The 195956-nt window shown below is 70.8% G+C and carries 163 protein-coding genes, 7 tRNA genes, 4 pseudogenes and 1 riboswitch (1 of these 175 cut by a window edge); of the genes and pseudogenes, 114 read left to right on the forward strand and 60 right to left on the reverse strand.

What is annotated here, in order from left to right; translation table 11 throughout:
- From R9X44_RS23780 to R9X44_RS23805, 6 genes are all read right to left on the reverse strand, one after another.
- Positions 1-125, reverse strand: the beginning of a protein-coding gene (locus tag R9X44_RS23780) for a type II toxin-antitoxin system RelE/ParE family toxin (protein WP_319816472.1). Its footprint begins 241 nt before the window's first position; 125 of the gene's 366 nt are visible here — the first part of the coding sequence; the start codon lies at positions 123-125; its stop codon lies off the left edge, out of view.
- 722 nt (positions 126-847) lie between these two features.
- A complete protein-coding gene (locus tag R9X44_RS23785; RefSeq protein ID WP_319816473.1) occupies positions 848-997 on the reverse strand; it encodes a hypothetical protein in 150 nt (49 codons plus the stop codon).
- A 105-nt stretch (positions 998-1102) separates the two neighbouring features.
- Positions 1103-1176 (reverse strand) — tRNA-Lys (locus tag R9X44_RS23790).
- Between the two features lie 15 nt (positions 1177-1191).
- Positions 1192-2487, reverse strand: coding sequence for an MFS transporter (locus R9X44_RS23795; RefSeq protein WP_319816474.1), 1296 nt, complete (start codon positions 2485-2487; stop codon positions 1192-1194).
- A 162-nt stretch (positions 2488-2649) separates the two neighbouring features.
- Positions 2650-3159: a response regulator transcription factor gene (locus R9X44_RS23800; RefSeq protein WP_319816475.1), complete on the reverse strand. Its 510-nt coding sequence runs from the start codon at positions 3157-3159 to the stop codon at positions 2650-2652.
- Between the two features lie 105 nt (positions 3160-3264).
- Positions 3265-4179 carry an LLM class F420-dependent oxidoreductase gene (locus tag R9X44_RS23805; protein WP_319816476.1) on the reverse strand — a complete coding sequence of 305 codons (915 nt, stop codon included), beginning with the start codon at positions 4177-4179 and terminating at the stop codon, positions 3265-3267.
- A 166-nt stretch (positions 4180-4345) separates the two neighbouring features.
- On the opposite strand from R9X44_RS23805, the gene R9X44_RS23810 reads away from it, so the two are divergent.
- From R9X44_RS23810 to R9X44_RS23835, 6 genes are all read left to right on the forward strand, one after another.
- Positions 4346-6538, forward strand: a complete 2193-nt coding sequence (locus R9X44_RS23810) for an ATP-binding protein (RefSeq protein WP_319816477.1) — start codon at positions 4346-4348, stop codon at positions 6536-6538.
- A complete protein-coding gene (locus tag R9X44_RS23815; RefSeq protein WP_319816478.1) occupies positions 6528-6935 on the forward strand; it encodes a roadblock/LC7 domain-containing protein in 408 nt (135 codons plus the stop codon). Before R9X44_RS23810 ends, R9X44_RS23815 begins: the two co-directional genes overlap by 11 nt.
- Before the next feature lie 2 nt (positions 6936-6937).
- A complete protein-coding gene (locus R9X44_RS23820) occupies positions 6938-7309 on the forward strand; it encodes a DUF742 domain-containing protein (RefSeq protein ID WP_319816479.1) in 372 nt (123 codons plus the stop codon).
- Positions 7290-7865, forward strand: coding sequence for a GTP-binding protein (locus tag R9X44_RS23825; RefSeq protein ID WP_319816480.1), 576 nt, complete (start codon positions 7290-7292; stop codon positions 7863-7865). The genes R9X44_RS23820 and R9X44_RS23825 overlap by 20 nt, the downstream gene beginning before the upstream one ends.
- Positions 7862-9130: an ABC transporter substrate-binding protein gene (locus R9X44_RS23830; protein WP_319816481.1), complete on the forward strand. Its 1269-nt coding sequence runs from the start codon at positions 7862-7864 to the stop codon at positions 9128-9130. Before R9X44_RS23825 ends, R9X44_RS23830 begins: the two co-directional genes overlap by 4 nt.
- 162 nt (positions 9131-9292) lie before the next feature.
- Complete coding sequence (locus tag R9X44_RS23835; protein ID WP_319816482.1) at positions 9293-10123, forward strand: mechanosensitive ion channel family protein; 831 nt, start codon at positions 9293-9295, stop codon at positions 10121-10123.
- Between the two features lie 40 nt (positions 10124-10163).
- On the opposite strand, the gene R9X44_RS23840 is transcribed toward R9X44_RS23835, so the two are convergent.
- Entirely contained in the window at positions 10164-10484 is a 321-nt protein-coding gene (locus R9X44_RS23840) for a DUF6401 family natural product biosynthesis protein (RefSeq protein ID WP_319816483.1), read from the reverse strand.
- Positions 10485-10591: 107 nt separating this feature from the next.
- Here R9X44_RS23840 and R9X44_RS23845 point away from each other — a divergent pair, with 107 nt between their 5' ends.
- The 4 genes from R9X44_RS23845 (at position 10592) to R9X44_RS23860 (ending at position 14381) form a co-directional block, all read left to right on the forward strand.
- Positions 10592-12340 (forward strand): GMC family oxidoreductase, encoded by a 1749-nt coding sequence (locus R9X44_RS23845; RefSeq protein WP_319816484.1) that lies wholly within the window; start codon positions 10592-10594, stop codon positions 12338-12340.
- Positions 12341-12437: 97 nt separating this feature from the next.
- Complete coding sequence (locus tag R9X44_RS23850) at positions 12438-13661, forward strand: helix-turn-helix transcriptional regulator (protein WP_319816485.1); 1224 nt, start codon at positions 12438-12440, stop codon at positions 13659-13661.
- Between the two features lie 112 nt (positions 13662-13773).
- On the forward strand, positions 13774-13992 hold the full coding sequence (locus R9X44_RS23855; protein ID WP_319816486.1) for a hypothetical protein: 219 nt from the start codon (positions 13774-13776) through the stop codon (positions 13990-13992).
- Positions 13989-14381 carry a hypothetical protein gene (locus R9X44_RS23860; protein WP_319816487.1) on the forward strand — a complete coding sequence of 131 codons (393 nt, stop codon included), beginning with the start codon at positions 13989-13991 and terminating at the stop codon, positions 14379-14381. The genes R9X44_RS23855 and R9X44_RS23860 overlap by 4 nt, the downstream gene beginning before the upstream one ends.
- A gap of 75 nt (positions 14382-14456) precedes the next feature.
- Here the strand turns inward: R9X44_RS23860 and R9X44_RS23865 are convergent, their stop codons facing one another.
- Positions 14457-14606, reverse strand: a complete 150-nt coding sequence (locus tag R9X44_RS23865; RefSeq protein ID WP_319816488.1) for a hypothetical protein — start codon at positions 14604-14606, stop codon at positions 14457-14459.
- Between the two features lie 296 nt (positions 14607-14902).
- On the opposite strand from R9X44_RS23865, the gene R9X44_RS23870 reads away from it, so the two are divergent.
- Together R9X44_RS23870 and R9X44_RS35800 are read left to right on the forward strand one after the other, a co-directional pair.
- A complete protein-coding gene (locus R9X44_RS23870) occupies positions 14903-15964 on the forward strand; it encodes a TlpA disulfide reductase family protein (protein ID WP_319816489.1) in 1062 nt (353 codons plus the stop codon).
- Positions 15961-16440, forward strand: a pseudogene (locus R9X44_RS35800) (TetR/AcrR family transcriptional regulator); the annotation flags it as partial. The gene R9X44_RS23870 and the pseudogene R9X44_RS35800, both read left to right, overlap by 4 nt.
- A gap of 237 nt (positions 16441-16677) precedes the next feature.
- Here the strand turns inward: R9X44_RS35800 and R9X44_RS23880 are convergent.
- Together R9X44_RS23880 and R9X44_RS23885 are read right to left on the reverse strand one after the other, a co-directional pair.
- Positions 16678-17454: an MBL fold metallo-hydrolase gene (locus tag R9X44_RS23880; protein ID WP_319816491.1), complete on the reverse strand. Its 777-nt coding sequence runs from the start codon at positions 17452-17454 to the stop codon at positions 16678-16680.
- Positions 17455-17545: 91 nt separating this feature from the next.
- Complete coding sequence (locus tag R9X44_RS23885) at positions 17546-19345, reverse strand: glycoside hydrolase family 15 protein (RefSeq protein WP_319816492.1); 1800 nt, start codon at positions 19343-19345, stop codon at positions 17546-17548.
- Between the two features lie 244 nt (positions 19346-19589).
- On the opposite strand from R9X44_RS23885, the gene R9X44_RS23890 reads away from it, so the two are divergent.
- Complete coding sequence (locus R9X44_RS23890) at positions 19590-19994, forward strand: hypothetical protein (RefSeq protein ID WP_319816493.1); 405 nt, start codon at positions 19590-19592, stop codon at positions 19992-19994.
- Positions 19995-20102: 108 nt separating this feature from the next.
- Here the strand turns inward: R9X44_RS23890 and add are convergent, their stop codons facing one another.
- From add to R9X44_RS23915, 5 genes are all read right to left on the reverse strand, one after another.
- A complete protein-coding gene (add, locus tag R9X44_RS23895; protein ID WP_319816494.1) occupies positions 20103-21125 on the reverse strand; it encodes an adenosine deaminase in 1023 nt (340 codons plus the stop codon).
- An 85-nt stretch (positions 21126-21210) separates the two neighbouring features.
- A tRNA-His gene (locus R9X44_RS23900) sits at positions 21211-21286 on the reverse strand.
- A gap of 58 nt (positions 21287-21344) precedes the next feature.
- Entirely contained in the window at positions 21345-21962 is a 618-nt protein-coding gene (orn, locus tag R9X44_RS23905; protein ID WP_319816495.1) for an oligoribonuclease, read from the reverse strand.
- 209 nt (positions 21963-22171) lie between these two features.
- Positions 22172-23110 (reverse strand): DUF2510 domain-containing protein, encoded by a 939-nt coding sequence (locus R9X44_RS23910; RefSeq protein WP_319816496.1) that lies wholly within the window; start codon positions 23108-23110, stop codon positions 22172-22174.
- A 35-nt stretch (positions 23111-23145) separates the two neighbouring features.
- The gene (locus R9X44_RS23915) at positions 23146-23730 is read right to left on the reverse strand and encodes a hypothetical protein (RefSeq protein WP_319816497.1); all 585 of its coding nucleotides are present in this window, start codon (positions 23728-23730) and stop codon (positions 23146-23148) included.
- A gap of 247 nt (positions 23731-23977) precedes the next feature.
- Between R9X44_RS23915 and R9X44_RS23920 the strand changes: the two genes are divergently transcribed.
- On the forward strand, positions 23978-25033 hold the full coding sequence (locus tag R9X44_RS23920; protein WP_319816498.1) for a phosphotransferase family protein: 1056 nt from the start codon (positions 23978-23980) through the stop codon (positions 25031-25033).
- 27 nt (positions 25034-25060) lie between these two features.
- On the opposite strand, the gene R9X44_RS23925 is transcribed toward R9X44_RS23920, so the two are convergent.
- Both R9X44_RS23925 and R9X44_RS23930 read right to left on the reverse strand, forming a co-directional pair.
- The gene (locus R9X44_RS23925; RefSeq protein WP_319816499.1) at positions 25061-26497 is read right to left on the reverse strand and encodes a sigma-70 family RNA polymerase sigma factor; all 1437 of its coding nucleotides are present in this window, start codon (positions 26495-26497) and stop codon (positions 25061-25063) included.
- A gap of 210 nt (positions 26498-26707) precedes the next feature.
- Entirely contained in the window at positions 26708-28903 is a 2196-nt protein-coding gene (locus R9X44_RS23930; protein WP_319816500.1) for a substrate-binding and VWA domain-containing protein, read from the reverse strand.
- 293 nt (positions 28904-29196) lie between these two features.
- Between R9X44_RS23930 and R9X44_RS23935 the strand changes: the two genes are divergently transcribed.
- The gene (locus R9X44_RS23935; protein ID WP_319816501.1) at positions 29197-30162 is read left to right on the forward strand and encodes an endonuclease/exonuclease/phosphatase family protein; all 966 of its coding nucleotides are present in this window, start codon (positions 29197-29199) and stop codon (positions 30160-30162) included.
- 171 nt (positions 30163-30333) lie between these two features.
- Entirely contained in the window at positions 30334-31158 is an 825-nt protein-coding gene (locus R9X44_RS23940) for an RNA methyltransferase (protein ID WP_319816502.1), read from the forward strand.
- Between the two features lie 376 nt (positions 31159-31534).
- Here the strand turns inward: R9X44_RS23940 and R9X44_RS23945 are convergent, their stop codons facing one another.
- The 4 genes from R9X44_RS23945 to R9X44_RS23960 form a co-directional block, all read right to left on the reverse strand.
- Entirely contained in the window at positions 31535-32515 is a 981-nt protein-coding gene (locus tag R9X44_RS23945; protein ID WP_319816503.1) for a phosphatase PAP2 family protein, read from the reverse strand.
- Positions 32516-32595: 80 nt separating this feature from the next.
- Positions 32596-33567: a hypothetical protein gene (locus R9X44_RS23950; RefSeq protein WP_319816504.1), complete on the reverse strand. Its 972-nt coding sequence runs from the start codon at positions 33565-33567 to the stop codon at positions 32596-32598.
- A 114-nt stretch (positions 33568-33681) separates the two neighbouring features.
- On the reverse strand, positions 33682-34050 hold the full coding sequence (locus tag R9X44_RS23955; protein WP_319816505.1) for a hypothetical protein: 369 nt from the start codon (positions 34048-34050) through the stop codon (positions 33682-33684).
- A complete protein-coding gene (locus R9X44_RS23960; protein WP_319816506.1) occupies positions 34047-40616 on the reverse strand; it encodes an SseB family protein in 6570 nt (2189 codons plus the stop codon). The genes R9X44_RS23955 and R9X44_RS23960 overlap by 4 nt, the downstream gene beginning before the upstream one ends.
- A gap of 178 nt (positions 40617-40794) precedes the next feature.
- Between R9X44_RS23960 and R9X44_RS23965 the strand changes: the two genes are divergently transcribed.
- On the forward strand, positions 40795-41169 hold the full coding sequence (locus R9X44_RS23965) for a hypothetical protein (RefSeq protein ID WP_319816507.1): 375 nt from the start codon (positions 40795-40797) through the stop codon (positions 41167-41169).
- A gap of 43 nt (positions 41170-41212) precedes the next feature.
- Here R9X44_RS23965 and R9X44_RS23970 read toward each other — a convergent pair whose 3' ends face one another.
- Together R9X44_RS23970 and R9X44_RS23975 are read right to left on the reverse strand one after the other, a co-directional pair.
- On the reverse strand, positions 41213-44275 hold the full coding sequence (locus R9X44_RS23970) for a transglycosylase domain-containing protein (protein WP_319816508.1): 3063 nt from the start codon (positions 44273-44275) through the stop codon (positions 41213-41215).
- A 175-nt stretch (positions 44276-44450) separates the two neighbouring features.
- Complete coding sequence (locus tag R9X44_RS23975; protein WP_319816509.1) at positions 44451-45524, reverse strand: FKBP-type peptidyl-prolyl cis-trans isomerase; 1074 nt, start codon at positions 45522-45524, stop codon at positions 44451-44453.
- A gap of 262 nt (positions 45525-45786) precedes the next feature.
- On the opposite strand from R9X44_RS23975, the gene R9X44_RS23980 reads away from it, so the two are divergent.
- The 4 genes from R9X44_RS23980 to R9X44_RS23995 all read left to right on the forward strand — a co-directional run bounded on the left by R9X44_RS23980 (position 45787) and on the right by R9X44_RS23995 (position 48915).
- Positions 45787-45860, forward strand: a tRNA-Arg gene (locus R9X44_RS23980).
- Between the two features lie 111 nt (positions 45861-45971).
- A complete protein-coding gene (locus tag R9X44_RS23985; protein WP_319816510.1) occupies positions 45972-47432 on the forward strand; it encodes an AlkA N-terminal domain-containing protein in 1461 nt (486 codons plus the stop codon).
- Positions 47429-47914: a methylated-DNA--[protein]-cysteine S-methyltransferase gene (locus R9X44_RS23990; protein WP_319816511.1), complete on the forward strand. Its 486-nt coding sequence runs from the start codon at positions 47429-47431 to the stop codon at positions 47912-47914. The genes R9X44_RS23985 and R9X44_RS23990 overlap by 4 nt, the downstream gene beginning before the upstream one ends.
- A gap of 65 nt (positions 47915-47979) precedes the next feature.
- Positions 47980-48915 (forward strand): NAD(P)-dependent oxidoreductase, encoded by a 936-nt coding sequence (locus tag R9X44_RS23995; RefSeq protein ID WP_319816512.1) that lies wholly within the window; start codon positions 47980-47982, stop codon positions 48913-48915.
- Here R9X44_RS23995 and R9X44_RS24000 read toward each other — a convergent pair.
- Together R9X44_RS24000 and R9X44_RS24005 are read right to left on the reverse strand one after the other, a co-directional pair.
- Entirely contained in the window at positions 48906-49484 is a 579-nt protein-coding gene (locus R9X44_RS24000; RefSeq protein WP_319816513.1) for a GNAT family protein, read from the reverse strand. The genes R9X44_RS23995 and R9X44_RS24000 overlap by 10 nt on opposite strands.
- A gap of 60 nt (positions 49485-49544) precedes the next feature.
- Positions 49545-50867, reverse strand: a complete 1323-nt coding sequence (locus R9X44_RS24005) for an FAD-binding oxidoreductase (RefSeq protein ID WP_319816514.1) — start codon at positions 50865-50867, stop codon at positions 49545-49547.
- 33 nt (positions 50868-50900) lie between these two features.
- Between R9X44_RS24005 and R9X44_RS24010 the strand changes: the two genes are divergently transcribed.
- From R9X44_RS24010 to R9X44_RS24020, 3 genes are read left to right on the forward strand one after another with little or no spacing between them, the layout of a single operon-like run.
- Positions 50901-51890 (forward strand): cobalamin biosynthesis protein, encoded by a 990-nt coding sequence (locus R9X44_RS24010; protein WP_319816515.1) that lies wholly within the window; start codon positions 50901-50903, stop codon positions 51888-51890.
- Complete coding sequence (locus R9X44_RS24015; RefSeq protein WP_319816516.1) at positions 51887-53398, forward strand: cobyric acid synthase; 1512 nt, start codon at positions 51887-51889, stop codon at positions 53396-53398. The genes R9X44_RS24010 and R9X44_RS24015 overlap by 4 nt, the downstream gene beginning before the upstream one ends.
- 31 nt (positions 53399-53429) lie before the next feature.
- Entirely contained in the window at positions 53430-53999 is a 570-nt protein-coding gene (locus R9X44_RS24020) for a DUF1444 domain-containing protein (RefSeq protein WP_319816517.1), read from the forward strand.
- On the opposite strand, the gene R9X44_RS24025 is transcribed toward R9X44_RS24020, so the two are convergent.
- The gene (locus tag R9X44_RS24025; RefSeq protein ID WP_319816518.1) at positions 53962-54489 is read right to left on the reverse strand and encodes a hypothetical protein; all 528 of its coding nucleotides are present in this window, start codon (positions 54487-54489) and stop codon (positions 53962-53964) included. The genes R9X44_RS24020 and R9X44_RS24025 overlap by 38 nt on opposite strands.
- Before the next feature lie 90 nt (positions 54490-54579).
- On the opposite strand from R9X44_RS24025, the gene R9X44_RS24030 reads away from it, so the two are divergent.
- The gene (locus R9X44_RS24030; protein WP_319816519.1) at positions 54580-55272 is read left to right on the forward strand and encodes a DUF4328 domain-containing protein; all 693 of its coding nucleotides are present in this window, start codon (positions 54580-54582) and stop codon (positions 55270-55272) included.
- Here R9X44_RS24030 and R9X44_RS24035 read toward each other — a convergent pair.
- Positions 55269-55544 (reverse strand): DUF6504 family protein, encoded by a 276-nt coding sequence (locus R9X44_RS24035; RefSeq protein WP_319816520.1) that lies wholly within the window; start codon positions 55542-55544, stop codon positions 55269-55271. The genes R9X44_RS24030 and R9X44_RS24035 overlap by 4 nt on opposite strands.
- A 172-nt stretch (positions 55545-55716) precedes the next feature.
- On the opposite strand from R9X44_RS24035, the gene R9X44_RS24040 reads away from it, so the two are divergent.
- Genes R9X44_RS24040 through R9X44_RS24050 form a run of 3 tightly spaced genes read left to right on the forward strand, consistent with a single transcriptional unit; the run spans position 55717 to position 59129 of the window.
- A complete protein-coding gene (locus R9X44_RS24040; RefSeq protein WP_319816521.1) occupies positions 55717-56370 on the forward strand; it encodes a TetR/AcrR family transcriptional regulator in 654 nt (217 codons plus the stop codon).
- Positions 56371-56403: 33 nt separating this feature from the next.
- Positions 56404-57366 carry a quinone oxidoreductase gene (locus R9X44_RS24045; RefSeq protein WP_319816631.1) on the forward strand — a complete coding sequence of 321 codons (963 nt, stop codon included), beginning with the start codon at positions 56404-56406 and terminating at the stop codon, positions 57364-57366.
- 38 nt (positions 57367-57404) lie between these two features.
- Positions 57405-59129 (forward strand): serine/threonine-protein kinase, encoded by a 1725-nt coding sequence (locus R9X44_RS24050; RefSeq protein WP_319816522.1) that lies wholly within the window; start codon positions 57405-57407, stop codon positions 59127-59129.
- A 22-nt stretch (positions 59130-59151) separates the two neighbouring features.
- Here the strand turns inward: R9X44_RS24050 and R9X44_RS24055 are convergent, their stop codons facing one another.
- From R9X44_RS24055 to R9X44_RS24065, 3 genes are all read right to left on the reverse strand, one after another.
- The gene (locus tag R9X44_RS24055; RefSeq protein WP_319816523.1) at positions 59152-60156 is read right to left on the reverse strand and encodes an LLM class F420-dependent oxidoreductase; all 1005 of its coding nucleotides are present in this window, start codon (positions 60154-60156) and stop codon (positions 59152-59154) included.
- A gap of 63 nt (positions 60157-60219) precedes the next feature.
- A complete protein-coding gene (locus R9X44_RS24060) occupies positions 60220-60396 on the reverse strand; it encodes a DUF397 domain-containing protein (RefSeq protein ID WP_319816524.1) in 177 nt (58 codons plus the stop codon).
- A 4-nt stretch (positions 60397-60400) separates the two neighbouring features.
- Complete coding sequence (locus R9X44_RS24065; protein ID WP_319816525.1) at positions 60401-61231, reverse strand: helix-turn-helix transcriptional regulator; 831 nt, start codon at positions 61229-61231, stop codon at positions 60401-60403.
- A gap of 163 nt (positions 61232-61394) precedes the next feature.
- Between R9X44_RS24065 and R9X44_RS24070 the strand changes: the two genes are divergently transcribed.
- The 16 genes from R9X44_RS24070 to R9X44_RS24145 all read left to right on the forward strand — a co-directional run bounded on the left by R9X44_RS24070 (position 61395) and on the right by R9X44_RS24145 (position 80292).
- Positions 61395-61817, forward strand: a complete 423-nt coding sequence (locus tag R9X44_RS24070; protein WP_319816526.1) for an ATP-binding protein — start codon at positions 61395-61397, stop codon at positions 61815-61817.
- Positions 61818-61932: 115 nt separating this feature from the next.
- Positions 61933-62000, forward strand: a riboswitch (cobalamin riboswitch).
- A 57-nt stretch (positions 62001-62057) separates the two neighbouring features.
- Positions 62058-64067 carry a putative cobaltochelatase gene (locus R9X44_RS24075; protein WP_319816527.1) on the forward strand — a complete coding sequence of 670 codons (2010 nt, stop codon included), beginning with the start codon at positions 62058-62060 and terminating at the stop codon, positions 64065-64067.
- Between the two features lie 37 nt (positions 64068-64104).
- Positions 64105-64707: a cob(I)yrinic acid a,c-diamide adenosyltransferase gene (gene cobO / locus R9X44_RS24080; RefSeq protein WP_319816528.1), complete on the forward strand. Its 603-nt coding sequence runs from the start codon at positions 64105-64107 to the stop codon at positions 64705-64707.
- The gene (locus R9X44_RS24085) at positions 64704-66059 is read left to right on the forward strand and encodes a cobyrinate a,c-diamide synthase (RefSeq protein WP_319816632.1); all 1356 of its coding nucleotides are present in this window, start codon (positions 64704-64706) and stop codon (positions 66057-66059) included. Before cobO ends, R9X44_RS24085 begins: the two co-directional genes overlap by 4 nt.
- Positions 66050-67237 carry a precorrin-6y C5,15-methyltransferase (decarboxylating) subunit CbiE gene (gene cbiE, locus R9X44_RS24090; protein WP_319816529.1) on the forward strand — a complete coding sequence of 396 codons (1188 nt, stop codon included), beginning with the start codon at positions 66050-66052 and terminating at the stop codon, positions 67235-67237. The genes R9X44_RS24085 and cbiE overlap by 10 nt, the downstream gene beginning before the upstream one ends.
- Positions 67238-67239: 2 nt before the next feature.
- Entirely contained in the window at positions 67240-67659 is a 420-nt protein-coding gene (locus R9X44_RS24095) for a cobalamin biosynthesis protein (protein WP_319816530.1), read from the forward strand.
- The gene (locus tag R9X44_RS24100) at positions 67656-68243 is read left to right on the forward strand and encodes a precorrin-8X methylmutase (protein WP_319816531.1); all 588 of its coding nucleotides are present in this window, start codon (positions 67656-67658) and stop codon (positions 68241-68243) included. Before R9X44_RS24095 ends, R9X44_RS24100 begins: the two co-directional genes overlap by 4 nt.
- A 2-nt stretch (positions 68244-68245) precedes the next feature.
- A complete protein-coding gene (gene cobC / locus R9X44_RS24105; RefSeq protein ID WP_319816532.1) occupies positions 68246-69358 on the forward strand; it encodes an Rv2231c family pyridoxal phosphate-dependent protein CobC in 1113 nt (370 codons plus the stop codon).
- Positions 69359-69474: 116 nt separating this feature from the next.
- Positions 69475-70707, forward strand: coding sequence for a uroporphyrinogen-III C-methyltransferase (cobA, locus tag R9X44_RS24110; protein ID WP_319816533.1), 1233 nt, complete (start codon positions 69475-69477; stop codon positions 70705-70707).
- Positions 70704-72458 (forward strand): AAA family ATPase, encoded by a 1755-nt coding sequence (locus R9X44_RS24115; protein ID WP_319816534.1) that lies wholly within the window; start codon positions 70704-70706, stop codon positions 72456-72458. Before cobA ends, R9X44_RS24115 begins: the two co-directional genes overlap by 4 nt.
- Positions 72459-73225: 767 nt before the next feature.
- On the forward strand, positions 73226-75016 hold the full coding sequence (locus R9X44_RS24120) for an ABC transporter (protein WP_319816633.1): 1791 nt from the start codon (positions 73226-73228) through the stop codon (positions 75014-75016).
- 132 nt (positions 75017-75148) lie between these two features.
- The gene (locus tag R9X44_RS24125) at positions 75149-75592 is read left to right on the forward strand and encodes a single-stranded DNA-binding protein (protein WP_319816535.1); all 444 of its coding nucleotides are present in this window, start codon (positions 75149-75151) and stop codon (positions 75590-75592) included.
- Between the two features lie 410 nt (positions 75593-76002).
- On the forward strand, positions 76003-77292 hold the full coding sequence (locus tag R9X44_RS24130) for a GGDEF domain-containing protein (RefSeq protein ID WP_319816536.1): 1290 nt from the start codon (positions 76003-76005) through the stop codon (positions 77290-77292).
- Positions 77293-77562: 270 nt separating this feature from the next.
- Complete coding sequence (ettA, locus tag R9X44_RS24135) at positions 77563-79224, forward strand: energy-dependent translational throttle protein EttA (RefSeq protein ID WP_319816537.1); 1662 nt, start codon at positions 77563-77565, stop codon at positions 79222-79224.
- A gap of 108 nt (positions 79225-79332) precedes the next feature.
- Positions 79333-79788: a thioesterase family protein gene (locus tag R9X44_RS24140; RefSeq protein WP_319816538.1), complete on the forward strand. Its 456-nt coding sequence runs from the start codon at positions 79333-79335 to the stop codon at positions 79786-79788.
- A 147-nt stretch (positions 79789-79935) separates the two neighbouring features.
- On the forward strand, positions 79936-80292 hold the full coding sequence (locus tag R9X44_RS24145) for a hypothetical protein (protein WP_319816539.1): 357 nt from the start codon (positions 79936-79938) through the stop codon (positions 80290-80292).
- A gap of 44 nt (positions 80293-80336) precedes the next feature.
- Here the strand turns inward: R9X44_RS24145 and R9X44_RS24150 are convergent, their stop codons facing one another.
- The 4 genes and pseudogenes from R9X44_RS24150 to R9X44_RS24165 all read right to left on the reverse strand — a co-directional run bounded on the left by R9X44_RS24150 (position 80337) and on the right by R9X44_RS24165 (position 83851).
- Positions 80337-81845: a glycoside hydrolase family 13 protein gene (locus R9X44_RS24150; protein WP_319816540.1), complete on the reverse strand. Its 1509-nt coding sequence runs from the start codon at positions 81843-81845 to the stop codon at positions 80337-80339.
- A 30-nt stretch (positions 81846-81875) separates the two neighbouring features.
- Positions 81876-82247 (reverse strand): annotated as a pseudogene (locus tag R9X44_RS24155) (globin); the annotation flags it as partial.
- Positions 82248-82257: 10 nt separating this feature from the next.
- Positions 82258-83190 carry a mechanosensitive ion channel family protein gene (locus R9X44_RS24160; RefSeq protein WP_319816542.1) on the reverse strand — a complete coding sequence of 311 codons (933 nt, stop codon included), beginning with the start codon at positions 83188-83190 and terminating at the stop codon, positions 82258-82260.
- A gap of 379 nt (positions 83191-83569) precedes the next feature.
- Entirely contained in the window at positions 83570-83851 is a 282-nt protein-coding gene (locus R9X44_RS24165; RefSeq protein ID WP_319816543.1) for a hypothetical protein, read from the reverse strand.
- 406 nt (positions 83852-84257) lie between these two features.
- Between R9X44_RS24165 and R9X44_RS24170 the strand changes: the two genes are divergently transcribed.
- Both R9X44_RS24170 and R9X44_RS24175 read left to right on the forward strand, forming a co-directional pair.
- On the forward strand, positions 84258-85877 hold the full coding sequence (locus R9X44_RS24170) for an XRE family transcriptional regulator (RefSeq protein WP_319816544.1): 1620 nt from the start codon (positions 84258-84260) through the stop codon (positions 85875-85877).
- A 58-nt stretch (positions 85878-85935) separates the two neighbouring features.
- On the forward strand, positions 85936-86430 hold the full coding sequence (locus tag R9X44_RS24175) for a GNAT family N-acetyltransferase (protein WP_319816545.1): 495 nt from the start codon (positions 85936-85938) through the stop codon (positions 86428-86430).
- Positions 86431-86475: 45 nt separating this feature from the next.
- Here R9X44_RS24175 and R9X44_RS24180 read toward each other — a convergent pair whose 3' ends face one another.
- Positions 86476-88548, reverse strand: coding sequence for a prolyl oligopeptidase family serine peptidase (locus tag R9X44_RS24180; RefSeq protein ID WP_319816546.1), 2073 nt, complete (start codon positions 88546-88548; stop codon positions 86476-86478).
- Positions 88549-88807: 259 nt separating this feature from the next.
- Between R9X44_RS24180 and R9X44_RS24185 the strand changes: the two genes are divergently transcribed.
- Both R9X44_RS24185 and R9X44_RS24190 read left to right on the forward strand, forming a co-directional pair.
- A complete protein-coding gene (locus R9X44_RS24185; protein WP_319816547.1) occupies positions 88808-89320 on the forward strand; it encodes an HNH endonuclease in 513 nt (170 codons plus the stop codon).
- 48 nt (positions 89321-89368) lie between these two features.
- Positions 89369-89581, forward strand: coding sequence for a zinc ribbon domain-containing protein (locus tag R9X44_RS24190; protein ID WP_319816548.1), 213 nt, complete (start codon positions 89369-89371; stop codon positions 89579-89581).
- A 49-nt stretch (positions 89582-89630) separates the two neighbouring features.
- Here the strand turns inward: R9X44_RS24190 and ilvD are convergent, their stop codons facing one another.
- Both ilvD and R9X44_RS24200 read right to left on the reverse strand, forming a co-directional pair.
- Positions 89631-91493 carry a dihydroxy-acid dehydratase gene (gene ilvD / locus R9X44_RS24195; RefSeq protein WP_319816549.1) on the reverse strand — a complete coding sequence of 621 codons (1863 nt, stop codon included), beginning with the start codon at positions 91491-91493 and terminating at the stop codon, positions 89631-89633.
- A 144-nt stretch (positions 91494-91637) separates the two neighbouring features.
- Positions 91638-92402 carry a nuclease-related domain-containing protein gene (locus R9X44_RS24200; RefSeq protein WP_319816550.1) on the reverse strand — a complete coding sequence of 255 codons (765 nt, stop codon included), beginning with the start codon at positions 92400-92402 and terminating at the stop codon, positions 91638-91640.
- Positions 92403-92557: 155 nt separating this feature from the next.
- Between R9X44_RS24200 and R9X44_RS24205 the strand changes: the two genes are divergently transcribed.
- On the forward strand, positions 92558-93949 hold the full coding sequence (locus R9X44_RS24205; protein ID WP_319816551.1) for an amidase: 1392 nt from the start codon (positions 92558-92560) through the stop codon (positions 93947-93949).
- 66 nt (positions 93950-94015) lie between these two features.
- Here R9X44_RS24205 and R9X44_RS24210 read toward each other — a convergent pair whose 3' ends face one another.
- Together R9X44_RS24210 and R9X44_RS24215 are read right to left on the reverse strand one after the other, a co-directional pair.
- The gene (locus R9X44_RS24210) at positions 94016-94966 is read right to left on the reverse strand and encodes a hypothetical protein (RefSeq protein ID WP_319816552.1); all 951 of its coding nucleotides are present in this window, start codon (positions 94964-94966) and stop codon (positions 94016-94018) included.
- A gap of 40 nt (positions 94967-95006) precedes the next feature.
- Positions 95007-96137, reverse strand: coding sequence for a PP2C family protein-serine/threonine phosphatase (locus R9X44_RS24215; RefSeq protein WP_319816553.1), 1131 nt, complete (start codon positions 96135-96137; stop codon positions 95007-95009).
- Between the two features lie 158 nt (positions 96138-96295).
- Here R9X44_RS24215 and R9X44_RS24220 point away from each other — a divergent pair, with 158 nt between their 5' ends.
- The 6 genes from R9X44_RS24220 to R9X44_RS24245 all read left to right on the forward strand — a co-directional run bounded on the left by R9X44_RS24220 (position 96296) and on the right by R9X44_RS24245 (position 100408).
- Positions 96296-96994, forward strand: a complete 699-nt coding sequence (locus R9X44_RS24220; protein ID WP_319816554.1) for an energy-coupling factor ABC transporter permease — start codon at positions 96296-96298, stop codon at positions 96992-96994.
- Entirely contained in the window at positions 96991-97335 is a 345-nt protein-coding gene (locus R9X44_RS24225) for a PDGLE domain-containing protein (RefSeq protein WP_319816555.1), read from the forward strand. The genes R9X44_RS24220 and R9X44_RS24225 overlap by 4 nt, the downstream gene beginning before the upstream one ends.
- A gap of 1 nt (position 97336) precedes the next feature.
- Entirely contained in the window at positions 97337-98113 is a 777-nt protein-coding gene (cbiQ, locus tag R9X44_RS24230) for a cobalt ECF transporter T component CbiQ (RefSeq protein ID WP_319816556.1), read from the forward strand.
- Positions 98114-98869, forward strand: coding sequence for an ABC transporter ATP-binding protein (locus R9X44_RS24235; RefSeq protein WP_319816557.1), 756 nt, complete (start codon positions 98114-98116; stop codon positions 98867-98869).
- Between the two features lie 118 nt (positions 98870-98987).
- Positions 98988-99923 carry an ATP-binding protein gene (locus R9X44_RS24240; protein ID WP_319816558.1) on the forward strand — a complete coding sequence of 312 codons (936 nt, stop codon included), beginning with the start codon at positions 98988-98990 and terminating at the stop codon, positions 99921-99923.
- A 17-nt stretch (positions 99924-99940) separates the two neighbouring features.
- Positions 99941-100408, forward strand: a complete 468-nt coding sequence (locus R9X44_RS24245; protein WP_319816559.1) for a ribose-5-phosphate isomerase — start codon at positions 99941-99943, stop codon at positions 100406-100408.
- A 63-nt stretch (positions 100409-100471) separates the two neighbouring features.
- Here the strand turns inward: R9X44_RS24245 and R9X44_RS24250 are convergent, their stop codons facing one another.
- Positions 100472-101086, reverse strand: a complete 615-nt coding sequence (locus R9X44_RS24250) for a disulfide bond formation protein DsbA (protein WP_319816560.1) — start codon at positions 101084-101086, stop codon at positions 100472-100474.
- A 128-nt stretch (positions 101087-101214) separates the two neighbouring features.
- Between R9X44_RS24250 and pepN the strand changes: the two genes are divergently transcribed.
- Both pepN and R9X44_RS24260 read left to right on the forward strand, forming a co-directional pair.
- On the forward strand, positions 101215-103779 hold the full coding sequence (gene pepN / locus R9X44_RS24255) for an aminopeptidase N (RefSeq protein ID WP_319816561.1): 2565 nt from the start codon (positions 101215-101217) through the stop codon (positions 103777-103779).
- Between the two features lie 154 nt (positions 103780-103933).
- Positions 103934-104572, forward strand: coding sequence for a TetR/AcrR family transcriptional regulator (locus R9X44_RS24260; protein WP_319816562.1), 639 nt, complete (start codon positions 103934-103936; stop codon positions 104570-104572).
- On the opposite strand, the gene R9X44_RS24265 is transcribed toward R9X44_RS24260, so the two are convergent.
- Positions 104569-105279, reverse strand: coding sequence for a hypothetical protein (locus R9X44_RS24265; RefSeq protein ID WP_319816563.1), 711 nt, complete (start codon positions 105277-105279; stop codon positions 104569-104571). The two genes, R9X44_RS24260 and R9X44_RS24265, sit on opposite strands and share 4 nt — an antisense overlap.
- Positions 105280-105493: 214 nt before the next feature.
- Between R9X44_RS24265 and R9X44_RS24270 the strand changes: the two genes are divergently transcribed.
- From R9X44_RS24270 to R9X44_RS24280, 3 genes are all read left to right on the forward strand, one after another.
- Complete coding sequence (locus R9X44_RS24270) at positions 105494-106174, forward strand: L,D-transpeptidase family protein (RefSeq protein ID WP_319816564.1); 681 nt, start codon at positions 105494-105496, stop codon at positions 106172-106174.
- A gap of 670 nt (positions 106175-106844) precedes the next feature.
- The gene (locus tag R9X44_RS24275) at positions 106845-107906 is read left to right on the forward strand and encodes a serine/threonine-protein kinase (RefSeq protein ID WP_319816565.1); all 1062 of its coding nucleotides are present in this window, start codon (positions 106845-106847) and stop codon (positions 107904-107906) included.
- Positions 107907-107955: 49 nt separating this feature from the next.
- Entirely contained in the window at positions 107956-109407 is a 1452-nt protein-coding gene (locus R9X44_RS24280) for a beta-N-acetylhexosaminidase (RefSeq protein ID WP_319816566.1), read from the forward strand.
- A 16-nt stretch (positions 109408-109423) separates the two neighbouring features.
- Here the strand turns inward: R9X44_RS24280 and R9X44_RS24285 are convergent, their stop codons facing one another.
- From R9X44_RS24285 to R9X44_RS24295, 3 genes are all read right to left on the reverse strand, one after another.
- The gene (locus R9X44_RS24285; RefSeq protein WP_319816567.1) at positions 109424-110161 is read right to left on the reverse strand and encodes a ZIP family metal transporter; all 738 of its coding nucleotides are present in this window, start codon (positions 110159-110161) and stop codon (positions 109424-109426) included.
- Between the two features lie 301 nt (positions 110162-110462).
- Positions 110463-112622 (reverse strand): bifunctional serine/threonine-protein kinase/ABC transporter substrate-binding protein, encoded by a 2160-nt coding sequence (locus tag R9X44_RS24290; RefSeq protein WP_319816634.1) that lies wholly within the window; start codon positions 112620-112622, stop codon positions 110463-110465.
- A gap of 92 nt (positions 112623-112714) precedes the next feature.
- Positions 112715-113161, reverse strand: coding sequence for a TetR-like C-terminal domain-containing protein (locus R9X44_RS24295; protein ID WP_319816568.1), 447 nt, complete (start codon positions 113159-113161; stop codon positions 112715-112717).
- A gap of 31 nt (positions 113162-113192) precedes the next feature.
- On the opposite strand from R9X44_RS24295, the gene R9X44_RS24300 reads away from it, so the two are divergent.
- A complete protein-coding gene (locus R9X44_RS24300) occupies positions 113193-114173 on the forward strand; it encodes an amidohydrolase family protein (RefSeq protein ID WP_319816569.1) in 981 nt (326 codons plus the stop codon).
- A gap of 16 nt (positions 114174-114189) precedes the next feature.
- Positions 114190-114771, forward strand: coding sequence for a nuclear transport factor 2 family protein (locus tag R9X44_RS24305; protein WP_319816570.1), 582 nt, complete (start codon positions 114190-114192; stop codon positions 114769-114771).
- Positions 114772-115196: 425 nt separating this feature from the next.
- Here the strand turns inward: R9X44_RS24305 and R9X44_RS24310 are convergent, their stop codons facing one another.
- Positions 115197-115901 (reverse strand): DUF6461 domain-containing protein, encoded by a 705-nt coding sequence (locus R9X44_RS24310; protein ID WP_319816571.1) that lies wholly within the window; start codon positions 115899-115901, stop codon positions 115197-115199.
- A 368-nt stretch (positions 115902-116269) separates the two neighbouring features.
- Here R9X44_RS24310 and R9X44_RS24315 point away from each other — a divergent pair, with 368 nt between their 5' ends.
- Both R9X44_RS24315 and R9X44_RS24320 read left to right on the forward strand, forming a co-directional pair.
- Positions 116270-116620, forward strand: a complete 351-nt coding sequence (locus R9X44_RS24315; RefSeq protein WP_319816572.1) for a hypothetical protein — start codon at positions 116270-116272, stop codon at positions 116618-116620.
- 1077 nt (positions 116621-117697) lie between these two features.
- Positions 117698-119161, forward strand: a complete 1464-nt coding sequence (locus tag R9X44_RS24320) for a site-specific integrase (RefSeq protein ID WP_319816573.1) — start codon at positions 117698-117700, stop codon at positions 119159-119161.
- 507 nt (positions 119162-119668) lie between these two features.
- Here R9X44_RS24320 and R9X44_RS24325 read toward each other — a convergent pair.
- Positions 119669-120121 (reverse strand): ATP-binding protein, encoded by a 453-nt coding sequence (locus R9X44_RS24325; RefSeq protein WP_319816574.1) that lies wholly within the window; start codon positions 120119-120121, stop codon positions 119669-119671.
- 198 nt (positions 120122-120319) lie between these two features.
- Here R9X44_RS24325 and R9X44_RS24330 point away from each other — a divergent pair, with 198 nt between their 5' ends.
- The gene (locus R9X44_RS24330; RefSeq protein ID WP_319816575.1) at positions 120320-121654 is read left to right on the forward strand and encodes an XRE family transcriptional regulator; all 1335 of its coding nucleotides are present in this window, start codon (positions 120320-120322) and stop codon (positions 121652-121654) included.
- Here R9X44_RS24330 and cutA read toward each other — a convergent pair.
- Positions 121617-121952, reverse strand: coding sequence for a divalent-cation tolerance protein CutA (cutA, locus tag R9X44_RS24335; RefSeq protein ID WP_319816576.1), 336 nt, complete (start codon positions 121950-121952; stop codon positions 121617-121619). The two genes, R9X44_RS24330 and cutA, sit on opposite strands and share 38 nt — an antisense overlap.
- 87 nt (positions 121953-122039) lie before the next feature.
- Positions 122040-122543 (reverse strand): DUF6188 family protein, encoded by a 504-nt coding sequence (locus R9X44_RS24340; RefSeq protein WP_319816577.1) that lies wholly within the window; start codon positions 122541-122543, stop codon positions 122040-122042.
- A 459-nt stretch (positions 122544-123002) separates the two neighbouring features.
- On the opposite strand from R9X44_RS24340, the gene fxlM reads away from it, so the two are divergent.
- The 8 genes and pseudogenes from fxlM to R9X44_RS24370 all read left to right on the forward strand — a co-directional run bounded on the left by fxlM (position 123003) and on the right by R9X44_RS24370 (position 132110).
- Positions 123003-124223: a methyltransferase, FxLD system gene (gene fxlM / locus R9X44_RS24345; protein WP_319816578.1), complete on the forward strand. Its 1221-nt coding sequence runs from the start codon at positions 123003-123005 to the stop codon at positions 124221-124223.
- A gap of 33 nt (positions 124224-124256) precedes the next feature.
- Complete coding sequence (locus R9X44_RS24350) at positions 124257-124448, forward strand: FxLD family lanthipeptide (protein WP_319816579.1); 192 nt, start codon at positions 124257-124259, stop codon at positions 124446-124448.
- 99 nt (positions 124449-124547) lie between these two features.
- Positions 124548-127595, forward strand: coding sequence for a lantibiotic dehydratase (locus tag R9X44_RS24355; RefSeq protein ID WP_319816580.1), 3048 nt, complete (start codon positions 124548-124550; stop codon positions 127593-127595).
- Positions 127592-128824, forward strand: coding sequence for a lanthionine synthetase C family protein (locus R9X44_RS24360; protein WP_319816581.1), 1233 nt, complete (start codon positions 127592-127594; stop codon positions 128822-128824). The genes R9X44_RS24355 and R9X44_RS24360 overlap by 4 nt, the downstream gene beginning before the upstream one ends.
- Before the next feature lie 18 nt (positions 128825-128842).
- Positions 128843-129517 (forward strand): annotated as a pseudogene (locus R9X44_RS35805) (thiopeptide-type bacteriocin biosynthesis protein); the annotation flags it as partial.
- Between the two features lie 133 nt (positions 129518-129650).
- A complete protein-coding gene (locus tag R9X44_RS24365; RefSeq protein ID WP_319816582.1) occupies positions 129651-130748 on the forward strand; it encodes a hypothetical protein in 1098 nt (365 codons plus the stop codon).
- Between the two features lie 549 nt (positions 130749-131297).
- Positions 131298-131477 (forward strand): annotated as a pseudogene (locus R9X44_RS35810) (HNH endonuclease signature motif containing protein); the annotation flags it as partial.
- Positions 131478-131645: 168 nt separating this feature from the next.
- The gene (locus tag R9X44_RS24370; protein ID WP_319816583.1) at positions 131646-132110 is read left to right on the forward strand and encodes a hypothetical protein; all 465 of its coding nucleotides are present in this window, start codon (positions 131646-131648) and stop codon (positions 132108-132110) included.
- Between the two features lie 786 nt (positions 132111-132896).
- Here the strand turns inward: R9X44_RS24370 and R9X44_RS24375 are convergent.
- Positions 132897-132970 (reverse strand) — tRNA-Gly (locus R9X44_RS24375).
- A 361-nt stretch (positions 132971-133331) separates the two neighbouring features.
- On the opposite strand from R9X44_RS24375, the gene R9X44_RS24380 reads away from it, so the two are divergent.
- Positions 133332-134141, forward strand: coding sequence for a hypothetical protein (locus R9X44_RS24380; RefSeq protein WP_319816584.1), 810 nt, complete (start codon positions 133332-133334; stop codon positions 134139-134141).
- On the opposite strand, the gene R9X44_RS24385 is transcribed toward R9X44_RS24380, so the two are convergent.
- Together R9X44_RS24385 and R9X44_RS24390 are read right to left on the reverse strand one after the other, a co-directional pair.
- Positions 134098-135309 (reverse strand): cation:proton antiporter, encoded by a 1212-nt coding sequence (locus tag R9X44_RS24385; RefSeq protein WP_319816585.1) that lies wholly within the window; start codon positions 135307-135309, stop codon positions 134098-134100. The two genes, R9X44_RS24380 and R9X44_RS24385, sit on opposite strands and share 44 nt — an antisense overlap.
- Positions 135310-135316: 7 nt before the next feature.
- Positions 135317-135793 carry a cation:proton antiporter regulatory subunit gene (locus R9X44_RS24390; protein WP_319816586.1) on the reverse strand — a complete coding sequence of 159 codons (477 nt, stop codon included), beginning with the start codon at positions 135791-135793 and terminating at the stop codon, positions 135317-135319.
- 394 nt (positions 135794-136187) lie between these two features.
- On the opposite strand from R9X44_RS24390, the gene R9X44_RS24395 reads away from it, so the two are divergent.
- Positions 136188-137567, forward strand: coding sequence for an MFS transporter (locus tag R9X44_RS24395; protein WP_319816587.1), 1380 nt, complete (start codon positions 136188-136190; stop codon positions 137565-137567).
- Between the two features lie 52 nt (positions 137568-137619).
- Here the strand turns inward: R9X44_RS24395 and R9X44_RS24400 are convergent.
- Positions 137620-137694: transfer RNA gene (locus tag R9X44_RS24400), tRNA-Pro, on the reverse strand.
- A 315-nt stretch (positions 137695-138009) separates the two neighbouring features.
- On the opposite strand from R9X44_RS24400, the gene tig reads away from it, so the two are divergent.
- The 6 genes from tig (at position 138010) to R9X44_RS24430 (ending at position 147294) form a co-directional block, all read left to right on the forward strand.
- Complete coding sequence (gene tig, locus R9X44_RS24405) at positions 138010-139446, forward strand: trigger factor (RefSeq protein WP_319816588.1); 1437 nt, start codon at positions 138010-138012, stop codon at positions 139444-139446.
- Positions 139447-139722: 276 nt separating this feature from the next.
- Complete coding sequence (locus R9X44_RS24410) at positions 139723-140304, forward strand: ATP-dependent Clp protease proteolytic subunit (protein ID WP_319816635.1); 582 nt, start codon at positions 139723-139725, stop codon at positions 140302-140304.
- A 2-nt stretch (positions 140305-140306) separates the two neighbouring features.
- Positions 140307-140975: an ATP-dependent Clp protease proteolytic subunit gene (locus tag R9X44_RS24415; protein ID WP_413774979.1), complete on the forward strand. Its 669-nt coding sequence runs from the start codon at positions 140307-140309 to the stop codon at positions 140973-140975.
- Between the two features lie 168 nt (positions 140976-141143).
- Positions 141144-142415, forward strand: coding sequence for an ATP-dependent Clp protease ATP-binding subunit ClpX (gene clpX, locus R9X44_RS24420; RefSeq protein WP_319816590.1), 1272 nt, complete (start codon positions 141144-141146; stop codon positions 142413-142415).
- Positions 142416-142538: 123 nt separating this feature from the next.
- Positions 142539-144341, forward strand: a complete 1803-nt coding sequence (locus R9X44_RS24425; RefSeq protein ID WP_319816591.1) for an HSP90 family protein — start codon at positions 142539-142541, stop codon at positions 144339-144341.
- A gap of 58 nt (positions 144342-144399) precedes the next feature.
- Entirely contained in the window at positions 144400-147294 is a 2895-nt protein-coding gene (locus tag R9X44_RS24430) for a hypothetical protein (RefSeq protein WP_319816592.1), read from the forward strand.
- Here the strand turns inward: R9X44_RS24430 and R9X44_RS24435 are convergent.
- Genes R9X44_RS24435 through R9X44_RS24450 form a run of 4 tightly spaced genes read right to left on the reverse strand, consistent with a single transcriptional unit; the run spans position 147266 to position 151476 of the window.
- Positions 147266-149209, reverse strand: coding sequence for a sensor histidine kinase (locus tag R9X44_RS24435; protein ID WP_319816593.1), 1944 nt, complete (start codon positions 149207-149209; stop codon positions 147266-147268). The two genes, R9X44_RS24430 and R9X44_RS24435, sit on opposite strands and share 29 nt — an antisense overlap.
- The gene (locus tag R9X44_RS24440) at positions 149199-149843 is read right to left on the reverse strand and encodes a response regulator transcription factor (RefSeq protein WP_319816594.1); all 645 of its coding nucleotides are present in this window, start codon (positions 149841-149843) and stop codon (positions 149199-149201) included. The genes R9X44_RS24435 and R9X44_RS24440 overlap by 11 nt, the downstream gene beginning before the upstream one ends.
- Positions 149833-150588 carry a sensor histidine kinase gene (locus R9X44_RS24445; protein ID WP_319816595.1) on the reverse strand — a complete coding sequence of 252 codons (756 nt, stop codon included), beginning with the start codon at positions 150586-150588 and terminating at the stop codon, positions 149833-149835. Before R9X44_RS24445 ends, R9X44_RS24440 begins: the two co-directional genes overlap by 11 nt.
- Positions 150589-150642: 54 nt before the next feature.
- On the reverse strand, positions 150643-151476 hold the full coding sequence (locus R9X44_RS24450; protein ID WP_319816596.1) for a hypothetical protein: 834 nt from the start codon (positions 151474-151476) through the stop codon (positions 150643-150645).
- A gap of 126 nt (positions 151477-151602) precedes the next feature.
- On the opposite strand from R9X44_RS24450, the gene R9X44_RS24455 reads away from it, so the two are divergent.
- From R9X44_RS24455 to R9X44_RS24560, 22 genes are all read left to right on the forward strand, one after another.
- Entirely contained in the window at positions 151603-154194 is a 2592-nt protein-coding gene (locus tag R9X44_RS24455) for a valine--tRNA ligase (RefSeq protein WP_319816597.1), read from the forward strand.
- 365 nt (positions 154195-154559) lie between these two features.
- Complete coding sequence (locus R9X44_RS24460) at positions 154560-155069, forward strand: hypothetical protein (RefSeq protein WP_319816598.1); 510 nt, start codon at positions 154560-154562, stop codon at positions 155067-155069.
- 98 nt (positions 155070-155167) lie between these two features.
- Positions 155168-156553 carry a folylpolyglutamate synthase/dihydrofolate synthase family protein gene (locus tag R9X44_RS24465; RefSeq protein ID WP_319816636.1) on the forward strand — a complete coding sequence of 462 codons (1386 nt, stop codon included), beginning with the start codon at positions 155168-155170 and terminating at the stop codon, positions 156551-156553.
- Entirely contained in the window at positions 156554-156871 is a 318-nt protein-coding gene (locus R9X44_RS24470; protein ID WP_319816599.1) for a DUF4233 domain-containing protein, read from the forward strand.
- Between the two features lie 131 nt (positions 156872-157002).
- Positions 157003-158433, forward strand: coding sequence for a hypothetical protein (locus R9X44_RS24475; RefSeq protein WP_319816600.1), 1431 nt, complete (start codon positions 157003-157005; stop codon positions 158431-158433).
- Positions 158434-158502: 69 nt separating this feature from the next.
- Positions 158503-158913 carry a nucleoside-diphosphate kinase gene (gene ndk / locus R9X44_RS24480; RefSeq protein WP_319816601.1) on the forward strand — a complete coding sequence of 137 codons (411 nt, stop codon included), beginning with the start codon at positions 158503-158505 and terminating at the stop codon, positions 158911-158913.
- A gap of 289 nt (positions 158914-159202) precedes the next feature.
- The gene (locus R9X44_RS24485; protein WP_413774980.1) at positions 159203-160240 is read left to right on the forward strand and encodes a rod shape-determining protein; all 1038 of its coding nucleotides are present in this window, start codon (positions 159203-159205) and stop codon (positions 160238-160240) included.
- Entirely contained in the window at positions 160240-161151 is a 912-nt protein-coding gene (gene mreC, locus R9X44_RS24490) for a rod shape-determining protein MreC (RefSeq protein WP_319816602.1), read from the forward strand. The genes R9X44_RS24485 and mreC overlap by 1 nt, the downstream gene beginning before the upstream one ends.
- Positions 161152-161158: 7 nt before the next feature.
- Entirely contained in the window at positions 161159-161737 is a 579-nt protein-coding gene (gene mreD, locus R9X44_RS24495) for a rod shape-determining protein MreD (RefSeq protein WP_319816603.1), read from the forward strand.
- Positions 161734-163782 carry a penicillin-binding protein 2 gene (gene mrdA / locus R9X44_RS24500; protein WP_319816604.1) on the forward strand — a complete coding sequence of 683 codons (2049 nt, stop codon included), beginning with the start codon at positions 161734-161736 and terminating at the stop codon, positions 163780-163782. Before mreD ends, mrdA begins: the two co-directional genes overlap by 4 nt.
- On the forward strand, positions 163779-164942 hold the full coding sequence (gene rodA, locus R9X44_RS24505; protein ID WP_319816605.1) for a rod shape-determining protein RodA: 1164 nt from the start codon (positions 163779-163781) through the stop codon (positions 164940-164942). The genes mrdA and rodA overlap by 4 nt, the downstream gene beginning before the upstream one ends.
- A gap of 110 nt (positions 164943-165052) precedes the next feature.
- Positions 165053-166984: a TIGR03960 family B12-binding radical SAM protein gene (locus tag R9X44_RS24510; protein ID WP_319816606.1), complete on the forward strand. Its 1932-nt coding sequence runs from the start codon at positions 165053-165055 to the stop codon at positions 166982-166984.
- Between the two features lie 241 nt (positions 166985-167225).
- Positions 167226-168005, forward strand: coding sequence for a TIGR03936 family radical SAM-associated protein (locus tag R9X44_RS24515; protein ID WP_319816607.1), 780 nt, complete (start codon positions 167226-167228; stop codon positions 168003-168005).
- A gap of 213 nt (positions 168006-168218) precedes the next feature.
- Positions 168219-172385 (forward strand): Rne/Rng family ribonuclease, encoded by a 4167-nt coding sequence (locus tag R9X44_RS24520; RefSeq protein ID WP_319816608.1) that lies wholly within the window; start codon positions 168219-168221, stop codon positions 172383-172385.
- A 262-nt stretch (positions 172386-172647) separates the two neighbouring features.
- A complete protein-coding gene (gene rplU / locus R9X44_RS24525; protein WP_319816609.1) occupies positions 172648-172959 on the forward strand; it encodes a 50S ribosomal protein L21 in 312 nt (103 codons plus the stop codon).
- Between the two features lie 13 nt (positions 172960-172972).
- A complete protein-coding gene (gene rpmA, locus R9X44_RS24530) occupies positions 172973-173230 on the forward strand; it encodes a 50S ribosomal protein L27 (RefSeq protein WP_319816610.1) in 258 nt (85 codons plus the stop codon).
- Between the two features lie 99 nt (positions 173231-173329).
- The gene (obgE, locus tag R9X44_RS24535; protein ID WP_319816611.1) at positions 173330-174715 is read left to right on the forward strand and encodes a GTPase ObgE; all 1386 of its coding nucleotides are present in this window, start codon (positions 173330-173332) and stop codon (positions 174713-174715) included.
- Positions 174716-174767: 52 nt separating this feature from the next.
- Positions 174768-175946: a glutamate 5-kinase gene (proB, locus tag R9X44_RS24540; RefSeq protein ID WP_319816612.1), complete on the forward strand. Its 1179-nt coding sequence runs from the start codon at positions 174768-174770 to the stop codon at positions 175944-175946.
- A complete protein-coding gene (locus R9X44_RS24545) occupies positions 175943-177205 on the forward strand; it encodes a glutamate-5-semialdehyde dehydrogenase (RefSeq protein ID WP_319816613.1) in 1263 nt (420 codons plus the stop codon). The genes proB and R9X44_RS24545 overlap by 4 nt, the downstream gene beginning before the upstream one ends.
- A gap of 69 nt (positions 177206-177274) precedes the next feature.
- Positions 177275-179011 carry a TIGR03767 family metallophosphoesterase gene (locus tag R9X44_RS24550; RefSeq protein WP_319816614.1) on the forward strand — a complete coding sequence of 579 codons (1737 nt, stop codon included), beginning with the start codon at positions 177275-177277 and terminating at the stop codon, positions 179009-179011.
- A 735-nt stretch (positions 179012-179746) separates the two neighbouring features.
- Entirely contained in the window at positions 179747-180472 is a 726-nt protein-coding gene (locus R9X44_RS24555; protein WP_319816615.1) for an XRE family transcriptional regulator, read from the forward strand.
- A 54-nt stretch (positions 180473-180526) separates the two neighbouring features.
- Positions 180527-180967, forward strand: coding sequence for an NUDIX domain-containing protein (locus R9X44_RS24560; protein WP_319816616.1), 441 nt, complete (start codon positions 180527-180529; stop codon positions 180965-180967).
- A gap of 7 nt (positions 180968-180974) precedes the next feature.
- Here the strand turns inward: R9X44_RS24560 and R9X44_RS24565 are convergent, their stop codons facing one another.
- Entirely contained in the window at positions 180975-181991 is a 1017-nt protein-coding gene (locus R9X44_RS24565; protein WP_319816617.1) for a M48 family metallopeptidase, read from the reverse strand.
- A 58-nt stretch (positions 181992-182049) separates the two neighbouring features.
- Here R9X44_RS24565 and nadD point away from each other — a divergent pair, with 58 nt between their 5' ends.
- Positions 182050-182640, forward strand: coding sequence for a nicotinate-nucleotide adenylyltransferase (nadD, locus tag R9X44_RS24570; RefSeq protein ID WP_319816618.1), 591 nt, complete (start codon positions 182050-182052; stop codon positions 182638-182640).
- Here the strand turns inward: nadD and R9X44_RS24575 are convergent.
- Positions 182628-185030: a glycoside hydrolase family 65 protein gene (locus tag R9X44_RS24575; RefSeq protein ID WP_319816619.1), complete on the reverse strand. Its 2403-nt coding sequence runs from the start codon at positions 185028-185030 to the stop codon at positions 182628-182630. The genes nadD and R9X44_RS24575 overlap by 13 nt on opposite strands.
- A complete protein-coding gene (locus R9X44_RS24580) occupies positions 185027-185761 on the reverse strand; it encodes a beta-phosphoglucomutase family hydrolase (RefSeq protein ID WP_319816620.1) in 735 nt (244 codons plus the stop codon). The genes R9X44_RS24575 and R9X44_RS24580 overlap by 4 nt, the downstream gene beginning before the upstream one ends.
- Before the next feature lie 107 nt (positions 185762-185868).
- Here R9X44_RS24580 and rsfS point away from each other — a divergent pair, with 107 nt between their 5' ends.
- The 10 genes from rsfS (at position 185869) to R9X44_RS24630 (ending at position 194511) form a co-directional block, all read left to right on the forward strand.
- A complete protein-coding gene (gene rsfS, locus R9X44_RS24585) occupies positions 185869-186270 on the forward strand; it encodes a ribosome silencing factor (RefSeq protein WP_319816621.1) in 402 nt (133 codons plus the stop codon).
- Positions 186267-186902: a histidine phosphatase family protein gene (locus tag R9X44_RS24590; protein WP_319816622.1), complete on the forward strand. Its 636-nt coding sequence runs from the start codon at positions 186267-186269 to the stop codon at positions 186900-186902. The genes rsfS and R9X44_RS24590 overlap by 4 nt, the downstream gene beginning before the upstream one ends.
- A 94-nt stretch (positions 186903-186996) precedes the next feature.
- Positions 186997-187069, forward strand: a tRNA-Ala gene (locus R9X44_RS24595).
- A gap of 473 nt (positions 187070-187542) precedes the next feature.
- Positions 187543-188052: a DUF4365 domain-containing protein gene (locus R9X44_RS24600; RefSeq protein ID WP_319816623.1), complete on the forward strand. Its 510-nt coding sequence runs from the start codon at positions 187543-187545 to the stop codon at positions 188050-188052.
- Positions 188045-189142 (forward strand): hypothetical protein, encoded by a 1098-nt coding sequence (locus R9X44_RS24605; protein WP_319816624.1) that lies wholly within the window; start codon positions 188045-188047, stop codon positions 189140-189142. The genes R9X44_RS24600 and R9X44_RS24605 overlap by 8 nt, the downstream gene beginning before the upstream one ends.
- 10 nt (positions 189143-189152) lie before the next feature.
- Positions 189153-189839 carry a hypothetical protein gene (locus R9X44_RS24610; RefSeq protein ID WP_319816625.1) on the forward strand — a complete coding sequence of 229 codons (687 nt, stop codon included), beginning with the start codon at positions 189153-189155 and terminating at the stop codon, positions 189837-189839.
- Entirely contained in the window at positions 189836-193363 is a 3528-nt protein-coding gene (locus R9X44_RS24615; protein ID WP_319816626.1) for an ATP-binding protein, read from the forward strand. Before R9X44_RS24610 ends, R9X44_RS24615 begins: the two co-directional genes overlap by 4 nt.
- 120 nt (positions 193364-193483) lie before the next feature.
- Entirely contained in the window at positions 193484-193840 is a 357-nt protein-coding gene (locus R9X44_RS24620; RefSeq protein ID WP_319816627.1) for a metalloregulator ArsR/SmtB family transcription factor, read from the forward strand.
- Positions 193837-194349, forward strand: coding sequence for an SRPBCC family protein (locus R9X44_RS24625; RefSeq protein ID WP_319816628.1), 513 nt, complete (start codon positions 193837-193839; stop codon positions 194347-194349). The genes R9X44_RS24620 and R9X44_RS24625 overlap by 4 nt, the downstream gene beginning before the upstream one ends.
- 89 nt (positions 194350-194438) lie before the next feature.
- Positions 194439-194511: transfer RNA gene (locus tag R9X44_RS24630), tRNA-Ala, on the forward strand.
- Positions 194512-194859: 348 nt separating this feature from the next.
- Here R9X44_RS24630 and R9X44_RS24635 read toward each other — a convergent pair.
- The gene (locus tag R9X44_RS24635) at positions 194860-195600 is read right to left on the reverse strand and encodes a VOC family protein (protein ID WP_319816629.1); all 741 of its coding nucleotides are present in this window, start codon (positions 195598-195600) and stop codon (positions 194860-194862) included.
- Positions 195601-195956: the final 356 nt, after the last annotated feature.

Genomic DNA, 195956 nt, shown 5'->3' on the forward strand with positions numbered 1-195956 from the left:
CCGGGGCCGCCTTCAGCCAGAGCATCGATCGCCTGAACGACTCGCGCGTGTGCGGCATCGTCCAGGCCCTCGATCCACTCACGCACCTCGTCTACGACGTAGATCTCCCACTCGCTCTCCACCATACGTGAAGTTTAGTAATAGGTATACCTGGGCCGCTGGCGGTTCCGTCAATCGGGGCGTCGCCGAGAGCCTGCTCGATCGCGTGCCGCTGGTAGGCGTTCAGCGTGAGCGAGTGGTAGTCCTTCACGAGCGCCGACGGGTCAGGCACCCGTCCTACGGATGGCCGTCCCTCGCCGAGCATCCACCCCGCTTTCGCGGAATCGATCAGCTTGTCGCCGCCGCCGATCCGCTTCAGCTTGTCCGCGAGGAGGAACTAGCCCCGCCGTCTCGTCCTCCCGTACGCGGACCTCCGCGACGCGTTCGCCGAGCGCTGCCTCGGTCGTCAGCCGGACCTTACGGTGTGCGCCCCACACCGCCTCCCCGGCCGTCCACTCCCGTGCTCCTGGCCCTCTGACCAGCACTTCGTCCCGCTGGAAGGGGCTCTGCTCGAAAGGGGTGTCGAACTCGTACTCGAACCGCCCGCCGTCCCCGCCGACGCGTCTGCCGTTCCGAAGGGCGATCCCGTCCCGCTTCCGGTCCGCCCGCAGCGCCGCCCTGACCTCCGCCCGAACCGCCTTCTCCAGCTCGCCGACCACCCCCGCACGCCCCACCCGACCTCCCGCCGCCAGTCTCCCTTTGAGATTCCCTAGATCGTCACCGATCCCCCACAACACGGTCAACCCAGCCAACAAAAGCAGAACGCCCCGCTCCGGAGGGAGTGGGGCGTTCTTGGGCTTTGGAGGGGTCAGGTGGTTGTGGTGGTGTCTTTGTTGTTGGAGTCGTGGGTGAGGGCTTCGGCGAGGAGTTGCCTCTTGCCTTCGGCTATGGCGGCTTCTCCGCCCGCCCGTTCGACGTGTTCGGCCCGGATGTCCTTCCACCGCGCGTAAGCGCTCATCGCCTGGCCCCTTCCTCTGCGCGGGATCGCGGGTAGATCCCGTACCGCTGTGCCAACGTGGGGAAAGCAGAACGCCCCGCTCCGGAGGAGTGGGGCGTTCGGGGGTGCGCCGCCAGGGACTCGAACCCCGGACCCGCTGATTAAGAGTCAGCTGCTCTAACCAACTGAGCTAGCGGCGCGCAACGGAGAGAAGACTACCGGGGTGGGGGGAGTTGTGCGAATCGGGCGGTGCGGAGGATTTGGGTCAGGCCGAGGGCCCAGAGGGGGTAGAGGGCGAGCCAGGCGAGGCGGAAGGAGTCGGGGGTGAAGGCGCCGGTGGGGCTCGCGAAGTCGAGGATGAGGCCCATGGCGAGGATGGCGGCCATCGCGCCGAAGAAGCCGCCCCCGTTGACGATCCCCGCGGCGACGCCGTGGTTGGCGGGCGGGTTGTGGTCGCGGGCGTGGTCCATGCCGATCATGCTGGCCGGCCCGCCCACCGACGTCGTCACGGTGACGAGCACGAGCAGCCAGACCGGCGCGTGCCCCGGCCACAGCAAAACCGCCGTCCAGCATGACGCGAGCAGCACGACGATCCCGACCGCCGCCTTCGTCCGCAGGTGCGGCCGCGGCCCGAGCACCCGCCCGAGGACGGGCCCGGCCACCATGTTCGCGACGACGAAGACGGTGAGGAACGCCCCGGCCGTCTCGGGGGAGAGCCCCTGCGCCGTGACGAGGTACGGGTAGCCCCACATCAGCGCGAACGCGTTCCCGGCGGCCTGCGTGGTGAAGTGCGTCCACATCCCGAGCCGCGTCCCCGGACGCCGCCACGCGGCCGCGAGCGACGTCAGGAGCCGCTCGGAGCCCGCGTCCGAGGTCCTGGCCTCCCTGAGGACGGGCGGGTCCCTGAGGACGAGCACGGCGAGCACCCCGACGAGCACGCCGACCGCCGCGACAGACCCGAACGCGGTCGACCAGCCCGGCCCGTGCAGCAGCGCGACGAGGGGGATCGCGGACAGGATCTGCCCGGTCTGCCCGAGCGTCGCGGTGAGCTGGGTGGCGAGCGGCGCGTGCCGGGGCGGGAACCACCCGGTGACCAGCCCGAGCACGCTGATGAACGTGGCCGCGTCACCCGCCCCGACCAGCACCCGCGCGGTGACGGCGGTCGCGACGTTCGGCGCGAAGGCGAGCGCGATCTGTCCGGCGGCCATGAGCAGCGCGCCCGCGGCGATCATGATCCGGGGCCCGTACCTGTCGAGCAGAATGCCCACGGGGATCTGCAGCGCCGCGTAGACGAGCACCTGAAGGACGGCGAACGACGACAGCACGCCCGCGGAGATCGCGAACCTGTCGGACGCCTCGAGCCCCGCGACGCCGAAGGACGTCCGGTGCAGGATCGCCGCGGCGTACGCGAGCACCGCGATCGACGCAAGGAGCCAGGCGGCCTTCGGGACCCGCTGAACCGAGGACACCGAGGACACGGCGGTGGGGGCGGGAACCGGGACACTTGGCACGATCCATAACTTTATGGTCCGTTGACCGTGCCCCCGCCTGGCGGGGTCGTCCCGTCTAGGTCCAGTACATCGGCAGCACCCTCCCGTCGTAGTACGGGAAGGAGGATGCGCGACCACGGCAAAGGGTTGTCCCGCGCAGGGTAACCGTTGGATCACACTGGGCTAGTCGAGGACGCGCTCCGCGAGCACGCCGCGCCACAGCGCGATCGCCACCGCCCGGTTGGGGACGCCGAGCTTGGCGTAGATCCGGTTCACATGGTTCTTGATCGTCTTCTCGCTGAGATACAGCTCACGCGCGATCTCGCCGTTGGACCGGCCGGACGCGATGAGGTCCATGACCTCCGCCTCGCGCGCCGAAAGGCCGAGCCCCGCCTTGGCCGCCGCCCTGACCGCGCGGATGAGGTCCATGGGCTCCCCGGCCTCCGGCAGGTCGGCCCCCAGCACGAGGACCCGGCACCGCTTGTCGAGCGCGGGCGCGAACGCGGGGTCGTCGAGGACGACGACGTCGGGGCGCAGCCGCAGCACGTGGGGGAGGGGGTCGGCGGGGGTGTCGCCGACCACCACGGTCTCGCCGGGGATCGCGAAGCGGCCCACGAGGTCCGCCCGCGTGCGGGCGTCCGCGTGCACCACCAGGACCCTGACGGGTTCACGCCCGTCACCCATCGTGCCCATCGCCGGCTCCACTCGTCGCGATCGCCCGTCCGGAGGGGGGATCGTAACCCCCAGGACATGACCGGCGGTATACCCGGCGGTCACCGATCCCGGCGAGATCGTCGCTCAGGAGAGCTGCGGCATGACCTCGGAGGCGATGAGCTCCAGGTGATCGAGGTCCGACAGATCGAGTATCTGGAGGTAAAGACGGGTCGCCCCGAGTTCGGCGAAACGCCCGATCCGGTCGACGACCTCGGCGGGGCTCCCGGCGAATCCGTTCTGCCGGAGTTCGTCCACCTCGCGGTGGATCGCCTTGGCGCGCCGGGCGATCTCCGCCTCATCCCTGCCGCAGCACACGACCTGCGCTGCCGAGTAGACGAGCTCGCGCCCTGCGGCCGCCGCCCTTACCCGGTCGAAGGCCGCGCCGGTGTCCTCGATCGAGCTGAACGGCACGTTGTACTCGGCGGCGAACTTCGCGGCGAGGCGCGGGGTGCGCTTCGGCCCAGTGCCGCCGATGAGGATCGGGGGACCGCCCGCCTGGACGGGCTTGGGCAGCGCGGGCGAGTCCTTGATCGTGTAGTGCTTGCCCGCGTAGTCGAAGCTGCCCTCGGCGCGCCACAGGCCGGTGATGACGTCGAGCTGCTCCTCGAGCTTCTCGAACCGCTCGCCGGTCGGCGGGAACGGGATGCCGTACGACTCGTGCTCGGCCTGGTACCAGCCGGCGCCGAGGCCGAGCTCGACCCGTCCGCCGCTCATCTGGTCGACCTGCGCGACGCTGATCGCGAGCGGCCCCGGCAGCCGGAACGTCGCGCTGGTGACGAGGGTGCCGAGCCGGATGGTCGACGTCTCGCGGGCGAGTGCGGCGAGCGTCAGCCAGGCGTCGGTGGACCCGGGCAGGCCGGTGCCGCCGCCGGCGATCTGCTGGTAGTGGTCGGAGCGGAAGAACGCCCCGAAGCCGAGGCGTTCCGCCTGCTGGGCGACGGCGAGGAGGTCGCCGTACGTCGCGCCCTCCTGCGGTTCGGTGAAGATGCGGAGTTCCATGGAGGAAACCTTCCCGTCGGGCGTCGACACGGTTGCCAATTTGTTTCCCGATACGTCTTAAAATCAGTTATTTGTCACGCTAAGATCATCCCTCCTGTGAACTGTGTCACACTACGAGGGATGCGTGATGGGTGGGAGACGGCACCGCACGCGGTCCATCCGGCGAATGATCTTCTCACTGCTCGCGGTGCCGGTGGCGGCGCTTGTGGTGCTCTGGGCGGTCATGCTGTCCACGTCCCTCCAGGACAGCCTCCGGCTGCTCCAGGCGCGCGATTACCTCGCCAAGGTGGTCGAGCCGATGAGCGCGCTCACCGCCTCGCTCCAAGCGGAGCGCCGCATGTCGATGGCCTACCTCGGCGCGGACCCCGCCGTCGGCATCACCGGCCTGCACGCCCAGCGGCTCATCACCGACCGGGCCGCGGACGCCGTCAGAGGGCACACCCTGTCGTCGGGCTACGAACGCGCCACCAACGAACTCACCAGGACGCGGACGAAACGGACTCTCGACCGACTGGCGTCCCTCAGCGCGCTACGCGAGGCCGTAGGGAACGGCGGCGTCTCCCCGCCCGACGTGCTGCGCCAGTACACCGACCTCATCGTGTCGGCCAACCTCGTCTACGACGCCGCCGACACCGCCGACGCCGGGATCACCCGCGACATCCGCACACAGATCGGCCTCGCCGACGCGTTCGAACTCCTCAACTACGAGGACGCGCTCCTCGTCGGCGTACTCGACGCCGGAGCACCCCGTCAGACCGTCCATGTCGAGTTCGTCAAAGCCGTCGGCGCTCAGCGCGCGCGCTACGCCGAGCTGATGCGGCAGATGAACACCACCGACGCGCTCGCACTGGAACGGCTGCACAAGTCCGCACACCACGCCGCGTTCGTCGTCCTCGAAGACGCGCTCGTCGCCGACCGCGGCACCGCGGCCGACCCCACGATCGACGCCGGGGCCTGGCACACCGCCTCGGAACGCTGGCGCAACGACCTCACCGCCTTCACCGAGACGTCACGGCACGACCTCGCCACCCGCGTCGTGGAGTGGGCCCAGGGCGTCGTGTTCCGGCTCGCGTTCACCGCCGGGCTCGGCCTCGTCGCGATCATCGTCGCGGTCACCGTCGGCCTGCGCCTCGCGCGGCGGCTCATCGCGGAGAACCGGCGCATGGTCCAGGAGCTTGAGACCTTCACCAACGAGAAGCTGCCGCGCATCCCAGCGCTCGTCCAGGAGGGCGCGGAGATCGACCTCGACACCGGCGTCCGCGCCGACGACTACACGATCACCGAGATCGCCAGGGTCTTCGACGCCTTCGACAGCTCGCGGCGCGCGGTCGTCGCCGCGACGGTCAGCGAGGCGGCGGCGCGGCGCGGGCTCGGCGCGGTGTTCGTCAACCTCGCAAGGCGCAACCAGGTGCTGCTGCGCCGCCTGCTGAAGATGCTCGACGGGATGGAGCGCAAGGCCGGCTCGCCCGAGGACCTGAACGACCTGTTCGCCATCGACCATCTCGTGACGCGCATGCGACGGCACGCCGAGGGCCTGATCATCCTCGCCGGACAGTCGGCAGGACGCACCTGGCGGCGTCCCGTCCCGCTCGTGGACGTCGTGCGCGGCGCGGTCGCCGAGGTCGAGGACTACACCCGCGTCAAGGTCTCCGCCTCGCTCCCGGACACCGCGCTCAGCGGCACCGTCGCCGCCGACGTCATCCACCTGCTCGCCGAGCTCGTCGAGAACGCCGTCATGTACTCGCCGCCGGAGATGCAGGTCGAGGTCACCGGCCAGCTCGTCGCGCACGGGCTCGCCGTCGAGGTCGAGGACCGCGGACTCGGGCTGGAGGAGGCCAAGCTCGCGTCGTTCAACCAGACCCTCGCCGAAGCGCCCGACTTCGACCTGTTCGACAGCGCGCGGCTCGGCATGTTCGTCATCGCCAGGCTCGCCCGCAAGCACGACATACGGGTGCAGCTCAGGCCGTCGCCTTACGGCGGCGTAACAGCCATCGCCCTTATCCCCGCCGTCTTGCTCGCAGAGGCGGACGAGGAGGGGGAGCCCCAGCCGTCCGAGCCAGAGCCGCGTCCGGAGGAGTCGCGGCCGAAGGTGCGGATGGAGCCCGCGGTAGTCCGGGCGCCCGCACTGGAGGGCGAGCTGCCCAAACGGGTCCGCCAACGCAGTCTCGCACCGCAGCTCCAACGCGGTCGCGACGGCGACGAGCGGGCCGACACAGCCACCGCGTCAGGGCCCGGGCAGCCCGTCGTGCGGGGGCCGGAAGAGGCGCGCAGCGTCATGTCGGCGATGCAGCAGGGCTGGCAGCGCGGGCGCGCCGAGGTTCAGTCGCGTGAGGAAGGACGGGAAGACCGTGAGCGCTGACCAAACATCCCAGGGGGACATCAACTGGCTCCTCAACGCGATGCTCGACCGTGTCGTGGAGGCACGGCACATCGTCGTGCTGAGCGGAGACGGCCTGCGCATCGCGTCGTCGCGGGGGCTGCTCCGCGACGACGCCGAGCATCTGTCGGCCGTCGCGTCGGGCTTCCAGAGCCTCGCGCGCGGCACCGCCGAGCACTTCGCGGCGGGCAACGTGCGGCAGACCATCGTGGAGATGGACGGAGGGTTCCTGTTCGTCACCGCGGCCGGGCACGGCGCGTGCCTCGCCCTGCTCGCCGAGGAGGGCGCGGACGTGGGCGTCATCGCCTACGAGATGGCGCTCCTGGTCAGCCGGGTCGGCGAGCACCTGTCCGCCGAGGCGCGCGTGCCGGGCCGCTGACCATGGACGAGCCCGCGTGGGCCGAGGAGGACGCCGGCCCGATCGTGCGCCCCTACGCGTTGACGGGGGGACGCACCCGCCACGACTCGGGGGCGGTGCTCGACCTCGTCGACCTCATCGTCGCGGGCGAGGCCGAGCCCACCGCGGCGATGGAGCTCGGACCCGAGCACCTGGTGATCCGGCGGCTCGCCGCCGACCACCCCTCGGTCGCTGAGGTGGCCGCCGACCTCGACCTTCCGGTCGACGTCGTCCGGGTGCTGCTCGGCGACCTTCTGCGGTACGGGCTGATCCGCGTACGCAAGCCCGCCTCGGTGTCGCGCCTTCCCGACGCGCGCCTGCTCAAGGAAGTGATGGATGGACTCTCAGCGCTTTAGCCCGGACCCCGTGGCGATCAAGATCATGGTCGCGGGCGGCTTCGGCGTCGGAAAGACGACACTCGTGGGCGCGGTCAGCGAGATCAGGCCGCTGCGCACCGAGGCGATGATCACCGAGCGGAGCGAGGGCGTCGACGACATCGGGCACGTCAAGGACAAGTCCACCACGACCGTCGCGATGGACTTCGGGCGGATCACCCTGCGCGAAGGGCTCAGCGTCTACCTTTTCGGCACGCCGGGCCAGGACCGTTTCTGGTTCATGTGGGACGAACTGGCCACGGGCGCGCTCGGGGCCGTCGTCATGGCCGACACGCGAAGGCTCGCGGACTGCTTCTCGTCGGTGGACTACTTCGAGGAGCGCGGGCTTCCGTTCGTCGTCGCCGTCAACTGCTTCGACGGGGCCAAGCGCTATGACGTCGACTCCGTCAGGGTCGCGCTCGACCTCGACGCGCGGGTCCCGGTCGTGCTGTGCGACGCGCGCCGCCGTGAGTCGGCCAAGAACGCCCTGGTGACCCTCGTGCGCCACGTGCTCGAGCGGACGGAGCCCGCGGCGTGAGGACGTTCACCGCGGCGGCCGTCGGCCTCGTGTCGGCGCTCGCGCTGCTCACCGGCTGTGCGGCCGAGACGAGGGTCGCCGCGCCGGGCACCCCGGGCGTCACCGCGGCCCCGTGCCCGAAGCCGGTCAACAAGGGCAACGGCTGCATCTACCTGGGCACCCTGACCGACCTCTCCGGCCCGTTCAGCCCCCTGACGACCCTCGGCACGCGGGCGCAGGAGGCGTTCTGGGCGCGGGTCAACGCCGAGGGCGGCATCGGCGGCTACGACATCGACGTGGCCACCTACGTCCGCGACACCGGCTACGACGTCGCGGCGCACGAGCGGATGTTCACCGAGACCAAAGACCACGTCCTGGCTTACGCGCAGATGCTCGGGTCGCAGCACACCCTGCGGGTCCTGCCGACGATGGAGAACGAGCAGATCGTCACGACGCCGATGAGCTGGACGTCGCAGTGGGCGTTCTCCACGAACGTGGTCGAGTCGGGCAGCAACTACTGCTTCGAGGCGATGAACCTCGTGGACTACGCGGCCGAGTACTTCCCGCTCGAGGACCAGCCGTTCAAGATCAAGAGCGTGGTGTCGGTGCACTACCCGGGCGAGTACGGGGCCGACGCGGCGGCCGGGGCCAAGCTCGCCGCACGACGGCACGGCTTCGCGTTCTCCGACGTCGAGGTCAAGACGGGCTCGGGGGCGACGACCGTCCAGCGGGTGCTGAAGGAGAAGCCGAGCCTTATCCAGCTTTCGATGTCCCCGTCTGACGCGTCCGCGTTCGTCATCGGGGCCGTCGCCGCCGGGTACAAGGGAAGGTTCCTCGGCAGTACGACCGGCTGGCACCACGCCATGGCAGGGCTGCCGGGGGTGCGTCAGCAGTACTGGCAGGCGGGGGCCTGGTGGCCGTTCGCCGCCGACTCGCCGGGACACGCCGCCATGCGCAGGGCCGTGGGCGACGTCACCCCCGACGACTCCTACGTGAGCGGCTGGACGTTCTCCTACCCGCTGCTCCAGGCCCTGCGGGACACCGCGGCATCGGGCTCGATCACCCGGGGGCGGCTGCTCCAGGCCGTCCGCGACCTCAGGGCCGTGGACTACGAGGGCATCCTCCCGGTCGAAGCCGGCGACACGACGAACCCGTACCGGGGGACCGTCATCAGCCGTCCAGACGACGGGCAGTACACCGGGGTCCGGGTCGTCACCGACTTCTACGTCGGGGACACCGCGCGGGCGCACATCCTCACGTCGGCCTGCTACCACGCGACGGGCTGAGCCCCGCGGGGGCCGTCGCGCGCGGTCCCCGCGGGGAAAGGCGATTCCCAAATTTTGGGGAAAACTCCCGGGGAAGATCTGTTCTTTCCGATTCGCGTACTTTTCTCGGCCGACCCTCGGGTAGGGATCTGGGCGACAAGTACTTTTTCGGGGGAGTCGCCGATGAACATCGGACAGAGTTTTCAGAGCATGTTCGACACGGTCGTGCGCACACTGCCGCAGATACTCGTGTTCGTCGTGGTCCTGGTGGTCGGCTGGATCATCGCCAAGATCCTGCGCAACGTCGTCACGAGGCTGCTCCACAAGGTCAACTTCGACCGGCTGACCGAGCGCGGGGTCGTCGGCGACGCGCTGTCCCGCAGCGACTACACCGCATCGGGCCTGGTGGGGGCCCTGGTCTACTACGCGATCCTGCTGGTCGCGCTCCAGATGGCCTTCGGCGTCTTCGGGACGAACCCGATCAGCACGTTCCTGACCGCGGTCGTCGCGTGGATCCCGAGACTGATCGTCGCGATCGTCCTCGTGGTGCTCGCCGCCGCCATCGGCCACGCGCTCAAGAACATCACCAACGCGGCCCTGGGCGACCTGTCTTACGGGCGCGTCCTGGCCAACCTCGTCGAGATCTTCGTGGTCGCGCTCGGTGTGATCGCCGCGCTGAACCAGATCGGGGTCGCCAACGCGATCACCGGCCCGGTGCTCATCGCGGTGCTGGCCACCGTGGGCGCGATCCTGGCGATCGGCGTCGGCGGCGGCATGATCCGGCCCATGCAGCAGCGCTGGGAGCGCTGGCTGGACAGCATGGAGAACGAGACGAAGTCGCGGCGCGGTGGGGCCCGCGCGCGCGGCCGTGAGGACGCCATGCGCGGCGAGGGGGCGGGCGCGCGCAGCCCGCACGCGACCCCGCAGGACACCGGGGCGACCAGCCCCTCAGGCTCGAACCTGGGCGGCGCCCAAGGCGGGTCGGAGTGGCCGGGTCAGACTCCGCCGCGGTAGGCGCGGCAGGTGACGCGGCGCACAGGCCGTCTTCCCGCCTTCAGGCCGGGGGGACGGCCTCGGTCATGCGCTCGGCCTCGAGCGAGCGCTGCTCCTCGAGCTGCTGAAGTTCGATCATCCGCTGCACGGTGAGTATCCGCTGGGCGTGCCAGTCGAGGCGCGGGCCGAGCGTCCAGCCGGTCTCGGCGCAGCCGCTGACGAAGCCGTCGAGGTACTCAAGCAGGGTCGACGGGTTCGGCTCGAGGCCGCTCGCGGTGAGGATGTCGCGCACCGCGGCGGAGTGCTGGTCGGCCGAGGCGTGCAGGCCGGGGGCCCAGCCGACGCGGCTGAGGGGGGTGAGGTGGGAGGTCTCCGAAGGCATGGCATAACTGTAGTCAAGATCTCGTCAAGAGGAAACTCGGCGTCAAACTCCCGCAAATTCGGCCGATATCAAGATCTGTCGGACAACGCCTGGGTACCTCCCCCGGCATGGAACCCGGCATCGAAACTGCGGCGACGGACTTCGACGTGCTCGTGATCGGCTCGGGCTTCGGCGGCGCGGTCGCGGCGCTCAGGCTGAGCGAGAAGGGCTATCGCGTCGGCGTCCTTGAGGCGGGTCGGCGACGGGCCCGCACGGCCCTCCCGGCCACCTCGTGGCGGCTGCGGGACTATCTGTGGATGCCGGGGGTCGGCCTGCACGGCATCCAGCGGGCCGGGATTCTGCGCGGCGACAGGTCGGGGCGCATGCTCGTCCTGGGCGGGGCCGGGCACGGAGGCGGCTCGCTCGTCTCGGCGAACGTCTTCCAGCGGCCGTCCGACGGGTTCTTCACCGCGCCCCAGTGGGCGCACATCACCGACTGGAAGAGCGAGCTCGAACCTTACTTCGACCAGGCGTCCCGGATGTTCGGCGTCATGGAGAACCCCACGACCACCGCCGCGGACCTGCTGCTGCGCCAGACGGCCGCCGAGACCGGGGCGTCCGAGACGTTCCGGCGCGCGCCCGTCGGGGTGTTCTTCAACGATCCGGCCGGGGTGCAGGTGCCCGACCCGTACTTCGGCGGGACGGGACCGGCCCGCAGCGGCTGCATCGAGTGCGGCGAGTGCATGACCGGCTGCCGTCACGGGGCCAAGAACACGCTGCCGGAGAACTACCTCCACCTCGCCGAGCGGGCCGGGGCCGTCATGCACACCTCGTGCGAGGCGGTGGCGGTGCGGCCCGAGGCGTCGGGCGGGTTCCTTGTGGACTGCGTGCGGCCGGGCGTCACGCGCTCGGGCCGTCGGACGTTCCGGGCCGCCCACGTCGTGCTCGCGGCCGGGACCGAGGGCACCCAGCGGCTCCTGCACCGGATGAAGGCCGCCAAGATCCTGCCGAAGCTGTCGGACACCCTCGGCACGTTCAGCCGCGCGTCAGCGACGGACTTCCTCAGCCTCACGGGCGAGGAGGGGAAGCAGGTCAACCGAGGGGTCGCGATCACCTCGTCCATCCACCCGGACCCGGGGACCCGGCTTGAGCCTGTGCGGTACGGCAGCGGCTCCAACCTCGCGGGCCTGCTACGCGCCCCGCTGGCCGACGCCCCGTACACGGACGGCATGGGCGCCCGCTGGAGGCAGGCCCTCAAGCACGCGGTCAAGAACCCCGCCGAGACCCTGCGCCTGATGGACGAACGCCGCTGGTCCGACCGCTCGATCATCCTGATGGCGACGCGCACCCGGGCCGCCGTCTTCACGGTCTTTCAGGACCGCGGCCTCACCGGCCACCGCCTCCGCTTCAAGGAACCCCGCTCAGGCACCGCCGACCGTCCCCGGACGCGTAGGACCGCCCGCGCCATGGCCCGCCGTATGCACGCCAAGGCGGCCGGCTCCCTTGGCGACCTCCTCGGCCTGTGGACCACCGCGTACTTCCAGGGCGGCTGCCCCATCGGCGTCTCCCGCATCACCGGCGTCATCGACCCCTACCACCGCGTCCACGGCTACCCCAACCTCCACGTAGTAGACGCCTCCTCCCTGACCGCCGACCCCGGCGTCCCTCCGTCCCTCACGATCACCGCCCAGGCAGAACGCGCCATGGCCCTCTGGCCCAACAAGGGCGACCAAGACCCCCGCCCCCTCCAAGCCGACCCCTACACCCGCCTCCCCGCCATCCCCCCTCTCACCCCCACAGTCCCCCAATCCGCCCGAGGCGCCCTCCTCCTCCCCCTCCCCACCCACCACCAACCCCCGCAGGACCCCTGGCCCTGACCCAGGGCGGTTCCGGGCGGCGATGTCCCTGACGGCTCCAGGCCGCGCGCCGTAACCTGAGAGATGTCGAGGGCTCGAAGGAAGGACGCGAGAGCGTATGAACGAGCGCAACTCCCCGCCCGCGAACGCCCCGTTCGGTGACCGCCTGCGCCACTACCGCGACCGCCTCGGCATGACCAGGCCCGTGCTCGGCGGGCTCGTCGGCCGCTCGCCCGACTGGGTGAAGGACGTCGAAGGCGGACGGCTCCAGCAGCCGAGGCTGCCCATGCTGCAACGTCTCGCGCACGTCCTGAACGTCGGGCTCGACGATCTCGTCGGCGGCCCGGTGCCGATCGCGTCCTACACGAAGGGCGCGCACGGGTCGCTGTCCTCGGTCACGGACGCCCTGACGGACTACCCGATCGACACCGGCGACATCACCCCGCTCACCTCCGCCGAACTCGCCGGACGCGCGTCGGCGGCGTGGCAGCTCTGGCATGGCTCGGCGCGCCAGCGGACGGCGGTCGCGGTCGTCCTGCCCGACCTGATCCGGCAGGGCCGCCTGGCGGCACGTCTGCACGACGGCCGGGAACGCCGCGCGGCGCACCGGGAGCTGGCCAGGATCTACCACCTCGTCCAGCTCTACCTGGCCTTCCAGCCCGTCCCCGAGATGGTGCTGCTCGCCGGAGACCGGGCGATGACCGCCGCGCAGGACTCCGACGACCCGCACGCCATCGCCGTGGCCGCCTGGTACATGAACCACATCTTTCGCAATTCGGGCGAACGTGACGCGGCCCGCATCGACCTCTCCCAGCGCGCTATGAAGCTCCTCGACCCCGAGCGCGGCGGCGAGGACCTGGCGAGGTGGGGGCTCCTCCAGCTCGCCTGCGCGCTGTCGCACGCCAAGAGCGGCCGGGAGGGCGACGCGCTCCGCCACTGGGACGAGGCGCACCGGGCCGCGCGCGGCCTGGGCCGGGCCTACGCGCACCCCTGGCTCGTGTTCGGGACGAGCATGGTCGACGCCTACGCGGTCACGATCCAGGCCGACCTCACCCACGGCGGCACCGCCTCCCGCCTCGCCGACCGCCTCGACCTTGACGCGCTGCCCTCCGCGACCCGCCGCTCCTTCCACCTCACCGAGTCCGCGCGCGCCTACCTGATGCGCCGCGAGCCCGTCGCGGCCGTGGCCCTCCTTCGCCAGGCCGAGACCGCTTCCCCCGAAACCCTCAAATTCTCCCCCTGGGCCCGCTCCGCCATCCTCGAACTCTCCGAAACAGGCACCCCCGCCACTCGCCGCGACGCGGCCGCCCTCCGCTCCTCGCTGGGCCTCGAAGCAGCCTGACCCAGGGGGGCAGACTGTCCCCCTCGACGCCAGGGGAGACCTTCCCCCTCGCAGCACATTCCGTAAGCGATTACCTGCTGTCAGCGATAACAGCGACAGCAGGAGGCGAGGCATGGGGCGGGAGATCACGCTTGGGGAGTTGCGGGTGGAGTATGGGGTGGGGTGGGAGGTTTGTGAGGTTCGCGACTTTGTTGTCGCGCGGCGGCGGCGGAAGCTCACGTGGGCGGAGATGGGGGCGGGGCTGCTGTCCACGCTCGTCGCGCCCGACGTCGCCGAACTCGCCGCCCTGCTCACGACGCAGAGCCGCGTTCGGGTGGGGGCGGGGGCGTGACGGCGGGGGCGGTGGCCGCCGGGGTGGTGGCGGTGCTCGGCCTCTTCGTGGTCGCGGTGGGGGCCGCGACGGCCTGGGCGTGTTCGCCTTACCGAGTCGCGCTGGGGCGGGCTCAGGACGCGCTCGCGGCGCTGGGGCGGGCGCTTTCCGCCTTCGGGTGGGCGTACGCGGACCTTGAGGCGTGGGACCGCGCCGAGTGGCCGCCCGGTGTCGACGCGCTCTACCAGGAGCATGTGCGGTCGGTCGCGGCGCTGGTGCGGGTGATCGCGGTGGGCCGCGGGCTTGACGCGGACTCCCTTCCGCAGGCGCAACAGGCCGCGCTCGCCGTCGAGGCGTTCCAGCTCATCTCGGGACGGCCGGTCTCATCGGGGTCGTCGCTCGTGATGTGAGGGGCCTATTCCGGCGGGTCGCCGCGTGCGGCTTGGGGCGGGCGGCCTCGGCGGGGTGGGGGTCTCCCGGGTGGGTCAGTAGCGGCGGCGGGGGCGGCGGGAGAGGAGGGTGCGGACCTTGGCCTGGGTGCGGGGGTCGCGGGCCAGGCGTTCGACGCGCGAGCGGGCCTGCCTGCCCTTGGGGCTGTGCAGGAGCCTTTGGATGCGACTGACCAATGAGGCCACGGGGATTCTCCTTTGAAGTTCGTGGACGTCGTTCTGAGGGCGGTGCTTCATCTCGGCCAACGTGTCGGGGTGGTCGCCCGTTCCCCGCGGGAGTGCGCTCTGTTGTGGGCTGTCACCGTTCTGTGACGGGTGATGTTTCAGGGCCTGTTGAGGTAGGTGGGGATTGCCTAAACGCCACAGGGGGCTCTCGGTCAGGAGACCCAGGGGTGGCTTCTTCGAACTCGGCGTTCTTGGGGGTTGTGGTTCTGAATAACAGCGTTACTGTAGAAGAACAGCGTTACTACGAGGGAGCTGGCATGCGGATCACGGTTGTCGCGGATGGGCGAGAGGTCGTCGTCGAGGCGCGTGGGGAGGAAGCCGCGGCGTCGGGGCGGGTGTGGGTCGCCAGGGACGGGGTTGAGGCGGCGTTGGGCTGGGAGCGGAAGGATTACGGGTGGTGTCGGGAAGAGGCTTGTGTGCCGGTGGGGGCCGTGGCGGGGGTCGAAAAGGGCGAGTGGGTGGATCTTGTGGGGTTCGCGGGGGTTCTCGGGCGGCCGGTGGCGGTCGCCGAGGGAGTCGTCGCGGTGGGGGTGTCGGCGGGGGAGCGCGCCGACGGGCTCGTCGGGGAGGTCGCGCCTGACTTCGAGCTCGCCGATGTGCAGGGCAAGTCGCACAGGTTGAGTGACCTGCGCGGGCGGAAGGTCGCGCTGGTGTTCTGGGCGTCGTGGTGCGGGTGCCGTTACGACCTCGCGGCCTGGCAGGCGCAGCACGCCGCGCTCGCGCCGCACGGCTTCGCGGTCGTGAGCGTCGCCCTCGACCGGCGGCCCGCCGACGCGGCCCCCTGGATCACCGAGGCCCTCGCCGAAGGCGACCCGCACACCGCCCTGATCGACGCCGACGGCCACGTCACCGACCTCTACGACGTGCTCAACGTGCCGACCGTCGTGTGGATCGACGCGGACGGAAAGGTCGCGCGCCCCCAGGACACCCAGTTCGCCACCGACCTGTTCCGGGAGATGTCCGGCATCGACTCCTCGGCCGCCCTCAGCGCGCTCAAGCGCTGGGTGACGCAGGACGAAAGCGGCCTCACCCCCGACGAAACCCGCCGCGCCACCCGTCGGACGACCCCGGAACGCCAGCGGGCCCGCACCGAGGCCGCCCTCGCCCTCTGGCTGCACCGCCAGGGCCGCGACGACGAGGCCGCCGCCCACTTCGCCGAGGCCGAAGAGCTCGCCCCCGAGGACGTGACGATCTGGCGCGGTTCCATGCCCTTGCTCGGCGTCGACCCCATGGGCGACGCGTACTTCTCCCGCAGGGATGCCATGGTGAAGGCCGGCATCCCCGTCTATCGCCCGCTTGAGGACTGGCACAACGCATGAGCTTCTATCTCGACACCCGCGAGCGCGGAGAAGCGGCCCTGCGTACGGGCCTCATAGACCTCGCCGCACAACTCCTCGCCGACGAGGGCCCCTCCGCGCTCACCATGCGCCGCCTCGCGACAGCCGCAGGGTGCTCCACCACGGTCCTCTACAGGGTCTTCGGCGCGAAGGACGGCATAGCCGACGCCCTGTACAAGGAGGGCTTCGCGCGGCTAAGGAGACGCCTGGAGGCGGCCCCGCACGGAGACGGCCCAGCCGAGCACCTGGCCGGCCTGGGCCGCGCCTACCGGGAGAACGCCCTCGCCGAACGGAACCTGTACCGGGTGATGTTCTTCGACGTCATCCCCGGCTTCACCCCCGACGACGCCGCCCGCGCGCTCGCCCGGGCCAGCCTCGACGTCCTGCGCGACGCCGTGAAGTCCTGCGCGCACGCCGGAATCCTCGCCAAGGGCACCGACCCCGACGAGGTCACCGACCTGCTCTGGGCCGCCTCCCACGGCGCGCTCAGCCTCGAACTCGCCGGCCACTACACCGACGGCCCCACCGGCACGGCCAAGGCCGAGGACACAGGGGCCCTGCGCTACCGCGCGCTGACGACGGCCGCCGTCCGCGTCTTCCTCGCCGACCCGACAGTCCCCTGGCCCCCCGACGCCCCAGCGCGCTTACCGCGTCGTTCGGCAACTGCCCTGCCGCGGCCCCGGCGTTCCAGCGTGCTAGCGCGTCGGGTGCGGGTGCCTCGAGGAGGCGAGGTCGAGCAGCGCGACGCCCCCGTAGTCGGGGAAGCGTTCGACCATCTTCGCCTTGTAGGTTTCGGGGTCGGCGTCGGCGAAGCCCTCGGCCTTGTCGAGGTAGTCGCGCAGCTCGTTCCAGACCGACCGGTCGGTGGGCTCGCCGTGGCCCGGCAGGATCGTGTCGTACCTGCGGTTGACGAGCTTGTCGATGTTCGCCCGCCAGCCCGCGAAGTCGCGGTCGGCGAGCCACAGGTGGACCCGGTTGCTGACCAGGCCCTGCGCGATGAGGACGCGGTGCTCAGGCAGCGCGACGATCAGCGTGTCGGCGGTCTCGCCGCCGCGCAGGTGCTCGAACGAGAACGGGATGCCGTCGATCAGGTCGGTCCCCACGACGACCTTCTGGGTCGGCATGACCGCCTCGACGGGCACCCGTCGCCCGGACGGGTCGGTCATGTCGTCCATCGACGCGATCGCCGCGATCGTCTCGGGAAGCGCGAACACCGGCGCGCCGAACCGTTCCGCGCCGAGGAAGTGGTCGGGGTGGGCGTGCGTGACGATCAGCCGGTCGATCGGCTTGCCGAGCTCCCTGGCGTACGCGACGACCTCGTCGGCGTACTCGAGCGCGTATTGCCCGTCGATCGCGATGATCCGCTTGGGCGTCTCGATCAGCTGGGTCGTCACCTCGAGGCCGTCGGGCGGCGCGACGTAGCTGTGGACCGTTATCGGGCCCTTCCTGATGACGGTGACCTTGCCCTTCATCGCGCCCCCCGAGATAGTCGCTCTAAGACCGTCATACCGATCGATGTCTCGACACAGCCCCTCAAAAGGGTCGGTTCACGGTCAAAGAGGGCTAAGACCGGCCGTCGAGGCACTCGTCGAGCGCGAGCGCGGCCCCGATCAGCGCGATGTGGGTGAACGCCTGGGGGAAGTTGCCCAGCTGCTCCCCGGACTGCCCCAACTCCTCGGCGAACAGCCCTACGTGGTTGGCGTAGGTGAGCATCTTGTCGAACGTGTAATGGGCCCGTTCGACGCGTCCGGTACGGGCCAGCGCCTCCACGTACAGGAAGCTGCACAGGTTGAATGTCCCCTCCTCGCCGCGTAGGCCGTCAGGAGAAGCCGACGGGTCGTAGCGGTACACAAGGCCGTCGCTCACAAGTTCGCGTTCCATCGCGTCAAGGGTGGACAGCCAGACGGGGTCATGGGGCGCGACGAACCCCACGCGCGGCATGAGCAGCAGGGAGGCGTCGAGGACGTCAGTCGCGAAGTGCTGCACAAACGCCTTCCGCCCGGAATGCCAGCCCCTGTCCACTATCTGCTGGTAGACCTCGTCGCGTACCCGCGTCCAGCGCGCTACGTCGGCCGGCCTTGCGTGCGTCAGGGAGTGCCGTATACCCCGGTCGAAGGCGACCCAGGTCATCAGCCTGCTGAAGGTGAAGTCCTGCCTGCCGCCGCGCGTCTCCCAGACGCCCTCGTCGGGCCGGTCCCAGTGCTCGGCGAGCCAGTCGAGGACGTCCACGAGCGCCCGCCAGCCGTGGATCTGGGCGATTCCGTCGCGTTCCGCGAGCGCGTAAGCGGCCTCCCCGTAGATGTCGAGCTGGATCTGGTCGGCGGCCGCGTTCCCGGCCCGGACGGGCGCGGAGCCCCGGTACCCCTCGAGGTGGTGGAGGACCTCCTCATCGAGGCGCGGATCGCCGTCCACCCGGTACATGATCTGGAGCGGTTCGCCGGAGGCCGTGCCGCCCGCGTCGAGCCTGTCGCGCATCCAGCGGCGGAACGCGGCGGCCTCGGCGGTGAAGCCGAGCTCGGTGAGCGCGCCCACCGACAGGGACGCGTCGCGCACCCACGTGTACCGGTAGTCCCAGTTGCGCTCGCCGCCGATCTGCTCGGGCAGCCCCATCGTCGCCGCCGCGACGGGCGCGCCGGTCGGATGGTAGGTGAGCAGCTTCAGCGTGATCGCCGAACGGTTCACCGTGTCGCGGAACCTGCCCCGGTAGGAGCAGCCGCGCAGCCACCGGTGCCAGTACCGGCGGCACGCGTCGAACGCCGCCCTCACCTCGACCTCCGACGGCGCGGCCACCGGCCCGGACGACGCAGTCGTCAGCACGAACGCGGCACGCTGCCCGGCCGTCAGGGTGAACCCGGCGACGGCGTCGCCCGCATCCTCCCGCAGCTCCAAGGGCCCGAGGGCCTGCAGGTGCAGGTCGAGCCCTGGCCCGTGGAAGACCGCGGTCCCCGCGGCGGGCAGTTCCAGCCTGTGCTCCGCGCGTCCGTAGTCGAAGCGCGGACGGCACGCGAACGAGAAGTCCACCGAGCCCCGGACAGTTCGGACGATCCGGATGATCCGGTGCGCGTCGGTGGCCGGTCCCTCGTCGGGCGGCATGAAGTCGACGACCTCGCCGACACCGCCCGGGCCCATGAAACGGGTCAGCAGGATCGCGGTGTCGGGAAGGTAGAGCTGCCGGACGGTACCGGCCGCCGTAAGCGCGCAGTGCCCGCCGCGTCTGTGGTCGAGGAGCGACGCGAACAGGCTGGGGGAGTCGAACCTCGGTGCGCACCACCAGTCGACGACCCCGTCGCGGGAGACCAGGGCCGCGGTCTGGAGGTCCCCGATCATGCCGTGATCGCCTATGCCCGGATATACCGACATCATCGGCCCCCGTCCGTATTTCTCCTGGTAAGACCGGTTATCCAGCCTTTCGGGGGGTGTCTGATGCCCGGTGATTCCGGTGGTGCGTGCGGTTACCGGTGATCTTGGGGCTTTCAAGATCCTTTTTTGTGTTCCGGTGGGCTGTGCCCCGCTGCGTCCCGGGGAAGATCACCGACGGTGAGGTCCGGTCGCGCGCCGGATCGGGAGCCGCCGCACACCGTCGGCGGCCGGACATCGGGAGGTTCACATGAAACGCACCCTCAGCCGCATCCTGCTCGCCCCGCTCGCCCTCGGCGTCCTCGGCGCGGGCCTGGGCGCGGCCGCCGCCTCGGCCGCCGAACCCGCGGCGGACTGCGCCCGCGTCGAGACCGCGGCGCTGAACCCGCTGTGCAACACCGGCGGCGGCCTGCGGGTCCGCGTCGTCATCGGCGACGCCGTCGCGATCGGGACGACTGACGCGATTGCGGCGACCGCCACGTGCCCGTCGCGGTACCGGCTCGTCGGCGGCGGGTTCCGGATCGAGGGCGTCGGCGCGGAGGAGCCCGTCGTGCGCGCCAGTTACCCCGACGACGTCGACTGGCGCGTCGTCGTCGCCCCGGTGGACGTCGCGGGCCCGACCGTCACCGCGTACGCGCTCTGCGCGCGCCGCTGATCGCCCGGGGGCCCGGCCTGTGCGAGAGGCCGGGCCCCCGGTCACCGTGTGATCTGTCATTACATGGGGTGATTACCCGCTGTGGTCGGCATGCATGCGTATGTCGGTTCAGTCCTGTTCGTCCGGCTGGTCGAGCGCGGCGGCGGACTCCTCGACGCGACGGCGCAGCGCCGCCTTGTCGGAGTCGTCAAGCCAGCTCGCCTCGACGCCGTCGAGCGCGATCGCGACCATGTCGGCGAAGGAGTAGCCGAACGCCTCGGCGACCGACCGGTACTCGTAGCCGAGGTCGAGATCGGTCATCGCGGGGTCGTCGGTGTTGAGCGTCGCGAGCAGCCCCGCCTTGCGCATCGCCGGGTAGGGGTGCAGCTCGAGCGACGGGAACGCGTTCGCGATCCTGATGTTGGAGTTCGGGCAGACCGTCAGCGGGATCCGCTCGCCCGCGAACCGCCGGACCAGCTCGGGGTCGTCCATCAGCGACAGCCCGTGGTCCACCCGCTCCGCGCCGAGCACGTCGACCACCGTCGCGATCGCCGACGCCGGGCTGTTCTCGCCCTGGTGCCCGGTGCGCCGCAGGCCGAGCCGCGCGGCGAGCGCGTACGCCTCGTGGAACGACGCGGGGTCCACGCCGAGCTCGGTGGAGTCCATCCCGATCCCCAGCACCCGCTCGGGCCGCAGCTCGCCGAGCTCCTCGACCATCTGCAGCCCCGCCGCGGGCCCATAGGCCCGGTCGATGTCCGCGATGAGCATCGCCCGCGACCCCGTCTCGGCCTCGGCGGCCTCAAGCCCCTCGACGAGCCCGCCGACGATGTCGCCGAGCCGCTGGCCCGCCGCCAGATGCCGCGCCGGCGTGAAGAACAGCTCCGCGTACACCCGCCCGTGCGCGGCGGCGTCCACGACGCTCTCATACGCCAGCCGCGCCCAGTCCCCCCGCGTCACAAGAACCGACTGCACCAGCCAGAACACGGACAGGAACTCATCAAGCGACCCATACCTATACAGCTCAGTCACATCCGCGACCGGCAGCCCCACCCCGTTGGCCCGCGCCAACTCCCCGACGGTCTCCGGCCGCATCGCCCCCTCCACATGACAATGCAGCTCGACCTTGGGCAGCGCTTCCAACACATGGATCATGAAACCAGCATAAATACCCCCACACCACCCCGCCCCCCAAACGCAAAAAGGCCCGACCGTTCAACAACGGCCGAGCCTTCCGCACTGGGGTGGATGACCGGGCTTGAACCGGCGACACCCAGGATCACAACCTGGTGCTCTGCCTACTGAGCTACACCCACCATGTCGCTTCGAGGTGAAGCGGCGAGAAACAGTGTAGCGGGTTCGTGGAGGTGGTCGTCACCCGATATCGGGGGCCTCGGCGACGATCTTGGCCGAGAGGGCGCGGGAGGTCTCGGTGTCGGGGCCCGGCTGGGGGACGAAAACCGCCGCGCGGTAGTAGCGCAGCTCGCGGATGGACTCGGCGATGTCGGCCAGCGCGCGGTGGCCGCCCTTCTTCTCCGGGCTCGCGAAGTAGACGCGCGGGTACCAGCGGCGCGACAGCTCCTTGATCGAGCTCACGTCGACCATCCGGTAGTGCAGATGCGCGTCGAGCGCCGGCATGTCGCGGGCCAGGAAGGCGCGGTCGGTGGCGATCGAGTTCCCGCACAGCGGGGCCTTCTTGGGGTCGGGGACGTGCTTCTTCACGTAGTCGAGGACGACGGTCTCGGCCTCGGCGAGGGTGACGCCGCCCGGCAGCTCCTTGAGCAGCCCGGAGGTGGTGTGCATGTCGCGCACCACCTTGTTCATCTGCGCGAGCGACTCCTCCGGCGGCTTGATCACCAGGTCGACGCCCTCGTCGACGATGTTCAGCTCGGGGTCGGTCACGAGGACGGCTATCTCGATGAGCGCGTCGCGGGTGAGATCCAGACCGGTCATCTCGCAGTCGATCCAGACCAGCTTGTCGGTGGTGCCCATATGCCCTTCTCACCCGCGGGGACCGCGCCGTCGCAGGTCCGCCGCCTTACGCCAACAAAGACGGCCCCGGGCCGAGGGCCGGAGACCACCGCGGGAGAGACGGGGCTCACCGGCGGCGACTCAACATTACGCCTTGGCCGGACTCCCCAGCGAACGACGGGAGGGGCTTGCCCCTCCCGTCGGCGTGCTCCTGGCCCGGCGGGGGAGGGTCAGGTGGCCTTGAGGCCGCTGATGATGGTCTCGGCGTCGCTCTGGTTCTTGAAGCTGTCGGGGACCGACAGGTACAGGCCGGCGGGCCGTGAGCCGGGCCGGTCGACCAGGACGACGACGACGCGTTCCTGGGTGAAGTTCCACTTCTTGCTCTGCGCCTGCGGGAACTTCAGGACGAGCTCGTAGTACCAGGCTTTCTTCCCGCTGACGCTGTGCGCGCGCGAGACGACCTCGGTGGTCTCGTGCTCGGGGTAGAAGTTCGGCTCGATCTTCTTGAACCACGCCTTGGTGACGGTCTCCAGATCGGCCCCGGCTCCGCCCGTGTACGGGATGGAGGTGGGCAGGACTGCCCCGTAGACGGACGCGACGTAGTCGCCGACCCCGTCGTAAGCCTTCTGGGCGACCGCGGTCTGGCCGGCGCTGAGGCCGTGCTCGTCGTCGCCAGGGGCGTCGATGGGCGCGGCCCAGTCGCCGCCGAGCTGCGGCCACGACAGGCCCGAGTCGCGGTCGGTGATCGTCCCGACGACGGGCGAGATCGAGCCCTGGGCGGGGGCGGTGGGGGTGACGCGGGTCTGGGGCGTCGTGGGGTCGTCGTCGGACAGGACCGAGACGAGGACGGCGACCAGCGCGATGATGACGACGACGACGCCGACACCGCCGAGCACCATGACGAGGCCGCGGTTGTCGCGTCTGGGGGGTCCGGCGAGGCCGGGTTGGGGTCCCGGCTGTGCGGGGGACCACGGCGCGGGGGTGCCGGGGCCGGTGGCGGGCGGCTGCCAGGGCTGCGGGGTACCTCCGACAGGCGGCTGCCATGGTGAGGGAGTGGAGGGTCCGGTCGGCTGGGTGGCCTGGGTCCACTGGGCGCCGTCGAACCAGCGTTGCAGGCCGGGGTTCCCGTACGGGTCGGGGTACCAGCCTGGCGGAGTCTGGCCGTTCATGGCCGAGACCCTATGCCATAAGAGTCACAAAGGTGTCAAACCCCTCCAGCCGCCTCAAGATGCCGCGGTCCACGGCGTGCGGTGAGCATGCCGAGCTGCTCCGCGCTCAGCCGCGGCCTGGGCAGTTCGGCCGGGAACGTGTCGGGTCCGGTGAGTTTGCGGACGTCGATGCCGCCGGGGCTCGGCCGTGCCGCGCCGGGCACCTGGGAGTGCCCGAAATGGCCGCCGCGCGCCCAGCTCCGACGGCTGTGCGCCGCCTCGTACGCGGCGGGGACGGCCAGGGGCGGCCCCGCGGGCCAGCGGCGCGGCACGCCCCACGAGTCGAGCCAGGCGAGCAGCCTGTCGAGGCCGAGCAGCGGGCCCTGGGTGAAGGGCGACCGTGCCCTGCCGACCACGGAGATCTGCAGGCAGACGCGGCCCTCACGGCTCGTTCCCGGGCCGATGAGCAGGCCCGCGCGGGTGGCGGGGACGAGCTGGACGAGCTCGCCGCGCAGCGGGTTCCACACGATGTGCGCGTGCGCGTCCGCCGCGGCGAGGCCCTGGGCGACCGACCGCGCCGAGACGCCGGCCGGGTCGTTCTCGCTGGTGCTCCACACGGCGCGGGGGGCGCCGCCCTTCATAGCTCCTCCGTCGGCGCCCAGGTGCAGTCGTCCTGCGCCGTTCATCCAGGCTTCGACCACGTGTCCCCCTATCGGCGATGCCTGCCCGTGCATCGCGTATGCAGTTGAAACGAGCTACATGCCCATGACTACGGCAATAGTCCAGTCAGGCAGTACCCGAGAAGAAAGTCCCCCACACGGGGAGAAAGTGCTCACTGTCCGGGGCCGGTGCCGCGCGGTGAACCGAGTAGCGTTCTAATAGGGGTCCATGAGCGTCGAACCGTCTGAGAGCCCAGAACCCGTACCCGGACTCGACTTCCCCCGCCTCACGCGCTGGCTTGCCGACACCCTGCCCGACGCGGGCGCGCTCACCGGCGCGACGCTGATCGCGGGCGGCAGGTCGAACCTCACCTACCGGCTCGATTTCGCGGGCGAATCCGGCGGTACGTCGGTCGCCCTGCGCCGTCAGCCGCTCGGCCACGTGCTGCCCACCGCGCACGACATGGTCCGCGAGCACAGGGTGCTGTCCGCGCTCGCCGACTCAGGCGGCGTGCCCGTACCGCGCCCCCTGGGACTGTGCACCGACAAGGACGTCCTAGGCGCGGACTTCTACGTCATGGAGTGGGTGGACGGCCGTATCCTGCGCGTCCCCGAGGACGCCGCCGACGTCACCCCCGGGCAGCGCGCGGCGGTGTCCGACCGCCTCGCCGAGGCCCTGGCGGCCATCCACACCCTCGACGTGGACAAGGCGGGACTCGGGGACTTCGGCCGTCCCGAGGGCTACATGGCACGCCAGCTCAAGCGCTGGGGCCAGCAGTGGGAGCGGTCGAAGACAAGGGAACTGCCCGCCTACGACCGGCTTGTGGAGCGGCTAGCCGCCGCGTTGCCTGACAACCCGCGCAGCGGCCTCGTACACGGCGACTTCAGGCTCGACAACGCGCTCGTCCGCCTTGAGCCCGAGCCCGCGATCGCCGCCGTCGTGGACTGGGAGATGTCCACCCTCGGCGACCCGCTGGCCGACCTCGGCCTCACCCTCGTCTACTGGGCGGAGGCGGGCGAGCCGCAGCTCCCCGTCGGCTCGACCATCACCGCCGAGCCCGGCTTCCCCACCCGCGCGCAGTTCACCGAGCGGTACGCCGCGCTGACGGGCTTCGACGTGAGCGGCCTCGACTACTACGTCGCGTTCGGCTGCTTCAAGCTCGCCATCATCCTCGAGGGCATCCACGCGCGGTTCGTCAAGGGACAGACCGTCGGCGAGGGCTTCGACCAGATCGGCCTCGGCGTCCCGCTGCTGCTCGACCGGGCCCACGAAGTGCTGGGATAACGCGTGTTGGGCTGAGGCTCGTGCGCGTCAGGGGGCGGCGGGGTCCGGCTCGTCGTCCCCGTCGTCGCCCGGGTCGGGCTCGACAGGCGGGCACATCCACGCGACGGTCGTGCTGCCCGCCGGCGTGAAGTTGATGACGATCTGCCCCTCGACGCACTCGTCGGCACGCGCCACGGTGAACGTGACGAGCCGGGTCGCGCCCGCCTTGAGCAGCCCTGAGCCGCCGCCGCTGATCGGCCCGTACCCCTGCGCCGACCACCTGACGGGCCCGCCCTTGGCCGCGATGGGCACCGAGCACTGGGTGGCCTGCGCGCCGATGGTGCAGCCCGCCCCGACGACGAGCTGGCCGGGTTCGACCTGCGTAGGCGTCGGCTTGGGCGTGGGCGTAGGGCTTGACGTGGAGGGCTGGGGAGTGGGAGTCGACGTAGGCGTCTCGGGGTCTTCGGTGGGCTTCTGCGTCGGCTTCTTGGTCTTCGTAGGACGCTCCGAAGGCTCCTCGTCGAGGACTTCCTCGTCGTCCTCACTCGTAGACGGGCTCGCCGCCACGACGGTGCTGTCGCGGCTCGGCCCGTCATCGGAGCTGAGGTCGAACAGGAACAGCCCCGCGACGAGCGCGGCAACGGCCGCCGCCCCGACGGTCGGCCACACGAACGCGGGGATGCCGTCGCGTTCGTCGTCGTCCGACGGACGGTCCACGAGGGTGCGGTCGGGGTCGGCCGGGGCGCGGTGCCCCTGACGCTGGTCGGACTCGACGGGCCAGCCGCGCGAGTCGAACGGCATCGCGCGCCGCGCGATCGCGGCGCGTTCGGCGTTCATCTCCGGGTCCAGCGCGCTTGCGAGAATCCGCGACTCGAGGTTCGGCGGGGCCATCGCGATCGGCATCACCGCGAGCAGCCTGCTCAGCTGGACGCGCTGGTGCCCGACCAGCCCGGAGACCGCCTCGGCGAGGTCGTCGCGCGAGCCCTCGGCAAGCGCCGCGGCCTCTTCGAGCGGGATAGCGAGCACGCCCGCCAGCTCGGTGTCGGTGAGCCCGTGCCGGACCGTCAGGTCGACGGCCTCGCGCTGGCGTCCCGTCAGCGCGCTGAGCGCGTTGTGGGCGAGCATCCGCGCGTCGTGATGGCGCTGGCGGTCCTGCGGCGTGCCGAACTCGTCGGGGGCCTCGGGCGCGGGCCTGCGCTTGGTCGGCCGGTCGGGGCCGCGCAGGATGCGCTGGCACTCGCGCCGCGCGAGCGCGTACAGCCAGCCGCGCAGCTTGTCGGGCGCGGGCAGCTGGGTGATGTGCGCCTCGGCCGCCAGCAGCGTGTCGTGCACGACGCGCGCCGCGTAGGGCTCGTCCCGCAGGATCGCGTGACAGTAGTCGAAGAGCTGAGGCCCGTACCGGTCGTAGACGAGCGTGAGCGCGTCGGTTGACCGGTTGCGCATCGCCCGGACCAGCGGCTGGTCCTCGTGAGGGGTGTCGGGCACGGGCTCGTGCTGACCCTGCCATGCGGCCAACTCAGGACCTCCAGCGAGGAGTCGGGTAGGGATCCGACAGGAAGGACGGCTCGCACTGTGTCACGGTTGACACTGGTACGTCCATTTATCTGACGGCGAAACTCTGATCTTGCGCAAAAAGGGGGCCTGGCCCTTGCGGCCAAGCCCCCCTTTCTATGACGAATCAGGCGATTCTCTAGGTCAGCAGGTCTTCTGCTCTCCCGCGCACATCCGCTTCGACAGCGCCTTGAGGAAGATCTTCTGGATCTCCTTGGCGTTCTTCGGGATGTAGGCGTCACCGCCGGTGATGCGCGTGATGTCGTTCATGATCTTGAGCTGCTCCTTGCCGGAACCGATGCTGATCATGATGATCTGCACCGGCTTGCGCTCGTCGACCTCCTGCTTCAGCGTCTTCAGCAGCTGCGGGAGGGTGATGCCGCCGTGCGGGTCGTCGTTGCCGAGCCCGTCGGTGAACAGGACGATCGAGTTGATCCGGCCCGGCTGGTGCGTCTTCTTCATGTACCGGTAGGAGCCGAGGACCGTGTCGTAAAGGCCCGTGTTGTTCGCCGGCATCGCCTTGACGCCCAGCAGGCCCTGCTTCAACCGGTCGAGCTGCGTCACCGAACCGAACCGCTTGTTCAGCGGCGCGACCGGGACGACCTCCTTCCAGTCCTGCTTGCCCTGGAGCAGGTCGGCGAAGATCCACGTGCCGATCTGGCTGTCCTGCGGGAACTGCGTGAGGCCCTGCGACGCGATCTGCAGGATCGCCTGCATGCGCGTCGCGCCGTTCCCGCCGGGGATCGGGTCGTTCATCGTGCCGGAGACGTCGATGACCGAAAGCATCCGGATCGCCAGCGACAGCTTCGACCAGTCCTGGGTGATCTTGTAGATCTGCTCGGGCGTCGCCAGCGGCAGCTTCTGGATGCGGCCCGGCGACAGGCCGATCTCCTCGCTGAACGCCGCGGGCGCCTTGCGGTCGGGCGTGCGGAAGCCGAGCGCCTCGTAGTTCTTCAGCGCGGCCGGCGTCACCAGCGTCTTGGCGAGCTCCTGGCCCGCCTCGGCCTTCTTGGAGTCCGTCGTGGTGATCGCGACCGGGTAGTCGAGGCTCACCATCCCCTCATAGGGGTAGATGGTGACGGCAGGCTCCTTAGGCGACGAGGAGTTGTACTTGTAGACCGAGTACTCCGGCGCGATGAGCAGCGGGAAGCGGCCGCGCGCGTCCTGCTTGAAGTTCTTGAACAGCGCCTCGTTGCTCGCCACGGTGTGGTTGCGGATCGTCTGCGCGACACCGGTGAAGATCGTGTCGGCGGACTCGTCGCTCTCCAGCAGGGTGCGCAGCATCGAGATCGCCGACATGCCCGTGCCGGTGCTCACCGGGTCGGGCACCCGCATGTCGAGCAGCTCCGGCGGGATCAGCTGGTTCTTGGTGACCGCGCCGCCCTTCACGCCGCCCGCCGCGGACAACAGGTTGTCCCACGACGGGTTCTCCATGATGTTCTCCTTGGCCAGCTGCGCCGCGAGCGTCTTGGGCACCGCGACGACGACCGGGGAGGTGGCGATGGAGGTGGTGGTCGGCGTGACCAGCTTGCTGTCGGCGGCCTGCACCAGGCCGGTCCACAGCGACGTGTCGGGAATCCAGACGTCGGGACGCTCGACCGAACCGGAGGAGACGCCCTCGCCGGTGAGCGCGGTGCGCACCGAGTTCGGGTCCGTCGCGACGATCTCGGCCGCGTAGCAGACGCCGCCGAAGTCCTTGCCGGAGTCGGTGAACGCCTTGGCCGACTTCTCGACGGCGGGAGCGATCTCCTTGGCTACCGCGACCGTCAACGTCTTCTTGGTCCCCGTGCAGCCCCCGGCCTTCTGCTCGAACGCCCACACCGCCACGCCGAGCAGCATCGCGAGCCCGACCGCGCCCGCGAGCGGGCCGATGAGCGCGCCCTTCTTACGCTTGCGCTTACCGCCGCCGCCGTACTCGCCCGAAGCCGAGTACCCGTAGTCGCTGCTGCCTCCTCCGTTGGAGGACGACGAGCTTGACGGGGTCGAAGACGAGTCGCCGGGGCCGGTCGGGAAGGGACGGTCGTAGGCGCCGGACGCAACGGGCGCGCCGTAGTAGGAGTTGTCCGACGCGGAACGCTGCCCGTAAGCCTGACCGCCGGGGTCGGACGCGCCGGAGAACCCGTTCGCGCCGTAGCCCTGCCCGGACTGGCCCGCGCCGTACCTGTCCTGCGACCACGCGGAGTCGGCGGGCTGCGCGGGCCCGGGGCTCGCCGAGAGCCCGTGCGCGGAGGACGAGCCACCCGTCCGAGGGCTGAACCAGTCGGTGCTCTCAGGGGACGGGTACTCCGAGGAGGAGCCGTATCCACCCTCGCCCGGGAGGTCTCCGGGGGGACGAGTCATGGTGCTCTCCGGGTTCTGTCATCGGGGGCCCTGCCTGGTCAGCAACGCGCCAGGCGTCAGTCGGAGGCACTGTAGCGTTATCACCCATCCGTTACAAAGGGCTGCAAACAGGTGATCTATCGGTACAAGACGTCATGTCCTGATTTATTTGGATTACTCGTCAGTAGCTTGTGCGGCCGGGAACCACACGTCGCCACCGATTCCGTACGCTGTGCCGAGTAAGTGATCTCTGCCTCGGCGGTGATGCTTTTGTTTCGCCGCCGTTCGTTGGGGTTGTCGTGGACACTGAATCCGTGACCGAAACGTTGCCCCGGCGCAGGACCGGACACCGGATCGCTTGGGCCGCCGCCGCCCTGTGGACGACCTGGGCCGTCGCCCGCACGGTGGGCGCGGACCGCATTCCGCACGTCGGGGGTTTCGGTCTTCCGTTGCTCGCGCTCACCCCTTTCGCGGCGGCCACGTCAATCGTGCCGGTCGGGCTCGCGCTCGCGCTGCGCAACCGTCGCGCCGCCCTGCTCGCCGCCGGCGCGGCCGCCGTCCTCGCCGCCTCCGTGCTCCCGCGTGCCTTCGCCGCGTCGGCGCCCTCGGTGACGGGACCGAACGTGAGGATACTCACCGTGAACCTCATGTTCGGGCGGGCCGACGCCGCCCAGATCGTCAATCTTGTGGCCGCGCACAAGGTCGATGTGCTCAGCGTGCAGGAGTTCACGCCCGACGCGCTCGCCGCGTTCCAGGAGAACGGGCTCGACGAGCTCCTACCGCACTCCGTACTCGCGCCGCAGTGGGGAGCCGAAGGCTCCGGGTTGTACTCCCGGCACCCTTTGACCGCGCTCCCGCCGATCCACGGAACCGTCCTCCACCAGCCGCGCGCGTCGCTCACCCTTGACGGGCGGGCCGTCCACGTCACGGCGGTGCACCCGCTGCCGCCCATCAGTCCCTCCGCCGTCGCGGACTGGCGGCACACGTACGCGAGCTTCCCCTCGGCGTCGGCCGACGGGGCCGTCCAGATCCTCGCGGGCGACTTCAACAGCACCCTCGACCACGCCGCCTTCCGCGGCCTCCTCGCCCGCGGCTACACCGACGCCGCCGACGCCCGCGGCTCAGCCCTCACCCCCACCTGGGGCGTCACCATGATGGGCCCGCCCCTCACCCTCGACCACATTGTCACCTCATCCACGGTCGCCGTCCGCGCCTACTCCGTCCACCCCATCACCGGCACCGACCACCGCGCCGTCCTAGCCACCCTCCACCTCCCCTAACCCACCCCACCCGCGCCCACGCGGATCGGGCCCACCCGCGCCCGCCCCACCCGGACCCGCTCCACGCCCACTCGGATCGGGCCCACCCGCGCCTGCCCCACGCCCACCCGGATCGGGCCCGCACCCGGATCGGGGCCCACACACCCCCCACGGCCTGGGAGAATGCCCGTCATGGCGGAACTGGTACCCATCTCCGACGCGGCGGACCCCCGACTGGCCGACTACGTGAACCTCACCGACGGCCAACTCCGCAAAAGCCTCGAATCCTCCCAAGGTCTCTTCATCGCCGAGGGCGCCAAGGTCATCCGCCGAGCCATCGAGACCGGCCACCCCGCCCGCTCCCTCATGATGACCGAAAAGTGGCTCCCCACCCTCGCCGACCTCCTCCCCACCCTCCCCTGCCCCGTCTACCTCGTCTCCGACGCCACCGCCGAATCCCTCACCGGCTTCGCCGTCCACCGAGGCGCCCTGGCCTCCATGTCCCGCCTCCCCCTCCCCACCCTCCCCTCCTCCCTATCCCGACCCCCCACCCCCACCCGCATCCTCGTCCTCGAAGACCTGACCAACCACACCAACGTCGGCGCCATCTTCCGCTGCGCCGCCGCCCTCGGCATAGACCTCATCGTCCTAAGCCCCCGCTGCGCCGACCCCCTATACAGAAGGTCCGTCAAGGTCTCCATGGGCGCCGTCTTCGCCGTCCCACACACCCGCATGACGGACTGGCACAACGACCTCACCGTCATCCGCGACGCCGGCTTCCGCCTCCTGGCCCTAACCCCGGACCAGACCGCCGTCCCCTTCGACAAGGCCGAGATGGGCGACAAGGTAGCCCTCATGCTCGGCTCCGAAGGCGACGGCCTCTCCTCCCACTGGATCAACGAAGCCGACGAAGCCGTCACGATCCCGATGAGCGCGTCGGCGATGGCGCTGGGGGTGGACTCGCTGAACGTGGTGGCTGCCACGGCGATCGCGTGTCACAGCCTCGTTACCCGTTAGGGGCGGGAGGGGGTGGAGGGAGAAAAGTTACGGAGGGTGACATATGTGTTGCGGTGGGTGGGTATGGGTGGGGCATGGCGAAAAACACTCCGATGGACAGGGACCCTTCTGCTGAGCGGGGTCGTGGGGCCGAGAACAAGATGCGGGGGCAGAACCAGCGTCCGCAGGCGCCCGGGAGCCAGCAGCCGCAGCGCGGCCGTGACCAGCAGCAGAGGGGTCGGGACCAGCAGCAGCAGTCGCAGGGGAAGCGCGACCAGCGCTCTCCTGAGGCGCAGGACCCGCACGGTGAGCCGGACGAGCACCGTGACCTGATGTAACACCATCACACAGAGAATCAGGGGCCCCGCCGCGGCCGTCGCGGCGGGGCCCTTCCGCGTCAGTCTTGGGGGGCTTCGGCGGGGGAGGTGCGGGTCAGGGTGGGGACCTCGGCGACCTTGGGAGGGGCTGCGGACGGGGCCTTGGGGGTGGTGCCGTCGGGGGAGGGGAGGCGGGGGGTGAAGCGCCTGGCGAGGGCGGTGCCTATGGTGGCGGCCGCGGCGGTGTAGGCGATGGCGCACAGGACGTCGAAGACATAGTGCTCGCCCAGGTAGACGACGCCGACCCACATGGAGACGGGGTAGAGGGCGGCCCACCAGACGCGACGTAGGCCGAAGCTGCGTACGAGGAACAGGAAGATGAGGAGGGGGAACGCCGAGTGAAGGGACGGGACGGCGGCGACGAGGTTGGGCGACAGCTTGCTGTAAAGGGTGTCCGGGCTGTCTATGCCGACGGCCGTCCAGATGTCGTAGGAGACCCGGTGTATGGGCTCGATGTAGCCGTAGGAGGACGACATCCAGGGGGGAGCAGCCGGGAAGAGCACGTAGGTGAGGAACGCCGACAGCGACAGTAGGCCGAGGCTCGCCAGGTAGCTCCAGTACAGCTGTCCCCGGCGCTTCCAAAGGAACAGAGCCAGTACGACCGGCGCTACGAAGTGCGCGGTGTACAGGACGTAGAAGTAGTAGTCGTACCAGCGCACGTGGCCGTTCCAGAGAAGGTCCTGGAGGTGGCTGGTAGGCAGCCGTCCGCCTCCGAGCCACTCGTCGAAGTGGGCCATCGGGAGGTAGTGGACGTTCGGGTTGATGTCGTCGGCGACACTGCTGGCGACCGAGTACAGCGCGAACAGCACGATGAACGGCACGAGGTGACGGGTGAACGCGCGGAACTGGCCGAGGCCCGCGCACACCAGCAGCGTCAGCATGAGCATGGTGTCGGGCGGCCAGACCGTGTAGTGCGACACCGCGAGCGCCAGAACGGCGAGAATCAGGACGTACCGGATCACCGGCTTGCTCACTCCGGCTATCCGGCTACGTGTCCGCATTGGGAAATGCTATGGCCGTAGGCGTTATGTTCGCGTTCGGGGCGAGAAGATCGCGGCTTTTTCCGACGGCGTACCGAGGCTCAGCGGGCGAACCTGCCGCGTCCGGGACGCCGGTGCGTACCGCGCGCGGTGGCCGGCGTACGGCGGACGCGTGCGAACAGCAGTCCTACGAGCACGAACAGGACGCCGAGCCAGGCCGCCTGCGCGCGCACGAGCGAGGTGAGCAGCGGGTCGGCTGACGGGTCCGGCTTGATGGCAGAGACCGTCATCGTGTACGGCTGCGCCTGGGACGCGACCTCCGGCAGCACGCCGGGAGCGGCCCCTCCGGACGGGTCGGGGGTGCTCTCCGGCACGTAAGGCGGGACCGCGCTAGTGGTCGACGTAGCGGGCGCAGGGGCGACGGGCGGTACGGACACGCTCGGCGTCGCACTGGGACTCGGCGCTGACGTGCTCGGCGTGGGCGTCGGAGTCGTCGTCTGGCTGGGCGACGGGCTCGCGACCGGCTCGTCGGCGACGCGCAGCAGGTGCACGACGGTCCGCTCGGCCGCGCCGGTGGCGCTCGCGGTGGTGGTGAGGCTGACCTGGCCCGTCGCGGCGTTCGCGGGCACCGACAGGCGCACCGGGATGAACTCGCCGGCCGCGTCGACCTGGCCGAGGTTGCACACGCCGGCGGCGAGGGTGCACGTCGGGGTCAGGTTGATGCCGCCGGTGACGCTCAGCGCGAGCTTGGCGGCCGGGGCGACGGCCTGGGTGGCGTAGACGTGCACGGTCGCGGTGACGTCGTCACCGGGCTCCAGCGTGGCCTGGGGGAGCGTCAGCGCGATGTACAGGACCGGGGCGGGGGCGTCCTGGGTCGGGGCCTGCGTGGGCTCTTCGTCGTCGCCAGGGGCCTTCGTCGTCGACGGGGTCGTCGGCGTCGGCGTGGCGCTCGCCGTCTCGGTGGGCGACGGCCCCGGTGACGGGTCGGCCGTCTCGTCGGCGAGCGCCGGTGCGGCGGTCAGGACGAAAGCTGCGGCCGCCAGGGCCGTTCCGATGCGCGCTTGCGGGTGCACGACCCCGGACCTCCCATGTCACGAGTTCTCCGCCCGTTGCCGTCACATCACAACATGAGCGGGTCCTCTGAATCTATCGGATGCCCGAGTCGTCGTCCTATGTCTGACTCAGCATTAGATGAACTCTTCGTGGAGTTCTTCCACCTCCGCGCGCGGCGCCCACGTCTGCCAGACGCCGTGGTCGATCCGGTCGAGGCCGAGCCGTTCTGCGACCGTCGAGCGGCCGCCCGTGTACTCGACCCGAAGCCAGGTCTCGTGCTCGCCGACGACGATGAAACGCTCCCCCCGCCACTTGCACGCGGTGCGTACATAGCGGAGTTGCTCGAGCTCGCCTACCGGGACGCTCCTACGGTGACGTCCTTGGCGGGTCTCCACGAAGCCGTCGGCGGGCTGCGTGGTGTAGAGGCGTACCTCGCCGTTCAACGCGGGACTCGCCTCGTACTCGGAGCCCTTCCACACCGCTACGTAGCCGTCCCGGATCACTTGCCTGTCTCCTCGTTCTGCGGACGCGTCCAGGCGAGCACGTCGGCGTCGTATACGGCGACGAGCTTCGCGGACTTGTCTGCGCCCAGTAGGTACAGCTCGGTACCTGACGGGAGCCTTGCGCTGTCCGTCTTGTACTCGCGTATGGTCCCGGCCGAGCCCGCGGCGAAGCCGTCACCGGTGAAGGGGGAGTGCTCGACCACCCAGCCGGAGTCTCCCCACGCCTGAAGGTCGTCCTCCGTACGTCCGCCGAAGGGGACGCGGTACAGGTCCTCGCAGTAGACGGGCCAACGCAGCACGTGTACGGACTCGTCGGACGGCTGGAAAGGCGAGTCGGCGTACAGGAGCCCCAGGGCTTCATACAGCTGCGTGGGCGTAAGGAGCTCCACGCAGTCGGCGAGCGGATGCACGAACCCGCCGACGCGGTCGTAACCCTGTTCCAGATACCAACCGACCTGCGCGTGCGGAAGCACCTTCTGCATGACGGTCACCTTCGGCCCGCCCTGACGCTCGAGCCTTCGCGGCGGCGTCACCGGCTCGGAGGGCTCGGGCTCAGGAGCGGGCTCCGGGACCACGGCGGCGGGCGCGGCGGGATCAGCGGGACGCAGCCCGACCGACACCGCCCAGTCGTGCAGCTCGCGCACCTGCGGACCGGTGAGCGACGCGCCGATGCGGCTGCCCGGGTTGAGGTGCAGCGTCCAGTCGGGCCGCCGCCAGTGCGCGATGAGGTCGGTGAACGCGACGGCGACGCACCTGACGTCGCCGACCGTCTCCTGCATCCGCAGCAGCGACGTGAAGACCCGCACCGACGTGCCGGGCACGGGCGGCGTGGACGACAGCGCTGCCGACCAGTCGAAATCGGGGTGTTCGGGAAGGATGTCCCCGGCGGATTCCGGGATCGGGACGAGGACTTCAGCGGCGAGCGTTACGCGCAGGAAGTCGTCGGTGTCTCCTGCGAGGACCGCTTCGTCGAGGTCCTTGTCGATGCGGTTACCCGGCTCGAAGGAGGCGGGTACAGGGCGAGGCGTCTGTACGGGCGCTACCGACGCGCGCAAGGCGTCGCCGGGTACGGTCAGCGCTATCGGGGTGCCCGGGTCGAGGACAAGGGACCAGCCCTGCTCCGGCCAGTTCGCTGCGAGGTCGCGGAAGTCCGGCATGACGAACCGGGACTGGCCGACGGACTCGTGCATCCAGCGCGGCGACGTGAACGCGAGAACCGCCGGTTCGCCCTTGACCGGTATGGGACGCCACGGAAAGTCCGGATCGCCGGGACGCGCCCCCCACGGGGTGTCCGGATCTGCCGGAATCATCACCTGTGCGGACGCCAGTAGCGCGAGCAGCGCCTCGGTGTCGCCGTGCGCCGCCGCGTCGCGCATGCGCTCCTCGAGCTCGTTCTGCGGCGCGAAACCCTCGGCGCGCCGGCCGTTGGCCTCGTCGACGACCGCGGAGACCAGCGGGAGCTGCGCGCCGGCCATCGTCGCGGCGACCGGAGTGTCCGGATTGATGGCGAGTGTCCACGCGGGGTCGGGCCAGTGCCGTGCGACGAGCGCGAACGGCACCCTGACGAACTCGACCCGGCCGATCACGTCGTGCAGCCGCTCGGGCGAGGTGAACGCCGGCACGGCCGGTGTACCCGCGATGTCCCCCGGTGTCCACGGGAAACCGGGACGACTCGGACGCGAGGTCGGGTCGGTTCCGGGCGGGACCGGAAGGAGCAGGTCGGCGTTGGCGAGCGCGAGGACGAGGGACTCCTCGTCGGCCGCCCTTACGAGTTCCGTCTCCACCGGGTTGGCGGGGAGGAAGCGCGCGCGCGGGGGTGGCCCGGAGGGGTCGATCGGGGCCATGTCGACCATGGTCTCGTCGGCTCTCGCGGGCCGGTTCTGCGGGCCGTCGAGGAGCGTGTTGTTCGGATCGTTCGGAATGTCGGAGGCGAGTTCGGCCTGTGCGGCGCGCAGGTCGTCGAGGCTCGGCATGCCGGTGACGACGACGTCCTCGGGCCGCTCCACGCCCGCCACGGGCACGTCCGCGCCCTTCCCGGTCCCATCGGAAACGGGCTGCGCGTACCGCGCCACATCACGCCGCCCCATCGGCGCCCACTCGTCAACATCCGAGCCCGCCTCGCCCGGACCCTCGCTCCCGGCGTCACCGGCCCCCTGCGAGGGCTGAGCCGTCGCCTGACCCCCCTGCCCGACGCCGTCGCCCCCCTGCGCCCCCCGACCCGAATGCCCACGCTGGGGGAGTTTGTCGTGTTCCTGCCCGACCTGTGCCGCGTCACCTAGTCCGACGCCGTCACGCCCCTGCCCTCCCCGCGCCGCCTCGGCGGCGTCAGCGGCCTGCCCGACGGCGTCGTGCCCTTGCGCTGACCGGACGGAGCTCGGGTCAACGTGCTGGCCGACGGTGTCGGGCGTCTGGACCGGCTGGGCGGGGGCGGTGCCCGAGTGTTGTCCGACGGCGCCGAGGCCCTGAGTCGGCTGGGCGGAGGCCGGATCGGTGTGCTGGCCGATGGTGCCGGGTGTCTGAGCTGGCTGGGCGGCCGTGCTGCCAGGGTGCTGTTCGACGGTGCCGGGTCCCTGCGTCGGCCGGGAGGGGGTCGGGTCGGTGTGCTGGTCGGCGGTGCCGGGTGTCTGGGCTGGCTGGGCGGCCGTGGTGCCAGGGTGCTGGCTGATGGTGTTGTGGCTCTGCGTTGGCTGGGCGGGGGCCGCTTGGTCGATGGTCTCGTGGCCCTGCCGGGGCTGGGAGGCGGTCGCGTCGGGGCTCTGGCCGGTTGCGCCGGGGTGCGGGGATGCCGCGCCGAGGGCGTCGTGTGCCGGTGTGCCCGGAAGAGGCCCGTGAAGCCCGGTTTCAATCGGGTTCATGGCGGTCTGTGACGCGCTCGTGCCGTGTGTGTCCGGAAGGGGTCTGTGAAGGCCGCTTTCGGTCGGGTTCGGGGTGGTCTGTGAGGTGTTTGTGCCGTGTGCGCCTGGAACGGGTCCGTGAAGGCTGCTCTCGGCTGGGTTTGTGGGGGTCTGTGGCGTGCTTGTGCCGGGAGTGGGTCCGAGGAGGCCGCGTTCGGCAGGGCTCGCGGTGGTCTGCTGTGTTTCTGTGCTGTTCGTGCCCGGGGCGTCGAGGGGCTGGACGTGGCGGAAAACGCCGGGTGTGCCCTGGCCTTGGGGGCTTTGTGGCGAAATGCCTGCGGGGGGAGTGTGCGGGGTCTCGGGGCTCGGGTCCTGAGGGGACGCGTTCAGGCCGACGATCTCCTGGGCGCTTGACGCGAGCCCGTGCGGCTGCGTTCCCGCGCCGGGAATGCCAGGAATATCGGGAACCTCGCCCTTTGTGGTGTCTTGCGTACCCGGCCCGACGGGACCCGGGAGGTGCGGGACCGCGCCCGGGGCACCCGGCTCCTGGGGCAGTGGTATTCCCGCACCCGGAGCACCCGGAGCACCCGGAGCACCCGGAGCACCCGGAGCACCTGGCTCCACGGGCAGCGGCATGCCTGCACTCGGAGCACTTGGCTCCGGGGGTAGCGGTAGCGGCGTACCTGCGCCCGGAGTGCCCGGCTCCAGGGGGAGCGGCGTACGCGTGCTGATGTTGCCCTCGGCGATTGGGCTGGGAACGGGAGTTCCGACGCTGGGCTCCAGGCCCTGTGCTGCGCGGGGATCGGGAGTTTTTTGGGGAGCGGGGTCCTGACCGGGCGGGAGAGTGGCCGCGCCGAAACCCTGCGGGACGCTTACGTCGGGGGCGACCTGCTCGCCGGTGGTCTGGCTGAAGGGGAAAGCGCCCGCACCGGGCTCCAGGCCCTGTGGGCCGCCCGCGCCGAGTGCGCCGTGCGCGTGGGCGGTCGGGTTGAGCGGCGGAGTGGCCGCGCCGAGTTCCTGGCCCTGCGGCGTCCCTGTGCCGGGATCGCCGTGGGCGATCGGGGTGAAGGGCGGTGCACTCGCGCTGGGCTCTTGGCCCTGCGGGTTGCCGGTGCCGTGCGCGTGGGCGGCCGGGTTGAGCGGCGGGGCGTCTGCGGCGGACTCCTGGCCCTGCGGGCCGGCCGCGCCGGGATCGGCGTGGGCGTGGGCGGTTGGGTTGAGGGGCGGAGTGGCCGCGCCGAGTTCCTGGCCCTGTGGCGTGCCTGTGCTGGGATCGCCGTGGGTGGTTGGGGTGAAGGGAGGGGTGTCCGTGCTGGGCTCTTGGGCCTGGGGGGTGGGGGTGGAGGAGGTGGGCTGGGTGTGGGGTTGGGTGAAGAGGGGGATGCCGGGGACCGGCTCTTGTGGGACGGCCGTGGTGGGGGCGTCGTGGGCGGGGGTGGTGGGGCTGAGTGGGGGGTTGGCTGCGCCGGATTCCTGCGGGACGTGCGTGCCAGGAAGTGGGGGCAACGGGGGGACGGCTGTGCCGGGGAGGTGCGGGATGCCTGTGGTGGGGGTGCCGTGGGGGTGGGCGGTTGTTGGGGTGGGTGGGGTGCCTGTGCTGGGCTCTTGGGGGGTGGGTGAGCCGGGGGTGCCTGTGGGTGGCTGGCTGAAGGGGAGGACGCCTGGGGTGGGGGTGGCGTGGGCGGTGGGGGGTGGGGTGTTTGTGGTGGGTTCCTGGCTCTGTGGGAAGGGCGCGCCGGGGTTGAGTTGGGGGGTGGGGGAGCTGCCGGGGAGGGGGGTGTCCGCGGTGGAGTGTTGGGGGTGGGGGGTGGTGGTGTTGGGGAGCGCCTGGTCGGAGGGGGGTGGGGGAGTGTCTTCGCTTGGGGTGCTGTGGGCAGGGGAGGGCGGGGTGAGGGGGGGAATGCTCGCGCCGGGTGCCTGGGGGATGCCTGTGCCTGGAAGTGCCGGGGTGGGGGAGGTCAGGCTGGGCAGGGGTGCGGACGCGTTGGGTTCGTGGGGCGTGGTGGGGATCGCCTGGGTGGGGGGCGTTGTCGCGGGCGTCTGAGTGCTTGCGCCGGGTTCCTGCGGCTGCGGGATGTCCGGGCCGGGAAGCGTCGGGGCGGAGGCATGGGTGAACGGAGGGGTGGCCGCGTTGGGTTCGTGCGGCTGCGGGGTGTCCGTGCCTGCGACTGCCGAGGTGGGAGACGGTGGGGTGAGGGGGAGGGCGGGGGTGCCCTGAGGGGCCGGGGTGTCCGGGGTGCCCTGGGGGGCTGAGGCGGGGGTGCCCTGGCCGGGTGGGGGTGTGGTGCTGGTTTGTGGGGCTGCTGAGGGGGGTTGGGTGGGGGTGAAGAGGCTTGGGGGGTGGGGAGCGGAGAGGGTGCCGTGGAGGGACGGCTCTGTGGGGGAGATGTCCTGAGCGGGGGTGCCCTGTGCGGGCAGGCCCTGGGCGGGGGCGCCTTGGGCCTGGGTGGGCGTCGCCTGGGCGGATGGGTCCTGCGCGAGTGGGCCTTGGGCGGCCGGGCCTGGGGAGGGGGTGCCGTGAGTGGGCGCGGCCTGGGTGGGCGTCTCGTGGGTGGACGGGGCCTGGGTGGACGGGGCCTGGGTGGGCGTCGCCTGGGCGGACAAGTTCTGCGCGGATGGGCCTTGGACGGCCGGGTCCGGGGAGGGGATGCCGTGAGTTGGCGCGGCTTGGGTGGGCGGGGCCTGGGCGGGAGTCGTCTGGGTGGGCAGACCCTGCGGGGACAAGCCCTGGGAGGGCAGAGGCTGCTGCGCGGACTTGCCCTGGGCGGGCGTGGCCTGGGCGGGCGTGGCCTGGGTGGGCGTGGCCTGGGTGGGCGGGACTTGGGCGCTGGGGTCCTGCGAGGACGGGACCTGGGCGCTGGGGTCCTGGGCGGACGGGGCCTGCGCTGACGGGTCCGGGGTGTTGGGGGGTTGGGTGGGGTGGCCGAAGGAGGTGGGGGTTTGGGGGGGGATGGGGGGGAGGTCGGTGGTGGTTTCGTCGGAGGGGGTGAAGAGGTGGGGGCGGGTGGGGGTGGGGGCTACGGGGGAGTCGGGGGGGTTGGTGCCGTGGCGGGGGGCAGGGGCGAAGAGGCCGTCGGCGGCGGGAGGGCGGGTGCCGTTGACGGGGGGTGTGGCCGGGCCTAGGCCGTAGCGGATTTCGGTGCCGGGGGTGGAGGGGGAGGCGTGGCGGCCGGTGGAGCCGTCGTGGAAGGTCTCCATCGGGGAGGCGTCGGTGCCGTCGGGGAAGACGCCGCGCGGGGGGCGGCCCGGCGGGAGGGTGCGGGTCGGGTCCGGGGCGGCGATGCCGCGCGGCTCACGCGCCGACGGGAGCGCGGGCGTGCCGGAGCCGAGCACGAACGGACGCGGGTCGCCCTCGGTCAGCTGACGCAGCAGCCACGACGGCAGCAGCGCCTGGATCGTCAGCCCGGCGTCGACCGCGAGCCACCAGCGCGGCTCGGGCCACGCGGCGGCGACGTCGGTGAGCTTCAGCCGCAGGTGGTGGCGGAACGCCGCGCCGAGCTTGGCGCGCATCGCCTCGGGCGAGGTGTAGACGAGCACGTGGGTGCGGTCGTCGAGCTCCTGCGTCGGCCAGGTCGGCTGGACGGCTTCGGCGAGCACGTGCCCCGCCGTCTCCGGCGCGAGCGGGACGACCACCTCGGCGTCGGCGAGCAACCGGAAGTAGCGCTCCGGGTCGCCGAGCGCACCGGCAAGGCGCATCTCCAGCTCGGTCGCGGGCTGCCATTCGTCGGCCACGTTATGCAACTCCTCAGACGTCCTGCGGACCCCCTTACGCTACCGGAGTGCGCGCCGCTCCTCCCCTCTGTCCGGGGGCCTGCGGCCTCGCCGCGACGACCTCGTCGGGAGCCTCGCGGCGGACCTGCGTTTCCGGGATCATGTGGGCGTTCGGGAAACATTTCGCAGAGGGGGTCGCATGCTACGCGGGGTCTTGGCTGTCGTGCTCGTCGCGGTGGCGGCGGTGCCTGGGTGCTCGGTCGTCGACGGGCTGCTCGGCAACCGGGCTGAGGTGTGCGAGGAGACGCAGACGGCCATCGACGGGCTCGAGGCGCAGCTGAAGACGCTGCCGCCGAACGACAACGCCGCGTGGTCGAAGGCCGTCACGGATTTCGCCGGGACGCTCGACGGCCTCGCGAACAAGTCCGACGACGCGGAACTCACCACCGCGCTCAAGGGCCTTGCCGCCTCGTGGCGTGAGGCGGGTCCGGCGCTCGCCGACAAGGGCGACGTCGCGCAGCTCAGCGCGCTCGTGCGCGACCAGCCGGCGAAGCTCGGCGCGGCCTGCGCGTGACGGGACGGGCGGCCGCGACGTCACCGTCGCGGCCGCCCCGAAGTCATGGCGGCCCGGCGAAGTCCTCGGGCTGCTGGCCGGGTTCCGGCTCCGGCTCGCCGCCGTTCCCGCCGCCGCCGTCACCGCCGTCTCCGCCGTCACCGGGGTCCTCGCCCTGGCCGGGCTCGCCGCCCGGGTCAGGCTCCTGCGGGGTCTCGCCGGTCGGCTCGCCGCCGTCTCCGCCGTCGTCGGTGGGGGTGCCGGTGCTCGGCCCGCCGGTGCCGGTGGGGGTGTCGTCGTCCGGGTTGTACTGGTACTGCGGCGTGTAGTCGTAGGTGACGGGGTCGGGGAACGACTTCACTTCCATCCCCGACGTCGCCTCGGCCATGAACTGCCGCCAGACCATCGCGGGCAGCACGCCGCCGTAAGCGGAGTACGGGGACAGGTCGAGCGGCTTCGACAGGTTCTTGCTCTGGAAGATGCCGACCGACGTGGACAGCTGCGGGATGTACCCGTTGAACCAGACTGCCGCGCCGCCGTCGGTGGTGCCGGTCTTGCCCGCCGCGTCGCGGTCGTAGAGGCTCGCCGCGGTGGCGGTGCCGCTGTTGACGACCTGTTCCATCGCGTAGGTGGCGTCGGCGGCGGTGTCCTTGCTCATCACCCGGACGCCCTCGACCTTCACCTTGCGCTCGACGCCCTTGCGGTTGGTGATGGACTTGATGACGTGCGGTTTGTACCAGATGCCGTCGTTCGCGAACGCCGCGTACGCGCCGGCCTGCTGGGCCGGGCTGACGTCGGAGGTGCCGAGGACGAAGCTCGGGTACTTGTTCGCGTCGTTGGCGGTCAGCTGTGACTCGGGGATGCCGAGGCTCTCGGCCATCTTCGTCACCTTGTCCAGGCCGACCTCCTCGGCGAGCCTGACGTACGCGGTGTTCGTGGAGTCGCGCGTCATCTGGACGAGGTTCAGATAGCCGTAGCTGCGCCCCGAGGAGTTCTTGATGGGGGTGCCGTTGGAGATGAGCGGGGCCGCGCCGCTGTAGGTGTCTGACAGCCGGACGCCGGATTCGAGCGCGGCGGCGAGCGCGAAGGGCTTGAAGCCGGAGCCGGCCTGCGCCTTGAGCCCGAACGAGCTGCTCATCGCCTCCTTGAGGTAGTCGCGTCCGCCGTACATCGCGACGACCTCGCCGTTCGACGGGTCGACCGACGTCAGGCCGACGCGCTGCTCCTTGGGCATGTCCGCCGGGACGTTGTCCTTGACGGCCTTGACCGCGGCGTCCATGAGCGGCTTGCGGAACGTGGTGACGATGCGCAGGCCGCCGAGCGCGAGGTCCTCGTCGTCGATGCCGCGCTGCTCGGCCAGCTCCTTCTTGGCGATGTTGACCATGTAGCCGATCTGGCCCTTGTAGATGTTCTTCTGCTGCTCCTTGACGGGAACGGGGAACTCCATGGCGCTCGCCTCGGCCTGGGTGACGTCGCCGCCCTCGACCATGCCGTTGAGCACGTAACGCCAGCGCTGTTCGACGGCCGCGCGGTTGTCCTTGGTGACCTTGCTGAACGGCGTCGGCTGCTGGATCGCCGCGGCGAGGAACGCGCTCTGCTCGACGGTGAGGTCCTTGGCGTCGACCTTGAAGTAGGACTGCGCGGCGGCCTGGATGCCGTAGCTCTGCCTGCCGAAGTAGATGGTGTTGAGGTACTGCTGCATGATCCAGTCCTTGTCCTTGGACTGGCTCACCTTCAGCGACACCATCACCTCCTTCAGCTTGCGGACGATCGACCGCTCCTGGCTGAGGCCGCTGTAGTAGTTGCGGACCATCTGCTGGGTGATGGTCGATCCGCCCTGTACCTGCTTGCCTGTGACGGTCGACCAGATCGCCCGGAACGTCCCGCTGAAGGAGACGCCTGGGTCAGTCCGGAAACTCCGGTTCTCGGCCGAGATGACGGCCTGCTGGACGGGCTGGGAGATCTCCGACAGATCGACGGGGCGCCGGTTCGTGCCCTCCTCGACGATGACCGTCTTGCCGTCGGAGTAGTAGAAGACGTTGAGCTGCTCGCGCGCGCTGAGCTGCTGGGTCTCGGGGACCGGGGTGAGCTTGTAGGCGACGGCGAACGCGATCACGCCGAGCCCGAGCAGGACCAGGACGCTCCAGCTCAGCCTGCGCAGCCATCTGCCGCGTTTGCGCGGAATGCCGGGCTGCGGGGAGGCTGACGACGACGAGGGCGGGCCCGGGTCGGCGGGGCCGTCGCCGTCGTCGGCGATGACGGGCAGGGGCGTGTCGATCCGGGTGACCTGGGCGTTGTCGACGCGGGTGGCGTCGTCGGGCTCGGCGTCGGCGGCGGCCCCGGCGGAGTCTTCGAGGAAGGGCGCGTAGAGATCGTCCGGCTTGTCGGAGACGGCCTCGGCGGCGAGGGTCGCGTCGGAGATGCCTTCCGAGACCAGGGTGGCGTCGGAGACGCCTTCTGCGGCAAGGGTGGCGTCGGGGACGCTCTCCGCCGCGAGGGTGGCGTCGGCGAGGGCTTCGTCGGACGGGGTCGCGTCGAGGCCGGGCTCGTCGGAGACGATCGGGTAGGCGCGCGTCGGATCGCCGGACGCGGGCTCCTCGGCGTCGGAAACTTCGGAAACTTCGGTCTCGTCCTTCGGCGCCTCTTCCGCGGCCTCGCCCGCTTCCTCGTCGTCAAGGAAGGGCGTGTAGGCGCTGGTGGGCTCGTCGAGTGACGTGGCGGGGGACTGCTCGTCGCCCTCGGCGACGGGAGGGCCTTCAGGCGGATCGACGGACGTGGTCTCGGGCTCTGCGACGGCGTCGGGTTCCGGCGCGTCTTCCGCAGTCGCGACGTCGACCTCTGTCGCGTCCTCCACAGCTGCGACATCGATCTGCGTCGCGTCCGGTTCATCCGGTTCGTCCGGCTCCGCGGGTTCCGACGCGCTCGGCGGCTCCTCCCCGGACTCGGACGAGGACGCGGACTCGCCCGCCACCTCGCCGTCCCCCGGCTCCTCGGACGTCCCCGGCGCGGCGTCCTCGCGGGCGCGCCCGTCCGGCCCGCCCGCCGCGCCCTCGGCGGCTTCGGCCGGTTCCCGGGGCTCGTCGTCCCCCCGCGCCTCGTCGCGCGCGCCGTCGCCATTCTCGCTCAAGATGCCCCCGTTACCCTTTCGTTACGCATGACGATACCGGAACGACGGCTCGGTCGACGCGCTCGATCCGGTCCTGTGGATAACTCCCGCGAAGGGCTTCCGCGCGGCGCGAAACCGGCCACGGGAACGCCGAGGGCGGCCGGCCCCTGCCCGGGAAGCCGACCGCCCTCTTCGCTCAGGCCGCGCCCAGCACGTCCACGACGAACACCAGCGTGTCGCCCTTCTTGATGCCCGCGCTCTCGTTGCCGTCGGGGTAACCCGACTCCGACGGGATCACCAGCAGCAGGCGGCTGCCGACCTTCGCGCCGACCAGCGCCTGGTCCCAGCCGGAGATGACCTGGCCGACGCCGATCGGGAAGTTCGCGGGCGCGCCGTTGGCCCAGCTGGAGTCGAACTCCTTGCCGTCGCGCCAGATCTTGCCCGCGTAGTTCGTCACGAGGGTCTGACCGCTCTTGGTGACCGGCCCGGTGCCCTCGATCAGCGTCTTGACGACGAGTTCCTTCGGCGGGTCGACCTTGGGGATCTCGACGGTCGGCGCGTCGCCGATCTTGTCCTTGTTCGGGGTGACCTTCGGCAGCGCGGCGTCGGTCTGCTCGGCCTGCGTGCCGGTGATCTCGTACTGCTTGCTGACGACGTCGAGGACGAACACGACGTTGTCGGTCTTCTTCAGGTCGGTCTGCTCGGCGGTGTCGCCGAGTTCGGAGACCGGGATCGTCAGCAGGTAGCGGTCGCCGACCTTGGCGGTCTTGACGGCGTCGTCGAGCCGCTTGAAGCCGCTGCCCTCGCCGCCGACGGGGAGGGTGGTGGCCGCGCCTTCTGCGTAGCTGCTCGACTTCTCCTCGTGCTCCTTGGCGCCGGTCCACTGGTAGGTCTCGAAGTGGATGAAGGCGGTGTCGCCCTCCTTCAGCGCGTCGCCGGAGCCGGTGATCAGCTTCTCGGTCTTGCCCTTGGTGTAGGGCGCGACCTCGGGCCAGGAGATCTTCGGGTCCTTGCCGAACGCGCCGGTGACCGTGAAGTTCTGCTCGGGCCGGGTGAGCGCCCAGGCCCCGCCCGCGACGCCCGCGATGATCGCGACGACGAGCAGGCCGACGCCGGTCTGCTTGATCCGCTGCTTGCGCAGCTCGGCCTTGTTCGCCGGACGCTTCAGCGACCCCTTGCCGCGGTTGATGCCGTGCGGCGTGAAGCTCGTCCGGCTGATGTCCCGGGCGTCCGGCAGCTTCACGCTGGGGGTCTTGTCACTGTCCGACATGGTCCTCAGATCTTCCGGTCGACGACGTCAGGCACGAGGGGGCGGCCCACACTCTGTCAGGTCCGTCCTAAGGACGGAGTGAAATCACCTCAAAATACCGGCAGGAGCGCCTTGCCCCCACCGGTCCGGTCCCAGCCTGCCACGCGAGGCCCCGGCCGTCGCCCCCCGCCGCCCGCGCGCTACCGCCGTGTCAGGGACGAATCGGACGGAAACCTGCTGTTGGTTGCGGCCCGCGTGCCCTAAACTCGCTTCCCAAAAACAAGCGCCCATAGCTCAGCTGGATAGAGCAACGGACTTCTAATCCGTCGGCCGGGGGTTCGAATCCCTCTGGGCGCGCTGTTCTCGGGCCCGTCGTAGCTGTCGATCTGTCACGGCGGGCCTTTGCACGGGCAGCGTCATGTCCGAAAACCGCCGGTCAAGGGTCCGCCGATCGCGCAGACTGGAGGGGTGACGCAGACGGATGAGGCCCGCTACCAGGCGGTTTGCGGGCGAGACGGCAGATTCGACGGCGAGTTCTTCCTCGGCGTCCGGACCACCGGTGTCTACTGCCGTCCGAGCTGTCCGGCGACCACCCCGAAGCGCGAGAACGTCGTGTTCTACCCGACGGCCGCCGCCGCGCAGGCCGCGGGCTTCCGCGCCTGCAAGAGGTGCCGTCCGGACGCGGTCCCCGGTTCTGCGGCGTGGCAGGCGCGCGCGGACGTCGTGGCGCGGGCGATGCGGCTGATCGGCGACGGCACGGTCGACAGGGAGGGCGTCGCGGGGCTCGCGGCGCGCCTCGGGTACAGCCCGCGCCAGCTGCAACGCCAGCTCGTGGCCGAGGTCGGGGCAGGTCCGCTCGCCCTGGCCCGCGCCCAGCGCGCCCACACCGCGCGCGTCCTCCTCCAGACGACGACGCTGCGTGTGACGGATGTCGGTTTCGCGGCGGGGTTCGCCAGTGTGCGGCAGTTCAACGACACGATCCGTGCCGTCTACGCCCTTACCCCGACCGCCTTGCGCGGCTCCGGAAGATGCACCCTTACCGCGGCGTCCTCCGGCATCCCCCTGAGACTCGCCTATCGGGGAAGGTACGCGGCCGAGCCGATCTTCTCCTTCCTGGCGGCGCGTGCGATCCCCGGCGTGGAGGAGGTGACGGGCGAGCCCGGCGGCCGTTCCTACCGACGTACCCTGACGCTCCCCGGCGGCCCCGCCCTTGTGACCGTCCTGGAGCCGCACAAGGAGACGGGTTGGCTCGACTGCACCGTCTCCCTGACGGATCTGCGGGACCTGGCGTCGGCCACCCAGCGCGTCCGCAGGCTGTTCGACCTCGACGCCGACCCCTACGCGGTCGCCGAGAGCCTCGCCGACGACCCGCTCCTCGGCCCGGCCCTCGCCGCCGTACCGGGCCTGCGCTCTCCGGGCGCGGCCGACGCCGAGGAACTCGCGTTCCGTGCCGTGCTCGGCCAGCAGGTCAGCGTGGCGGCGGCGCGGACGCTCGGCGGAAGGCTCGTCGCCGCCTACGGGACGCCGTTGCACGCCCCGTCCGGGGGCCTCACGCATCTGTTCCCCTCACCCGCCGCCCTGGCCGGGGCGTCCCTTGCCGACCTGGGCATGCCGTCCTCGCGCCGGGAGACGCTGCGCGCCCTCGCGGCCGCCCTGGCGGCCGGGGAGGTCGCGCTCGACCCCGGCGTCGACCGCGCCGACGCAGAGAAGTCCTTGCTCGCGCTGCGCGGCGTGGGCGCGTGGACGGCCGCCTACGTGCGCATGCGCGCGCTGGGCGACCCGGACGTGCTGCCGCCCGGCGACGTCGTCCTGCGGCGGGCGCTGGCGGCGGCCCCGTCGGCCGACCCGGTCGGCTGGGCCCCCTGGCGCAGCTATGCGACGCATCTGCTGTGGCGCTCCGCCGCCTCCACCCGAAGGAAGGGATCATGAACGTGCACACCACGGTCTCCGGGCCGCTCGGCGAACTCCTGCTGGTCGGCAGGCCCACCCAGGAGGGCCTTGAGCTCGTCTCGCTGACGCTGCCGACCCACCGCTGGACCCCGCTCGACCCCGGCCCGCGCGACGACGGCCCCTTCCGCGCGCTCAGGGAGCAGCTCGACGCCTACTTCGCGGGCGACCTCAAGGAGTTCTCTTACACGCCGGCGTTGTCCGGCACGGCCTTCCAGCGCCAGGTATGGGCTGCCTTGGACGCCCTGCCTTACGGGGCCACCACCACCTACGGCCGTCTGAACGCCGCCCTCGGCGGCTCGCCTGCCAGGGCGAGGGCGGTGGGCGTGGCGATCGGGGCGAACCCCGTGTCGATCCTGCGGCCCTGCCACCGGGTCGTGGGGTCGAACGGATCGCTGACGGGCTACGCGGGAGGTCTCGACGCCAAGCGCGCGCTTCTGACCCTGGAAGGGGTTCTTCTGTGAATTCCGCCCGCGCCCGCCCATGACTGGGTATCACTCTCCGTAACCGAACGGAGAGGGGCAGGCCGATGCGCGTGCTCGTCGCGGGGGCGACAGGGGTCATAGGAAGGCGGCTCGTGCCGCTGCTCACGGGGATGGGGCACGAGGTGTTCGCGCTGTCGCGGACGCCCGAGCCCGCCAGGAATCCGGCGGTCTGGCCGCTCGCGGTGGACGCCCTGGAAGCGGACGAGCTACGCAAAGCGGTCCGCGAGGCAAGGCCCGACGCGGTCGTGAACCTCCTCACCGCGATCCCCGAGGTGCTCGACCCGCGCCGGATGGAACGGGCGTTCGCCCAGACGAACCGGCTGCGCACCGAGGCGACGAGGACCCTCCTGGACGCCGCGCGCGACGCGGGGGCGGGCCGGATCGTCGGCGAGGGCGTCGCGTTCGCCTACGACCCCGAGGGCGACGGCCCGGCCGACGAGGACGCGCCCTTCTGGCACGACCCGCCCAAGCAGTTCGCCACGACCCAGCGCGCGCTTGTGGAGATGGAAGCGCTGACCAAGGCCGCCGACGGCCTTGTCCTGCGTTTCGGCCATCTGTACGGGCCGGGCACGGGGTTCGGCCCGCAGGGCTGGGTCACCGAACAGGTCAGGGAGCGGCGGCTGCCGATCGTCGGGGAGGGGGGCGCGTACTTCTCGTTCGTGCACGCCGACGACGCGGCCCGCGCCGTCGTCGCGGCCCTCACCACGTCGGCTGTCGGCGCGTTGAACATCGTTGACGACGACCCGTCACAGGTCTCCGAGTGGCTGCCCGCCCTCGCCGGACTCCTGGGGGCCGAGCCTCCGCACCGCATTCCGACGCCCGTTGCCCGGATCGTCACGGGGGCGTGGGGCGTCGCGTACTTCACCAGGCTGAGGGCCGCCGACAACACGCGGGCCAAGGGCGAGCTGCCCTGGCAGCCGCATTACGCCTCGTGGAGGCAGGGCTTCCAGGACGACCTGGAGGCGGCGGCTCAGCCTTGAGCCCGCCACTCCTCGGCGAGCATGGCGTAGGAGTAGGAGTCGAGCCACTCGCCGGAGGAGTGCAGGGAGTCCTTGCGCGAGTGCGACTCGCGGCGCATGCCGAGCTTCTCCATGAGCTTCCAGGACGGGGTGTTGTCGGTGAAGCAGACCGCGGTGACGCGGTGCAGGCCGAGGCCGTCGAAGGAGATCCGTACCAGCTCGCGTGCGGCCTCGTAAGCGAAGCCGCGTCCTTGGACCTCGGGCGACAGACACCATCCGAGCTCGGCCTGGCGCGGCCTGTCCTGCAGCGACTCCGGAGCCTGCGCCCACACGTCGCCGAGGCGCAGCATGAGGTCGCCGACGATCTCGCCGTCATGCTCGATGATCAGGGTCGAGGACATGCGGACGGGATCGTCGTACTTCGCGGTGTAGGCGGCGAAGTCGTGGTCGCCTCCCGACAGCCACTTCCTGATGGACTCCCTATGCCGGTAACGCTCCCAGGTGGGCGCGATGTCGTCGGCTCCGGAGCGGCGGATGAGCAGCCGCGAGGTGCGGGCGGGCCAGGTCAGATCGTCGAGGGTGGACGCCATGGACCTATGTTCGCCGATATCGGGTGATACGTCGTACGGATTTCGGGCGGCGCGGGCCCGTCAGGGGAAGATCACACCCGGGTTGAGCAGGCCGGACGGGTCGAGCGCGGCCTTGACGGCCCGCAGCGCCGCGATCTCGGCGGGGGTGCGGGTGAGGTGCAGGTGGGCGGCCTTGGCGCGGCCCACGCCGTGCTCGGCGCTGATCGTGCCGCCCAGCTCCGCGACCCTGGCAAGGACCGCCTCCGACGGGTCCGCCGCGCCGCCCAGCAGGTTGACGTGCACGTTCGCTTCGGCGAGATGCCCGAAAAGGTACGGGACGGCGTCTCCGGCGAGGCGGGGGACGTCGGCGAGGAAGCCGGGCAGGGCCGCGAGCGGCACGCCGACGTCGAGTTTGTGGGAGACGCCCCCTGCCGCGCCCGTCGCGGCCCTGATCGCCTCGGCGTGCGCCTCTCGATAGGTCCACAGCCGGTGCCGGTCGGCGGCGTCGCCCGCCACGACGGTCTCGGGGGCGTCGACGTCGGCTAGGGCCTCGTACAGCGCGTCGGAGGGGTCGCGCGGGGCGGCGCACTCGACCAGGACGTAGAAGGCGTGTTCCTCGCGGGTCGGCGAAGGCAGCCCGGTGTGACGGCGCACCAAGGCGAGTCCTTCAGGGAGGAAGAACTCGGCGGCCTCCAAGGAGTCGAGCGCCCTGAGGCGTTCCAGGGCCGTCAGGGCGGCTTCGGCGCTGGGCAGGCCGAGAAGGGCGGTCGCCCGGTGGGCAAGCAAAGGCACAAGGCGCAGGCGGGCCGCGGTGATGACGCCGAGGGTGCCCTCGCTCGCCGCGAACGGGAGGTCGAACCCGGTGTTGTCCTTGGGCAGGCCGTCGAGGCGGGAGACGATCGAGCCGTCGGCGAGGACCGCCTCGACGCCGACCACGTTGGCCTTGGTGCTGCCGTAACGCAGCACGCGTTCCCCGCCCGCGTTCGTGGCGATCATGCCGCCGATGGTCGCGGAGTCCCTTGCGGCGAGGTCGACGCCGAAGTCGAGGCCCGCCGCGCGCGCGTGCCGCTGGAGGTCGGCCAGGACGACCCCGGCCCCGGCCGTCACCTGCTGGGCGGCGCGGTCCACGGGCCCGAGCGCGGTGAGGCGGCGCAGCGACAGCACGACCTCGCCGCCCTGCGGCACGCCGCCGCCGACGAGCCCGGTGTTGCCGCCCTGCGGGACCACCGCGACGCCCTCGGCGGCGCAGATCCGCAGCACCTCGGCGACCTCGCGGGCCGACCCCGGCCTGACGACGGCACTGGCCCGCCCCCGCCACCGGCCGGTGAAGTCCTCCTCGTACCCGGCCATGACGGCGGGGTCGGTCACTGCCTGGGTCACTTCGGAGAGCCGGTCCGCGAGCATGCCCCCGATTGTCGTGCATTACGGTCGTGGCTTGTGTTGAGGACAGGGACGACGGCCAGGGCCGCTGGACTGCTGCTCGGCGCGGGGCTCGACGCGCTGCTCGGCGACCCCCGGCGCGGGCACCCGGTCGCCGGGTTCGGCAGGGCTGCGGCGGCGCTGGAGAAGGCGCTCTACGGCGACGACAGGGCGCGCGGGGCGGTGTTCGCCGGGGTCTGCGCGGGCTCGGTGCTGGGCCTCGCGGTGCTCGCCGAGCGCGCCGGACGCGACCGCCCCCTGCTGCGCTGCGCGACGACCGCCGTGACGACCTGGGCGGTCCTCGGCGGCACGTCCCTGGCCCGCGAGGGCGAGGTCATGGCACGGCACCTTGAGGCCGGGAGCCTCGGCGCGGCACGGCTGCGGCTGTCGCACCTGTGCGCCCGCGACCCCTCCGGCCTCGACGCCCCCGCCCTCGCCCGCGCGACTGTCGAATCCCTCGCCGAGAACACCGGCGACGCCGTGGTGTCCCCGCTCTTCTGGGGCGCGGTCGCCGGAGTCCCCGGCCTCGCCGTCTACCGCGCGCTGAACACGCTCGACGCCATGGTCGGCTACCGCAGCCCCCGCTACGCCAACTTCGGCTGGGCCGCCGCCAAACTCGACGACGCCGCCAACTATCCCCCCGCCCGCCTCACCGCCCTCCTCACCGTCCTCACCGCCCCCACCCTCCCGGGGGCCGGTGCGGGGTGGGGGCGGGGGAAGGCGGCGGGGGAGGCTTGGCGGGTGCTTTGGCGGGATGGGGGGAGGCATCCGAGTCCGAACGCCGGGCGGTGTGAGGCGGCCGCGGCGGGGGCGCTCGGGGTGCGGCTCGGGGGGACCAACCGGTATGCGGGCGGGGTGGAGACCAGGCCGACGCTCGGGGACGGCAGGGACCCGGAGGTGTCCGACATTCGGCGTGCCGTGCGGCTGACGCGCGCGGTGTCGGTGTCGGCGGTCGTCGCGGCGGTGGGGCTCACGTTCGCGCTGGGCAGGGTCGGGGGCCGCAGGTGAGCGGCGGGCCGCGCGGCGGGCTGCTCGTCGCCGGGACGACGTCCGACGCGGGCAAGAGCGTCGTCGTCGCCGGGATCTGCCGCTGGCTGGCCAGGCGCGGGGTGCGGGTCGCGCCGTTCAAGGCGCAGAACATGTCGCTGAACTCGATGGTCACCGCCGACGGCGCGGAGATTGGCAGGGCCCAGGTGATGCAGGCGCAGGCCGCGGGCATCGAGCCGACCGCCGACCTCAACCCGATCCTTCTGAAGCCGGGGAGCGACCGCCGTAGCCAGGTCGTCGTACGGGGCCGTCCTATAGCCGACGTAGACGCGCTGGAGTACTACGCCTTCAAGGACCGCCTCCGGGAAGTCGCGCTGGACAGCTACCGGTCCTTGCGCGACTCCTACGACGTCGTCATCTGCGAGGGTGCGGGCAGCCCCACGGAGATCAACCTGCGCCGGGGCGACATCGCCAACATGGGCCTGGCCAGAGCGGCCGACCTGCCTGTGCTCGTCGTAGGCGACATCGACAGGGGAGGCGTCTTCCCCGCCCTGTACGGGACCGTCGCGCTGCTGGAGCCCGCCGACCAGGCGCTCATCTCAGGGTTCGTCATCAACAAGTTCCGTGGCGCGCTCGAGCTCCTGCGCCCCGGCCTCGACCAGCTCACCGCGCTCACCGGCCGCCCCACCCTCGGCGTCCTGCCTTGGCTCGACGGCCTGTGGATGGACGTGGAGGACTCCCTTGGCCTCGACGCGGCGCGACCGGCTACCGGAGCCCCGTACGGCGAGGAGTCCTTGCGCGTCGCCGTGCTGCGCTTCCCGCGCATCTCCAACTTCACCGACCTCGACGCCCTGTCCTGCGAGCCCGGCGTCTCCGTCCGCTTCGTCACCGGCCCCGGCGAGCTCGCCGACGCCGACCTCGTCGTCCTGCCCGGCAGCCGCGCGACGGTCTCCGACCTCGCCTGGCTGCGCGAGCGCGGTTTCGCCGACGCCCTGGCCGCGACGGACAAGCCGGTCCTCGGCGTCTGCGGCGGCTACCAGATGCTGGCCCGCGAGATCGACGACGCCGTCGAGTCCCGCAGGGGAAGGGTCCAAGGGCTCGGCCTGCTCCCGACGACCGTCACGTTCGGCAAGGACAAGGTCCTCGCCCGCCCCGAGGGCGAGCACTACGGCCACCGTGTGCGCGCTTACGAGATCCACCACGGACGCGTCACCGTGCACGGAGGCGAACCCTTCCTCGACGGGTGCAGGCAGGGACGTGTCTTCGGCACCACCTGGCACGGCGCCCTTGAGAACGACGCCTTCCGCCGCGCCTTCCTCACCGAGGCCGCAGCGTTGGCGGGACGCCGCTTCGTTCCGGCCCCCGACACCTCCTTCGCCGCGCTGCGCGAGGCCCAGTTGGACGCGCTCGCCGACCTCGTGGCCGACCACCTCGACGGCCCGGCCCTCGACCGGTTGATCACGTCGGGAGCCCCCGCCGGGCTGCCCTCGCTTCCGCCGGGCGGCGTCCCCCACCAGCCGCTATCGTGAGCGCGAACTCAAGCCGTAAAGGAACAGGCCGATGACCGACCCGTATGACCTGATCGTCCCGATCCCCGGGGCACGGGTTCCGGTGGACGTCCGGCTGGACTTCCCTCCGCTTCCGGAGGACACCCCTGTGCGGGAGCCCTTCGCGGCGGGCCTGTACCTGTCGTACGGGCTCGACCTCCCGCCCGGCGACGACGGCAGGCCGAGGTTCGAGGCGCTCACCCCGCGCCGGGTCGCCGAGCGCGGCCTGCGCGTCGAGCTGCTGCGCGAGCGCGCGGCGGGCAACCTGCGCGCCCGCCGTCCCGACCTTGCCCTCAACTGGTTCCCCGACGTGCGGGCGGTGACCGTCACCGTCGGCGGCGACCTCGAGGCGGGGCTCCTGCTCGACGAGGCGTTCCTCGACAAGCTCGCGGGCGAGGTGGACGGCGACCTCGTCGTCGGCGTCCCGGCCCGCGACGTGTTCACCGCCACCGGCTCGCGCGATGGTCAGGGCCTGGCCAAGCTCCGCTGGGTCGCCGACCGGGTCTGGGCGAGGGGCGACCACCTGCTGTCGCGTGCCCTGCTGCTCAGGACGGCCGGGGGCTGGGTTCCGCTCCCGGGGTGAGGGCGAGCGCCCGCAGGCCCGCGTGGAACAGGCGGGTGTCGGCGTCGCCGAGCAGCGCGCGCTGGAGCATGAACCCGTGGATGAGCGCGACGAGCATCCGCACGACCGCCGTGGCGTCGACCTCGCGGGTGATCATGCCCGCGCGCTGGTAGAGCTCGACGTACCACAGCAGCGCGCGGGCGAACCCGGCGTAGGCCCCGTCGAACCGCTCGTCGCGCACCGAGGACCGCACGACCGCACCCCACACGCGCAGCGCGAGCAGCGGGAACCCGTCCTCGACGTGCGGGAACACCGCGACGGGACGGGGCAGCGGCCCGAACGCCGCGGCGAAGACCTCGGCGACCTCGCGCGCGGTCTCGGCGGCGAACCGCTCGATCGCCGCGTCCCGCGTGAAGGCGCCCGGCGGGGCCGGAGAGGGCCCCTGGGGCGGCGCGGGCGCGGGATCGGGCGTCGGATCTGCGGGGGCGTCGCGGCGGCTCTCGCGGGACATGCACGTAGGTTTCCAGACCGGTGGGAAGCCCGCACTAAAGTGCAGGTCGACAACACGTAGACTGCCGGGAAAGCGGAGCGGAGGGATCCCGTGCCGTGTGGGCTGTGCGGGGACATCATCCCGCTCGAGGTGGTCCGCTGCCCGGCTTGCGGCGCGTGGTCGCGCCGGCGTGACTTCCGCGCCCTGGGCATCGGCCTGTTCATGCTGCTCGGCTTCAACGCGTTCCTCGCGATGGGCTCGTCGGTGAGCCTGCTGAAACTCAGCACCGAACTGAGCCGCACCACCTCGCTGTCCTACGACCCTGGCTCGGCCTCGGTCACCCTCGCCGGCTACCGCGACGTCTTCGTCGTCTCGCTCTGTCTCGCCGGGGTCACCGGTGTGCTGTTCCTCGCCTGGCTGTGGCAGGCGCACGGGCAGACGCTGAGCGGGATGCGCGGGCACAGGTTCTGGACGGTCGGCGCGTGGTTCGTCCCGCTGGCGAACCTCTGGCTGCCGCCCCGGCTCGTGCTCGAGGTGTGGCTGGCCAGCGGCAGGTATCCGCTGCCGCGCAGGCACGGCGTCAGCGTGCTGGTGATGGCCTGGTGGTCGAGCCTGCTCGCGGCGGTGGGGCTCGCGCAGCTGTTCCCGTCGATGCGCGCCGACACCCTCGCCGACGCCGAGTTCGCCGTGCAGATCGGCACCGCGGGCGCGGCGACGCTGGGCCTCGCCGCGACGCTGGCGATGGCGGTCGTGTTCCATGTGACGCTGCTGCAGCTGCGGGTGCCGCCCGCCGAGGCGCGCTAACTCCACACGCGCGACAGCGTCCACTCGTCGGTCTCCGGCGTGTGCCGCAGCTCATACACGCCGCTCTCCCGGTCGGGTGACGCCTCGACCCGCCAGAACCGCCGCTCGGACGGCTCGGCCGACTCCGGGTGCAGGTCGCGCCACAGGTCGCGGCTGACGATCCAGTGCTCAAGGACGCGGCGGACGACGAAGAGCCTGTCGCGCCACACGAAGCGGCGGGGCAGGCCGTCCGGCCCGGTCCACACGGTGACCGGCTCGCTCAACTGGCTCATCGTTCGAAAACACTATCGAACGCCGCCCTGGATCGCCAAGCCGGTCCCCGGGGTCGCCGTGCCGGTCAGGGCGGTCGCCCGCGATAACCGGCGCGGCGGCATGGCGTCGCGCACTGCCGCGCGCCCCTTACCATGTCGGCGGCTGCGAAGTGCGCGCAAGGGGAGGTCGGCGGTGAAGGCGGCGGGAGGACTGCGGGAGCTGAAGAAGCGGCGTACCAGGGCCGCGCTCATCGACGCGGCCCTCGACCTGTTCCTGAGCCGAGGCTACGAGAAGACGACGATCGACGAGATCGTGGCGGCCGTCGAGGTGTCCCAGCGGACGTTCTTCCGTTACTTCGCCGCCAAGGAGGACATCATCCTCGGCGTCGTCGCCGACCTCGACGCGCGCATCGTGGAGGAGCTGCGGGCGCGTCCCGCCGACGAGCCCCCGGTGACGGCCCTGCTCGCCGCGCTGCGCTCGGTGCTGCGCCTCGTCGAGCCGGGCGACACCGTCGAACTGGAACGGATGCGGCGGCTGCGCCAGGTGCTGGAGACCAACCCGTCGCTCATCGCCGCCCAGCACGCCCGCCACCAGGTGACCGCGCGGATTCTCGCGGCCGAACTCGCGCTGCGCATGGGCCCGGGCGGCGGCGTGTGCGGCCCCGCCGACCTGCGTCCGAGGCTGCTCGCGTCGATGTTCTACGTGGCGGTGCGCGTCGGGTTCGAGGACTGCGCCTACCGCGAGGTGTTCGACTCGGCGGAGGTCGTCACGCGGGTCGAGGAGGCGGTGGCCGAGGCGCTCGGCGCGTTGCGGGAAGATTGGGCCCGCGGGCCTGGTTGCCCCTGACGCACCGGCACCTCAGACACCACTGGAGACATGATGCGCGCGATCGTCGTCGCCGAGAACGGCGGGCCCGAGGTCCTTTCCGAGCGTGACGTCCCCCGGCCGACGCCGGGACCGGGCGAGCTGCTGGTGAAGGTCGCGGCGGCGGGCGTCAACTACATCGACACCTACTACCGCACCGGCCACTACCGCCGCGAGCTGCCGTTCACGCTCGGCGAGGAGGCCGCGGGGACGGTCGCGGAGGCGGGCCCCGGCGTCGTGGACTTCGCGGTCGGCGACGTGGTCGTCAGCCCCTCGGTGCTGGGCGGGTACGCCGAGTACGTCCTGGTCGAGGCCGACCGCGCGGTGCCGGTGCCCGCCGGGGTGACGCCCGAGCAGGCGGCCGCCGTACTGCTCCAGGGCATGACCGCGCACTACCTCACGCACGACACGTTCCCGATCGGCGACGGCGACACCGCGCTGCTGCACGCCGCGTCCGGCGGGGTCGGGCTGCTCGCCGCGCAGATGGTGAAGCTGCGCGGCGGACGCGTCATCGGCACTGTCTCGACGCCGGAGAAGGCCGAGCTGGCCCGTAACGCGGGCGTCGATGAGGTCATCGGCTACGACGACTTCCCAGCGCGCGTGCGCGAGCTCACTGACGGCCGTGGCGTCGACGTCGTCTATGACGGCGTCGGCAAGGCCACCTTCGACGGCAGCCTCGCGTCGCTGCGCCCGCGCGGCACGCTCGCGCTGTTCGGCGCGGCGAGCGGCCCGGTGACGGGCCTGGACACCGGACGCCTGGCGAGCGCGGGCTCGGTCTTCCTGACCAGGCCGACGCTCGTGCACTACACGCTCACCGTCGCCGAGCTGCGCGAGCGCGCGGCCGCGGTGTTCGAACTCGTCGCGTCCGGCGCGCTCGACGTCCACGTCGGCCGGACATACCCGCTGTCCGACGCCCGAATCGCCCATGAAGATCTCGAAGGTCGGCGTACTACCGGTAAGTTGCTCCTCGTCCCCTGAGCCGCCCGGCGGCCCGCTCGCCCCCCGAGGAGCAGCCCATGACGCAGGAAGATCCGCAGCGGATCGGCCCCTACCGCCTGCTCGACCGGATCGGCCGCGGCGGCATGGGCACGGTCTACCTCGCCGAGGACCCCCAGGGCGTCCGCGTCGCGGTGAAGGTGATCAACGCCGAGCTCGCCGACGAGGCGTCGTTCCGCGACAGGTTCCGCCGCGAGGTGACCGCCGCGCGCAGCGTCCGCAGGTTCTGCACCGCGAGCGTCCTGGACGCCAACCTCGAGGCCGACCCGCTGTACGTCGTCACCGAGTACGTGGACGGCCCCAACCTCGACGACCACATCCGCCTGTCCGGGCCGATGACGGGCTCGACCCTCGAACACCTGGCGGTCGGGGTCGCCACCGCCCTGTCGGCGATCCACGGCGCGGGCATCGTGCACCGCGACCTGAAGCCGGGCAACGTGCTGCTGTCGCAGCTCGGCCCGCGCGTCATCGACTTCGGCATCGCCCGCGCGCTGGACACCACGTCGGCGGCGACCCGTACCGGGACGTTCGTCGGCACGCCCGCCTACATGGCCCCGGAGGTCATCAGGGGCGAGGAGGCGACCCCGGCCGCCGACGTGTGGGCGTGGGGCTGCGTCGTGGCGTTCGCCGGAACCGGCGTCGCGCCCTTCGCCGCCGCGAACATCCCCGCGATCCTCTACCAGGTCACGCAGGGCGAGCCGAACCTCGACGGGCTCGACCCGTCGGTCCTGGAGATCGTCAGGCTCGCGCTGAGCCGCGACCCCGTCCAGCGGCCCAGCGCGCTGAGGCTGCTCGAACTGCTGACCGGCCAGTCCGAGGTCGACCCGGCGAAGGTCGCGCCGACGATCGCGGCCGCGGCGTGGCCGTCGGGGCAGACGACCCGCGACAGCGTCCCGCCGCCGCTCGCCGCGCCCGGCGCTCTCGCGGCGGCTCCGCCCGCCCCGGGTCCCGCGCAGGCGTGGTCGCCGATGCTGCCGCCGCCGTCACCGCCGCCCACCGCCGCGCCGCCCGCCGGGTCGAGCGCGGCCAAGCGGCCCAACCGCAGCGGACGCCAGTACCTGCTGGTCGGCGCGGGCACGGCGGTCGCCGCGGTCGCCGTCGGCGCGTTCCTGGTCGGCAGCGGCAAGGGTGTGCCGGACTCGGCCGAGCACTGGAGCGACGACTTCTCCGGCACCTCGACGGGCTGGGCCGACGACTACAACAAGCTGCGCGCCTACCTCGGCGGCGGCTACCAGATGAAGACCGCGCAGCGCGACCTGGTCGTGCAGTCGCTCGCGCCGATGAAGACCGAGCTGCCCGCCAGGACCCTGCTGTCGGTCGACCTCAAGGCGCAGGGCTCGCCCGGCGGGAAGGTCGGCCTCGTCTGCCTCGGCCCGAACACCAGCCAGGTCGACGGCTACCAGTTCCTCATCCGCGTCGACGGCAAGGGCGCGGTGCTGCGCCGCGTCGTCGTGGGCCAGGACGCGACCGCGAGCACGAAGGAGCTCGCCGTCCTCGCCGAGGACGTTCCCGGCTTCGACACCGGCGAGAAGAACCGGGTGCAGGCCGCGTGCGAGGTCGACGCGAAAGCCAAGTCCGTCAGGCTGCGGCTGTGGGTGGACGGCGAGTTCGTCCTCGAGCACCGCGACGAGCAGAGCCCGCTGCTGACCGGCCAGGGCGGCCTCATCATCATCCAGGACGACTGGGACAACAAGGGCGTCGTCGCGGACTTCGACAACTTCGAGGTCGGCGAAGTCCGCGACTAGCCCCTGCCGGCTGCCGCGTCGCTCAGGCGTCCACGAGCGCGCGGATCGCCTTGAGGGTGGGCTCGTCCTTGACGCCCGCGACGAGCAGGGTCGTCACCGGGCTGGCCTTCCACAGTTCGAGCCGCTCGGCGATCCGCTCGAGCGGGCCGAGCAGGGAGATGGAGTCGGCGAGGCCGTCGGGGACCGCCTTGATCGCCTCGTCGCGGCGTCCGGCGAGGAACAGCTCCTGGACGCGCTCGGCCTCCTCGGCGTAGCCGAGCCTGCCGATGAGGTCGAGGTGGAAGTTCTTGTCCTTGGCGCCCATGCCGCCGATGTAGAACGCCAGCGGGACCTTGGCCCAGGTGAGGGCCTCCTCCAGCGGGGCCACGACCGTCGTGACCGTCGCGGTGATCTCGAAGCCCGGCCTGCGTCCGGCCAGGGACGCGCCGAAGACCTCGTCGATCTTCTCCGGGTCGCAGAACAGCGGGAGCCAGCCGTCGGCCTGCTCGGCCGCCAGCGCGACGTTCTTGGGCCCCTCGGCCCCCAGGTAGATGGGGATCTCGGGGCGCAGTGGACGGGTGATCGACTTCAGCGGCTTGCCGAGGCCCGCACCGCCCGGGTAAGGCAGCGGGTAGTGCGGGCCGTCGTTGACCACGGGCGCCTCGCGCGCCCAGATGTCGCGCACGATGCGCAGGTACTCGCGGGTCCGGGCCAGCGGCCGGGGGAACGGCACGCCGTACCATCCCTCCACGACCTGTGGTCCGGACGCCCCGAGGCCCAGGATCAGCCGCCCGCCGGACAGCGCGTCGAGGGTGAGCGCGTGCATCGCCGTCGCCGCCGGGGTACGGGCGGACAGCTGCACCACCGCGGTGCCCAGTTTGATGCGCGACGTGCGCGCCCCGTACCAGGCGAGGGTGGTGAAGGCGTCCGATCCGTACGCCTCGGCGGTGAACACCGAGTCGTATCCCTGCCGCTCGGCGGCCAGTACCGTCTCGGTGGCGTCCTCCGGGTCGCGCTGCCAGTAGCCGACGTTGATCCCGAGCTTCACGTGTCCTGCACCTCCAGATGGCCGTGCTCATGGCCGTGCACTGGAGACTAGAACATGTTCTAGTTATTCTGAAAGCCCCCGCAGGAGGTCGGTGAATCCGGCGGGGGACAGCGTCACGGTCGGCAGGTGGGGGTTCTTGGAGTCGCGGATCGCGCACGCGCCGCCGGAGAGCGCGGCGACCTCGACGCACTGGTCTCCACTGCCGCTGTAAGAGGACTTGCGCCAGATGAGCTGAGCCACGGATTTACTCCTTAGCCGCCTCGGCCAGCAGCCGGACGGATTCTGCGGGGGACAGCGCCTCGTCTTCGATGCGCTCGAACCGGGTTCTGTGTTGGGTTATTGCCTCGGCGCTCTCCACGTACACGTCACCCATGGTGCCTTCTACGTAGGCGATATCGGGGTCGGCCGGGTCCTGGAACGACAGAATGGTGAACCTGCCGTCAAGCCCCGCGTGGGCGCCGCTTGAGTACGGCATCACCTGGATCGTGACGTTCGGGCGGTCCGCCGCCGTCACCAGGGCGAGCAACTGCTCCCGGATGACGGAGTCTCCGCCGATCGGCCGGCGCACGGCCGACTCGTCCAGGATCACGTGCAGGTGCGGGGCGTCCTCACGGTCGAGAAGCGCCTGACGCTGCTTGCGCGCGTGGATTCTGCGGTCGATGTCGGCCTTCGACGGCAGGAAGCGCCCGGCGGTGATGACCGCGCGGGCGTAGTCCTCGGTCTGCAGCAACCCGTGGACGAGCTGGGAGTCCCAGTTGCGGATCTCCGAGGACTCGTCCTCCAAACCGACATAGGAGCCGCTGAAGACGTCCACGTAGGCGGTCCACCAACCCATCTGGCGGGCCTCGCGGGAAAGGGTGAGCAAAGCGTCCCTGTCGGGGCTGGCGACCCCGTACAGGTCAAGGAGTTCGGCGACGTCGCGGGGTCGCGTCTGGCCGGTCTCCAGACGGGACACCGTCGCGCGCGACCAGCCGAGCCGGTCCGCGACGTCTTGAAGGGTGAGGCCTTGGTTCTCACGAAGGCGTCGAAGCTCGCGCGCGAGTCGGCGCCCTCGTACGGTCGGACGGTAAGTCATAGGGACGAGTCTGCTGCGGACTTGCGTTTACGTACATAAGAAACCAAGAATCTTCGCGAACTCTGTTGCAAGGGTGAGATTCCCACGACAGCCTGAGCATCGTGACTGTTCGGGAGCAGCGCGTATTCGTTGCTCCGTCAGGGGCCCCGGCGAAAGGGCGGTTGTGGAGCTGGCAAGGGACCTGGGACGCACCTGGGCATGGACGCTGCCGACCGACGCGACCTGCGCCAGGACCGCGCGCCGGCTGGTCAGGCAGACCCTCGCCGAGCTGGGCGTGGACGACGAGGCGGTGGACGACGCCGGGCTCATGGTGAGCGAGCTGGCGACCAACGCGCACCAGCACGCGGCCGAGCACACCCCGCACGAGCTGTGGATCTCGTGCCTGGACGAGTTCGAGTTCTCGTGCGCGGTCTTCGACGCGCTGCCGACCCGCGACCTGCCGCTTGAGTTCGGCCGCGCGGACTACGGCAGGGGGCTCAGCATCGTCGCTGAGCTGAGCAAAGGCCGCTGGGGCACCGAGGCGGCGCACGCGCGGCTCGACCCCCGGGTGCGGGGCAAGGCGATCTGGTTCAGCGGCCCCCGCTAATGCGAACTTTCTACAACTAAGGGAGAGTTTCACACTCGGTGGGTGGGCCGTCCGGTTCGGGGTGGTCTCGTCGGCGGGCACCGCCTGTGGGATGCTCTTTTCCGGCGTGTTCATGGAGGAACCCGGTGGAATTCCGGGGCTGTCCCGCAACTGTGACCGGCGTTCGCCGGAAGTCAGGAACTCAGGGCCGCCGTGTTCAGTTCACCCCGACCGGGCGAGGAAACCCGAGGGAAGGACGTCGTGCCGTCACACGCCGCGTACCCGTTCAGCGCCGTCGTCGGCATGGCCGACCTCAAGCTCGCGCTGCTGCTCAACGCGGTGTCGCCCGCGGTGGGCGGCGTCCTGGTCAGGGGTGAGAAGGGCACAGCCAAGTCGACTGTCGTGCGCGCGCTTGCGGCCCTGCTGCCCGAGCTTTCTGCGGTGCCGGGCTGCCGCTTCGCCTGCGATCCCGACGCGCCCGATCCCGAGTGCCTCGATGGGCCGCATGACGGCCCCGCCGCCTCCGAGCGGCGTCCTGCCCGGCTCGTTGAGCTGCCGGTGGGGGCGTCGGAGGACCGCCTGACCGGCTCGCTCGACCTGGAGAGGGCGCTCACCGAGGGCGTGCGCGCGTATGAGCCCGGCCTGTTGGCCGCCGCCCATCGGGGCGTGCTCTACGTGGACGAGGTCAACCTCCTGCACGACCATCTCGTGGACCTCCTCCTCGACGCCGCCGCGATGGGCCGCGCGTTCGTCGAACGGGAGGGCGTCTCGGTGCGGCATGCCGCGAGATTCCTGTTGGTCGGGACCATGAATCCGGAGGAGGGGGAGTTGCGGCCCCAACTTCTCGACAGATTCGGTCTGACCGTAGAGGCGGCCGCGACGCGTGATCCGGCGGAGCGCGCCGACGTCGTCAGGCGGAGGCTCGCGTACGAGGCCGATCCCGAAGGCTTCGCGCTGTCTTACCGGGAGGAAGAGCGCGCGCTGGGCGGGCGGATAGCGGCCGCGCGGGCGCTGCTGCCCGAGGTCGCGCTCGGCGACGCGGCGCTCGGCGCGATCACCGCGATCTGCGCGGGCTTCGACGTCGACGGGCTGCGCGCCGACCTCGTCACCGCGCGGACCGCGATCGCGCTCGCCGCCTGGCACGGGCGGCGCGAGGTCACCGAGGACGACGTCCGCCAGGCGGTCCGGCTCGCGCTGCCGCACCGGCGCAGGCGCGACCCGTTCGACGCGCCCGGCCTCGACGAGCAGCGTCTGGCAGAGCTGATGGAGGAGAACTCCTTCGAGCCGGAGGACGACCCGGACCCTTCGGGCGGGGGCGAGCCGCCGTCCGAAGGGCCGGACGGGTCGGCTCAGGGCGGCGACGCCCAGGGCGGTGACGCCCAGGGCGGTGACGCGGACGCGGGCCAGGGGGATGCGGGTCAAGGGGGCGAGGGTCAAGGAGGCGCGGGGCAAGGTGAGGGCGCTCCGGTGCCCGTCCCTCAGCAGTCGTCGGCGGGCGCGCCCTTCAAGCCGCGGCTGTTCACCGTGGAGGGCGTCGGAGAGGGCGCGCCAGGACGCAGGTCCAAGGCGCGCGGCACCACCGGACGCGTCACGGGTGCGGCGAGACGGGACTCGGGGGCGGTCCATCTGACGGCCACGCTACGGGCCGCCGCCCCGCACCAGAAGGCACGCGGGCGTAGCGGACCCGGCCTTGTGCTGTCGGGACATGACGTCAAGAGGGCGGTCCGGGAAGGGCGTGAAGGCAACCTCGTGCTCTTCGTCGTGGACGCGAGCGGCTCCATGGCGGCCCGTAAGCGGATGGCCGAGGTGAAGACCACGGTACTGTCCCTCCTCCTTGACGCCTACCAACGGCGCGACAAGGTGGGGCTCGTGACGTTCCGGGGTACGGGGGCCGACCTCGCGCTGCCGCCGACGTCGTCGGTGGAGGCGGGCGCGCGGAGGCTGGAGAGGATGCCGACCGGGGGACGCACCCCTCTGGCGGCGGGCCTTGAGCGTGCCGCGCGGGTGCTGCGGACCGAGGCCCTGCGGGACCCGTCACGGCGTCCCCTTGTCGTCGTCGTCACCGACGGACGGGCGACGCACGGCCCCGACCCGCTGACCGTCGCGTCGGCTTTCGCGGGCGTGCGGACGATCGTGGTCGACTGCGAGAGCGGCCCGGTAAGGCTCGGACTCGCCTCCGACCTCGCCCGCGCGATGGAAGCCGAACTCGTGCCCCTCGACGGCCTGGGCTCCCTCGCGAGGGTCGTCCGGGAGACGAGGCGGGCGGCATGACGCCGAAGACAGGACACAGGGAAGGCGGGCAGGGCTGATGCCGCAGGGCAAGCCGGAGAACGTCCCGGATGACGGCCTCACCACCAGGCAGCGGCGTACGCAGCCGCTGCTGATCGTGCACACCGGCCCCGGCAAGGGCAAGTCGACGGCTGCGTTCGGGCTCGCGCTGCGCGCCTGGAACCAGGGCTGGCCGATCGGGGTGTTCCAGTTCGTGAAGTCGGCAAAGTGGCGGATCGGCGAGGAACGCGCGCTGCTGGCGCTGGGCGCGTCCGGCGAGGGCGCGCCCGTCGACTGGTTCAAGATGGGCGAGGGCTGGTCGTGGATCCAGCGGCCCGGCACCGAGACCGACCACGCGGCCGACGCCCGCGACGGCTGGGCGCGCATCAAGGCCGACCTCGCGGCCGAGAAGTACGGAATGTACGTCCTCGATGAGTTCACCTACCCGATGAAGTGGGGGTGGATCGACGTCGACGACGTCGTGGCGACGCTCGCCGCGCGGCCCGGGCGTCAGCACGTCGTCATCACCGGACGCGACGCCGACCCGCGGCTGCTCGAGGCCGCCGACCTCGTCACCGAGATGACCAAGGTCAGGCACCCGATGGACCGCGGGCAGAAGGGCCAGAAGGGCATCGAGTGGTGACGCCGAGGCTCGTCGTGGCGGCCGCGTCGTCGGGCGCGGGCAAGACGACGATCGCGACGGGCCTCATGGCGGCCTTCAGCGCGCGCGGCCTCGCGGTGTCCCCGCACAAGGTGGGCCCCGACTACATCGACCCCGGCTACCACGCCCTGGCCACCGGCAGGCCGGGCCGCAACCTCGACCCGTTCCTGACGTCCGAGGAGGCGGTCGCGCCGCTGTTCCGGCACGCCGCCAACGGCTGTGCCGCCGGAGGTTGTGACATCGCGGTGGTCGAGGGCGTCATGGGCCTGTTCGACGGGCAGACCGGCGGCGGCGACTTCGCCTCGACCGCGCACGTGGCGCGGCTGCTCGGCGCGCCCGTCGTGCTCGTGGTGGACTGCGCGTCGGCGGGCCGCTCGATCGCGGCGGCCGTACACGGCTTCATGACGTTCGACTCCGGCGGGCACGGCAGGGTCAGGATCGGCGGGGTGATCCTCAACCGGGTCGGCTCCGACCGGCACGAGGAGATCTGCCGGGCGGCGATGGCCGAGCTCGGCGTGCCCGTCCTGGGCGTCCTGCGGCGTCAGGGGGACCTGGCGACCCCGTCGCGGCACCTGGGGCTCATCCCGGTCGCCGAGCGGCGTCCCGACGCGCTGGAGGCCGTCCAGCGGCTCGCCGCGACCGTCGCCGCGTCATGTGACCTCGACGCGCTGCTGGCGCTCGCCAGGACCGCACCGCCGCTGGACGCCCCGGCCTGGGACCCGCACGCGGAGGTCGTCCGCGTCTCGGAGGACTCCCCGGTGGTGGCCGTCGCGGGCGGCTCGGCCTTCACCTTCGGGTACGCCGAACAGAGCGAACTGCTGGAGGCGGCCGGAGCGCGGGTGGTCTCCTTCGACCCGCTGCGCGACGAGGACCTTCCCGAGGGGGCGCGCGGACTCGTCATAGGCGGCGGCTTCCCCGAGATGTACGCCGCCGAACTCGGCGGCAACAAACGCCTCATGGACACCATCGCCGCCTTCACCGGCCCGGTCTACGCCGAGTGCGCCGGGATGCTCTACCTCGCGCGCGAACTCGACGGCGTCCCCATGTGCGGCGTCCTTGACGCGACGGCCGCGATGACCCCAAGGCTGACGCTCGGCTACCGCAGCGCGGTGGCGATCCGTGACTCGGTCGTCGCACGGGTGGGGGAGCGGGTGCGCGGGCATGAGTTCCATCGGACCGCGATGACGCCCCCGCACGGCACGACCCCCGCATGGCAGTGGACCACCGACGGGCCCGAGGGGTTCGTCCGGGACCGCGTGATCGCCTCCTACCTTCACCTGCACTGGGCGGGCAGCCCCCGGATCGCGGAAAGGTTCGTGGCAGCATGCGCGTGACGGTGATCGGCCTCGACGGCGGACCCCTCGACCCCGAGGCACGCCGCCGCCTCGACGCGGCCACCCTCGTCGTGGGAGGGGCGCGTAACATCGCGGCCGCCTCCCTCCCCGAGGAGGCCGAGACCCTTGTGCTCGGCCCTCTGGAGCCCGCCTTGGACGCGCTCGCCGCGCACGAAGGCGACCCTGTGGTCCTGGCCAGCGGAGACCCCGGCTTCTTCGGGATCGTCCGGGCGCTGCGCGAGCGCGGACACGCCCTTGAGGTCTTCGCCGCGCGCTCGTCTGTGGCGCTCGCCTTCGCGCGCTCAGGCATGTCGTGGGACGACGCCCTCGTGGTGTCCGCGCACGGCAGGGACCTACGCCGTGCCGTCAACGCGTGCCGCGCGCACCCGAAGGTCGCGGTGCTGACCGCCCCCGGGGCCGGGCCCGCCGAACTCGGCAGAGAGCTGCACCCGCAGACGCCGCGCGCCTTCGTCGTCTGCGAGAACCTCGGAGGCCCCGAGGAAAGGGTGATGCGCGTACGTCCCGCCGAAGCCACCACGCGGCCCTGGAAGGACCCGAACGTCGTCATCGTCTACGACCCGCGCAGGCCCGTCGGGCCGTCAGGGTGGATCGCGGGGGCGCGGCCGGGGCCCGACGGCTGGGCGCTGCCGGAGAGCGAGTTCGAGTACCGCGCGGGCCAGATCACCAAGGCCGAGGTCCGCGCGCACATCCTGGCCAGGCTCGGGCCGCGCGTCGGCGACCTCGTCTGGGACATCGGCGCGGGCAGCGGCTCGGTCGGCATCGAGTGCGCGCGGCTCGGCGCGGCCGTCGTGGCCGTCGAGCGGGACGAGGAGTCGTGCGCGCGCATCCGCCGCAACGTGCAGCGGCACGGCGTGAAGGTCGCGGTGTCGCGCGGCGCGGCCCCCGACGTGCTCGACCACCTTCCTATCCCCGACGCGATCTTCGTCGGAGGCGGCGGCCTGAAGACGATCGAGGCGTGCGCGCCGAGGGCGTTGCGCGCGATGGTCGTCTCCCTGGCCGCCGTAGAACGCGTCGGTCCCACCCTCGACCTCCTGAAGGCCGAGGGGTATGCCGCGGAGGCCGTCCAGCTCTCCGCATCCCGCTTCGCCGCGCTGCCCGACGGCACCCACCGGCTCCAGCCCAACAATCCTGTCTTCGTGGTCTCCGGGGTGCGCTGAAGGTGACGGCGCTCACGCACCCGCAAGGCCGGGCGACGTACGTGCTCGGCGTGGGAGCGCGTAAGGGAGTCTCCTTCGAGGAAGTGGACGCGCTCGTCCTCCGGGTCCTCGCCGAGGCGCGCGTACGGCCGGACGAGGTCACCGCGCTGGCGACCGTCGAGGCGAAGGCCGAGGAGGCGGGTGTGATCGCCGTCGCGGAGGCCCACGGGTGGAATCTGATGATCTTTCGGGCCGATACGCTTGCCGCAGTGCCGGGTGCGCGAGCCGGACATGCGGCGCGTAAGGCCGTCGGCACGGGCAGCGTGGCCGAGGCCGCGGCGCTCGCCGGGGCCGGGTCGGGGACCGCCCAGCTCGCGGTGGCCAAGACGCGCTCGGCACGGGCTACGGTGGCCCTGGCGCGGGTTAGGGAGGAATCAGGATGAACGTGCGGCAGCCGCACCCGATCGAGGTCGCCTCGTACGAGATCCTCCGGTCCCGGGTTGACCTGTCGCCCATGCCGCCGCTGTGGCGCGCGGTCGCCGAACGGGTCATCCACGCCAGCGCCGACCTCGAGTACGCCGTCGACCTCGTGACCGACGAACGCCACCTGCGCCGCGGCCTCGACGCGCTGCGCTCGGGCGCGCCCATCGTCACCGACGTGCCCGCCGTCGCCGCCGGGATCACCGAGCGGCAGTCGGTCTGCCCGATCGACGACCCGGCCGCCGTCCGCATGGCCAAGGCCGCGGGGATCACCCGGTCGGCCGCCGCCGTCCGCCTCGCCTACTCCGAGGTCGGTCCCGGCGCGGTGTGGGTCGTCGGCAGCGCCGCAAGCGCGCTTGAGGAACTGATCCTTCGCGGGGTGCGGCCCAGCCTCGTCATCGCGCTGCCCGTCGGGTTCGTCGGCGCGGCCGAGGCCAAGGCCAAGCTGCGCGGCAGCGGCCTCCCGCAGGTCAGCAACGTGAGCGAGAAGGGCGGCGCGAGCGTCGCCGCGGCCGCCGCCAACGCCCTCCTGTACTTCCAGGGCTAGCCATGTCCGCGTCCCCCGGTCTCTCCCACGACCCGTCCCAAGGTCGCCCGCGCGACCCGGCCCACGACCCGTCCCAAGGGTTTCCGGTCGAGGATCTCGCGCATCATGGGGACGCCGAGGTCGGGGCGGGGCTTGCGGACTTCGCCGTCAATGTGCGGGCGGGCACGCCGCCGTCGTGGCTCGCCGAGATCGTCCGCGACTCGCTCACCGGCCTGGCCGCCTATCCGGACGGCGCCCGTGCGCGCGCGGCGGTCGCGCGCAGGCACGGCCGTCCGAGCGGCGAGGTGCTGCTGACGTCCGGCGCGGCCGAGGCGTTCGTACTGCTCGCCAGGGTGCTGCGGCCGCGCCGCGCGGTCGTGGTGCACCCGCAGTTCACCGAGCCCGAGGCGGCGTTGCGCGCGGCAGGGCACAACGTGGACAGGGTCGTCCTTGACGGCGCGTTCACCTTCGACCCCGCCTCGGTGCCCGCCGACGCCGACCTCGTGGTGATCGGCAACCCCACCAACCCGACCTCGGTCCTGCACCCGTCCCGGGCGATCAGGGCGCTGCTGCGGCCCGGCCGTACCGTCGTGGTGGACGAGGCGTTCATGGACTGCGTGCCCGGCGAGCCGGAAAGCCTCGCCGCCGACCCCGGCGTCGTCGTCCTGCGCAGCCTCACCAAGACCTGGGGGCTCGCGGGACTGCGCGCGGGTTACGTCCTCGCCCCCGCCGAGCTGATCACCGCGCTGGAGTCCGCGCAGCCTCTGTGGGCCGTCTCCACCCCGGCCTTGGCCGCCATAGAAGCCTGTATGAGCGACCGCGCGTACGCCGAGGCGGAGGCGTGGGCCGCAGAGTTGACCGCCCAGCGCGAACACCTCACGCGGGAGCTGGGGGCACTCGGCCTCCACGTGGTCCCTGAAGCCCGTGCCTCCTTCCTCTGCGTACGCGCGCGCGTAGGAGTCCGAGACGCCTTGCGCGAGCGCGGATACGCCGTACGCAGGGGGGACACCTTCCCGGGCCTCGGCCCCGAGTGGATCCGGATCGCGGTGCGCGACCCCGCCGCGACCCGCGGACTCGTCGCCGCGCTCGCCGAGGTGTTGTCGGATTCTTCCGAGAACGTCACGATCATGGGCTGAAGGGCCCTTGTGGCGAGCAGCCCTCGCCCGGCCGAGTACCTTTGTCCCAGCGGTACGACCAGCCACTGGTCACCGCGTCGCCGACACAGTTTTTCTGTAGATGGGATCACTCGCCGGTGCCGCCTTATCTTCTGGGCCTACGCCTCACCGGCCGCCGCGTCGTCGTCGTGGGCGGCGGCAGGGTGGCCCAGCGCCGCGTGCCCACCCTTCTCGCCGCCGGAGCCGACGTCACCCTCGTCGCCCCCGAGATCACGCCGTCGCTCGAAGGCATGCTCGAGGAGCTGACCTGGCACGCCAGGCCCTACCAGACCGGTGACATCGACGGCGCGTGGCTCGTCCAGACCTGCACCGACGACCACGCCGTCAACGGGCGCGTCGCCGCCGACGCCGAGGCGGCCCACGTCTGGTGCGTGCGCGCCGACGACGCCGAGTCCTCCGCCGCCTGGACCCCCGCCACCGGCTACGTCGGGGAGACCACCGTCGGCGTCACCAGCGACGGCGACCCCACCCGCTCGGCCGGCATCCGCGACGCCATCGTCGACGGCCTGCGCGACGCCACCCTCAAGGCACGGCACTCAAGGCACAAACCGGTCGGCGTCGCCCTCGTCGGCGGCGGACCCGGCGACCCGGGACTGATCACCGTGCGCGGGAGGCAGCTCCTCGCCCAGGCCGACGTGGTGATCACCGACCGCCTCGGCCCCCGCACCCTCCTCGACGAACTCGCCCCCGGCGTCGAGGTCATCGACGCCGCCAAGATCCCCTACGGCAGGGCGATCCTCCAGGAGAAGATCAACGAACTGCTCGTGGAGCACGCCAAGCAGGGCAAGTTCGTCGTACGGCTCAAGGGCGGCGACAACTTCGTCTTCGGGCGCGGAGGCGAGGAGGCCGTCTACTGCGCGCAGCACGGCGTCCCCGTCACGGTCGTGCCCGGCATCAGCAGCTCGATCGCCGCGCCGGCCGCCGCGGGCATCCCCGTGACGCACCGCGGCGTCTCCCAGGAGTTCCACGTCGTCTCCGCGCACGTGCCCCCCGGACACCCCGACTCGACCGTCGACTGGGAGGCGCTCGCCCGGAACGGGGGAACTCTTGTCCTGATGATGGCGGTCGAGCGGATGCGCCTGATAGCGGACGCTCTCATGCGCTATGGTCGACCGACTGACACACCCGTGGCCGTCGTCCAGGACGGCACACTCCCCGGCCAGCGAGCGGTTTTCGCCTCGCTGGGCACCGTGGCGGACGAGATGACGGCGAGCGGGGTGCGGCCACCGGCGATCGTGGTCGTCGGCGACGTCGTACGCGTGGCAGCACAGATCGGCAACCTAACGGTGGACATAGGGCGGGATCCGTGAGCTCCCCGGCGGACCAGAGCGCGCGGCGCGACGAGTTGATCTCCGCGCCGTCCGAAGGACCGGTCCCCTTGGGCCGGGTACTGGTCGACCTGCGCGACCAGATCGACGCACTGCGCTTCACCCTCGACGTCCCAGGGGCCGCCGAGGCGGCCCTCGCCGCGCGCGAGATGCGCGACCAGCTCGAGGACTACGTCCTGCCCCGCGTGCGCGCCGCGGCGACGCCCCTGCTCGCGGTCCTGGGCGGCTCGACCGGCGCGGGCAAGTCGACCCTGGTGAACTCCCTGGTGGGCGCGCGGGTGTCCGGCACCGGGGTGCTGCGGCCCACGACGTCGAGCCCGATCCTTGTCTGCCACCCCGACAACTTCGACTGGTTCATGGGCACCGACGAGCGTCCCCCTGGCGTCCTGCCGACCATGGGACGGGTCGAGGGGCCGGCCCCCGACGCCGTCGTCGGCGACCAGCTCGTGGTGATCCGCACCGAGGCCGTCCCGCGCGGCCTGGCGGTGCTGGACAGCCCCGACTTCGACTCGCTCTTCGAGGACCACTTCGAGTTCGCGACCAAGCTGATGGCTTCGGCCGACCTGTGGATCTGCGTCACGACCGCCGCACGCTACGCCGACGCGCAGGTGTGGAAGATGCTCGAGCGCGCGCGCGAGCAGGGCGCGACCTTGGGCGTCGTGCTGTCGCGGGTGGCCGACGGCGGAGGGCAGGAGATCGCCGAGCACTTCGGCGAGATGCTCGACGAGCGCGGCTTCGGCGCGGCCCCCCGCTTCACCATCCCCGAGACCACGATCACCGACTCGCGGCTGCCCGAGGAGGACGTCGCGCAGATTCGGGCCTGGCTGATGGAGCTGGTGGACGACGTCGAGGCGCGCGACGAGGTCATCGCCGAGACCCTCGGCGGCGTCCTCGACAGCTTCCGCACCCGCATCCCGCAGCTCGCCAAGCAGATCGAGGAGCAGGTCGACCGGCGCGACGTGCTCGCCCGCGAGGTCGAGTCCGCCTACTCCACGGCGCTCGCCGAACTCGACGAGGCCACCCGCAACGGCGCACTCCTGCAAGGTGAGGTTCTGGCGCGCTGGCAGGACTTCGCCGGGACCGGCGACCTCCTGCGCACCCTGCACCTGCGCGGCCGCGCCAAGGAGGCCAAGGGCTCCCGACGGCGTTACTCCGCGCCCCGTGTACGCGCGCTGAAGAGCGCGTTGCGGTCCGGCCTGGAATCCCTGATCCTCGCCGGGGCCGAACAGGGGGCCGAGCAGGCCGTCATCCGGTGGCAGGCCGACCCGGCCGGCGTGCACGTGCTCGGCGACCTCGCCGGGCAGCTCGGCACAGTCTCGCCCGAGCTGTCGCGGCGGATCACCAGGGCCGTCAGCGGCTGGCAGGACCACGTGCTCGAACTCGTGCGCACCGAGGGCGTCATCAAGCGGTCGATCGCCAAGCTCGTCTCCTTCGACGAGGAGGCGCTGTCGGTCGTGCTGATGGTCGGGATCTTCGGATATGGCACCAGCGACGTCGTCGTGGAGGGCGGCACGAGCGCCGTGCCGCAACGGCTGCTCAAGTCGCTGTTCGGGCCCGAGTCGCTGCGCGGCATGAGCGCCAAGGCCAAGGCCGACCTGCGCGGCCGCATCACCATGCTCTTCGACGAGGAGAGCCTGCGCTTCAACCAGGCGCTCGACCAGGCCGACATCCCCGACGAGAGCCTGGCCGTCGCCCTCTACCAGGCCACCTACAACCTGGAGGTCGCCCGGTGACCGACCCGGACGAGGTCCGCGAGCCTGCTTCCCCGCCCCCGCCCAAGGAAGACCCCCTGACGAGCGCCGACTTCGGACCCCGTGGCCTCAAACTCGCCCAGGGGGAGGACGCCGAGGACGACGCGCCGCGCGTGCCGTCGCCCGCGTCTGCGCCCGACGACGACCCGCTCGGCACCGGAGACTTCAGCGGACTCCGCTCGGCCTGGCCGGCCCCGCCCGGCGCACAGCCGGGGGACACGGCGGACGACACCGCCGTGCAGGACGTCCCGCAGGACGGCGAGGACAAGGAGACCCCGGCGGACGACGCCGAGGAGACGTCGTCCGGGGAGGACTTCGCTTCCAGGGCGCTGCGCGCTCCCGTCTCCGAGACTTCTGATCCGGTGGACTCCGATCCGCTCAACTCCGCCGACTTCGGGCTGCGCGGGTTCGCGCCGTCCGGCCGTCCGGTGTCCGCGCGCGGCCGCCGTCAGGCCGAGGACGACGATCCGCTGACCAGCGCCGAGTACCGGGTGCCGCGCGCCTCGGAGCTCGCGGCGCTGCTCGAGGTCAAGGCCGAGGACGCCTCAGGGCCGCGGTTCGAGGCCCCGGAACCGGTTGCGTCGGGGCGGGGTTCCGCCTCCACGACACGTGATGACGAACCCGTCGTGTCGAGCACCCGTGATGACGAGCCCGTCGTCACCGCGCCCGCCGACGCCGACGCCGACGAGGCCGAGACCGAGGCCGACGAGGTCGCGGAGGCCGACGCCGAAGAGGCTCCCGCCAAGCCGGTGATCGCCGGGGAGCTCGGTGAGCGCGTCGCCGCGCTCGAGCGCCTGATCGACCTTGGCGACGGCCGTCTTGACGGAGCCCTCCTCGCCGAGGCCCTTGAGCTGCTGGAGCGCGCGGGCGAGCGGATGCGGCTGTCGGAGGAGCACACCGTCGTCACCCTCGCGGGCGGCACCGGCAGCGGCAAGTCCTCCCTGTTCAACGCGGTCTGCGGCCTTGAGCTGTCCCCGACGGGCATGCGGCGGCCGATGACGTCGCTCGCCCACGCCTGCGTCTGGGGCATGGACGGCGCGGGCCCCCTGCTCGACTGGCTGAACATCGACAAGCGCTTCCGCTACGCCCGCGCCAGCGCCCTCGACCGCCCAGGCCCCCGCACACCGCGCCGAGGCAAGACCCCCACAGACCAGCAGGAAACCCGCACAACCGCCCTCACGACGGACTCCGGGTCCAAGGGAACGCGCGCGTCCGGGGACTCCGGGTCCACGGGTGCGCGGGCGGCCGGGGGAGGCCAGGGGTCCGCGCGATCGGGATCGCGGGTCGAAGGGTCGCTGCGCGGGCTCGTGCTGATCGACCTGCCCGACCACGACTCGATCCAGGCCGCGCACCGCGCCGAGGTCGACCGCTTCACCGGCGTCGCCGACCTGCTGATCTGGGTGGTCGACCCGCAGAAGTACGCCGACGCGTCCCTGCACCACGACTACATCATCCCGTTCGCCAGGCACGCCGCGGTCACCCTGATCGTGCTGAACCAGGTCGACCGGCTGGGGCCCGCCGAGGTCAAGGACTGCGTCACCGACCTGCGGCGGCTCCTTGAGGCCGAGGGGCTCAGCGACCCCCGGATCATCACCACCTCCGCCGTCGCGCGCGGCGGCGTCGACGAGCTGCGCGCGATCCTCGCCGAGACCGTCGCCGACCAGAACGCCCGGGCCGAGCGGCTCGGCGCGGACATCGACCGGCTGATCGAGCGGTTCGAGCGGTTCGCGGGGCCGTCCGACGCGGGCGACATCCCGTCGGAGGTCGACGGGCCGCACGCCGAGGCGCTGGTCGACGCGCTCACCGTCGCCGCGGGGGTGCCCGCCGTCGCCGAGGCCATGCAGAGCGCCTTCGAGCTGCGGGCCGCCGACTACGTCGGCTGGCCGTTCGCGCGCTGGGCGAGCCGGTTCCGTCGCGACCCGCTGCGCATGATGCGGCTGTCGGAGCTGCGCGAGGAACTGCGCGACTCCTTCACCGGACCCCTCGGGGCACAGCAGGGCGGCGTGGACAGCGCGCTGCACGCGGTGACCGACGGCGTCACCGAGGACCTGCCCGGACCGTGGCGGCTTTCGGTGCGCGCGGCGGCGCGCAGCAACGCCGGAACCCTTCCCGACGCGCTCGGCTCGGCCCTTCGCGCGATCGTCCCGACCTTCAACCAGGTGCCGCGCTGGTGGCTCCCGGTGAAGATCTGGCAGCGCGTGCTCGTCGCGGGGACCGCGCTCGGGCTCGTCTGGTCGGTCCTGCTCGCCGTTTACGGCGGCTTCGAGGTCGCCGAGGCGCCCAGCGCGCTGATCGGCGACCTGACGATCCTGCCGTGGGTGCTCGTCCTCACCGCGTGCATGCTCGGGATGGGCGCGCTCACCGCCGCGGCGTGCCGCAACGTGGTCGCCCTGTCGGCCGCGCGGCACGGCGAGCGGATCGAGTCGGGGATGCGCGAGACGCTCGCGTCGGTCGCCGACGAGCTCGTCCTCGCCCCGGTGGCCGCCGAGCTGAAGGCGTACGCCGACTACCGCGCGACGGTCGACGGCGTCCTGCGCTGACACCTCGGGCTCCGCTCCGAAAAGAGTTATCCACAGAATGTGATTCTGGTGCTTCGGAGCGGGGTCGGACGGGGCAGGCTTGGTCGTGAACGGGGCCGCCGGGCCCCGCCGAGCCGCATCGGAGGCCCTGAGATGGACGAGGCTTTGACGACCATGGTCGGCTGGGTGGCCAAGCGCCCCCTGCTCACCATCACCCGCAACGGAACACCCTTCCTGTCTTTACGCGTCGGCGTCACCCCACGCTGGTTCGACCGCGCCTCAGGCCAGTGGGAGAACGGCCAGCCCACCTTCGTCAGCGTCACCTGCTGGCGCTCCCTCGCCGAGAACGTGAACGCCTCGAACCTGGTCCCCGGCACCCCGGTGATCGTCCAAGGCCGCCTCCGCGTCCGCGAGTACGAACGCGGCGGCGAACGCCGCACGGCCGTCGAGATCGAGGCCCTCGCCATCGGCCACGACCTCACCCGCGGCACCGCCACCTTCCACCGCACCCAACGCCCCCACCCCACCCAAGACCCCCAAGCCGCCACGCCCCCACCCCCAACCAGAGAGGAACCCACAGACCAACAAGCCGCCTGACCCACTCGACCCGGGTCGGCCCGGGCTGACCCGGCTGGTCCGCCTGACCCGCCTGACCCGCCTGACCCGCCTGATCCGGGCTGGCCCGGGCTGGCCCGGTGACCCGGGCTGGCCGGGGTGGCCCGCCTGCCCGAGGAAGGCGGAGTGCGGCGCCGCGCGGGCGGCGACCAGGAGAAGGTGGAGGGGTGGCGGCGGAGGGGCGGGGAGGGGGAGGGGTGGGCGGGGTGGTGGCTGGATGTGGTCAGGGGGTGGGGTTGTGGAACGGTCGAAAGGGGGTGGGCGGGGGCCAGAGGGGGTGCCGGGGAAGGCGGGGCGGGATGTGTCGAAGAACGTCACGCTTTCCGCCCCGCACAGCACGCCTTGCAACTATCGTGTTACCTAACGTGATAGGTGGCCGGGGTGGGGGAAGCATGACGGCAGTGCACCAGTCAGCCGCCGACGAGCATCGCCGGGACAGCGGGGAACCCGGCAGGGGCCACGGCAGATCCGCGCTGCTGGCGCAGCCGCCGGGGCTGATCGTCTATGTCCTGGTGATCGTCGCGGTCTACCTCACCGTGCTCCTCTGGCAGTTCGCGGTCACCGTGTTCCGGCCGTGGGACGCGCTGACGTACCTCGCGCTGAGCCTGTGCTGCGCGGTGTGCATCGAGGCGTCACGGCGGCTCGGGATGCCCGCGGGGGTGGCGCGCGACCTGCTGTCGGCGTGGTGGCTCCCGGCGGCGCTGCTGCTGCCGCCGATCTACGCGCTGCTGATGCCGGTGCCGTTGCAGGCACTGCTGCAGTACCGGGTGCGCCGGGCGCTGCCGCACCGCAGGGTCCTGGTGACGGCCGCGCTCGGCCTGTCGGGGGCGGCCGCGTCGTGGGCGTTCCACCACTGGGTGCCCGAGCCGCTGGAGGCCGCGCCGCGCTGGATCGTCGACCATCAGGGCGCGATCCTCGCCGCGGTCGGCTGTGCCGTGCTGTTCGCGGTGCTGAACCTGCTGCTCGTGGCGGTCGCGGCGCGCGCGAGCACGCCGCAGGGCCGCTGGCGCGACGTGCTGTGGAACCGCGAGAACGTCGAGCTCGACGTGGTCGAGCTCTGCCTCGGCGTCCTGGTGACGATCACGTGTGTGATCTCCCCGGCGCTGCTGCTGCTCGCGCTGCCGCCCGTGGTGCTGCTCCAGCGCAGCCTCATGCACCAGCAGCTCCAGGCGGCGGCCCGCACCGACGCCAAGACCGGTCTGTTGAACGCCAACGCCTGGCAGCGCGAGGCAGAGACCGAGTTGTCCCGCGCAGAGCGTTCCGACGAGCCGCTCGCCGTCCTGCTGATCGACATCGACTACTTCAAGCGCGTCAACGACACCTACGGTCACCTGACGGGCGACCAGGTCCTCGTCGCGGTCGCCGCGACCCTGTGCCACCAGCTGCGCGACTACGACGTGATCGGCCGCTTCGGCGGCGAGGAGTTCGCCGTCCTGCTCCCCGGCGCGGACACCGTCGAGGCATGCCGCGTCGCCGAACGCCTGCGCGCCCGCGTCCGCCGCCTCGCCGTCCCCGCCGACGACACCACGGTCTCCGTCACCATCTCCGTAGGCGTCTCCCTCTACCGCACCCACGGCCAGGACCTCATCGAACTCCTCGCCTCCGCCGACCTCGCCCTCTACCGCGCCAAAGAATCCGGCCGCGACCGCGTCTGCCTCCCCGCCATCCGCAAATCCCCCTGACCCCACCCCTGACCACCTCGGGTAGTCGGCTCCCCGGCACGCTCCACGCCAGGGTGCCGGCGCTCGCGCAGGCCGAGAACACGTCCCTGACGACCTCGTCCCGCGGACCTGCCCTGCGACCTTTCGTTGCGGGTCGCGGCGGGGTGTTCTGAGGTTGGGATCGAGGGGTCGGCGGGGGAACTCGGGGTGGGGTTCGGATCGGGGGGTCGTTAGGGACGGGGGTTGGGTTGGGCGGCGTGGGGATGGGGTGGGAAGCCATAAGGTAGGGGTATGGCCGAGTACATCTACACGATGCAGCGTGTGCGCAAGGCGCACGGCGACAAGGTGATCCTTGATGATGTCACCTTGCACTTCCTGCCCGGGGCCAAGATCGGCGTGGTGGGTCCGAACGGCACCGGCAAGTCGACGCTCATGAAGATGATGGCCGGGATCGAGCAGCCGTCCAACGGTGAGGCGCGGCTGATGCCGGGCTACTCCGTCGGCATGCTCCAGCAGGAACCCCCGCTGAACGAGTCCAAGACCGTCCTGGAGAACGTCCAGGAAGGCGTCGCGGACACCATGGGCATGCTCGCGCGGTTCAACGAGATCGCCGAGCAGATGGCCACCGACTACAGCGACGAGCTGCTCGCCGAGATGGGCAAGCTGCAGGAGCAGCTCGACCACCGCAACGCGTGGGACCTCGACTCGCAGCTCGAGCAGGCGATGGACGCCCTGCGCTGCCCGCCGGGGGACTCCCCGGTCACCAGCCTGTCCGGTGGTGAGCGCCGCCGCGTCGCGCTGTGCAAGCTGCTGCTCGAGGCGCCCGACCTGCTGCTCCTCGACGAGCCCACCAACCACCTTGACGCCGAGTCCGTCAACTGGCTCGAGTCCTACCTGGAGAAGTACCCGGGCACCGTGCTCGCGGTCACCCACGACAGGTACTTCCTCGACAACGTGGCGACCTGGATCCTCGAGCTGGACCGCGGCCGCTGCTTCCCCTACGAAGGCAACTACTCGACCTACCTGGCCAAGAAGGCCGAGCGTCTTAAGGTCGAGGGCAACAAGGACGCCAAGCGCAAGAAGCGCCTGGAGGACGAGCTGGAGTGGGTCCGCTCCAACGCCAAGGCACGCCAGACCAAGAGCAAGGCGCGTCTGGCGCGCTACGAGGAGATGGCCTCCGAGGCGGCCAAGACCCGCAAGCTCGACTTCGAGGAGATCCAGATCCCGCCGGGCCCGCGTCTGGGCAGCACGGTGATCGTCGCCGAGAACCTCGACAAGGCGTTCGGCGACCGGATCCTGATGGAGAACCTGACGTTCAACCTGCCGCCGAACGGCATCGTCGGCGTGATCGGCCCGAACGGCGTCGGCAAGACGACGCTGTTCCGGATGATCACCGGCGAGCAGCAGCCCGACAGCGGGGTGCTGCGCATCGGCGAGACCGTCCAGATCTCCTACGTCGACCAGGGCCGCGGCGGCATCGACCCCCAGGCGACGGTCTGGCAGGTCGTCTCCGACGGCCTCGACCACATCAAGGTCGGCCAGGTCGAGATGCCGTCCCGCGCGTATGTCGCGGCGTTCGGCTTCAAGGGCCCGGACCAGCAGAAGAAGGCCGGCGTGCTGTCCGGCGGCGAGCGCAACCGGCTGAACCTGGCGCTCACCCTCAAGCAGGGCGGCAACGTCCTGCTGCTCGACGAGCCCACCAACGACCTCGACGTGGAGACGCTGTCGTCGCTGGAGAACGCGCTCCTCGAGTTCCCCGGCTGCGCCGTGATCACCTCGCACGACAGGTGGTTCCTCGACCGCATCGCCACCCACATCCTGGCGTGGGAGGGCGAGTCCGAGTGGTTCTGGTTCGAGGGCAACTTCGCCGACTACGAGAAGAACAAGATCCAGCGGATGGGCGCTGAGGCGGCCCGCCCGCACCGGGTCACCTACCGCAAGCTGACCCGCTAGCGATAACGATGGGGTCGTCCCGGAATGTCCGGGACGACCCTCTTCCGTTACGATCGGCCGGCTATCCGGCAGTCCCCGGCACCGCGACGACGACCCCCGAGGCAGGACATGGACGACACCGCGACGCTTCCGGCACGCGACAACGGCACCTCGTACCGCCACGTCTACGAGTTCCGGGTCCGTTTCGGGGACATCGACTCCCAGATGCACGTGAACAACGTGAAGTTCCTCGGCTATCTCGAGGACGCGCGGCTTGAGATGTTCCACACCGACCCGGTCAGGGCGGGGCTCGAGCCGGTGCGCGGCATGGTGGTGTCCCGGCACGAGATCGACTACAAGGTCCCGCTCACCGGCGTGATCCACCCGATCCGGGTGGAGACCTGGGTGACCGACCTGCGGGCCGCGTCCTTCAAGCTGTCCTACGAGGTCCGCGACGACGCCAACGTCTACGCGACGGCCACGTCGACGCTCGTCGCGTTCGACGTCGAGAACGCGCGGCTGCGCCGGTACACCCCGGCCGAGCGCGCCTACATCGGCAGGTTCGTCAAGCCCGCCGACGCCTGAGCGCGCGGCCCGCCGAGCAGGGCCGACGCCGACGCTTCCCTTCTTCTGGGCCGGGTAAAACGCCGGTATCGGCCGCGTCATCCCGCCCGGCAGCGCAGGAGCGCGGGCATACCCTGGGGACTTCGCGATCTTCTCCCGGGAGGTTCCTTGCGGCGGATCACGCTCACGGTCGTGCTGGGGTGCGGGCTCGTCCTCGGCGTTCAGGAGCAGGCCGCCGCGGCGGTGTGCGTCACCCCCGACCCGCGGCCTTGCGCCGGGGTGCGCGGGTGCTCCTTCGGCGGCGACCCTGACGCCCTGTACGTCACGGTCAAGGCACAGAACAAGAAGCAGGCGCTGCTCCGCGCGGACAAGGCGGTGGCGAACCTGCGCAAGGCCAAGGTCAAACCGCGGGTGGTCGACGTGATCGCCCGCGCGGGCAAGAAACGCGTCAGGTCGAAGACCTACAAGCTGCCCGGCAAGCACTGGCGGTACTCCTACGCCAAGAGCTGCTGGGTCGTGCGTTGAGCGGCCGGGCCCCGTTCGCGCGGTAGCGGGGCCCGGTCGGCGGGTCAGGCCAGCAGCCAGACCGCTCCTCCGCTCTGGATCTTGCCGTCCGCGACGTCACCCGCGGCAAGGGCGACCGCGCCGCTCGACGGGACGGGCCGGAACGCGACGGGCTCGTCGCCGAAGTTGACCACGCACGTCAGCGGCCCCCTGCGGAACGCCAGGACGTCGGGCGAGGCGGTCTCCAGCCACTCGACCTCGTGCGGCAGGACGCCCCTCAGCTCGCGCCTGAGCGCCAGCGCGCGGCGGTAGAAGGCGAGCATGGACCCGGGGTCGCGGTCCTGCGCCTCGGCCGTCAGGGACGCCCAGGAGTCCGGCTGCGGCAGCCAGGGGACGCCGTCGCCGAACCCGTACGGGGCGGCGTCGCCCGACCAGGGCAGCGGGACGCGGCAGCCGTCGCGGCCCTTGCCCTTGCCCTGGAAGAAGATCGGGTCCTGCCGCGCCGCGTCGGGCAGGTCGAACACCTCGGGAAGGCCGAGTTCCTCGCCCTGGTACAGGTAGGCCGAGCCGGGCAGCGCGAGGATGAACATCAGCGCGGCCCGCGAGCGCTCCTCGGGCCCATAGCGGCTGCGGTGCCGGATGACGTCGTGGTTGGACAGCACCCACGTGGGGGCCTTGCCGCTGGGGGAGGCGAGGCACGTCTCGACGGTCTCCCGGAACGCCTGCGCCGACCAGGGCGCGAGCAGCAGGTGGAACTGGAACGCCTGGTGCAGCTCGTCCGGCCTGACGTACAGGGCGAGATCGTCGGCGGACTCGGTCCACACCTCGCCGACGGCCATCCGCTCGCCCGGGTAGGAGTCGAGGATGGCGCGCCAGTCGCGGTAGATCTCGTGCACCTCGGGCCGCCCGTACATGGGGCTGCCGACGGCGTGGGTGCCCCGGTCGCCGAGGTCGGCCAGGCCCGGGTGCTTGAACAGCCCGGCGGCGACGTCGATGCGGAACCCGTCGACGCCCCGGTCGAGCCAGAAGCGGAGGATGCCCTCGAACTCCTTGCGCACCTCGGGGTGCCGCCAGTTCAGGTCGGGCTGCTCGGGCGTGTACAGGTGGAGGTACCACTCGCCGTCGTCGGTCCTGGTCCAGGCGCGGCCGCCGAAGTTGGACTGCCAGTCGTTGGGCGGCTCGTCGCCCTCGCGGAACATGTACCGGTCGCGGCCCCTGCCCTCCAGGGCCTCCACGAACCACGGGTGGGCCGAGGACGTGTGGTTGGGCACGATGTCCACGATCAGCCGGAGGCCGAGGCGGTGGGCGTCGGCGACGAGCGCGTCGAAGTCGGCGAGGGTGCCGAAGCGCGGGTCGACGTCGCGGTAGTCGGCGACGTCGTAGCCGCCGTCGGCGAGCGGCGAGGTGTAGAACGGCGTCAGCCACAGCGCGTCGACGCCGAGTTCGGACAGGTAGGGCAGGCGGGCGCGGAGTCCTTGGAGGTCGCCTTCGCCGTCGCCGTTGGAGTCGGCGAAGCTGCGCGGGTAGACCTGGTAGACCACGGCGTCATGCCACCAGGGGGTTGGTGTCGTCATGGAAGGCGACCTACCCGCTCACCCGTCGGAGTTCACCAGGCTGTGCGCGGCGCGGGACAGGTAGTCCCACAGCATCTCCTCGAGCTCGGGGTGCAGCCCGAGCGAGTCGACCGCCGCGCGCATGTGGGTGAGCCAGGCGTCGCGTTCGCGTTCGCCGATGGTGAACGGGAAGTGCCGCATCCGCAGCCGGGGGTGGCCGCGCTGCTCGCTGTAGGTGGACGGACCGCCCCAGTACTGGATGAGGAAGAGCCGCAGCCTGTCCTCGGCGGGGCCGAGGTCCTCCTCGGGGTACATCGGCCGCAGCACGGGGTCGGCCGCCACGCCCTCGTAGAACTTGTGGACGAGGCGGCGGAAGGTCTCCTCGCCGCCTACTGCCTCGTAGAACGTCACCTGCTGGCTCATCGGCTCCAGCCTATGCCAGGGTGCCGAGGGCGATGCCCGCTTCGTCGAACGACTTCTTCACCCTGACCCGCAGCTCCCTGGCGACCTCGGCCTGCCGGTTGGGGGCGGTCTTGATGGTGACGCGGATCACCATCGCGTCGTTGGTGAGCGCCTGGACGCCCCAGACCGACGGGTCCTCGAGGATGAACGTCTTCCAGTCCTTGTCGGCGACGAGCTCGTCGGCGGCCTTCTGGATCAGGTCGCGGACCTCGTCGATGTCCTGGTCGGGTGCGACGGGCAGGTCGAGCAGGGCGCGGCCCCAGTTCTGGGACTCGTTGCCGAGCCTGGTGATCTCGCCGTTGCGGACATACCAGACGACGCCGTTGACGTCGCGGAGCCTGGTGATCCGCAGCGAGACGGACTCGACGGTGCCCTTGGCGGTCCCGGTGTCGACCACGTCGCCGACCCCGTACTGGTCCTCGAGAAGCATGAACAGCCCCGCGAGGAGGTCCTTGATCGTGTTCTGCGCGCCGAAGCCGACCGCCGCGCCGACGACCGTGGCGCTGGCCAGGACGGGGGTGAGGTTCAGCCCCATCTCGCCGAGCACGGTGAACAGCGCGGTTCCGAAGATCACGACTGACGCGATGCTGCGCAGGACCGACCCGAGGGTCTCCATGCGCTGCCTGCGCCGCTCGTGGGCGAGGAGCTGAGAGCCTTCGAGCCGTTCGCGGAATCGCCCGGGGACTGCCCCGTTGGCCATCCGCCCGGTGATGCGGGTGATCACCTTGTGCGCGAAGTGCCGGACGGCGAGCGCGACGCCGAAGGCGAGCACCGCCCAGATCAGCGCGGTGACGATCCCGTCGAGCCAGGTGTGGAAGAAGCGGGTGACCTCGTCGTTGTGCGAGACGTTCCACACGGTTCTGCAGGCGACGCTGGGCTTGGCGTCGCAGACGTCGTCTGGCATCGGCTGGTCTTTGAAGAACAGAGGAGGCCCTCCCCCCGGGGTCGGCCGGCGGCACCGCCGTGGACGTGCGACTTGGACTTTCCGATCGTAGGGGACGGATCTGATCGGACAGTACCGAGCCGCTCGGGTGCGCCGGCCGGCCTCGCGGGGGGAGGGCCATTGTGGCGGTTCCTCGGCGCTCCCCCCTCCGGAAGGCCGTTGACCGCCTGGGACGATTCACAACAATCGGGGCGAAACAACTGCTGTGAATCGGCGCTGCGTTGTCTGTGCAGATTGTGGGGTTATGCGCAGATTGTGGGGTTTGTATGTGCGGACGGATTCCACGGGGCCGCCGGTCCACCGCGCCTGGCTTCCGGCGCCCCGCGGAACCCGTCCGGGCTTATGGGGTGTGCGGTTCGAGGACGCGCGCGAGCTTGCGCGCGGCGGTCCCCGGGTCGTCCACCCGGTGCAGGCGCTCGCCCCAGCTCCACCAGAAGTAGGGCTCGCGTGAGCCGGGCGCGGGCGCGCACGTGACGTTCTCGGTGAGGCTCGCGGCGTCGGGATTGACGACCCTCAGGAAGGCCGGCCCCGAGCGGGTCCGGACGACCCGCGCCAGCAGCCCCCTGTCGGCGAGCTCCTGGACGAGACCTTCCAGATGGTCGATCCGCTCGTCTCCCGTCACCCTCGCGCACCCTCTCGAATCTCGATTGTCCCGATCTTGCGTATCTTGCTTACCTCGGTTGCCCTGCTTGCCTTGCTTACCCTGCTTACCCTGCTTGCCTTGAAGCGAGAATTGCAACATGGCGTCGAAGGGTCAAGGCGGTCTACTCACGGGTTCGACGAGGTTTGCCCCTCCCTCGTAGAAGAATCCTTCTACCCCGTGTGAGGATCCGCTCTTTCTGGAATCGGTGTTACTCCCGATGCGCGGAGCAATCTCCCGAGGTGGGTTGGCTGTTCACAAGGTCCGTCTTACGCTGCGTAGGGATATCAATTACGAAACTGACCGAGAAAGCCGGTCGCCAGCGCTCGGGGGCGTGCACAGTAGTGACGAAGCACACAACCGGCGAGAGGTGAGGAGGCCGGCACGGATGGCGGAACCCCCCCGCAAGGAAGCCGACCGGGCACGCTGGATTCGCGCACAGGGCCTCGCCCGCGGCCTCTCCATCGCACAGATAGCGGCGGAGATAGCCGAGCAGTGCGGCCCGCTCTTCAGCACGAGCCGGATCAAGTCCCATCGGCTCGCCGGCGGGGTGGCCCTGTCAGACGTGGTGGCCCAGATGCGGGCGCTCTACGAACTGGACGGCAAGCCACCGCCGAAGATCGGCGAGACCCTGCTCTCCGCGTACGAGAGCGGATACAAACGGCCAGGACCGGAGTACCTGCACTACATCTGCCTGGTCTACCGCGTCGAACCCGGCGATCTCGGTTACCCGGGCCCCTGCGTCTGCGGGCGGACCCACGACCAACGACCCGGCGCCGCGCAGGCCGCGGCGGTCCGGGACGACGCGGAGACGCTGATCGGCTCGGTCATCGACCGTGCCTGGATGGCCCGCCGGCAGTTCGGTCAGGGCCCGCCCGGGATCGAGGGACCGGGGTCGATGGACCTAGGAGAGGAGGACGTCGTGCTTCGCCGGACGCTACTTCAGTTGCTGGCCGGAGCGGGCGTGGCCCTGGACGGCCAGTTCCTCGGGGCGGTGGATCAGCTCCGCAGGAAGATGGACGACACCCTCGTGAACGCGACGGTGTCGCCGACCATGCTCGACCAATGGGAAGAGACGATCCTCGGGTACGGACAGTCGTACCAGTCGACGCCCTCACTGCGCATGCTCTGCGATGTGCTTCTTGACTTCAGCGAGGTCCGCAGGCTGTGCGACCAGCGCCAGCCGATCGAGCTCCAGGAGCGGCTGTGCCGGATCGCGGCCCAGCTCTCGGGGATCTCCGGGCTCATCATGATCAACCTCGGCGACCACAGGCTCGCCCGCTCGTTCTTCAGGACCGCCCGCACCGCCGCCGACGAGACCGGCGACCGTGGCCTGCGCGCCTGGGTGACCGTACGGGAGTCCCTGTTGCCGCTGTACTACGGCGATCCAAGGGAGGCGCTGCACCTGGCCCGCAAGGCACAGGACCTCGCGGGGCGGGCCCCGAACGTCGCGGCCGCGATGGCCCCGGCCGTCGAGGCGCGGGCGCTCGGCCAGCTCGCGCTGCGCGGCCGCTCCGACGCCGCCCCGACGGCAAGGCGCGCGCTCGTGCGCGGCAGGGCGGTCTTCGACCAGCTCAGCAAGGCCCAGACCAACGACCTCGTGTTCGGGTTCACCGACCGCCAGATGTCGTTCTACGAGGGCGACACCTACACCAACCTCGGCGACCACGCCAAGGGCGAGGAAGTGCTCCGCAACGCCCTGACGCTGTATTCGCCGACCGAGATCATCGACCGCACCCTCGTCAAGCTGGACCGCGCGCACTGCGCGATCCACTCCGGCGACGCCGACGCCGCGGCGGTACGGGCCAAGGAAGCGATTCTGGAGTTGGACCCCGAGCACAGGTCCGACATCCTCATGCACCGGGCCCGTCAGCTCGCCTCGGCGGCCCAGCAGCAGTTCGGGGACTACCCGCTGCTCCGCGAGCTGCGCGACACGCTCGCGACAGTGCCGTCGGTGCAGAGTCCGATGAACCCGGGGGAGCAGCAGCCTCCCCCGGAGCAGGTCTGATCCGGCCGTGGTGGCCATCGGGAGCGGCGCCAGGGGTCTCCTCCGGCGCCCAGTCACCATGCCGGAGTGGACGTTCGGCGACCTGTTGATCCGCCGCTACACCGCGGCGGACAACCCGGCGGTGCTGTCGCTGCACCGTGAGGGGCTGGCCCGTATAGGGCTGCGTCCGGGCGACGGCGTCTACTACGAAAGCGACCTGCACAAGCTGGAGGCGGTCTACCTGACCGAAGGAGGAGGCGGCGACTTCTTCGTCGGCGTAGGCCCCGACCTGGAACCGGTCGCCATGGGCGGCCTGCGCAAGGTGGACGACGTGACCGGCGAGATGGTCCGGTTGCGCGTCCGGCACGACCTGCACCGGCTCGGCTACGGCGCGGCGCTTCTGCAGGCGCTTGAGGAACGCGCTGTGGAGCTCGGCTACGAGCGCCTCATCGGCGACACCACCGAGCTCCAGGGACCGGCCCTCGAGCTGTACCGCGCCTTCGGGTGGGTGGAGCTGCGCCGCGAGACGATCAACGGCATCGTCAACATCTACGGCGAGAAGAAACTGTTGTAGGAGCGTTCCGGGCGGGGCGGCGAGTCCCCGCCCGGAACGTGACGGCTACAGTGCCAGACCCGTGTGGTGGGCCATGAAGGACATCGTGTCCACCGAGAGGTCGACGGTCCTGGAGACCGAACGTGCCCCGTGCCCGACCTCCGCCTCGTTGCGCAGCAGGATCGGCCCGCCCGTGCCGGCGGCCGCGGCGGCGTGCTGGAGCGCGGCGGCCATCTTGCGCGCGTGCAGCGGATCGACGCGGGTGTCGCTCTCGAACACGGTGAACAGCGTCGCCGGGTAGGTCTCGCCGTCCTTGACGTGGTGGTAGGGCGAGTAGGCGAGCAGCCAGCCGAACTGCTCGGGGTCCTCGGCGGTGCCGTACTCGACGTTCCACGTCTGGCCGAGGCCGAACTTCTCATACCGGATCATGTCGAGTAGCGGGGCCGAGCACACGACCGCCTTGTACAGGTCGGGCCGCTGGGTGAGGGCCGCGCCGACGAGCAGGCCGCCGTTGGAGCCGCCGGAGATCGCGAGCTGGTCGGCGGTGGTCCAGCCGTCGGCGATCAGCTTCTCGGCGGCGGCGTGGAAGTCGTCGAACACGTTCTGCTTGTTGGCGAGCATGCCGGCGCGATGCCACTCCTCGCCCTCCTCCGAGCCGCCGCGCAGGTTCGCGATCGCGTAGACGCCGCCGGCCTCGACCCACGCGAGGATGCCCGCCGAGTACGCGGGGGTGAGGGAGATGTTGAAGCCGCCGTACCCGTACAGGATGGTCGGCTTGGGACCGCCCTCGAGACTGCCGAGGACGAGCATGCGGACCGTTGTCCCGTCGGCCGAGGTGTAGGAGATCTGCCGGGCCTCGATCTGCGGGACGTCCACCGATCCGGGAGGGGCCGCCCAGAGCGTCGTCTCGCCGGTGCGCGCGTCGTAGTGCTGGACGCCGCCGGGCGTGACGTTGTCGGTGTAGCCGAACCACGCCTCGTGCCCGCCCTCCGGCCGCTCGACGATCCCGCCGATCGAGCCGAGGCCGGGAAGCGGCACCTCGCCGATCCGCTCGCCGGTCTCCAGGTCGTGCACGGTGATCTCGCTGATCGCGTGCCTCGTCCAGCCCGCGAGCAGGACGGGACTGTCGAGCTCGTCAAGGATCGCGAAGTCGCTCAGCACCGCCTCGGGGTCCTCGGGCAGCAGGTCGCGCCAGCGCTCGGCGGCCAGGTCCGACGGGTCCGCGACGGCCAGGCGGCCGCGCGGCGCGTCGAGGTCGGTGAAGACGTACGCGCGGCCGTCCCTGCCGAACCTGACGCCGGTCTGCGCGTCCACGTCGGCCTGGACGACCTTCAGCTCGGGGTGCGCGAGGTCGCCGGAAGACAGGTCGGCGTACCAGAGGTCGTTGCGCGGCGCGGTGCCGCGTGACGCGCTGACTGTCAGGTAGTGGCCGTCGCGGCTGACGCCGACGCCGTAGTACTCGGTCTTCTCCCTGCCGTCGCCGAAGATCATGACGTCCTCGGAGTCCGGGTCGGTGCCGAGGCGGTGCAGGTAGACGCGGCGGTGGTACTGGTCCTCGCCCTCGGGCACCTGGTCCTTGGGCAGTCTGCGCACGTAGTAGAACGCCTCGCCGCCGGGCAGCCACGCGATGGCCGAGTACCTGCACCTGTCGATCGGCCCCTCGATGGTCGCGCCGGTGGCGACGTCCATGATCGACAGCTGGGACTCCTCGTCGCCGCCGACCGACAGCTGGTAGGCCAGCAGTCTGCCTTCCTTGTCGGGCTGCCAGGCGTCGAGCGTCGTCCTGCCCGAGGCGTCGAGCGCGATCGGGTCGATGAGGGCGCGCTCGGTCCCGTCGGGGTCGACGGTGTACAGCACCGCGAGTTCCTGCTCGGCGGTGCGGCGCATGAAGAAGCGCCGCTCGCCCCGCCAGACCGGCGAGGAGACGTTGCCCGCGCCGAGCAGCTCGGTGATCCGCGCGCGCAGCCTGTCCCGCCCCGGCAGGCCGTCGACCTCGGCGTGGAACAGCTCGGCCTCGGCCGCCAGCCACTCCTTGGTCTCGGCGCTGCTCGGGTCCTCAAGCCACCGGTAGGGGTCGGCGACCCGATGCCCGTGGATCTCCTCGACGATGTCCTGACGCTGTGCCACCGGATAGTCCATGTGGATCAGCCTACGACCAAGCCGACCAGGACTGTGGCCGCCCGGATCGGGGCATAAAGGGGTAGCGCGAACCGCTTCCCATTGGTCACACTGTTGACAACTTGGGGTTGACTCATCGCCCAGAGGAGGTCCTCGTGGCGGGTGCGACAGATTCGGCCGAGCCAGGGGCCCGGCCGCGGCACGCTCTTCCCGGCGTGCCGACGATGCCGGGCGAACCAGGCGTGGGAAGCGGCCTATGCCGGCAGGCGGGGGACGGCTGATGCGGCAGGTCCTTCTCCTCAACGCGACGTATGAACCGCTCACCACACTGCCGCTGCGGCGGGCAGTCTGCCTCGTGCTCCGGGAGAAGGCCGAAGTCGTCCACCACGACTCCTCCGGGGCGCTGGTGCGGTCGGCGAACACGTCGGTGCAGGTGCCGTCGGTGATCAGGCTCCGCAGGTACGTGCGCATCCCGTTCCGCACAAGGATCCCGCTCACCCGGGCGGCCCTGATGCGGCGCGACAACTACCGGTGCGTGTACTGCGGCAAGAAGGCCGAGACGATCGACCACGTGCACCCGCGCAGCCGGGGCGGCAAGCACGCGTGGGAGAACTGCGTGGCCTCCTGCACGCCCTGCAACCACCGCAAGGCCGACCGGCTGCTCGAGGAACTCGGCTGGTCCCTCGACATCCCTCCGGCCGTCCCCCGCGGCGCGCACTGGCGGCTCATCGGCCTCATCGGCACCGACGGCGACCCCCAGTGGGCCGCCTACGTCACCGAACCCGCCGCCTAGCACAGCGCCCGCTCCGCACAGGGGCGGGCGCGACCTACACTCACTCCTATGCCGCGTTATGACTACAGGTGCCGCTCCTGCGGTGACACGTTCGAGCTGTCCCGTCCGATGGCCGAGGCGTCGGACCCCGCGTCCTGCCCCCAGGGGCACGACGACACGGTCAAGCTGCTGTCGACCGTCGCGATGACGGGCGGGGCGGCAGCGCCCGTGCAGCGTCCGTCGGGAGGCGGCGGGTGCTGCGGCGGAGGCTGCTGCTCCTGACGCCGCGAAGGGCCGCCCTCCCGTCGGGGAGAGCGGCCCTTCGCGCGTCCTACCTGTGCAGCTGGCTGATGTCGCGGGCCGCGCCGGTGGACGCCGACGTCGCCATCGCGGCGTACGCCTGGAGCGCGACGCTGACCTTGCGGTCGCGGTTCTTGGGCCGGTAGCCGCCGAGGTCGTGCAGCAGCTTCTCGCGGCGCTCGGCGAGCTCCTCGTAGGAGACGTCGAGCTCGAGGACGCGGCGCGGGATGTCGATGACGATCCTGTCGCCGTCCTGGACGAGCGCGATCACGCCGCCCGCCGCGGCCTCGGGCGAGGCGTGGCCGATGGACAGACCGCTGGTCCCGCCGGAGAAACGGCCGTCGGTGATCAGCGCGCACGCCTTGCCGAGGCCCCTGCCCTTGAGGAACGACGTCGGGTACAGCATCTCCTGCATGCCGGGACCGCCGCGCGGACCCTCGTACCTGATGACGACGACGTCGCCTTCCTTGATCTTCTTGCCGAGGATGCCCTCGACGGCGTCGTCCTGGGACTCGAAGACCACCGCGGGGCCCTCGAACGTCCACAGCTCCTCCTCGACGCCCGCGGTCTTCACGATCGCGCCGTCGGGGGCGATGTTGCCGTACAGGACCGCCAGGCCGCCGTCCTTGGTGTAGGCGTGCTCGACCGAGCGGATGCAGCCCGCGGCCTCGTCAAGGTCGAGGGAGTCCCAGCGGACGTTCTGGCTGTACGCCTCGGTGGTGCGGACCCCGCCCGGCGCGGCGTGGAACAGCTCGACGGCCTCGGGCAGCACGTTGGGCGACCTGAGGTCCCAGGCGTCGAGGAACTCGCCGAGGGTCGAGCCGTGGATCGTGGGGACGTCGAGGTGCAGCAGGCCCGCGCGGCCCAGCTCGCCCAGCAGACGGGGGATGCCGCCCGCCCGGTGCACGTCCTCGATGTGGTACTTCTCCGTGGCCGGGGCGACCTTGCACACGCACGGGACGCGCCGGGACAGCTCGTCGATCTCCTTCAGGCCGAAGTCGACCTGGGCCTCGTGCGCGGCGGCCAGCAGGTGCAGGATCGTGTTGGTCGATCCGCCCATGGCCACGTCGAGGGTCATCGCGTTCTCGAACGCGTCGCGCGAGGCGATCGAGCGCGGGAGCACCGATTCGTCGCCCTGCTCGTAGTAGCGCCGCGTGATGTCGACCACGGTACGGCCCGCGCGCTGGAACAGCTCCTTGCGGGCGGCGTGGGTGGCCAGCGTCGTGCCGTTGCCCGGCAGGGACAGGCCGATCGCCTCGGTGAGGCAGTTCATCGAGTTCGCGGTGAACATGCCCGAGCACGACCCGCAGGTCGGGCAGGCGTTCTCCTCGAGCTCGTCAAGCTCCTCCTGGGAGACCGACTCGTCGGCGGCGGCGATCATCGGGTCGATGAGGTCGAGCTTGCGGACGGTGCGCGCCGCGCCGTCAACGACGGTGACCTTGCCGGCCTCCATCGGACCGCCGGAGACGAAGACCGTCGGGATGTTCAGCCGCAGCGCCGCGAGCAGCATGCCGGGGGTGATCTTGTCGCAGTTCGACAGGGCGATGATCGCGTCGGCCTGGTGCGCCTCGACCATGTACTCGACGGCGTCGGCGATCAGCTCGCGCGAGGGCAGCGAGTAGAGCATGCCGTCGTGGCCCATGGCGATGCCGTCGTCGACCGCGATGGTGTTGAACTCGCGCGGGATGCCGCCCGCCTCGCGCACCGCCTCGGCGACGACCTGGGCGACCTCGCGCAGGTGCACGTGACCGGGGACGAACTGGGTGAAGCTGTTGGCGATCGCGATGATCGGCTTGCCGAAGTCCTCACGGGCGACGCCGGTGGCGCGCAGCAGCGCGCGTGCGCCCGCCATGTTGCGGCCGTGGGTGACTGTGCGTGACCTGAGCGGAGGCAAGGGACTCTCCCAACCGTGGATCAAAAGGTGGGTGGCCCCGGGTGGGGGCGGCGACGGGACTCGGTGCCTGCCAGCCTACTACCCCCGCGATGGCACCCCGGCTGCTCCGGCGGGGTGCCTTGCGATCACTCAGTCACTCGGTACTCACTCGTACTTGGACGGGAAGACCCGCTCGGCGGCCTCGCCGATGCGCGCGACGTCCTCCGGCGTGAGGACCTTGGGGCGCTTGCGCAGGTACTTGCGCGCCTGGTTCCCGGCGTACACGTCGACGTTGCGCACCGACATGACCCGCCAGGGGATGGCCGGGCCGTAGATCGCCACCGACGGCTGGACCGGGATGTCCGTGGCGAGCGCCTTGCCCAGCAGTCTGCTCGCCTGGTTGGCCTCCCAGCGCGCCTCGTCGAGCCGGTCCTTCATCTCGAAGGGGCCGTGGAAGAGGCGGGTGTGCGACATCGCACGCACCGGAAGGCGCTTGTCCCAGGTCTCGGAGTCGATGGCGTAGACGCCGGTCGGGCCGATGACCAGGTGGTCGATCTTGCCGTCGCTGACGCCGTCGCCGTCGCGGGGGACGGCCCGCGCGTGCAGCACCCGCCAGCCCTCCTTGGCAAGGCCGCGGAGCTGCCGCTCGGTCCTGCGCTCGGCCGCCGAGACGGGGTAGCCGCGGTCGCCGCCGCCGGCCCGCGCGGTGCGGACGGTGTCGGCGATCATCACCACCACCGCGAGGGTCAGCCCGACGCGGATGTCGAACACGATCGCGAAGAGCAGTCCGACGACCACCGCGACGGCCACCCGGATCGCCCACAGCCTGGCGCGCGGATGTCTGGCGAGCGCGCGGAGGTCGGGGCGCTGACGCTCCTCCGGAGGCTGCCCGCGGGCGCCGCCGGCCTCGCCGCGGTCGATGATGGCCATAGCTCAACCCCTCAATCCTTCTCGCCACAGGGCGCGTCACCGGTTTACTTGCCCCCTCCCGGCGCGGAAAACGCTTACCGGAAGGTAACTCGCTTGTCGTGCTGGCCTACGGGCCGGTGGTGCTGGCCGTGTTCGGTCTCGGCTAGCGTGCAGCCGTGACCGGCGTTTCCGAGGAGATCCACACCGTGACCGCGCGGCGGCTGGCGGCCGCCGTGCGCTCGGGCGAGATCTCGCCGGTCGAGCTCACCGCGCATTATCTCGACAGGGCGGACCGGCTCGATCACCGTGTCGGGGCTTTCGTCGTGGTGTGCCGGGAAGATGCCCTTGATCAGGCGCGCAAGGCCGAGCGGATCGTCGCCGAGGCCGTCGATCCGCCCGCGCTGCTCGGCCTGCCGGTGCCCGTGAAGGACCTGCACGCCGCCGCAGGACTGCCCACCGGCTACGGCAGCGCCGCACGGCCCGGCCCGCGCGCGGCGGCCGACGGACCCGTCGCCGCGCTGCTGCGCGCGGCCGGCGCACTCGTGCCCGGCAAGACAAGCACCCCCGAATTCGGGCTGACCTGCTACACCGACTTCGCCGAGACCGCTCCCGGCCTGCGTCCCGCGCGCAACCCCTGGTCTTCCGGCCTGCTCGCGGGCGGTTCGAGCGGGGGCGCGGCGGCGGCCGTCGCGGCGGGCCTCGCGCCGTTCGCGCACGGCAGCGACGGCGGCGGCTCGATCCGCATCCCGGCGAGCGCGTGCGGCCTGGTCGGGATCAAGCCGAGCAGGGGAGTGGTCCCGGTCGGGGCCGACCCGTTCGGCCTCGCGGTCAGCGGCCCGATCGCCCGCGACGTACGCGACGCGGCCCTTCTCCTCGACGCCTTGACCGGCAACCAGGACGGACTCTTCCTAGCCGCCGCCGACCGGCCCCCCGCCCGTCTGCGCATCGCAAGAACCGCCCTGCCCGCCTACCCCGACACCGTGATCCACCCGGAATGCCTCGCCGCGTATGAGACGGCCTCGCGCATCCTGGCCGGGCTCGGCCACGAGATCGTCGAGCTGCCCCCCGTCCGCACCCCGGAACTCGCCGGGCTCTTCGAGACGGCCTGGATGGTCCTCGCGGCGGCCGAGCCCGTCCGCGCGGACCGCGAACACCTCCTCCAGCCGCTCACCCGCTGGCTGCGCGACCGCGGCCGTGAGATCACCCCCGCGGCCTTCGCCCAGCTGAGGACACGCCTCGCCGCAGAGGCCGAGCGCGCCCTGGCCGTCATGGCCCCCTATGACGCGGTGCTCACCCCCGCGCTGGCCGAGCCCCCCGTCCCCGTCGGCCACTTCACCTCGGGCACACCCGAGGAGGACTTCGCCCTGCAGAACGCCCACACCCCGTTCGCGGCCCTCGCCAACATCACCGGCCAGCCGTCCCTCGCCCTCCCCATGCGCTGGACCCCCGACGGCCTGCCCGTAGGCGTCCTCCTGTCGGGACGCCCTGGCCACGACGCCGCCCTGATCGCCCTGGCCGCCCAACTCGAGGCCGCGACCCCGCCACGGCCGCCCTTCCCCTTCGACTGACGTCACTCAACCGCGCGGCCGGGAACCAGACGTGCCTTGCGGACCGGGTCTCGCGCTGACGGGAGATCAGGCGCGGAGGAGGCCGATGATGTGGGCGGAGACGTCGGCGAGGAGGGTGTCGGGGGTGATCGGGACGCCCGCGACCGCCGAGAAGGCCCTGGGCAGGTCGGGGATGGGGAACTCCGCGCCCTCCGGCTCGTCGCGGAACAGCGCGTGCTTCTCCAGTGAGCGGCGCGAGCGCCCCCACGCGTCGAGCACCTCTTCCTCCGACGGCACCCCGAACCCGTGGCCGACGGGCGCGGCGTGCCTGAGCCGGACGAAGGCCCCGTCGCTGTACTCGCGGGCGAGACGGCACCGGGCGGCGAGCGTGGCCCTGGCGTCGGCGCGCAGGTTCTCCACGACCGAGCAGGGGGTGCGGCACTCGAACCCGCACACGCTGAGCGCCTTGATCACCGTGGTGTGCTGCCGGTCGAGGTAGTTGCGCCACCCCTCCGGCGGGTCCCCGGCGACGCGCAGCGACCGTTCGCACGCCGCGACGAGGCCCCTGGTGTGCGCGCAGCGGTCGTTCTCGGCGGCGACGCCGAACCTGCTGCCGTTGATCTTCATCCGGTCGGGCAGCCGCGCCGGGTCGGCCGCGTGGCCGAGCACGGGCTCCCACGCCAGCACGGTCAGGTACTCGGCGGCGATGTGCGCGGCCGCGACGACCCCGCCGAGCTCGCGCCGCTCCCAGTGCACCGCGATGACCTCGAGCAGCAGCCGGAAGCCCGCCCGCATGGACCCGAGCGCCCCCCGGTAGGTCTCGCCCGGCTCCTGCGGCACCCTGACGGCCCTTGCCCGGTCCACCAGCGCGCGCGGCACCGACGGATGGGCGACGCCGAAGTCCTCGGCGTCGAGCTGGAGGAGCTGGTGGCCGAACTCCGCGACGCCCTCGATCCGGCGGGGCGCGTGCCCCGACCTGGCGAGTGCGGCGAGATCGCCGAAGGCGCAGCGCCGCGCGAGTTCCTCGAGTACCGCCAACCGAACCCGCTTTCCCGGGCCGGTCAGCCCGTCGCCGTCGTCAGCGCCGCCACAGCAGGACGAGCGCGCAGTCGTCGTCGTGGGCCGCGGACATCGACTGGACGATCTCCCGCGCGCCCTTGCGGAACCCCTGGGCGACAAGCCGCTCGGCGGAGGCGAGCAGCTCGTCGATGCCCTGGTCGAGGTCGCGCCCCGGCTGCTCGACGAGGCCGTCGGTGTACAGCATGAGCGCGTCCCCGGGGCCGAGGCGGCCGCTCTCCGGCTCGCACTTGAGGTCGGGGACCACACCGAGCACAACGCCCTTGGCCGTGCCGACGTGCCAGGTTCCGGCGCTCGCGTCGAACTTGACGGCCGGGGGATGCCCGGCGGACTCGATCACGTAGTCGCCGGTGGTCAGGTCGAGCACCACGTGGACCGCGGTGACGAACCCCTCGTCCCAGTACTGGCGGTGGAGATAGGTGTTGCACACCGCGAGGTACTGGTCAGGAGGGACCGATCCAAGCAGGCCGCCGAACGCGCCCGACAGCATGAGCGCCCTCGTCCCGGCCGCGACGCCCTTGCCGGAGACGTCGACCAGCGCGACCTCCAGCAGGTCGCGGTCGTCGGCGGAGCGGTGGCGGCATGACACGACGAAGTCGCCGCCGAAGGACGATCCGCCCGCCTGGGCGAGCTCGACATTGCTGTCCCAGTCGCCGGGCAGGGCGGGGATCTGGCCCTGGCGGTTCAGCCTGTCGCGCAGCTCGAGCAGCATGGTCTCGCCGCGCAGGCCCTGCACGCCGATCTGCTGGCGGTTGCGCGACAGCGCGAGCGCCAGCAGCGTGGTGAGGCCGACGGTGATGAGGATGCCGGGGGAGAAGCCGCGGTCGATGATCGCGCTGTCCACCGCGACGACCCCGGCGACCACGACGAGCAGCGCCGTCAGCGCCTTGACGCGCAGCAGCAGGCCGCCCGCGAGGACGACGAGGACGAGCGCGCTGGGCGGGAACCACTGCTGGCCCACCCAGTTGGTGCCCGCGCACATGCCGAGCGCCACCGCGGACAGGAAGACAAGGACATACCGCTCACGGATTCTGCCGCGCCTCAGCCAGCGGTAGAACGCCACGAGGACCGGCACACGCCGCAGTTGGGCGCGCACCTTCGGCGGCATGAGGTGTACCAGGCGTTGCAGCATGTCGCCGCCACTGTATCGAGCAAATCAACCCTGCGGCGTCAATCCGCCCGACCCTCACCCCGAGGACAGAGCTCCACGATCGTTATTGCGAAACCCTTGCACCTGCGTTTCGTGCGTTCCAAAGTAGGACACGTTGGTCTTACCAGGGAGGATTCGCCGTGCATGTACCCGACGGCTTCATCAACGCGCCGGTCTCGGTCGCGACCGGGGTCGTGGCCGCAATCGGCGTGGGCGTCGCCTTGCGCGGCGCACGACGCGAACTGGACGACGCCACCGCGCCGCTCGCCGGGGTCACCGCCGCCTTCGTCTTCGGCGCCCAGATGCTCAACTTCCCCGTCGCCGCCGGTACCAGCGGCCACCTTCTGGGCGGCGCCCTCGCCGCGATCCTCGTCGGCCCCTACACCGGGGCGCTCGTGGTCTCGGTCGTGCTCGCCGTTCAGGCCCTGCTCTTCGCCGACGGCGGCCTGACCGCGCTCGGCGTCAACATCACGATCATGGCGCTGGTCACCGTGCTGGTCGGCTACGGCGTCTTCAAGGGGCTCCTCGCGGTCCTGCCCAAGCGCAGGTCGAGCGTCCCGGTCGCGGCGTTCGCCGGCGCGTTCATCTCGGTCCCGGCCTCGGCGATCGCCTTCACCGGGATCTACGCGATCGGCGGCACCACCGACATCCCGCTCGGGTCGATGCTCGCCGCGATGACGGGCGTCCACCTGCTCATCGGGATCGGCGAGGCGCTGATCACCACGGTCACCGTCTCCAGCGCGCTGGCCGTCCGGCCCGACCTCGTCCACGGGGCGCGCGGCCTCGCCAGGCCACTTCACCTCGTCCAGTCGCCCGGTACGCAAGGAGCCGCAGCGTGAGCACGGTCAACGAGTCAAAGGCCAGGTCGGGCGTCAGCGCGCGGATCGTCGCGGCCGTGGGCCTCGCCGTCGCGCTGGTCCTCGCCGGATTCGTCAGCTACTACGCCTCGGGCAGCCCCGACGGCCTGGAGAAGGTCGCCGCCGACAAGGGCTTCGACGCCGGGGCCAAGGACCACGCGGGGGCCGAATGGCCGCTCGCCGACTACGGCGTCTCGGGCGTGGAGAACGCGCGGCTGTCCGGCGGCCTGTCCGGCGTGATCGGCGTCGGCGTCGTCCTGCTGGCCGGAGGCGGCCTGTTCTGGGTGCTGCGCAGGCGTCCGGAGCGCGGCGACGGGGCCTGACATGGGAGCGGGCCACGCGCACAGCCTCTACCTGCGCCGGGACTCCCCGGTGCACGCGCTGCCGCCGCACTGCAAGATCGTCGCGACGGTCGGTTTCGTGCTGGCCGTCGCGGTCACGCCAAGGCACGAGGTCTGGGCGTTCGCGCTGTACGCGGTCCTGCTCGCGGCGGTCGCGGCGGTCGCGCGGATTCCGGCGGGGACGATCGCGCGGCGGATGGTGATCGAGGTGCCGTTCGTGGCCTTCGCCCTGTTCCTCCCGTTCGTCGCCCGAGGGCCCGAGGTCGAGGTGCTCGGCCTCGCGCTCAGCGTCGACGGCCTGTGGGGCGCGTTCACGATCCTCGCCAAGGGCACCCTCGGCGTCGTCGCGTCGATCCTGCTCGCCGCCACCACCGAGCCGCGCACGCTGCTGCTCGGCGTCGAACGTCTCGGGCTGCCGCCACTGCTCACCCAGATCGCCACATTCATGTTCCGCTACCTGGACGTCGTAGCCGACGAGTTGCGCAGAATGCGCGTGGCGCGTGCGTCACGCGGGTTCGAGGCGCGCGACCTGCGCGACGCCAAGGTGCTCGCCCGTTCCCTGGCCTCGCTCTTCCTGCGCTGTTACGAGCGTGGTGAACGCGTCCACCTGGCGATGCTCAGCCGGGGCTACGACGGCAGGATGCCCGTCCTCGCCGAGGCGGGCGCGTCCCGGGGGCAGTGGGCGGCCAGCGCGCTACTGCCCGCGGCAGCTGCCGTGGTGGCGGCCGCCGCTTGGATGGTCGCCTTTAGGCTGGGCTGAATGGACGCTTCACTTGAGGTCTCCGGCCTCGCCTACGCCTACCCCGACGGCACCCAGGCGCTGTTCGGGGTGACGACCTCGATAGCGCGCGGCGAACGGGTCGCCCTTCTGGGTCCGAACGGGGCGGGCAAGACGACCCTCGTCCTTCACCTCAACGGCATCCTGCACGGAGGTGCGGGAACGGTTCGGGTGGGCGGGATGCCGGTGGACCCGTCGGACAAGAAGGCGCTGAAGGAGATCCGGCGGCGCGTCGGCGTCGTCTTCCAGGACCCCGACGACCAGCTCTTCATGCCGACCGTCAAGGAGGACGTCGCGTTCGGCCCGGCCAACCTCGGGCTGCGCGGCCGGGAGCTTGACGAGCGCGTCGCCGAGGCGCTGGAGCGGGTCGGGATGGCCGCGTTCGCCGACCGCGCGCCGCAGCACCTCAGCTTCGGCCAGCGCCGCCGCGTGGCGGTCGCGACGGTCCTTGCGATGCGCCCGGAGATCCTCGTCCTTGACGAGCCGTCGTCCAACCTCGACCCCGCCTCGCGGCGCGAGCTCGCGGAGATCCTGCTCTCCCTCGACGTGACGGTCCTCATGGTCACCCACGACCTCCCGTACGCCGCCCAGCTCTGCCCGCGCTCCCTGATCCTGTCCGACGGGATCATCGCCGCCGACGGCCCCACCCTCGACCTGCTCTCCGACGCCGAACTCATGGCCGCGCACCGGCTCGAACTCCCCTTCGGCTTCGTCCCCCAGGCCCTGTCGGGCGCCTGAGCCCGCCGGAACGCCGTCCTCGCCGCCGGAAATCGCGTTCCGGTTGCGGCACGGCGAGTGATCGGCGACACTGCGAAGTGACAACCGTTTTCATTTCACTTCATTCCCGGGGGCCATCGTGAAGGTAGCTTTCGTCGGCAAGGGCGGTAGCGGCAAGACCACCCTGTCCTCCCTGTTCATCCGGCACCTGCACGCCACGGGCCTGCCCGTCGTGGCCGTGGACGCCGACATCAACCAGCATCTCGGCACGGCGCTCGGCCTCGCGGAAGACGTCGCGGCCCCGGCGCTCGGCGACCACCTGACCGCCCTGAAGGACCACCTGCGCGGCGACAACCCGCGCATCGCCTCGGCGGCGACCATGGTGAAGACCACCCCGCCGGGACACGGCTCACGGCTGCTGCACATGTTCGGCAGGGACCCGTTCCACACCGACCTGTCGCTCGACGTCGCGCCCGGCCTGAAGCTGCTGGCCACCGGCCCGTTCACCGACGACGACCTCGGCGTGGCCTGCTACCACTCCAAGACCGGCGCGGTCGAGCTGTACCTCAACCACCTCGTGGACGGTCCGGGCGAGTACGTCGTGGTCGACATGACCGCCGGGGCCGACACGTTCGCCTCCGGCCTGTTCACCCGCTTCGACGTGCTGTTCCTGGTCGCCGAGCCGACCCGCAAGGGCGTCAGCGTCTACCGCCAGTACACCGACTACGCGCGCGACTACGACGTCACCATCAAGGTCGTCGGCAACAAGGTGCACGACGAGCAGGACGTCGCCTACCTGCGCGAGCACGTCGGGGAGGACCTGCTCACCTGGTTCGGCCACTCCCCGGCAGTCCGGGCGATCGAGCAGGGCCGCGAGGGCGCGCACCTCGAGGAGGCCGGCATCGCCTCGATGGACGTGCTGCGCAAGACCGTCGACGAGCAGGTCAAGGACTGGCAAAAGTATCTGCGCCAGGCCACGGAGTTCCACGTCAAGAACGCGCGGAGCTGGGCCAACCGGGCGACCGGCGAGGACCTCGCCGCGCAGGTGGACCCGGAGTTCGCCTTCCCGGCCTGACCTGGGAGACTTGGGGCATGCGAGTTTTCCTGGGATCGGACCACGCCGGCTACGAGCTGAAGGAGCACCTGGTCGGCTGGCTGACGGCCAACGGCCACGAGGTCGTCGACTGCGGACCCAAGGTCTACGACGCCGTCGACGACTACCCGCCGTTCGTGCTGCGCGCGGCCGAGGGCACGGCCGCCGAGCCGGATTCCCTCGGCATCGTGCTGGGCGGCTCGGGCAACGGCGAGGCGATCGCGGCCAACAAGGTCAAGGGCATCCGCGCCGCGCTCGTGTGGAGCGACGACACCGCGACCCTGGCCAGGGAGCACAACAACGCCAACGTCATCAGCATCGGCGCGCGCCAGCACTCACAGGACGACGCGACGCGGTTCGTCGAGCTGTTCCTGGCGACCCCGTACTCGGACGAGGAGCGCCACACCCGGCGCATCGACATGCTCACCGACTACGAGAACACCCGCAAGCTCCCGCCGCTGCCGTAACGCCCGCCCTCATACGACGAAGCCGCCGCCGAGCAGGGCTCGGCGGCGGCTTTCCGTTTCCGCTCAGTCGAAGGTCGGCGGGGCGGTCCTGGTGCGCTTCAGCTCGTAGAAGCCGGGGACGGACGCCGCCAGGCGCAGCCCCTCGAACAGCCGTACCGCGTCGTCGCCGCGCGGGATCGGCGTGATGACCGGGCCGAAGAACGCGTGGCCCTCGATCTCCACGACCGGCGTGCCGACCTCCTGGCCGACCTTGTCGATGCCGACCTGGTGCGAGGCGCGCACGTCGTCGTCGTAGGACTCGTCGGTCGCGGCCTCGATCAGCGCCGCGTCAAGGCCCGCCGCGGCGATCGCCTCGGCGATGACCTCGTCGGTGATCCCGCGCCCCTCGTTGTGGATGCGGGTGCCGAGCTCGGTGTACAGCGGGCCGAGCACGTCGGAGCCGTACTTCTTCTCGGCCGCGATCGCGACGCGCACCGGGCCCCAGCCGCGTTTGATCATCTCGCGGTACTGCTCGGGCACGTCCTTGCCCTCGTTCAGCACCGAAAGCGACATCACGTGCCATCGCGGCTCCAACGGGCGCTGCGCGGCGACCTCGTGGATCCAGCGTGACGTGATCCACGCCCAAGGGCACAGGGGGTCGAACCAGAAGTCGACGGTGATCTTCTCGTTGTCCGACAAGGCTTACCTCCGGGTGATGGCCTGCGTCTGCCGGTAAGACAAACCGGCCGTCAGCTCCGTTGATTCCCCGGCTCAGGGTAGACATGAAAAGATCCGGAGAGCACACGATCACACATCGGGAGGGGCACGTGGCAGGCAACCTGACGCGCGACGAGGCGCGGGAACGGGCCCGGACGCTGGCCGTCGAGTCCTACGAGGTGGCGCTCGACGTCACCGAGGGCAACGGCCCGGGGGCGGTCTCCACCGGCGAGGAGCGCTTCTCCGCGGTCACCACGGTGCGCTTCAGCGCGACCGAGACCGGCGGGCGGACCTTCATCGACCTGCACGACGCGGTCGTCACCGAGGCGGTACTCAACGGGACCCCGCTTGACGTGTCCACCTACGACGCGGACAAGGGCAGGCTCCCCCTGCCGGACCTCGCGGCCGCCAACGAACTGACGGTCAAGGCGGACATCCTGTACTCGCGCACCGGCGAGGGCCTGCACCGCATGGTCGACCCGGTGGACGGCCAGGTGTACCTGTACACCCAGTTCGAGACCGCCGACGCGCACCGCATGTTCGCCTGCTTCGACCAGCCGGACCTGAAGTCGACCTACCGGTTCGACGTCACCGCGCCCGAGGGCTGGCAGGTCATCTCCAACACCGCGCCCGAGCAGGACGCCCCCGAGGGCGGCAGCGCGCTGTGGCGCTTCCCGGCCACCGAGAGGATGTCCACCTACATCACCGCGCTCATCGCGGGCCCGTACCACGTCGTGCGCGACTCCTACGACGACGGCCGCATCCCGCTCGGCGTCTTCTGCCGTGCCTCCCTGGCGGAGTTCCTCGACGCCGAGGCGATCCTCGACGTCACCAAGCAGGGGTTCGCCTACTTCGAGCGGGTCTTCGACTTCCCGTACCCGTTCGGCAAGTACGACCAGCTGTTCGTGCCGGAGTTCAACGCGGGCGCGATGGAGAACGCGGGCGCCGTCACGTTCCTTGAGGACTACGTCTTCCGGTCGCGCGTCACCGACGCCGCCTACGAGCGCCGCGCCGAGACCATCCTGCACGAGATGGCCCACATGTGGTTCGGCGACCTCGTCACCATGCGCTGGTGGGACGACCTGTGGCTGAACGAGTCCTTCGCCACGTACATGTCGGTGCTCTGCCAGGCCGAGGCGACCCGCTGGAAGAGCGCGTGGACGACGTTCGCGAACGCCGAGAAGGCGTGGGCGTACCGTCAAGACCAGCTGCCGTCCACCCATCCGATCGCGGCCGACATCCCCGACATCCGGGCGGTCGAGGTCAACTTCGACGGCATCACCTACGCCAAGGGCGCGTCGGTGCTCAAGCAGCTCGTCGCCTACGTCGGGCTTGACAACTTCCTCGAGGGCGTCCGCCGGTACTTCCAGCGGCACGCGTGGGGCAACACCGTGCTCACCGACCTCCTCGACGCCCTCGAGGAGACCTCGGGCCGCGAGCTGACCTCCTGGTCGAAGGAGTGGCTCGAGACGTCCTGGGTGAACACGCTGCGCCCGTCGTACGAGGTCGACTCCGACGGCGTCTTCACCGAGTTCGCCGTGCTGCAGGAGGCCGTCCCGGACTACCCGACGCTGCGCTCGCACCGGATCGCGATCGGCCTGTACGACAGGACCGACGAGGGGCTCGTCCGGCGCAAGCGGGTCGAGCTCGACGTCGTCGGGGCCAAGACCGCGGTGCCCGAGCTGGTCGGCGAGCGCCGTCCCGACCTCGTGCTGGTCAACGACGACGACCTCACCTACGCCAAGATCAGGCTCGACGAGCACTCGCTGACCACGCTGATCTCCTCGATCGGCGAGATCAGGGACAGCCTGCCGCGCGCGCTCGCCTGGTCGGCGGCTTGGGACATGACCCGCGACGCCGAACTGGCGACCCGCGACTACGTCAAGCTGCTGCTTTCCGGCATCGGCGGCGTCAGCGACATCTCGGTCGCCCAGACGCTGCTGCGCCAGGCGCGCACGGCCGTCTCCCAGTACGCCGACCCGGCCTGGCGCGAGACCGGCCTGTCGCTGATGGCCGACGCGCTGTTCGAGCTGGCCAAGGCCGCCGAGCCAGGCTCGGACTTCCAGCTCGCCTACCTCCAGGCGTTCTCGTCCTCCTCGACCTCCGACGAGCACCTCGGCTACCTCGCGGGCCTGCTCGACGGCTCGGTCGTCCTGGAGGGCCTGAACGTCGACACCGACCTGCGCTGGGGCCTGCTGCGCCGCCTGGTCGTGCGCGGCAAGGCCGGCGAGGCCGAGATCAAGGCCGAGCACGAGCGCGACGCGACCGCCGCGGGCGAGCGGCACGCCGCCGCGCTGCGCGCCGCGATCCCGACCCCGGAGGCCAAGGAGGCCGCCTGGCAGCGGATCATCGGCGGCAAGCTGCCGAACGCGGTGTTCCGGGCGACCATGGGCGGGTTCGTGGAGCCCGACCAGGCCGACCTCCTGCTGCCCTACGCCGACAAGTACTTCGCCGAGGTCGGCAGGGTCTGGAAGGAGTGGAGCAGCGACATGTCCCAGACGTTCGCCGAGGTCGCCTACCCGTTCCTCAACATCAGCCAGGAGACCATCGACCGCACCGCCGCCTACATCGCGGCGGAGAACCCGCCGTCGGCGCTGGTGCGGCTGCTGAGCGAGGGGCGCGACGGCGTCGCGCGGGCGCTGCGGGCGCGCGCGAAGGACGCTGCGGCGTCCTGATCGGTTAGCCGTACAGAGTCAGTTAGCCGTACAGAGTCATACAAAAGGGTCGTCCGGGTGGGTGCCGGGCGGCCCTTTTGTCATGTGCGTATAGGATTGGACAAAAGCCACTTATGGGATAGACCACAAACTATCCGGATAGATAGGGATGAACATGGAGCCTGTGCGCGCCGTGCTCTCCCGCGACGCCATCGTCAACGCCGCGATCGACCTCATCGAACGCGACGGCGTCGAGGCGCTGTCCATGCGCAAGGTCGCGGCACGCCTCGGGGTCGCCGCGATGTCCCTGTACCACCACGTGCCCAACAAGGCGGCCCTTGTCGACGCCGTCGTCGAGCGTGTGGTGTCCGACCTCGACTTCGCCGACGACCCGGCGGCCGACCCGCGCGAGCGCGCCAGGGGCATGATGCGGGCCTTCCGCAAGATCGCCAAGGACCGGCCGAAGTCCGTCAACCTCGTGATCACCAGGACGTTCGAGTCGCCGGCGACGCTGCGGCTGTACGAGCACGCGATGGAGATCGCCCGCGCGGCCGGATTCGCCGGGGGCCAGGCCGCCCGCATCGCCTCGGCGTTCCTTTCGTACGTGATCGGCTCGCTGCTGCGCGAGGCGCGCTTCGCCCGCGAGGCGACCTCGGGGACCGGGGGAGACCCGTTCATCCGGGGCGCGGACGCGATCGACCCCGCCGACTACCCGAACGTCACCGCGCTGGTCGCCGAAGGCCACGTCTACGACGCGGACGCCGAGTTCGAGGTCGGCCTCGAGATGCTGCTGCGCGGCCTTCCCGAGGTCTAGGCGGACTTGCCGGGGCCGAACAGCCGCTGTGCGGTCTGCGCGATCTCGTGGGCGGTGACGGCCGACCCGTCGTCCTTCGCGCGGCCCCTGATCCACGCCGGGACGCGCCACGAACGCATCAGGACGACGCCGCCCGCGGTCATCCTCGCGTCGCCGACGCGTCCGCCGTGGACGGCCACCACCACCGACGCCTTGACGGGCTCGCCCATCTCCTGGGAGACCGCCTCGGACACGTCGCGGGCCAGGTCCTCCCAGCTCGCCACGAGCTTGGCCTGGGAGTCCTTGCCGAAGAAGAGCCTGCCCTTCACGGCGACGAGGTCGACGTCGGGGGAGTGCACGAGGTTCTGCACGAGCCACAGCCGTCCGGGGGAGGCGACGACGTGCGCGACGACCCCGTGGCCGGGGACGGCTCTGCGATGCAGGACCGCGTACTCGCCGCGTCCGGCGGCCTCCAGCACGCGCAGCGCCCGCGCGGTCGCGACCGAGCCGTCCTCGCCGTGCCGCCACACCCGAGACTCCGCGCGGACGCGCAGGTAGCGCAGGCCGTCGTAGGCGAGGAAGCCGACGGCGAAGCCGAGCGCCCAATAGATGGCGAGGCCGCCGACAAAAACGCCGAACACGTATCCGGCGACGAGCGCGACGACCACTCCGCGCAGTCTGGCCCGCTTCCGCTTGGCGGAATCGGCACTCCAGAGCTGTTCGTACACCTGTTGGCGAGATCCCCCGACAAGTGCGGGGTTCTCCTTTTGGTAGATGTTGTTGCCGAACACAGGTCTATGGTGACTTATCTACCTTAAAATGCAATCTATCCGGTTGGTAACCGAAGGTAGTCGTACCTCCTTCATCATCCGGACTGTTGACACATTTCCCCAGCATGTGGTCGGGTTTGCTGATCGACAGATCATCTTCATGGGGGTATGTGTGAGGAAATTTGCGCTGGTCGCGCTCGCCGCGACGCTCGTCGCCGGCCCGCTCGCCGGGGGTGCGCAGGCCGCCCCGACCGACACGCCGAACCTCGCGCTCGGCAGCAAGGGCGCCGCGGTGAAGAAGCTCCAGCAGCGCCTCCTGCAGCTCAAGTACGATCCGGGCAAGGCCGACGGCAAGTTCGGCGGCACCACCCGCGCCGCGGTGTGGGCGTTCCAGAAGGTCAACGGCCTCGAGACGTCATCGACCGGCAAGGTCGGCCGCAAGACCTGGAAGGCGCTCGACAAGCCCAAGCTCCCGACCGTCATCACGGCGAAGAAGAAGCGCGAGCGCAACCGCGTCGAGGTCAACATCAGCAAGCAGCTCGTCGTGGTCTACAAGAACGGCAAGATCGCGCTCATCAGCCACACCTCGACCGGTAGCGGCCGCTACGAGGACGGCGCGGTCTCCCGCACCCCCCGCGGCTACTTCCGCGTCGAACGCAAGATCAAGGGCGTCCGCCACGCCCCCCTCGGCACCCTCTACAACCCCATCTACTTCTACCGCGGCTACGCCCTCCACGGCTCCCCCAACGTCCCCCTCTACCCCGACTCCCACGGCTGCGCCCGCCTCCCCTTCGGCACAGACATGAAAATCTTCAACCTCGTCCCCATCGGCTGGCAGGTAAGAGTGAAGTAGAAAACGAGAAGAGCAGGCTTCCAGCTAAACCGGGGCCACGGCCTTTGGGTGGAAGACCCCAGAGTGATTGGGCGCGTCGCCGTCTGGACCGGAGGTCTGTGAGCCGCCAGGCGAGCAGACCGGAGGGAAGACGGCGACTTCCCGGCGCCCAATCACCGTCGCGGCGGAGCCGCGACAATAAAACACAGCGCGTCGCCCCCAAGCCCTATACCCCGGAGCAGGAGTTCCACCTCAGCCCGCAACCCACCCGGGTTCCACCCCGGCGCACCACTCGCCCGTCGCGGCGAAGCCGCGACAATTGAACATGCCGGTGCCCGCGTGCTAGTACCTCCCACCCCTGGGGTTCTCGCACGCGGGTCACCGGTCCGCCGCGCGTTCCGGTCGCCTTACCGTCGTCCGTCGAGGAGGAGCCGACGACGGTCTCGCTTCCGGTCCTGCGCGGCCCCGATCTCTCGGAGCTGACTTCAGCTTAGGACGCGAGATCGCACGGGAGGCTACACGCCGGTGACGTGTTTGTTTCGTGCCAACGAACCAAGTTCGCCCCGTCTCACCGTCGTGGGCGGCGGCCGGGGAACGGCGTGGTGACGATTCGGCACAGATGCCCGATAGCGCCGCGCGGATCGGGCACGCTTGGAGCGCACGACACACGGCGCGACAGGAACGGACGCAGGTGCAGGAGACGTTGCCGGGCGGGATTCTCCCGCTGGCGTTGGAAGATCCCAAGTCCGTCGGCGGTTACCCCCTGCTCGGCCGGATCGGCTCGGGCGGCATGGGCACCGTCTATCTGGCGGAGGGGGAGGACGGCGCGCGCGTCGCCGTCAAGACGATCCATCCGAGGCTCGCCGAGGACGCGGTGTTCCGGGCGAGGTTCGCCGACGAGGCCGCGCTCGCGGGCCGGGTCGCGTCGTTCTGCACGGCGGCGATCGTCGCGCACGGCGAGGACACCGCCCTGCACGCGGCGGGGCTGCCCTACATCGTCAGCGAGTACATCGGCGGGGTGCCGCTGGCCAGGCGCGTCAACGAGAGCGGCCCGCTGCCCGCGTCGGACCTGCACGGGGTCGCGTCCGGGGTGGCGACGGCGCTCGCGGCGATCCGCGAGGCGGGCCTGGTACATCGCGACCTGAAGCCGTCGAACGTGGTCCTGACGCTGTCGGGCCCGCGCGTGATCGACTTCGGCATCGCCCGCGCGCTTGACGCCTCCACAAGCTGGACCACCACCGGCACCGTCCTCGGCACGCCGGGCTGGATGGCCCCCGAGGTCCTCGTCGGCGGCTCGGCGACCCCCGCCGCCGACGTGTTCGCCTGGGGCCTGCTGATGGCGTACGCGGGCACGGGCCGTCCGGCGTTCGGGGAGGGCCAGGCGCTCGACGTGGCCCGCAGGGTAGTCCAGGAGGAGCCTGACCTGCGCGGCCTCGAGGACGGCCCGCTGAAGGATCTCGTCCGCGCGGCCCTGGCCAAGAAGCCGGAGAACCGTCCGACGGCCCCGGAGCTGATGATGCGCCTGGTCGGCCGCGAGGAGAACGCCGCCGCGCCTCCCGAAGAAGAGGAGATACCAGGACGTCCCGGGCGTCCCCTGCTGGTGCTGGCGATCATGGCCGTGGTCGCCGGGCTGGCGCTCGGCGTCGTCGCGGCGCTGTCGGCGGGACCGGTGCCCGAGGCCGAGCCGAGGGCCGAGATCGTGGTGCCGACGCCGTCGTCGGACGAGCTGCGCGTGAGCCGTGGAACGGGGTGATCTGGGCGGACTTATTTAAACAGGAAAGAAACCTGTTTAATATGCGGATGTGGAACCGAACCTCATCCCCGTCCCGCGCGCCCTGCTGCCCGGAACCGGCGAACTCGTCCTCGACGGGCGCGCCACGCTGACCGCCCCGGACGGACCCGCCGCCGCCTTCCTGCGCGCGCTGCTCACCCGCGCCACCGGCCTGCCGTTCCCGGCCCCCGAACCGGGCACGCCCGCGACCGTCGCGCTCACCCTTGACGGGCCGCCCTCCCTCGGCAGGGAGGGCTACCTCCTCGACGTCGCCGAAGGCGGCGTAAGGCTGCGCGCGCATACCGACGAAGGGCTCTTCCGGGCCGTCCAGACGCTGCGCCAACTCCTGCCCCCGCAGATCGAGTCGCCGACGCCGTCAGCGGGCCCGTGGACCCTCCCGTACGTCGCCGTCGAGGACGGGCCAAGGTACGCGTGGCGCGGCGTGATGCTCGACGTCGCCAGGCACTTCTTTGACGTCGCCGCCGTCAAGGGGTTCATCGACCGCGTGGTGCCCTACAAGTTCAACGTCCTGCACCTGCACCTGAGCGACGACCAAGGCTGGCGGCTGGAGATGGCCGGCTATCCACGGCTCACCGAACACGGCTCCACCACGGCGGTAGGGGGACCTCCCGGAGGGTTCTTCACCCAGGACGACTTCAAGGAGATCGTCGCGTACGCGGCCGAGAGGTACCTCACCGTCGTCCCCGAGATCGACGTCCCCGGGCACACGCAAGCGGCCATGTCCAGCTACCCGTTCCTGTCCACGCAGGAGGCTCCCGAGCTGTACGAGGGCGTCGAAGTCGGGTTCAGCGAACTCGCCATCCACCGCGACTCCACGTACGCCTTCCTCGACGACGTCTTCGGCGAGTTGTCAGCCCTCACCCCCGGCGGCTTCCTCCACATCGGCGGAGACGAGGCGCTGTCCACGACGCCCGAGGACTACGCCCACTTCATGTCCCGCGTACTGCCGCTGGTGGGGGAGCGCGGCAAGACCGTCGTCGCGTGGCAGGAAGCTGCTTCCGCGCCCGGCCTTCCCCCGGGCGTCCACCTCCAGTACTGGCGGCCCACCAGCGAGGACGTGCCCGACGCGCTCACCGCCGCCGCGCGGGCCGGCGCGAAGCTCGTCATGTCGCCCGCCGACCGGGTCTACCTCGACCAGAAGTACGCCGAGGACACCGAACTCGGACTCAAGTGGGCGGGGACCGTCAGCGTCCGGCAGTCCTACGAGTGGGACCCCGAGGCGCTCGTGCCGGGGGCCGAGGTCGCGGGCGTCGAGGCCCCGCTGTGGACCGAGACCCTGCACACCCCCGACGACCTCGACCACATGCTGTTCCCGCGCCTGCCCGGCGTCGCCGACGTCGCCTGGTCGGCCGCCCCGCGCGACTGGGACTCCCACGCCCGACGCCTCCGCGCCCACACAGCGCGCTGGGAGGCCGCGGGTATCACGACCTACTACCGGGCGCCGGAGCTGACCGAGGACTGACGTGCCGCCGCCCTCGTCAGTGCCGGTGGCTGATCCCGACCACCACCCACATGGCGAGGGCGCCCGCGACCGTGCACAGCAGCGTCAGCCGCGACGGGTGGCGGGCGTGCGCCTCGGGCAGGATGTCGGCGGTCGCCAGATACAGCAGGAAACCGGCGAAATACCCGAGATAGAGGCCGACGAGGCGGTCGGGGACCTGGAAGAGGCTGCCGAGCGCCGCGCCGGCGATCGGCGCGAGCGCGTCAGCCCCGACGAGGGCGAGGGAGCGGGCGCGCCCGTTGCCGTAGAGCGAGGCGAGGGTGAAGGTGTTGAACCCGTCGGCGAAGTCGTGCGCGATCACCGCGATCGCGACGGACACGCCGACGGCGGTGCCCGCCTGGAAGCCGATGCCGATGCCGAACCCGTCGAGGGCCGAGTGCAGGATGAGGCCGCCCGCGCTGAGCAGCCCGATCCGCTGCAGTTCGTGCCTGTGCTGCCCGTACTCGGCCTCGTGCGCCCGGTGCAGCGCGAGGCCGCGCTCGATCACGTGGATCGTCAGGAACCCCGCGACGATCCCGACGCTGGCCGCGGGCACCCCGAGCACCTCGAACGACGCGTACTCCATCGCCTCGGGCACAAGATCGAACCCGACCACGCCAAGCATCAACCCCGCGGCGAACCCCAGCACGAGATGCCGCCGGTCCCGTGTCCGGGCGGCCACCCATCCGCCGAACAGCGTGGCGAGCGCCGCCACCGCCGCCACCAAGATCGCCACTTCAAGATCATGCCCACCGACGGCCGTCCCGACCCACAAATACACCGGAGGCGGGCCGTATTGCCCGTCTCCGGTGGTTTCCTTCTTCTCGCCGTGCGGTCCGATAGGGACTGGGCCGTCTCGGTTGTCGCCTCGGCGGGTCCGAGATGTAGGGGGAACACCTTTAAGTCCATCTGGTGTTCTTCCTTCATTTCGGTACCTTCAGTCTAAGCCGCAGGGTCGTTCGGGTGGGGCTTCCCTGGGTTCCGATAAGGGTGATTGTTGGTGTTATCGCCGGTGGAAAGGGAAAGCGCGGACCTCGTCAGGGTCGCGCCTCGGTTGACGTCCCCAGCAGCACGAACGCGCCATTCTCCACCCGGTAGAGGTAAATCGACGGGTCCCTCGGCTCGCCGTCCGCGCCGAATCCGAGCGGCCCGGTGACGCCCGCGGTGACCTGTGTCGAAAGCCAGGAGTTGACGTCCCCCGGAAGGATCTTGCCCGCCTGCACGGCCCTGATGAACAGCGTGACGGCGTCGTAGGCTTCGGCCGCGTATGCCTGGGAAGGCGGGTTGTCGTACGCGTCGCGATAGGCGTCGGTGAAATCCGTGGCCTCAGGCAGGTGCTTGCCTTCGGGATCTACAAGGCACGCGCAAGACACGTACGCGCCTTCGGCGGCGGTGCCCGCAGTCTTCGTCAGCTCGGGCCCGAACGTGCCGTCCCCGCCGACGAACGGCACGTCGACGCCGCCCTCGCGAAGCGCGTTGAGCAGCCTGCCCGCCCCCGGGTCGTGCCCGGCGACGAACACGGCGTCCGCGTCGAACGCCTTCACGTCCTTCACCAACTGCCCGAACGCGTCCTGGTCGTGCTCGTAGTCCCACTGACGCGCCGTTCGGCCCGAGCCCGTCACTGCGTCCCGTACCCGTTCGGCGAGAGGTCGCCCGTCCACCGTGTTGTCATGCACGACGGCCACGCGCCCGGCCTTCAACCGCTGCACAAGGAACTCGGCTACGGCGTCGCCCTGCACGTCGTCTCCGGGGATGACCCGGTGCCAGTAGCGAAGTCCCCGGTCCCCGAGCCCCGCCACCGTCGTCCCGTACGCGACGCTGGGAATCCCCGCCTCCTCAAGGACGGGCGCGACGACCTCGGCGTCACCGGAGTACGCGGGTCCGATGATCCCGACGACCCCCTCATCCACAGCGCGCTGGGCGAGCACCTGCCTGTTGGCGTTGCCCGACGCGTCGTAGACCCGCAGATGTATCGGCACGGCCGGGCCCGTCGCGTTGTAGGCGTCCACGGCGAGCCGGACGGCGTTCACATCCTCGTCGACCCCGTCGCCGAGCCACGTCATGTGCCCCAGCAGAACGGGCTCGCCCGAGGGGACCACCGGCACCGCCTGCTCCGGCGAGGCCGACGACCGCACAGGCGACTCCCCACCGGGCCCGACAAGGAAATACGCGGCCGCGCCCGCCGCCGCCAACACGGCGACAGGAGTCACCCAGAGCGCACGCCTCCGCCGCGGCGGCCCTCCCCCCAGGATCTCGCCCGCGCCCATGGGCGGCGGCTCGGCCACGGAAGCCTTCCGGTAAGGAGCCGAGGCCCGCAACGGCTCAAGGGCATCCCGCATGGCCCCCGCGTCGGCGAACCGATCCTCCGGCCGCTTCGCGAGCGCGCGCATGATCACCGCGTCCCAGTCCGCGGAAATCCCGGGCGTCACCTCCGACGGAGGCGCGGGCACCCGATGCACCTGCTGGTGCAGCACCCCCTGCACATCCCCCCGGAACGGCGGCGCCCCCGTCAGCAGCCCGTACAGCAAACACCCCACCGAGTAGACGTCCCCTTCGGGCCCGCCGGACGCGGTCCCTGCCGCGGGCGTCCAAGCCGTCCCCTCAGCCCCCCGCTCAGCCTCCTCGGGCGGCGTCCAAGCAGCGCCCCCGATCATCTCCCCGGCCCGGGTGAACCGAGTCCCCGTCCCCGAAAGCACCCGCACCAGCCCATAATCCGTGACCTTCACCCGCACCCGCCCGCCCCGCCGCACCACGAGCACATTCGACGGCTTCACATCCCCGTGCACCACCCCGCGCGCGTGCCCCTCCGCCAGAACCGCAAGAACGCCCTCGGCCACCTCCAACACGAATCCCTCGCCCAACGCCCCCACCCCCACCTCATCCACCCGCACCCCACCCTCAACGAACTCCGAAACCACACAAACGCCCCGCTCATGATCGTTCCCCACGTCCAGCACCTCAGCCACCCCCCGATGCCGCACGCTCCCCGCCACCCCCCAGACCTCCCGCACCACGAACGCCGCGGACCCCAGCCCCCTGACCAGCCCCTCATCCACCACCTTCACCGCAACCAACCCCCCGGACTCCAGGTCCCTCCCCTCATAGACCACCCCCAAGCTCCCCCTCCCCAACACCCTCAGCACCTCATACCGCCCCCCGAGAACCCTCCCGAACCCCCCCACCCCGACCCCTCCCATCTCCGCCACCCCTCCACCCAACCGCACCCACCCCCACCCCGCCACCTTTCCCCCGAATCCGCCCCCACCGAACAGCCGAGCGCCGCGCCGGGTCAGGCGCGGGGCGCGGTGAGGGGAAGGAGAACCTCGTCGACGATCGACTCGACGGTGCCCTGGGTGAGGGTGGCGCGATCTCGAGCCTCGGAGAACAGGAGGCGGGGACCCACGGAGGCGACGAGGGGAGTCGCGGCGGCGGGGTCGGCCTCGCCGCGCGCGACGGCGGCGTGCAGGCAGTCCATCACGATCTTGTGGTTGGGGTCGATGACGAGTTCCTTGACGCGGGCGTAGAGCTCGGGCGGGGTGCTGAACTGCGTCATCAGCGGGTGGAGGGCGCGGCCGCGGGGCTCGTCGAGGATCCGGGCGAGCCTGCCGAGCAGGAAGAGCAGGTCGCCGCGCAGTGATCCGGTGTCGGGGGCGACGAACTCGCCGAAGCCGACCACCGGGTCGCCGAGCGCGGCGAGCAGCAGCTCCTCCGGCGTCGACCACCGGCGGTACAGCACCGACTTGCCCGTCCCCGCGCGGGGCGCAAGCTTGTCAAAGGCGAGCGCACTCAGACCGCAGATCGACGCGGCCGGCGGCGTCCTGCTGCCCGGCCTGATCGACGCGCATGTGCACGTCCACGGCCCGGAGAGCCTCGACGCGCTGGCCCGCTACGGCGTCACCACCGGCCTTGACATGGCGGCCTGGCCCGCCGAGCTGCCCGCGTCGCTGCGCGGCGCGAAGGGCACGTGCGACATCCAGAGCGCGGGTCTGCCCGCCATCGGCCCCGGCGGCGCGCACGCGCACATGCCGAAGATGTCCAAGGACGCCATCGTGACCGACCCCGCCCTCGCCAGGGACTGGGTCGCCGTCCGGGTCGCCGAGGGATCGGAGTACATCAAGCTCGTCTTTGAGGCGCCCGGTGGCGGCGGCGTGCCCGCCGACGCGGCCCGCGAGCTCGTCCGCGCGGCACACGACGCGGGCAGGCAGACGATCGCCCACGTGGCGTCCGCCGCCGCCGTCACCATGGCCATCGACGCAGGCGTCGACTTCATCACCCACGTCCCGCTCGGCGCGCCGATCGAGCCCGCCGACGTCACACGGATGCTCGACGGCGGCCGCGTCGCCATCCCCACGCTGATCATGATGCGCGGCGTCGCCGAGGGCATGGGCAGGCCCGAGGGCTTCGCCGGCAGCGTGCGCACGGTCGCCGCCCTGCACGAGGCGGGCGTCCCGATCCTCGTCGGCACCGACGCCAACGACGAACCCGGCGCCCCCTTCGCCGTCAAGCACGGCGAGAGCATCCACGAGGAGCTTGAACTCCTCGTCCAGGCGGGCCTGACCCCTCTGGAGGTCCTGCACAGCGCGACGTCCCTCACCGCCCGCTACTTCGGCCTCGACGACCGGGGCTCGATCACCCCCGGCAAGCGCGCCGACCTCCTCCTGATCGCGGCCGACCCCCTCGCCGACATCAGCGCGACCCGCGCCGTCCAACGCGTCTGGTGCGCCGGCATCGAACACGAGACCGCCTGACCCCGAGAGGATCCCCATGAGCGACACAGAGGACATCACCCAACTCATCCTGCGCGAACGTCAGGGCCGGGACCGGGGCTGGTGGCACCAGATGCGCGACGCGTACTTCCCCGACTCCACCGTCTCCCTGAGCTGGTTCACCGGGTCGGGCCCCGACTTCGTGCGCGAGTCCGAGGCGATGAGCGGGCGCGGCGACCGCGCCGTCCACCGCCTCGGCCCGCCCATCGTCCAGTGCGAAGGCGACCGCGCCTTCGCCGAGGTCGCCACCGCCATCGACTTCCAGATCACCTGGGACGGGGTGCCCGTCCACCTCACATCCTTCACGCGCCTCTACTACCGCCTGGAGAAGCGCGCCGGACACTGGGGCATCCTCGACCTCACCGCCGTCTACGAGCGCGACACCCTAACCCCCGCAATCCCGGACCAAACCATAACCATCCCCCCCGACACCATCCGCAACCTCCGCCCCTCCTACGCCCTACTCGCCCTCCACCTAAACCGCCGCGGCTACCCCACACCCCCCAACCTCCTCGGCGACGACACCCCCGACGCCGTCACCACCTCCCTACAACACTGGCTCCACCCCACCCCCACCTGACCCCTCCAAAGGGCACGCAAGGGGCACGGTCTCTTGCCCCTCAACTTGGCTCTGATGCCTGCTGTGCAGACGCGTGAGCCGCACAGTAGGCGGTGAGGAAGAGGCCGATCATGGGGGAGGGAACGATCCGTGCGACGAGGGCGATCCGCGCGTCTTGCTCACCCTCATCGTCGGTGAAGGTGAACGCGATCCCACGCTTCTCATGCCGGATGACCCGGGTTGAGGCCTATGAGGAACGGGAGAAAAGGGCGGAAGCTGAGCAGCCGGGGTGATTCTGAGCGCTGGGCCGGTTGCTCTGGGGGCAGGTTGGCGTTACTCGGGAGGCCAGCCGGAGAATCGGTTCCAGGTATTGCGCAGCCGGTGGACGTCCAAGGGGTGCTCCGAATCGAGGAGTCGGCACGGCTGCCGGGCGCGGCGCGTTCGGGTCAGCGGAATTCGCGGTGGAAGCGGTCGCCGTGCGCGTCGGTGACGTCGATGACGACCCGGGCGGGTTCGGGCACGGGCATGGTGACGATTCCGGTGGTGTAGACGGAGGTGTCGAGGAGTTCGGGGGAGACGCGGACGCCGGTGAGTTCTTCGGCGAGGGCGAAGAGACCGGGAGTGCCGAGCTTGACCGGTTCGTCGTAGGCGGTCTCGGGGTCGCTCAGGTCGTAGCCGACGCGGGCCATCGCGGGCAGCAGCCCATCGGGCATGGACCCGTAGCGCTGCCAGGGAGATTCGAACGCGGTTCTTTGTTCGCCGTCTTGCCACCAGTAGAAGCACCTGAGGGCGTTGATGTTGAGGTAGTGCGCGAAGATCCGGGTGCCGCGCGACGCGGGCGGCATCAGCTGCTCGTCGATGCCGACGAGACCGTTGATCTCCACCGCGAGTGTCCACGGACCGCCCGAACCCCGCACCGCGGTCGCACCCACCAGCGTCTGGTCGCCGAAGTCCTCCTGCGCATCCTGGAAGCGCATGTCCCGTTCGAGGTACGCGTCCATGCCGTCGCAGTTCTCGTGAGCGTCGGCCGCCAGCCGCGCCAGGTACTCGGCGGGGCTCAGACCTTCGACGAAGGCCAGGCAGTAGCCGTGGGTGAGAAGGCCGTGCCGGTACTCGCGATACCAGGCGTAACCGGAAGCAGAGGCGCTCATGGCCCCGATACTCCCAGCAGCCACCGACAAAATGATCAAGATCGCCGCGGCGGTCGAGCGCTACGACTGCCCGAACTGCGAGGCCAGTGGTCACTTATCCCGATCATGGCTCTGACCTGCGGAAAGCTTGGAGCGGATGACGGGAATCGAACCCGCGTAGCTAGTTTGGAAGACCTCGGCGCACAAGCCTCTGACCTGCCCTTCCCCAGGTCAGAGGCTATGCCGTCTTCCCTGCGGCTCCCCGCTGTTCCCCCTTGCGCACCCCTCCAACGGGCACGCAACGGGCACGGCTGGCGAGGCGCTTCTGATGGGCGATCAGCGTTGTGAGCCGGCGGGCGTTGTCGGTGGCGCTCGGCATGATGGCTGGCGTGGATGATCTGATGTTTCTGCGGGGTGAGTTCGCGGCCGGTGAGGAGACCTTCCTCGGGCGGCTTCGCCCGGATTTCGTCTGGGACAAGCCCGCGTTCAGCCGGCTTGAGCAGGCGATGCGCCGGGTGTGCGCTGAGTTCGAGTGCCGGGAGGAGCTGCCACGGTGGCTCGTCGACGGGTTCTGGTGCTGTGCGGCTTGGGTGAAGGACTGGACCGGTCATCCGGACTTCCCGCGTCCGGAGCCTGTGGAGTACTACGAGAAGGCGATGGAGCGGTTCCAAGATCTCCAGTACTGGTTCGTGATGGGGGAGTCGCCTCATCAGCCTGGTGCGGCGTGGGAGGAGCTTTGAACCTGTGGTGCATGGGGCGTTGAGTCGAGTCCTCATTGCTGGATGGATCGCAGCGGACGCCAACCCCACTCGGCAAGCTGGGCCAGTACCGGATTCCAGGCAAGAGCGGTCAACGCCTGCGCGTGCTCCTCGCACAGAGTGAGGCCAACGGCCATGTCCAGCACTGTGAGCCTGAGCTGAACGCCCACCCGGTACGTCTCGACGGGGCCGAGTTGATCGTTACCCCAGTTCTCCCCCCGCGTGGCGGGATGGGGGCACTCCCGGGCCGCGCACTTCAACGTCTTCGTAGAGTCCATCCCGTCACGCTTCCACAAGACCGAACTCGGTCGACGGCTACCGCCCTGCGTTCGGCAGCCCGTCTTTCGCGCGGAGGACCCGCTGATCGGGTCAGCGTGCCGACAACCGGTGCGGAGGATGGGACGCTGACGTAGGGCCGCGCGATCTCACCCAGTCCAGAGTGCTCATCCGCGCAACGGCGAGAACCCGTGACAGAGCTCGAAGCGCGGATGAGTGCTCTGGCTACGCGGGGGTCTGGGGGACGGCGGAGTCCCCCAGCGATGATCTGGGGCAACTGAGTCCTCGTGACCGGCTCAGCTTCGGGGGCCTTGGGGGTTGATCCAGTGGGAGGAGCCGGAGGATCGGGAGTGTTGCGATGATGCGGATTGACTCGTTGGGGGAGCTTCCGGGTCTGGTGGAGCGCCGAGCGAGACCAGGTGATCGCGGAGGGCCTGGGCATGGCGCTGAAGAAGGCGCGCGGGCAGCGGAAGGGCACGAAGAAGGGATCGGGCACGCAACGGGCACGGAAGGGCCGCGGAAAGAAGAAAGGCCCGGTCTGAGAAACGGACTCTGACCTGGGCCTTTGTTCGGTGGAGCGGATGACGGGAATCGAACCCGCGTAGCTAGTTTGGAAGACCGATTTGGCGTCCGTCTTAACGAGTGGCCGATCGGGTACGCACAGATCAAAGCCCCAGGTCAGGGCCGGTTTTCGTGTTAACTGGTGCAAGATCGTATCGCTGGTTCGCAGGCAGTCCCAGTGACAAATGAGTGACAAATGATCATGGTGCGAGGAGGGCTCTCATGGGCTTCACCCGAGAACGAGTCGGCAAGAACGGCGTAAGCTTCCAAGCTTTGTACGACGACGCCTCCGGAGTTCGGCAGACCGCCGGGACCTTCAAGACGTTCAAGGAAGCCGAACGGGCGTGGCAAGCCGCGGTGGCGAAGATCGCCGAAGGCCGAACATGGGACCCGCGGCGAGGCAGACAGAGATTCGGCAAGTACGTCATGGAGACGTGGCTGCCGAACCACCGGATCGAGCTCAGCACCAAGCAGGACTACCTGAGCGCCCTGCGCACCCACATCCTCCCGTACTTCGAGAACATGCGGATGTGCGACATCAGCTCGGAGGACGTCCGCTCCTGGATCACCGAGCTCAAGCAGAAGGGGGTGGGCAAGCGACGCATCGCCTACTGCAAGAGCTCGGTCCTCAACGCCATCTTCACCACGGCGGCGAATGACGGAGTCATCCTGCTGCACCCGAGCAGGGGCGTCCCGACCGACCCGGTCCCCGAAAAGCCGCTGCGCATCATCACCGCCGACGAGTTCGACCAGATCTACCTCGCCCTCCCCGACACGACCTCCCGCCTCCTCGTCGAGACGGCCATTGAGAGCGGCCTACGCTGGGGCGAACTGGCCGAACTCCGCGTCAAGGACCTCGACTTCCGCACGCACATCCTCACGGTCAGCCGCGTCGTCCTGTACCTGTCGCCCGAAGTCCACCCGGAGGGCAAGCGCCACTTCGTCAAGGACTACCCCAAGGGCCGCAAGTGGCGAAAGCTCAAACTCAGCGATCAGATCGTCACGAAGCTCAAGGCCCACGCCGACGACGCGAAACTCGGCAAGGACGACCTCTTCTTCTCCCGCCGCCTCGACTACAAGCCGGTCGTCGAGATCATCCCGGTCCCCAGGTCCCTCGGCTACACCGACCCCAACGAGAAGGGCCGCGTCTACCTCCACGGCACGACCACCGCCTACGGCCTGGGCAAGTGCCGCTGCGAACACTGCCGCGCGGCGGTAGCCCACTACCGAGCCAATCGCAGAGCCGCCGGCAAAGACAGCCCCCGAAAGCCCCGCGTAGTCGACCTAGATCCCCACATGAACGCCACCTGGTTCCGCAACGGCACCTGGCACCCGTCCTGCGAAGCCGCAGCCCTGGGCTTCTTTCCCCGCTTCCAAGACCTCCGCCACGCCCACGCCTCCTGGCTCCTCGCAGGCGGAGCCGACCTCCAGATCGTCAAGGAACGCCTGGGCCACGCCAAGATCACCACCACCGAGCGCTACCTCCACACCCTCCCCACCGCCGACGAAACCGCCCTCACCGCCCTCAAGAAGATCCGCCACACCGAAGCCCCCGAAGACGCCACCGCAGACCTGAAGGCCCAACTCAACGCCGCCAACGCCGAAATCGACAAACTCCGCGCCGTCCTCGCGGCCCAGCTCATCGAACAACACTTCGGCTCATCCACCGGCCTGACCGCCGCATAGACACCGTGGCAGTTCGGCCACCCGCGAAGCCGGTCCCTGACCGCTCGGGACCGGCTTCCCTATGCGCCCCGCAGGGGCGATGAGGACGGGGTGAGCCGGGTGGCCGGCGAAGAAGCTCCTTGGTGGCCGTCCGGTCTCCGCTAACGTCCCCACCTCCTGCGGACCGCGCCCGGTCCGTTCTCCTGAACCGCGCACGGTTCAGGGCGTAAGCCAGGTTTATCTATCTCTTGCCCCGCGAAGCGGTTCACGTCCGGTGGAGCTGTGCCGGAAGGGAACTTCGGACCTGGAGGGCTCGCTCAGACCGCCCGGCTGCATCGACTTCACCCGAACGATGCCTCCAGATCGGGCCGGCCGGGGCCGGGAAGCTCTGCCGGAACCGCTCTTCACCGGAGCCTGACCTCGTTCGGGTCCGATCAGCGGCGCGACCGGTCCATCGACCACTGTGCCGCGTCCGGCTGTTGCTGCGAGGTCGGCGACACGTCGCGATCGCTCGGAGCCGATCTGCGGCTACATTCGCCGTTCTGCAGTTTGAAGGGTCGCCCAGACGACGTGTCCGAGCCCCTGAAGCCTTGCCGCTCCGACGGATCTCGCCATCTGGCGGACGACGAAGAGGCCCCGTCCGCCTTCGTCGAGGAACTCGGAGTTGTCCCAGTTCAGCCCCTTCCCGTCGCCGAGGTCCGTGACGGACAGCTTGACGATTGCGGTGTTCCTGGTGACCTCGACGCCGAACCAGCCGCCCTCACCGGAGGGGGTGTGGCGGATCGCGTTGGTCGCGAGCTCTGTCACGATCGTCGAGGCCTCCGTTTCGCTTCCGCTTCCATCGAGCGTCTCGGAGATGAAGCGCCGCGCTTGCTTCACTTGGCAAGGGGGGCCGCGGAAAGCTCGGCGCCAGCTCAGGTCCCCCTGTTCGTGGATCCAGCGCAGCGCGGTGTCATCGGACACGAGATCGGTGTTGGTCATGTCGTCCTCCGGGCTTCGTGCTTGACGGAGGTTCGGCGGCGCGGACGGCGAACTCCGAATTGCGGGCTGTTTCTCGGCTTGCGCCTCGATAGACACCTAAAGCGAACAGCTGCGACGCGGCGCTGTCAGGAGGAGACTGAGTGAGATCGCAGGAGATCAGCGGAGACCGTTGTCCGTCCGAGCCCAAGGTGAGCCGGTATGAGCGAGAATGCGTTCGGGGAAGAACTGTGGGCGGAGAGCATCCGCGCGAAGCGCCGCCGCCTGTGCTGGACCCAGAACGAGCTCGCCCGGCGGCTGGAACAGGCTGCGGATCCGAAGACGCGCGCCTCTCTGCCGAGCAGGGCTTCGATCGTCCGGGAGATTCGCTATCACGAGAGCGGATCTCATCGCCCTGGTCCGGTCTATGAAGAGCTCTACCGGCGGGTGTGGTCGGCAGAGCTTTCAGGCCCTGCCGCAGCCGACCCCGAGCTTCCAGACGACTGCCTCACGCTCGCCTGGATCGTAGGGAGGCTGAATCAGAGAGTGGATCGAAGGACTCTGCTCCAGCTCGCGGGAACCACGGCTGCCGGATTGTCACTTGACCCGGTCGATCGTCTCGTTCGGGCTCTCTCGGGGACGCACAAGCCTGACGAGACGACGATCGCGCACTTGGAGGACAGGACTCGGGGACTTCATCGCTTGGAGGAGCACCTTCCGGCGAAGGCGCTCTACCCTGCGGTCCTTGAACACCTCAAAGAGGTGACCGTGCTGTTGGAGAGCGGCTTGTCCGACGAGAACCGGCGCCGCCTGGCCGTCGTCGCAGGGGAAAGCGCGGTCCTGGCCGCGTGGTTCGCGTGGGAGCAAGGCGACCGACAATCGGCGGTCTCGCACTCGCGGCTGGCGACGGTATCGGCACGGCACGCTTCAGATCCCGAGATCGCTGCGTGCATGAGCGGATACCGGTCCTTCATGACCGGTGGCGACACGATCAAATCCATCGGCTCATTGCAGACTGCCCTCGCCGGCTTGAGCGCGTCATCCGACCCGGCCACCCGAGCGTGGTTGCTCGGCCGCCTTGCGGAGGAGTCAGCGAAGCTCAAGGACACGGCCACCGCGAAGCCCGCGATCCAGGCCGCCGAGGAAGCGTATGCGGCTGCTGACGTTGCGGCCCGGCCGTGGACGTGCTTCCTGGACCCGGGCCGGTTTGCCTCGATGCGGCTCACCGTCCACTCCCGGCTTCGCGACGAAGACGAAGTCGTCAGAGCCGTCGACGAGATCGAGCTCTACCTCGGCCCGGAGACCGAGGTGAAGAAACTCTGCGTCGTCAACGCGGAGCTGGCTCTCGCGCGCTACAGGCTCGGGGATGTCAACGAGGCGGTGGAGTGCGCGAGGTCGGCCTTCGCCGCCACCGAGCAGCTGAACGCACCGCTTGGCTGGGAACGCTTGGACACGGTCTTCGCGGAGCTCGCATCGTCCCCTGAGCAGGCGGCCCGGGACTTCCGCTCGGACTACGCGGCTAGCCGGCCTCAGGACGAGCAGCTGTCTCTTCACTGATCCAGCCGAGGTAGTCGGCAAGACCGCCTTCGATCGGCACCGCGACGATCTCCGGTGTGTCGTAGGAGTGCGCCTCCTTCACGATGCGCACGAGGTCGTCCAGTCGTGCCTTCGACGTCTTCATGAGAACGAGGAACTCCTCGCTCCGTTCGATCTTGCCCTGCCACCAGTAGGTGGATGAGATCGGTCCGCTGATCTGCGCGCCCGCAGCCGCCCTGCTGGTGACGGCGGCCTCCACGATTCGCTCGGCCTCCGCCCGGTCTCCCGCGGTCACATGGATCTCAAGCTGCTCTGCCATGCACTTGAGCGTATGCCGTGGTGGCTGTACAGCGGTTTCTGGCTCCAGTCGGCGAGCTAGCCCTAGCCCCACTGTGTAGCTGGTCGACTACTTTTCGGTGAGATTTGGCCTCGCCTGTGTGGTTGTGGTGAGACGCTCGGTGTGCTGAGCAGCCTGGTCCGATGAAGGGTGGTGCTCGCCGCGCCAGACGGAGAGGTCACCGCCGGGGCGGGACACGATTTTCCACTGCCCAGGTCCGGTTGCCTGCCAGGCCTCGCAGGACGGGTCGGCCGGGCAGTTGAGGTGCAGGCCAGTGTCGAAGACCATGCGAAGGCCGCCGCTCTTGAACGCGACTGCGGATAGGACCTTCGCGCCGAAGAGCGATAGCGCCGCCGCCACGTCTTGCCGCTCGGGGACGACTGCGGTGCTGGGGTTCTTCGGATTGGAAAGTGGTCCGTGGGATATCCGTGCGGGGCACTCCACGACGACCTCGACGTCGGCGCCCAGGAGCAGCGTGAGCCGGTAGTCGATGCTGATCTTGGTGATGAGAAGACCGCGATAGTTCAGAAGCCAACGGTCTTCGTGCTCGATGGGCCAAGCTGGAGTGTCCACTGGGGAACAATGCCCAGTTTCTCCCCGGTGTGCCAGCGAATTGATGTGCGCTGGTTGGTTCAGCCCCTGGTCATGCTGTCTGTTTGCGTTGGAGCGTGAGCGGATCTCTGCCAGCCAGCGCCGTGAGCCAGTCGGTCGTGACCGCGCCCGGTTGGTCGGGGTCCCGGAGGGCAGCGGCGCAGATAGGCGGCACGCAACGCCGCCCACCAGAGTGGGGTCAAATCTGGTTCGCCGACCACCCCAGCAAGATCCTAAATCGGGCCACCCGAGGTTAGAACTCGGGGCCAGTTGACGTTTGCCTGATCAGCAGCGGTAGGGAGCTGCCTCCTCCGATCTCCTCTCGTCTCCTCTGATCCCCTCTAGTTCCTTTCCAAGGTTGCCACTTCACTGGCTGTAGTAATCAGTCGACCAGCGGAGCACGAGCAGGGCCGCTACCGAACGATCAGAGGAGAGCGCATAGTGACACGAGTCGCCGATGCAGGGTCCGATACCGAGGACCGCGCGACGCTGTTGCGGGCGTTGATGGTCGAGAAGCTGCATGACCTTGGGGTTCTCAAGTCGGAGCGGGTGGCCGCCGCGGTGGCGGCGGTGCCTCGGCACCTGTTCGCGCCGGACGAGCCGCTGGAGGCGGCGTATCACCCCGACAGCCCGCTGACCGTGAAGCGGGATGAGGCGGGGGCGGCGCTCAGTTCGGTCTCGGCGACGCTCCTTCAGGCGGTGATGCTGGAGCAGGCGCAGGTCGAGCCGGGGATGCGTGTTCTGGAGATCGGATCGGGAGGCTACAACGCCGCGCTCATCCGGGAGATCGTCGGGGAGACCGGCCGGGTGACCACGGTCGATATCGACCCGGACATCGTGGACCGGGCCCGGAGTTTCCTCGATGCGGCGGGCTACACCGACGTCGAGGTCGTCCTGGCCGACGCGGACGGCGGAGTGGCGGCGAACGCCCCGTACGACAGGATCATCGTCACGGTGGGCGCCTGGTACCTCGCGGACGCGTGGCTGGAGCAGCTTGCCCCCGGCGGCAGGATCGTTGTACCGCTGCGGATCAAGGGCGTCACCCGGTCGATCGCGTTCACTCGCGATGCGGAGGGCCTGGTCAGCGACAGCTACGGCCTGTGCCGCTTCGTGCCCATGCAGGGCGCCGGAGCGCACGAAGAGCGCTTCGTCACCGTGGACGACGGCCTGCAGCTTCTCGTGGACGACGAGCGCCAGGACTTCGACGTCTCGGCGCTGCGGATCGCGGTCCACCGGCCGGGGATCGTGCGCTGGTCCGGCGCCGTCTACGAGCTGCCGGACGAGCTGGAACTGTTCCTGCTCACCAGCGGTCCGCAGGTCGCGCTTCTGTTCGCCCAGCAGGGACTCATCGACAGCGGTCTGTTCGCGGCGTCGGCGGCTCTCGGAGTGCCGGCCCTCGTCCGCAGCGGCAGCATCGCCTACCGGACCCGTCGCGAGAACGAGGAGACCGGCGGCTTCGAAAGCGGCGTCATCGCCCACGGCCCGAACGCCGAAGAAGTGGCCGCCGAGTACATCGCCCTGCTCCAGCGCTGGGCGACCCACCACCGCCGCCGAGGCGCGGCCCAGATCCGCTACTTCCCCAAGACGACCGGACACCCGGACGACCTCGCCCCGCAGCGCATCGCCAAGCGGAGCGGGGCGGTCGAAGTGTCCTGGTCGTAGCCCCGCAATAACCCTCCCGAGTTAAGGAGCCACATGTCCACCCAGTTCGCCGAAGCCCCGATCGTGGCGGTGCCCGCCGCGGAGCCATCCGAGTTCACCGAGTTCACCGAGTGGGACCTGGACATCTCCATCGTCGAGGCCGGTCCGACCGCCGACAAGGTCATCCGGATGACCGACGACGGCTGCAACTCCACCTGCGCGACCGCCTGCTCGTCCTGCCCGTAGCCGACTTCTCGGGCGCTTACCCCCTGACGTAAGGCGAGCCCGGCCGATCTCCTTCGGCGGCCGGCCGGGCTTCGTCTCCTCGTAGCGCTGGAGCCGCACGTGTACGACTACTTCGACGTCGCAGTCGTACGCGCTGCGGCCCTCCCTCAGAGCTCACTCGTCAGGCAATGGCCCGACCTGACCGACCGCGCGGACCCGACGGCCTGGCGCTCCTGGCTGGAGCGGGTCTCGCACCTTCGCGAGTTCTCCGTCGCCCTCGCGCAGGCCAGCCCTTCGCTCGCCCATCGTGTGCAGCAGATCCGCGATGGACACCCGCTCCCGACCCAAGCCGTGCGGAGCGCGGTCGTCTCGGTGATGCGCTATCTCCTCCGAGCCTCCGAACGCCCTACGCCCTTCGGCCTCTTCTCGGGCGTGGGGACGGCTCGGATCTCCGGCAGGAGTGCCTGCTGTCTGGGGGACGGTCATCGTGCCGTCGTCCGCCCCGACGCCGAGTGGCTCACGTCAGTCATCGAACGCCTTGAAGCCGACCCAGCCATCCGGCCGCACCTGAAGGTGGTCGCCAGCTCCCTTGCCAGCAAGGCCGACGATCATCTGATCATCGAGCACCGACCGGGAGGCACGACAGGAACCAGCCCAGTCCACGCACGCATCCGGGCGACCGCTCCCGTCGAAAAGGTGCTGGAGCTGGCGCACGCCCCGATCGGCATCGGTGAACTGGTCGAGAAGCTCGCGGGCGAGTTTCCTGATGGGCGCGTGGAGGCTATCGATCACCTGGTCGCCGAGCTGATCGCGCACAGGTTCCTGATCACGAACCTGAGGCCGACGATGACGACGCCTTGGCCGCTCCGCACCCTCGACACCCGGCTGCAGGACATCAAAGCCGAGGCGGACAACGTGGCGATCGTCGATGAGCTCCACCACGTGAACCAGCTCATGACAGCGCACAACGAAGCCACCAATGCGAATGATGCAGCGTGCCATCGCGAGACTCTGGCAGCTCGGATGCGGGACCTCCACCCGCCGGCCCGATCGCCTCTTGCCGTCGATCTTCGCCTCGACCACGACGTCACGGTCCCCGACGACGTCGCGCGCGAGGCCGCGGCTTCGGCTTCGGTCCTAGCTCGACTGGCCCGGCACCACAGCCTCAATCCCGGGTGGGACGGGTGGCACCGCAGGTTCCTGGAGCGCTATGGGCCTTACGCTGTCGTCCCGCTGCTGAGCGCCGTCGACGTCTACACCGGGCTGGGCTATCCGGACGGCTTCCTGGGGAGCCCACCGCTTCCGTCTGCCAGCAGGATCGGCGACCGCGATGTTCTGCTCCTCGGTTTGGCGCAGAAGGCAGCGCTCCACGGAGAGCGGGAGATCGTCCTGGACGACGAGCTTCTGTCACGTCTCTCGCCGACCCCGCCGACCCGGATCCAGACGACGACAGAGGTGACCGTCCGCGTCGAGTCTCCGAGCCTCACCGCCTTGGACTCGGGCGAGTTCACCCTCACGATCACGAACGTCTCCCGTATGGCCGGGACGATGACCGGCCGGTTCCTCCATCTCCTGGATGCCGAGGAACGCGAACGGTTGACGTCCTGGTACGCGCACCGTCGTCCGGCCGTCGAGGGCGCTCGCATCGTTCAGATCTCGGCCCCCACCCGCTACACCGCCTCGGAGAACGTCGCCCGAACGGTCCAAGCCGTCCCGTCCGTCATCGCGCTCGGGGAGTACCGCGAGGACAGCGACCAGATCCCGCTCGACGACCTCGCCGTCACCGCGGACCGCGACCGGCTCTACCTCCTCTCGCTCGCCCACCGCCAGGTCCTGGAGCCGGTGCTTCTCAACGCCGTCGAACCGGTCAACCACGCTCACCCGCTGGCCCGCTTCCTCGCCGAGGCCACGACGGCCACGTCCGCCCCCTGCACCGCCTTCGACTGGGGCGCCGCCGCGAAGCTTCCCTTCCTTCCGGCGGTCCGGTTCGGGCGGACCCTCCTTGCCCCTGCGAGATGGCAGCTCACCGCGGAGGATCTACCCGGTCCCGATGCTGACGAGAGGACCTGGGACAGGGCGTTCACCGTTTGGCGGGAAGACGTTCGCCTCCCGCTCCGCATCCAGCTCGGGGACGGCGACCAGCGCATCACGCTCGACCTCGGCGAATACGCCCACCGCGCACTCGTCCGCGAGCACCTGAACCGCTCGGGCCGCGCCTCCCTGAGGACAGCGCCGTGGGCCGGAGCCGCTGGCTGGATCGGCGGTCACGCTCACGAGATCGTCGTGCCGCTGGTCTCGCGCGGTGCACCGGCGCCCGCCCCGACCTGGATCCACGCCGAGACGGCCGTCCCCGGACGAGGCTTCGTCTCCGGCCACGCCGGCCTCTTCTCCCTCAAGCTCTACGGCAATCCGAACCGGCTCGACGATGTCCTCATCCGCCACCTTCCCAGACTCCTCGACCAGCTTCCGGACGCTCAACGCTGGTTCCTGCGCTACCAGGACCCCCGCCAGCACCTTCGGCTACGCCTCAGCTGCCCGAGCGAGAGCACCGCGGATACGGCCGAGAGGATCGCGAAGTGGACGCAGCGTCTCTTGGAATCAGGCCTGACCTCGGATGTCCACTGGGACACCTACTTCCCCGAGACCGCCCGCTTCGGCGGGCCCACCGCTATCGACCTAGCCGAGGCACTCTTCGCGGCGGACTCATCGGCCGCGCTGGGCCAGCTCACCGCCAGTCGTGAGCCCGGAGGAGCCGACCGCCGAGCCCTGACCGCGGCCGGCCTACTCGCCCTCGCCGCGGACTTCATCGGGGACACCGCCGAGGCCATGCGCTGGATCGTCGAGCACACACGCACGACATCGAACGCTCCGGAGCGACAGCTCTACCGGCAGGCCGTCTCCCTCGCCGACCCCGAGGACCGCGCAGCCCTGGCCGAACTCCCAGGCGGTGCCGAAGTCCTCTCCTCCTGGGAGGAGAGGACTCAGGCGGCTGCCTCCTACCGCGAAGCGCTTGGCACGCCGGATCTCATCGACCGAGTGCTCAAGGACCTGCTTCACCTGCACCACGCCCGGATGATCGGCCCCGACCTCGAATCCGAAGCCGCCTGCCTCCACCTCGCCCGAGCCGCCGCGCTGAGCCGCCTCGCACGCAACCGGAGGACCCAGTGACCGAACCGAATCCGGACGCGCTCGACGCAGCCGACAAGATCGCCGCCTCCCTGACCGACCCAGAGACGGCATGGCCCAATAGCCATCCCAGAACCCGCGCGTGGCCTCAATCCCTCGCAGGGGGCGCCGCAGGAATCGCCCTCCTTCACATTGAGCGGGCACTCGCAGGCAGAGGAGACTGGGCGACCGTCCAGCGGTGGCTCAAAGCCGCCACCCGAGACGAACTCACCGCCGCCACCAACGCCGGGCTGTTCGTCGGAGCTTCGGCCCTGGGCTTCGTCCTCCACGCGGCAAGCCAAGGCGGACGCTTTTCCAAAGCGCTGTCCAAGCTCGACGAAACGACGATCAACCTCACCCGCTCGCGCCTCGCCGACGCCGATTCCCGCATCAAGGCCGGCGCCCAACCGGAGATGAAGGAATTCGACCTCATCCGAGGTCTGACCGGCCTCGGGATCTACCACCTGCGCCACCACCCCGAGCACCCGATCACCCGAGACGTCCTCACCTACCTCGTCCGACTCACAGAGCCACTGCCCGGCACGGCGAAGCTTCCCCCGTGGTGGACAGAGGTCTCTCCGAACGGAGATCCCGCCCCCGAGTTCCCCGGCGGACACGGCAACCTCGGCGTCGCCCACGGCATCGGCGCAGTCATCGCCCTTCTCTCCCTCGCCGAACTCGAAGGCCATCCCATCCCCGGAAGCCCAGAGGCGATCCAAAGGCTCTGCTCATGGACCGATCGCTGGCGCCAGGACGACGCCTCCCTGACCTGGTGGCCCGGATACATCGACCTCGCCCAGCACGAGCGGGGAACCATCGACCGGTCCTCACACCCCCGCCCGTCCTGGTGCTACGGCATCGGCGGCACCGCTCGCGCACAGCAACTCGCCGGAATGGCCCTCCACGACCTCGCCCGTCAGCGCGATGCCGAGGACGCTCTCCTGCGGACGCTCCGAGAGCCAGATCAACTCCTGCGCCTTCCCGACGCCGGGCTGTGCCACGGGATGGCCGGGCTCCTGCACGTCTCGTGGAGGGTCGCCTCCGACGCCCAAAGCCCTGATCTCACCCACGAACTGGGCCCGCTCACCGAACGGCTGATCGAGATGAGCACAGACGTCCCAGGCGATCCGGAGTTCCTCGACGGAGCCGCCGGAGTCGCGCTCGCCCTCCACACCATCGGCACCGCACAAGCCCCACGCTCAGCATGGGACTCCGTCCTGCTGCTCGCCTGAACCCCCCGGAGACCGCCAATGACCGAAGACTGCTCCTGGCGTCAGCTCAACATCGGCTTTCCGGACTGGGCAGCGGCCGAAGGAACCGTCGCCACCTACCTTGCCCCGCTCCTCGACCGCGCAGAGTCCCACGGACAGATCTCCCGATGGTTCTTCATCCGCAAGCGGCCCGTCTGGCGCCTCCGCTACCTGCCACACCCCGACAGCCCGCCAGACCCGCTCTCCACGCAACTCGACGAACTCAAAGAACACGGCCTCATCACCGGCACCACCGCGATCGTCTACGAACCCGAGGTTCACGCGTTCGGCGGCGACGCCGGGATGCAAGCCGCGCACGACCTCTTCCACCTCGACAGCAAGCACGCCCTGTCCTACTTCGCCAGGCCGGCCGACCAAGACCACCGAAGAGAGCTCGCCGTGCTGCTCGGCACCGGGCTCCTGCGCGGCGCGACCCTCGACTGGTACGAGCAGGGAGACGTATGGGCCCGAGTAGCCGACCACCGCCCGCAGCCCGACCCGAGCCCACGGAGCGGAATCCCCGCGCTGGAGCAGTCACTACGTCGCCTTCTGAGCGTCGACATCACCCCCGTAACCGAGGAATCCGCCTTCCTGAAACTCGCCGCGAGCTGGGCAGAAGACCTCTCCAACGCCGGACGCCGCATCGCCGACCTCGCGGCAGACGGCCACCTGCACCGCGGCTCCGAGACGTCCTCACCCACCACATCGTCTTCTCCTGGAACCGCCTCGGCCTCCCGTACCGAACCCAGGCCGTACTCGCCGGCACCGCAAAGCTCGCCATCTTCGGCCCCGACCCCACGGCGGCACCATGATCGACCAGGACCTCGCACTCACCTGGTTCCCCCTCGTCCAACGCCCGCGCCCACCCGGCCTCCCACTCGTCACCCGCATCCAGGAACTCGCCGACCTCGCGACCCGCGGACGCTACTCCGCCGCCCAACAGGCCGAAGTACTCAACAAGGCCGCACTCATCGCCTCCGACGTCGGCATGCCCGACCTGGCGCGCTCTTTGTGCTGGCGCCAGTTCGCCATCTATGGCCGGGCAGGCACCTTGACCGACACGGCCGTCGAACTCGCTGTCCAGCCGCCTCTCAATATCACCCGGCAGATGATCCGAGAGGGCCGCCCCGAGCAAGCCCACGCAGCCCTCGAAGCCCTCCACGCCGCAGCCCTCTGCCGAGAATCCGCCACCATCGACGACCACATGGTCGACTTCGGAATTCTCATTCGAACTACCAAAGACCACAAGACCATATGCACCGCCACCTGGGCCGCCCTCCTCGCGGACGGCACCCGTGCCCTGATCAACGCAGGGCGCTGGAAGGACGCCGAACAAATCACCGTCACCCACCGCGGAATCGGCACCCGGCTCCTCGACGGCCGCCAAGTTTCCATCATCGCCCACCTCAAAGACGGTCACCCCGACCAAGCCTTGAAGATCCTTTACGGCTCCGCCCTGGACGAGCAGTGGGAACACGCGGTCGCTGGCATCCTGCAAGAAGCCTGTCGCGCAGCCATAGACACGGTGCAGAAGACGGCCGGGCAACAACTGAGTTTGGCGCGCGATGTCGTGGTCAGCGCCATACCCTCAACGAAGCTGTTCTCCATCCGAGTCGGCCTGACAGCGCTCGGCACAGCAGAAGATCCCAGGAGCCCCGAAGTACGAGAACTTGCACATGCCATCCTCACCAGGGCAACCGACGACAGCTACGCCGCGAGAGACACCCTCGCCCACCCCGCGGTTCTCCCCTTCCTCGATGGCTCCAGGCAAGACGGGCTGACACGCGTTGTCGAGGCATCGGGGCTGAACGGCACCAACTTCACCCCCGAAATCCAAGATGCACTGCTCATGCAGATCGGCAGGGCTGAACGTCGTCTCTCGCTTCTACTCGCCGAGTTCAGGTAATCATGAGGGTCTTTGCCCATTAGTGAGGGGTGATGAGGACGATGGTCATCTGGACCAACAAGGGCTTCCGCATTGCGCGGCGGTCCCTCGTAGGGGCGATGAGGATCGCACAGCGTGCGCGGGGCGTGCTCGGCAGAGCTCTCGCATCAAGTCCTCATCGCTCCCCAGGGGTCGAAACCGGGGGTGCGGTTCTCCGAGCCAGGTGACTGCCGTCCTCATCGCCTCTACGAGTGATCAGGAGCGAGCTGGACAAGGAGCAGCAGCTCGACCTTAAGTCCGGTGTCCGCCTTCTCCTGAGAATGGCGCAGCGTGCCTGGAGCTCGGTGGGCAAGGGAGTGCTGCCAGGCCAAAGACCGTGGCGGGGCGTCCGGCTGGTGGGGACCGGCGCCCACACCGTACGCCCCGTCGGCCGCTTTCGCCTCTCCGTCGCGGCGACGCAACGCATCGCAGTCCTTGATCCCGAACAGCCAAACTCGGCAAGGGAACCGGAGTACGATCAACCGAAGAACGGTTGCTGGCCTTGTTCCGAGTGCTGGTGGTGGAGATCTAATGGGTAGCAGGCCCAAGGTTAATAAGTCGGTGAAAAGGGAGCTGGTTAGGGAGGCGGGAGGGAAGTGTGCGAATCCTGGCTGCCCGAATATCCTGATTGAGATACATCACATAAAAGAATGGCATGTAGTAAAGGTTCACGATCCTCGGGATATGATCGCAATTTGCCCAGCCTGTCATGATGCGGTTTCGAGGGGTGATCTAAGGGTCAGTGATAGTACTGCATATTCCTGGAAGGCGATCATTCGGGACAGGCATGAAGGGGTCAGGGGTTATGTCTACATTGAGCCTTCTACCAGGGCGCCAGGTCTGATGTTGGGCTCGATCGAATTTCGTAGCGACTCCGACATGATTCTGTTTTCTGGAGGATCTGGCGTTGGCCTATCATTTAAGCTCCGCGCATGGGGTGTCATGGAAGTCAGCGCTTCGTTGCTAGATGTTGACGGGAATAAATTGTTTGAGATGGCGGGTGGGCACTTTAGGTCGTTTGGCGATGATGGTTGTACGGTGGAGCAGTATCCAGGCAGGGTTCGTGTTATGCACTCCAATCATTCTAAATTGTGGCCGGATTGGCTCAAGTCGGCGACGGCAAGGTTTAACCGCGCGTTTGCCGAAGCCGATATTGTGCCGATCTTGGATCTTGAGGTGATGGGGCCGAATCTGGTTAGAATGCAGGGCATCTTTAATTCGGGAGTCAATTCGTGCGCTGTAACAGGCAATGAAATTGTGTTTCCAAATGAGATTTCTTTCAGGGGGAATCCTGATGGGGGTCGATTTTGCACTATTCGGGACCTTTGGATAAGGCGGTTTTGAATTTCAAGCAAGAGGCCTAGGGCTTGTTTTAAAGTGGGGTCAGTAACCAGTCGTTGATGATGGCGATGTGGAGGACGGCTTCGTAGCGGACAGTGAGTTTGTCGTAGTGGGTGGCGATGGCACGGTGCCGTTTGAGGCGGTTGGCCGCATTTGACGGACGTGGCGCTATCGTCCCCCGAGGGGTCGCAACGCCGAGGCGTCCGCGATGGCGTCGATGTCCGTGCGGGTCCTCATCGCCGCTCCGAGAGGTCGCAACCCGGTGTCTGCCTGCATCCAGAGCGGGATCGCCTCATCGCCCCTCCGAGGTCTCTAACCGTCCGGCCTTCACCTGGGCCTGGGCGGTCGGCGTCCTCATCGCCCTTCGAAGGGTCACAACCGGGTGGTGCGGATGCGCCTGTCGATCAGGGAGCCCGGAGTTCTGTCCTCATCGGACTCGGAGGGGCGCGACAACGCGGGATACCGGCATTGCCGTCAGCCAGGTCCGTCCTCGCCACCCCTTCAAGGGGCTGAAACCCGGAGGTGGCGGGTGGAGATCGCGGGTCCTCATCGTCCCCTGCGAGTGCTACGGCGCGGCAGGGCGGGTGGCAGGCTGGACAGAGAGTCTGTGCGCCCAAGATCACATGCCGCGCCCTCGATTGAATCATGCGTCCCGCGAGTGCCGACCCATACCCGTTTGTTATGGCTGGCGGCCGGCTGTGGTGGCGGGGCTAGGTGACAAATCAGTGACAAATGATCTTGAGGCCAGTGGTCACTTATCGTGATCATGGCTCTGACCTGCGGTGATACTGGAGCGGATGACGGGAATCGAACCCGCGTAGCTAGTTTGGAAGACTAGGGCTCTACCATTGAGCTACATCCGCGTGGTGGTGCCGGGGATGAGTGTACAGGGGTCTTGGGGGTGGGTGGTAAGTGGGGGGGATGGCTTGGGGGTGGGTGGGGGTTGTTGGGTTGTGATGAAAAGGGGGGTGGGGGCTTGGGGTGGGGGTGTGAAAGTTCGGGGCGGGGTGTGTAAGCATGTGGTGACTGGCGAGGCCCTCCTGTAACCACCCCTTGGAGGAACCATTGCAGGCTGTGTTGTTGGCGTGCGGGGCGCATGTCATCTACTTGATCGGGTTTTCGATCTTCAAGGCGACAGGTGGTGAGTTGCCGGCGTTGACGGCGAGGCGGCCGTTCTATGCGGCGGGGAGGTTGGTGACCAGTCTGCCCTGGTTGGTGGGGCTGGTGACGGTGTTGAGCGGGACGGTGGTGGCGGCGTTCGCGGTGGACACCGCGCCGGTGGCGGTGTTGTTGCCTACTTATGCGTGTGGGCTTGTGCTGTTGCTTGCGGTGGGGGTGTTCGGGTTCGGGGAGCGGGTCACCGGGAGGGAGGGGCGGGGGCTGGCGCTGGTGTTCGGGGCGCTGGTGCTGCTCGCGTTGCCGGTTTGGCAGGGGTTCGGGGAGATCGCTTCGCGGGGGGCGTCGGCGCCGCCGAGTCCGGCGGCGTGGTCGTTCACGTTGGCGGCGCTGGCGTCGATCCTCGTGCCGCTGTGGCTGTTCTGCATGCGGGACCGGAAGGTCGAAGGACGCCATGCGCGGCGGATCACGGGCGTCGCGTACGGGATCGGCTCGGGTGTGCTGCTCGGGACCGCCGAGGTGATGGGCATCGGGATGATCCCGTATGTCCCGGACGATCTGCCCGCGCTGCTCGCCACGCCCTACCCGTATCTGTTCGTGCTGTCGGGTGCGCTGGGGTTGGGGCTGCTGCACATCGGGCTTCAGTCGCGCAGGCTCGTCATCGTCGTCGCGGTGATGAACGTCGTCGGCAAGCTCCACCTCGTGGTGTGCGCGACGCTGCTGTTCGGCGAGCCGTGGCCGGGCGACCCCGTCTGGCTTGGCCTGTTGCTCGGCGGGATGGTGCTCGCGCTGTACGCGGTGCTGTTGCTGCCCCGGCATGAGGGGCGGCGCGCCGTGGCCCCGACGACGTCGGCGGGGCCACGCGGCGCGGGCGTCACTCCTGGGCGGAGCTCCGTCGCATCCGGAAGATCGCGATGAGCTTCTCCTCCGGGTGGTCGGCCAGCGCGGTGATGACCGGCTGGAGCATACGTGCCGAAAGCGGTCCGAAGGCGGCGAGGATCAGGACGTAGCCCGCGGCGAGCGGGCCGAGGTCCGGATGCGCCCCCGCGGCGACGGCGAGACCCGCGATGACGATGTTGAACTCGCCTCGCGGGACGAGCGCGACGCCGGCGCGGGCGCGTCCGGCCCTGCCGATCCCCGCGCGCTTGGCCGCGTAGTGCCCGGTGAGGACCTTGGTGATGATGCTGACGAGCGCGAGCGCCACCGCGATCCCGGCCATCGGCAGGATCGAGGCGGGGTTGGTGTTCAGGCCGAAGAAGACGAAGAACACCGCGGCGAACAGGTCGCGCAGCGGGGCGAGCAGCGCCTGCGCCTCATGCGCGAGCTCGCCCGACAGCGCGATCCCGACGAGGAACGCGCCGACGGCCGCCGAGACCTGCAGCTCCTGGGCGATGCCCGCGACGAGCAGCGTCAGGCCGAAGACCTTGAGCAGCAGCACCTCGGAGTTCGGGCTCTTGACGAACGCCTCGATGTACTTGCCGAACTTCAGCGACACCACGAGCACGACGGTGACCGTGGCGAGCGCGATCGCGACGGTCATCGCGCCGGTCGCGAAGGAGACGCCGGCGAGGATCGCGGTGAGGATCGGCAGGTACATCGCCATCGTGAGGTCTTCGAAGACCAGCAGCGACAGCACCACCGGGGTCTCCCGGTTACCGACCCAGCCGAGGTCCGACAGCACCTTGGCGGTGATGCCGGACGACGTCGCATACGTGACGCCCGCCATCGCGACCGCCGCGACCCAGCCCCACCCGAGCAGCAGCGCGACGATCGCGCCGGGCGCGGCGTTGAGGACGAGGTCGACGATGCCGCCCCGGGCGTTGCCCTTGAGGCTGGTCATGAGTTCGTCGGCGTTGTACTCGAGACCGAGGGTGAGCAGGAGGAGGATGACGCCGATCTCCGACGCCGTGTGGATGAACTCCTCGCTGGTGGCGAGCGGCACGAGGCCGCCGTGCCCGAAGGCGAGCCCGGCGAGGAGGTACAGGGGAATGGGGGAGATGCCCACCCGCAGCGCGAATGAGCCGATGACCCCGAGCCCGAGGATGATCCCCCCGAGCTCCAGGAAGATGATCGCTATTTCGTGCACGCCGCTCCTATCCGCCGGCCAGGATGTGCCCGGCGGCCTCGGTGCTCTCCGGGCTTCCGACGACGACCACGACGTCCTGCTCGGCGAAGACGAAGTCCGGCGCGGGGGAGGCGTTCACCTGCCCGGACCGGACGATGGCCACGATGGAGGCGCCGGTCTGGGTCCGCACCTGCGCGGCGCCCATCTGCAGGCCGGCCCACTGCTGGGCGAGCGGGACCTGGAGGCTGACCAGGCCCTCGACCTCGCGGTGCAGCTCGTTCAGCCGGGCCACGATGCGGGGCGCGCCGAGCAGCTCGACGAGCGCGTCGGCCTCCTCGTCGACGAGTTTGATCGTCTCGCGGACGGCGTCGGGGTCCTCCGGGTCGTAGACGACGAGATCACGCCGCCCGGTCCGGTAGGACACGACGCCGATACGGCGGCCGGCCCGGGTGGTGAAATCGTGACGCAGCCCTATGCCGGGCAGCGCCGTCTGCTCTACGTCCACTTCGCCCCTCCTCGCGGGTCCTTGCTCGGGTTGTCTCCGAGCCGAAGATGTAGATTGGCGCAAGATCGGCCGTGGATCAAAGCCGCCCCCCGGTTTCTCTCGCGCGGCTTGCCCAGCGGGTTCCGGCGTGCCCGCAAGCACCCTTCCGGACCGCCGCTGCCGTCCTTTCACAACAAAGTAACGGCAAGGTTAAGTCCTGCGCACGATCGGGCCGCGCCGCCGGACGGGGAAGTTGACATCGCCGGGTCACCGCGTGTGCGTGACCGGTAATCGGGGTTTGACGCCGTGGCAACAGCGCGCTCTCGCGGCCTGCCTACCGTCCTGAGCTGTACCGGATCGTCCATCTCTTCCGGAAGATCCGGGGACCCCCATCCGAGCAGCAGGGAGGCAGGGCATGTCCGCTCTGACCGTACAGAGGCCCGAGGCGGAGGCCACCGCCGGCGGGCGTTGGATCGAGCACTGGGCGCCCGACGACGAGGTCTTCTGGAACACCACGGGCAGGCGTGTCGCGCGCCGCAACCTCGCGTGGTCGATCGTCACCGAGCATCTGGGCTTCTGCGTCTGGCTGCTGTGGAGCATCGCGGTGATCAACCTCGGCCAGGTGGGCGTGACCCTCGACGTGGGCCAGCAGCTGTGGCTGACGACGGTGCCGAACCTCGTCGGCGCGTTCATGCGCGTCCCCTACACGTTCGGGCCCGCGAGGTTCGGCGGCCGGAACTTCACGATCATCAGCGCGCTACTGCTGCTGATCCCCTGCGCGCTGTTCGTCTACGCGATCAGCAACCCCGACATCCCCTTCTGGGCGCTGCTGCTGATCGCGGCGACGACGGGCCTGGGCGGCGGCAACTTCGCCTCGTCGATGTCGAACATCACGCACTACTACCCGAGCCACAAGCAGGGCCTCCCGCTCGGCCTGAACGCGGCGGGCGGCAACATCGGCACCAGCGTCACCCAGCTGACGATGCCGCCGCTGATCGTCGCGGCCGGGCTCGTCGCGGTCGGCTGGGTGTGGATGCCGCTGGTCCTCGTGGCCGCCGCGGGCGCGTACTTCTTCATGAACAACCTGCGGACGGCGACGAGCTCCTACACGGTCCGCGAGATGGGCAGGATCTCCCGCGAGCCGCACACCGTCATCATGTCGGTGCTGTACATCGGCACGTTCGGGTCGTTCATCGGCTACTCGTTCTCCTTCGGCGTGCTGATCAAGAATCAGTTCCCCGAGGTGCAGGCGGCCAACTACATCTGGCTCGGCGCGCTGGTCGGGTCGGTGGCGCGTCCGATCGGCGGCCTGCTCGCCGACAGGCTGGGCGGCGCGCGGGTGACGTTCTGGAACTTCCTGGTGATGGCGTTCGGCATCGCCGCGGTCTGGTTCGCGGTCGACGCGGGCAGCTGGGGCCTGTTCCTCGCGGCCTTCCTGCTGGTTTTCGCCACGACCGGCATCGGCAACGGCTCGACCTACAAGATGATCCCGGCGATCTTCCGCAACAAGGCGCTGGAGCGGGTCGACGGGACCGACCCGACCGCCGTCGAGTCCGCGGTCGCCCTCGCCCGGCGTAAGGCGGCCGCGGCGATCGGCATCTCCTCGGCCGTGGGCGCGCTCGGCGGCGTCCTCATCCAGCAGACCTTCCGGATCTCGCTCACCGAAGCCAAGTCGGTGGTCCCGGCGCTGCTGGTCCTCGCCGTCTTCTACTGCGTGTGCGTGGCCCTCACCTGGACCGCGTACCTGCGCAAGACAGGTCCCGACAACCGGAGCCTCGCCGACGCGGGCGTCTGAGGCCGGACAACAGACAACCCCCCGGACCGCGCGGTCCGGGGGGTTGTTCGCGTCGGGCTGGACGGATTTGAACCGACGACCCCTGCCACCCAAAGGCAGTGCGCTAGCCAAACTGCGCTACAGCCCGCCGCCTCCCCATAAGGGGCAGCGCGCGACAGTCTAGCCGCCTCAGGCCGTGGAGGCTCTCTTTAATGGCCGGGCCTCCGCCCGACGGGTGAGCCGGGGTCCGGGCTCCCGGGCCGCGGAGGGGACGGTGTCACGTCCGGTGGCGTCCACCCTCTAGACTTGACGCCGCATAGGCATGTGTTGCCGCCCGAATCTATCGAGTGAGACCGGCGGCCGCTCGCGCCGCGCGGGGCCCGGTGGATCGACGTTCGTGGATCGAGACGGCCTCCGGCGCGCCGAGCCGTGTACTTCCGCCGGATCAAGGAGACCTGCCCCAGTGAAGACCGCCGTCGAGGAGCTGACCCCGACCCGGGTGAAGCTCACCATCGAAGTACCGTTCGAAGAGCTCAAGCCGAGCCTCGACAAGGCTTACAAGGAGCTCGCCAAGCAGGTGCGGCTCAAGGGCTTCCGCCCGGGCAAGGCCCCGGCCCGCCTGATCGACCAGTACGTCGGGCGCGGCGCGGTCCTCCAGGAGGCCGTGAACGACGCCCTGCCCGGCCTGTACGGCGCGGCGATCGAGGAGAAGGAACTCTTCGTCCTCAGCCAGCCCGAGGTCGAGGTCACCAAGCTCGACGACGGCAAGGAACTCGAGTTCACCGCCGAGGTCGACATCCGGCCGAACTTCGAGGTCCCCGAGTACGACGGCCTGCCGGTCACCGTCGAGGAGGCCGTGGTCACCGACGAGGAGATCGCGCAGACCCTCGACAACCTCCGCGACCGCTTCGCCACCCTGACGGTGGCCGAGCGCCCCGCCGCCGAGAAGGACAACGTCACGATCGACCTCGTCGCCGTCATCGACGGCGAGGACGTCGAGGACGCCGCCACCAAGGGCTTCTCCTACGAGGTCGGCTCCGAGGGCGCTGTCGAGGGCCTCAACGAGGCTGTGACGGGTCTGTCGGCCGGCGAGTCGGCGACCTTCAAGTCGACCCTCGTCGCGGGCTCGCGCGCCGGCGAGGAGGCGGACGTGACCGTCACCGTGCAGTCGGTGAAGGTCAAGGAGCTGCCCGAGGCCGACGACGAGTTCGCCCAGCTCGCCTCGGAGTTCGACACGATCGAGGAGCTGCGCGAGGACGTCCGCAAGCGCCTCGACCGGCAGAAGAAGCTGAACCAGATCTCCGAGGCGCGCGACAACGCCCTTGAGGCGCTGCTGGAGAAGGTCGACATCCCGGTCCCCGAGTCCGTGGTGAAGACCGAGCTCCAGCGCCGCAACGAGCAGCTCGACCAGCAGCTCGGCTTCTCCGGCATGACCCGCGAGGCGTACCTGGCCGAAGAGGGCAAGACCGCCGAGGAGTTCGAGGCCGAGCTGGAGGAGGCCGCGGCCAAGGCGGTCCGTGGCGGCTTCATCCTCGACCAGCTCGCGGTGAACGAGGAGCTTGGCGTCGAGAACGAGGAGCTCAGCGAGTACGTGGTGAGCCAGGCCATGCAGATGGGCCTGCCGCCGCAGCAGCTCGCGCAGTTCCTCACCGAGAACAACCAGATCCCGGCGCTGGTCGCCGAGGTCCTGCGCTCCAAGGCGCTGAACCTCGTGGTCGAGCACGTCAAGATCACCGACTCGGCGGGCAACGAGCTCGACCTCGAGGCGCTGCGCCGTGAGATCAACGGCGAGACCGACAGCGACGCCGTCGAGGTCGTCGAGGAGGCCGCCGAGGCCGACGTCGCGGTCGAGGCCGTCGAGGCCGAGGCTGAGAAGACCGAGGACTCCACCAAGGAGTAAAAGGTCCGAAACATCCCATACGCCCCGTGTTCCGGTTAATGGTGCACGGGGCGTGTGCATTAGCGCCATGTTCGCTCGCGGCTAAACCCAAGGAAGGCAAAAGCGCCGAGGATACGCCGCCAGCGAAAAGAACGCCCTCATGGCGTGACCCCCCCGCGCGGCGCGTTAGTGTCCAAGCATCCGAATGTTCAGGGACTGAACGCTAGACACCTACGGAGGAACAGGGTGAGCAAGCCTCCGACTTTCCACGAGCCGGTCGTCGCCCGCGAGGGCGCGATGCCCGCGATCATGGCGCAGGAGGCACTGCACCAGCAGCTTCTGCGCAAGCGGATCGTGGTGCTCGGCCAGCAGGTCGACGATGACATCGCCAACCGGCTGTGCGCCGAACTGCTGCTGCTGTCGGCCGAGGACGGAAAGCGCGACATCACGTTCTACATCAACTCTCCGGGTGGCTCGGTGACCGCCGGCATGGCGATCTACGACATCATGGAGTACGTGCCCAACGACATCGTGACGGTCGGCATGGGCCTGGCGGCGTCGATGGGCCAGTTCCTGCTGTGCGCGGGCACCCCGGGCAAGCGCTACGCCCTTCCGCACGCCCGCATCATGATGCACCAGCCGTCCGGCGGCATCGGGGGCACCGCCTCGGACATCAAGATCCAGGCTGAGCAGATGCTCTACGTCAAGAGCACGCTCGCCGGGCGCATCGCCTTCCACACCGGTCAGACCGTCGAGCAGATCACCGCCGACTCCGACCGCGACCGCTGGTTCACCGCCGACGAGGCCCGCGCCTACGGGCTCGTGGACCACGTGATCAGCAGCGCCAACGAGGTCCCCTCCGAGGGCCCGGTCTCTTGACGATGGAGAGGTACCGTCACATGGACATTCGCGCAGGCGGCGTGCAGCCGGTCGACAGCCGCTACATCATCCCGTCCTTCGTCGAGCGCACCGCGTACGGCGTCAAGGAGATGAACCCCTACAACAAGCTCTTCGAGGAGCGCATCATCTTCCTCGGGGTGCAGATCGACGACGCGTCCGCCAACGACGTCATGGCGCAGCTGCTGACCCTCGAGTCCATCGACCCGGACCGGGACATCAGCATCTACATCAACTCGCCCGGCGGCTCGTTCACGGCCATGACGGCCATCTACGACACGATGCAGTTCGTCAAGCCCGACATCCAGACGGTCTGCATCGGCCAGGCGGCCTCCGCCGCCGCGGTGCTGCTGTCGGCGGGAACCCCCGGCAAGCGCGCCGCGCTGCCGCACTCGCGCATCCTCATCCACCAGCCCGCCACCGAGGGCACCTACGGCCAGGGCTCGGACATCGAGATCCAGGCGCGCGAGATCATGCGCATCCGCGAGCAGCTGGAGACCATCCTGGCCAGGCACAGCGGCAAGTCCGTCGAGGAGGTGCGCGCCGACATCGAGCGCGACAAGATCCTCACCGCGGACGAGGCCAAGGCGTACGGCCTGATCGACGACGTCTTCGTCAGCAAGAAGCGCCGAGTGGAGGTAGTGTCTTCGTAAGACGGCGCTAAGTTCGGGAACCCCCCGGCTTCGTGGTCACCGCCCCGGAGTCGGGGATGTGTCCCGGCGCCCCGGAGACGGTACCGTCGAAGCAGCCTCTCCCGATGGCCGTGGCAAGTGCGCGGTCCACCGGGTCCCCAGGCGGCCCCATGAAAAGGAGACAACCGGGTGGCACGCATCGGTGACGGTGGCGACCTGCTGAAGTGTTCCTTCTGCGGCAAATCCCAGAAGCAGGTCAAGAAGCTCATCGCGGGCCCGGGTGTGTACATCTGCGACGAGTGCATCGATCTCTGCAACGAGATCATCGAGGAGGAGCTCTCGGAGAGCTCGGACCTCAAGTGGGACAGCCTGCCCAAGCCGCGGGAGATCTACGAGTTCCTCGACGGCTACGTCATCGGGCAGGAGAAGGCCAAGAAGGCGCTGAGCGTCGCGGTCTACAACCACTACAAGCGGATCCAGTCCGGGGACTCCCGTGACGACGGGGTCGAGCTGGCCAAGTCGAACATCCTGCTCCTCGGCCCGACCGGATCCGGCAAGACGCTGCTCGCGCAGACGCTCGCCAAGCTGCTCAACGTGCCGTTCGCGATCGCGGACGCCACGGCCCTGACCGAGGCCGGCTATGTCGGCGAGGACGTCGAGAACATCCTGCTGAAGCTGATCCAGGCCGCGGACTACGACGTCAAGAAGGCCGAGACCGGCATCATCTACATCGACGAGGTCGACAAGATCGCCCGCAAGAGCGAGAACCCGTCGATCACGCGTGACGTCTCGGGCGAGGGCGTGCAGCAGGCCCTGCTGAAGATCCTGGAGGGCACCACCGCCTCGGTGCCGCCGCAGGGCGGGCGCAAGCACCCGCATCAGGAGTTCATCCAGATCGACACCACGAACGTGCTGTTCATCTGCGGCGGCGCGTTCTCCGGCCTCGAGAAGATCATCGAGGGCCGGGTGGGCAAGCAGGGCATGGGCTTCGGCGCGGTCATCCGCTCGAAGGTCGACTTCACCAAGAACACCGACGTGTTCGCCGAGGTGATGCCCGAGGACCTGCTGAAGTTCGGCATGATCCCGGAGTTCGTGGGCCGGCTGCCGATCATCACCAGCGCGCACAACCTCGACCGCGACGCGCTGATCAACATCCTGACCGAGCCGAAGAACGCGCTGATCAAGCAGTACCGGCGCCTGTTCGAGCTCGACGGGGTGGAGCTCGAGTTCACCGACGACGCCCTCGAGGCGGTCGCGGACCAGGCGATCCTGCGCGGCACCGGGGCCCGGGGCCTGCGCGCGATCCTGGAAGAGGTCCTGCTGTCGGTGATGTACGAGGTGCCGTCCCGGCAGGACGTCGCCCAGGTGATCATCAACCGCGCCTCGGTGCTGGAACACGTCAACCCGACTCTCGTGCCGCGTGAGCGCGCCAAGCGCGAGCCGCGCGAGAAGAGCGCCTGAGCCGCCCAGTCGGCTCCCACCGCGTAGCCCGGTTCCCGTAAGGGGCCGGGCTTCGTCGTGTCCGAAGCCGGGCGGGGAAAACGTGGGGTCGGCGGGGGTGCGGCTTCGCTACAGTTGGCCGCTATGTCTGTTGATCAGCCGGGTGGGCACACCTTCCAGGTCGACCTTCGCGGCCTGGTCGATCTGCTGTCGCACCACCTGTACTCAAGTCCCCGGGTGTACGTGCGCGAGCTGCTGCAGAACGCGGTCGACGCCGTCACCGCGCGGGCCGAGCCGGGTGCGCCGACCGCCATCACGTTGACCGTCGACGGCGCGGGCCTGCGGATCGACGATCCGGGCGTCGGGCTCACCGAGGCCGACGTGCACAGGTTCCTCGCGACGATCGGCCGGTCGTCCAAGCGCGACGCGATCGAGGGCGCGCGCCGCGAGTTCCTCGGCCAGTTCGGGATCGGGCTGCTCGCCTGCTTCACCGTCGCCGAGGAGATCAGGGTCGTCACCCGTTCCGCGCTCGATCCCGACGCAGGGGCCGTCGAGTGGCGTGCGTCGTCGGACGGGACCTACGAGGTGCGGCCCGCGCACCGCGACGAGCCCGGCACGACGGTCTCGCTGACCGCGCGCAAGGGCGCGGAGGAGTGGTTCGGCTTCGACCGGGTCGCCGAACTCGCCCGCGACTACGGCTCGCTGCTGCCCTACCCGGTGACGGTCCAGGGCGGCGGGCGGGCCGTGCGCGTCACCGACGGGGGCGCGGCCTGGGACGCCGAGTACGCCACCCGCGCCGAGCGCAGGGCCGCCCTGATGGCCTACGGGGAGCGGGTGCTCGGCTTCGCCCCGCTCGACGTCGTGGAACTCGACGTGCCCCTCGCTGGCGTACGCGGCGCGGCCTACGTGCTGCCGAACCCGGCCAATCCAGCGGATACCGGACGGCACCGCGTCCACCTCAAGGGCATGCTGCTCGGCGACGCGGTTCCCGGGTTGCTGCCGGAGTGGGCGTTCTTCGTGCGCTGCGTCGTGGACACCGACGCGCTGCGGCCGACCGCGTCACGCGAGGGCCTGTACGAGGACGAGACCCTCGCGGCGGTCCGCGACGCGCTCGGCGGGCGGGTCAGGGACTGGCTGACCGGCCTCGCCGCCCAGGAGCCCGACAGGCTCGCCAGGTTCCTCGCGGTGCACGAGCTGGGCGTCAAGGCGCTCGCCAGGCACGATCTCGACCTGCTGCGCGTCATGCTGCCGTTCCTGCGCTTCGAGACGACCGACGGGTGGACCGCGCTGACGGAGTTCGCGCGCGGCAGGGACGTGGTCCATGTCGCGCCGACCGTCGAGGAGTTCCGGCAGGTCGCCGCGATCGCCTCCGCGCAGGGGCTCGGCGTGGTGAACGGCGGCTACACCTATGACGCCGAACTCGTCGGGCTGCTGCCGCGCGTCGTGCCGGGCGCGGTGGTGCGCGAGCTCGCGCCCGACGCCGTCACCGCGGCGCTCGACCCGGTGGACCCCGGGCAGGAGCTGGCGCTCGCGCCGTTCCTCGCGGTGGCGCGGGCCGCGCTCGATCCGCTGGAGTGCGACGTCGTCGTGCGGGCGTTCGCGCCGCCGTCGGTGTCCGCGCTGCACCTCGACTCGCGGGAGGCGCGCAGGGAGCGGGCCCGCGCCGACGTCGAGGCCGACGCCGACGACCTGTGGGCGGAGATCCTCGGCGCGCTCAAGTCGACGGCGCCGCGCACGACGCTCGTGCTGAACCACCGCAGCCCCGCGGTCCGCCGCGTCGCGGGGATCACCGAGCCGGGCCTGCGCACGGCGGCCGTCGAGGCGCTGTACGGGCAGGCGCTGCTGATGGCCGGACGGCCGCTGCGCCCCGCCGACACCGCGCTGGTGAACCGGGCGTTCGACGCGCTGCTCGGCTGGGCCGCGCGCACCGGAGGCGGCGCGGAATGACCCCCTGTGAACGGAAGCCGGGTGGCGGAATGCCGTGCGCGTGGCGTGGAGGAGGAGCATGACCGTCGAGGAGATCGCGCGGGCGCTTGACGAGGCGCGCGGACTGCGCGGCGCGCCGCGGATGGAACGGCTTGAGCGGCTCGCCGAGCACGCGCGCGCCTGCCCCGACCGCGGCCTTGAGGCCGAGGTCCTCGTCGCGCTGACCAGGGCGCACGAGTACTCCGCCGAGCGGGCGCGGCTGCCCGTCGTCATCGGGCGGCTGCTGCGGCTCGTCGACGAGAACCCGGTCGAGCTCGCGCCCTACCTCAGGACCGTCCTGTGGGACCTGAAGTGGATGACGTCGGCGATGATCGCCAACCCCGACGTGCCCGTCGCGACGGTCGAGCGGTGGATGGGCGAGATGGAGCGCAGGTACCGCGAGCGCGGCCACAGCGCGCGTCCGGTGCACGGGCTGCGCGCGTCGCTGGCGTTCGAGACCGGCGACGTCGCGGCGGGCGCGGCGCACGCGGAGGCCGCCGTCGCGGCGGTCCGCGACGGCCTCGCCGACTGCCACGCCTGCGAGAGCCACGACTTCGGCGCGTGGCGGGTCCACGCGGGCGACGACGAGGGCGCGCTCGCGTACTGGGCCCCCGTGCTCGACGGGGAGCAGACCTGCGCCGAGGAGCCGCACGCGGTCCTCGCCGACGCGCTGCTCCCGTTGCTGCGCGTCGGACGGATCGAGGACGCCCGCTCCGCGCACCTGAAGGGCTACCCGATGGTGCGCAGGTCCGAGAGCCTGCGCAGGCCGGTGGGCCTGCACCTTGAGTTCTGCGCGCTCACCGGCAACGAGGGACGCGGCCTTGAGATCCTCGCCGAGCACGCGGGCTGGCTGACCGCGCGCGGCGAGGACGCCGTCGCCCGCCTCGGCTTCCTGTCTGGCGCGCTCGTCCTGCTGCGCAGGCTCGCCGCACTGGGCCTCGCCGACCTGCCGCTCGCCGACGGAACCGTCGCGTCCGTCCTCGCCGAGGCCGAACCCGAGGCCCGCGCCCTGGCCGCCCGCTACGACGCCCGCAACGGCTCCACCTACCGCTCAGACCAGCTCACCACACGCCTCAACCGCACCCCCCTCCTCGACAGGCTGCCTCTCGGCACCCGCACGGCCCGCACCCCCGCCGTCGGCAGACCCCGGGTTCCCGACGCGTCCCTCGACGGGTCCGACGCGCCCGTAGCCGAGGGCTCGGGAGGGCCGCAGGGTCCCCACGAGTCCAGCGCGCTTGTCGCCGAGGACTCAGGTGGGCCGCAGGCATCCGGCGCGCTCGTCGCCGAGGGCTCGGAAGGGCCGCGGGCTTCGGATGAGTCCAGCGCGCTTGTGGCGGAGGGCTCAGGTGGGCCGCAGGCATCCGGCGCGCTCGTCGCCGAGGGCTCGGAAGGGCCGCGGACTTCGGACGAGTCCAGCGCGCTTGTCGCCGCAGGGGAGCGAGGTGCGGTCGGCGAGTCCGGCGCGTTTGCCGCCGGGCGCTCGGAAGTGCTTGGCGGGGCCGGGGGGCTTGTCGCGGAGGCTCGGCGGTTGACGGAGTTGCGGCATCCCGGTGCGGATGCGGCGTGGGCGCGGGTCGCGGGGGTGGCGGACCTCGCGCCGGAGGTGGCGCTTGAGGTTCGGGTGCGGCGTGCCGCCGCCGACCAGGAGGCCGACCCCGCGCAGGTCGCGGCGGAGCTTGACGGGCTGCTGCCCGAACTTGGCGAGCTGCCCGAGCTGCGGGTGGAGGCGCTCGCCGTGCTCGCGGTGACGCTGCTGCGGGGCGGGGAGCGTGAGCGCGGGGTCGCGGTGGCGGAGGAGGCGGCCGAGGAGTCCGAGGCGCTGTGGCGTGCAGGGCGGGTAAGCGCCGTGCGGTATCTGGCCGGGCGGCGGGCTGTTCCGTTCGCGGCCCTGAGCGCGGTGAACCCCGCCGACCCCGCGACGGTCACGGCGGCGCTCGCCGCGGCGGAGGCCGAGATCGCCCTCGCCGAAGAGCACGGCGTCACGATGCGGGCCGCCCAGTACCAGGAGATGTCCGCGCGCGTCCTCGCCGCCACAGGTGACGTCGCCGGGGCGCTCCCATACGTCGAGGCGGCTTACGCGGGTTACCTGAAGGCCGGGCAGCCGTGGTTCCTTATCGCGCCAGCCCACTTCCTCGCCGAAAGCGCGCTTGAGGCGGACGACCCCGCGGCCGCCGAGGAACGCGTCGCAGAGGCGCTGCGGCTGGCCAGGACGGTCCTTGAGCCGCAGGAGGTCGCGCAGACCGCCTCCCTGCTCGTGGAGTGCCTGGCGCGCCAGGAGGGCCGTGCGGCCGACGTCGTCGCCGCCGCGCTCGACGCCGCCGACCTGTGGGAGGGCGTCCACGAGCCCGACCACGTCCACAACGTCTGCCAGGCCGCCCGCGCCTACCTGGGCCAGGACAGGGTGGGCGAGGCGGTCGGCCTGTTCGAGCAGGTCGCCGACAGGTTCGAGGCGGCCTACGAGGGCGTCCCGCTCGCGCTGACCCGGCGCGGTTACGGCCAGGCGCTGAGCCACTGCCGCGACTTCCGGCGCGCCGCCGCCCAGTTCCTCGCGGCGGCCTCGGTCGCCGAGGAACTCGGCGAGGCGCGGCTGCACGCCGACCTCGCCTGGCACGCGGCCGACGAACTGGACAACGCGGGCATGACCCCGGAGTCCTTGGCGGCCTACCAGCGCGCGGCGGCTCTGTGGAAGGAACTCGGCGAGTTCGGCTCCTACGTCAGGTGCACCCGCGCGGTCGCCTGGGCCGAACTCGCCCTCGACGAGGGCCCCGAGCCGCGCGCCCCCGGGGCGACGGGTCCCGCGACGCTCGCCGCCGTCCTCGCGGAGGTCGAGCAGCTGGCGGCGCGGGAACCGTCGGACGAGCTGACCGAGCTGCTCGACGGCACCCGCGAGCAGCTCGGGTCGATGCTCATGACTTCGGCAGGGGAAGCCGGGTAGTCAGCGTGGTGCCCGTGGTCGGGCGGGACGCGATCGTGAACGTCCCGCCAAGCTCGGTCGCCCGCTCCCGCATCGAGGTGAGGCCGAGCCCGGAGTTGGTCTGCCGGGGCAGGCCCCTGCCGTCATCGCTGATCACCAGCTCAAGGTGGGCGTCGGTGCGGGTGAGCCGGATCTCGGCGCTCGTCGCGTGCGCGTGCCTGCGCACGTTCGTCAGCGCTTCCTGGACGATCCGGTAGACGGTCACCTCGAGGACGGGGGACAGCTCGCCGAGGTCGTCGGCGAAGACGTCGACGCGGGGTTCGGGAAGGTCGGCGGCCAGCGCCTTGATCGCGCCGAGCAGGCCGAGCCTGTCCAGCGCGGGGGGCCGCAGGCCGTGGACGAGCTCCCGGATGTCGGCGATCGCCGCGGTCATCCGCTCCCGCAGCGCCGTCAGCGACGGCTCCACCGCCTCGGGATCGGTGGTGAGCCGTACCCGTGCGGTGTCCACCGACAGCGCGAGCGCGGCGAGCGTCGGGCCGAGGCCGTCGTGCAGGTCGCGGCTGAGCCTGCGGCGCTCGGCCTCCCGGGTGTTGATCACGGTCTCCTGGGAGACGCGCAGCAGCCGGACGGTGTGCGCGAGGTCGGCGACGTGCCTGGTGAGCACCCCGACGAGCCGCTGGTCGGCCCTGCCGCGCCCGTACAGCAGCAGCCGTCCGATCGGTTCGCCGTGCCACACCAGCGGCACCGCCTTGGCCTTGTCGGTGAGCAGCCCGTCGGTGTGCGCGACGGTCCCGTCGATCTCGACCGCCACCCCCGAGACGCCGAGGCCGCGCCGCACCGACCTGACGGCCGCCGCGAGCGCGGCCGACGGGTCCTCGGCGCGCTGCACGGATCTGCTCAGCCGGTCGGCGAGCCGGTACGGGTCGCGTTCTATGCCGAGCATGAGGTCGACCGACAGCTGCACCCTGCTGCGCACGGGTTGGAACAGCGCGCCGACGATCAACGCGCCGAACAGCCCGGCAGCCTCGCTGACGACGAGCATGCTGACCACGAAGATCAGCCCGAAGTAGACGGCGCCGAGGATCACCGTGAGCGTCGCGTAGACGAGGGTCCGGTTGACGATCACGTCGAGGTCGTAGAGCCGGTAGCGCAGGATCGCGACGGCGAGCGCGACCGGCACCAGCGTGACTGCGGTGCAGGTGAGCGTCGCGAACAGCCAGAAGGGCAGGTCGGCCCACAGCATGTCGGAGAACCCGGCCATCGCGGTGCCGAGCAGCGGGTAGGCGATGAGCGCGATCTGGCGGCGCGCGATCGGGTCGCCCGCCTTGAACCTGACGGCCAGCGAGCCGATCGCCAGGAACGCGACGGCGACGGTGAGCGGCTCCATGACGTTCGGGTGGATCCAGTCGAGCCGTCCGACCCACGCGACGCCGAGCGGGTTGACCGCCTCGTACGGTCCGACCCGGAAGTCCACCGGACGGAACCACGAATAAATGACGTTGTAGGCGATGAACGCCACCGACAGCCACAGCACCGGCCGCCATCGGCGCGACGGCGGCCTGCCGTCGGGGAACAGCAGCGACACGATCATCAGCAGCGGCAGGAACTCGAGCAGGAACAGCCAGCTCGCCGCCCAGCGCAGCCAGACCGCGCCGGCCCATCCCTCGATCAGGGCGAGCCGCGACAGCGGGATCAGCATCCAGAAGGCCGCAGCGAACAGCCCGATCACCCACAGCAGCCGTCCGATGACCAGGCCGGGCCTGCGGCTCAGCAGGAACGCGCCGAACACCGGGTACAGCACGCCCATGATCACTTCGGGACGCCACGACTGGCTGGTCCGGTACTCGGCCGGGGCCTCGAACCTGAAGTAGTACGCCAGCAGCACGAACAGCGGACCGGCGGCGGCACCGGTCCACAGCAGCGCTTTACGTGCCAAGGCCGGCCTCGCGCGCAAGCACGATCGCCTGGGCGCGGTCCGCCACGTGCAGCTTCATGAAGATGTTCGACACGTGGTTGCGGATGGTCTTGGGGGAGAGGAACAGGATGCCCGCGATCTCCCCGTTGTTACGGCCCTGGGCGATCAGTTCGAGGACCTCGCGCTCGCGGTCGGTCAGCTCGGGGAACGCCGACTTGCGCGGGTCGGGCATGTCGGTGAAGTAGGTGAGGACGCGCCGGGCGATCTCCGGCCCGTAGATCGCCTCGCCCGCGGCGACGGCGCGGACCGCGCGCGCGATCTCCTCGGCCCCCGACTCCTTGAGCAGGTAGCCGCGCGCGCCCGCGCGCATCGCGGCGAACACCGAGTCGTCGTCGCGGAACATGGTGAGGACCAGGACGCCGATGTGGGGGCTCGTGCGGGTGATCGTGCGGGTGGCCTCGATGCCGTTGCCGCCGGGCATGTGCAGGTCCATCACGACGACGTCGGGCTGCACGTCGTGCGCGAGCTGGACGGCCGCCGGGCCGTTCTCGGCCTCGCCGACCACACTGATCTCCAGTGCCTCGAGCAGGGCGCGCAGGCCCTGCCGGAACATGGGGTGATCGTCGGCGATGATCACACGGATGTCATCGGACACGGGGGTTTTCCTCCGGGAGCTGGGTGAGGGGGAGCCTGGCGACCACGGCGGTGCCGCCGCCCGGTCGCGGACCGACGGTGCACACGCCCCCGACCTCGGCCGCGCGTTCCCGCATCGCCGCTATCCCCGCGCCCTCCGAACCGCCGGGCAGCATGCCCTTGCCGGGGTCGGAGACGACGAGGTGGACGGCTTCGGGGCCGCGTTGCAGCCGGACGGTCGCGCTGGGGGCGAGGGAGTGCCGACGGACGTTCGACAGTGCCTCCTGGACGATCAGGTAGGCGGCGACCTCGACTGCGGCGGGGAGATGGCCGAGGTCGTCGTTGATCTTCACCCGCACCATGATCCCGTCCGCGCCGTCGGCGAGTCCATGGATCGCCCCGGCGAGGCCGAGGTCGTCGAGTGCGGGCGGGCGGAGCCCCGCGACGAGCTCACGGATGTCGCCGACCGCACCGGCCAGCTTGCCGCGCAGGTCGGCGAGCAGCGGGCCGACCTCCTCGGGTCTGCGGGCGAGGGTGAGGCGGGCGGTGTCCAGGGCCATCGCGAGGCTGGCGAGGGTGGGGCCGAGATCGTCGTGCAGGCTCTGTCTCAGCCGCCGCCGCTCTTCCTGGGCGTCGGCGACGATCCGCTCGCGGGAGCGCTGGAGCGCGCCCGCGCGGTCTTCACCGGGGGTGGCCCGCAGCCGGGTCACGGTGACTCCGGCCGCGAGCCCCAGGAGGAACGCGCCGAGCGCGGTGAGGCCGAACATGGCAGGCACTCTTCCGGACCGGGCTGTGGCGGCGACAGGGACGCGTGTCCCGGATCAGGCGGGCTTCTCCACGTCAGGCCGCATGCGGCGCATGACGTCGGAGAGGTCCTGCCACTTCATCAGGGGGGTGCCGTTGGCCATGCTGTCGACGCTGGGCATCACGGTGAGCATGCCGAGCGTGGTGCCGGTGCTCCAGAAGCAGAACGGGAGGGTGACGCTGCCCGCGGTGATCTCGGCGCAGCCCGCCGAGCCGCTGCCGCCCGCGTCGGTCTCGTGGATGCTCACCGCGCCGCCGCCCTGGCTGGACATGCCCCTGGTGAAGTCGTCCTCGTGCAGGTTCTTGCCGGTGACGCCGGTGAAGATGACCTCGCTGCCGTTCACGTCGTAGGTGGCCGACACGACGGTCCCTGCGGTGGTGAAGGCGCTCTCGTAGGGGTTGGCCTGCGAGGAGGAGACCTTGGGGTAGCCTCCGGCGCTCTCCGGCGCGGTCAGCGTGTAGCCGCCGCCGCCGGCGAGCCCGCCGCCTCCGCCCTTGTTGCCGCCCAGGGCCCCGACCACGAGGCCGAGCAGGACGACCGCCACGACGGACACGGCGAGGATGATGATGACGGCCTTGCCGTTCGCCTTCTTCGGAGGGCGTCCGCCGGGAGGCGCGCCGAAGGGCGGCGGGGTGCCGTAGGGCTGCTGCTGCGCGCCGAACGGAGACGGGGTGCCGGGCGAGCCGAAGGGCGGCGGCGTGCCGTAGCCGGGCTGCGGCTGGCCGTAGGGCCCGGGGGGCGGGGTCGGCTGGCCGTACGGCTGCTGGGGCTGTCCGTAGGGGCCGGGCTGCTGCGGCGGCTGGGGCCCGCCGTAGCCCGGGCCCTGAGGCGGGGGGTTCCAACCACTCATGGTGCTCTCCAGTGCATTTTCGCGGATGATTCCGTAGACGCATTCTGTCGCATCATGGTTCGGATGTCCGCTGGCGGACCCGCTTCGGCCCTGGGCAACGCTTGACAACCCGTAGAATCGGGGTTCGTGACCGAGTCCCAGTTGCCCACCCAATACACCCCCGCCGATGTCGAGGGCCGGCTCTATGAGCGCTGGACCTCCGCGGGCCTGTTCGCGGCCGATCCCGCCCGCGACCCCGACGCCCCGGCGTACACCATCGTCATCCCGCCGCCGAACGTGACGGGATCGCTGCACATGGGCCACGCCCTGGACCACTCCATCCAGGACACCCTCGTACGGCGGCGGCGCATGCAGGGGTACGAGGCGCTGTGGCTGCCCGGCATGGACCACGCCGGCATCGCCACCCAGAACGTGGTCGAGCGCGAGCTGAAGAAGGAGGGCCTGACCCGGCACGACCTGGGCAGGGAGGCTTTCCAGGAGCGCGTGTGGAAGTGGAAGGGCGAGTCCGGCGGCCGGATCCTCGGCCAGATGCGGCGGCTCGGCGACAGCGTCGACTGGTCGCGTGAGCGCTTCACGATGGACGAGGGCCTGTCCCGCGCGGTCCTCACGATCTTCAAGCGGCTGTACGAGGACGAGCTGATCTACCGGGCCGAGCGGATCATCAACTGGTGCCCGCGCTGCCTGACCGCGCTGTCGGACATCGAGGTCGAGCACGCCGACCGCGAGGGCGAGCTCGTCTCCATCCGCTACGGCGACGGTGCCGACGCGCTCGTGGTCGCCACCACCCGGGCCGAGACGATGCTCGGCGACACCGCCGTCGCCGTCCACCCCGACGACGAGCGCTACGCCCACCTCGTCGGCACCGAGATCGAGCTGCCGCTGACCGGCCGCCGCATCCCGGTCGTCGCCGACGAGCACGTCGACCCCGAGTTCGGCACCGGCGCGGTGAAGGTCACCCCCGCGCACGACCCGAACGACTTCGAGATCGGCCGCAGGCACGGCCTGCCGTCCCTCGTGGTGCTCGACGAGCACGCCAAGGTCACCGCCGAGGGCCCCTTCAAGGGCATGGACCGCTACGAGGCGCGCGCCGCGGTGGTCGAGGCGCTGCGCGAGCAGGGCCGGATCGTCAAGGAGGTGCGGCCCTACGAGCACTCCGTCGGCCACTGCCAGCGCTGCCAGACCGTGGTCGAGCCCCGGGTGTCGCTCCAGTGGTTCGTGAAGGTCGAGCCGCTGGCCAAGGCGGCGGGCGACGCCGTCCGCGACGGCAGGGTGCAGATCCAGCCGCCCGAGCTGTCCGCGCGGTACTTCGCGTGGGTGGACAACATGCACGACTGGTGCATCTCCCGTCAGCTGTGGTGGGGCCACCGCATCCCGGTCTGGTACGGCCCGGACGGGCAGGAGCGCTGCTTCGGCCCCGACGAGCAGGTCCCCGAGGGCTGGACCCAGGACGGCGACGTCCTGGACACCTGGTTCTCCAGCGCGCTGTGGCCGTTCTCCACGCTCGGCTGGCCCGACGACACGCCCGACCTGCGCCGCTTCTACCCGACCTCGGTCCTGGTGACGGGCTACGACATCCTGTTCTTCTGGGTCGCCAGGATGATGATGTTCGGCCTGTACGCGATGGACGGCGTTGAGCCGTTCAAGGTCATCGCCCTGCACGGCATGGTCCGCGACCAGCACGGCAAGAAGATGTCCAAGTCGTTCGGCAACGTCGTCGACCCGCTGGACTGGATCGACCGCTACGGCGCGGACGCCACCCGCTTCACGCTGCTGCGCGGGGCCAACCCCGGCGGCGACGTCCCCGTGGCCGAGGAGTGGGCGCAGGGGTCGCGCAACTTCGTCAACAAGCTGTGGAACGCCACGCGCTTCGCGCTGATGAACGGCGCGCACGTCACCGGGCCGCTGCCGGAGGAGGTCTCCACCACCGACGCGTGGGTGCTGTCGCGGCTGCAGACCGTCATCGCCGACGTCGACCGGCACATCGAGTCCTTCGACTTCGCCAAGGCATGCGAGACCCTGTACCACTTCGCCTGGGACGAGGTCTGCGACTGGTACCTGGAGCTGTCCAAGGTGCCGCTGGCCGAGGGCGGCACGTCGGCCGAGACCACCCGCAGGGTGCTCGGCGAGGTCTTCGACAAGCTGCTGCGCCTGCTGCACCCGCTCGCCCCGTTCGTCACCGAGGAGCTGTGGACCGCGCTCACCGGCCAGGAGACCGTGGTGCGCGCGCCGTGGCCGGTCGCCGACGCCGCCCGCGCGAACGCCGAGGCCGAGGCGGTCGTCGCCTCGCTCCAGCGGCTGGTCACCGAGGTCCGCCGCTTCCGGTCCGACCAGGGTCTGAAGTCCGGCCAGCGGGTCACCGCCGCGCTCGAGCTCGACGGCAGTCCGCTGGCGGCCTACGAGGAGCAGATCCGCTCGCTGCTGCGGCTGACCGTGCCCGAGGGCGCGTTCACCGCGACGGCGTCGCTGCCGGTCGAGGGCGTCGTGGTGAAGCTCGACACCGCGGGCGCGATCGACGTCGCCGCCGAGCGCGCCCGGCTGACCAAGGACCTCGCCGCGGCCCGCAAGGAGGTCGCCCAGACCTCCGGCAAGCTCGCGAACGCCGACTTCGTCGCCAAGGCCCCCGAGGCCGTCATCAACAAGAACAAGGCCCGCCTGGAGGCCGCCGAGGCCGACATCCTCCGCCTCGAAGCCCAACTCGCAACCCTCCCCACCGCCTAACACCCCTCCCGAAGGCCCGGTCCCCTTAGGGGGCCGGGCCTTCGCGCTTCTCAGAACGCTCTCATCGACCCCTCAGCGCCCCCTCAGCCCGCGGCGGCACGGTGGAGGCACCTCGGCGAAGTTCCCCGAACCCCGCCGGGGCCAGCGACAACGCGCCTTAACCCTTCCCGCAGTCCCTTCGGGACTGCGGGGGGAGGGGTGTCCACCGACAACGCGCCCGGACTCTGTCGCGGTCCCTCGGGACTGCGAGGGGAGGGGCGTCTACCGATGACGTGCCCGAACTCTGTTGCGGCCCCTTGGGGCTGTGGGAGGGAGGGTGTCCACCGGCGCGGCTGAGGCCGTGCCCGAACCCCCAGGGGGAGCAGATGAGCGAGGAGCGTCCCGAGCGCGCCGCCGACGCCGAGGTGGGCGAGGCGGCCCAGGCCGTCGAACCCGAGCCGACGCCCACGCCCACGCAGGAGCCCGCCGCCTCGTGGCACGTGCCCGCTGAGGGCGTGCAGCAGCAGCAGTTCGCGCCCGGGTATGCGGTGCCGCCTGCGGTTGTGAAGGAGAGTGCTGTCAAGAAGGTGTTGCGTGCGCCCTGGGCGCAGGCGCTTGGGGCGGGGCTGCTCGGTGGGGTGCTGGGGGGTGTCGTCGTCGCGGGGGCGGTGACGGTGTTCGATGGCGGCGATGACGTTCGTCCGGCGCAGGTGTCCCGGTTTGAGGACCAGGGCGGGTTTCCCGGAGGGCAGGGCGGCTCGCCGTGGGGCGGGGGATCGGGCGGGGGGTTCCGGATGCCGGGCCAGCAGGACGGCAGCCAACAAGACGGGGCTCAGCAGGGCGGGAGCCAGCAGCAGGATGGGGCCGGGCAGGACGGGAGCCAGCAGGGTACGTAGGGGAGTGGTGGGGGTGATCGGTGGGGGGGTCGGGGGGTCTGAGCGGGTGCGGCACCCCGAGCGCAGTGGTCCCGGACGCGGGATAGCCTTCCAGGGTGATGGATTATCGGGCCGCCGTCGCGGCGGTCATGGCGCGCGGGGTCGAATGGGAGTTCGATCCGACCCTTGATCGGATTCGGGACCTCCTCGACCTGCTCGGTGAGCCGCAGCGGGCGTGCCCCGTCATTCTTGTGGCGGGCACGAACGGGAAGTCGAGCGTGTCGCGCATGATCGACGCGCTGCTCACCGAACGCGGCCTGCGCGTGGGCAGGTTCACCAGCCCGCACCTGAGCGCGCTGCGCGAGCGCATCGCCATCGACGGCGAGCCGCTGAGCGAGGAGCGCTTCGCCGAGGTCTACGCCGACATCGAGCCCTACCTCCAGATCATCGACGGCAAGCACCCCGTGCGGCTGTCGTTCTTCGAGACGCTGACCGCGATGGCCTACTCGGCGTTCGCCGACGCGCCGGTCGACGTCGCGGTGGTCGAGATCGGCATGGGCGGCGCGTGGGACGCCACCAACGTGGTCGACCCGGCGGTCGCGGTGGTCACCCCGATCGGCCTCGACCACACCGAGTACCTGGGCGACACCCTCCACGACATCGCGCTGGAGAAGGCGGGGATCATCAAGGCGGGCTCGGTCGCGGTGATCGCGCAGCAGCCCCTTGAAGCCGCCGAGGTGCTGCTGCGCCAGGTCGCCGAGACCGGCGCGCGGGTCGTGCGCGAGGGCATCGAGTTCGGCGTGCTCCGCCGCGAGCTGGCGTTCGGCGGCCAGCAGCTCGACCTGCGCGGCATCTACGCGGGCTACGACGAGGTGTTCCTCCCGCTGTTCGGCGAGCACCAGGCCGCGAACGCCGCGGTCGCGCTCGCCGCCGTCGAGGTCTTCGCCAGCGGCGCGCCCACCAACGCCGTCCTCGACCCCGACGAGGTCACCCGCGGCTCGCTCACCGAGTACTCAGGCGGGGACGGCGCGCTCGACCCCGAGCTGGTCAGGGCGGGGTTCGCGCGGGTCAGCTCGCCGGGCCGCCTCGAGGTCGTCAGGACGGGCCCGACCGTCATCCTGGACTCCGCGCACAACCCGGCGGGGATGGCCGCGTCGGTGGCCGCGCTGTCGGAGGCGTTCGGGTTCAACAAGCTCGTCGCGGTCATCGCAGCGCCCGCCGACAAGGACGTCGCGGGGATGCTCGAGGAGCTCGAGCCGGTGGTGTCCGAGGCGGTCATCACGGTCAACTCCTCGCCCCGCTCGATGCCGCTCGACGACCTCGCCGCGCTCGCCGAGAGCGTCCTGGGGGCCGAGCGCGTCAGGGTCGCCGCGCGCCTTGACGACGCCATCGACAAGGCGGTCGCGCTCGCCGACGAAGAGGGCGAGTTCGGCGGCGCGGGTGTGATCATCACGGGGTCGGTCGTGACGGCCGGCGACGCACGAGTGCTGTTGAGGGTGAAGTAGATGCGACGGATGCTTGCCACGATCCTCACGTTCGAGGCGCTCCTTCTGGGCCTCGCGATCCCGGTCGCGATCTCCGTCGGCGGCATGGACGCCAAGGTCGCCGGGATCGGCGGCGGGGTCCTCGCGGTGCTGTCCCTGACGCTCGCCGGGACGCTGGGCCGCCGCTGGGGCGTGGCCGCCGCGACGGTCTTCCAGGCCGTGGTGATCGCGCTCGGCTTCGTGGAGTCGTCGATGTTCATCATCGGTGTGCTGTTCGCCGCGCTGTGGGGTTATGCGATTTGGCTCGGTCGCAAGTTCGAGGGCCGTCCGGTCGGCTAAATTGCGTTTTCCGACGGCGTCTCCAAGCGGTACCTGAAATACCGGCGGTAGGAGAATAACCGACAGTTCGGAAATAACAGTTCGGTCCGATTTCTTCTGTCGGAGTCGCCGCCGCGATGCGACAGGAGCCGATGTTGTCCTCTTCCGTCCCGGCGCGAAATGGCGCGGGGCCCGCCGTCGCTGCGGCGATCTGCCTCGCCGTGCCGGCCGCAGTGCTGACCGTCCCGAACGCCGTCGCGTTCGTGGCCGACCCCGCGCTCGCCGAACTCGGCGGCGGACCCGTCGGGCTCGTGCAGGCGGCGGGCGCGGCCCTGCCCGCCCTCGTCCTCACCGTCCCGGCCGCCGCCGTGCTCGCGCGGATGCGTCCGCCGGGGCTGCTGCTCGCCGTCGGACTCGCCGCGGTTCTGCTCGGCGGGCTGCTCGCCGGACAGGCCACCACGATCTGGGCGCTCGGCGCGGCGCGCGCGCTGGCCGGATGCGGCGCGGGCCTCGCCCTCGCGGCGGCCGCCGCACTCGCCGCGCGGCTGCGCTCCCCGCTTCCCTCGGCGGTCTTCGCCGGCGCGCTCGTCGCGGGACTGCTGCTGGCGATGCCCGCGGTGCTGCGCGCGGTGCCCGACCGGCCCGAAGCGTGGCGCGACCCGCTCACCGGCCACCCCTGGGTCGCGGCCGCCGCGCTCCTCGCGGCGCTTCCGCTGCTCGCCCTGCGCGTGACGCGGGGCCGTCCGCCCCTCCCGGCCGCCGAACGCGCCCAGCTGACGCTGCCGCTCGTGCCCGCCGCGGGACTCGTGTTCCTCGCGGTCCTGGCCGTCGAACGCGCCTGGGCCCCCGGCGTGAACCTGATCGTCGCCGCCCTGGGCGTCGCCGCGCTCGCCGGAATGGCCCTCGCGGCGGGACGCGACACCTCAGGGCCGCTCGCGCCGGGCCCGGTCCTGCTGCTCGTCGGACTGCTCGTGCTCCCCGTCACCGCGCCGCTCGCCGGGCTCACCGCGACCGCGCGCGGCCTCGGCGGCGACGAGCTGTGGCCGTTCGGCGCGGCCGCGTTCGCCGCCCTTGCCGCCGCGATCGCGACAGTCCCGCTCGACGCGCGCGGCGCGCGCACCGCAGTCGGCGCGGGATGCGCGCTCATGGTCGCCGGGACGGGACTGCTGCTCGCCTACGACCCCCTCGCGGGCGGCCCGCTGCTCGGCCCCGCGCTCGTCTCCCTCGCGGGCGGCGCGGGCCTGGCCCTGGCCGCCTCACTGCGCGACGCGCCGCCCGGCGCGTTCGGCTTCGGCCTCGCCCTGTGCTTCCCCGCGCTGCTCAGCGGCAGCCTGATCGCCGGGTCCCTGCAACTCGCGCGGCTCGGCCACGTCGGCTCCGGCGACGGCCCCCTCGACTCCCTCGCCTCGGCCCAGCGGGCCTGGACGGCGACCGCGCTCATCCTCGCCGTCGCCGCGACGTGCCTGCTCCCGGCCGCCCGCACGATGGCCCGCGCCCGCGCCCCGCACGAGCACGTCCCCCGGACGCGGACGCCCGCGCGCCCGGTCTCCGGCACGGCGTCGGGACGCGCACGGCACCGATAGGCTTTCTCACGCAGTCAACTGACTCCACCTGAGACAAACACCCTGACACCAACCCTGGAGAGCACAGTCGTGTCCGAGCGCACCCTGATCCTGGTCAAGCCCGACGGCGTCCGCAAGGGCCTGGTCGGCGAGGTCCTCTCGCGCATCGAGAACAAGGGCCTGAAGCTGGTCGCGCTCGAGCTGCGCACCCTGACCCGCGAGGTCGCCGAGGACCACTACGGCGAGCACCGCGAGCGTCCGTTCTTCGGCGAGCTGGTGGAGTTCATCACCGGCGGCCCGCTCGTCGCGCTCGTCGCCGAGGGCCCCCGCGCCATCGAGTCCTTCCGCGCGCTGGCCGGTGCGACCGACCCCGTCAAGGCCGCCCCCGGCACCCTGCGCGGCGACTTCGCGCTCGAGATCGGCGAGAACATCGTGCACGGCTCGGACTCGCCCGAGTCCGCCGCGCGCGAGGTCAAGCTGTTCTTCCCCGAGCTGGGCTGACCCCCGCCAGGCGCCCCGCGCGGGTGCGCGAGCCCAAGGCCGCTGCGCCAAACGCGCCCACGAACGCACCGTCCGCCGTATGATCGGCGCGCGGTGCGTTCGTGTTTCGGTCCGCGCTGTGCCGATTCCCTGTGCAATAGTCGAATCACGCGGGGAATTTCCGAAGGCGTCCGCGGCCCGGTGACTGCCGCGGCGGTGGCGGTCGCGTTACGATGAACTCGCCGCTCCGACCGTCATCTCTGGTGCTTCCGCGTAGGACACTGCCAGTAGGAAGGGCCCCCTTTTCTCCATGGGTAACAAGCTGTCGTTCCTTGGCCGTGATATGGCGGTCGACCTCGGTACCGCCAACACGCTCGTGTATCTGCGGGGTCGTGGGATCGTCCTGAACGAACCGTCCGTGGTGGCCATCAACACCCACACGGGCAAGATCGTCGCGGTCGGGATCGAGGCGAAACGGATGATCGGCCGCACTCCCGGCAACATCGTCGCGGTGCGCCCGTTGAAGGACGGCGTCATCGCCGACTTCGACGTCACCGAGCGGATGCTGCGGTACTTCATCCAGAAGGTGCACAAGCGGCGGCACTTCGCCAAGCCGCGCATCGTCGTCGCGGTGCCGTCCGGCATCACCGGCGTCGAGCAGCGCGCGGTGAAGGAGGCCGGATACCAGGCCGGGGCGCGGCGCGTGTACATCATCGAGGAGCCCATGGCGGCGGCGATCGGCGCGGGCCTGCCGGTCTACGAGCCGACCGGCAACATGGTCGTGGACATCGGCGGCGGCACGACGGAGGTGGCCATCATCTCCCTCGGCGGCATCGTCACCAGCCAGTCAGTGCGCGTCGGAGGCGACGAGCTCGACCAGGCCGTCATCACCTTCGCCAAGAAGGAGTACTCGCTGATGCTCGGCGAGCGCAGCGCCGAGGAGATCAAGATCGCCATCGGCAGCGCGTTCCCGACCGGCGGCGGCGACGAGCCCAACTACGAGATCCGCGGCCGCGACCTGGTGTCCGGGCTGCCCAAGACCGTCGTCATCTCCGCCGAGGAGGTCAGGCGCGCGATCGAGGAGCCCGTCAACGCGATAGTCGACGCGGTCAAGACCACCCTGGACAAGTGCCCGCCCGAGCTGTCGGGGGACATCATGGACCGGGGCATCGCCCTGACCGGCGGCGGCGCGCTGCTCAAGCACCTTGACGAGCGCGTCCGTGAGGAGACCGGCATGCCGATCCACCTCGTGGACAACCCGCTCGACTCCGTCGTGCTCGGCACCGGCAAGTGCATCGAGGACTTCGAGTCGCTGCGCCAGGTCCTGGTGCCCGAGCCGCGGCGCTGATGCGTGACACCGGACGTAACCGGCTCGTGCTGGGCGTGCTGCTCGTCGCGTCGCTGGTGCTCATCACCCTCGACTACCGGGGCGGGGACAACTCGCCGCTGAACGGACTGCGCGGCCTCGGCGCGACGGTCTTCGGCCCGCTCGAGCGGGTCGCCGCCAGCGTCGTGCGGCCCGTCGGCAACACCTTCGACGCGATCCGCGACGCGCCTGGCCAGCGCAACCGCGCCTCCGACCTGCTCAAGGAGAACCAGGAGCTGCGCGAGCAGCTGCGCTCCAACACCATCGACAAGGGCCGCGCGACCCAGCTGGAGAAGCTGCTCGGCAGCGCGGGCCTGGGCGGCTACAAGATCGTCGCGGCCAACGTCATCTCGGCGGGCCAGGGATTCGAGGACACCGTCACCATCGACGTCGGCACCCTCAGCGGCGTCAAGCCCGACATGACCGTCATGACGGGCGACGGGCTCGTCGGCCGCGTCATCAAGTCAGGGCCCGCCTCGGCGACCGTCCTGCTCGCCACCGACTCGGCCTCGACCGTCGGCGCGCGCATGGAGACCTCCAAGGAGATCGGCGTCGTCACCGGCACCGGCAGGCGCGGCTTCGGCGTCGGCGCGGCCACGCTGCGGCTCGAACTGCTCGCCCCCGACGTGCGCCTCTCGCCCGGCCAGCGGGTCGTCACCCTCGGATCGCAGGACGACAGGCCGTACGTGCCAGGCGTCCCGATCGGCGTCGTGGAGAAGGTCGAGCAGACCCCCGGCGCACTCACCCGCACGGCACTGATCCGGCCGTTCGTCCACTTCTCCGGCCTTGACGTGGTCGGCGTCGTCGTCGCGCCGCCGCAGCGCGACCCGCACGACGCGGTGCTGCCGCCTCGGCCGTCGACCCCGTCCTCCGGGGACCCGCAGGGGAGCTAGAAGAAGCGTGCTCAACTCCGCAGAGGAGGCCCAGGGCGTCAAACTCCGGGCCTTCGTCATCATCGTCGTCGCGATCGTCGTGCAGGTCACCGTCGCCAACCGGCTGCCGCTGCCCGGCGGAGTCACCCCCGACCTCGTCCTGCTGACCGTGCTGGCGCTCGCGCTGTTCAGCGGCGAGCGCGTCGGCATGGTCGCCGGGTTCTTCGCGGGCCTCGCCGTCGACATCGCGCCGCCCGCCGACCACACCATCGGCCGCTACGCCCTGGTGTACTGCCTCATCGGCTACGGCTGCGGCATGCTGCGCCTCGACGTCCAGCGCTCCCCGGTGCTCCCGTTCGTCATGGTCGGGGTCGGCGCGCTCATCGGCAACCTCGCCTACGCGCTGGTCGGCATGATGCTCGGCGACCCGCGCACGTCATGGGACGCCGTCACCAGGATCGTCCCGCTTGCCGTGCTGTACGACCTGCTGGCCAGCCCGTTCGTCGTCTGGGCGGTGCTGCGGCTGTCGCGGCGCAGCGAGCGGATGGAGCCGCGCGGCGGCCTGTCGGTACCCGGGTACGCGCGGCTCGGCAGGCAGCAGCGGTGAACGGGCGGACCAGGTCGCGGCTGACCGTGCTGCATGTGCTCGTCGCGGCGCTGCTGCTGGTGCTCGGCGGGCGCATGTGGGTGCTGATGGTGGTCAACGGCGAGCACTACCGGACCGTCGCCGCCGAGAACCGCACCCGCGACATCGTCGTGCCCGCGGTGCGCGGCTCGATCCTCGACGTCGAGGGCCGTCCCCTCGTCCGCAACCGGACCGCGCTGGTGGTGTCGGTCGACCTGACCGTCCTGGGCAGACTGCCCGACAAGGGCAAGAGCGTCATGGCGGAGCTGGCGAAGGTGCTCGGCACGACGCCCGAGGAACTCGCGCTGCGCACCAGGCTGTGCTCCCCGACGGTCCCGCGCCCGTGCTGGCCCGGCTCGCCCTACCAGCCGATCCCCGTGGACGACCGCGTCACCGCCAAGGAGGGCCTGCAGATCCTCGAGCGCCAGGAGGAGTTCCCCGGCGTCATCGCGCAGGTCCAGGCGGTGCGCGAGCACCCCGAGCCGGACGGCGCGAGCGCCGCGCAGACGCTCGGCTACCTCCAGCCGATCACGCAGGAGGAGATGGACCGGCGCGAGGGCCTGCGCGTCACCGGGTTCGCGGGCGTCGACCTCATCGGCCGCGACGGCCTCGAGGCGACCTACGACGAGGACCTGCGCGGCAGCCCCGGCATCCGCAAGGTCAACGTCGACGCGCGCGGCCGCGTCACCGGGATCGCGGGCGAGCAGGCCCCGGTGCCGGGTTCGCACCTGATCACCAGCCTCGACTCCGGCGTGCAGGCTGCCGTCGAGGACGCGCTGGCCGAGCAGGTCGGCAAGGTCAAGAAGCAGGGCGGCAAGCCGTCGGCGGCGGGCGTGGTGATGGAGGTCAACACCGGCCGCATCGTCGCGCTGGCCAGCTACCCGACCTACGACCCGGCGATCTGGACCGGCGGCATCTCCCAGGACGAGTACGACGCGCTGCTCGGCAAGAAGCGCGGCGAGCCCCTGATCTCGCGGGCGATCGCCGGGCAGTTCCCGCCCGCGTCGACGTTCAAGATCTCCTCGGTGTCGGCCGCCGTCGCCGACGGCCACCCGCTGAGCGGCACCTACGGGTGCCCCGGCTCGTTCATGGTCGGCGACCGCGCCTTCCGCAACTTCGAGGGGCAGGGGCACGGGCCGATGAGCCTGCACACCGCCCTCGTCGTCTCCTGCGACACGATCTTCTACAAGTTCGCTTACGACGCCTGGATCAAGGACGGGTCCACCAAGCCGGTCAAGAACCCGAAGGACCCGATGGTCGGGATGGCCCGTAACTTCGGGTTCGGCAAGAAGACCGGGATCGATCTGCCGGGCGAGGCCCCGGGACGCATCCCCGACCGGACCTGGAAGCAGGAGTTCTGGGCGGCGACCAAGACCGAGAACTGCAAGCGCGCGAAGACCGGCTACCCCGAGGTCACCAACCCGACCCGGGCGGCCTACCTGACGGCGATCTCCAAGGAGAACTGCCTTGAGGGCTTCGTCTGGCGGGCGGGCGACGCGGCGAACTTCTCCGTCGGGCAGGGCGACGTCCTGGTGACGCCGCTCCAGCTCACCCGCGCCTACGCCGCCATCGCCAACGGCGGCACCCTGGTCACCCCGCACGTCGGCACGGCGGTCGTGCGGCCCGACGGGACCGTCGTCCGGCAGATCTCCCCGAAGGCGGCCGGCAAGCTTCCCGTGGACGCCAAGACGATCACCTACATCCGCAAGGCCCTCGCCGACGTCACCACCCAGGGCACCGCCGCCGGGGCGTTCGGCGGGTTCCCGCTGGACAAGGTGCACGTCGCGGGCAAGACCGGTACCGCCGAGGTCTACGGCCACGCCGACACCGCGTGGTTCGCGTCCTTCGCACCCGCCAAGAAGCCCGAGTACGCGGTCGTCGCGATGGTCACCGACGCCGGGACGGGCGGCGCGTTCGCCGCCCCGGCCGTCCGGAAGATCTACGAGGCGATCTACGGGCTCGGCGACACCAAGGCCGCGCTGCCCGACGGCCACCTCCCGACCAGCCTGCCGGAGGTGACGCCGTGAGCGGCGTGTACGGCAACGCGCGCCAGCCGTGGCCGCAGCGGCTGACCGAGCACAACTCGCTCGTGCGCCGGCTCGACTGGGGCCTGATCATCCCGGTGATCGCGCTCGGCGTGATCAGCGCGCTGCTCGTGTACTCCGCGACGCGCGCCGGGCACCGCGCCGACCCCGAGGCGTTCCTCAAGAAGCACGTGCTCAACCTGGGGATCGGGGCCGTGCTGTACGCGGCGGTCGCGTCCTGCGACTACCGGCTGCTGCGCGCGTACGCGCCGATCCTGTACGGGCTGTCGATCATCGGGCTCATCGCGGTGCTGACGCCGCTCGGCGACACCGTCAACGGGTCGCACTCGTGGATCGTCATCGGCGGCGGGTTCCAGGTCCAGCCGTCGGAGTTCGCCAAGGTCGGCCTCGTGGTGCTGCTGGCGATGATCCTCGGCGAGCCGCGCGACGGCGAGGTCGGCCCGGGCCGCCGCGACATCCTCATCGCGCTCGGCCTCGCGGGTGCGCCCGCCGCGCTGATCATGCTCCAGCCCGACCTCGGCACCACGATGGTGCTGTGCGTCGTGGTGATCGGGATGCTCGCGCTGTCGGGGGCGTCGAAGATCTGGACGGTCGGGCTCGTCGTCGCGGGCGTCGCGCTCGCCCTCGGGGCGATCATGGCGGGGGTGCTGAAGGAGTACCAGATCGCCAGGTTCACCGCGTTCGTCGACCCGACGGCCGACCCGCGCGGCGCGGGCTACAACGCCGCCCAGGCCAAGATCGCGGTCGGTTCGGGCGGAATGTTCGGCAAAGGGCTGTTCAACGGCGAGCAGACCACCGGGCAGTTCGTGCCCGAGCAGCAGACCGACTTCATCTTCACCGTCGCGGGCGAGGAACTCGGCTACATCGGCGGGCTGGTGATCGTCGCGCTGATCGGCGTCATCCTGTTCCGCGGGCTGCGGATCGCCGCCCACGCGCACGATCCCTTCGGCACCCTCGTGGCGTCCGGGGTGGTGTGCTGGCTGGGGTTCCAGACGTTCGAGAACATCGGGATGTGCATCGGGATCATGCCGATCACCGGGCTTCCGCTGCCATTCGTCTCCTATGGTGGATCCGCGACGTTCGCGACGATGATCGCGCTCGGGCTGCTCCAGGGCGTCCACGTCAGGGGCAGGAGCGCGTGAACCCCGGTAGCCTGGGGGTTTGACCGGGAACCCGGCGTGCGCCGTTCCCGAGTCCGCAGGTCCACCCGGACGTCCGCCCAAGCGTTGAAGAACGATCTGGAAGGTCTCTCATGTCTGTTGAGTCGGTGTTCGCGCGGCTCGAGCCGCTGCTGCCGTCGGTACAGAAGCCGATCCAGTACGTGGGCGGCGAGCTGAACTCCACGGTCAAGGACTGGGACTCCGCCGAGGTCCGCTGGGCGCTGATGTACCCCGACGCCTACGAGGTCGGCCTGCCCAACCAGGGCGTCCAGATCCTCTACGAGGTGCTGAACGAGCGCGAGGGGGTGCTGGCCGAGCGGACGTACTCGGTGTGGCCCGACCTCGAGGCGATCATGCGCGAGCACAAGATCCCGCAGTTCACCGTCGACGGCCACCGCCCGGTCGGCGCGTTCGACATCCTCGGCGTGTCCTTCTCCACCGAGCTCGGCTACACCAACCTGCTGACCGCGCTCGACCTCGCCGGGATGCCGTTGCACGCGGTGGACCGCCGCGAGGAGGACCCGATCGTCCTGGCCGGGGGCCACGCGGCGTTCAACCCCGAGCCGATCGCCGACTTCGTCGACGCCGCCGTGCTCGGCGACGGCGAGGAGATCTCGCTCAAGATCACCGAGGTGATCCGGGAGTGGAAGCGCGAGGGCCGTCCCGACGGCCGTGACGGCCTCCTGCACCGGCTCGCGGTGTCCGGCGGCGTCTACGTGCCGAAGTTCTACGACGTCACCTACCTGCCCGACGGACGCATCCAGCGCGTCGCGCCGAACCGTCCCGGCGTGCCGTGGCAGATCGTCAAGCACACCGTCATGGACCTCGACGCGTGGCCGTACCCGAAGAAGCCGCTCGTCCCGCTGGCCGAGACCGTGCACGAGCGGTTCTCCGTGGAGATCTTCCGCGGCTGCACCCGGGGCTGCCGGTTCTGCCAGGCCGGCATGATCACCCGTCCGGTGCGCGAGCGGTCGATCACCACCATCGGCGACATGGTCCAGCAGGGCCTCAACGCCTCGGGCTTCAACGAGGTCGGCCTGCTGTCGCTGTCGTCGGCCGACCACAGCGAGATCGGCGAGGTCGCCAAGGGCCTCGCCGACCGCTACGAGGGCTCCCAGACGTCGCTGTCGCTGCCGTCCACCCGCGTCGACGCCTTCAACATCACCCTCGCCAACGAGTTCTCCCGCAACGGCCGCCGCTCCGGCCTGACCTTCGCGCCCGAGGGCGGCTCAGAGCGGATGCGCAAGGTGATCAACAAGATGGTGTCGGAGGACGACCTCATCCGCACCGTCACCACCGCGTACGAGAACGGCTGGCGTCAGGTCAAGCTCTACTTCATGTGCGGCCTGCCCACCGAGGAGGACGAGGACGTCATGGCGATCGCCGACATGGCGCGCCGCGTCATCCAGGCGGGCCGTGACGCCACCGGCAGCCGTGACATCCGCTGCACGGTGTCCATCGGCGGGTTCGTGCCCAAGCCGCACACCCCGTTCCAGTGGGCGTCCCAGGCCGACCACGAGACCGTCGACCGGCGGCTGCGCGCCCTGCGCGACGAGCTGCGCCAGGACAAGCGGTACGGACGCGCCATCGGCATGCGCTACCACGACGGCAAGCCCTCGATCGTCGAGGGCCTGCTGTCGCGCGGCGACCGCAGGGTCGGCGCGGTGATCCGCGCGGTGTGGGAGGACGGCGGCCGCTTCGACGGCTGGTCCGAGCACTTCTCCTACGACCGCTGGATCTCCAAGGCCGAGGAGATCTTCGAGGACGGGCCCGTCGACCTCGACTGGTACACCACCCGCGAGCGCGACGAGGTCGAGGTCCTGCCGTGGGACCACCTCGACGCCGGGCTCGACCGCGAGTGGCTGTGGCAGGACTGGCGCGACGCCGTCGAGGACGGCGCGGAGGTCGAGGACTGCCGCTGGACGCCCTGCTACGACTGCGGCGTGTGCCCGTCGATGGGCACCGAGATCCAGATCGGCCCGACCGGACGCAAGCTGCTGCCGCTCAGCGTCGTCAACAGCTGAGAAGACCGGCGGTTTCTGAGATCTCAGTGATCGGCGGTTGAGATCCCCGTCACAGGGGAACAGCACCGAAGAACCCCGTTCGGGGACGCGCTGGACGAAGGCGTGCCGCGCGCACCGTACTCTAGGTTCAGACACTCGTGTATGACGGCGGTCGCATCGAACGGCATTCGGTCCGTTCGGCGCACCCCGCCGCCGAAGAAGAGAAGTGCTCGCTAGTAGGAAGGACAGACCACTGGCCCCCATGCCGGACGGTCCAGCACCGGCCCCGGTGACCCAGAAGCTGCGGGTCCGCTACGCCAAGCGTGGCCGCCTCAGGTTCACCAGCCACCGTGACATCTCCCGGGCCGTGGAACGCGCAGTGAGGCGCGCCGGGATCCCTGTCGCGTTCAGTGCCGGATTCACTCCGCACCCGAAGATCTCCTACGCGGGCGCGGCGGCTACGGGAACGGCCAGCGAGGCGGAGTACCTGGAGATCGGGCTCACCGAGACCCGCGACCCTGCGCGGATACGAGCCGACCTCGACGCGGCGCTGCCCGGGGGCATCGACGTCATCGACGTGGTGCCCGCACGGGCCGGCACGGCCCTGGCCGACCGCCTCGAGGCATCCGAATGGCTTCTGCGGCTCGACGGTGTCCCGATGGACACCGCGGCTTCGGCGGTGGCGGCCTTCCTGGCCGCAGAAACGATCGAGGTGGAACGCCTCACCAAGAAGGGCCGGCGTCGGTTCGACGCGCGCGGCGCGGTAGCCGCGCTGGGCGTCGAACCTTCGGACGCGCCTCACGCGGCGGTACTTCGGATGGTCGTACGGCACGCCACACCCGCCGTACGCCCGGACGACGTCCTCACCGCGCTCCGGCAAGTGGCCGACCTCGCGCCGCCGTCACCTCCCCTGGTGACCAGGCTGGCGCAGGGGCCCCTGTCGGAGGACGGCGGCATCGGCGACCCGCTCGCCGCCGACCGCGAGCCGGAGCCCTCCGGCGTCGCGGCCGGTGCGGCCGGGCCGGACGCCGCCGGCGCCTGACCCCGTGGCCACGCCCCGACCGGGCGGCGGCCTCCAGGGCGGGTTCTGGCGCACACCCGTGAGCCGACCAGGCTCACTGAACAGACTTCGTCGTGGCGACGCCACGACGCCGACAGAACGGAGAGCTCCTGTGCGGCGCACCCCGAGCCACGCCTGCGGCAAGGCCGCCGGCGCGCCGGGTGCTGCCCGGGAGCCTGACGGGAGACTGCCCGAATGCTGGACAACGACAACGAACCGAACGCTGATGTGACACAGGAGGCGGCCGCGACCCAGGCCGCGGCCCGCCGCAGGGCGGCCCGCCCCGCCGGCCCGCCGCCCGAGGACGACGCCCCCGCCGCGATCACCGCCGCGTCCAGGCCCGCGGTGACCGCCGCGCCGCCGCAGGCCGCGCTGAACGCGCCCGCCGCCGAGGCCGCGGGGACCGCCGACGTGCCCTTCGCCGACGAACCCGTCACCCAGGACGACCCACCCGCCGAAACCGACGCCGCAGACGCCGACACAACGGACACCGACGCCGAGGCCGCTGACGCAACCGAGGCCGCTGACGCCGAGGCCGCCGCCGACGCGCCGGAACCCGCCGAGGCCGCCGACGCGCGCGGCCCCGAGGCGGTCACGGCCGAGCCCGTCGCCCAGGCCGACCCCAAGGCCCAGGCTGAGTCGGCGGCCCAGCCCGAGCCCGAGGCAGCTGCCTCCGGCCAGGTCAAGCCTGCCGCCGAGTCGTCTGCGGCGACCCAGGCGGAGCCTGCGGCTTCGGCTGAGGCCGAGCCCGCCGCCGCAGCGGCTCAGGCCGTGCCCGTTGCCGCCGAGCCCGCTGTCGCGGCTCAGCCCGAGTCCGCGGCTGCGGAGCCCGCTGTCGCGGCACAGGCCGAGTCCGTCGCCGCGGCGTCCGCCCCCGCCGCTGAGTTTTCGGCCGCGCAGGCCGGGCCCGAGGCTGCGTCCGCTCCGGCGGAGGCCGCCGCTGAGTCGGCCGCGCGGGCCGAGACTCAGGCTGCTGCGTCTGCCCAGGCTGAGTCTGGGGCTGCTGCTTCCGCTCAGGTCACGCCTGCCGCTGCGGCGGAGGCTGCGCCTGCTGCGTCCGCGCAGACCGGGGCTGCCGCTGAGGCCGCTGTCGCGGCGCAGGGTGAGTCCGTGGTCGCCGCCGAGGCCGCTGTCGCGGCTCAGGCGGGGAAGGGGAAGGGGCGGACGGCGCGGGCCGCGCGGCCCGCCGGGCCGCCGCCTGAGGTGGACGAGGAGCCGGTGCCCGTGGTGATCACGGTCGCCGCGAAGGACGCCGCGCCCGCCGCCGAAGCGCCGGTCGAGGCGCCCGTCGCCGAGGCCAAGCCCAAGCGCGCGGTGCGCGAGCGCAGGGCCGCGCGTCCGGCCGGACCGCCGCCGGACGTCGAGGACGTGCCCGCGGTGATCGCGGCCCCGACGGTGTCGGCGGCCGAGGCCGCGCCCGTCGCGCAGGACACCGAACGCACCGAGCGCATCGAGGAGACCGGGACCATCGACGAGACCGGCACGATCGCGGAGAGCGCGCCCGCCGAGGCCGTCGAGGAGACCGTGACGGCTCCCGCGCCGCGCCGCAGGGCCGCCGCCAAGGGGACCCGCCGCGCCGCGCGGCCGTCCGGCCCGCCGCCGGAGCCCGCCGACCTCGACGCCGAGGAGGCCGCGGAGGTCGGTCCCGACACCGAGCTCGCCGAGCCGACCGAGGACCTTCCCGAGGTGTCCGGCGAGGCCGCTGCGGTGCTCGAGTCCGCCGTGACGACGCCGGAGCCGAAGACCCCGGTCAAGCGCACCCGTACCCGGGCGCGCAAGGCCGCGGAGCCCGTCGCCGAGGCCGTCGAGCCCGAGGAGGCCCCGCAGGCCGCCGCGCCGGAGCCCGAGGAGTCGGCGGAGGAGCCCGCCGAGGAGCCGCGCCGCAGGACCCGTCGCCGTCGCGGCGAGGAGCCGCCCGCGCCGCTGGTGTCCGACCCGTTCGCGGTGGCGCAGCCGTTCGCGACCCCGTTCGCGCCGCCCGCCAGGGCCGCCGAGCCCGAGCCCGAGCCGGAGGCCGCGACCTTCGACGTGGTCTTCCAGCCGCCGATGGTCGTCTTCCAGCCCCCGTCGGAGGTGGAGCGCGCCGAACGCCCCGAGCGTCCCGAGCGCGTCCAGCGGCAGGAGGCACCGGCCGAGGTCGAGGAGGAGCCGGAGACCGTCGAGGCCGAGCAGGACGCTGAGGGCGAGGAGCCCGAGGACGGCGAGCGGCCGAGCCGACGCCGTCGCCGTCGCGGCGGCCGTGGCAGGGGCCGCGCCCGTGACGAGGGCGGTGAGGACGAGGACAGCGCCGAGTCCGACCAGGACGCCCAGGCCGAGCAGGCCGCCGAGGCTGAGACCGACGCCGACGCCGGGGACGCCGAAGACGAGGAGGGCGGCGACGAGGAGTCGCAGGGCTCAAGCAGCCGCCGACGCCGCCGTCGCCGTCGCCGCTCCGGGGGCGACGAGGACGAGCCGCAGCCCGACGACCCGCCGAACACCGTCGTGCGGGTGCGCACGCCGCGCGTCACCCGGCTCGAGGACGAGGTCCAGGCCGTGCGCGGCTCGACCCGCCTCGAGGCCAAGAAGCAGCGCCGCCGCGAGGGCCGTGAGCACGGCCGCCGCCGTCCGCCGATCATCACCGAGGCCGAGTTCCTGGCCCGCCGCGAGTCGGTGGAGCGGGTCATGGTCGTGCGCCAGGAGGGCGAGCGCACCCAGATCGGCGTGCTTGAGGACGGCGTCCTCGTCGAGCACTACGTCGACCGGGCGAGCCACCAGTCGTACGTCGGCAACGTGTACCTCGGCAAGGTCCAGAACGTGCTCCCCTCGATGGAGGCGGCGTTCGTGGACATCGGCAAGGGCCGCAACGCCGTCCTGTACGCGGGCGAGGTCAACTGGGACACCGCGGGCCTCGTCGGCCAGCCGCGCAGGATCGAGTCCGCGCTGAAGTCCGGCCAGGCGGTGCTGGTCCAGGTGACCAAGGACCCGCTCGGCCACAAGGGCGCGCGGCTCACCAGCCAGGTCTCGCTGCCGGGCCGCTACCTCGTGTACGTGCCCGACGGCTCGATGACCGGCATCAGCCGCAAGCTCCCCGACAAGGAGCGCGCCCGCCTCAAGGCGATCCTGCGCAAGATCATGCCGGAGAACGCCGGGGTGATCGTGCGGACCGCCGCCGAGGGCGCGTCCGAGGAGGAGCTCGCCAACGACGTCGCGCGGCTTTCCGCCCAGTGGGAACGCATCCAGAAGCAGGTCAAGGCCGCGAGCGCGCCGTCGCTGCTGCACGGCGAGCCCGACCTGACGGTCAGGGTGATCCGCGACATCTTCAACGAGGACTTCGTCAAGCTCGTCGTCGCCGGTGACACAGTCTGGGAGCAGGTCCAGGACTACGTCAGCGGCGTCGCCCCGCACCTCGCCGACCGCACCGAGAAGTGGGACGGCGACGGCGACGCGTTCGCGCACTACCGGATCGACGAGCAGCTCGCCAAGGCCCTCGAGCGCAAGGTGTGGCTGCCCTCGGGCGGCTCCCTGGTGATCGACCGCACCGAGGCGATGACCGTGGTCGACGTCAACACCGGCAAGTTCACCGGGCAGGGCGGCAACCTCGAGGAGACCGTCACCCGCAACAACCTCGAGGCGGCCGAGGAGATCGTGCGCCAGCTGCGGCTGCGCGACCTCGGCGGCATCATCGTGATCGACTTCATCGACATGGTCCTCGAGTCCAACCGCGACCTCGTGCTGCGGCGGCTGCTTGAGTGCCTGGCCCGCGACCGGACCAAGCACCAGGTCGCCGAGGTCACCAGCCTGGGTCTCGTGCAGATGACCCGCAAGCGGGTCGGCAGCGGGCTGCTTGAAGCCTTCTCCGAGGTCTGTGAGTGCTGCAACGGGCGCGGCATCCACGTCCAGCTCACCCCCGTTGACGACGGCCGCCACACCGAGGGCGCCAACGGCGGCTCGCAGGGCGGGCGCAAGCGCAAGCGCAAGGGTGAGATCGAGCGTGTCGTCGAGGCGAAGGTGGCAAGGCAGGACGCCGAGGCCGTCAAGGAGCCGGTGAAGGAGCCCGAGGCCGAGGTCGTCGCTGAGGCCCCCGCGGAGCCGAAGCCCAAGCAGCGCACGCGGACCCGGCGGACGCGTCCGGCGGGCCCGCCGCCCGAGGACTTCGAGGACGCCGGCACCGTCGCGCTGACGCTGGACAACGGCGAGACGGTCCGGGTCGAGGCAGTGGTCGGCGGCGGCGACGAGCCCGACGCCGAGCAGGACCAGCCCGACGACTCCGCGCCCAAGCGCCGCAGGACCCGCAGGCCGACCCGCGCGGAGAAGATCGAGGCGGCCAAGGCCCTGGAGGCCGACGAGCCCTCCGACGCCCCCGCCCCGGCCGACGCCGAGTAGCGGACACGTCATGATCGCCGGGGCCCGCGCGCGAGCGCGGACCCCGGCGATTCGCGTAGTGGGGTGAGGTTCGGTTACCCTGGCGTCGGACGTGTTCCAGCACGTCCGCCTTTTCGCGCTCGGCGCGATCGTCTCTTTTGAGGCGAGCAGAGAGCACCGCGAACTCGCGGTGTGCCGTCCCCTCAAGCGCTAGGCTCACGCCGGCTCGCGGGGATAGGCCCTCACGCAGGGGCTCTGGAAGAAACAAGCGAAAGGTACCGCTGTGTACGCGATCGTCCGTGCGGGCGGGCGTCAGGAGAAGGTCGCCGACGGCGACGTCCTGACCGTCGACAAGCTCGCTGCCGAAGTCGGCGCGACCGTCACCTTCCCGGCCGTGCTGGTCGTGGACGGCGACAACGTCGTCTCCGCCGCCGCCGAGCTGGCCAAGTACACGATCTCCGCCGAGGTTCTCGGCGCGGTCAAGGGCCCCAAGATCAACATCATGCACTACCGGAACAAGACCGGGTACAAGCGGCGTCAGGGTCACCGTCAGCCGTACACCCAGGTCAAGATCACCGGTATCTCGGCCAAGTAAGGAGTCCGGAGAGATGGCACACAAGAAGGGCGCATCGTCCAGCCGTAACGGCCGCGACTCCAACGCCAAGCGCCTCGGCGTCAAGCGTTACGGCGGGCAGCTCGTGAACGCGGGCGAGATCATCATCCGCCAGCGCGGCACCCACCACCACCCCGGCCTGAACGTCGGCATCGGCAAGGACGACACGCTGTTCGCGCTCGTCGCCGGCACCGTCGAGTTCGGCCGCTACCGTGGCCGCCGTGCCGTGAGCATCGTTCCCGCCGCGGAGTAGATCCGCACTGGAGCATCGTTATACCAAGGGCGGACCTGTCGGGTCCGCCCTTGTCCTTTGCCGGACAGCCGCCCGGCAACCCAATCGAAAGGGACCCTCATGGCCGACTTCGTGGACCGGGTCGTCCTGCACATCGCTGCGGGAAACGGCGGGCACGGGTGCGCCTCGGTGCACCGCGAGAAGTTCAAGCCACTGGGCGGCCCCGACGGCGCCAACGGGGGCAGGGGCGGCGACGTCATCCTCGAGGTGGACTCCAACACCTCGAGCCTCCTCGAATACCACCGCCGTCCGCACCGCAAGGCGGGCAACGGCAAGCCCGGCGCGGGTTCGCTGCGCAACGGGGCCAACGGCGACGACATCGTGCTGAAGGTGCCGAACGGCACCGTGGTGAAGACCCAGCGCGGCGACGTGCTGGCCGACCTCGTCGGCGAGGGCACGCGGTTCGTCGCCGCTGAGGGCGGCCACGGCGGGCTGGGGAACGCGGCGCTGGCGTCGGCCAAGCGCAAGGCCCCCGGCTTCGCGCTGCTCGGCGAGCCAGGCGACGCCCTCGACGTCGTCCTCGAGCTGAAGACCGTCGCGGACGTCGCGCTCGTCGGCTTCCCCAGCGCGGGCAAGTCCTCGCTGATCGCCGCGCTCTCGGCCGCCAAGCCGAAGATCGCCGACTACCCGTTCACCACGCTCGTGCCGAACCTCGGGGTGGTCAGCGCGGGCGAAACCGTCTTCACCGTCGCCGACGTGCCCGGCCTGATCGAGGGCGCGAGCCAGGGCAAGGGCCTCGGCCTTGAGTTCCTGCGGCACATCGAGCGCTCCTCGACCCTCGCGCACGTCCTTGACTGCGCGACGCTCGAGCCGGGCCGCGACCCGATCAGCGACTTCGACATCATCGAACGCGAACTCGCCGCCTACGACGAGCTGTTCGCCGGCGACGACACAGTCGCGCTGGGGGAGCGGCCCAGGGTCGTCGTCCTCAACAAGGTCGACGTGCCCGACGGCAAGGACCTCGCCGAGATCGTCAGGCCCGAGTTCGAGGCGCGCGGCCTGCGCGTCTTCGAGGTGTCGGCCGCCGCCCACATCGGGCTGCGCGAGCTGTCGTTCGCGATGGCCGAGATGGTCAGCGCGCACCGCGCGTCGCTGCCCGCGCAGGAGCCGACGCGGCTCGTGCTGCGGCCCGCGCCGGTCGCCGGCCCCGAGTTCGAGGTCAGGAAGGTCGGCGACAACGAGTTCCTGGTCACCGGCACCAAGCCGGTCAGGTGGGTGCGCCAGACCGACTTCCAGAACGAGGAGGCCGTCGGCTACCTCGCCGACCGCCTCAACCGCCTCGGCATCGAGGACGGCCTCCGCCAGGCGGGCGCGCAGGACGGCGCCACCGTCATGATCGGCAGCGAGGACGAGTCCGTCGTGTTCGACTGGCACCCCGACATCGCCTCCTCCGGCGAGGTCAACATGGGCCCGCGCGGCACCGACCAGCGCCTTTCCGACTGGTGATGGCGACGCGACGAACGGCCCACAGCGACGAGGCAGGAGCACACGCGCGGTTATGGACACGCTCAGGTCGGCGGTCGCGGACGCGCGCCGCATCGTGGTGAAGGTCGGCTCGTCCTCCCTCACCACGCCCGACGGCGCGATCGACGAAAGCCGGATCGACACGCTGGTCGACGTGCTCGCCGCGCGCCGCAGGGCGGGCAGCGAGGTCGTGTTCGTCTCCTCCGGCGCGATCGCCGCCGGGCTCGGCCCGCTGGGGCTGAGCCGTCGGCCGCGCGACCTGGCGACGCAGCAGGCTGCGGCGTCCGTCGGGCAGGGGCTTCTTGTAGCGCGCTACAGCGCCTCGTTCCACCGGCACGGCCTCGGCGTCGGCCAGGTGCTGCTCACCGCCGACGACATGATGCGCCGCGCCCACCACGGCAACGCGCAGCGCACCCTGCGCGCGCTGCTGCGCCTCGGCATGGTGCCGATCGTCAACGAGAACGACACCGTCGCCACCGACGAGATCCGCTTCGGCGACAACGACAGGCTCGCCGCGCTCGTCGCGCACCTCGTGCAGGCCGACGCGCTGGTGCTGCTGTCGGACGTCGACGCGCTCTACACCGGCGACCCGAGGCTGCCGGAGTCGCGGCGGATCAGCGACGTGCGCTCGCCCGCCGACCTCGCGGGCGTCCAGACGGGTTCTGCGGGCACGAAGGTCGGCACCGGAGGCATGGTCACCAAGGTCGAGGCGGCCAGGATCGCCACGGGCGCGGGCGTGCACACCGTGCTGACCAGCGCGTCGGCCGCCGAGCAGGCGCTCGCGGGGGAGCCGGTGGGCACCTACTTCCACCCGAACGGGCAGCGGCCGCCCACCCGGATGCTGTGGCTCGCGCACGCCACCACCGGGCATGGCAAGATCGTCATTGACGACGGGGCCGTGCAGGCCGTGGTGCACCGGCGCAAGTCGCTGCTCCCGGCCGGGGTCGTCGGCGTCAAGGGCGACTTCGCGGCGGGCGACCCCGTCGACCTGTGCGACACCGAGGGCCGGATCGTCGCGCGCGGGCTCGTCCACTACGACGCCGCCGAGATCCCCGACCTCATGGGCAGGTCGACCCGCTGGCTGGCCCGTGAGCTGGGCCCCGAGTACGAACGCGAGATCATCCATCGGGACGATCTCGTCATCCTGGACCCCCCGAGGTCCGCGACAACCCGCACGGCCACCGAGCCGGAGAAGACAGGAGAAGGGCGATGAGCGAAGGCACGCGCGAGCAGGTTCTGGAGGTGGCGGCGCGCGGTCGCGCCGCGGCGGCGGACCTCGCTCCGCTGCCGCGCGGCGTCAAGGACGCGGCGCTGCACGCCGTCGCCGACGCGCTCACCGCGCGCGCGGCGGAGATCCTCGCCGCGAACAGCGTCGACGTCGAGCGGGCCCGTGACAACGGGACCGAGGACTACATGCTCGACCGGCTCAGCCTGAACGGCGAGCGGCTCGACGCGATCGCCGCGGCCGTGCGCAGCGTCGCGCAGCTGCCCGACCCGGTCGGCGAGGTCGTGCGCGGGTACACGCTGCCGAACGGCCTCGAGCTGCGGCAGCTGCGGGTGCCGCTCGGCGTCGTCGGCATCATCTACGAGGGCCGTCCGAACGTCACGGTCGACGCCGCCGCGCTCACGTTGAAGAGCGGCAACGCGGTGCTGCTGCGCGGGTCGTCGTCGGCGTACGACTCCAACACGGCGCTGGTGAACGTCATGCGCGACGCGCTCCAGGGCACGCCGGTGCCCGCTGACGCGATCCAGCTCGTGCCGGGCCGTGACCGCGAGTCCGTCAAGCACCTGATGCGCGCGCGCGGGCTCGTGGACGTGCTCATCCCGCGCGGCGGGGCGTCGCTCATCAACTCGGTCGTGGAGGAGTCGACGGTCCCGGTCATCGAGACCGGCGTCGGCAACTGCGCGGTGTACGTCGACGCCTCAGCCGACGTGGACATGGCGCTGCGCATCCTGCTGAACGCCAAGACGCAGCGTCCGTCGGTGTGCAACGCCGCCGAGACGTTCCTCGTGCACGCCGACGTCGCCGACGCGTTCGTGCCGCGCGCGCTTGAGGCGCTCAAGGACAAGGGCGTCACCGTGCACGGCGACGAGCGGATCGCGGCGTACTCCGGCGACGTCGTCCCGGCGACGGTCGAGGACTACCGGACCGAGTACCTGTCGCTGGACATCGCCGCGGCCGTGGTCGACTCGCTTGACGAGGCGGTCGCGCACATCCGCGCGTACGGCTCAGGGCACACCGAGGCCATCGTCACCACCTCGCAGGCCGCGGCGCGGCGGTTCACCGCGCTCGTGGACTCCGCGGCGGTCGCGGTGAACGCCTCCACCCGGTTCACCGACGGCGAGGAGTTCGGGTTCGGCGCGGAGATCGGCATCTCCACGCAGAAGCTGCACGCGCGCGGTCCGATGGGCCTGCCCGAGCTGACCTCGACCAAGTACGTGTTCACCGGCGAGGGCCACCTGCGCGGCTGACGACGGTGCCGGGAGAGTGACACTCAAGCTCTTGATGTCACAGTAGGGGGTGTGCTCTCATAGGGCGTTGTGACGCATGCCACGCGCCCTCAGGGCACCCCCCGCACCCCTGCCCTCGGCCGCAGGTCCCTGCTCAAAGGCGTCGCGCTCGGCGCCATCACGTCGGGACTCGTCGCCTATCCGACCCGTCAGGCGCTCGCCGCGCCCGGCCTGCTCGGGCCCGTTGAGGGCACGACGCTCGCCGCGACCCTGCGCCTCGGCGCGCCGGGCGCGGGCGGCTACCGCAAGGTAGTGTCCGGCCCGGGTGAGCCGCATGTCTTCCGCGACGACCTCGGCGGCAAGACCGGCGCGGACCGCCTCGCGCGCCGCCGCGACATCCTGTCGTTCGTGCACTTCACCGACGTGCACGTCATCGACGCCCAGTCCCCGGCGCGCATCGAGTACCTCGACCGGCTCAGCGACCCGGGCGACATCCTCGGCGCGAACCCGATCGCGGGCGCGTACCGGCCCCAGGAAGTCCTCACGACGCAGGTCGCCGAGGCGATGGTCAGGGCCGTCAACAAGCTCGGGCGCGGCCCGGCGCTCGGCGCGAAGCTCGCGTTCACCATCAACACCGGCGACGCCGCCGACAACGCCCAGTTCAACGAGGTCCGCTGGATGATCGACCTCCTCGACGGCGGCCGGGTACGTCCCGACTCGGGTGACTTCGGCAAGTTCGAGGGCGTCGGCGCATGGCCCGACGAGCGGTACTGGCACCCCGAAGGCGGGACGGACATTCCGACGTCCAAGTACGGGTTCCCGAAGGTGCCCGGCCTGCTCGACGCGGCACGCCGCCCGTTCGAGGCGGCCGGGCTGAACACGCCGTGGCTCGCGGTGTTCGGCAACCACGACGGGCTCGTCCAGGGGAACCTGCCGACGTCGGTGCTGAAGTCCATCGCGGTCGGCGATGTGAAGATCACCGCGCCCGCGTCGGAGAAGGAGCGCCGCGAACTCGCCGACGTGCTCGGCAAGGGCAACGCCGCGGCCGTCAAGGCGATGGCCGACAGCAGGTCCGGCCTCTTCCGCAAGGTGGCCCCCGACCCCGACCGCCGCCTGCTGACCCGCGCCGAGATCGTCGCCGAACACGGCCCTGGCCACGGCTTCACGGAAGCCAACCGCAAGCTCGGCACCGCCTACTACGGCTTCGACGCAGGCGTCGTCCGCGGCCTCGTGCTCGACACCGTCAACCCCTACGGCTACTCCGAGGGCTCCCTCGACCTCGTCCAGTTCGCCTGGCTCAAGTCCGAGCTCATCAAGGGCTCAAGCCGCTACCTCGACGACAACGGCAACACGGTCACGAACCGCGCCACCGACCGTCTCTTCATCCTGTTCAGCCACCACACCATCGACACCCTCACCAACCCCATCGGCCTCATCCGCGTCCTCGGCCCCGAGGTCGAAAAACTGCTCCTCCGCTTCCCCAACGTCATCCTCTGGGTGAACGGCCACACCCACGTCAACGAAGTGGTCCCCCACCCCCGCACCAAGGGCCCCAAGGGCGGCTTCTGGGAAGTGAGCACCGCCGCCCACATCGACTGGCCCCAACAAAGCCGCATCATCGAACTCGCCGACAACCGAGACGGCACCCTCTCCATCATCGGCACCATCCTCAACACCAAGTCCCCCGCCACCCCCACCACCCTCACCCTCCCGGGCCTCGCCTCCCTCTCCCGAGAACTCTCCGCCAACGACTGGCAAGAAACCCACCTAGGCCCCGGCACCCCCGAAGACCGAAACGTAGAACTCCTGATCCCCTCCCCCTTCTAACCCTGGGGGCGGCGACGGCCAAGGACGTGCGTCCCGCAGCCGAGCATCCTCCACGCGCCCAAGCTGAACCCGGGCATCACGCACCCGGGCCCTGGCCCGCTCACGCTCCCGCGCCGAGATCACTTCTGATTCGGTCCACGCCCCATAAACCGCCACCACCGCGCGAAGGTAGGCCACATACGCCCACTCCGCCTCTGCCCCAGTGCTCCAGTTCGTCTCCGGAATCGCCATCAGAGGGTCCCTTCAAGTCCGTCGAGCGCCTCTTTCAACGTGCGGGCCAATGAGCGAGGCGCGAGTCGGCGCGCCATCAATCGCGCTGTCTCCTCCGGAGCTGAACAGGAGCCAAGAGAGGTCCCCAGTGACGAACGGTAAGACCAAGCCCCCTTTTCCCTTGTGGCCGGACCAGCGACACTGATCGAGTCTCCGAGAACCATGTGGGGCCACACCACCCTCAGGAACGGAGCGAACGGCCTCTCCTCGTATCGGCGCGCCACCTCAAGCCCTTGGCCCTCCAGCAAGGCGGCCAAGGCGTCGAGGTATTGGCCTTGTCGCTCCCTGGAGGACTCAGATCCCAGCATCATCTTGTCGAGGCCCTCTGCCGCAGTCGGATTTTACTTCTGGCAACAGAAACGATCCGCTGTGTGATCGGCCCAGCGCCAGGACACTGCTGGACATCTGGCGACATCTTTGTGCCAACGGTCGTCCTCGTGTGTCCGGTGTGCCTATCGTCGGGGTGTGACGAACGAACGTCTGCGACGGTCGATGCTCCGGGCCGGGCTGGACATCAGCACACTCGCGGAAACCGCGGGGGTGAGCGCCAAGAGCGTCGAACGGTGGCTGCGCGGCGAAGTGACGCCCTATCCGCGGACCCGTTACCGGGTCGCCGCTGTTCTTCAGGAGGACGAGTCGTATCTGTGGCCCGCGGCGGTCGACGGGGCGGCGCTCACCGGGGCTGAACTCGTCAACGCGTATCCGCGTCGGAGCGAGGTTCCCCGGGACTTGTGGACGGAGCTGCTACGGCAGTCCAAACGCGACGTCGACTACCTTGCGTTCGCCGGGCTCTTTCTTGCCGAGGAACACCCGGACTGGATTCCGTTGCTGCGGCAGCGCGCCGCCGAAGGGGTGCGCGTCAGGCTTCTTCTGGGGGATCCGGACGGAGCGCAACTCGCCGCACGAGACGGTGAAGAGTCGATCGGTGGGGGAGTCGCCGGACGCGTGGCCTCTGTGCTCGCCGCGTACCGCCCGCTGGCAGGAGCCGTCCTGATCCGGCTGCATGACACTCCGCTGTACAACAGCATCTACCGCTTTGACGACGAGATGCTGGTCAACACACATGTGTACGGCATTCTCGCGGCGCACACGCCGACCTTGCGCTTTCGGCGCGTTGATGGGGCCTACTTCAGTACGTATCGGGAGTCGTTTGAGCGGGTTTGGGCTTCGGCTCGGGCTTTGGAGGGGTGAAGAGTGGGGCGGGGGACGCGGCGGATTGACTATTGGCGGGATCCCGAGGCACCTGTGGCGACTTCGCGGAAGCCGTCGGCGAGTGTGCTGGTGCGGGATCAGGCGGGGCGGGTGCTGTTGTTGCGGCGTCCCGATAACGGGCTTTGGACGATTCCGACGGGTGGGTTGGAGAAGGGGGAGACGGCCACCGAGTGCGGGATTCGCGAATGCCGTGAGGAGACCGGGATCGAGGTGGAGATCGTGGGGCTCGTGGGGGTGTTCACCAGCCCGGAGCACGTGATCGTCTATGAGAAGGACGGGAGGGTCGACGAGGTGCGGCAGCCCGTCAACGTGTGTCTGCGCGCCAGGGTCGTCGGAGGGGCGCTGACGACGACGGCGGAGGCGTCGGAGGTCCGGTGGGTCGATCCGGTGGATCTGCCCGGGTACGACATTCATCCGGCGCTGCGGCGGCGGATCGACCACGGGATCAAGGAGACCATCCCGCACGTGGACTAGCGGCGGGTCAGCCCTGGGGGCGGCGGTTGAGGCGGTCGAAGACTGAGCCGGCGAGGTCGGCGGCGCCGCCGGCGACGTCGCGGACCTTGCCGAAGAGGGGGTCGGCGGACTGCTCCCAGGACTGCTTGTAGGAGCGTGCGGCGTTCTTGACCTCGTCGGTGAAGGAGGCCGAGGAGTCGTCGGCGCGGCGCGGGTAGTCGCCGGACATGATCGCGGCGTGCTCGGGGGAGCCGTGCCAGCGGTGCAGTTCGCCGAAGCGGATCACCGCGAAGGGGTGGCTCTGCTTGAGCAGGTTGAGGAACTTCAGGACGCCGTCGCGCAGGTCGCCGGACGCCTCGTACTCGCGGGCCTGCGCGAGGAAAGCCTCGGTGGACATCTCGTGCAGGCGCGAGCCGCCCGCGAGCTTCATCAGCGCGCGCTTGGCGGCCTCGGGGTCCTGCCCGGCGAGCAGGCCGGCGCGGTCGGCCGACAGTTCCGACTTGCGCTGCCACTCCTCGAGGCCCATCAGGATCGCGCCGATCGCGACGTTGCCGAGCGGCAGCCACGCCAGCCGCGAGCCGAGGCCGGTGAGGATCAGCGCCATCTGCCGGTAGACCGCATGCCCGGACAGGATGTGCCCGGCCTCGTGCGCGACGGTGAAGCGCAGCTCCTCCTCGTCGAGCAGGTCGAGCAAGGCGGTGCTGACCACGATGAACGGGTTGTCGGTGCCGACCGCCATCGCGTTCGGGACCGGGCTCTGCGTGACGTACAGCTCGGGGACCTTCTCCAGATCCAGGATGTAGCAGGAGTCCCGGAGGATGTCGTGCAGGTGCCTGAACTGGTCCTCGCCCGCGCGGACCGCGCCGCCCAGGAACAGCAGCCGCAACTGCCGCTCGTTGATCAGGCCCGCGAGCTTGCGCAGCACAAGGTCGAATCCGGACAGTGAGCGCAGCGCCACGAGCGCCGACCTGTCGAGCGGATGCTCGTAGGCGCGCGAGGAGATGCCGGGGAACCTGCGACGGGTGCGATCCGGAGTCTGCGTCATATCGGCAGCCTAACCCGGTGCCGGGGCCCCTGACCCGGTCCGTCTAGTCTTGGTCACCATGAGCGAAAGGCGCGTGGGGATCATGGGCGGGACCTTCGACCCGATCCACCACGGGCACCTGGTCGCCGCCAGCGAGGTGGCGCACCTGTTCGGCCTTGACGAGGTCGTCTTCGTCCCGACCGGGCAGCCCTGGCAGAAGGCCGACAAGAAGGTCACCGCGGCCGAGGACCGCTATCTGATGGCGGTGATCGCGACGGCGTCGAACCCGAGGTTCCGGGTCAGCCGGGTCGACATCGACCGCGACGGCCCCACCTACACCTACGACACCCTGCTCGACATGCGGGCCGAGCTGGGCGCCGACACCGAGCTGTACTTCATCACCGGCGCCGACGCCCTCGCCCAGATGCTGACCTGGCGTAATGCCGAACGGATGTTCGATCTCGCCAGATTTGTCGGATGCACCCGTCCCGGGCATGTCCTGGCCGATCCCGGGCTGCCCGAGGGGCGCGTTGATCTCGTCGAGGTGCCCGCGCTGGCGATCTCGTCGACCGAGGTGCGCGACAGGGTCGGCGCGGGCGAACCCGTCTGGTACCTCGTGCCGGACGGGATCGTGCAGTACATCAACAAGAACGCCCTCTACCTGGAGTGAGACGGGCTCGCCTGGCGCGGCGTGCCCGTGCCCTGGTCATGGAACGGGTCGTGGGTGTGCCGGCGCGGGGCGCGTCCCGGCGGCTGGTGCGGCGGCGGCAGTGACGGGACAAGCCGGGGGATCGTCAGCGTGATCTCCTTCTCCAGCAAATGCTCCTCGCCGTGGTGCACGATCCGCACGGGTTCGCCCTCGTACAGCTCGTATGTCGCCGCCGACGGCCGGACCGTCACGCACACCAGCGAACCCCGGTAACGCAGCCGGAAACTCAGCTTGCCCAGGGTCTCCGGCAGCCGAGGGGAGAAGCGCAGCGCGCCGTGATCGGGCCGCAGCCCCCCGAACCCGGACACCAGCGCGTTCCACGCCCCCGCCAACGACGCCAAATGCAGCCCGTTAGCGGTGTCATGGGCGAGGTCGCGCAAGTCCATCAAAGCCGTCTCGGCAAGGTAGTCGTGCGCGAGCTCCAGATATCCGACCTCCGCCGCCATGACGGCCTGCGTCTGCGCCGACAAGGACGAGTCCCGTACCGTCAGCGCCTCGTAGTAGGAGAAGTTGCGCTCCTTCTCCTCCGCCGTGAACGCCTGCCCACACGACTGCATCGCCAGGACGAGGTCGGCCTGCTTGATCACCTGCTTGCGGTACAGGTCGAAGTACGGGTAGTGCAGCAGCAGCGGATAGTCCGACGGCGGCGTGTTGAGGAAGTCCCAGGGCGCGTGATCGGTGAACCCCGCGCTCTGCGGATGCACGCCCAGCCGTTCGTCGTACGGGATCAGCATCTTGTCGGCCGCGTCACGCCAGGACGCCGCCTCCTCGGCCGTCACCCCCAGGCGGGCGGCCTCCTCCGGAAGCGCGAGCGTGACGTCGGCGGCGTCACGCAGGTTCGCCTGCGCCATCAGGTTCGTGTAGACGTTGTTGTCCGCGACCGCGCTGTACTCGTCGGGGCCCGTCACGCCGTGGATGCGGAACTTGCCGTTCAGGTCGTGGTGGCCGAGGCCGCGCCACAGCCGCGCGGTCTGGACGAGCAGATCGACGCCTATCTCGCGCGCGAACGCCTCGTCCTGGGTGGCGTCCACATAGCGCGCCACCGCCTCGGCGATGTCGGCGTTGATGTGGAACGCCGCGGTGCCCGCCGGCCAGTACCCCGAGCACTCCTGGCCGCTGATCGTCCGCCACGGGAACGACGCGCCGGGCAGGTTCAGCTGCGCCGCGCGCTCCAGCGCCTGCGGAAGCGTCGAGTGCCGCCAGCGCAGCGCGTCGGCGGCCGCGTCGGGCAGCGCGTAGGTGAGGACGGGAAGGACGAACGTCTCGGTGTCCCAGAAGGTGTGGCCGTCGTAGCCGGGGCCGGTGAGGCCCTTCGCGGGGATCATCCTGCGCTCGGCCCGCGCACCCGCCTGAAGGATGTGGAAAAGGGCGAACCGGACGGCCTGCTGGACCTCGGGATCGCCCTCCACCTGCACGTCCGCGCCGCGCCAGAACTCGTCAAGGTAGGCGCGCTGCTCCTCGACAAGGCCCTCCCAGCCCGTCAGCTCCGCGCCCGCGAGCGCCGCGGCCACCTGGTCGTGCAGCGCGGAACGCGACCGGTGGCTCGACCAGCCGTAGGCCACGTACTTGACCATGGTGAGCTTCTCGCCCGCCTTCAGCCGGGTCGCGACGGTGACGCGGCCGATGTCCTCCTGCGCCTCGGCGTCGACCGACATCTTGCCAGGGGCGTCGATCTCGTGGCTCATCGCCGCGGCCATCCGCAGGCCGCTCGCCCGGGTCTCGTGCACCAGCACCACACGGTCGTGGTTGGCGAAGTGCTCGTCGCCCACCAGCGGGGCCTCCAGCACCGCCGACACCCGCGGATCGGCCCGTCCGGGACCCGGCAGCGGCTCGTTCGCGACCAGCTCGGACTGGACGACGAACTGGGTCTCATCGTCCAGCGGCTCGACCTCGTAGTGGATCGCCATGATCGCGCGCTGGGTGAGCGACACAAGGCGGGTGGACGACAGCCTGACCCGCGCGCCCGCCGGCGACTTCCACACCATCGTCCGCGTCAGCGTGCCGCCCCGCAGGTCGAGCAGCCGCTCGTGCGACTCGAGATCACCGAACCTGACGTCGAGGGGCTCGTCGTCCACGAGCAGCCGGATAATCTTGCCGTTGGTGACGTTGATCACCGTTTCGCCCGACTCCGGATACCCGTATCCCGCCTCGGCGTGCGGCAGCGGGCGCAGTTCGTACACCGAGTTCAGATACGAGCCGGGAAGGCCGCTCGGCTCGCCCTCGTCAAGGTTGCCCCGCACCCCGATGTGCCCGTTCGACAGGGCGAACACCGACTCCGTCTGCGCCATCCTGGCGAGATCGAGCTCGGTCTCGTGGACCCGCCAGGGGTCCACTTCGTAAGGAGGGTTCATCGCTGCTCCACAAGCTCGCGCAGATCGGTCACCACAACGTCGGCCCCGCTCCCGGTGAGGGCGGGGCCGTGCGCCCCGTCCCGGATCCGGTCGACCCCCACCACAAGCGCGAACCCTCCGGCCCTGCCCGCCGCGACGCCCGCGAGCGCGTCCTCGAACGCGGCGCACTCCGCCGGCGGCAGGCCCACCGCCCGCGCGCCCGCGAGGAACATGTCGGGCGCCGGCTTGCCGGGCAGGCCCAGTTCGCGCGCCACAACACCGTCGATCCTCGCGTCGAAAAGATCAAGCAGCCCCGCCGACGTGAGCACCGCCTCGGCGTTCGCGCTGGACGACACAAGCGCCGTCCGGCCGCCCCCCGCGCGCACCGTCTTGAGCAAGGCGACCGCGTCGGGGAAGACCTGCACGCCGCCCTCGGCGATCAACGCGAGGACCAGGGCGTTCTTACGCGTACCGAGGCCGTGGACCGTCTCGGCCTCCGGCGGATCATTGACGTCGCCCTCGGGCAGGACCACCCCGCGCGAGGCGAGAAAGGACCGGGTGCCGTCCTCCCGTTTTTTGCCGTCCACATAAAGCGTGTAGTCCTCCGGCAGCCGGAACGGGGGCAGACCGCGGGAGGACAGGAAATCGTCGAACATCCGCTTCCAGGCGGCCGCGTGCACCGCCGCGGTGTCGGTGACGACTCCGTCCAGGTCGAAGAGAAAACCACTGATCTTGTCGGGGAGCCGCAGCATGTGAAGGCCCCTACCCCGGGCAGCGCCCGTTAAAGACGTTCGGTGATCCCGGAAGGGACGGATACGCTGGGAACGGCAGCACCGGCTACGAGAGGGATCACGACTTCGTGACCGCATCCGAGAGGGCCGTCCAGCTCATCACCCTCGCCGCCCAGGCGGCGGCGGACAAGCTGGCCGACGACATCATCGCCTACGACGTGAGCGAGCAACTGGTCATCACCGATGCCTTTCTGCTGTGCTCGGGCACCAACGACAGGCAGACCCACGCCATCGTCGACGAGATCGAGGACCGCCTGCGCGAGGAGGCCGGCGCCAAGCCCGTCCGCCGCGAAGGCCAGCGCGAGGGCCGCTGGATACTCCTCGACTACATCGACGTGATCATCCACGTCCAGCACGAGGAAGAACGCAGCTTCTACGCGCTCGAGCGGCTCTGGAAGGACTGCCCGCCCGTCGAGCTGCCCTCCGACATCAACGCGCACATGGCCCAGCGCGCCAGGGGCACCGCGTGAAACGCAAGATCGTCCTGTGGCGGCACGGCCGCACCGCCTGGAACGTCGAGAACCGCTTCCAGGGCAAGACCGACATCCCCCTTGACGAGGTCGGCGTCGCCCAGGCCGAGCGCGCGGCACGCCTCCTGGCCGCGCTCGGCCCCACCGCGATCATCGCCTCCCCCCTCCAGCGCGCCGCCCACACCGGACGCGCCCTCGCCGACCTCGTCGGCCTGCCCATCGCCTACGACGAGGACCTCGTGGAACGCGACGGCGGCCTGTGGGAAGGGCTCACCGGGCCCGAGATCCGCGAGCGCTACCCCGCGGAACACGCGGTCTGGGAGCCCCCCGGCGGCGAAACCGGGGCACAGGTGGCCAAACGCGTCGCCGGAGCCCTCGAGCGCGCCATCGCCGACGTCCCCGACGGCGGCCTCCTCGTCGCCGCGTCCCACGGCGCGGCCCTGCGCCTCGGCATGCTCCAGCTCATGGGCATGCCAGAAGCCACCTGGGACCGCTTCGGCGGCCTGTCGAACTGCTGCTGGTCGGTCCTCGCCGAAGGCCGCTCCGGCTGGCGCCTCGTCGACCACAACGCCGGCACCCTCCCCGAACCCGTCCTCAGCGACGACAAGGCAGCGGTCACCGACCAGCCCTGACGCCGTCGCCGCGCCCCCCGCGCAAAGCGTTCGAACCGCCCCCCGACGTCCGATACACTGAACGGGCGCCGAGGGGCGAAAACCCACCGGTAGCGGGGCTATAGCGCAGTTGGTAGCGCGCCTCCATGGCATGGAGGAGGTCTGGGGTTCGAATCCCCATAGCTCCACGGTCAGCATGTTCAGAGCTCCCGGCGTTCGCCGGGAGCTCTTTCCCGTTGTGGCGCTATGGCCTGTCGGGGGGGCGACCCCCCGAGCCCCCCGAGGGCGGGGGGCTAACGCCGCCCCCCGCACCCCCGGACGGTATGGGGGCTTAGGGCATGGGCCTCGGTAGGTGTCTTTGCGGTTCGTGCGTGGGTGTGGGGGCTTTGGGGCATGGGCCTGGGTGAGGGTTCTTGCGAATCGTGCGTGGGTGCGGGGCTTAGGGCAGGGTCTGGGTGAGGGGTCTTGCGAATCGTGGGTGGGTGCGGGGGGTTGGGGCAGGGGCTGGGTAGAGGGTCTTGGGTGGGGGGTTTGGGGGGGTTGGGGTGGGTGGGGTGGGGTGTTTTGGATTTGTGTCTTTTGGGGGTGGGGGTTTGGGTGGGGTGGTGGGGGGTTGGGAGGGTTTACTTGGGGGTGAGAGGGAGGGGGTGGGGGGTTGGGGTTGGGGGGTGGGAATCGGCAGGGGAAGTTCGCTGAGGATTATGTGCGGGTGTTGGCTTCGGCGGCCGGATTGTTGGTTTATACGTATGATCTTGATTTGGACGGGATCGACCTGGGGTTGCGGTATCCGGGGAGGGCCGGGCGGGTGGCCTCGCCGGCGATCGAGGTGCAGGTGAAGTCGTGGTCGCGGCCGAAGGTGGGGGAGGGGCGGCTGGTCTATGACGGGCTTGATGAGGTGCAGTACAACAAGCTCGTGGACGGGCCGTTCAGCGTGCCGCGTTATCTGTTCCTAGTGGTGATGCCGCCCGGCGAGGGCGCTTATACGCGTGTCGAGACCGACGGACTCGTGCTGAGACAACTCGCGTACTTCCACGACCTTTCCGGGGAGAAGCCTGTGGCGCTTCCCGACAAGGGAAGGCGGCGGCGCGTACGGATTCCGATAGGGAACGTCCTTACCGAACGCACCCTGCGCGCGCTGGTGGGCGCGCCGGAAAGGGCCGCCGATGGGTGACCGCCCTTCCGCCGACGACGTCGTCGGCTACCTCGCCGCCTCCGGATGGGTCTGTACGGAGGAGCGCTCTACCGCGTCGGTATGGGTGCACAAGGGCGACCACGAGGTCCTTGTCCCGTCGGACCCCGCCCTGAAGGACGGGCCGCGCCGCCTGCGCGAGCTGCTCACGGTCCTGCAGGCGGTCGAGGGACGGCCGCGCGCCGCGATCGTCGCCGACATCGCCGCCCCGGCCGCCGACGTCCAGTGGTACCGGACCCCGCCGACCGACGCCCCGGAAACGTCGCTCACCAGCGAGCTCGCGACGCTCGAAGGTGTCCAGAGCGTCCTGGGCGCGGGAGCGCGCGCCGTCATCAGCGGCCCCCGCGCCGCGTTCGACGGCCCCGCCCCCAAAGCCGCCCGCGACCTTCTCGCCCGGGTCACCGTCGCGCGGCCGTCCCAGGACCTGCTGACGGTCCGGATTCCTTTGCGGGTCCCGGACGCAGGCCCCCTCGGCCGTCGCGTGAGCCTTCTCCTTCACGGAGCCGTCTCCCGGCTAAGCGAACAAGCGGCCTCCGGCGACCTGTCCGCGTTCGACGCTCTGGTCCCGTCCGGCGTCTCATCCGACCTGTGCAAGGCGCTCGCCCGCTTCGCCGGTCCCGATCCCGGCTCGCCCTTCGAGACGGGATTCCGCTGGGCCCGTTCCGTCCCGGCTCCGGCTCCGCCCACGACGGCCTCCTTCGGCCCCGGCGCGGGCAAGCTCCTACGGCACGGCGCCTTCCGCCTGCGCAGGCTGCGTTACACGGGCGTCGCCGAGGTCACCGGCCGGATCACCTCACTCGTGGACAACGGAGGCCAGGACCGCTTCCGCGTCCACATCCACGGCGACGTCACCGGCGCGGACGGCGCGGCCCGCCGCGCGCTGTGGGTCCGTCTCCCTGACGCCGCCGCCTACGCCCTCGCCCTGTCCGCGCACAAGGACGGCACACCCGTCCGCGCGGTGGGCTCCCTCGTGACGGTCAACGGCCGTCCCGAACTCGTCGCCGGCCCCGGCGGCTTCCACGACCTCCGGGACGGGCAGGCCCCCGTCCCGCGATCCCCCCGTACCCCCTGAGGAGACCCAAGTGGCACACATCGAGTTCGGAGTGCCCGAGCGGGCCCTGCTCCTGGCCCTCATGGCCCTGGGCGGCACCGCCGACAACCCGACCCTGAAGGCCCGCGTCGGCACCGCGCTCGACGGCGAGGCCCGCCGCAAGATGAACGACCTGAAGCTGGTCTCCAGTGAGAAGCGCGGCCGCTCCTACCACCACACGCTGGAGGAGGACGGCTGGGCCTGGTGCGTCGCCGAGCTGTCCGCCGAGCCCCCGGCCGCCCGCAGCTCGCTCGGCCGCACGCTGTACGTCGTGCTCGGCATGCTCCGCGACAGGCTCGACCGCGCCGACCTCAGCCTCGCCGAGTTCGTCACCGCCGACAGCCTCTCCCTCGACGAGTCCGCCGAGTCCGCCGAGGCCGCCGAGCCCGCGCCCGTCCCCGCGCCTGTGTCGGACGAGGAGCTGGAGAACCGGGTCCGCGCGGCGTACTTCCAGGTCGCGGCGCGTCCGGGCTCCTGGGTGTCCCTGACGGCCGTGCGCGCCGCGCTCGGCGACGCGCCCCGCGACCGCGTCGATGACGTCCTGCGCCGCATGGAACGCGGGACAGACGTGTTCATAGCGCCCGAATCCGACCAGAAGTCCCTCACCGCGGAGGACCGCGCGGCCGCCGTCCGCGTCGGCGACAGGGACAAGCACCTGCTGGCGATCGGAGTCCGATGAACGAGGCCGAGCGCAGGGCGCTGAAGGAGCTGAAGACCTGCCTCGACTGGGCGGCCACCGCCGAGCACGCGTGGCGGCCGTCCCCCTTCCACGTCGACGGCCTGCACCCACGCGCCGAGGAGATGATCACCGACGGGATCGAGGCGGCCGCCCGCTCACACGACTCAAGCCCGATCGGCGTCGCCGTGCAGGGCGAGGGCGGCACCGGCAAGACCCACCTGCTCGGCTGGGTCCGCCAGGCCGTCGCGCGGCGCGATGGCTACTTCTTCCTCGTGGACTTCAGCTTCGGCGCGGGAGACGGCTTCTGGACGCGCGTGGCGCGCGCGATGGTGCTGGACCTCGACCGGACGGTCCCCGGCGGCCACACCACCCAGGCCGCGACCCTGATGCGCAGGCTCGCCCGCCTCGCCGAACTCGATGACAAGGTCTCGGCCGCGCTGGCGGGCGAACACCCCTGCACCGCCGACGACGTCGAAGCCCTCGTCCGCGGCCTGTACCGCCGTGACCGCGCCCTCATAGCGCGCTGTGGCGACACCCTGCGCGCGCTTGTCCTGCTCGCCTCCCCGGACATGGCAATGGGCGACACAGCGCGCGACTACCTGGGCTCGGTAGAGGAAGCCGAGCCCGGTGAACGCGGCGCGTGGGGGATCGGCCGGAGGATTCCGAGCCCGCAGGACGTCGTGGTCGAGTTGTCGGCGGTCCTCGCCCTCACCGGCCCCAGCGTCATCGCCGTCGACCAGATAGACGCGCTGCTGGAGCACTCCTCACGCACGTCCGCGCAAGACGGCGAGGCGCACGGGCCGGAAAGCACCCTCCTGGAGGAGGTCGCCGGAGGGCTCATGGGTCTCCGGCACGTCACGCGGCGCAGCCTCTGCCTCGTCGCGAGCCTCCCGTCATCGTGGCTGCTCGTGGAGCGCCAGGCCGTCGCGACGGTCCAGGACAGATTCCGCACCTCCCTCATGCTCGGCACCATCCCCGACGCCCCCACCGCGCAAGCGCTCGTCGAACGGCGGCTCGCGGCCGCACTCGAAGGGTCGGGCTTCGCTCCGCCCTGGCCCGGCTGGCCCGTCACGCGAGACGCCTACGCGACGGCCGAGGCACGCACCCCCCGCGCGCTGATGCAGCGGATCGACGCGCACCTCCAGGCATGTCTCCAGAACGGGGAGGTAAGGCCGCTCAGAACCTTCGAGGCCGACACCGCACCCGTCCTGCGGGAGGACAAGCCGAGTGCGTCCAAGCCCGGTGAAGCGGCGTTCGCCGAACTCGACGCGCGCTTCGCCGAGCTGAAGGCGGGGGCGTCGGTGGAGTCGGCCTTCGACCCCGCCGCCGAGGACGCGATCGCGCCGAGGCTGCTGGCCGCGGGCCTCACCGCATGGGTCCGCGAGGCGGGCACCGCGGGCCGCGCCTTCTCGGTCGACCCGCCGCCCGGCCGCCGTCCCGTCCTGCACGCGCGGCTGCGCCAGACCCTCGACCCCGTCACCGAGCGGCAGCGGCACTGGACCTTCCGGATGGTCAGCGCGCCCCACCACCTGTCCGCGCTCAAGCGGCTGCGCGAGGCGCTCACCGAGACCGGCAGGGGCGAGACCGGCGGCGAGCGCACGCCGATCGTGCTGCGCAATCTCGAATGGGCCCAGGGCCCCGCCACCCGCGAACAGCTCGACCTCCTCGCCGAGGCGGGCGGCAGGTCGCTCACCATCGGCAACGACGACCTGCGCGTCTTCTCCGCGCTCGCGACGCTCCTCGACGACAACCACCCCGACCTCGACGACTGGCTCGCCGCGCGCCGCCCCGCGGGCCGCACCGAACTCCTCACGACGGTCCTCGCCGACGTCCTGCCCGCCTCCACCGCCCGCACGCCGGACCAGGACGACGGCCAAGACAGGCTCCCCGGCCCTGCACCCCTTCCGGAGACCGCCTCCTACGACGGGACGGCTTCGGCGGCCCCGTCCGTCGGCATCCCCGAAAGCCCGCCTTCCCCCATCCCCGGCGTCGGCACTCCCGTCCCGCTGTCTCACGCGTCCAGCGGCGGAACGCCCACCAGCCAGCCTTCGCCGACGTTCTCCGCACCGCCTGCGGAAGCGGCCCACTCCGGCCCTAACGGCGTCGCACCCCCGTCGGCGAACAACGTCATCCCCCTCTCCCGAACCCTCACCGTCCCGGACGTGGAGCCCGCCCCCGGCGCCCCCTTCGTGGTCCCGTTCCCACCTCCCGAAGGAACCCCCGAGCCCTCGGCCCGCACCTTCGTCCCCCCACCCTCCGTCCTGCCCTTCGCACCCCCGCCCCGGCTCCCGCGCGAGGACGAGCCCATCCGCGTCGGCACGCGCGCCGGAGGCGAGGACCCGGTGACGCTCGACCCCGCGATCCTCACCCGGCACACCGCGATCTTCGCGGGCTCGGGGTCAGGCAAGACCGTGCTCATCCGTCGTCTGGTCGAGGAGTGCGCCTTGCGCGGCGTCTCCTCGATCGTCCTCGACCCCAACAACGACCTCGCGCGGCTCGGCGACGCGTGGCCGTCGCCGCCGGACGGCTGGGTTAAGGGCGACGCCGAGCGCGCGGCGCTCTACCACGAGGGCACCGAAGTCGTCGTCTGGACGCCGGGCCGCGCGGCGGGCAGGCCGCTCAGCTTCCAGCCGCTGCCCGACCTCACGGCGGTCCTTGACGACCCCGACGAGTTCACCTCCGCGCTCGACCTCGCCATGGTCGAACTGTCCCCGAGGGCGGGCACCGAAGGCGCCACCTCCCAGGCGAGCGTAGGCAAGGCCGTCCTACGGGAGGCGCTTACGCACTTCGCCCGACGCGGCGGCGGCGACCTCACCTCATTCCTCGCACTCCTCGGCGACCTGCCTTTCGAGGCGAGCAGGATCGCCGGAGCCGACGAGTTCGCAGTGAAGCTCGCCCAGCGGCTCACCGCCGCGATGATCAACGACCCGCTCTTCGCGGGCGACGGCGACCCCGTCGACCCGCGCGCCCTGCTCACCCCCGCCGACGGCAGACGGGCGAGGATCTCCGTCATCAGCCTCGCCGGACTGGCCGAGGAACGTAGGCCAGACTTCGTCCGACGGCTCCAGTCCGCGCTGTTCTCCTACATCAAACGCAACCCCGCCCGTGACCGACCCCTCGGCGGCCTGTTCGTCATGGACGAAGCGCAGACGCTGGCTCCGGCGACCCCGCGCACCCCCGCCTTGGCGAGCACCCTCACCCTCGCGTCACAGGCGCGCAAGTACGGGCTCGGCCTAGTCTTCGCCACCCAGGCGCCCAAGGGGCTGCACAACCAGGTCTCCGGTAACGCCACCACCCAGTTCATCGGCAGGCTCAACGCACCCGCCCAGATCACCGCGGCCAAGGAGCTGGCTCGGGCGCGCGGCGGAAGCGCATCACGGGTCGGGAAGCTCCAGAAGGGCCAGTTCTACGTGGCGAGCGAGGGCCTGCCGGAGGCGCTCACACAGACGCCGCTGTGCCTCAGCCACCACCCGGCAGGGCCCCTCAACGAACAGGAGATCATCGCCCGGGCGCGCAGAAGCTGACCCCCGCGAAGGCCCGGCGCGGCGTCCCGCGCCGGGCTTTATCAACCTTTGGGTTGAATAAGCGCCCGCGAGGTCGTAGTGTTGTTGTCAACCGAGAGGTTGAAGACACAGGTGGAGAGTATGGAAGACCCGAGGCTGTCTGCGGTGTTCGCGGCGTTGGCCGACCCGACAAGACGCGACATCGTCACCCGGCTCGCCGCCGCGGACGCGACGGTGGGGGAGCTCGCGGCCCCCTACGACGTCTCCGTCCAGGCCATCTCCAAGCACGTCAAGGTGCTGGAGGACGCCGGACTCGTCAGCCGCACAAGGGATGCCCAGCGCAGGCCGGTCCACCTCGAAGCCGAAGTCCTCGACCTGATGACCGCATGGCTGGAGCGCTACCGCAGAAGGGCCGAGGAACGCCACAGGCGCATCGACGCCCTCCTCGCCGAACTCCAGCACGGCACCGACGACCAGACGGAAGGGGCGGCATCATGACCGCGACCACCACCGGCGGCAACCGGACCCAGATCGAAGCTGACCCCGCACTGCCCACCATCAAGATCACCCGGGACTTCGACGGCCCGCCCGAACTCGTCTACCGGATCTGGGCCGACCCCGACCTCGTCGCGCGCTGGCTCGGCCCCCGCAGCATCGACAACCACATCCACACCTGGGACCTGCGCCGCGGCGGCAGCTACCGCTACACCTCGACCCGCGACGGCGAGGAGATCGCCGCCTTCTACGGGTCGTTCCACGAGGTCCGCGAGAACGAGCGCATCGTCCAGACCTTCACCTACGAGGGCTGGCCCGACGGGGTCTGCCTCGAAACGATCACCTTCGAGGACCTCGGCGACGGCCGCACCCGCACCACCACCCTCAGCGTCACCGACACCATGGAAGCCCGCGACGGCATGATCGCCAGCGGCATGGAGTCCGGCGTCGTCGAGGGCTACGAGAAGATCGACGAGATCATCAGCGAACAGACCGCCGACCAGCCGGCCTGACCGTCCCACGGGGCCGCCACTCCGATTCGCGTCCACCCCGCCACCCGTGTAACCTTTCACCTCGTTGCCGGGGAGCGATCCCCGGCGGCGGGGCTATAGCGCAGTTGGTAGCGCGCCTCCATGGCATGGAGGAGGTCTGGGGTTCGAATCCCCATAGCTCCACGGTCAGCATGTTCAGGGACGCCGGGCTTCGCCCGGCGTCCCTTTCCCGTTGTGGCGCTATGGTTTGTCGGGGGGCGACCCCCCGGGCCCCCCGGGGCGGGGGGCTAACGCCGCCCCCCGCACCCCCGGACGGTACGGGGGCTTTAGGGCATGGGCCTCGGTAGGTGTCCTCACGGTTCGCGCGTGGGCACAGGGCTTTAGGGCATGGGCCCGGGTAGGTGTCTTTACGGTTCGTGCGCGGGCATGGGGGCTTTAAGGCATGGGCCCGGGTAAGGGGTCTTGCGAATGCGGGTGGGCGCGGGGGCGTAGGGCAGGGAGGGGTCTTTGGGGGGCTGAAGGTGTGGGGATTTAGGGGTGGCGGGTGGTTAGGCAGTACGGGGTGCCGGTGGGGGCTAGGAGGGTGGTCCAGGAAGGGTGGGTTTGGAGGAGGGTTGCGCCCTGGTGGAGGTGGCGGGTGGTTTCGGCGGGGAGGTTCGTGGTGGCGAAGTCGAGGTGGGCCTGGACTTGGCCGGGGGAGTTGGTGCGGTGGAGGAGGAGGTGCAGGCCACGGGGGCCGGGGGCGGGGAGGCGGAGGAACTCTGGGTGGTGGGGGACCTCGGTGAGGGGGCGGGAGGTGACCGTGGACCAGTAGGCGGTTTCCTGGTCGTGCAGGTGGGCTGGAATGTCGATGCAGAGCTGGTCGGGGATGCTCTGGAGGGTGGGGGACCATTCGGTGGGTGGTGGGGGGACCGCGCCCGGGTTGTCCACGAAGCAGACGGCGAGGCCGCCGGGGGTGCGGGTGACGATGTAGCCGTCCGAGGCGTGGTCCGCGAGGAGCCGGGCGCCGGCGTCCAGGGACTGGCGGGCCGCCTCGCGTACGTCGGGGACGTGGAGGTCGACGTGCATGCGGCTGACCCCGTCGAAGACTCGCTGGACGCGCAGGGTGGCGTCGCCGGCGGGGGGTTCCAGGGTCGAGAACTCGCCGAAGTCCCCACGGGGAGCCGACCGGCGCCAGCCCGTCACGTTCTCCCAGAAGCGGGAACCCGCCTCGTGGGCGTCGGCGGGGAGATCCAGAAAGCCGCTCACCCAGTAGGGTGCCGTCTTACGCAAACCCATCCACCCCTTTCGTCGCCGCCGACCCTACGGTCGGGACGCACCCGTCCACCACCGGATTGTCGGCCCCGGACGCCGTCCGACGTGGGAGTACGCGGCCGTGGTTTTTACCTTCCGGGGAGGGTTGGTGGGGTTTCGTAGGTTTCAACCCGGTGTGGACGGGGAGAACCCTTGGTTTGACGGGGGTTCTGGGAGGGCGTAGTGTTCTTCTTGTTGGCCCCGAGGGGCTGACGGGAAAGACCTGCGAGGCCAAGAGGATCCGCCGGAAACGAGCGGATTTGACAGGAAGAACAGGGCTGGTAAGTTAGAAGGGTTGCTCCGAAAGAAGCCCGCAAGGGTGGAAAACGGTGCGA

Source organism: Actinocorallia sp. A-T 12471 (assembly GCF_033875155.1).
Taxonomy (GTDB): domain Bacteria; phylum Actinomycetota; class Actinomycetes; order Streptosporangiales; family Streptosporangiaceae; genus Actinocorallia.

What these genes read in the sequence shown, in the direction of transcription:
- R9X44_RS23785 (WP_319816473.1), bottom strand. Translation starts at nt 997, where the DNA reads ATGAGCGCTTACGCGCGGTGGAAGGACATCCGGGCCGAACACGTCGAA.
- R9X44_RS23800 (WP_319816475.1), bottom strand. Translation starts at nt 3,159, where the DNA reads ATGGGCACGATGGGTGACGGGCGTGAACCCGTCAGGGTCCTGGTGGTG.
- R9X44_RS23805 (WP_319816476.1), bottom strand. Translation starts at nt 4,179, where the DNA reads ATGGAACTCCGCATCTTCACCGAACCGCAGGAGGGCGCGACGTACGGC.
- R9X44_RS23810 (WP_319816477.1), top strand. Translation starts at nt 4,346, where the DNA reads ATGATCTTCTCACTGCTCGCGGTGCCGGTGGCGGCGCTTGTGGTGCTC.
- R9X44_RS23820 (WP_319816479.1), top strand. Translation starts at nt 6,938, where the DNA reads ATGGACGAGCCCGCGTGGGCCGAGGAGGACGCCGGCCCGATCGTGCGC.
- R9X44_RS23825 (WP_319816480.1), top strand. Translation starts at nt 7,290, where the DNA reads ATGGACTCTCAGCGCTTTAGCCCGGACCCCGTGGCGATCAAGATCATG.
- R9X44_RS23835 (WP_319816482.1), top strand. Translation starts at nt 9,293, where the DNA reads ATGAACATCGGACAGAGTTTTCAGAGCATGTTCGACACGGTCGTGCGC.
- R9X44_RS23840 (WP_319816483.1), bottom strand. Translation starts at nt 10,484, where the DNA reads ATGCCTTCGGAGACCTCCCACCTCACCCCCCTCAGCCGCGTCGGCTGG.
- R9X44_RS23845 (WP_319816484.1), top strand. Translation starts at nt 10,592, where the DNA reads ATGGAACCCGGCATCGAAACTGCGGCGACGGACTTCGACGTGCTCGTG.
- R9X44_RS23850 (WP_319816485.1), top strand. Translation starts at nt 12,438, where the DNA reads ATGAACGAGCGCAACTCCCCGCCCGCGAACGCCCCGTTCGGTGACCGC.
- R9X44_RS23855 (WP_319816486.1), top strand. Translation starts at nt 13,774, where the DNA reads ATGGGGCGGGAGATCACGCTTGGGGAGTTGCGGGTGGAGTATGGGGTG.
- R9X44_RS23870 (WP_319816489.1), top strand. Translation starts at nt 14,903, where the DNA reads ATGCGGATCACGGTTGTCGCGGATGGGCGAGAGGTCGTCGTCGAGGCG.
- R9X44_RS23880 (WP_319816491.1), bottom strand. Translation starts at nt 17,454, where the DNA reads ATGAAGGGCAAGGTCACCGTCATCAGGAAGGGCCCGATAACGGTCCAC.
- R9X44_RS23885 (WP_319816492.1), bottom strand. Translation starts at nt 19,345, where the DNA reads ATGATGTCGGTATATCCGGGCATAGGCGATCACGGCATGATCGGGGAC.
- R9X44_RS23890 (WP_319816493.1), top strand. Translation starts at nt 19,590, where the DNA reads ATGAAACGCACCCTCAGCCGCATCCTGCTCGCCCCGCTCGCCCTCGGC.
- add (WP_319816494.1), bottom strand. Translation starts at nt 21,125, where the DNA reads ATGATCCATGTGTTGGAAGCGCTGCCCAAGGTCGAGCTGCATTGTCAT.
- orn (WP_319816495.1), bottom strand. Translation starts at nt 21,962, where the DNA reads ATGGGCACCACCGACAAGCTGGTCTGGATCGACTGCGAGATGACCGGT.
- R9X44_RS23910 (WP_319816496.1), bottom strand. Translation starts at nt 23,110, where the DNA reads ATGAACGGCCAGACTCCGCCAGGCTGGTACCCCGACCCGTACGGGAAC.
- R9X44_RS23915 (WP_319816497.1), bottom strand. Translation starts at nt 23,730, where the DNA reads ATGAAGGGCGGCGCCCCCCGCGCCGTGTGGAGCACCAGCGAGAACGAC.
- R9X44_RS23920 (WP_319816498.1), top strand. Translation starts at nt 23,978, where the DNA reads ATGAGCGTCGAACCGTCTGAGAGCCCAGAACCCGTACCCGGACTCGAC.
- R9X44_RS23930 (WP_319816500.1), bottom strand. Translation starts at nt 28,903, where the DNA reads ATGACTCGTCCCCCCGGAGACCTCCCGGGCGAGGGTGGATACGGCTCC.
- R9X44_RS23940 (WP_319816502.1), top strand. Translation starts at nt 30,334, where the DNA reads ATGGCGGAACTGGTACCCATCTCCGACGCGGCGGACCCCCGACTGGCC.
- R9X44_RS23945 (WP_319816503.1), bottom strand. Translation starts at nt 32,515, where the DNA reads ATGCGGACACGTAGCCGGATAGCCGGAGTGAGCAAGCCGGTGATCCGG.
- R9X44_RS23965 (WP_319816507.1), top strand. Translation starts at nt 40,795, where the DNA reads ATGCTACGCGGGGTCTTGGCTGTCGTGCTCGTCGCGGTGGCGGCGGTG.
- R9X44_RS23975 (WP_319816509.1), bottom strand. Translation starts at nt 45,524, where the DNA reads ATGTCGGACAGTGACAAGACCCCCAGCGTGAAGCTGCCGGACGCCCGG.
- R9X44_RS23990 (WP_319816511.1), top strand. Translation starts at nt 47,429, where the DNA reads ATGAACGTGCACACCACGGTCTCCGGGCCGCTCGGCGAACTCCTGCTG.
- R9X44_RS23995 (WP_319816512.1), top strand. Translation starts at nt 47,980, where the DNA reads ATGCGCGTGCTCGTCGCGGGGGCGACAGGGGTCATAGGAAGGCGGCTC.
- R9X44_RS24000 (WP_319816513.1), bottom strand. Translation starts at nt 49,484, where the DNA reads ATGGCGTCCACCCTCGACGATCTGACCTGGCCCGCCCGCACCTCGCGG.
- R9X44_RS24005 (WP_319816514.1), bottom strand. Translation starts at nt 50,867, where the DNA reads ATGCTCGCGGACCGGCTCTCCGAAGTGACCCAGGCAGTGACCGACCCC.
- R9X44_RS24020 (WP_319816517.1), top strand. Translation starts at nt 53,430, where the DNA reads ATGACCGACCCGTATGACCTGATCGTCCCGATCCCCGGGGCACGGGTT.
- R9X44_RS24025 (WP_319816518.1), bottom strand. Translation starts at nt 54,489, where the DNA reads ATGTCCCGCGAGAGCCGCCGCGACGCCCCCGCAGATCCGACGCCCGAT.
- R9X44_RS24035 (WP_319816520.1), bottom strand. Translation starts at nt 55,544, where the DNA reads ATGAGCCAGTTGAGCGAGCCGGTCACCGTGTGGACCGGGCCGGACGGC.
- R9X44_RS24045 (WP_319816631.1), top strand. Translation starts at nt 56,404, where the DNA reads ATGCGCGCGATCGTCGTCGCCGAGAACGGCGGGCCCGAGGTCCTTTCC.
- R9X44_RS24050 (WP_319816522.1), top strand. Translation starts at nt 57,405, where the DNA reads ATGACGCAGGAAGATCCGCAGCGGATCGGCCCCTACCGCCTGCTCGAC.
- R9X44_RS24065 (WP_319816525.1), bottom strand. Translation starts at nt 61,231, where the DNA reads ATGACTTACCGTCCGACCGTACGAGGGCGCCGACTCGCGCGCGAGCTT.
- cobO (WP_319816528.1), top strand. Translation starts at nt 64,105, where the DNA reads ATGCCGCAGGGCAAGCCGGAGAACGTCCCGGATGACGGCCTCACCACC.
- cbiE (WP_319816529.1), top strand. Translation starts at nt 66,050, where the DNA reads ATGCGCGTGACGGTGATCGGCCTCGACGGCGGACCCCTCGACCCCGAG.
- R9X44_RS24100 (WP_319816531.1), top strand. Translation starts at nt 67,656, where the DNA reads ATGAACGTGCGGCAGCCGCACCCGATCGAGGTCGCCTCGTACGAGATC.
- cobC (WP_319816532.1), top strand. Translation starts at nt 68,246, where the DNA reads ATGTCCGCGTCCCCCGGTCTCTCCCACGACCCGTCCCAAGGTCGCCCG.
- R9X44_RS24125 (WP_319816535.1), top strand. Translation starts at nt 75,149, where the DNA reads ATGGACGAGGCTTTGACGACCATGGTCGGCTGGGTGGCCAAGCGCCCC.
- R9X44_RS24130 (WP_319816536.1), top strand. Translation starts at nt 76,003, where the DNA reads ATGACGGCAGTGCACCAGTCAGCCGCCGACGAGCATCGCCGGGACAGC.
- ettA (WP_319816537.1), top strand. Translation starts at nt 77,563, where the DNA reads ATGGCCGAGTACATCTACACGATGCAGCGTGTGCGCAAGGCGCACGGC.
- R9X44_RS24140 (WP_319816538.1), top strand. Translation starts at nt 79,333, where the DNA reads ATGGACGACACCGCGACGCTTCCGGCACGCGACAACGGCACCTCGTAC.
- R9X44_RS24150 (WP_319816540.1), bottom strand. Translation starts at nt 81,845, where the DNA reads ATGACGACACCAACCCCCTGGTGGCATGACGCCGTGGTCTACCAGGTC.
- R9X44_RS24160 (WP_319816542.1), bottom strand. Translation starts at nt 83,190, where the DNA reads ATGCCAGACGACGTCTGCGACGCCAAGCCCAGCGTCGCCTGCAGAACC.
- R9X44_RS24170 (WP_319816544.1), top strand. Translation starts at nt 84,258, where the DNA reads ATGGCGGAACCCCCCCGCAAGGAAGCCGACCGGGCACGCTGGATTCGC.
- R9X44_RS24175 (WP_319816545.1), top strand. Translation starts at nt 85,936, where the DNA reads ATGCCGGAGTGGACGTTCGGCGACCTGTTGATCCGCCGCTACACCGCG.
- R9X44_RS24180 (WP_319816546.1), bottom strand. Translation starts at nt 88,548, where the DNA reads ATGGACTATCCGGTGGCACAGCGTCAGGACATCGTCGAGGAGATCCAC.
- R9X44_RS24185 (WP_319816547.1), top strand. Translation starts at nt 88,808, where the DNA reads ATGCGGCAGGTCCTTCTCCTCAACGCGACGTATGAACCGCTCACCACA.
- R9X44_RS24190 (WP_319816548.1), top strand. Translation starts at nt 89,369, where the DNA reads ATGCCGCGTTATGACTACAGGTGCCGCTCCTGCGGTGACACGTTCGAG.
- R9X44_RS24200 (WP_319816550.1), bottom strand. Translation starts at nt 92,402, where the DNA reads ATGGCCATCATCGACCGCGGCGAGGCCGGCGGCGCCCGCGGGCAGCCT.
- R9X44_RS24215 (WP_319816553.1), bottom strand. Translation starts at nt 96,137, where the DNA reads ATGCTGCAACGCCTGGTACACCTCATGCCGCCGAAGGTGCGCGCCCAA.
- cbiQ (WP_319816556.1), top strand. Translation starts at nt 97,337, where the DNA reads ATGGGAGCGGGCCACGCGCACAGCCTCTACCTGCGCCGGGACTCCCCG.
- R9X44_RS24235 (WP_319816557.1), top strand. Translation starts at nt 98,114, where the DNA reads ATGGACGCTTCACTTGAGGTCTCCGGCCTCGCCTACGCCTACCCCGAC.
- R9X44_RS24245 (WP_319816559.1), top strand. Translation starts at nt 99,941, where the DNA reads ATGCGAGTTTTCCTGGGATCGGACCACGCCGGCTACGAGCTGAAGGAG.
- R9X44_RS24260 (WP_319816562.1), top strand. Translation starts at nt 103,934, where the DNA reads ATGGAGCCTGTGCGCGCCGTGCTCTCCCGCGACGCCATCGTCAACGCC.
- R9X44_RS24290 (WP_319816634.1), bottom strand. Translation starts at nt 112,622, where the DNA reads ATGGGAGGGGTCGGGGTGGGGGGGTTCGGGAGGGTTCTCGGGGGGCGG.
- R9X44_RS24305 (WP_319816570.1), top strand. Translation starts at nt 114,190, where the DNA reads ATGAGCGACACAGAGGACATCACCCAACTCATCCTGCGCGAACGTCAG.
- R9X44_RS24310 (WP_319816571.1), bottom strand. Translation starts at nt 115,901, where the DNA reads ATGAGCGCCTCTGCTTCCGGTTACGCCTGGTATCGCGAGTACCGGCAC.
- R9X44_RS24320 (WP_319816573.1), top strand. Translation starts at nt 117,698, where the DNA reads ATGGGCTTCACCCGAGAACGAGTCGGCAAGAACGGCGTAAGCTTCCAA.
- R9X44_RS24325 (WP_319816574.1), bottom strand. Translation starts at nt 120,121, where the DNA reads ATGACCAACACCGATCTCGTGTCCGATGACACCGCGCTGCGCTGGATC.
- R9X44_RS24330 (WP_319816575.1), top strand. Translation starts at nt 120,320, where the DNA reads ATGAGCGAGAATGCGTTCGGGGAAGAACTGTGGGCGGAGAGCATCCGC.
- cutA (WP_319816576.1), bottom strand. Translation starts at nt 121,952, where the DNA reads ATGGCAGAGCAGCTTGAGATCCATGTGACCGCGGGAGACCGGGCGGAG.
- R9X44_RS24350 (WP_319816579.1), top strand. Translation starts at nt 124,257, where the DNA reads ATGTCCACCCAGTTCGCCGAAGCCCCGATCGTGGCGGTGCCCGCCGCG.
- R9X44_RS24365 (WP_319816582.1), top strand. Translation starts at nt 129,651, where the DNA reads ATGATCGACCAGGACCTCGCACTCACCTGGTTCCCCCTCGTCCAACGC.
- R9X44_RS24370 (WP_319816583.1), top strand. Translation starts at nt 131,646, where the DNA reads ATGATTCTGTTTTCTGGAGGATCTGGCGTTGGCCTATCATTTAAGCTC.
- R9X44_RS24395 (WP_319816587.1), top strand. Translation starts at nt 136,188, where the DNA reads ATGTCCGCTCTGACCGTACAGAGGCCCGAGGCGGAGGCCACCGCCGGC.
- R9X44_RS24410 (WP_319816635.1), top strand. Translation starts at nt 139,723, where the DNA reads ATGCCCGCGATCATGGCGCAGGAGGCACTGCACCAGCAGCTTCTGCGC.
- R9X44_RS24415 (WP_413774979.1), top strand. Translation starts at nt 140,307, where the DNA reads ATGGAGAGGTACCGTCACATGGACATTCGCGCAGGCGGCGTGCAGCCG.
- R9X44_RS24425 (WP_319816591.1), top strand. Translation starts at nt 142,539, where the DNA reads ATGTCTGTTGATCAGCCGGGTGGGCACACCTTCCAGGTCGACCTTCGC.
- R9X44_RS24430 (WP_319816592.1), top strand. Translation starts at nt 144,400, where the DNA reads ATGACCGTCGAGGAGATCGCGCGGGCGCTTGACGAGGCGCGCGGACTG.
- R9X44_RS24445 (WP_319816595.1), bottom strand. Translation starts at nt 150,588, where the DNA reads ATGTTCGGCCTCACCGCGCTCGGCGCGTTCCTCCTGGGGCTCGCGGCC.
- R9X44_RS24450 (WP_319816596.1), bottom strand. Translation starts at nt 151,476, where the DNA reads ATGAGTGGTTGGAACCCCCCGCCTCAGGGCCCGGGCTACGGCGGGCCC.
- R9X44_RS24460 (WP_319816598.1), top strand. Translation starts at nt 154,560, where the DNA reads ATGAGCGAGGAGCGTCCCGAGCGCGCCGCCGACGCCGAGGTGGGCGAG.
- R9X44_RS24465 (WP_319816636.1), top strand. Translation starts at nt 155,168, where the DNA reads ATGGATTATCGGGCCGCCGTCGCGGCGGTCATGGCGCGCGGGGTCGAA.
- R9X44_RS24470 (WP_319816599.1), top strand. Translation starts at nt 156,554, where the DNA reads ATGCGACGGATGCTTGCCACGATCCTCACGTTCGAGGCGCTCCTTCTG.
- R9X44_RS24475 (WP_319816600.1), top strand. Translation starts at nt 157,003, where the DNA reads ATGTTGTCCTCTTCCGTCCCGGCGCGAAATGGCGCGGGGCCCGCCGTC.
- R9X44_RS24485 (WP_413774980.1), top strand. Translation starts at nt 159,203, where the DNA reads ATGGGTAACAAGCTGTCGTTCCTTGGCCGTGATATGGCGGTCGACCTC.
- mreC (WP_319816602.1), top strand. Translation starts at nt 160,240, where the DNA reads ATGCGTGACACCGGACGTAACCGGCTCGTGCTGGGCGTGCTGCTCGTC.
- R9X44_RS24510 (WP_319816606.1), top strand. Translation starts at nt 165,053, where the DNA reads ATGTCTGTTGAGTCGGTGTTCGCGCGGCTCGAGCCGCTGCTGCCGTCG.
- R9X44_RS24515 (WP_319816607.1), top strand. Translation starts at nt 167,226, where the DNA reads ATGCCGGACGGTCCAGCACCGGCCCCGGTGACCCAGAAGCTGCGGGTC.
- R9X44_RS24520 (WP_319816608.1), top strand. Translation starts at nt 168,219, where the DNA reads ATGCTGGACAACGACAACGAACCGAACGCTGATGTGACACAGGAGGCG.
- rpmA (WP_319816610.1), top strand. Translation starts at nt 172,973, where the DNA reads ATGGCACACAAGAAGGGCGCATCGTCCAGCCGTAACGGCCGCGACTCC.
- obgE (WP_319816611.1), top strand. Translation starts at nt 173,330, where the DNA reads ATGGCCGACTTCGTGGACCGGGTCGTCCTGCACATCGCTGCGGGAAAC.
- proB (WP_319816612.1), top strand. Translation starts at nt 174,768, where the DNA reads ATGGACACGCTCAGGTCGGCGGTCGCGGACGCGCGCCGCATCGTGGTG.
- R9X44_RS24545 (WP_319816613.1), top strand. Translation starts at nt 175,943, where the DNA reads ATGAGCGAAGGCACGCGCGAGCAGGTTCTGGAGGTGGCGGCGCGCGGT.
- R9X44_RS24565 (WP_319816617.1), bottom strand. Translation starts at nt 181,991, where the DNA reads ATGACGCAGACTCCGGATCGCACCCGTCGCAGGTTCCCCGGCATCTCC.
- nadD (WP_319816618.1), top strand. Translation starts at nt 182,050, where the DNA reads ATGAGCGAAAGGCGCGTGGGGATCATGGGCGGGACCTTCGACCCGATC.
- R9X44_RS24575 (WP_319816619.1), bottom strand. Translation starts at nt 185,030, where the DNA reads ATGAACCCTCCTTACGAAGTGGACCCCTGGCGGGTCCACGAGACCGAG.
- R9X44_RS24580 (WP_319816620.1), bottom strand. Translation starts at nt 185,761, where the DNA reads ATGCTGCGGCTCCCCGACAAGATCAGTGGTTTTCTCTTCGACCTGGAC.
- R9X44_RS24605 (WP_319816624.1), top strand. Translation starts at nt 188,045, where the DNA reads ATGGGTGACCGCCCTTCCGCCGACGACGTCGTCGGCTACCTCGCCGCC.
- R9X44_RS24615 (WP_319816626.1), top strand. Translation starts at nt 189,836, where the DNA reads ATGAACGAGGCCGAGCGCAGGGCGCTGAAGGAGCTGAAGACCTGCCTC.
- R9X44_RS24620 (WP_319816627.1), top strand. Translation starts at nt 193,484, where the DNA reads ATGGAAGACCCGAGGCTGTCTGCGGTGTTCGCGGCGTTGGCCGACCCG.
- R9X44_RS24625 (WP_319816628.1), top strand. Translation starts at nt 193,837, where the DNA reads ATGACCGCGACCACCACCGGCGGCAACCGGACCCAGATCGAAGCTGAC.